Origin of the sequence: Primorskyibacter sp. S87 (genome assembly GCF_049801055.1) — a bacterium.
Taxonomy (GTDB): Bacteria; Pseudomonadota; Alphaproteobacteria; order Rhodobacterales; family Rhodobacteraceae; genus JBNAGF01.
Window position 1 is genome coordinate 278,674 of the sequence record NZ_JBNAGF010000002.1, and the last position, 223,922, is coordinate 502,595.

Here is a 223,922-nt window from a genome sequence, read left to right on the forward strand (position 1 = left end):
ATCCGTGTGTGCAACGCCACCTATACAGTCAGGTTCGGCGTGCGTCTGAGAGGACAGATTCAGACGTTCACCGGATATCGTTCGGTCCATTCGGAACATATGGAGCCGGTCAAGGGCGGCATCCGGTATGCGCCGTCAGTCAATCAGGACGAGGTCGAGGCTCTGGCCGCGCTGATGACCTATAAATGTGCGCTGGTCGAAGCGCCGTTTGGCGGCTCCAAGGGCGGGTTGTGCATCGATCCCCGACAATACGATGACTACGAACTGGAGATGATCACCCGCCGGTTTGCCTATGAACTGGCCAAGCGTGACCTGATCAACCCGTCGCAGAATGTTCCGGCGCCGGATATGGGGACCGGCGAAAGGGAAATGGCGTGGATCGCGGACCAGTATGCGCGAATGAACACCACGGACATCAATGCCCGCGCCTGCGTAACCGGCAAACCGTTGAATGCCGGTGGTATCTCGGGAAGGGTCGAGGCGACCGGGCGGGGCGTTCAGTATGCTCTTCGTGAATTCTTCAGGGACCCGAGAGATATGGAGCAGGCCGGGCTGACCGGAACACTCGAAGGTAAGCGGGTCATCGTTCAGGGGCTAGGCAATGTGGGCTATCACGCGGCAAAGTTCCTGAGCGAAGAGGATGGCGCGCTGATAACCGGTATCATCGAACGGGACGGGGCGCTGCTCAATCCTGACGGGATCGATGTGGAGGCGGTGCATCACTGGATCGTCAAACATGGCGGCATCACGGGTTTTCCCGACGCAACGCACATGGCTGAGGGGGCCGAGGTGCTCGAAGAAGAGTGCGATATCCTCATTCCTGCTGCGCTCGAAGGCGTGATCAATCTGTCCAACGCCGCTAAGATTCAGGCACCGCTGATCATCGAAGCTGCAAACGGGCCCGTCACCGCCGGCGCCGACGAAGTCCTGCGCAAAAAGGGAACAGTGATCATTCCGGACATGTATGCGAACGCCGGTGGTGTGACAGTGTCCTATTTCGAATGGGTCAAGAACCTGTCGCATATCCGGTTTGGCCGGATGCAGCGGCGTCAGGAGGAGGCGAGGCACCAGCTGGTCGTCGACGAACTCGAACGGCTTGACAGATACCTCGGTGACGCATGGTCGATGACACCGAAGTTCAAGGATCGTTACCTGCGCGGAGCAGACGAGCTGGAGTTGGTCCGATCGGGGCTCGATGACACCATGCGGATTGCCTATCAGTCGATGCGGGAAGTCTGGCACAGCCGCGCGGATGTCGAGGATCTGCGCACCGCCGCCTATCTTGTCTCGATCGATAAAGTCTCAAAAAGCTATCGGGCCAAGGGCTTGTAGCCAAAACCGGCCCTCGGGTGGCAATTGGTTGTCGCCCGAGGCAGTGGGTCTGTTTCAACAGCATTTTCGCAACCAGGCGCCGCTCGGAACTTCGCGGCTGTGAGCCGTTTCTTTGCCCCTGTGGATCGAAACTGCAGAAAAGCATCGCAGGCGCCGGATGCGAGGTTGATACTGCCCGACGGTCTTGCTTCTATCGAAGGCGGGAGACAGGGGGATCGATATGCGGTTTTCGGGCCTGCGCGTTCTGAAAGAAGGGCTGACCGGCAACAAGGGTTGGCGGCCGCACTGGCGGGATCCGAGCCCGCGCTCGGAATATGATATCGTGATCATCGGTGGTGGTGGGCACGGTCTTGCGACGGCGTATTATCTGGCCAAGGAACACGGGCTAACCAATATTGCGGTGCTCGAAAAGGGGTATCTTGGCGGTGGCAACGTCGGGCGCAATACCACCATCGTTCGGGCCAACTATTTCCTGCAGGGGAACTCCGAGTTCTATTCTCATTCCTTGCGCTTGTGGGAGGGGCTCGAAAAGGATCTCAACTACAACGTGATGCATTCGCAGCGCGGGATCATCAACCTGTTCCACTCGGATGGCCAGCGCGATGCCATGGCCCGGCGCGGGAACATGATGCTGAGCCAGGGCGATGATGCGATCCTGCTGGAACGCGACGAGTTGAAGAAGATGCTGCCTTTCCTCAACTACGACAATCTGCGCTTTCCCATCTATGGCGGTCTCTATCATCCCCGCGGAGGGACCGCGCGGCATGACGCGGTGGCCTGGGGCTATGCGCGGGGTGCAGATCAGCGTGGGGTTGATCTGATCCAGAACTGTGACGTCACCGGGATCGACATCGAGCAGGGCAAGGTCAGGGGGGTGCAGACGTCACGCGGCCCGATCCGGGCAAAGAAGGTGGCCATGGTCGTCGCGGGCCGGTCTAGTCAGGTGGCAGAGATGGCCGGAATGCGTCTGCCGATCGAAAGCACGGTGCTGCAGGCGTTTGTGACCGAGGGGCTCAAGCCCTGCCTGGATCATGTGGTCACATTTGGCATGGGACATTTCTATATCAGCCAGTCCGACAAAGGCGGGCTGGTGTTCGGGGGGGATATCGATTTCTACTCCTCTTATGCGGCCCGCGGCAATCTGCCGACGGTGGAGCATGTGATGGAGGCCGGTATGGCGATGATGCCGATGATCGGCAAGGCGCGCGTTTTGCGCAGTTGGGGCGGGATCATGGACATGTCGCCGGACGGGTCTCCGATCATCGATCACACAGGGATAGATGGGCTCTATGTCAATTGCGGCTGGAACTACGGTGGCTTCAAGGCCGTGCCGGCGTCGGGCAATTGTTTTGCCCATCTGATTGCAACCGACCGACCGCATGGTGCTGCAACGCGGTTCCGGCTTGACCGGTTCCGCAGCGGTGTCGGTGTGATGGATGAAGAGGGCAAAGGCTCTCAACACAATCTGCACTAGGAGCGAGGGGCAGATGTCGGAACAGTATTCGGTGGAAAAGACGAAAAGGGGGGCGGGCGTATGAGGTTGAACTGTCCGCTATGCGGCCCCCGTGACCGCCGCGAATTCTATTGCAAGGGCGCCGCATTGCCGCGACCGGCTCCGGACGGCGATGCCGCGGAGTGGGACGCCTATGTTTTCCTGCGCGAGAATCCCGCCGGCGAGACCCGCGAGCTGTGGTATCATTCGGGCGGATGCGGCAGCTGGCTTGTCGTGACGCGGAATACGGTCAGCCATGATGTGATCGACGTTGCGTTTGCCGACGCTGAACCAGGCGGGGGGGCAGGCACATGAGGGTTTCCGGCAAAGGCCTGATCGACCGCAGAAAATCCATTCCGTTCACGTTTGACGGAAAGCGGCTTGCCGGTTTCGAGGGTGATACGCTTGCTTCGGCCTTGCTGGCCAATGACGTGCGCTTGGTGGGGCGGTCATTCAAGTATCACCGACCTCGAGGCATTCTGACGGCGGGCAGCGAGGAACCGAATGCGCTGGTGACGGTGGGAATCGGCCCGGCACAGGATCCGAATGTGCGTGCGACCACGCAAGAGATCTATGCGGGATTGGAGGCCCAGAGCCAGAACCGATGGCCGTCGCTCGAATGGGATCTGCTGTCGGTCAATGACCTGGCGGCTCCGTTCCTCGGGGCTGGTTTCTACTACAAGACTTTCATGTGGCCGCAAAGCTTCTGGGAAAAACTATATGAGCCGGCAATCCGGCGCGCCGCAGGTCTGGGTGCCCTGTCCGGTCAGTCTTCGGGTGAGCGGTATGAAAAGGCTTATGCGTTTTGCGACCTGCTGGTGATCGGATCAGGGCCAACGGGCCTGATGGCGGCGCTGACCGCGGCCCGGGCCGGTGCCGACGTGATCTTGGCCGATGAAGATCACAGGATGGGTGGGCGCTTGCTTGCCGAAACCTACGAAATAGATGGTCAGCCGGGGCACCAGTGGGCTGACGGGGTGCTTGATGAGTTGGCGGCGCTGGAGAACGTCAGGCTGATGCCGCGTACCACGGTCTCGGGTGCCTATGATCAGGGAACCTTCGCTGCTTTGGAACGGGTGTCGCACCATACCGGCGCACGCGCTTTCGGAGCTCCGCTGGAGACATTCTGGCGGATCGTTGCCCGTCGTGCCGTGCTTGCCTCCGGAGCGCTGGAGCGGCCAATAGCTTTTGGCAACAACGACCGGCCCGGCATCATGGCGGCCGGAGCGGTTCGGGCGTATCTCAACCGCTGGGGAGTCAGCCCCGGCAAGCGGATCACCGTGTTCGGCAACAATGACAGCGCTCACCGCACGGCCCATGACATGGCGGCCGCAGGCATTCACGTTGCAGCCCTGATCGACAGCCGCAGCGACGCGCCGAATTCGGATGCGTTTCCGGTTTACCGCGGCGCGCAGGTTTGCGGCAGCTCGGGACGCCGCGGATTGGAGAGCATCACCGTCCGCCGGGTCGGCGGCGAAGAAAAGATCCAGACGGATTGTCTGGCCATGTCGGGCGGGTGGAACCCATCTCTGCACCTGACCTGCCACATGAACAGCCGGCCTCAATGGCGACGGGATCTGGCAGCTTTTGTTCCGACCCCCGGCGCTGTGCCCGGGCTTGATGCCGCCGGGGCCGCCAACGGCGTGTTTTCGACAGCAGGTTGCCTGCGTGAAGGGGTGGAGGCCGCCGGCCGGGCCTTGGATGATCTCGGGCTCAAGATGCCCAAGATCGATCCGCCCGAAGCCGAAGATGACGAATACCGCGTTGCCCAGCTGTGGGCAGTTCCCGGGAGGGGGCGGGCGTGGCTCGATTTTCAGAACGATGTGACCGTGAAAGACGTCAAGCAGGCAGCAGTCGAGAACTTCCGTTCTGTAGAGCATATGAAGCGCTACACCACACAGGGCATGGCCACCGATCAGGGCAAGAGCTCGAACGTTGCGGCGCTGGCCGTGCTCGCCGATGCCACGGGGCGAGGTATATCCGAAACCGGGACAACCACGTTCCGGCCGCCCTATAGTCCTGTGCCCATCGCAGCCATGGGCGCCGGTGGAGAGGGCAGGAGTTTCGCCCCCGAACGGTTTACTACATCACATCGGGCAGCAGAGGCTCGCGGTGCGCCAATGATCGAAGCCGGGCTCTGGTATCGGCCCAGCTATTTTCCGGAGGCCAATGAAACCAACTGGCGCGAGAGCTGCGATCGCGAAGTTGGTTATGTGCGCCATGCCGTCGGAATCTGCGATGTTTCCACGCTTGGAAAGATCGATATCCAGGGGCGCGATGCCGGACAATTCCTTGATTTCGTCTATTCGAACAGGTTTTCGAACCTCAGGGCAGGCCGTGTTCGCTATGGCTTGATGCTGCGCGAAGACGGTTATGTCATGGATGACGGCACCACGGCGCGTCTGGGCGAGAACCACTTTGTCATGACCACGACAACCGCTGCCGCTGGCGAAGTGATGCAGCATCTTGACCACGCTCAACAGGTGCTGCGCCCGGAATGGGACGTGCGCTTTGCCTCGATCACAGAACAATGGGCGCAATTTGCCGTTGCCGGCCCAAGATCGCGGGACTTGCTGAACGAGCTGCTGGACAATCCGCTGGACGATGGTGAATGGCCCTTTATGGCCTGCGGAGAGGTTAGGGTGCACGGTGTTTCAGCCCGCCTGTTCCGGATATCCTTTTCCGGCGAACATGCCTACGAAATCGCTGTCCCGGCGCGGTTCGGTGCCAGTCTGTTCGGGATCCTGACCAAGATGGCCGAGGCGCTGGGCGGCGGGCTATACGGGATGGAGGCGCTGAACGTTCTGCGGATCGAAAAGGGGTTCATCACCCATGCCGAAATTGACGGCCGCGTGGCGGCGTTTGATCTGGGAATGGCGGGGATGGTGTCCGCCAAAAAGGACTGTATTGGCAGGACGCTGTCGCAAAGGCCCGGGCTGCAGGATCCCGCGCGCGAACGTCTGATCGGGCTGAAACCGGTCGGGGCCGTTCAGCAACTGCTGGCTGGTGCGCATCTATATAACAAGGATGACCCGGCACAACGGATCTATGATCAGGGTTACGTTTCTTCGGTCTGCCATTCTCCGACATTAGGTCACATGATCGGGCTCGGGTTCCTGACACATGGACCGGAACGGATTGGCGAAGTGATCCGAATGGTGGACGGATTGCGCGGGGTGGAAACCCTGTGCGAGGTAACGGGACCGGTGTTCTTCGACCCCGAGGGAGGGCGTGTGCGTGGATAAGCTGGTTGCCAGAACGCCCGGTGAGGGGATGTTGCCTCTGACCATCGGAAAGATGGATGTGAAAGAGGTGGATCCGGGGACAATGACGGCTCTTCTGCCGTTCAATGAAAAAGAGGCGGTATTGTCGACGGCCTTGGAGCAGCTTCACGGAATGAGCTTTCCAGCCCCTAACCGGGCGACCGGAAAACAGGGAGCCCGCGCGATATGGTTCGGGCGCGGGCAGGCGATGCTGCTCGGGCCGGAACCGGACACGTCGCTGGCGGATCACGCCGCTTTGGTTGATCAAAGCGACGCCTGGGCAGTTGTCGACCTGAACGGCGATGGTGCAGTGGACGTTTTGGCCCGTCTTGTTCCGGTTGATCTGCGTCAGCCGCATTTCCGGCGCGGACACACAGTGCGCAGTCAGTTGGGGCACATGACCGCTTCAATTACGCGACTGGGAGACGAGCGGTTCCGGATCCTTGTGTTCCGCTCCATGATCGGAACTTTGATACATGATCTTAAAACGGCGATGGAAGCCGTCGCCGCACAAGGTTAATCTGCGCGTGTTAACTGATTCCGGAGTCTGCCGCTGATGATCCGTTCCGTTTTGTTCGCCGCCCTAATTTCTGCCCCGGCGTTACCCGTTCTCGCCGCCGACAGCAAAGCGCAGAGTTGCCAATATCAGGCTCAGGTTGTTGCCGCGATCCAACAGGCCCGGCTCGACCGGGTAAAGGAACGCGGGGTGCCCGATGCCATTGCCGCCACCAATCCGGCATGGCCGGACAACTACAACAAGGCAATCCCTCTCATGACGCCCTGGGTCTATGAGCAGAAGATGAAGGATATCCGGACAAAGGATCTTTCGGCCGCGTGGCTGGAGCTGTGCCTGAAACAGTAAAAACCGCCGGAACCTGCCGGCTCAAGATGCCCCGGTTTCGCACCGGGCGCTTGGCCTTTCCGTCCCGATCTGCCAGAGTTGTACAATGTCTCTGCCCCCCGGATTTCTGGATGAACTGCGCAGCCGTGCCAGCCTTTCACAGGTTGTCGGGCGCAAGGTCATGTGGGACATGCGCAAATCCAATCAGGGCAAGGGAGACATGTGGGCGCCTTGCCCCTTCCACCATGAAAAGACGGCGTCGTTTCACGTCGATGACCGGAAAGGCTTTTATTACTGCTTTGGCTGTCACGCCAAGGGCGACGCCATCGGCTTTATCAAGGACAGCGAGAATGTCTCGTTCATGGAAGCCGTAGAGATCCTCGCGCGCGAGGTCGGCATGACCATGCCCGCCCGCGATCCGAAAGCGCAGCAGAAACAGGACCGCAGGACGCAGCTAGCCGAGGTCATGGAGCAGGCGGTGCAGTATTTCCGTCTGCAGCTGAACACCGGAGCAGGCGCGGCGGCACGGGATTATGTGGCCCGGCGCGGGTTGGCCGGCCCGGCATTGGAACGTTGGGAGATCGGCTTTGCACCGGAAGGCTGGCAGAACCTGTGGGACCATTTGCGTGGCAAGGGAGTTGCCGAAGACCTGATCCTTGGCGCGGGTCTGGCCAAGCCGTCGAACAAGGGTGGCAAGCCCTACGACTCTTTCCGCAACCGGATCATGTTCCCCATCCGGGACGCTCGCGGGCGATGTATTGCCTTTGGCGGTCGGGCGATGGATCCGAATGACAATGCGAAATACCTCAATTCGCCCGAGACCGAGTTGTTCGACAAGGGGCGCAGCCTCTACAACCACGGCCCCGCGCGCGCGGCGGCGGGGCAGGGCCAGCCGCTCATTGTCGCCGAAGGTTACATGGATGTGATTGCATTGGCTGAGGCCGGTTTTGGCGCAAGTGTTGCACCGCTAGGCACTGCAATCACCGAACCGCAGCTGCAACTGATGTGGCGGATCGCCGATGAACCGGTCATCGCGCTGGATGGTGATGCAGCCGGGCTGAGGGCAGCAATGCGTGTGATCGACATCGCGTTGCCGCTGCTTGAGGCGGGAAAGTCGGTCCGTTTCGCTCTGATGCCCGAAGGCAAGGACCCCGACGATCTGATCCGGGCCGAAGGGTCAGCAGCGGTTCAGAAGGTTTTGGATCAGGCAATACCAATGGTGCGATTGCTCTGGCAGCGTGAGACTGAAGGCAAGGTTTTTGATAGCCCGGAGCGCAAGGCCGCATTGGACAAAGCTTTGCGCGAAAAGATCAAGCTGATCCGCGATCCGTCGATCCGCAGCCATTACGGGCAGGAAATCAAGGATCTGCGCTGGCAGCTGTTCCGTCCGCAGCGACCTGCGAAACAGGGCAGACAGAGCGCTCGGCGGATGAACTGGCAGGCCGAACGGGCGCCGGCGACACAGGGCGTGAAATCTTCGCTTTTGGTCGCTGGGGACGAAGAGGCCCGGAACCGGATGCGCGTGGCGGTGATACTGGCCTCGGCAATTGCGACGCCGCAGGTGATCGTCGAATTCGAACACAAGCTCGAAGAGATTTCCTGCTCGGACCCGGATCACGCCTTGCTGCGTGATCTGGTTCTGCGGGAAGGAATTGCGGCACCAGAGACACTTCGCGAACGAATTGATCAGGCTCTTGGCCCCGAAACCCTTGAAAACCTGCATGCCCTTCGCCATGTGGCCATCAGCCCCTGTGTGCGCAGACCCGGCGACGAAGACCTGGCCCGAATGACCTTGGCCGAAGAACTCGCGAAACTCGACGCGCACCGAGGATGGCAAGCAGAGATCGCTGAAGCTCAGGAAGAGTTTTCAGAAGCGAAAGATGAAGCGTTCACTTGGCGACTGGGACAGGCTGCCGAGGCGTTGAACCGTGCGACCCGCAGCGAGAACGAAGAAAAGACGATCTACGACACCGGGGACAATGGTGCGCGAATCAATCGTGAGGAACGCGAGAAGCTGGATGCGCTTCTGGAGAAGATCTCATACAACAAAGGGCAAAAATAATACCTTTTGCTAAGGAACCGGTAGAAAAAAACGGGTAAACGGGTGGCCGAATCAATTCTTCGCGCTAATGATTCGGTCTTACCGAATCGCCCCCAGCCCATGCAGGAGCACTGAATGGCCGCCAAGGACAACACAGACGACCGCAAGCCCGACGATCAGGAACAGGAAATCTCGCTCGACATGAGCCAGGCTGCGGTCAAGAAGATGATCGCCGAGGCCCGCGAGAAGGGCTATATCACATACGATCAGCTCAACCAGGTGCTGCCGCCCGATCAGGTCAGCTCGGAGCAGATCGAGGACGTCATGTCCATGCTCAGCGAGATGGGCATCAACATCATCGAGGACGAAGAGGCCGAAGAGGAAGAGCAGAAGGGCTCGACCGAACTGACCACGACCGAGAGCAACCGTGAGGTTACTGTCGCCTCGGCGCAGACCGAAAAACTGGATCGGACCGACGACCCCGTGCGGATGTACCTGCGCGAGATGGGCAGCGTCGAATTGCTCAGCCGCGAAGGCGAGATTGCGATTGCCAAGCGGATTGAAGCTGGCCGGAACACGATGATTGCCGGGCTGTGCGAAAGCCCACTGACCTTTCAAGCGATCACCATCTGGCACGACGAACTTTTGTCCGAGGACATTCTTCTGCGGGATGTGATCGACCTCGAAGCCACCTTCGGTAACCAGATGGACGAAGACGGCGACGTGGAAGAACCGGTGGTGGATACCAGCACCGTTCAGGCCGCCAAGCCGGCCAACAAGGACGAAAGCCCCGAGCTGGATGCCGACGGAAATCCGATTGCTCAGGATGATGATGACGACGAAGACGATCAGGCCAACATGTCGCTGGCCGCGATGGAAGCCGCGCTCAAGGATCAGGTGCTGACCACGCTAGAGCGGATTTCCACCGACTTTTCGATGCTCTCCGAAATGCAGGACAGCCGGATCTCGGCCACGCTGAATGAGGATGGATCGTTCAGCGAAAAGGACGAGGCGACCTATCAGGCGCTGCGCTCCGAGATCGTTGAACTGGTGAACGGCCTGCACCTGCACAACAATCGTATCGAGGCGCTGATCGACCAGCTTTACGGTATCAACCGGCGGGTCATGCAAATCGATAGCCAGATGGTCAAGCTGGCCGACCAGGCCCGCATCAACCGTCGTGAGTTCATCGATGCCTACCGTGGCCGCGAGCTGGATCCGAACTGGCTCAGCGAAATGGCAGAAAAGCCGGGCCGCGGATGGCAGATGTTCATCGAGCGTTCGACAGAAAAGGTCGAAGACCTGCGGGCCGACATGGCACAGGTCGGACAGTATGTCGGTCTCGACATCTCGGAATTCCGCCGCATCGTTCAGCAGGTTCAGAAGGGTGAGAAAGAGGCGCGTCAGGCCAAGAAGGAAATGGTCGAGGCAAACCTGCGACTGGTGATTTCGATCGCCAAAAAATACACCAACCGCGGCCTGCAATTCCTTGATCTCATTCAGGAAGGCAATATCGGCCTGATGAAGGCAGTGGACAAATTCGAATATCGTCGCGGCTACAAATTCTCGACCTATGCGACGTGGTGGATCCGTCAGGCGATCACCCGTTCGATTGCGGATCAGGCGCGCACCATCCGTATCCCGGTGCACATGATCGAGACGATCAACAAGCTGGTCCGCACCGGACGCCAGATGCTGCACGAGATTGGCCGCGAGGCGACGCCCGAGGAACTGGCCGAAAAGCTGCAAATGCCGCTGGAAAAGGTCCGAAAGGTGATGAAGATCGCCAAGGAACCGATCAGCCTCGAAACGCCAATCGGGGACGAGGAAGACAGCCAGCTGGGCGATTTCATCGAGGACAAGAACGCTGTCCTTCCGTTGGATTCCGCCATTCAGGAAAACCTGAAAGAAACCACGACCCGTGTTCTTGCGTCACTGACGCCGCGGGAAGAACGCGTTCTGCGGATGCGGTTTGGAATCGGTATGAACACCGATCACACGCTCGAAGAAGTGGGCCAGCAGTTCAGCGTCACCCGTGAACGGATCCGGCAGATCGAAGCCAAGGCACTGCGAAAGCTGAAGCACCCCAGCCGCTCTCGCAAGCTGCGCAGTTTCCTCGATCAGTAAGAAGCCTTGCCTGAATCCTAGTTGGATTCAGGCGCTTCTTTGTCAATGTAGTCCAGTCCGTTTGCGACGAGATCTTTGGCTTCTTTGATTGCATCCTTCAAGCCCAACGCAGATTGAATTGAGCCAAGTATGGCATTCAAAACCTTGAACAAATACTTGATCGCTCTCCACACCCCGGCAACGAATTTTTCGCCCCAACTAACCAAAAGATATAGTTTTGCCCGAAGCATATTTCCAATGAGCCCGGCTTCGGAAAGGTTTTCCGGATTTACCTTTGCGACGTTTTCGCGACAACTCATTATCAACTTGTCAAACTCGCCGACCTCTTCTTCCCCGAAGGCTTTTTGCGTGTAGTTTCGGGCCTCGCCAACAAATTTGATATCATGCCCGAATGGCTTGTCGTGGAAAACAAGCGTCCTGAGGAAAGCTTGCGTTTGAACAAGCAGGTCATCTATCAGATCTTTGTCTGGTTTTTCAAAGTCAAATTGGAACGGGTTATTTGCTTCACCGAACATTGGCACAATCTCCCTGAAAAAGGGAGCATAATAGCCTAAAGTGGCGAAATCTGATAGCCGGTGCGAGATTGCACTAGAGATTTGAGCTAGCTGGCCGTGCGGCCAATCCTAAACAATTTTGATTGGCATCAACTCACTGCAAGTTAGAGGCATTTCTTCCATTGAAGGATTTTGTGGGGCCACGGGAAATACTTGACGGTGATTTCCTCTGTTATGGCAGGCATGACCGAGATAGGCTTGGGCCAACAGCATTTGGGGTAACCTGATCATGAAAAAGCAATCTTTCGCCGCCGCAATGTCGCTCCTTCTGGTATCGGTCACTCCGGCCGAGGCCTTCCGGTCTTTTAACGGCGCGCAGGTCAACCCGATCGACGACATTGTCTTTGAGGTGATCCCGAAAAACTCACCCCGCACCGGGGATATCTGGTGCGCGGCGTCCGAATATGCGCGCCGCGTGCTTGGTGCCGGTTGGCGCACCCGCGTTTACGTGGTGCAGGGGCAGGGAACCAGTGTGACGACGGGGCGGCGCACTGCGATTCAATTCACGATTTACCCGGACAAAGCAGGTGTGGTGCCGCTGGAGGGCGGTGTTCGCAGCGGGTTCCGACCCGGGGATAGCATGACCATCAGCAATGCCAACGGGAACTGTCGGCGTGATCCTGTCCGGTAATCGCGGTCAAGATTGAAGGCGCAGAGATGCAGACCGAGTTTGCAATCGCTACGACCGGGCCGGGCCTGTACGAGTTCACGCAAGAGGTTCGCGCATGGCAACGCGATCAGCAGATTTCGGACGGGGTGCTGACGCTCTTTGTCCGGCACACGTCTTGTTCCCTGTTGATCCAGGAAAATGCCGATCCCGAAGTCCAGGGCGATCTGCAGGCCTTTTTCCGGCGCCTTGTCCCGCCAACCAGTGATCCCGCCATGTCCTACATTCGCCACACGTATGAAGGCCCGGACGATATGCCTGCTCATATCAAATCCGCGATGATGCCGGTTTCTCTGACCATACCGGTGGCAGACGGGGAAATGGTTTTGGGCACTTGGCAGGGGATCTATCTATTCGAACATCGGGAAGCCCCGCACCGGCGTCGAGTAGCGGTTCACTTTTGCTGATCTGTATCGGTCTTGACCAAGATGGCGTGATCCATGGCGATGTCATGGGGAAGCGGGTAGATCGTTGGTATGCTCAGGAAGTCATAGCCGACGCCGATACAGATCGCTTTGGCTCTGTCATAGCGCAACGCCGCAAGGGTTCGGTCGTAGTATCCGCCGCCATTCCCAAGCCGGAACAGAGCGTTGTCCAACCCGACAACCGGGCTGATGATGACGTCCGGGCGCAACACGGGCTTGGATGCATTTGGCACGGGGATATTCCAGATGCCGCGTTCGCGGGGCGGCCCCCCGTCCCATAGCCGGAAGATCAACGGGGCAGATGTGTCCTGAACCACGGGCAACACGATCCGGGCTCCGAGGGTTCGCCACTGATCGGCCCAAATCCGCAGGTCCGGCTCGCCACGGATGGGCCAATAGACTGCAATTGTCAGATCGTCGGCAGAGTAACCGGACATGGACAGCCAGTCGTCGAGCCGTTGCCCCAATAGCTTGTCGGCAACACGTCTGGCGGCCACGGGCAGTGAGCGACGCAGTTCGACAAGACGCGCGCGTTCGGCCTTGCGCCAACTCATCACGTCGCGGCGGGTCGCAGCGTCGGGTTCAAGCAGGTGCGCAAAGCAGGGCGGTTCACCGCCGGTATCGGATGTCATGTCTTGTCCATGCTCCTTGGTGTTGGAAAGCGACCAGCACAGTGCGCCAAAGGGTGTTCGAGGACAAGATTGAGAGTTGTGCCAAGCAATTTCCGGCTTGCGTTTTCGGCTGTATCTAGCGTTTCAAATTCTCCTCTACCCAAACTCTAGAGGGTGCCCTATAGTTGTGGATAAGTGGAGCAGAGCCTCCACAATCAGAGGCGGATCAAGGGACGAGGAGACGGCGGATGCGCTGCCCGTTTTGCGGAAATATCGATACTCAGGTTAAAGATTCACGACCTGCAGAAGATCACGTGGCCATTCGACGGCGCCGGTTCTGTCCGGCCTGCGGCGGGCGTTTCACCACTTACGAGCGGGTGCAACTGCGCGATCTCGTTGTGATCAAGACTAATGGCAAGCGCGAAGACTTTGATCGCGACAAGCTTGAGCGGTCCATCCGCATCTCGATGCAGAAACGGCCGATCGATCCGGAGCGGATCGACCAGATGATCTCGGGGATCGTGCGTCGGCTCGAGAGTATGGGCGAAACCGACATCCCATCCAAGCGTATCGGCGAGATCGTGATGGAGGCGCTGGCTCGGATCGATACGGTGGCTTATGTGCGATTTGCCAGCGTTTACAAGAACTTTCAGGCCGCGGATGACTTCGAGGAATTCGTCAGTGAGCTTCGACCGCCGGTCGCCCCCAGCGAGGAATAATCGGAGCCGCACGCCGTGCCTGTATTCGAACCTGTATCCAAAAACGGGCCTGAGACGGGAGATCTGAGCAATGGACGCCGAGGACATCCGGCATATGACGTTGGCCCTGTCTCTGGGCCGGCGGGGTCAGGGCAATTGCTGGCCTAACCCGGCTGTGGGTTGTGTTCTCGTACGAGATGGTCGGATTGTTGGCCGCGGTTGGACACAGCCGGGCGGTCGGCCCCATGCCGAGACACAGGCACTGCAGCAGGCGGGAGACCTGGCGCGGGGTGCAACTGCGTATGTCACTTTGGAACCCTGCGCCCATCATGGCGAAACGCCGCCTTGTGCCGAGGCGTTGATTGCTGCCGGGATAAAACGGGTCGTGTCACCACTCGAAGACAGCGATCCGCGGGTTGCGGGACAGGGGTTTTCCCTGTTGCGGGAGGCCAATATCGAGGTCGTGACCGGGGTAATGGCGGATCAGGCGGCACGCGATCACGCCGGCTTTTTTCTGAAGACGGAACAGGGAAGGCCATTGGTCACTTTGAAACTGGCGGGCAGTTTCGACGGCCGCATTGCCACCGCGACAGGTGAAAGCAAATGGATAACAGGCCCCGAGGCGCGACGCGCCGTACACGCGATGCGCGCACGCCACGATGCAGTGATGGTCGGGGGAGGCACGGCGAGGGCAGATGATCCGTCTCTGACCGTGCGGGACTTGGGCGTTGGGCGGCAACCGGTCCGCGTGGTGATTTCGCGTCACCTGGACCTGCCGTTGCTCAGCCAGATGGCGCGGACAGCACAGGAGGTTCCGGTGTGGCTCTGCCATGGGCACGGGGCGGATCATGAACGCATCAAGGCCTGGGAGGGTCTGGGTGCACGACTGATCCCTTGTGCCTTGCACGGGACGCAGTTGGATGTGGGCGACGTGTTACAGCAACTCGGCGGAGCAGGCCTGACCCGGGTTTTCTGCGAAGGCGGTTCAGCGTTGGCGGCGTCGCTGCTCGCCGAAGATCTGGTGGACGAACTGATCGGGTTCACTGCGGGGTTGGCCATCGGCGCCGAGGGTCTGCCTTCGGTGGCGGCGATGGGGCTTGACCGGCTCAGGCAGGCGCCTCGGTTCGAACTGATCGAAACCCGTCCACTTGGCGGCGATGCCCTGCACCGCTGGACGCGTGCCCTGAGATAGGCTGGGGCTCCTCGTGCGCTTTGTCTCAGCGCCAGAATGGGTGTGCGGTGGCAAAGAGGCCCTGCAGTTTTGCAAGGCTCCGGTTGATGGGTCCGGGGCTGGGGATTTTCCCGTCCCGCAACCTTTCCACGACGACTTCGACCGGGCAGGGCAGTCCAGTGACTGGATCGAGATAACGGGGATAATCGATTAGGGCAGCGTGCGCCAATCCCATCAGTTCGGGCCTTGCTTTGCGCCGGTCCGGTACGGTTCCGAGGTCGGTGGTCAGGCCCCATCCGGCATAGAATGGTGTACCGAGTGTCGTGACCCGGACACCGCGCAGCAAGGCTTCGAATCCCATCAGCGAGGTCATTGTCCAAACTTCGTCGACCTCGTCGAGAATGGCAGACGGATCAACTTGGGTCAGCACCATGTCTGCCAGCTTTGCATCAATGGATCCCACGCGTAATCCGGCCTCGACGTCTGGGTGGGGCTTGTAGATGATCGTAGCCTCGGGTCTGGCGGCACGCACGGTTTGCAGCAGGGTCAGGTTTGTCGAGACTTTATCCGTACCCTTCAGGATCGAAGCGTCGTCCTCGACCTGTCCAGGCACAAGAATTTTCCGACCCGACGGCAATTCCGGGCAAGTGGCCCCGAGATTGTATTTGCTCAATCCGGCCCGGATCAGATCTTGCACAAGGCGTTCCACCCTCAGCTGCTGATCTGGCCGCAGCTTTTCGCGCCGGGTGATCCAGTCTTCCAGTTCGCTGGGTTGCGAGGGGTCATAGTAGATACCCTTGCGATCTGCGACGAGTGAAAGCGCTGGAACCAGTTCCGCACCAAGCCCGCGCGAGCGCAGGAACCCGTCTTCGACCCGCACGGCCTTGGCATGGGCGTTTGTGGCTTTGCCAGCCCATACCATCCACGGTCGGGGCAGGGTGCTGGCGCGCTCAATATCCTCGGAAAAGATCATTCTTTGCTGCTGCCCAAACATCTTCTGCAGTGGGCGGCGTTTCCACAATCGCATCCCGGTCGCCACCCAGCCATGTCGGTCCTGCCGCCATGCCCGGGCCTGTGCCTCGAGCGTGTCCAGAGCAGTTTCCAGTTCGCACAGCTCGTCCCGGTAGGGATCATACCAAACTGGGTAGAGGATCATCGCAGCAGCAAAAAGCTGAGCACGAGTCAGTCGGCGCTCGCGGCGCGGCACTGGATGTTCATCGCGTGTCAGTCCCCAGCCCGCGTAAAAGGGCTGTCCGAAAACCCGTGGTTTGTGACCGGCAAGAATGGCCTCAAACCCTAGCTGTGAGGACACGGTGTATACGCCTACTGCGCCTTCCAGAAGCGACCACGGACTGCAAGGTTTGTCCCAGAGCATGATATGCCGCGCGGTATGTGTCGCGTCGAAATAGCCAGACCGGAAACCGGCGCGGGTCTCCGGGTGGGTCTTGATCACAATGCGAGCGCCCGGGTTTTCCTCCTGAGCAAAGACCAGCATTTCGCGGAACGTGGCCGCGTCGGCCTTGCTGGCGACGACGGATGCGTCCCCCTGCGTCTGGTCCACAACCAAAACATAGCCGGGGTCCGGCAACGCGTCTTCGGTGTCAACGGCGCTGTATTTGGTCAGATGTGCCTCTTTCAGCCGGGCGATGCAGGCGCGCGCCCGATCCAGCAACGCCGTGTCGTCCAGAGGGTGCCGTGACAAGAGCTGTTCGAGATCGGATTGTGTGTCGGGATTGAAATGCACGCCCGAACGGTCAAGGCACAGCCCCAGCGGTGGCTCACCGGCCCGGCCGGGGTGCAGCGATCGCAGAAACGCATCCTCGACGCGCAGAAGCGCCGCGTCCCGTTTGGCGGCAATCTGTTCCCCACGATGGGCGGTGGGGCTTTGGCCCCAGACGGCAACCATGTCCTTGGGGCCAGGCATACCCAGGGTCAGCCGATACCCGGCCAGAGACAGGATGCGGCGCAGTCGGGACTGGGTCAGGAAGCCCCCGTTAAAAAAGAAAAGCCGGGGGATTTCGCCCCCGGCTGCCGCATCCGGATCGGAGTGCATCGGTTAGCCGCCCGTCAGGGTGGCGACGTTGGCAAAGGGTGTCAGACCGCCCGAGATGAGCGAGATGGCTTTGCTCCACTGCGCATAAGGTGCCTCGGTTATGTACAGCGTGTCATTATCGCGGATCACGAAGTCGCGGGCGGTAAACAGCCCGTTAGGCTCGGTCAGGTTCAGAACATAGACCATACGTTGTGCGCCCTGCAGATCGTCACGGCCCAAGACCACGTTGGCAACCTCGGCCGGTTCGTTGCGGAACACGAACACGCCTGTCGGATCCGAAGACAGCGACAGAAGGCCGCCGACTTGTGCGATTGCCTCCAAAGCGGACAGATCCTGCGATTCAAAGGGCACACGGGATTGGGTCGAGGTCGCGCCAAGCGCGGTGAACGAGCGGGTGTCTTCTTCGACGAGGATCTGGTCGCCACCGCGCAGGGCGATATCAAGCGCAGGGTTCTCATAGAGATCCTGGAACCAGACCTTGCCCTTCTGGTTTCCGCGCGTGACGGTGATCTCGGCAATATCCGGGGGAACGGTCACACCGCCCGCGTTGGCCAGCATCGCCGCCAACGTTCGGGTCGGGCGTTCGATCGGATATACACCCTGCGCTCCCACAGCGCCCAGTAGGCTGACGGTCGCCCCATCGCCGGCAACCCGGCGCACTTCGACCTGCGGGTCGGGCGTCTGTTCTTCGAGCGACTTGGTGATTATCTCTCGCAACTGGTTCGGCGTGTTGCCCGAGGCTCGGACACGGCCAGCGTAGGGCACGAAAATATACCCGGCACTGTCGACCTGAACTTCTTCGAGAATGGTGGAGTTCGTTGCTTCGCCTGCCAACAGGCCATCGTCAACGTTTTCCCAGACTGTCAGGCCCAGCACGTCACCGGGCCGGATCGTATCGGACGTCAGCTGGTTGGCCGTTTTGAAACTTTGGGAAAAGCCAAGGGCCGGAACGACGGCCGTTGCTCGAGTAACCCGGTCATTTACCGAAACGATGAAGGCATCGCCCTCTTTCTGGACCGACCCGGCAAAGATTTCGCGCTTGTTCGGGCCGACTTTGGGCAGCGAGCACGCTGCGGCCAGCCCAAGAATGGCCAGCACGGCAACAGGCTTCGCCCAACGGACGGATAGGGTTTTCACTGCTCGGTCTCCTCGACCTGTTATTGTTCTGCCTCAGGTTTTTTCTGGCAAGCTATCGGAATCCGGGATTTTAATCTAGTCCCGCGCCGAGGAGAGCCTAGTTCACGAGTCGCAACTGTTGCCTTGGGGCCGCTGTTCCGGATTTCAGCGCATCATAGGGATCTTCGGGCGACAGCATCATGTCCACGACCTGACGCATCAGGGTGCGACGACCGCGGCTGGAATAGAAACCGCCGGGGACCTGCGAGGTTTCCAGCAGAAAGCGGCGGTAATCCTTGTAGGCACGGTTGTCAGGTCGTTCGGCCCCAGAGAAGAAACCGTGCAAAGGCTGGGTCGATACGAACTCGGGCTTGTCATAGACGGCACTGCCGAACACCTTGAGCGGGATGCCCCGCCAGAGCACCTGCTGACCGGCCGTGGAATTGACGGTTACTGCGCTTCGAGCATCATTGAGTAGCTGTGCGAGCTTGCCGCCCCGGACATAGTGGACACGACCCACCAGCCCATGTTGCTGAGCAAGTTGCTTGACGGCCCGTCGAACCGGTGCGCGACCATCTTCGAGCGGGTGCGCCTTTACGACCAGATGATGATGCCGCGGAGCGCCTTTAGCGAAACCCTCAAAGATCTCCGCGAGAAAGTCGGTGATCGATGCAAATGGAGAGTGCATCTGGAACGAGCTGTCATGTTCCAGTTGCAGCAGGACGAGGTGATAGGGAAAGCCACCATTGCGAATGCGCCAGGTGGCCACGCGTCGATCGATCGCCTGCACCGGCATCAGCAGCAACCGCTTGAGGTAAAGCTGAAATTCCCGCGCCACCGTCAGGTCGCGGTGGGGGCGGAAATTGCGGTAATCTCCGTTCCGGAACATGACGAACCAGTGATAGAGGGCACCATAAAAGACATGCTGGCGCATATCGCCCCAATGAGCGGGTGGCAGCGGTGCCTCCATGTCGGACAGGGCCAGCGCCTTTTGCATTTCTTCAATCGACATGCTCATCAGGCGGGAGTTGCCGTTCGAACCGCCGCGTTCATAGGTGACCCAATAAGGCCGCATATACCCTTCCTCGAACACGTGCACGGTCAGCCCCCGCGCCCGGGCCGCCTCAACCGCCTTTGCGTGGATGGGCCTTGTGTCGCCGTAAAGTACGATGTCGGTGACGGACTTGCGCGTGATCAGCTCGTGGCAGGTCTCTGCCCATTCCTCGGGGGTCCCGCGAAAAGGAATGTAGCTTGGCGGGTGGAACCAGAACGCCCGGTCTCCGGCATTGAACCCGACGCGCCAGACATCTGCCCCCGCCGCGCGCAGCATTTTGCCGAGCCCGTTGAAGAAGGGCCCATGTGGGCCCTGTAGGAACAGAAAGACCCGTCTTGCCGGGGCCTGTGCGGTCATGTCGTTGCCTTCCTTGCGGATTGGTTCAAAGCGATTGTCCCATTTGAACGCGGCGAAACTATGACTGTGGCTGGGCGGAACCGCAAGATCCGGGTCTTGCCGCCACCGCCTTGGGCCGCTAGGTCTCAACCGGATCCTGAACAGGATGCAGGCTCGGTCGAGCCAAATGGTAGGCAAAAAGGAATTAACGACGTGTTCACGGGCATCATCACCGATATCGGAACGGTAACCGAGCTGGAACAGGCGGGCGATCTGCGCGCCCGGATCAAGACCGGATATGACACTGCGTCGATCGATCTCGGTGCTTCGATCGCCAGCGACGGCGTGTGCCTGACGGTGATCGCGCTTGGGGATGACTGGTATGACGTTCAGATCAGTGCCGAGACCGTGTCCAAGACCAATCTCGGAAACTGGGCCGAGGGCACACGCGTCAATCTCGAACGGGCGCTCAAGGTCGGGGACGAGCTTGGCGGTCACATCGTGTCGGGTCATGTGGATGGGGTCGCCGAGGTCGTGTCTGTTCTGGAGGAAGGGGACAGCACTCGGGTAAAGCTGCGCGCACCACAAGACCTTGCCCGATTTATCGCCCCCAAGGGGTCTGTTGCCCTCAACGGCACATCGCTGACGGTCAACGAGGTTGACGGGCAGGTTTTTGGAATCAATTTCATTCCGCACACCAAGGAAGTGACCAACTGGGGCGATGTGGCGGTTGGTGACAAGGTGAACCTCGAGATCGATACGCTGGCCCGCTACGTGGCGCGGTTGCACGAAACCATGTAACACCTGTTTTGCACTGTGCCCGTGCGGCCGGACCCCGCGTCGGGGCTGGCCTTTGTGTCGCTCGTGGTCTATCTGCGGGCGGTGACATGCTTGCTGCGAAAGGCTGAGCCATGAGCTTTGAAACACCGGGTCCGGTCGAGGCCCAGTTGCGCGGGGCAATCAGCCCGATCGAAGAGATCATCGAGGACGCCCGGGCGGGCCGGATGTACATCCTTGTCGATCACGAGGATCGCGAAAACGAGGGCGATCTATGCATCGCCGCCGAGTTTGCCGATGCCGAGGCGATCAATTTCATGGCCACCCATGGTCGCGGGCTGATCTGCCTGCCGATGACCGCCGAGCGGATCGACCGGCTTGGCCTGCCGATGATGGCCGTGAACAATTCCTCGCGGCACGAAACCGCTTTTACCGTTTCGATCGAAGCCCGCGAAGGCGTCAGCACCGGAATTTCCGCGGGCGACCGGGCATTGACGGTTGCGACCGCGATCAACGAACAGAATACGATGGCACAGCTTGCGACGCCGGGACATGTCTTTCCGCTGCGGGCCAAGCGGGGCGGGGTGCTTGTGCGCGCCGGCCATACCGAGGCCGTTGTCGATATTTCCCGCCTCGCCGGCCTCAAGCCTTCGGGGGTAATCTGCGAAATCATGAAGGATGACGGCACCATGGCGCGGTTGCCGGATCTTGTTGAATTCGCGGCCCGTCACGGGTTGAAAATCGGCACCATCTCTGACCTGATTTCCTATCGCTCGCGCAACGACAATCTTGTGGTGGAAACGGCCCGCGAGATCGTCACGTCAGAATATGGCGGGGCGTGGGAGCAACGGATCTTTACCGATCAGACCCACGGAATCGAGCATGTGGTCATGATCAAGGGAGACATCTCGACACCCGAGCCTGTCCTGACCCGAACGCACGCCTTGCATGAGGCATCCGACGTGCTCGGACTAGGGCCCAAATCCCCACGTGAACTGCCGCGCGCGATGGAGAAAATTGCTGCGGAGGGGCGCGGTGTCGTCTGCCTGTTCCGTCAGCCGCGCAATTCGCTTTATGCCAGTGACGAAGATGGCGTTCGCACGATCAAGCAAACCGGCCTTGGTGCACAGATCCTGTCCAAAATGGGGTTGCATGAGTTGGTGCTGCTGACCGACTCCCCCGAAACCGTGTATCTGGGTCTCGATGCCTATGGGCTGAGCATCGTAGGCACCCAACCAATTCTGAAGGACGACTGACATGGCCGGAACCGAGAGCCATTACATCCTGCCGCGGCCGGAATTTGACGAACCAGTAAAACTGCTGATTGTCGTGGCACCCTACTACAAGGATATCGCCGACAATCTGGTTGCCGGTGCCAAGGCTGAAATCGAGGCCGCCGGCGGCAGCTGGGACTTGATCGAAGTCCCCGGCGCGCTGGAAGTTCCTACGGCTATCAACATCGCGGACCGGCGTAGCAATTTTGACGGGTATGTGGCGCTAGGCTGCGTGATCCGCGGAGAGACCACCCACTACGATACGGTTTGCAACGATTCCAGCCGGGCCATTCAACTGATGGGGCTTCAGGGGCTGTGCATCGGAAATGGCATCCTGACGGTTGAAAACCGGAAGCAGGCAGAGGTGCGGGCAGATCCCGCGGATCAGAACAAGGGCGGCGGCGCCGCCGCAGCGGCCTTGCATCTGATTGCGCTCGCGCGTAAGTGGGGCGCCCAAGCCAAGGGGGTGGGGTTCAAACCACGCTCTGAAAACATAATCCTCGCCGGAGACACGGGCGGGGACACCAACGGATCCACCTCCGCATGAGCCAGTCAGACGCGCCTCTTTCAGGCAATCAGAAACGCAAGATGAAATCGGCGGCCCGGCTCTATGCCGTGCAGGCTCTTTTTCAGATGGAACAATCGGGCCAGACCATCGAACAGGTGGTCAACGAGTTTGTCGAACACCGTTTTGGCGCCGTCTATGACGAGGCCGAGATGGTCGAGGGCGACGGATCGATGTTCCGCCGTCTGGTGGACAATGCGGTCAACTATCAGGCTCCGATTGACCAGTTGACTGACCGGGCGCTCGTCGCCAAATGGCCGATCTCGCGTATCGACCCGACATTGCGCGCCCTGTTCCGGGCTGCCGGGGCAGAGCTTCAGCAGTCCCAAACCCCGCCGAAAGTGGTCATCTCGGAATTTGTCGACATTGCCCGTGCGTTTTTTCCCGAGGGAAAAGAAGCGCAATTTGTGAACGCGGTGCTAGACCATATGGCCCGCGAGGCCAAGCCTGAAGCGTTCTAATAGACGCTTCGCAAACACTGCTTGTCTTAAGCGAACGAAAAAACGGATGCCGATTGCTCGGCACCCGTTGGACTTATTACTCGAAATACAACTTGAAAATGTCCTCTGGCTCCACCACTCACGGAAAAGGAGGACACTGCATTGATAGACGCCAATTCGCGTCAGGTCCAGCGAATGTGACCACATTTTCGAAAAAAAATCTGTAAGATTTCATGGGTAAGTATCTGAAATATTGAATATAATTCAAAAAAATGAATGTATTGTCGCAGGTCACGTTAGGTAAGGCTGTATTGGTTTGTCTTTGGGCAAAGGCATGCTACAATTGGAATGTGGAGGGCTAAACATCATGCCAAAGCTAGTTCGCCTTTATATTCACCAGGTCCTTATCGGTTTCGCGGTTGCCGCAGGCTTTGTCGCGCTGCTCTTGTGGCTCAACGTCGCCAATCTGTGGGACTTAGTCGGTCGCTCCGACTCCGGCCTTCTGGCAGTTTTCATTTTGTGGTTCATGAATGGAATCGTTTTTGCCGGAGTGCAGTTTGCATGGGCCGTGATGAACTTGGCCGAGAAACAAGGCGGACCGCGGCGCGGTAGTCCGGTCGCAACCGAGTTTAAACCTGTCTTGGCCAAGGCCGAAGCGCCGCAGGGCATGGGGTCTCGGGGAACGAGGCCAAAGCACCGCCGGTAACTCACTGAAAGGCAGTATGAGGCGTTTGCCGGCTGATCCTGTGCGTCTAGCTGCTTGATCGCAACGCTTGATCCAGCACTTGTCCGACTGCGGTTTCCAGCCGGTCCAGCGCCAGATCCAGTTCGTCTTCGCTTGCGATGAAGGGTGGGGCCAACAAGACGTGATCGCCATTCTTTCCGTCGCGAGTGCCGGGCATCGGGTAGCAAATCAATCCTTGCGAAAAAGCGGCCTTTTTCAACTTTCCAGCCAGTCCAATCCCGGGATCGAAGGGCGTTTTCTTGTCCCGGTCGACCACAAATTCCAGCCCCCAGAACAAACCTCGGCCCCGAATGTCTCCGACATGCGGGTTCTGTCCAAACCGGAGTTCAAGCTGATGCTGCAGGTGTTGACCACGGGAACGGACCTGAGCTGGCAGGTCATTTTCCAGTATTTCCCTGACGACGGCCAGACCCGCAGCGGCGGCGACCGGATGGCCGATATACGTGTGACCATGCTGGAAGAACCCGGAACCAGTCGCAATTCTGTCGTAGATCGACTTTGAACACAGCATCGCGCCAATCGGTTGATACCCCGCGCCCAACCCCTTGGCGATACAGAGAATATCCGGCGCGATCTCTTCGGCGTCGCAGGCAAACAGATGTCCCGTCCGCCCCATGCCACACATTACCTCGTCGAGGATCAATAGCACACCATACTTGTCGCAGATTTCCCGGATGCGGCCAAAGTATCCCTCGACCGGAGGCACAGCACCCAAGGTGGCACCAACAACCGGCTCGGCAATGAAGGCCATTACCTTGTCCGGACCCAAGCGCAGGATTTCCTCTTCGAGCTCCCGCGCCACGCGTTGACCATAGTCATGCAGGTTCTCGCCTTCACTGCGTTCTGCATATTCATAGCAGGGTGCGATATGGGACATTTCCGTCAAAAGCGGCGAAAACTGCTCACGCCGCCAGGCGTTGCCGCCAGCGGCCAGAGCGCCAAGGGTATTGCCGTGATAGCTCTGACGTCGCGCGATCAGGTGGCGTCGCTGCGGTTCTCCGTTCTCGATATGATACTGACGTGCAAGTTTGATTGCGCTTTCAACGGCTTCGGATCCACCGGACACGAAATAGACCCGGTCGAGTTCTGCTGGTGCGTTGGCAATCAGGAGATCCGCAAGCTGCTCGGCGGGGTCGGTCGTAAAAAAGCCGGTATGGGCAAAGGCCAGCTGGTCCACCTGCGTCTTGATGGCTTCGGCCACTCTTGTGTTCGAGTGTCCAAGGCAGGAAACGGCAGCCCCGCCCGAACCGTCGAAATACCGTTTTCCGTCGCTGTCGATCAGAAAACAGCCGTCGCCGGAAACGGCGATTGGCAAGTTGGCGTGGCAGTGGCGCGGAAAGACGTGGCTCATGACGCAATCCTTTTGAGTTGAGAGACTAGCGCGGCAACGGATGCGGCATTGTCCCGGTGGGGCCGGCCATCAGCGGTCAGCAGGCTGTTTTCGAACCCGACTCGCAGGTCTCCGCCAAATTGCGCGGCATGCAGCAGGCATTCATGTTCACGGCGACCGAAGGCGCAGAGCATCCAGGTGCGTGCATCGGGCAGGGCGGAGAGAAAGGGGGCCAGATTCTCGGGGGTGGTGGTGTCGTCGCCATAACTGCCTGATACAAAGATAATATTGTCCTGTTGCGGGCGAACAATGCCGAGACTTCGCCACTCCAGCAATCGGGCAACGTCGTCGGTATCATATAGGATATGCTGAACCTCAGTTCCCTTGTCGGCACAGAGGCCATAAACCCGGTCGGCAAGATCCGGAGCACGCGCGATTTCCCGTACCGAGATGCTGGCCCAATCCGGTTCCACCTGATCAAGACAATCAAGTTGGTCGGTTACGTCGTAGACACCTGCCGCCTCGGTTGTGATCTGGACCCGCATACCCGGCAGGGCGCGCGCCAACTCGGCCAACGCCTCGCGATAGCGCCCGGCATCCAGCGAGTGACCACCCGCAGCATCCCGAACATGAAGATGCAGTGCACCTGCGCCCGCCCGGTGGCAGGCCGCGGCGGTTGCCACGGTCTCGGCGATGGTCACTGGCAGGCAAGGGTGATCCGATTTCTGGCGACGGGCACCGTTCGGAGCAACCATGACAAAGGGAGCGCACATGGGTCAGATCTCCGTCATTCGGACAACGCCGAGAAGGGGCAGGGCTCGCGCAGGTGTCGCGCGCGGTCGGCGGCCCCTGCATTCCACTGCTGTGTCCCGAAACCCGGCAGAGCAGATTTTGGGCATGGTGTTCCGATTTTTCATGGCCTGACCTTTTCCGAACCGTGCCTGATACCGACGAAAACCTTGATGGCTCACAGGGTCTCAATCGGGTCGCCTGATCGATTTCGCGACGATTTGCCGTGAAAGACAGATTGTCTGAATTACAAAATCAGTCAACAAGGAGCAAAAATAACGTATGTTATTCCAGCTTTCGACGCTTGGAGAGGCCGATTCGAGATGGACCCGACTCTGAAAACCAAAACGATTTCAGCGATCAAACGGGCAATCCCGACCTTGTCGCCGCGCCTGAAAACGGTTGCCAAATACATCGTGGACAACCCCTCGGATTTCGGGCTCGACCCGATCCGTGAGACGGCGCGCAAATGCGGAGTAAGCACCTACACGCTGGTTCGAATGGCCGAGAAGATGGATTTTGACGGCTATGACGAACTGCGCGAACCCTTTCGCCATGCGCTGGTCTCGGGGACCGAAATGGTGCAGCGGTTAGACTGGGTGGAAAACCTGCGCGATGGCGGGCCGCTGGGGCAGGTTCAGGCTGAAGCCTCGGTCAACACGCTGGCGATTGTCCAACGATCGTTGGAGCGACAACCGCAAAACGTGATGGAGGATGCGGCTCGCACGTTGCTTGGTGCGCGCAACGTCTACCTTACCGCCGTCAGAGCCAGCTATGCGCTTGCGTACTATTTCCACTATGTGGGGCGCATGGCTCTGCCATCATTGCAATTAATCCCGCGGCACATGAACAGCGCCATTGACGAACTGAACCACGCCAATGAGCGGGATGTGATGATCGCTATCACCTTTACACCTTATTCCCGCGAGACCATCGAAGCCTGCAAGTTTGCGCGCAACAGGGGGGTCAAATTGGTAATGCTGTCCGACTCGGACGTCATCTCTTCCGATTTTACCGCAGACGTCACACTGGTAGCATCCCAGATCAGTACGCATCATTTTGGTTGCTACACAGGGGCGATGGCCATTCTGGAGAACCTGCTGGCCCTTCTGGTCCGGCTCGGTGGGGCCGAGGCCACCGAGCGAATCAAATCTTACGAGGATCTCCGTCGGGACAACAATGCCTACTGGATCGCGCAAAAAAAACATTAGTTTTCAGGTGACAGCAGAAATAACTTTGGCAAGTCTACGAAGGCGAGAACACGCGCGGAAAGCGCGGCTCAATTAGTTGGGAGACAAAACTAATGACAATCAAGAATTTGATCTGCGGTGTTGCTGCTGCGGTTACCGTAGGATTTGCTGGCGCCGCCTCAGCGCAGGACCAGCAGTTTATCACCATCGGAACCGGCGGTGTGACCGGCGTTTACTATCCGACAGGCGGCGCGATCTGCCGGCTGGTCAACAAGGGCCGCAAGGAACACGGAGTACGCTGCTCGGTCGAAAGCACCGGCGGTTCGGTCTACAACATCAACACCATCCGCGAAGGCGAGCTGGAGTTCGGTGTTGCGCAGTCTGACTGGCAGTTCCACGCCTATAACGGCAGCTCCAAATTTCAGGACGCGGGTAAATTCACCGACCTGCGCGCCGTTTTCTCGGTTCACCCTGAACCGTTCACCGTGGTTGCACGTGCCGATGCCGGCATATCGACGTTCGATGACCTGAAGGGCAAGCGCGTTAACATCGGCAACCCGGGATCCGGTCAGCGCGGCACCATGGAAGTGGTGATGAACGCCAAGGAATGGACGATGGAATCGTTTGCTCTTGCGACCGAGCTCAAGGCCGCCGAGCAGTCCGCCGCGCTTTGTGACAACCAGATCGATGCGATGGTTTATACCGTTGGTCACCCTTCGGGCTCGATCCAGGAAGCGACCACGGCCTGTGACTCGGTTCTGGTCAGCGTGTCGGGTCCGGGTATTGACCGTCTGGTCGATGAAAACACCTTTTATCGCAAGGCCCGCATTGTTGGCGGCACTTATCGTGGCAACCCCGAAGACACCGAAACCTTTGGTGTGGGCGCGACACTGGTGACCTCGGCAAACGTGTCGGACGAAGCTGTCTATGTTCTGGTCAGCGCAGTGTTTGAAAACTTTGACGCGTTCAAGAAACTGCACCCTGCCTTTGCCAACCTGACCCCGGAAGAAATGGTCAAGGACGGTCTGTCGGCACCGCTGCACCCGGGAGCCAAGAAGTACTACATGGAAAAAGGCTGGATCAAGTGATCTGACGCCATTGAACGGGGCGCTGCACAGCGCCCCGTTTCATGCCCGGCCGGTGATCCGGGCAAACCAAGGCCGCCCTTCCCAAAAACAATCAATAGCGGCCAACAGGGAGATACCTCATGGCCTCTGACACGCAGGGCAACCGTCCGCTATCCGAAGAAGAACTACAGGAACTTGTCGCCTCTTCCGATGCGGGCGCACGGGATCCAGCGGGCACGATTGGGGTTTTCCTCGCCATCGTCGCCGTGGTCTGGTCAGTGTTTCAGGTCGTTCTGGCCTCGCCGCTGTCCAATGTTCTGCTGCCCGGAAGCGTGGTCAACAACTCGCGTCAGATCCATCTGGCCTTCGCAATCTTTCTGGCATTCATGGCCTATCCGGCTCTGAAATCCAGCCCGCGCAACTATATCCCGATCCAGGATTGGATCATGGCGATCCTAGGCACCTTCATCGCGCTCTATGGATACATCTTTTATCAGAAGATCGTGGATAGCGGAGGATTGGCGGACAACACCGATAAATGGTTTGCGCTGGTCGGCCTTATCCTTTTGTTCGAGGCAGCCCGCCGCGCGCTTGGCCCGGCGATGGCGATCATCGCCACGATTTTCCTGGCCTACGTCTTTTTCGGCTCATCGGAATGGGTGCCCGACGTAATCCGGTGGAAGGGCGCGACGCTGAAAAAGGCGATGAGCCATATGTGGATCACCTCTGAGGGCGTGTTTGGAATCGCCCTTGGTGTGTCCACCAAATTTGTTTTCCTCTTTGTGCTGTTCGGAGCGCTTCTCGATAAGGCGGGTGCCGGCAACTACTTCATCAAGATGGCTTTTGGCGCACTTGGTCACCTCAAGGGTGGGCCTGCAAAGGCAGCCGTGGTCGGTTCGGCCGCCACCGGTCTGATCTCCGGGTCGTCGATTGCCAACGTGGTCACCACCGGCACGTTCACGATCCCGCTAATGAAGCGGGTCGGGTTTACCAGTGAGCAGGCCGGTTCGGTCGAAGTGGCATCCTCGGTCAACGGCCAGATCATGCCGCCTGTCATGGGCGCGGCCGCGTTCCTGATGGTGGAATATGTGGGCATTTCCTATGTCGAGGTTATCACCCACGCGTTCCTGCCTGCAGCGATTTCCTACGTTGCTCTGGTCTATATCGTGCATCTCGAAGCGGTGAAGCGGAACATGCCGACGCTGGGCAACCGCGTTGTGTCGATGGGGCGAACCATCGGCGGTATGGCGCTGTTCTTTGCCGGGTTTGCAGGTCTTTGCTATGGCGTCCAGTTCCCGGTCAAATGGGTGACTGCGCTGATGCCGGATGGCTCGGGGTTGGTGCTGTCCGTGCTGGTCTGCATGGCCTATATCGGGCTGTTGTGGCTGGCGGCCGGGGTTGAAGATCTCGTGCCGGACGATCCCAACGCCAAGGAAGTCGAACTGCCGGTCGTGGCCGAGATCTACAAGGCCGGTCTGCATTATCTTCTCCCGATCATCGTGCTGGTCTATTTCCTGATGATCGAACAGAAGTCTCCGGGCCTGTCGGCTTTCTGGGCTACGGCGCTGCTGTTTGTCATCCTGCTAACCCAAAAACCGCTCAAGGCGCTGTTCCGGGGACAGAGCAACATGGTTACGACCTTCATGGAGGGTGTGCATGACCTCTGGCAGGGGCTGATTGACGGCGCGCGCAACATGATCGGCATCGCTCTGGCCACCGCTACGGCCGGTGTCATCGTGGGCACGGTGACGCTGACGGGCGTAGGGCAGGTCATGGCCGATCTGGTCGAGTTCCTGTCGGGCGGCAACCTGATCCTGATGCTTGTCATGGTGGGCCTGCTGTCTCTGGTGCTTGGTATGGGTCTTCCGACAACGGCCAACTACATCGTTGTCTCTTCGCTGATGGCAGGGGTGGTCGTGGAGCTTGGTGCGCAGAGCGGGCTGATCGTGCCACTGATTGCCGTGCATCTCTTCGTGTTCTACTTCGGGATCATGGCCGATGTGACACCTCCGGTGGGGCTGGCCAGCTTTGCCGCCGCCGCCGTGTCAGGCGGGGATGCAATCCGAACAGGCTTTACTGCCTTCTTCTACTCCCTGCGCACCGTGGCGCTGCCGTTTGTCTTCATCTTCAACACAGATCTGCTGTTGATCGATGTGGGCTGGGTCGGCGGCATCATTGTGGCGATATCTGCTGGCATTGCGATCCTTGTCTTTACAGCTGGCACAATGGGTTATTTCGTGACCCGCAGCCGCATCTATGAAAGCGTGGCCCTGATCCTGATCGCTTTTGCTCTGTTCCGGCCGGATTTCTTCATGAACCGGATAGCTCCGCCATATGTGCAGATCGAGCCGGCTGAACTGACGCAGGCGCTGGATACCGCGGCAGAAGGCGGCGAGCTGAGGATGTTGATCACCGGACCGGATTTCGACACCGGAGCGACGAAGGATACCACCGTGGTGATGACGGTTGGACCCGAGCAGGGCGGGCAGGCAAGGCTTGACGCCTTCGGTTTGCTGCTTATCGAGGAGGACGGTGTCGTTAAGCTGGATGAACCGATGTTCGGCACCCCTGTTTCCTCGAGCCTCGAAAGCTTCGACTTTTATGCCGACGATCCGGTGCGCATCGCGTCGGTGCAGGCACCGTCGAGCCAGCCGCCTAAAGAGCTGATCTTCATACCGGCCCTGTTGCTTCTGGCGCTGGTGGCCTTCGTGCAACGGGCCCGTGCCGGGCGCGAGAGTGAACCTGAAGGAGAACCCGCATGAGCAATTCTGTTCTCTGTGCCATCGATTTGAGCAATGGCGGTCACGATGTCGGGGTGCTGCGTCAGGCGGCGCGTTTGGCCGAGTTGGACAATGCGCAGCTGGACGTGGTGACCGTGTTGCCCGACTATGGTGACGCGTGGGTTTCGACCTTCTTCGAACAGCACCACCATCAGGAGGCCGTGGCCAATGCCGAGGCGAAGCTGCGTGAAGTCTGCGTCGAAGTTCTGGGCGAAGACCGCAATGCAGCGGTCCGGCACGTCGTGGCCACCGGCACGGCATATCAGGAGATCCTGAAAACGGCGGAGGTGGCCGGGAGCGACCTGATCGTGATCGGTGCACATAAGCCCGACATGATCGACCGCATTCAGGGGCCGAATTCCTCCCGCGTTGCTCGACATGCAAAATGTTCGGTCTTTATCGTTCGCGATTGAGTTTGACGACAGCCGGCGCCTGAGCCGGTTTGGCGCTTCAGGCCCTCAAACCGCGACCAAGGTTGAATTTTCTGTCGATCCGGGCCGGGTTATCTGTTTTCCTGACATTCAGGGCTCGGGAAACGGGACGGGGTAGAGGGAGACCCAACATGACCACATGGCGGAACTTTGCGGGGCTTGCCGTATCTGCAGCGATATCTCTGTCAGCGACTGCGGCGCTTGCGCAAGCCGAAGAGGAAGAGAAATCTCCGCTGACGCTCGATCTTGGCAATGGCACCACCGTTACGCTCTATGGATATCTCAAGGCTGATTTCATCTGGGACGATGGTTATGATCTCGGCCGGACCACCAGCGGCATCAAGAATATCGGTCTTCCGGCTGGAGGGCCGGTTGGCAGCTTTGATCGACAGCAACTGAATGAAACCCGGATCGGCTTTGATGTCCGGGGGCCTGACAATCTGTTTGCGCGGTTCGAAGGTGACTTTTACGGCGCCAACAACAACTTGCGCCTTAGACATGCGTATGTCGATTGGTATGGCGTCATGATCGGCCAGAACTGGACCAACTTCATGTCGGTGGAAACGCTCGCGGATACCGTCGACTTTCAGGGCTCGCTGGCGCTTCCATTCGCCAGGGTTCCGCAGTTGCGATACACCTACAAGGGATGGGACAACATCTCGCTGTCGGGATCGGTCGAACGCGATATCGGAAATGATGACGACCTCGCATATACCGTTGCACTTCGCTATGGGCTGGAGAACGGCATGGTCCGGGTTTCGGGCCTGTGGCGTGACGCCGTTATCAGCGGCAACAGGGTAGACGGTTGGGGGGTAAACTTCTCGACCGTTCTGAATCTCTGGCAGGGCGGCAGGATCAAGGCGAATTTCACCACCGGTGCGGGTATCGCGGACATTCTGGCAGCAGGGCTGTCCGGAAACGCCCTGTCCATCGGGGGCAGCGCCGTGGGCGTCAATTCCGCCGGTCTGACGGTCTCGCAGCAGGTTACAGACAAGCTTAAACTTGCGATTACCGGCGCTTGGCTGGATCTGGATCAGTCCACCGGCACCGACACCGACAAGCTGAATTCCGTGCATGTTTCCGCGTTCTATGAGGTGTTCCGCAACACCACCCTGATGGCCGAATATTACACCGGCAACCGCACTCAGGGAAATGGGGGCAAGTTCAGTTCGGACCGCATCCAGCTGGCAATCAAATACGCGTTCTGAGCTTGGCGTCAGGGGAAATGTGGCGGGACCGCCTGATCAACCGTGGGGTTTTGATTCCCGAGGACCTGTATGCACAGGTGGGCGCCAGGTAATCGGACCAGGATCCGAACAGAGCCAGCTCCCTCGGAATTGTTTAAGGCCACCGGAATGCTACCTGTCACGAGAAGGGCAGAACCCGCCACGCGCCTAGATAAGGCGCGCAGCGCGGTGGCGCAAGAGGTTGCGTCCGAGTTTCCAGCGGATCAGGCGATCTCAAGCGCCGAGACTGCCTTGCGCATGGATGCAAAGTGCTCGTCCCAGCCATTGTCCAAGGCAAGCACCAGTCCAAAGGCCTCGGCCCCTTGTGGCAGCCCCTCATGCAGAAGCGACAACCGCGTGCCGCCGGGAACAGCTGTCAGGGTCCAGCTCACGGTGCTGACAGTATCACCCATGGGTTTTACGCAAAACGTGTAGCGCAAAAAGTCGGGGCGGCGCGCTTCCAGGACTTCGCCCCAGATCTGGGGTGTCTTGCCGTCCGCGCCGCACATTTCAATCTTTGCCCCTTGGGTCAGCGGTTTCGAGGGGCGATGAAACCAGGTTTCAAGCTGGTCCGGGTCAGTCAGAAAGGACCAGACCGTATCCGGGTCTGCGCCCAGATAGATAGTTTTTTGCAGGTTGGTATCGGTCATTTTGAAGTCCTTTCAACAGCGGTTTTGAGGGCAGAGAGCCGGTCGTCCCAGAACTGGTCAAACCAGGAGAGCCAGTCGAGGACGGGCGCCATGCCTTGGGGGTTGATTCGGTTTATGCGTTCACGGCCGCGGGCTTCAACGGTGATCAATCCGCCATCCGACAGAACGGTCAGGTGTTTCTTGACTGCAGCGCGGGTCATGTCGAACTGCTCGGTCAACTGCGCGATCGTCAAATCGTCTTGGGCGAGTTTTTGAACGATGCCACGTCGGGTCGGGTCAGCGAGGGCGCGAAAGGCCAGTTGTGTATGGTCTGTGTCAGTCATGGCAGTCTCATGTGATACCGTTTGGTGTCATTTATATGATACCAAAAGGTTTCATGTCAAGTTGCGATGCGCTTGCATTTTGTTCACGAATTGTTCACAGTGCGAAATCATGTTGGATCTGCAACCCGGACAGAAACTTGCGCGCGGTGTCGCGCGCCACCTGCGCGGACATGGCTTCGTTTCGATAGAAGAATTCGTGCCTGCGCGCGGATTGCGCGTCGATGTCATGGGTCTTGGCCCAAAGGGAGAGATCTGGGTCATCGAGTGCAAATCTAGCCGGGCGGATTTCCAGTCGGACCGGAAATGGCAGGGATATCTCGAATGGTGTGATCGATACTTCTGGGCCGTTGATACGGAGTTTCCGACCGACTTGTTGCCGCCGGAAACCGGGCTGATCATCGCTGACGCCTATGACGCCGAGATTATTCGCATGGCCCCCGAGGACAAACTGGCTGCGGCCCGGCGCAAGGTCATGGTTCAGAAATTCGCGGTGCATGCGGCACGGCGGTTGCAGGCGCTGCGAGACCCGGGCGTGGCTGCAATTCTAGACGCCGCAATGGCAGAGGAGGGCAAGACGTGATGATCAAGTATTACTATCCCGATGGTGACTGGTGCTATCGCGCGCTGCACACAGCGCATGCGGTGTTTCACCGGGACGGAAAGCTGGTTGCCCGCGCCGAAAAACCAGACCAGTCGGGGATGTACGAATTCGAGATTACCGGGTTCGAACTGATCGGGCCGGGGCAGGTGCACACCTGAACGGACAACACCGGTTACTTGCCGATCGCCAGCGCCGCCTGAGCTGCCGCCCTGATTTCTTCTGCGATTTCCTCGGCTTCTTCTGGATCAAAATCCATCGGAATCTCGACGCCTTGGGCTTCAATGAAGATTCGGACCATGCCCGCATCGGTCGGTCCGATTTGCAGGTTGGCTTCGATGTCGCGTTCGGTGTTGATGCCCATATCCGTCTCCTTGATGCCGCAAGGTGCTAGCGCGGGAGGGGTTGAAAGGCAAGTATGGGCCGGAGTTGAATTGTGCCATGAGGAATGTTGTCCTGCGCCGATTCGAACCGGAAGACGCCCCTTGGGTGGTCAGGATGCATGGCGAACTCTATGCCCGCGCCGAAGGGTTCGATGGCAGTTTCGGAACATTGGTCGCGCAGATTCTCGAGGATTTCGGTGCCTCACATGATCCGCTCAGGGAACACGGATGGATTGCCGAAGCTGACGGAAACCGATTGGGTAGCATTTTCTGCGTGTCGGCAGGTGCGCATACGGCCAAATTGCGGCTGTTCCTTTTGTTGCCCGAGGCCCGCGGGCAGGGTCTGGGGCGGCGCATGTTGCAGCTGTGTATGACCTTTGCGCGGGATGCCGGATATCGCGAAATGGTTTTGTGGACCCATGAAAGCCACCGCGCGGCTTGTGCTCTCTATGCCGCTTCCGGATGGCAACTGACCGAGAGCAAGCCAGTGCATTCTTTCGGTGTCGATCTGGTTGAACAAAGCTGGCGCACAGACCTCTAATTGCTCTTGCAATCCCTCAACCGGTTCGCTAAATCGCCCAACACGGTGCCGCCTTAGCTCAGTTGGTTAGAGCGCTGGATTGTGGATCCAGAGGTCCCCTGTTCAAGCCAGGGAGGCGGTACCATTAGCTTCCGGACACAAGTTGATATCTGAGCGGGGCAAACTGCGGTCTCGCCTGCGCGCAATTTCCGTTTCAGCCATCTGCTGCGACGTGCTGGACCTTGTCATCCGGCAAGGCGGCTGGCTAGGATTGATTTTGCTGCAATAATTCTGGGACATCGCGCGACCAACTGGGATCGCAATTTAGGCGGATCGACTTTTTCATGACCAAACACTCACCCTATCGCCGCCCGATTGTCCTGGCGTTGATGTCGGTGATCTGCCTGGGCCTGCTCGGTCTTCTGTTGTTGTGGACTGCCGCGCCAATCAAATCCGAAGAAATGCTGTTCGGGCTCTGGCGTCTCAGGCACGTTCTGATGGCCGGCATCCTGTTTGTGACGGCTATTGGATTTCTGTGCGCAGCCCGGGGGCGCGATGCCTTTTTGGGATTTCTGGCCGCGATGGTACCCATTGTGGGCCTGGGCGTATTGCTTGAAGTATCCGGCCGCGTCGGCTTGGTTGACTGGGCCGGTCTTTTGGGAAAAGACCAGCGTCCGGCGGAAACCATCGGATGGACCTTGCAGCCCGGGATCGAGGTCAGGGGAGAGACTGGTCAGGATACTGCCACTCTTCTGCGGATACCCCATGATCCTATCCCGTTTACCTATGCCACTGATGTCTATGGATTCCGCAACGGTTCAGAACCGGAAGGCAAGATCGTCATTCTTGGCGACTCCATTGTGCTTGGTGCGGCGGTTCCGACCGAGCAGACCGTTTCGGAACTGACCGAAGAGGCCCTCTCTCGCCCGGTTATGCAGGCCGCGCTGCTGGGGCTATCCATTCAGGCCGAACACGAGATGCTGCTGGGCTCTGGCCTTGCTCTGGATGGCAAAACGGTGGTGCAATTCCTGTTCGAGGGCAATGACCTGCTGGACTCCCGCGCGTTTCGAGAAGCCAGCGGGCCCGTCGATAACAGTGGTGGGCGAATGTCCCTTGCCCGGATCGGGTGGGAAGGCGCGGTTCGCGCTTCGAACCCGCCTGCACCCTATAGAACCTGCGACATTGACGGTCAGGTTTTTGCTTTCCTCTGGACCCGGCAGTCGTTTGACGGGGTCGAGGGTGAGCTTTCGCATATTGAACAGTCGATTTTGGAGTTCAGGACTCGTCTGGAAGCCGTCGGAGCTCGGTATGCTTTGGTTCTGGTTCCTTCGAAGTATCGGGTGTTGCACAGGCTTTGCACCTTTCCACCGGAAAGCCTGATCGCAGACCCCGCGCTGAACCTTTCGGATTTGCCTGAACAACTGGCCGCTTGGAGCCGTGAAAACGAAATTGACCTGCTCGATTTGACCGGTCCTTTGATCGACAAAGCGCGCTCCGGCGTTTCACCCTGGTTCTGGGGGGATACGCATTGGAATGCCACAGGTCATGCGGTTGCCGCTTCCGCATTGGCCGAATGGCTGTCAGAAAACCTCTGATCTCTGGGACGACCGGTCAGCGAGATATGCCATTGAACACGGTTGCGAGCCGATCCAATCCCTCAGATATCTCTGATTGGTCCGTGGCGCAGAACCCCATGACAAGCCCGTTCAACGCCGGAGTGGCGGTGCAGTATTTCGACAGTGGATCGACTTCTACGCCAAGTTCCGCAGCCTGCTTGGCAATTTCACGATCCCGGAAAGCATCGGTCAGGTGAAACACCAGTTGCATCCCGGCCTGATGGTCCGACACCTTGCCAAAGCAGGCAAAATCTCGTGACAGCCGGTCAATCAGAAACTTTCGCCGCTCCCCGTAGATCCGCCGGACCCGGCGCAAATGGCGATAGAACTCTCCGTCACAGATGAAATTCGCCAGCGCCTGTTGTGGCATCGATGAGGCATGCACTCCGCCCAACCGCAGCTCCTGTTTCACCCGGTCCAGCAACGTTTCCGGCAGGATCGCATACCCGATCCGCAGCGCATTCGAGAAGATCTTGGAAAAGCTTCCGACATAGATCACCCGATTCAGGCGATCCAAACCTGCCATTGCAGGGATCGGGCGACCGGCATACCGGAATTCGCTGTCATAATCATCTTCGATGATCCAGCCTTTGGTTGCCTTGGCCCAACGGATGAATTCAAGTCGTCGGGTCGGAGACATAGCGCCGCCAAGCGGGTACTGCTGCGACGGCGTCAGGATCACCAGTTTTGGGTCTTGGCCAGGGACTGGCAGGGCGGCTCCGTTTTCGTCTAGGGGCAGGCAGTGTGGAATCAATCCCAGAGTGTTCCCGTAATGACGAAGTGGCGGATACCCGGGGTCTTCGAGGCCAATGCCGTCACCGGATTTGGCAAGCGCACGCAGGCAGATGCCCAACGCATCTGACGATCCGGCGGTGATGACGATCTGGTGCGGCGCAGCTGCGATTCCGCGCCAGTCGCCGACGTGTCGGGCTATGGCCTGCCGCAGCTTGGCATGACCCAATGGCCCGCCGCTGGCCAGCAGGGCAGTGGGTTCGTTTCGGCAAATCCGCGCAACCGTCCGAGCCCATTGCCTGTGCGGGAACAGGCGCATGTCCGGTCGACCGGCTTGAAAGGCGCGCGGTGCGGGTGTTTCCAGTTCCGAGATGTCCGGTCGGGTTCCAGTTGCCGGCGGTGCCAGTTCCACATCTCCGACCGCGCAGACCGTGTATCCTGATCCCTGCAAGCCCGTGAGATAACCTTCTGCAACCAACTGATCATAGGCGGTCACGATCGTGGAACGTGACAAGCCAAGCTCTGTCGCAAAGGCCCGCGTCGGAGGCATCCGATCCCCGTCCCGCAAGTCGCCCGAGATGATCCGGGTCCGGATTTCCGAACAGATCTGTTCAAAAACCGGAAGCTTCGCGCCACGGTCGATGGTAAAGGCGATCAGGGCGGCTTGCTTCATATTGGTATGCTCAAAATTGCCAATTTTGGACATTAAGGGACTGCCATTATTCTGGCAATGCCTAAGCAGTGACGAATATGCGAGATACGAGGAACTTGTATGGACAAACCATCCGGCACAGCCCGCAGTGAGGTAAGCTTTGAACGCGAAAACCATCTTGGGCAACCGATCGGAGCAGAGCTGCCGGGATGGAAGCCCCGGCAAAGACCCGACAAAAGCCCGATGCAGGGCCGGTTCTGCCGGGTTGAGGCACTGGATCCTGGCCGTCACGCAACGGGGCTGTTCGAATCCTTCGCGGCCGATCCGGACGGTGCGATCTGGACCTACATCCCTTTCGGCCCGTTTCGCAGTCAGCAAGACCTCGAGGTCTGGGCATCCGATGCCAGCCGCGACGATGATGTGCCGTATTTTGCCATTCTGGATCAGCCGAGCGGCCGGCCGGTCGGGATCGCAAGTTTCATGCGGATCAAACCGGAACATGGCGTACTTGAGGTTGGCGGGATTGTGTATTCGCCTCTGTTGCAACGCAAACCCGCGGCGACCGAGGCCATGTTTCTGATGATGCGGCGTGCGTTTCGTGACCTTGGATATCGGCGTTACGAATGGAAATGCGATGCCCTGAATGCCGCCTCAAGGCGGGCTGCCGCAAGGCTCGGATTCTCTTATGACGGGTTGTTCGAACAGGTGGTGATCTACAAGGGGCGGAACCGGGATACCACGTGGTTCTCGATCCTCGATCGGGATTGGCCGATGCTGGAACGCGCCTATGACGCGTGGCTGTCGCCGGAAAATTTCGATGCGAGCGGTGAACAGATCCGCAAGCTAGGTGACCTCATTGCCAGCGCCCGCGCCGCGACCTGAGATGGGGCCACATTGCTATTGATGGGGCGGCCGCAACATGCGGCCTGTTCCCCTCAGGCAGATAATCCGGACGGCTCGTGACCCTGGGTGGGACTAGGCGTGTTCCACGTCCACATAGGTCTCGTGATAGCAGGCGCCGTTCTCGATATCTGTCCGGATATCCGACGGAATAAGCGCATTCACGGTCATTGCGGTGTCCGAACTGGCCCGCCATGTTCCCTTGGGGCTGTACAAGACACCGGGCAAAGTTGCGTCCGTCACCGATAATGTCAGAACAACGGCGCCGCGTTCATTGTGCACTCTGACCGTGTCGCCATTCTTTAACCCACGGGCTTGGGCATCGACGGGGTTCATCTCTACCTGTTCCGGTCCCTGTGATGGTTCACAACCGCCGAAGGTGGCATTGGTGCGTTTGTCGGAACTTGGGGTAATCAGGGCAAGTGGCTGCGTTTGCGCAACCGGATCATAGCGGGGAACACCAAACCCGAACCGATCTTGGTAGTCCGCACTGAACAGCTCGATCCGTCCTGATGCGGTAGCTGGAAAAACCGTTTGGCACATGATCGGATCGCATCCGTCCTCAGCGGTCATTTCGATTGCCGTATCCTGTGCCAACTCCGAGGGGCGGCGACCCTCGAACTGCCGGTGTCCGGCATCTATTGCCTGATCCATCAGGTCCGCGTCGCAGTCGAGAAACTCGGGCCGGTCATATCCAAACCGCGCGGCAAGGCGGCGGAAAATCTCGGTGTTGGGGAGGCTTTCGCCCACTGGCGGGATCACCGGAGCTGCGCGCTGCACGAAATTTTGCCCGTAAGCCCCGAATATATCGTCATGTTCAAAATGACTGCAGGCGGGCAGAATTACGTCGCAAAACTGCATGGAGTCCGTCATAGCCACGTCGCAACCGGCTATGAACAGGTCGTCGCGCATCAGGGCCTTGATTAACCGAGATTGGTTCGGATGGGTTGCCACCGGATTGTGATTGTAAATCATTGTCGCCATCACTGGCGGATCAAGGTCCGGATCAAGCAGTTTGTCTGGAACATCGACGATGTTGAACATGCGCGTTTCCGGGTGTTTCAGATGATCGCCGTGCAACTTGCCTTGTGTCTTTGGCGCCAGAATTCCGGATTTGGCGATCACACCGGCGCCACGCCGTCCTTGATGTCCGCTCAAGGCCGGCAATGCCATCACGGCGCGCAGTCCGGACCCGCCTGAACGGCCCCGTTCCATGCCGTTCCCGGGAGAAATGGACATGTTTTTGGCGCTTTGGATCCAGTCGGCGAGACGATGCATAAGCTCCGGGGCTACTCCGCAGATCCGGTGCACCTGATCCGCGTCATACTGGCGGGCCTGTTCCATGTAAGGATCGAACCCGCTGACCCATTTTTCGATAAAAGCCAGATCCAGAGCATTCCGGCGCTCAAGCTCGGCAGCCAGCGCCATCGCAAGGACGACATCGGTTCCGGGGCGGATCTGGACGTGGAGATCACTTTGCTCGGCAATCTTGATCCGCTTCGGGTCGATCACGACCAGTTTAGCACCCTGTTCACGCGCCGACTTCACCACGCGGATGAGGTGCAGGTTCGATACCGTGACGTTGTTGCCCCAGACCACGATCAGATCGGAATGGACCGCCTGTTGTGGCGGCATACCCGGCGCTGCCCCGAACAGGCTGGTATAGGCGCCACCCCGAACCGCACCGCAGAGCGGGCCACGGTTCAGCAAGGTTGCGCCCATGTAGTAAAAGAACCTTCGATCCATCGACCCGCCTGCAAGTTCTCCATGCGGGCCGGCATAGTTGAACGGCAGCACCGATCGCGGGCCGTGCTGTTCAATCGCTTTGGAGAAACCAGCATGGATCTGATCCAGAGCTTCATCCCAGGAGATCCGCTCAAAGTCGGCCGTTCCGCGCGGCCCGACCCGCTTTAGCGGGTGCGTCAGCCGGTTTGGCCCATGCACGAATTCCGGATAGGAGCGGGCGACCTTGTTGCATATCACACCAGCGGTATAAGGGTTGGCGTCCGATCCCCTCACTGCAGTCAGTTTGTTTTCGACGACGTCAACCGTCAGGCTGCAAGTGTCGGGGCAGTCCAGCGGGCAGACACTGGGCAGACTGCGGGTTTCAAACTTTTCGGCTCTGGTCATGTCGGGTTCCTGCGGCATGTGTTCGCTACATTTGTTCCCGCAGGATAGATCGCCAAAATGGACCGGTAGAAGAGCCAAATCTTCCCTATATAGACAGTCCAATTTTGTGCCGTTCGAGCGTGGTGGTCTTTCGCCGCCGATGACCCAACACGCGTGCCGAATTGGCAGCGGTCACAACCATGGTTAGGCATTTGATTCGAAGGCGCCAGGCAAAAACATACTTTTGTCAGTGACTTGCAGATTGTTTCTCGATCAAAATTGACTGGCGCAAGGTGCCGTCGTCCTGATCAAAGATCAGGATCTGGTTGTCTTTTGTCACCACCGCATACCAATCAGGGCCAATCGTAAAGGCCTGTGCTTCCACGCCATCGGGCAGCGCGATTTGATCAGGCAGCGGCGTGGGGGTGGCTTGCAGACGCAGAACCAGCAACCCGACGATAACCACGACCCCGCAAATCATCACCGCCGTCAAAGTGGTGACGAGGCGCCTCAGAAATTTCAGTTGCGGAGACTCCGGCTGCTCTCCGGCAGGAGGTTGTGTCTGCATCTTCGGCCCGCTTGTTCCCGTGCTTTGCAAGGTTTCATACGGGGCGAGCGCCCAAGACGCCAGACACAATACTCATTCAAGATGGACCGGTTACAGCTTCATTTTTCGTTTCGCCCGTCTGACCTTGGACTTGTAGGTAAACCCTTTGTTCAGGCTCTTGCTGCCTGTGGCTCTCCACCACTCTGAATCCTGAGGCCAGCTTCGCCAGAGGTTCCCTTCGGCATCCGTGACATGCGAGATGCACTCGCCGCCATCCTGCTTGCTGCCGTAGCCGTCGCTATTGGGCCAGTACCATGTCAGGTCGTGGCAGACGCGGCCCTTGTTGTCGACACGCCACTTGCCGATGCCGACATTGTCCGGGTTTTTGCCGCACCATGCCTGTGCTTCCCAGTTGGGACCATAGTAGATACCGCCCTGGCAGGTTTTCCAGGTTTGCGTCATTCCCCCATACAAATTGGCAACGGCCTGCGCCGAGGCGCCTGTGGCACCCTTTGGCTTGGGATCGGCCGAAACTGAGACAGCTGATGAAAATGACAGGCCGGCGGACACAAGGAAGGTGAGTAAGCCTTTCACAAAAATTCTCCATAAAACATGTAAACAATGACCACAATGATACCTGCATTGTTTCCCTGGCGTCAACGTTTTAAGGGATCCACGCATTGGGTCCGCCGAAGCGGATGTCGGAGCAAGAGGTGACAACAGTGGAAATCAGCGTTAGAACCCGGCCGGTTGCGTAGCGACATGTTGCAACCTGCGTTGCGCCCAGCTGATTTGCCACCTTAAGGACTGCCCGAGAATGGAAACCCGCCAGACCGAGATTGTGTTTGCCATATCGACCGCGCCGCCGTCGCGGCTCGACAAGGCGCTGGCCCGGGATGTGCCGGCAGAAGCGTCCTTGTCCCGCACACGGCTGGCACGGCTGATCGCTTCGGGGGCGGTGACTGTCGATGGCGCTGTCATGCTCGATGCCAAAGCGAGGGTAGAAGAGGGCGCCAACGTGGTCATCCGGGTCGAAGAGGCCACCGACAGCCACATCGGCCCTGAAAACATTCCGCTCGATGTGGTGTACGAAGACGCCGACCTGATCGTGGTCAACAAACCCGCCGGAATGGTGGTTCACCCGGCGCCGGGGTCTCCGTCAGGAACACTTGTAAACGCGTTGCTGCACCATTGCGGCGACGACCTTTCCGGTGTTGGGGGCGTCAAGCGACCGGGTATCGTGCATCGGATCGACAAGGAAACCAGCGGTTTGCTGGTCGTGGCCAAGTCAGATGCGGCGCACCGGGGGCTGGCCGAGCAGTTCGAGGCGCACAAGGTCGAGCGCTACTACCGCGCGGTTTGTTACGGCGTACCGGATGCCAATGATCCACGTCTGCGCGGGATCAAGGGCGCAAGTTTCGAACCCGGAAACATCCTGCGACTGACAACCCGTTTGGCGCGCCACAAGACGGACAGGCAAAAACAGGCTGTGGTGTTCGACGGAGGTCGCCATGCAGTAACGCGTGCCCGCATTGTCGAGCGGTTCGGAACGCCACCCGTTGTAGCGTTGATCGAATGCTGGCTGGAAACCGGTCGAACCCACCAGATTCGCGTGCATATGGCCCATGCCGGGCACGGGCTTGTAGGCGATCCGGTCTATGGCGGGCGCAGGAAATTGCCGCAACGATGCCTGACGCAGCAGGCGCAGGATGCGGTGCGGGATTTCTCCCGTCAGGCGCTCCATGCCGCCGTTCTTGGCTTTGAACACCCGGTTTCAGGTGAAGGCTTGCGCTTTGAGGCGCCGGTGCCAGATGATATGGGCAACCTTCTGAAGATGTTGAGAAATACTGATAGTTGAACTTTTCTGTCCAGGTTGTCATCAATCGCACAAAGGCGTGAAACCGACAGTCTCATCTTTCCTTAATGGAAACATAACACTAAGCTATTGAAACTATTGTAGTGTTATAGGTCTATGTGCCAATTCTGTGCCGATAGTATTATCCTTAACATGTTAACTAAATATTTACAAAAAAGCTACTTTGACAAGGAATTTGTCAACGTTGACAAGCATTTAGAGGTTGCTTCCGGCCCATATGTAAGCTAGACTAGTGTTACCTCGAATGGTCGCCCCTTCCTAAAGTCTGGCAAAGCCAGCCCCTAGCACTGCGGCGACCATTGGCAGAGACACCGCGACTACCTGCCAGATCAAAGAGGTCGCTCCAAAAACACTTAACGTGTTAAGTAATTCTCAAATATTTGACCATTTGGTCAAATTTTGGGTCGGAGTGAAGTTATGTCTAATGAACCTACCTACCTGACTACCGAAGAACTAGCTGACCGCTGGAACGTCACCGCGAATATGTTGGCAGCGATGCGCCACAGAGGCGAAGGACCGCCCTACCGTAAATTCAGCCGCCTTGTCCGCTATGACCTCGAAGACGTCATGTCCTACGAGGACGAAGTCAAGCGTTATAGCACTATCACACCAAAAGGGAGCGCGGCCTGATGGAGCTTCTCACTTTGATCGGGGCCATAGTGGTCCTCTGGTATGCCGTTCCCTACGCAGTTTGGATGGCCGTTTGTGTTTTAGGGCTGGTTGCTTGTGCAATCGGGGAAAGGCTGGCGAAATGAGCACCCTCTATGAACTGACAAAGGGTGTCTGCAACACCTGCGGTGAGGAAATCCCACTAGAGAATGACTACTGCTACATCTGCGGTATCAAAGAACGGGCGCTCTACTACATGCTTGACGGAAAGGGCGTCAGCAAAGACGCCGAATACATTGCTCAATCCAACATAGTATCCGGCTTGCTTGTCCTAGATGCGGTCAACGCTCTTCTAAATGAAGTGCAACTGCATCGCCCTCTCACTGCAAACAAGAAGCAATAGGAGGGCTGAGAAATGAATGAAGTTGTATCAGACCTTATGCACAAATGTGTGGACCTAGCTTGGTCAGTTGGTCACGAAAGCATCTCGTCAACATTGAGAGCCGATATAGGAGATTTTCTCTATGAAGCAGTTCAATCGGCTGCTTACAGCGATCAGTTCAATACGGCAGATGATCTAATCAATCAGGCATATGGCCTTTATGAACGATTGAAGAATGAGCGCGAGCGCCGTGAACGCGAAAGGAAGATAATAGACGAGTTATCCGATTACGAAACTTTCCTCCGCCAGAAGTATAAAAAGGGCTGACATGAAACTCATACCAAAGCAGATAGCGGACAGAAACAGCGCCGTGGCTGTAGAAGCGAGAGAGCGCGGAGCGAAGACGTTCTTCCTTGACGAGTTCTCTGACCCTGACGGGCAGGGGGTTATGAAACTGACAGGAACCAAGCCCAACGGTGAGCCTTACATTGGCTATTTCCCCGCTGACCAATGGTTCGATCCAGAGCCGGATAGCGAGTAGACACAATGAAAAAGAACGTAAAAAAGGGGAACCGCGTGGTTCCCCTGCACCCGAGTATTGACCCTAGCGAAGTAGAGGAACAGTGGTCAGACCATGAAGCAATCAGCAACCACTTCACCGAGGTAGGGGGCGCACTAGGAGAGCTAATCCGTATCGGACACAAAATGTCTCACATGGACACTAGCTTCCCGTCTTTGGCTGGTGCGCTGGTGGGCCTTTCAGCAGCCGCTAACAACATGTGGCATGTAGAATGGGCAAATGGGAGAAAGACCCACCTAAACCTCTATGTCTTGCTGATAATGCCCTCTGGCGCTGGCAAAGAAGCTGGCCGATCAGTAGCCAGACAGTGCGCCCAAGAAGCGCAAGCAGGGTTCTACGATAGTATGACTTCTGACGCCGCCCTGCATAACGCGCTATGTAGAAACAAGAATGTGCTATTAAGCATAGATGAGTTTGGGCGTGTCTTATCTAACGCCAGAAAGACCACAGGCAGTCACCAAAAAAGTCTAGTTACCGCCTTAATGAGTGCTTGGGGATTGGCGGATAAGGTGCTTGCCAGCAGGGGTTATGCTGACGGCAAGAACGACAAACCAGAAGTGTATAACCCTTATGTCAGCCTGTTTGGTGTTTCGACTCTTGTGCGGTTTGTCGAAGGTGTTGAGGCTGAGGATACTGAGGACGGGACGCTAAACCGCCTGTTAGTCATCCCCGGCGGCGATCCCCAACAAAAGCCGTATGACGCTCCTACCTACTCAGAAAGTCAATTACCTGAGCATTTGCGCAATATGTTAGCCAACATGGCCGCCGGCAGAATTGCTAACAACCAAATGAAGGGTAATAGGCCTGTTACACCAAAACCCCAACTACCAAAGAAGGGCGTGATAGAACCTGACATGCAGGCAGATGACCTCTTGAGGGCGTATCACGAGGACGTTGACAAAAGGAAACGCGCTGCCGGAGACATGCGGGGTTTGTGGGGCAGGGCGCTTGAGATAATGGTTAGGTTGGCTGGCCTACTGGCTCTTGCTGACGAGGCGTTGAAGGGGCCGATTTATGGGGCGGTCACTATGCAGGCAACGCACGTCAACTACGCCTATGAGCTTGTCTGTGCTTGCACCAATTGGGTTGAGCGTGAAATCGGTGAAGTGGTGCGCGCTAATACAGAGAAAGACAAAATCCGTGTCTGCGTCCTGAGAGCGTTGCACGAGCTTCCGGCCAGAATAAAACACCCTAGACGTCCCGGCCCTGAATTTGTGCCGCTTTCAAAAATAACGGAAAGGATTAAGTCCAAAACCAAGCAGCGATCTCTAATAACGGATACGCTTGAGGAAATGAAAATAATGAATGAGATACGCGAGAGCGTTGTATCTGCTGAAGGGCGTGGTCGGCCCACGTCTTTTTTCGCCCTAAGTATGCCGTTTGAGGACTATGAGATCTGAATTAACGGGGAATTAACGGGGAATTAACGGGGGCGGTTTTTTCGGAAATCGCCGCTCTGGCATTCCCCGCTTTTCCCCGCTATTCCCCATTAAATAATCGCCAAAAAATTCAATGGAAACAAATATTTAAAAGAAAAATGACTAATTATCGGATTAATAGATAGGGGTATACACTTTATCTTTTGTTCTGCTCTTGTTCACCCTGATTTTCTCCCATTTTGTCCCCCTTCCCCGTTAATCCGTTAATTCGGCTGGGCGGCAATTGAGGGGCGGTAATTGAGGGGCGGCGATTTGGAAATGGCGCGAAAATAGTTCTTGACAGTGTTCTCCTTTTGTGCTATAGTAAATATGATAAACAACTAAGGGTCGTAAAACCGAAATGGGAGTCGCGCCGCATGAAATGAAAGCGCCAAAGAGGCGCAGGAGCCAAGGTCAGATGGCCTTGGACTCTTTGGGCGTTCAAGACCCCTTCGAATACCTGCTGCTCTCCTATGCCAGCGAGAAGGACGAGACCAAGAAGCGGGAGCTTGCCCTTGAACTGTGCCCCTACCTCGTGCCGCGCCTCAAAGCTATCGACGTCCAGCACTCCGCCGCAGTCAACGTGACCGTGACCATCGGCGGCGATCCGATCCAGACCATCGACGCCACCGCAAAGGCGATTGCGGCCCCGTCAGATCAGTTTCTAGAGGGGGTAAAGGTCCAGTGACTACCTACCCCCCATCAAACGCCTTCGGGCGTCTACAGCGGCCCTTTGGTGAGAGGGCAGCTCTCCACCGGGGTCGGCCCGAAGCGAGCTTGACCGCCTTGTCTCGCTTTGGGTCGGCCTTGACGGATGTTCACTATTTGTTCTCATCGGTAGAACAAATGCAAAAAATGGAATATGTAGTGTCTGACACCGCTACCGTAATAGCCCTATCACGCGGGCTAGGCGGTGTGTCGTGTCAACCGTCAATGTAAATATCCAGCTTCGCTCACACCAGCTTATTGCCCACGCTGCTGAAACCCGCTTTAGCGTCCTTGTCTGGCATCGCCGTGCAGGCAAGACATTCTACGTCATTGCCAAGAAAGTAGCGAGGGCGATTGCTACTAAACGCCATGACTATCGGGCGTTCTATATCGCCCCTAGCTATAAGCAGGCGAAGGCGATTTCTTGGGACTATATCAAAGCCTTCACCAAGGACATCCCCGGCACCAAAATCAATGAAGCAGAACTGCGCGTTGACTTGTTCAACGGGGCGCGCATCCAACTGCTAGGCGCAGAGCAATACGACAGCTTGCGTGGCAGATATGCCGATGATCTCACACTAGATGAGACCGCCCTCATCCCATCGGTTGCTTGGACAACAGTCCTTTCCCCGATGCTAGCCGACCGCAAAGGCCGCGCCACCTTTATTGGCACTCCTGCCGGTCGCATGAACTTGTTTCACGATCTTTGGGATTATGCCGACCCTGACAAAACCGATGCTGACCCTGAGTGGTCGCGGTCAATGCTGACGTTTCGCGATACAAACGTGCTGGATGACAGCGAAATCGCCCGAATGAAGCGGTTGATGAGCACTGAAATGTTCCGGCAGGAGCTAGAATGCTCATTTGATGCAGCGTTGCCCGGTGCTTACTACGCAACACAGATGGAAGCGGCGGCAGCGGAGAACCGCATAACGAAGCTCGCCTATGACAGCGCGCACCCTGTTATCTGTGCTGTTGACTTGGGCTTCGCTGACGCTCTGGCGATCTGGTATGCTCAACAGGTCGGCAACACCATCCAAATCTTTGATTATGAAGAACATCACGGCATGAGCTTGGACGCTCTTGCTAAGCACTGGCATGATAAGCCGTTCCCCATTGACCAAGTCATTCTGCCCCATGACGCCAAAGTCAGAGAGCTTGGCACTGGCAAGTCACGGCTAGAAATCCTCCAACAGCGCGGCGTTGACGGTATTATCTGCCGTAATATCCCTATAACAGATGGAATTGAGGCGACCCGCCTCATGCTGGCGCGCTGCTACTTTGACAAGCAGGGCTGTGAGCTAGGGCTAGAAGCTCTGAGAGCCTACCGCAGCGAATACGACGACAAGCGCAAAGTTCAGCGCCTCACCCCCTTACACGATTGGTCAAGCCACGGTGCCGACGCGCTGCGATACCTCGCAGTCGGCATTGATGACGTGACTATCGGCGGGTGGGCTCCGCTTGATACCAGCTACGAAGAAAGGCTGATATTCTAATGGCTAAGCCAGCATCCAAACGCTACGGCATCCAGCAATCACAGACTGATTACCGGCTAGGCTCCGCGATCAGAGAGGAACTGACGCGGGCTGAGGGCTATGACGGCAATGAGCTAGACGCCAATCGTCAGAAATCAATGAACTACTACTTTGCTCGCCCACGCGGCGACGAAATTGCCGGTCGCAGCCAAATGATTAGCCCCGATGTAAGCCAGATGGTCAACGCTGTATCGGCTCAATTGCTGCCGATGCTGACAACGGACGCCTCAGTTACCTTCAAAGCATCTGGCGCTGACGATGCAGAAAGCGCCAAGGCTGAAAGCCTCGCTGTTTCAGATCAGATTATGGAGCACAATGAAGGCTTTATGTGCATCCAAGAAGCGATCAGGGATGCGCTGTTGTCCCGCAATGGCGTTGTCAAAGTTGATGTTGAAGACGATGTTCAAACCCTCACAATCACGGTTCCTGACAACGCCTCTGACGCTGAGGTAGCGATCCTACTTGTGCCAGCCGCGCCGAATGAAACCCGTGAAATCAATGAAGCTGGCAACAAGATCAAGGTAACGCGCGTCAATCGCAGCTTCACCATCGCAAGTCCGCCTATTGAACATATGGTGTGGCGCGCAAACTGGCCTTCCCGTGACCTTGAGCAAGTCCCGTTTATTGCTGAGCGCGTTTACTACACTCGATCAGACCTAGTTGAGCTAGGCGTGTCCAAGAAGACCGCAGACGCCTTGCCAAGCATGGACAGTGAGCGCCACACCGACACCAGCCGCAACCGCAGCACTCAGCCAGCCTTTGAGGCAGCGACACGCGAAATGGACGTGATTGAATGCTATTGGGCTTACATCCTCTATGACAGCGACAATGACGGTATTGCCGAGCGCCATAAGGTCTTGCTGGCAGGCGAAGACATTGTGCTGTCAGATGAAGTGGTTGAGTGGGTGCCTTATGCAATCGGCTCTTGCTACATCACAGCCCACAGGCTGACAGGCGAGAGCTTGGCAGATCACACCTACTACGTCCAAGACGGTAAGACTTGGGTGCTGCGTCAGTGGATGGATAACCTTGCTTTTGTCAATCATGGCCGCGTTGTTTATCATCCTACTGAGACAAACGGCAGGGACGTTAACTCAAAAATCCTCAATCACCCTATCCGGTCAAACAATCCCGCAAACGTCCATCAGTTTACCTATCAGGACACAGGGCCAAGCAACCTAGCCGCGCTCAAATACTATGATGAGCGCAGGACCGAAAGCGGCGGCGCTGCACTCGATCAGCTAGGCGCTAACATGCAAATCGCTGGCGAAACCGCTCATGGTGTTGAGCGGCAATATGCAGCGAAAGAACTGATGGTAGCCATGTTTGCTGCTAACTTCGCTGAGACCGTGCTCAAGCCGCTTTGGCTTTGTATGCACAAGACCATGCGCACTTTCGCCAATGCTCCAATTGAAATGGAGATTAGTGACCAGTGGGTGACGGTCGATCCGACACAATGGCCTGAGCGTAAGCGCGCCAAGGTCACGGCTGGCCTGAGTGTTGGTCAGAGGATGCACATTCAAAATTCGCTACAGCAATCCATTCAAATCCACATGGCAGCGCAGCAACAGGGCAAAACTGGCATCCTGAGCGACGATCAGACCCTCTACAGAACCTTGACCCGCTGGCTGCAGCTGGCAGGCGTCGAAGACCCTGATAGCTTCTGGATTGATCCATCATCGCCACAAGCGCAGCAGGCCGCTCAGCAGATGCAAGCGATGGCTCAGCAGCAACAGCAGCAACAACAGCAGATGCAAGAAACCGTCTACGCATCACAGCTACAGCTAGAAGCTGACAAGCTCGCTGCTGAAATGCAGCGTTTCCGTGAAGAAATCCAATTCAAGCGCGAAGAAGCCGCCCTGAAAGCTGAAATCGAAGAAGCCAAAATTGTCGGCAACGCCACGACAGAATTGGAGAAACAGCAAAATGAAATCCTTAACCGCGAAAACTCTAACCGCGAAGCAAGCGCAAGTGCTGGAGGCAGCATTGCCGGTAATGGAGGCACTGAACAATGAGCGAGAAATCATCCTCGTGGAACGCTGGATTAGCGCCAATCCCCAAGAGGACGCACAAGCAATCAGAGCGTCAATCATCGCGGGTAGAGAGCAAATCCAGCAAGCCAAAGCAGCCCTCGACGAATACGAAGACGCAAGAGCCGAGGACGCCGCATAAGCGCGAAGTGCCGCAGTCTCAGCCTGTTACCGAGGCTGACAAGATTGATGCTGTTGCTAGCTTGTTCGAAGAGCCTGACGGTAGTGACACTCTGGCAGAAAACAGTAGTGGCGTCAGTGACGACGAACAGCAGAGGCAGGAGGACCATGTAGAGGTAGTTTCATCCCTTGTTGACGGTTCTCCTGCCAATTCTGACGACGACGACGACAACCGTAATAGCCCTATTACGGAAGAAGACGACGACAGCGTAAGCCTCGCTAGCGTAGCTGAGGCATTGGAGGTTGAACCAGCTGACCTCTATGAAGTGCAAGTGCCTCTTGGTGACGGTGAAACCGTCACGCTTGGGCAACTCAAAGACGCATACAAGGATCAAACCGAAGCGGAACGCATTCTCACTGAGCGGCGTTCTCAGGCGGATCAAAGAGAAGTCGCGCTCATGCAAGAGCAGCACTTCATGCAGAATATGTTTGAAGCGTTGAAGGGGCAGATAACCCCGGAAATGGCTCAATACATTTCCAACCATGACAAGCAAGTAGACGCTGAGGAGCGTCTAGCTCTGTCAAGGGTGGTGCCTGATTTACAGGGCAAAACCGACCGCGTTCAATTCTTTGAAAAGGCGGTCAAACGCATGGCCACAGTAACCGGGCGCTCCGAACAGGAGAGCGCAATTCGGCTGGGGATGCTGCGCGGGCGAGGGTCCGCTTTAGACATCAAGTTCTTACACGCCGCCATAGAGGCATTCGAAGAACTGGACCGCTTGAAAGGTTATCGGAATGACGCTGAGAGGCACAAAGACCTTCCGAAAACAAAACGAAGCGGCGGCAAACGCGGTGTAGCCGACAGGCTCACCAGAGCAAAGAAACTAGCCGCTGGCGGCACCGATGCAGACATTGCGCGAGGCGTCAGTGAGCTTCTTGGAGGTTAACCAAAATGGCCACAAGCGACCATTGGTCAAGCGCCGACCTTAAAGGCGTAGCCCACGGCGGGTTGATTAACGAAGACGTCATGCAGAAAATCTGGGACATTTCCCGCATTCCTCTGCCGCTGACTGACATGATCGGCACTGACAATGCCGACAATTCCTACACGGAATGGACAGAAGACAAGCTGTCTGACCCAGATACCGCCAATGCCAAAGTTGATGGTCAAGACTTGACCGGAAACGACGCCAAGGGCGGCGCGCGTATCGGCAATCACTGTCAGATCAGCACCAAAAACGTGTCTGTCACTGAGCGCGCACAATCCAGCGATACCGTAGGCCGCGCAAATGAACTGAGCTATCAGGTTATGATGCGGCAAAGGGAGCTTCGACGTGACGTTGAAGCTATCACCATGACAAACCAAGGCTCTCAAGCCGACAATGGCGACACTACCCCCGGTAAGGCCGCTGGACTTGGTGCTATGATTACTCAGGGTGATAGGCCAAGTGACGCAACAGGCGGCGGTTTCAGCAATGGCGCTTGGACTGCCTACACTCCCGGCACTAAACGCGCTCTCACTGAGACAATGGTGCGGGATGTAGCACAGCTTGTTTGGGAAGCTGGCGGCGATCCATCGGTGATTATGTCAACGCCTACCATGATCCGCCAACTGTCCAGCTTCATGTTCACCGACAGTGCAAGGATTGCGACGCTCACAGCAGAGACCAATCAAAACGGCCCTGCAACGGCAATGGGTTCTGTCAACGTGTTCCTGACTGACTTTGGCGTAGAGCTAAAGATGGTTCCAAACCGTTTGCAGCAAACCCATGACAGCCTTGGTGGCACTACCGGCGATGCCTGTCATGCCTATGTGATTGATCCGGCATATATGCGCCACGGGCATCTTAAAGGATACCGCACTGAGCCTCTTGCCAAAACCGGCCTCGCTGACAAGCGCAGCATGGCTATTGATTGGACAACTAAGGTGCTCAACCGCGAAGCCCACGGCATCATTGCTGACCTCGACTATACGGCGGCGGTCACGGCGTAATGGCCCATAAACTCCATATCAGCGGCGATACCGTTACACGCCGGGATTTTGCTGATGTGGATCAGCAGAAAGCCCTTACGAGGGCTTTCCGCGACCTCAATAACGGTCGCACCAGACGGGATAACAATGACCCGTTCAACGAAGCTTTCAGCATCACGCCTGACATGTGGGGGCTTCTGCAAAAGACCAATCCTGAGCTTTTCGATAGCGACCCAAGACGTCGCCACAAAGCTTGGAAAGCCTTTGCGAACACCAGCGAAGGCAGAGCATTAAGGGTGAAATGACATGGCACTAATCAGAGCGCGTCAGCGCACTCTCACGGCGGTCAGCCCACACAACGCCAACCGCAATGTGATTATCCCCAACCGCCCGAAACTAGGGCCACGCATCCCGGAAGCTCAGGACGTTGACACGGTTACTGTGACCGGACCAGAAGGGTCAGGCGTCTTTGGCATAAATTTTCCTCATCCCGGAAAGTTCCGGGTTTACCTGACGATGCTGAATAACTCGGATGGCGTCTATCACCCGCTAAGCGGTGACATAATGCAGGTCACGCAATGCGGCGAGCCGCTAAGGTGTAGTTGGTCTGCACCCACGGCATTTGGATATAAGAACGCCTCTTTCACCTACTACGCCAGCAAAGCCGCGCCGGTCACGTTCACCTTGGCGAACTGTAGTGACGCTGAGCCGGATTTCCACGCCACCTACGGCCACTTCTATGCAAGGGAGGTGAGGGCATGACGCCGCAAGATACCGACACCCGTAATAGCCCTATTACACAAACTGTGCCGAAGGTTGATCCCAACAATCTGACGTTCATGCAGCAGCTATATATCTCGCTCAAACGGGGCGGGAATATCGACCAGCTTGAGGAAATCTTGACGGATGTAGACACCGGCAAACTATCCGCAATCATCATGCACAATGCCCACGTTGTTTGGCGTTGGGAAGCACCTGACACAATCGAAGTAGTCAGCATTTTCGGGGATATGCAGCTTGTGAAAGAGTTCTATCCGGTAGCGCGGCTTATGGGCGCTACCAAGTGGAAATGGGATGGCCGCAACGGCTGGACCCGTGTTCTCCAAATGCTCAATTCATTGGAACAGGGGGTAGCATAATGGGCGGAAGTTCGAGCAGCAGCGCCAGCACAAACACAGGTCAATTTGAAGCTCAGAACAGCTTTATGGAGCAGCTTCTAGGCGGGATGGTTGACCAACCCAACTCAACCTTTGGCATGGATATGTTCGGCAATGTTGTCGGCAATCCTATGGCACCATTTTGGGCTGGCGGCTTTGATCCGATGCAGCAAGGCATGAACGCCTTTTCTGCACTCGGTGGCAACGTCAATCCTCAGCAGCAGCAAGGCTTAGCGGCCAATACTCAGCAGGTTCAAACCAACTTGCAGGAGCAACTAGAGAAGCGGCGCAGAGCGAACGCGAAACGCAGAAACCAGAAACCTGACACAGCAAAGAAACCAGCACCAAAGAACAAGGCTCCGCAGCTTACCGGGCCTGACTCTTGGTATAAATAAAGGTAATGTGTCATGGGCGGAAAACAAAGTAGCAGCAACGCCAGCACCGGCTTCAACTTTGGTTATGACGCCAATCAATCAGGCGGCATAAACCAAGGCTTTCAGCAAGGCGGTAGCCAAGGCACTCAGTTTGGTCAGAGCTATGGCAACACCATCGGCGGTCAAAACGTCTGGACGCCGCAAGGGAACGCTCTAAGCGACCTCTACGCCAACATTGGTCAAGCAGCCAACACAGCAAGCGGATATGGCCCAAATCGACAGGCTGGGCGCTATATCAATCAAGATACAAATCAGCTTGTTCGCCAAGGCCAGCAAACTATTGGCGCTTTGTCCTCCTATGATCCAAGTCAGCAAATCCAAGCTCAAGAGACATCCTTGAGAGCGGGATTAGATAACCTTGGTGCGCACCGGCTTAACCAGCTTGGAGCAGACGCCGCACATGCTGGCGCATTCGGCGGCGCTCGCCACGGCTTGACAGAGGCCGCAGCCATTGGAGAGCTAGGCAGGGCATACACAGAAGGACTTGGTGACATTACTGCCAGAGCCAATGCCCAAGGTATTCAAGCCAACTCTGCAATCGGTCAAATGCTACCAATGATGCAGGGTTTGAGAACCAATCAGGCCATGACAGGGCAGCAGCTCCAATTGGGCAATCAGCAGCTTGCTATGAACCCCTACCTTGCATCTGCACAAGCATTGGGAGTTGGGCCTACAACCCTGTCATTCAATCAGGGTCAGCAAGGCAGCACCAACTTTGGACAGAACAACAGCTTTCAAAACGCCTTCAACAATGCCCTCAACTACAGCCTTGGCAGGGGCGTCAACCTTGGTGGTCAATCCGGCACTGGCAATAGCAGCGGTTGGAATATCGCCAATATGTTCGGGACACTGTTCTAATGTCGCTTGCAGAGTTTCTATATAAGGTTCACCGCGACCGCAGGCGGGAAGAAATCGGCCAGCAAATAGCCGAAAGTTACGGCTATCAGCTTGACCAAAACGGAATGCCCTTGGGCGGCTTTCCATCCACCATGCCGCAGCCGCAAACCAGTAATAGCCCTATTACACAACAACCCTTACCGCCTAACGGGCTTGACCTTGCAGGGGCGGGATTGCTGGATATTAACCAAGCCTCAAATGCGATTGCAGGCGTTGAAAGCGGCGGCAACTACGGCGCTCTTGGCCCTATCATCGACAACCCCAACAGCATGTATCACGGCGATAGGGCTTATGGAAAATATCAGGTCATGGGGAAGAATATCCCCCAATGGACGCAGGATGCTTTAGGCACGTCCATGACGCCGGAAGAATTTCTCAATAATACTAAGGCTCAAGATGCGGTGTTTAACCATCGGTTCGGCGGTTACTTGCAGCAGACAGGAAATTTTGAAGACGCCGCTTCTATGTGGCATTCCGGCAGGCCGCTAGCAGAAGCTCAGAATGCCGATGACGGTTACACTGCAACGCCTGATTATGTCGCCCAGGCTAGCCAGCACTATAACGGCTCTCCGCAAGGTGGCGTAGCAACACCATTCAGTCAGCCTAGACAGGTTCCCGGTGAAGCGTTCATGCCTGACCCGCGATTGCCCCATGATTTTCAGATGATGGGGATGGAGTTCCTGCGAAACGGCTACTTTCAAGAGGCTATGGAACTTCTTAGCCCCATGCAGCGATATGCGATCAACAGCAATATCATGCGCTCTGAATACCAGATCAATTCAACGCTGACGCAGGAAGCGCACACAGCCCGTATGAATGAGATTGACCGGCAGAATGACCGACAGGACTTCCGGCATCAAACGGCGTCTGCCGACGCTCTGTTGCTGCGGCAGACTGCCCAAGAGCGTTTGCAGCTTGACAGAGACAGGCTAGCCGCAGACGCAACACCGCAGTTTTCACCGGAAACGCGCAGTCAGCTAATCGAGCTTGATACCGGCATCGGCAATGCTGAGGCGGTGTTTGATTGGTTCGATCAAACCGGCGGCGTTGATAGGACTATCAGCCCGTCTGACCGCTCCTACTATGGTTCAATCTGGGCCACTACGGTCCTGCCGTTCATGCAGAAAATGTTTGAGGCAGGAGCCATGCAAGAAGCAGAGCTAGAGCTGTTCCAAAACCTCGCTGGCGATCCAAATCAATGGGCCGAGCTGACCGACAAGAACAAACAGGCGATGAAGGCTGTAATCGACCGGATGCGCCAAATGCGGAACATTTGGTTTGAGACCAATAATCCGCAAGTCGGTCCTGATGGAGCACGGCAATTCCCCAATGTGACGCCAGAACAAAACTACGGCGTTCCACTGCCTCAGAGAGCCATTCCAAAAGATACAGTAGATGGCTTGCCAGCTACTGTGACTGAGACCCTGAAAGAAACCCGCACTAAGCGCAGGCGCGGGGGAGGGCGCGACTAATGGTAGACTATCGCCACAACCCCGACACCGGTCAAATCTATGCCAAGCTACCCGGCAACCGTTGGGTGGAAATCCAAGAGCAAGATATTGGAACACTAGAGGAAGGCGGAATTGAAGCTTTCGCCAACTCTCTAGGCAATTCTCTTGGTCAGCTTGCCACTGGCGCAGGCACCTTGCTTGGTATCGAAGGTGCAGAAGAACAATTCAGGGATTTTCAGGAAGCTCAACAGCTTCGCCAAGAGTATAACACCACTGCCGGGATGTTAGGATCTATCGCCCCTGACGTGGCCGTAGGAGCCGTGACAGGCGGCACAGGCACCCTTGCAAAGCGTGTTGGCACCACAGCCCTAGTAGAAGGCGCTATAGGCGCTGCTAGAAACCCTGACGCTCCTGTGACGGGCGCTCTAGTTGGCGGTGGCCTTGGCGCTCTAGGTGGGGCAGCAGCAGCAGGTATCGCAAGGGCTGCAAGACCTAGGACAGCGGCGCTACCGCCTAATGCTCCAATGTCGGCAAGGACTTCTGCCGCAATCTCCGATAATGCAGATGATATGCGCTTGCGTAATAGGTCTATTACACAACAAACAGCCGACTTAGGAGGCGGCCCCGGTTCTATTGTCGGCACCACGACAGCGGAAATGGCTGAGGCGACTCAAAGGGGTTTGACAGCTAGGATTGCTGGCGTGTTCGAAGCCGACCCGCCCCCTCAATCTGTCTTGGACGAAGCAACGCGTCTTGGCCTCAAGCTGTCACCTGCCGACTTAAAAGGCAGCGTTGCCAATAAGAATATAGAGAGCATGATGCAATCCAACCCAACCGCTCAAGCTGTCTTTGAAAGCGAGATTATGCGGCCTAATCAGCGCACCTTGAACAAGCTATCTGGCAAAGCCGCTGGCTTCGCAGAGGACACCTCAGAAGGCATCACGCCTGAAATGATGGGCATGAACGCTGACAGGATCGGCAAAGGCTTTGATGACGCCGCAGCACAAGTGCCAATGAAGGACATCAATGTCGCTCAGGTTGAGCGGAAGGCCATGCAGGACGTTATCTTGCCAGAAGTCGAAGACGCTGTTGGCCGCGTTCTTGCAAAGGTGCCGCCCAAAGCAGACGGTCGCTCAGGGCTTGAGTATATCCAAAGAGTAAGAGAGAGCGCAGCCGGTCAATGGCGGCAAGGCAACGCTGAAATGGCAAGTGCATTAGATGAAATCGCTGACGAAGTTGAGCGCCAGCTATTCACAGGCAAGGGCGTCAGCAAGGAAGTCAAAGAGACCTTGAACAAGCTCAGAAATGAGTGGAAGGCACAACGCTTGCTAGAAAGGGCAGGGGTGTTGACTGAGGAAGGTGACGTCGCATTCGGTTCCCTCCGTCAATCCATGCGCTCAAGCAAATACCTAGACAAAGCCTACCGCCGCGCTCGTGACATGGGTTCGCCTGAGTTCAATGACCTCGCCTCAGCTACTAGGATCATGGCTCAATTCCGCGAAAGAATTGGCAACTCAGGCACAGCAACGCGCTCAATCAACGTAGCAAGCCCGCGCATGTGGCTTGGTTATCCGCTTGCCAAAGGCTACCTGTCAGGTGGTATCCCCGGCGGTGTAGCAGGAGCAGCACCCGGAGCCGCAGCAACAGGGCTTGGCATTTACGGTGGTGCCAACACCATCATGGATTGATGCCAAGCCAGTAGTGTAATAGCCCTATAACGCTAGCAAGTCCTCAGCCCTGATATGGGTATATCGCTTCAAGGTGTTCCAGTTCTTGTGGCCGCTGACAAAGGCCACTTGAGGGATTTGCCAACCTGCATCGAACAAGCGAGAAATACCCTCATGCCGCAGATCATGCACATGCAAATCCTCTAGACCGGCCTTCTCAGCAGCACATGTGACTGCGTAGTAAACCTGCTTTTGAGAGTAGGGGAACGGTCTCAAGGTATCGCCAGCCATGCGCGAAGCCATAATATCGACGCTGCGCCCCAACAAAGGCACTCTATCAACTCGATGCTTCTGCTCAGGGTCTTTCCTGTCAATGATAGTAATGATCCTACCTTCAATATCAGGCCGCTTGAGGTTGCACATCTCTCCTGACCGAATTGGCGTATCAATCAAGAACGCCACTACATCAGGGCTGACTACGTTACTTGACCAATGCTCAATCAGCTTAGCCTCTTCTTCTGGCGTCACTCTCCTGTCACGCTCATCTACTTTCGGCATCGCCCCTGTCTTTTCTAGCGATCCAATGGCGGCTTTGATCCCATCAGCTTGGATATCCATGAACCAAGCATCACGAGCGTATTTCACAGCGCCCAACAAAATGTTCAAATCAACGCGGGTAGTGCCTAGCCCATACTTCCTGCCAAGCGCCCAATCTCGCACCTGCATGGGCGTCAACTCTGTAGCCTTCAAAGTCATATCTTTCTGCAATCGGGCGATAGCTGACGCCTTGCTAGCCGACCATTCACCACCTTGCTCAGCCTCGTATTTAGTTAACAAGTTAAGTATATTCTCTCCATCGGCAGGAATAAATCCAGTCACTAATGTTTGATTTAGCTCTGTCTCTACTTGTCGCGCCCAATCCTGAGCCTGTATTTTGTTCTTGAATACCTTGGTGCGGCGTGTCCCTTTGACTTTGACTTGTGCCCGCCAACCGTTCTTGAGCTTAGAAAAAGATGCCATTGTGTGCCCGTTGTGTGCCCATAGAGATCAATCCATGTTATCTAGAGCAACTCAGGTGATGTCAATGAGCCATAAAAACAAGGGATTTTGGAAAATGTGCCTTCATGGGAATTTAATGGAAACTTAATCCCAAACTGATAGCCCGGCTCTTGAAAGGGCAGGAAATACGACCCATATCCCATGTTAAGTCCTTAAACATTTGAGGGAGGGACATATTAAATATGGCCAATTACGCTAATCTTCCCGCGCCCACACCCGAAGGCGGGCTGAATCGCTATATGCAGGAAATCCGCAAGTTTCCTCTGCTGGAACCGGAAGAGGAATACATGCTGGCCAAGCGATGGGTCGAAGAGCAGGACACCGAGGCGGCGCATAAGATGGTCACCTCGCATCTGCGGCTCGCCGCCAAGATCGCCATGGGTTATCGCGGCTATGGGTTGCCGCAGGCCGAAGTGATCTCGGAGGCCAATGTCGGTCTGATGCAGGCCGTCAAAAAGTTTGACCCGGAGAAGGGTTTCCGTCTGGCCACTTATGCGATGTGGTGGATCCGTGCCTCGATTCAGGAATATGTGCTGCGGTCGTGGTCAATGGTGAAACTGGGCACGACCAGCGCCCAGAAAAAGCTGTTCTTCAATCTGCGTAAGGCCAAGGCCCGTATCGGCGCGTTGGAGGAGGGCGATCTTCGCCCTGAGAACGTGCAGCAGATTGCCAATGACCTTGGCGTGTCCGAACAGGACGTGATCAGCATGAACCGACGTATGTCCGGCGGTGATGCCTCGCTGAATGCGATGGTCGGATCCGACGGTGACAGCACCATGCAGTGGCAAGACTGGCTCGAAGATGAAGATGCCGACCAGGCCGGTGATTATGAAGCCAAGGATGAGCTAGAGGCGCGTCGCGAACTTCTGGCGCAGGCCCTCGATGTGCTGAATGATCGGGAAAAGGATATTCTCACACAGCGGCGCCTGCAGGATCAGGCTGTGACGCTGGAGGAACTGAGCGGTCAATACAATGTGAGCCGCGAGCGTATCCGCCAGATTGAGGTGCGCGCCTTTGAAAAGCTGCAAAAGAAAATGCGCGATCTCGCCCGCGAAAAGGGCATGCTTGCCTCTGCCTGAACCCGTGGCGCTGTGCGGAACATCGAGAACATAAAATTGCGGAAAAGCAGGAGTTTCGGCTCCTGCTTTTTTTGCGAACCCTGTCGGCCGTCAAGCCCACCGCGGCCAACCCGTTTTGCTTTGGTATTTTCCCGGTCGAGGCATCGCGCTAGTTTGGTCAATGACAAGGAGATCGAACATGGCCGGAGGCTGGACGCGCGATGGCGCAGTGAGCGAGCAGATCGAAGCGTCGATCAGGGACGAATTGACCCGGATGCAGGCGGCCAAGCGCCCACAGGGTGAGAGCCTTGCCCGATGTGCCGAGTGTGACGAGGAAATTCCGGAAAAACGGCGGATTGCCATTCCCGGGGTCAAACTCTGTCTCGATTGCCAGCAGGACCGCGACAGTGCCTATAAGGCGCGGGGCGGGATTAACCGGCGTGGCTCGAAGGACAGTCAGTTGAAATAGGATTGGTTGTTCTCTGCTGGTTGAAATGCGCCAGGGCCTCGGTAATGCGCAGGGCCGCAAACCTGTCGCTCTTGTGACCGGCGTCCTTCTTCTCGATCGCATCTTTGCAGGCGAATTCGTACTTGGTGAGCATCCCCTTGGTGACGGTATCTTGCGGTTGCGGGATGAGCGTCACGCCGTCTTCGCGGGCCGCAGTTACCAGCGTTTCCCACATTGTATCGAGCTCGTCTTTCGTGGCCTGTTCCGAGCGCGGGTATTCATGCAGGAAACCACCTTTTCGGCTCAGGTCCACGACGCCATCGGTCAGAAAAGGGGCCGGAAGGATGACAACACTCGAGCCGGCGGCCGCCACAAGGCGTGCGATCCTGTAGCTTCGGATGCATTGCAAAAAGAACGCGGCGGACCGGAGCCGGACAGCCTCGCTTGGCCAAAGACCGTGGTCGCATCGCCATTCGTAGAGCGGTGCCATGAATTGCGCCACACGCAACCGGGCAGAGTAGAAGATGAACAGGTCGAAATCGTCCGGTCGCAAGTGATCGCGTCCTTTGGCGTTGATCCGTTTGACGGTTTCGATCGCTTCGCCTGATGCGCGGATGACACCGTCTTCCCAGCGGATTTGCCGAAAGCGGGGGCCGTCGGCCCCCCAGAACTCCACTTCAGCCCCAACGGGCCAGTCGATCAGCCCGGCAGCATGTGCGCGTCCGGCCCCGCCGATATGACTGTCGCCATAAATGCAGACCCTTGGAGGCTCACGACGAGAAGGCATCCAGCAGCTCCTCTTCGCACAGGACGTCATTTTCACCGGTTTCAATTTCGGTCTCCGTCCGGGGTGCCAGTTTCGCCCGTGCGGGGGCGACACTGTCCAAACTGTTCTGCCCTTCGAAGAAGTGCCGCATAACCGTGGCGACTCCTTCGGGTTTCACGCTGCGCGCATTCTCAGCAAAGAAACGGCCCTGAAAGATCGGGTGCGTAATGATCTCGAACGAGGGGAAGTAGTCGACGAATGGTAGATCATCGGCGATTTGCCCGGCCACCGCCCGCAGGATGGATTTAGAGAACTGCGTGGCCGGAAGCACATGCCGGCCCGTCGCCGTTGCTGTCAGAGGAACCGGTGAAACAGTCAAAAGAAAGCGCAAATCGGGGTTTGCCGTGCGCATCATCCGGATCGCCTTGCGCAACAGGGCATAGGTGGCCTTGTAGCCGGTGTTCAGAAACGCGTGCTTGTCGGGATCAAATCTACCGGCCACAGTGCCGGGGCAGAGCGCATATTCCAGATCGGTTTCCCGATTGCGCCAGCATTCGGTCAGGCCGAGCGTAAACACAAACAGGTCCGCTTCGGTGACGGCCTTGCGGATTGCGCTCAGCGTGACGTTGCGCGCATCCAGCAATTCCTGTTCGGAGGAAAACCCGTTTGGTTCGATGGCAGGCCTGAGCGGATCGAAGTAGCGACCATTATGCTCCCAGATCTCATCCGGCAGAACCGTTTTTCCCAAGGCCTGACCGACCCATTGCACCAACATTTTCGGGGTGTAGATGTTCCCGGTGCGAAAGCTGAACACACCATAGCCGAATTCGCGGGCATTGGCGTTAAGCAGGAAAGGCGGAGCGGGTTCGTAATCTGTCCAGCCATATCCCTGAGCGGACAGCGCCTTACCTATGTGCTGGGCAAAACAGGATCCCGCCGTAGCGATGGAATCTTCGGGCGTGATTTGAAATTTCGGCGACCAAAGTCCGGACAGGCCGTCCGCGCCGGGCTCGGCGACTGCAGTGCGCCAGAATGCTGATTGATCCAGCTCCTTGTAAGGATGTGTCACGGCCTGCCTCCGGGTGGTTATTCGGTCATTTTCAGGATCCGGGCCTGCGTATCCCTCGAACCTGCGCTCGTTTGAGTTTTCTTTTGAAACTATGAGGTTCGACAGGGTGCGGCCACAGGTTTACGGCACCGGCGCTGCGATTGAGTCAGATTTGCAACGCTTCGATATGTGAACAAATTCATTTTGGATAAAAGGAGCGGTCGGTTAAGCTTGGCTTTTTTGGGATATTTTCAATGATATTGTCGGTCGAACTGCCGCGGCGGGATTACCAAGGGGCGATCAGTGACTCACGGCGCTGGAAGGCGTTTGAACCCCGCGCAGGGGATATCGTGGTCAATACCCCGCCAAAATCCGGTACGACCTGGACGCAGGGCATTCTGGCAATGCTGATTGCCGGCGATCCCGAAGTGGATGCCGAGACCTCGATCAAAAGCCCATGGATCGACATCAAACTTCGCCCAGTGCAACAGGTTATGGAACGGCTTTCGGCCCAGCAGCATCGGCGTCAGGTGAAATCGCACACACCGTTCGACGGGCTGCCCTACTGGGACGCGCTGCGATATGTGACCGTGTACCGGCACCCGATCGACGTGCATTTTTCCTATCGCCGGCATGTCCGGAACATGAGCATTAGTGACCACGATGCATTGTTCCCCGAGGATCCGTCAGAGAGCTTCCGGATTTTTCTGGAGGGTGATCATATCGAAGGGGCCGGGCTCAAAAGTATCGTGACCCACTACATTCAGACGCTGGCCCGCGATGGCCGGGAAAACCTGATCCGGCTGCATTACGCAGATATGCTGCGGGATCTTGATACTGCGATCACCCGGATCGCGGATCATGTGAAAATCTCGCACCCGCCCGAGTTGATGCATGCGATCGTAGAGGCCGCAAAGTTCGACAACATGAAGGCCAATGCCCATCGCTTCACGCCTTCGGCGGGGCAGGGGTTTTGGCGTGAGGATTCCGGGTTCTTCCACAGCGCCACAAGCAACAAATGGGAAGGCGTGCTGACCGATGCCGACCTGGCCGCCTATGATGCGACCATTTCAGCCCTGCTAACACCCGCCGAACGCCGCTGGCTGGAATGGGGGAGCGGCGCGTGAGCTTCGGCGGAGCGTCAACGCCGCCGCCGCCGCCATCTGCGAAACAGTTGAATATCCATCGCCGCCACCATAATGCCGAGCGGGATCATCCAGAACCCGAGAACCGGCAGAAAGCCGAAAATCCCGCCGATGATCAGCAAAATCCCGATGACGATCCGCAGCCCGCGCGGCACATTGCGGCGGATACGCTGAAGCGTGGGGCGCAGGCGGGCGTGCAGTTCAGACCAGCGCCCGCCAGCTCTTGTCACGCTTCCATTGCCTCGAGTTCATCGATGAAGCCCGAGATCATGCTGAGGCCCTTGTCCCAGAATCTCGGGTCGCTTGCGTCCAGCCCGAACGGTGCCAGAAGATCCTTGTGGTGCTTGGAGCCGCCTGCCTTGAGCATGTCGAAATACTTGTCTTCAAAGCCCTCGCCGCCCTCGGCGTAAACCGAGTAGAGCGCATTCACCAGCCCGTCGCCGAACGCATAGGCATAGACATAGAAGGGCGAGTGCACGAAATGCGGGATATAGGCCCAGAAGGTTTCATACCCGTCCATGAATTCAAAGGCGGGGCCGAGGCTTTCGGCCTGCACGCTCATCCACAGCGCGTTGATGTCGTCCGGGGTCAGTTCGCCTTCGCGCCGCGCCGCGTGCAGTTTGCATTCGAAATCGTAGAACGCGATCTGGCGCACCACCGTGTTGATCATGTCCTCGACCTTGCCGGCCAGCAGCACCTTGCGCTGTTCCGGCGTTTCGGCCTTGTCGAGCATGGCCCGGAAGGTCAGCATTTCGCCGAACACGGACGCCGTTTCTGCCAGTGTCAGCGGGGTGGACGACAGCATCTCGCCCTGATCGGCCGCCAGCACTTGATGCACGCCATGGCCCAGTTCATGGGCGAGTGTCATCACATCGCGCGGTTTGCCGAGATAATTGAGCATCACATAGGGGTGCACATCCGTGACGGTGGGGTGGGCAAAGGCGCCCGGCGCCTTGCCGGGTTTCACCCCGGCGTCGATCCACCCCTTTGAAAAGAACGGCGCCGCAATCTCTCCCATGCGCGGGTCGAAGGCGTTGTAGGCGTCCATCACCGTTTTCTCGGCCTCGACCCAGTTCACGATGCGGGTGTCTTCCATTGGCAGCGGCGCATTGCGGTCCCAGACCTGCATCTTGTCCAGCCCCAGCCACTTCCGCTTCAATTCATAGTAGCGGTGAGACAGTTTCGGATAGGCGGCGACAACGGCCTCGCGCAGCGCTTCGACAACCTCGGGCTCCACGTCATTCGACAGGTGGCGGCCCATCTGCGCCGAAGGCATCTCGCGCCAGCGGTCGATGATTTCCTTTTCCTTGGCCTGCGTGTTGTGCACGCGGGCAAAGGTCTTGATGTTGTCGGCAAAGACCCGCGCCAGCTCACGGCTGGCTGCTTCGCGCTTGGAGCGGTCTTGCTCGGTCAGCAGGTTCAGCGTGCCTTCGATGTTCAGCTCTTCGCCATCGACCGTGAAGGTGAGCCCGGCGATGGTTTCGTCAAAAAGCCGTTCCCACGCGTCGCCCACAACGCCGAGGTCATGCAGGAATTTCTCCAACTCGTCGCTCAATTGATAGGGTTTCATTGCGCGAATGCGGCGGAACACTGGTTCATACCGGGCGAGGTCGGCGTTTTCCGCAAAGCGCGCCTTGAGCGCATCATCGTCTATCCGGTTCAGCTCTAACGTGAAGAACACCAATGGCGTCGTAAAGTTGGTGATCTTCTCCTGGCAGTCCGAGAGAAACTTGGCGCGGTCCGCGTCGGTCGTTAGCTGGTAGTAGCGCAGCCCGGCAAAGGACATGACCCGACCAGCCACAGAGTTGATCTTCTCGTTGCGCAGCACACAGTCCAGCAGCCCGGAAGCATCCAGATCCGCCAGCTTGCCTTCGTAGTCGAAGGCAAAAGCAGCGCATTCCTTTTCCAGCCATTCCAAATCGCGGCCAAGCTCGGGCGCGTCTTCGGAGGAGTAAAGATCACTCAGGTCCCATTCGGGAAGATCGCCCAGATTGTCGGCCCCGCCTTGCAGGTTGGCATCGCGAACTGGAAAGGGAAGGTTGAGCATTTTTTGGCCTCGTCTGCGTTGGTCTGGCGATACATCTAAGCCCGGGTTGCGGGGATAACAAGCGCGGCTGGTGGGGCTGGCCCCATCCGGCCGCAGCATTGCCAGATTCAGGGAGTGTTCAGAGCAAGTTGTTGATGCGCGACCGGAACCGCCGGCCGTGGGATCACGATCCGATGGAACCGAACAGGTCCAGCAGTTGGTCATAGATGATCCGGCGTTGCTCGGGATCTTCCATCAGAACTTCGTGCTCTTTTCCGGCCAGTTCGTGCAACGTGCCTCCGGGCCAGCGCCCCATGCGGTCACGTATGGCTGGGATATCGACGATGCGTTCGTTGTTGCCGACATAGCAGAGGCATGGAAGATCAGGAGAGGGGCGTTCGGCGAGGGCCTTCATCTCGTCCAGAGCCTCGCGCAGCCAGTGCAGGGTCGGGCCGCCGAGTGCGAGCTCGGGATGTGCCTGAAGGTGGGCGCGCATCATCTGGTACATCGGCTGATCTGTGGTCAGCGTATTGTCGTCAAAAGGCTGTTCCAACACGTAAGGCTTGATCGACGAACTCGGGGCCAGTGTATGACCCAGACCCAGCGCAGTGCCTCCATAGGCCGCAACATGGCCCAGAGGTTTAAGCAGTGGCGACATGGCAATACCCCACATCGGGCCGGTAAAGGCTGCGGTCGCGATGTCCGCGCGGTCCATCGCCGCGCGCAGGCCGATGCAACCGCCCATGGAGTGGCCAATCAGGTGATAAGGGGCCGGAAGGTCATGGGAGTCCACGGCCGCAATCGCGGCTTCCAGATCCAGCTGGTAGTCGGTGAACCGATTTACGTGGCCCAGTCGCTTATCGTCGAGCAGCCGGCGTGCCAGCCCCTGGCCGCGCCAATCGATCACCGCAACCGCGTATCCACCGGATAGCATTGCCGAAATGGCATCGGCATATTTCTCGATGTATTCCGTGCGCCCAGGCAGGATCAGCACGGTGCCCTTTGCCGCGGAATCCGAGGGCCACAGCCCGACACGGATTCGCACGGAATCGGAGGTTTCGGCCCAGACGGCCGTGCCCCTGGGCGGAGTACCGGCCTCGGTCAAGAGGAGCGGGGCCGGTTGATACCCCATCAGGCCAGAACCGACGCCAGTTGCATCGCAAGGCCCATATCGCCATCGATGGTGAGCTTGCCGGACATGAAGGCGCTGGTCGGGTTCATTTCGCCTTCGATGATGGCCTGAAAGGTTTCGGCATCTGCTTTGAGCGTGACAGCGGCGTCATCGTCGCTTACCCGCGCACCATCGCCATCCAGAATGATCGCGCCCATGTCGGCGATTTCAAATTTTGCCGATCCGCCAAAAGCGCCGCCGCTCAGCTTGTCGTTCAGTTCGGCCGCGGCCTTTTCAAGAATGTCGCTCATATCGGTCCTCGTTGATTGATACCGGTTGTCTGGTCCAGCGCGTCGGGCTGGAAATCCCGCCCGTCCCCGCTACAGTGTATCTTGTTATGAGGACTGGCCAGCACAATCTCAAAGGTATCGTTGCGGCAATTGCCGCAGGGTTCGTTTTGCTTCCTATGTTTGTCACCGCAGCGCTGGCACAGGAGGCCGACCTGAACGATGAGGCCGAACTTTTGCGCCGCCTCGCGGTGGCCGAACCTGCCGAGGCGATCAATCTTGACCGGCAGTTGCAGGCGCTGTGGGACAAGAGTGGGTCACCGGCGATGGATCTGTTGCTTGAACGCGGCAAGGACGCCATGGAAGTCGGAGAGTTTCGGATCGCCATCGAACACTTTACCGCGCTGACTGATCATGCACCGGATTTTGCCGAAGGCTGGTTCATGCGGGCCTCGGCCTATTTTCAGGCTGATCTTCTGGGGCCGGCGATGGCGGATCTTGAAAGGGCATTGATGCTCAACCCCAATAATTACAATGCGCTGCTGGGGCTTGGCGCGGTGCTGGAGATGGTGGACAGACCCAAGCTTGCATATCGGGCCTATGTCAGAGCGCAGGCTATACATCCCCATCACGAAGACATATCTACTGCGGCAGAGCGGCTCAGGCTGCATGTCGAAGGTGATGCGCTCTGACCCTGGGTCTCGGGGAAGGCGCCAAACAGATGCGGGAAACAATCGTGAGCGGGTCATCCCGGATCGTGGCCGTTCTTGGCCCGACCAACACAGGCAAAACACATTACGCAATCGAGCGCATGCTCGGCTACCGGACTGGCATCATCGGGTTGCCGCTGCGGCTGCTGGCCCGCGAGGTCTATGACAAGATCGTAGCGGTTCGCGGACCGTCGGTGGTGGCGCTGGTGACCGGCGAAGAGCGAATCGTTCCTCCGCGTGCGCAGTATTGGGTCTGCACCGTCGAAGCGATGCCCGAGGGCATGGGAGCGGATTTCGTCGGGGTCGATGAAATCCAGCTTTGCGCCGATCCTGAACGGGGCCATGTTTTTACCGACCGGCTGTTACGCGCGCGCGGAACCAATGAAACAATTTTCATGGGCTCGGACACGATGCGGGGACCAATCCGCGCGCTGGTGTCGGGCGTCGAGTTTGTTCAGCGCGACCGGATGAGCCAGTTGGTCTATTCCGGGTCCAAGAAAATCAGCCGGATGCCCGCCCGCAGCGCAATCGTCGGGTTCTCGGTCGAAAATGTCTACGCAATCGCCGAGTTGCTGCGCCGCCAAAAGGGGGGCGCGGCCGTTGTCATGGGCGCGCTCAGCCCGCGCACACGAAACGCGCAGGTGGAGCTCTACCAGAATGGCGAGGTGGATTACCTTGTCGCGACCGACGCGATCGGCATGGGCCTGAACCTCGATATCGATCACGTCGCCTTTTCTTCGCTTGCCAAGTTCGATGGTCGCCGGATGCGGCCTCTGGCGCCAAATGAACTGGCACAGATTGCCGGCCGGGCCGGGCGCGGAATGTCTGACGGAACATTTGGCGTTACCGGCGAGGCGCGGCCCCTTGACGACGAAACAGCTCAGGCGATCATGGACCACAGGTTCACCCCGTTGAAAAAGCTCAACTGGCGCAGCGCGGATCTGCGCTTTGGTTCAATTGATGCGCTGATACAGTCGCTCGAGGTTGCGCCATCAGGCGAGCACCTTGTAAGGGCGCGCCCCGCCGATGATCTCAACGTGTTGAAGTCGCTGTCACAGATTCCCGAGATCGCGGCGCGGGCCAGTGACGGAAACGCGGTGCGCCTGTTGTGGGATGTCTGCCGAATCCCCGACTTTCGCGGGATCAGCCATGCCGAGCATGCGGGGCTGCTGGAAGTGATCTTTGGCCATTTGCACGAGCGTGGAACCATACCCGCCGATTTCATGGCGCGGCAGATCAAGCGGATCGACCGGGCAGACGGGGATATTGATACGCTTTCCAAGCGTCTGGCGTATATTCGAACGTGGACATATGTCGCGCAACGGAATGGCTGGCTACGCGACGAAAGTCATTGGCGAGCCGAGACCCGCGCGGTAGAAGACAGGGTGTCGGATGCACTGCACGACCGACTGACTCAAAGATTTGTGGACCGGCGCACCTCTGTGCTTTTGCGCCGGCTCAAACAGAAGGAGGCCCTTTTGGCCGAAGTGAATGACAAGGGTGAAGTGACCGTCGAAGGTGAATTCGTCGGTCGTCTGGAAGGGTTCCGGTTCAGCCCGGACAAGAACGCGCAAGGCACCGAGGCCAAGGCATTGAAAGCCGCTTCGCTGCAGGCGCTTGCGCCGCAATTCCATCTGCGAGCCGACCGTTTCTACAATGCACCGGATACCGAGATTGATTTCACCGATCAGGGTGGCCTGATGTGGGGCGAATACGCCGTAGGCAAGCTGGTGGCCGGGCCTGAGCCTCTCAAGCCGCAGGTCGAAGTTTTTGTGGACGAGGCCGCCGGTCCCGAAGTGGAACAGAAAGTACAGCGCCGTCTCCAGCATTTCATCGATCGAAAGGTTGCCGCGCTGTTCGAACCTCTGCTGAATTTGCAGCGTGACGAGGAAATGACCGGGCTTGCGCGTGGTTTTGCCTTCCGCATGGTCGAGGCGCTGGGAATTCTGCCCAGATCGGCCGTTGCGCAAGAGGTCAAGGAGCTTGATCAGGATGCCCGTGGTGTCCTGCGAAAGCATGGTATGAGATTCGGCCAGTTCACGATTTTCATGCCGCTTCTGCTGAAACCTGCTCCGACCCGGTTGCGCCTCGTTCTTTGGGCGCTGTCTCAGGGGTTGCAGGAATTCCCCGAAGCGCCACCGCCGGGGCTGGTCACGGTGCCGACGGCCAAGGATGCGCCGCGCGGTTACGATACCATGTGCGGATATCGCAACGCCGGAGATCGCGCCATTCGCATCGACATGCTGGAGCGCCTCGCCGACATGCTGCGTGTCGAAGACAGCCGGGGCGGGTTCGAAGCCAAGGCTGACATGCTCTCGATCACGGGCATGACACTCGACCAGTTCGCGGAGCTTATGCAGGGGTTGGGATACAACGCCGAACGCGGCGAGCGGGTAAAGGAACGTCCGGTCGTTTCTGAAACCGCTGAAGAAAAATCTGGCGAAGCTGTCCCGCCAGCTGATGTCGAAGCCGAAACTGCCTCGCCCGCGGAAACCGCGGAACAGGAGCCCTCCACGACGAGCGAACAACCGGCTGAAAGCACATCCGTCACCGCCGAAGGCGATGCGGCGGACACGGTTTCTGATGCGGCGACTACCGAAGCCGCTTCAGCGGAAGCCGAAGACACCTCTGATGCGCCGGCTGAAGATACAGAGGCCGACAAGACGGCCGATGGCGAAGCTGAAACCGGTTCGGAGATGGAAGTCTTTTTTACCTTTACATGGGGCCGGAACCGGAACCAGGGCCAGCGTGGCCGTGGACGAAGGGACCAGGGGCGCAATCAGAGCGATCGCCCGCAAGGAAAGTCCCGTCCGCGTGGCAAGCCGCAGGGTCGCAAGGGCGGTGGAAATCAGCAAGGGGCCAAGACGTTCTCTTCCAAGCCGCCGCGCAAGGAAAAGAAGATCGACCCGGACAACCCCTTCGCAGCCGCACTCATGGGGCTCAAGGACGGCAACTGAGCGGTGTCCGACCCGCAGCCGAAGCTGAGAATCGACAAGTGGCTCTGGCATGCGCGTTTTTTTAAGACGCGCAGCCTGGCCGCGAAACAGGTCTCGGCCGGGCATGTGCGGGTTAATGGCAACAAGATCTCGAAACCCGCGCAGACCGTGGGGCAGGGCGACGTTCTGACCTTTGCGCAGGGGAAACTGATCCGAGTTGTCGAGGTGGTGGCGCTGGGGGAACGCCGCGGACCGGCCCCCGAAGCGCAAACGCTGTATCTGGACCGCACCGAAAAGCAGGAGATTTCCCCGGACAATCCCCGCTACGAAGGAAAAGGTCGCCCGGACAAGCGGGAACGTCGGGCTCTTGATCTTTCTCGCCGCAAGGGGATGCCGTGAGCCCTTGAAGAACCCGGCTCTCTGATTTAGCTAGTTCCTCAAATTACGGATATGGAACCCGGCACATGACCTATATCGTCACTGAGAACTGCATCGCCTGCAAATATACCGACTGCGTCGAGGTTTGCCCGGTCGACTGCTTTTACGAAGGCGAGAATTTTCTGGTTATCCATCCTGATGAATGTATCGACTGTGGTGTTTGCGAACCGGAATGCCCGGCTGACGCGATCCGCCCCGATACCGAACCGGACATGGACAAATGGGTCGATTTCAACCGCAAGTATGCGGAGCAATGGCCGGTTATCGTTACCAAAAAGGATCCGCTGCCCGAAGCCGACGAACGTGACGGTGAAAGCGGCAAGATGGAGAAATATTTCTCCGAGGCGCCCGGCGAAGGCGGCTGATAGAAAATTCGGGCGTGTCGTCCGCGATCCGCTCGCAACAACGGCCTGCAGAAATGCAGGGTGCACGCTAAAATCATCGGCTGACCCCTCTGCGATTGAGGGGCCGGAACCGGTCTGGCGCGGCATCCCTTCCGGTTTCACCGATTCTGTGCTATATCGTCAGGGCAAATGAAGTCAAAGACCGGAACACACTCCTTCTCTGTGCTCGCTAGGGGTGGCAAATCTTACGCGTAAATCGCCGCTGAACGGGGAAAGATCTCTTGCCCCGACAGCGTATTTTGCGCCGCAGTTTTTCGGTTACCAGATAGGAAGACCTGAATGACCAAGTCGAAAAAGCTCGAATTCCGTCCGAATGATTACGTGGTCTACCCGGCGCATGGCGTGGGGCAGATCATTTCGATCGAGGAGCAGGAAGTAGCCGGATTTGCGCTAGAGCTGTTCGTGATATCCTTCGAGAAGGACAAGATGACTCTTCGCGTGCCGACCAACAAGGCCACCGAGTCGGGGCTGCGTTCGCTCAGCTCGCCAGATGTCATCAATCAGGCAATGAGAACGCTCAAGGGCAAAGCCAAGGTGAAACGCGCCATGTGGTCCCGCCGGGCGCAAGAGTATGAACAGAAGATCAACTCCGGCGACCTGATCTCGATTGCCGAAGTCGTTCGCGACCTGCACCGCACCGACGATCAGCGCGAACAGAGCTATTCCGAGCGGCAGCTCTACGAAGCTGCGCTTGAGCGTCTGACCCGTGAAGTCGCAGCAGTATCCGGCAGCGACGAGATCGCGGCAGCAAAGCAGGTTGACGAAGTTCTGATGTCACGCGCTGCCGCTGCCTGATCGGCGCCAACTGAACTCCTGACAACAGCAATTCCGACATGGGCCGCTCCGGATGAGGCGGCCCATGTTTGTTTTCCCATGTCTGTTTGCCAATATCCGTATGCCCACGTCATTCGGATCCCGGCGTTTCCTGTGCTTTGCTCCCGGGATGCAAGCAGGGGCGGGCAATCGCCGTGACGTCCCTTTTGAAATTTGTCGCGCTTCGAGTGGCCTGGCGTGCCCCCAGCATCTCGCCTAACAGCGCGAGAGCTGATTTGTGCTGCGTAAAGAAGACCTTGCCAGATCGGGCTGTCGTAGGCTTACTGGCAAGCGGGAGGCGCTGGAATGGAAGAATTCAAGCAGGTTCTAAGGAGGCTCTATCTCGGGTCCGGCGCCGAGGCGCGGCGGTTCCGCTACGCCCTGATCCTGTTTGATGCCGTGACGATCGTGTTTTTTGTCTCGACGGCTCATCTTCCCCACGGTCCATGGCTGTCGGGGTTCAGCCTGCTTGCGGGGGTCTTCATCCTCTGCGATTTCCTTGCCCGGCTTTGGGTTGCCAAGGACAAGCGAGAGATTTTGTTCCGGGTTTACACCATCGCGGATCTGATCGTCATAGCCTCGCTCCTTCTCGAGCCTTTCATGGAGGGCAACTTGGCATTTTTGCGGGTGCTTCGGGGGCTGCGGCTGATCCATTCCTACCACTTGCTGCGCGATCTAAGGCGCGACAGCCGGTTCTTCCGCACCCATGAGGACGCGGTGATCGCGACGATCAATCTTTTGGTGTTTGTCTTTGTCACGTCAACGGCGGTTCTGGTGTTCTTTCTGGATCTGGAAAACACCGAAACACCTTACGTGGATTCGCTGTACTTCACGATGGCGACACTGACGACGACAGGGTTCGGAGACATCACGCTGCCGACACCAGGCGGCAAGTTGTTCTCGGTTTTTGTCATGGTTGTCGGCGTGGCTCTGTTTGTCCGATTGGCGCAGGCCATTTTTTCACCGCAGAAGGTCAGGCACAAATGCAAGGAATGCGGGTTGGTACGCCATGACCCCGACGCCGTTCACTGCAAGCATTGCGGCGGTCTGCTGAACATCGAAACCGACGGCGCAACCTAGGCAGCAAGCGCGAGCAGCAACGTGATTTCGGTGACTTGCTGCGTAGCGCCGAGAATGTCTCCGGTCTGGCCTCCGATTTTCCGATAGGCGACTACTGCCACAACTACCAAGGCCAGAGCGGCGGGTAGGATGTGCAGCAGGCCTCCGCCGCTCAACAGGAAAAGACATATGCCCAGCCCCAGTGCGAAGATTGCGGTGCCCCATCCGGGTGACCCGACCTTGTGGCTCAGGCCACTTCCCCGGGCGTTGGGCAGGGCGCGCATCATGAAGGGCAACACGCCACGGGACAGGCAGGCCGCACCCACGACCGGCCAAAGCGCCCCTGCTGCGACAAGCCCCGCAAGGGCGGTCCAGCGCAGCCCCTGTGACAGGATCAGAGCGAGCACGCCATAGGTGCCGATCTGGCTGTCCTTCATGATCGCCAAACGCCGGTCGCGATCGAAACCGCCCCAAAACCCATCCGCCGTATCGGCCAGCCCGTCTTCGTGCATCGCCCCTGTCGAGATGACGAGAACGGCGAGGATGAGGCCCGCGACGGCCGGAGCAGGCAGGCCCATGGCAAGACCCGCCGCGCCCACTGCAATTGCCAGCAGCGCGACAACCAGCCCGGCCAGCGGATAGGCCCATGCCGCAAGGGCCTGACGGGCAAAGAGGCGGTCGGGGAGTCTGGGCAGCGGGAGCCGTGTCAGCAGCACCAATGCCAGCAGCGGATCCAGCGGGGAAACCGGGCTCATGTCGCTTTTGGTCATGGCAGTGCCTTTCCGGGTCTTGTGACAGCGGGCGCATAGGTTAAACACGCTTGCCAGATGCGATGCAATGAGGCTTTCCATGCTCCCTGACCTGAACGATCTTGACCAGTTCCGCGCGGCCTTGTCAGCGGCGCCCGCGGCTGATGAAACCGCAGTTTCCGGGGCGGAACAACGAAATGGTCAGCTGACCAAACCACCGGGTGCTTTGGGACGGTTGGAAGACCTTGCAATCTGGTATGCAGGATGGCGTGGCGACGCGCGCCCCGTGCTGGACGCGCCGCAGGTCATAGTTTTCGCAGGAAATCACGGGGTGACGGCTCAGGGCGTTTCGGCGTTCCCGGCCGAGGTGACAGCACAGATGGTGCTGAACTTTCAGCATGGCGGCGCCGCTGTGAACCAGCTTGCCAAAGCTGCTGGTGCAAAGATGGATGTGCATGCGCTGGATCTGGACCGGCCGACCGCCGATTTCACAAAGTCTGCGGCGCTGACCAAGGCCGAACTTCTGACGGCGTTGCAAACAGGCTGGAATGCTGTCGATCCGACCTCGGATCTGCTGGTCGTGGGCGAGATGGGCATTGGAAACACCACCCCGGCTGCGGCGATCGGGAACGCCCTTTTCGGAGGGTCTGCTGCAGATTGGACAGGACGCGGCACCGGAGTCGACGATGACGGGCTGGCCAACAAGACAAGGGTCGTGGCCGAAGGCGTCGCGCTGCATGGCGACACGCAGGACGGTCTTGAAATCCTGCGGTGTCTCGGAGGCCGCGAGATTGCGGCCATGGCAGGGGCTATTGCAGCGGCCCGCGTGCTGCGCATTCCGGTTATTCTCGACGGCTTCATTTGCTGTGCTGCCGCAGCCTGCCTGACCCGCGTTTCGGGTGATGCGCTGGATCATGCGGTGGCCGGACATCAGAGCGCCGAAAGCGCCCATGCGGCGCTGCTGACGCATATGGGCAAGGAGCCGTTGCTTGCGCTGGGTCTGCGGCTGGGAGAGGGCTCGGGCGGTGCGTTGGCGATCAACATCGTCAAAGCCGCCGTGGCCTGCCACTCGGGTATGGCGACTTTTGCAGAGGCTGGCGTTTCCGACGGCTAGGGCGGTGTGTTAGACCGCCTCAGGCAGATTTCTGCACTTCCTCTTCCGCCAGCTCCAGCAGCGCGGCTTCCAGCTGTTTTTCCAGCTGTTGGGCGCGCGCGATATAGGCGGCGTTTTCGCTGGTCGGGATATCCGGATCCCATAGCTCGGCCAATTCCCGTACCGTGAAGCGGTCATGGGAATAGAAAGTCTGCTCGGCGGCGGCGGCCTCGTATTCGCTAAGCCCGGCATTCTCCAGAACATAGCGTCCGGCCCGTAGCGAGCTGTCGAACATCTCTCGAACGATATCGTCGGCGCCGGCCTGATAGAGCTCATAAACATGATGCCGGTCGCTGGCTCGGGCAATGATGTGCAGATCCGGTCGGGCGCGGCGGGCATAGGCGACCAACTTGGTGATCTCCTTGTGATCGTCCATTGCCGCGACCAGAACCTTGGCCTTGCTCAGCCCCGCGGCCTTCAGCAGCTCAGGCCGGGTCGGGTCTCCGAGAAACCCCTTTACTCCAAACCGGCGCATTAGCTGGATCGTTTCCATGTTGTTGTCGAGCACGATGGTCTTGAACCCGGAAGCACTGACGAGCCGGTTGACGATTTGACCGAAACGACCAATCCCGGCGATGATGATCGGCCCCTGTTCATCGATCTCATCGGGATCGTGGTCCGGGCGCGGATCCCGCATATTGCGCGACAGCAGGTCGTAGACGATGAACAGCAGCGGCGTGATCAGCATGGTCAGAGCGATGATCAGCAGAAGTTTCTGCGACAGATCGTCGGGGATCACGTTCTGCTGCACGGAAAAGGCCAGCAAAACAAATCCGAATTCGCCCGATTGCGCCAGCCCCAGTGTGAACAGCCACCGGGCGCGGCCCTTCAGCTTGAAGGCCCGGCCTACGAGATAAAGAATGATTCCCTTGGTCAGGATCACCAGCAATGCCAGCCCGATCAGGTCTGCCGGATCCTTGAAGAAGAAGGAGAAGTTGATCCCGGCCCCGACGGTAATGAAGAACAGCCCAAGCAGCAGTCCCTTGAAGGGTTCAAGGTCGCTTTCCAGTTCGTGGCGGAATTCGCTGTTGGCCAGAACGACCCCGGCAAGAAAGGCGCCGAGGGCAGGGGAGAGCCCAACCAGTGTCATCAGCAGAGAGATTCCGACTACGATTGCCAGGGCCAGCGCCGTGTACATCTCGCGCAGATGGGTCGCATGGATGAACCTGAAAAGCGGGCGCGTCAGGTAGATGCCTGCAAGAACGACGAAGGCAACCGCTCCGATCGTGACCAGTGTTACTGCCCAGCCCGGCAATCCTTCGACAAGCGACAGCGAATGATGGGCCGCGTCAACCCCATGGCCGCCACGGTCAATCGAGCCGTCCGTTTCAAAATGAGCAATCTCGGTCACCGTCAACAGCGGCAACAGGGCAAGAATAGGAATGACCGCGATGTCCTGCGTCAGAAGGACGGAAAAGGTGGCGCGTCCACCGTTTGTCTGCATCAATCCCTTTTCCGACAGGGTTTGCAACACGATGGCCGTAGATGACAGCGAAAGCGTCAGGCCGATGGCAAGGGCTGTTGGCCAGGGTTGTCCGGCAATCATCGAAACCACCATGATTGCCAGCGTCGTGACGAGGATCTGCAACCCGCCAAGGCCAAGCAATCTGTGGCGCATGTCCCAGAGCACGCGCGGTTCCAGCTCGAGCCCGATCAGGAAGAGCATCATCACGACACCGAATTCGGCGACATGTTGCAGGCTTTGCGTTTCCGCACCGACCAAGCCGAATACAGGGCCGATGATGATACCGGCTGCGAGATAGCCCAACACCGACCCAAGCCCAAGACGTGCCGAGATCGGCACGGCGATCACCGCGGCGGCCAGATAAATCGTGGCTTGGTAGAGAAAACTGTCCATCTCGGTCCTGTGTCGCGGTTAACAAGTAAGTCTGTGCAGAGAACGCCGCGGCGGCCTCAGGTGGGAAGCGGGGCGTCGCGTTTCAGCTGATCCATGACAATCTGGCTCTGAACGCGCGCAACAGCAGGATGGGGCAGGATCACCTCGTGAAGCAAGCTGTTCAGCCCGGGCAGATCAGCACAGTAGACGTGCAACAGGTAATCTGCCTCGCCTGTCATGGTCCAAGCACTGGTGATCTCGGGCCGGGTTGCCACCATGCGCGCGAAACTGGCTGACTGCTCGGGGCCATGTGTGCCCAGATGTACCTGAATGAAACCCTGAACCTGCAGGCCGAGCTTCATCGGGTCAAGCCGGGCTGCATAGCCGTTGATGTAGCCCTCGGATTCCAGCCGTTGCCGTCGGCGGCCCGCCTGACTGGGAGACAGATTCAGCATGTCGCCCAACTGGTGCGCCGTCAGATGGGCATCCTTTTGCAGGGCGGCCAGAAGGCGGGTGTCCGTGTCGTCCAGCATATGCGGCCTTTCATCGCTTTTCGTCAAGATAGTGCAAAATTTGCGCACTTCCATGGGGAGATTGGCGGAAAAATGCGCAGAAACATCGTTGTCGAAGGATTATTATGAGTGCAACGAATATGTTTAGGCCGATCAAAGGAGACGCGCCATGGGTCCGTTCCCGCATAATGCACCGAAATCCGTCATCAGCGAAGAAAACCCAGCGGGCACTGACGGGTTCGAATTTGTCGAATTCGCGCATCCCGACCCGCAAGAGCTGCGTGATCTGTTTGCGCGTATGGGTTTCGAACTGACCGGCCGCCACAAAGACAAGAATGTCGAACTGTGGCAGCAGGGCGATGTGACCTATATCCTGAACGCTGACGCCGACAGTTTTGCCGCCCGTTTCGTGGATGAGCACGGACCCTGTGCACCGTCTATGGGCTGGCGGGTTGTCGATGCGCAGAAGGCATATGAGCATGCTGTATCAAAGGGCGCCGAACCCTATGACGCAGCGGACAAGACGCTGAACGTCCCGGCCATCAAGGGCATCGGCGGATCGCTGATCTATTTCATTGATCAGTATTACGACACTTCTCCCTATAACCAAGAGTTTCAGTGGTTGACCCAGTCCAAGCCACGCGGCGACGGGTTCTATTACCTCGATCACCTGACGCACAACGTGTTCAAGGGCAACATGGACAAATGGTTCGGCTTCTACGGCGATCTGTTCAATTTCAAGGAAATCCGGTTCTTTGACATTCAGGGCAAGTTCACCGGGCTTTTCAGCCGTGCACTGACCTCGCCCTGCGGTCGGATTCGTATCCCGATCAACGAGGATCGGGGCGAGACCGGCCAGATCGTGTCCTATCTGAAGAAATACAAGGGCGAAGGCATCCAGCATATCGCCGTTGGGTCGGATGACATCTATGCGTCAACCGACGCGATCGCCGAAAAGGGGCTCAAGTTTATGCCCGGTCCGAACGAGACCTATTACGACATGTCGTATGAGCGTGTCGCGGGGCATGACGAGCCCAAGGACCGGATGATGAAACACGGGATCCTGATCGACGGCGAAGGCGTGGTCGATGGCGGCGAGACCAAGATCCTGCTGCAGATCTTCTCGAAAACCGTGATCGGGCCGATCTTTTTCGAGTTCATCCAGCGCAAGGGGGATGACGGGTTCGGCGAAGGCAACTTCAAGGCGCTGTTCGAATCCATCGAGCGCGAGCAGATCGAGAGCGGCGAGATCGTCGCGGCGGAATAACCAGGGACGGGGAGGCCGGTTCAAAACAACCGGACAAGTTGCGGGTCGCTTCTATGAGAGGAGCGACCCGTTTCTTTTCACGGCGTCCGAGGCGCCGCGATCAGTTGGGAATTTTAAGGGTCAGGTTGCGGCCGCTTTTCTGATAGCGCAGTTCACTGTCGCCGATTGCAACGACGCGGCCGCCTTCGATCCGGTCGCCAACCTTGACCTTCTTGTAGCGTCCGCTTGGTAGCCGCACCAAGGCCCGGCGGTTGGACGGGGTGCCATAAACTCCAATCAGGTTGACTTTCTGGAGATTGATCGAATTCTTGATGGTGGCCTGCCGCGCGACCGAGGCCGATGACGGAGCCTTGGGTTTGACTGTGCGGGGCGCTATCGTCCCGGTCTGCCTGTCTTCCGAAGGTTGTGAGTTGGCTGCCGACGCCGTATTTTTCGGCGCGCTTTGAGCGCGGGCGACCGCAGCGACTACAGTTCTCGGCCGAACCTTGGGCCGCTTGGATTGGGCCACCGCGAACTTTGTCGGTGTCTGATCCTGTTCAGCCCTGTCCTTGAGGCTGTTTGGGCGTGCCTTGGGCCGAACGCTTGCCAATTCTTCGCGGCTGCGACCGCCCAGCCGGGCCCGTTCGGATTGTTCGATCAGATTTCCAGGGCGCAACCGGGGCCGGACCGAAGCCAATCGGTCCTGAATGTCGGCGCTCTCAGCCTCAGGATTGGCGCGTTCCGGGGTTGCTGGCGGGATGCGGGGCGGTTTGCCCAGATAAACCAGAACGCCATCAGGGTTCGCAGTTCCGTCGGCGCTCGGTTCGACAAGCCCTTGTGCATTCAGATCAAACCGGCTGCCGGGGGTTGTTGGCAAGGTCGATATTACCGGACCAATATCGGTTTCAAGTCCTCCGGCGCCCGGCAGGGCAACGGCGTCTTGCGACAAAGTATTGTTGTCGATCGAAGCCACATACAGGTCCCCCAGCCCGACCAACCCGGGTTCGTCCGGTGCATTCGGCGCTGTTTGGCTGATACCGGTTGCCGCATAGCGGGCGGTGACAACCGGATCTTCTCCTTCGGCCGCTTCAGGATCGGTCGGTGTTTCTGCCAAATGCGACATTTCGGCCATTTCGACGTCGTCCGGAGCGCCGTCCATGTCTTCGGCTGAGGGCACCGATTCCGGCAGCGGCAAAGCGTTGGCGATATCGATTTCCCCGACAGGTGGCTCTGGGGGCGCAGAGGCAACCGGCACCCGTTCGGGCAACATCTGGAGAGCATCCTGAAGCGCCTGCTCTCCTCTCGGTGAGGACAAGGGGGCTTCCGGATCGGACGTTGGAGCGGTCTCTTCAGTTGCTGGTCCTGTTTCAGCCGTGACGGCTGTTGTCGGCTCGGACGGTGTCGGTGGGATTTCAGGCGCGTTGGTCTCTGCCTGCCTGATCTCGCTGCGGGTGCTGAAGAGTCCGGCTACTCCACCGTCGACAAACAGCGAGGCCCAAGCCGCCACACCGGCGAGAAACAAAAGAAGCACCACGGTCAGGATCAGCGCAAGATGCCGGGGCTTGTTGCGCGGAGGCCGGGCTTTGTCGCGGGCGCCAAACACGGTCATCCGCGCGGTTTCATCATCTCCTTCGCCGAGCGCTTCAGCGTCGGAAGGTGGTGCTGGCGGTATCGAAGACGCGCGTGGACCGGTTTTGTCCGTTAGCTCTGAAGTCGCGTCGGGGGCTTTGCCGGTTTTGGCCGGAGACGGTTTTGGATCCTCCGGGACATCCAGAACCGGTTCGGTCACGCGCGCGGTCTGAGCGGGATCGGCCGCTTGGTCAGACACATCAGTCGGGCTGGACTTATGTGCCGGGGATTTAGGCAGGGGGCCGTTTCTGGTCACGCCGGCCAGCGAGGGGGTTGATGTCTCTTTCTGCCGGCGCGATGCGAATCCCGGGGCTGGATCGTGCTGTTCAGCGTTTGTTGGCCCCGTTTGTGGAGGTTCGGAAACAGTTTCGACCGGCTCCGGTTCTGGCCCGGGTTCAGGCTCAGAATCATCCTGTGCGGCCGTAGCGGCGGGTTCTTCAGGAGCTGAAGGTTCCGTTTCGTCTACCGGCTCGGGCAAAGCGGAGGCCAGCGGTCCGATATCGACAACGGCAATCCCATCGGGTTCAAACCCGGATCCGCCCAGAGATTCCGCGTACCGGGTTGGTCCAAAATGTGGCTCGCCCAGAAATGCATTTTCACCGGGAACTGCGACGAAACTGACAGGGTTGAACTGGTGTTCGAGGGCAAACGCTTCGGCTTCGGCAAGGGTTTCACGGGCTACGGCGGCCAGATGTGTGCTGTTCCCGTCTTCAACCTGATCCCAGGCAAGCTCGTCCAGACCATATGGGGTGGCTTCGGCCAGCGTTTCGCGGATCACCTCTTGGGCTTCGGCGCCGGATACGCTGCCGGTGTCCACGGTCAGGTATCGGACTTGATCGTTCGGCAGGATCAGCTTGCAGTAGAACCCGTCAGGTTCCAGCGCAAGCGCCCGATTCCGTAGTTCGGTCAACTCGGCGGCCAGATCGTCGCAATCCAATGCCACATGACCGACATTGCGCCAGCCGCCAGCTGCCCGGCGGAGCAGGGTAATCCCCTCAAAAGATAGCGAGAGCGCGAAACCCGGTTTCATGCAGCGGTAACACCATTTTCTTATTGATCCGCGGGCGCCGGGCGCCTGCGTGCAGACATTAGAGCAGGAGTTCGCCGAGGAAAAGGAAAAGACGGGTCAGGGGGGTGTTCCGGTGGGGTTCCGCTTCCCATGTAGGGAAGAAGCCGAGATTAACCGTGCGACGACAAGGAGATTTTCATGAAGGTATTGATGGCGCTTCTTTTGGCCCTGACCGCAGCGGCCGCGACCCTGATCTATGCTGACGAAGCTCGGGCCGGTGATACCCGACAGATCACTGTGACCGGGCGCGGCGTGGTCGAGGCGGTTCCGGATATGGCAACGATCACTCTGGGAGTGACCCACGAGGATGCAGAGGCTGCAACGGCGATGCAAATGACGGCGGACGTGGTTTCTCAGATGTTGGTTGCATTGGAAAGCAAGGGGGTCCAGCCCCGGGATCTGCAAACGCAGAACCTGTCGCTTAACCCGGTGTGGTCGAACCGGTCGTCATCTTCGGACAAGCAGCCACAGATTACAGGTTACGCGGCGTCCAACACAGTGCTCGTGAGGGTTCGGGATCTTGAGGATCTGGGAGAGATTCTCGACGCTGTGGCCCAGCTTGGCGCGAATAACTTCAATGGCTTGCGGTTCTCTGTTCAGGAGCCGGAGTCACTTGTCGAGGAAGCCCGAAAAGAGGCGGTCGTGAATGCGATGGCAAAGGCTCAAACGCTGGCCGACGCGGCCGGGGTCAAACTGGGGCCGGTGATGTCTATTTCGGAACAGCGAACCGGTGGGCCGCGCCCAATGGCGGCGATGGACATGGAAATGCGAGCCGCTTCGGTTCCTGTGGCGGCAGGAGAGGTCGCGCTGTCGGCTTCGGTCACGATGGTCTTTGCAATCGCTGAATGAAAAACCGGCCTCGTTCGAAGGTCAGCCCATGTAGCAAACGCTGAAGCAAGGACACGACAAGACTGGGGCAAACGATTCCCGTGTGTCGGGAAGGGGCTATTCGACTGTTACTGTGAGATAACCAGCAAGAGCGTAGAGCGGACTATGTTGTCACAGCTCTAGTCTGATAGGGTCGCAGTCGGAGGTGTTCGAGTGGAACGTCGTATCGCAGCAATCCTTGCATCTGACATGGTTGGCTATAGCCGGCTGATTGAATTGGACGAGGCCGGAACACTCGAGCGGCAGAAAAAGCACCGGCTGGACCTGATCGACCCACAGATTGAGCGCTTCAAAGGTCGGATCAGTCAAACTGACCGGCGACGGTTTGATCGCCGAATTCAGCTCGGCCGTCGAGGCCGTCCAGGCGGCCGTTGTGGTCCAGCAGGAAATGGCGGCGAGGGAAGCCGAGGTGCCCGAAGACAGACGCATCCGGTATCGGATTGCGGTGCACTTGGGTGACGTCGTCTTTGACGAGGGTGATGTCTACGGGGATGGCGTCAACATCGCAGCGCGACTGGAAGCTTTGGCCGAGCCGGGTGGAATCGTGGTGTCCGGCGCCGTGTACGATATGCTCAAGGCACAGGTGGATGTCAGCTATCGATCCCTCGGCGAGAAACAGTTGAAGAACATTGCGACGCCTGTACGCGTGTATCGGGTTACAGAAAGTCAGAAGCGCCAAGGTCGTGGAACTGGCGCAAATGGCGCGTTCCGGCGGTGGCTGCGGTGGCAATCGACGGATTGGTGCTCGGCAACGAATGGTGGAGGTCGCGGCCGGATATCACTCCTGCACGATCCGAAGAGTTGGCATTTGCAATTCCCGAGAAACCGTCCTTTGTGGTTGCCCCCCTTTCTCGACGTGGTGGGAAATCCTGACATCGCGTGGCTGACAACTGGATTGTCGGCAAAGGTCATTTCAGCGCTGAGTTCATCGCCGGATATGGTGGTGATTTCCCAGAATGCATTGGCTGACATGAGTGGTGCTCAACCGGGAGAGATCGCCGAACGGTACGGAGTTCGCTATGTTCTGGATGGCACGGTGCAAACCGACGCCCAGAGGCTTCGTGTCAGCGCCCGTTTAATCGATGCGATCGAAGGGCAAACGCTGTGGTCTGACAAGTGGGACAGAACTCTGGACGATGTATTTGCCATTCAGGATGAAATTGCAGATGCCATCCTCGAAGAGTTACAGGTTCGGCTGACCATTGGTGAACAGGCGCGAATCTGGCGTGTCGATACGGGTTCTGTCGAAAACATGAGGGCGCGGATAGAAGGTCGCGCGGCATTTCAGACTTTTACCCCGGTCGGTCACGAAGTGGTGTCACGGCTTTGGGGTGGGATATATGAACGCAACCCGGACCTTCCCAGGGCGATGGGCTTAAGAGGGCGGCTCTATTGGCACAAGGTAATGGTTGGCGTCTCTGCTGATCCGGTTGCTGACCTGAGGGCAGCGCAGGAGTGGGCGCAAAAATCGATCGACGCCGGTCTCGGCGGCAACCCACATGTTCTTTACGCCACGGCCTCGAATTACCTCCGCCAGCCGGACAAGGCGCTTGAATATGCCGAGGCAGGCCTTCGTGCGGCACCGGGAGAAGCTGACGTCGTTCAGATCGCGGGGTTTGTCCATGCCTTGAATGGCAGGTTGATGGAAGGCATCAACCTGATGGAACGTGGAATGCGGCTGGAACCGGACTATCCGGATTGGCTGGCAGGCGCCATGGTGGACGCATTGCTGCGTGCTGGCCGGCACGACGACGCACGCGGTCTGGCGGTCGATATGCTGGACAACAACCTAAGCGATGTGAACGCGAAATTTACGGCACTGATATCGCTTGTGGTTCTGTCGGTCTGGCAAGACGAACCCGACGAAGCGCAGCGCTACCTCGCCGAGTTGCAGGCATTTCGCCCGGGTCTGACAGTTGCGAAGATGCGCGAAAACCCACGGTATGGATCGTTCGGCACAGGAGAGGAAAGCGCTGAGTTCGGGAAGCGATATCTGGAAGCTTTGTCCGCGGCAGGCATGCCCGAGGGGTCCTGACCGGGTTGCTCCCTGTTCATGTCCAGATCTGGTTTGCGATCCTGAAGAGAAAGAGGCGCAAAGCCTAAAAACAGCCAGTTTTGTCCGCAAAGCGGTTTTGAACGGGGGCAGTTTGCCGTTCGAACTTCTGCCTTTTTTGGACCCTCCCAAAGACAACTCCGAGAGGGTCCGTTTACATTTTGACCGCCGACACAGAGGCAGGCTGATGCCGTTTCGACATATTCAGCATGTGTTGACGATTGAGGCCGCCATGTTCAGCCGCAGGCTTGCGCAAGAGCCTGATCCAGATCCCGGATCAGATCGTCTGCATCCTCGGTGCCAATGGATACTCGAACGACGTTCGGCGACGCGCCTGCCGCGTCCTGCTGTTCGCGGGTAAGCTGGCGGTGGGTTGTTGAGGCCGAGTGGATGATCAGCGACCGTGTATCACCCAGATTGGCGACATGGCTGAAGATCTCCAGCGCGTTCACAAGCTTGACGCACGCGTCGTACCCGCCCTTCACCGCAAAGGTGAACAACGCACCAGCTCCGCGTGGGTATTGCGCCTTGACCCTATCATGATAGGGCGAAGAGGGCAGGCCGGCATAGGTCACATATTCCACGCGATCGTCTTGCTCGAGCCAGCTGGCAACCTTTACGGCGTTTTCGACATGGCGCTGCATCCGCAGCGACAGCGTTTCAATACCCATCAGGGTGTAATGCGCGGCTTGGGGGTTCAGGGTCATGCCCAGATCGCGGAGGCCGATGGCAATTCCGTGGAAGGTAAAGGCCAGCGCTCCGAAGGTCTCATGGAATTTGAGCCCGTGGTAGGCCGGTTCAGGTTGGCTCAGCGACGGGAACTTGTCGCTGGCGGACCAGTCGAACTTACCCGAATCGACGACGCAGCCGCCGGTCACAGTGCCGTTGCCGGTGAGGTATTTGGTAGTGGAATGCACCACCAGCGTCGCGCCGTGTTCGATCGGGCGGCACAGGTAGGGAGTGGCCGAGGTATTGTCGACAATCAGCGGCAACCCGGCCTTGTCTGCCACGTCCGCGAGTGCCCGCAGATCGGCGATGTGGCCGCCGGGATTGGCGATGGATTCTGTGAAAACTGCGCGGGTATCTTCGTCGATTGCCGCCGCAACGGCGTCGAGATCGTCGACATCGACGAACTTTGCGGTCCAGCCAAATCGCTTGATCGTCTGGCTGAACTGCGTGACCGAACCGCCATAGAGCCGGTTCGACGTCACGAAGTTCTTGCCCGGACCCATGAGCGGGAACAGCGCCATGATCTGCGCGGCATGACCGGACGAACAGCAGACCGCGCCAACCCCGCCCTCAAGCGTGGCGATGCGTTCCTGCAGAACTGCAACCGTCGGGTTGGTCAGACGGGAATAGATGAACCCGACTTCCTGAAGGTTGAACAACGCCGCTGCGTGGTCGGCATCCCGAAACACATAGGCCGTGGTCTGGTAGATCGGCGTTTGCCGCGCGCCAGTGGCCGGGTCTGGCCGGGCGCCTGCGTGAATTTGCAACGTGTCGAAACCGTAGCTGGGTCCTTCGCTCATCTGTCATCTCTCCCTTGGAAAATTGCTTTGGCGAAATGTGTAGGCCATGCCCCAGTCATGCACAACGGCGGATAGGCCCGTGTCTGGCTCATGATGCAGTCATTAGGATATCGTTTCGGAATTCGGGCTGCGATCGGCACCAACGTGCTATAGTTGGTGAGAGATTGGGGAAAAGATTTATCAGGACGCATCCATACCGGAACGATCAGCGCATCCAGAAGCCCTGCGACTTTATGCGTTGCCGGATCACCTGTTCGCGGCGCGGCAGGTGATCGCGGTCGAACAGCGCTCGCACCTTGGCTCCTCGCCCCTGATACACCATCCGTTTGATGGGGTCATAAGGCTTGATCACTTTCTTGATCTTGTTGGGCGCGGCCACCTGTTCCAGCACGTCTACAACGTGATCCCCTTCGCGCGCATAGAGCAGCGGGAAGTGGCGGTAATGGCAGGATACGCTGCCGTCGATATACCCGTCGGGCAGTGCCTCACGGCCGCCACCAAATGAGTGGATCACCAGCGGAAGCGCAATTTGGTCAAGCCAGGGAAAGATCCGCTGCGCAACCAGTTCGGGCGGAGGATTGTCCCGGATGGATCGGGCATAGGTCAGGAAACGCTTCCCGAACCGCACCGGGCAGCGATAGTGGAAGAAACCGGCATTGAAGTAGAGATTGCGTCGCCAGTGCCCATCGGGTTGCGACAAGTCCAGCGAGCTTTCGTAATCCAGACCGAACCGGTCATACAGCGCGCGCCAGATGTCATCATATCCCGGGCCATACAGTGTCGGCTCGGGCCATGTTCCCTCGCATCGAAGGGATGCAAACGGCCGGTCGAAATCAAACGGAACATCCGTCAGTTCGCCGGTGATCAGCGTGTCGGTATCGAAAAACAGGAAGGGTTTGTTCTTCGGCATGGCAAGCAGGGCTTCAATCTTGTTGCCGTTGGGATATGCCTCACCGAATTCGTGGTTTTCAAACGGCAGGATCTCGGCGCCGAGCGTCTCCAACGCCTTGAGCACTTCGTGATTGTGGATCGACGGGTCACCATTCCAAAGCGGTCCCGGTTGCGGGACAGCAACGAATAGCCTGCCCTGAAACCCGGGAGAGGCATACCGCAGCGATGCGGCGAAGAGAACCGCCTCGTATTGCAGGCGGTTGTTCTGCCCCACAATCATGATGTTGAACGGGGATTTGTGTGCTTGGCGCTTTGCCTGTCCGTCTGCCATACTGCTTCCAGCCGCTTGTATCTCGGGCGTGAATTTATTTTGGGCAACACTGCCTTTGCGACCACTATAGGGCGCTGGCGCTGATCGCTAAAGCCCGGTTTTGATCTCTGTGTTGCGTTCGTGGCCGGGCCGCTATGATTATTGGGTAATCCGGCTCCGAGGAGGGCGGGACATGTTTGAAATCTTTTTTGCAGTGATTGCTGCGACACTGCAGTCGGTAGGTCAGATAGATGCGGATCAGGACGAGATGAAGAGCCTAGCCGTAGACAGTACTCAACCGCAGGAAATGATCGCGGCCATAACACCTGAGGTTCTGGACAACGCTGATGTTTCTGACCCGCCCCCCGCATTTCTGAGCCCGGAACAGGAAACGGTGGCCGCGCCACCTGTCTTTCTTTCTCCACAGGGAGCCACCGAGGCGCCACCGGCCTTTCTTTCTCCTGACGCCGAAGTTGGCGTTGCGACACCCGCGTTTTTGTCGCCTGAACTGACGCCTGAGCCGCAAGTTCCGTCCGGAAGCTTTACAACAGCGACCGAGGTGAAACCGATACTGGAGGCGACCCGCGGCAATTGGGTGGCCGTGCGCGAGTTCAACGGGCAGGATCTAGTTTACGTCACTCATTTGTGGTCGTGGCGTTGTGGTCTGGCTGAAATGCGGCTGGGCATAAATGGCAACCCACCGCAACCTTGGCCGCTGCCACCCTGTCATCTGGAACAGCCGGCGCCCAATGCCATTCTTGAAGGTGACGGCCTGCCATACCGACCGTTTACGCTTGGATCCGTCTCCGTGATCGACGTCGAGCTGGTCTATGACGACCTCAGCACTGATCAAGCCCGTTTCAATAGAGATGGAGTTCGGATACCCTAGCGTAAAGAATCGGTGCGATTTCCGCCGGTTGTCCCGCTTGATGGGGAGGAATAGATTTGACGAAAAAGCAATTGCTACCTGTTGCTGTGCACTCTGGTTCCAAGTCCAAGGCCAGTAGGATAACCGCCCGTCGCACACTGCCTCTGGCAGCACTCTGCCTTTCTTTGGCTGCTCAGGTTCAGGCACAGGACTCCGGCGGCTGGAGCTGGTCCGTTGCGCCTTATCTCTGGGGTTCCTCACTGAAAGGGGCGACATCGACACTGCCCGGCGCTCCGCCGGCTGACGTCGAACTCTCCTTCAGCACTTTGCTGGACAATCTCGATTTTGCCGGGATGGTCGTTGCCAATGGCCGCTCGGGTCGTTGGGGGATCACTGGTGATCTACAATATGTAAAGCTCAACACCCAGAGCGGCGCGCTCGGCCCCGGGGGCGGCAACGTACAAGCCAAGATCCAGAACACGATCGCAACGCTTCTGGCCGATTACCTCGTGAGTGAGGGCACGGATTATCAGTTCTGGGCCTCAGGCGGATTGCGCTATTGGCGTGTCAAACAGGATGTGACGGTCACACCCGGCGGACCGATACCAGGCGGAACGAACTCATGGTCGAACGACTGGATTGATCCGGTGGTCGGTGTGCGCGGCCGCAAAAACGTGGGCGAAAACGGGTATCTCACCGGATGGGCCTATCTCGGTGGTTTTGGTGCGGGTTCCGAAATGATGGCCGACGTCTTTGCCGGTTACGGATACCAGTTTACCCCGGTCACAGCCGGTGTTCTGGGTTACCGCTGGATGTCAGTTGACCGCAAAGACGGGACTTATGTTTATGACATGGTCCAACAAGGCCCATTGCTCGGGGTCGCCTTCCGTTTTTAGGGATCCGCTGTCGCGAGGCTTCTTGATCTTCGGTGGGCCACCGGGTTCCTGCAAGCATGACTGTTTTGTGTGATCAGACGCTTTCGGCGACTGGTGCGGTTCAGATCAGCATGGTGGATAGGATCGGGAAGTAGCTCAGAAGCACCAGAACCAGTGCTACCGCCAGCAGAAACGGCCACAGTGCGGTGAAGATGGTGAACGGGCGGACTCCCGACATCGCCGATGCGATATACAAGCCGACCCCGACAGGCGGGGTCAGCAGACCCAGCACAAGATTGAGCGAGATCACCACGCCGAAGTGGAACGGATCGATGTTGTAGCTCGACATCGCGATTGGCAGAAGGATTGGTGTGACAAGGATCAGGGCCGCAATCCCGTCGATCAGCATTCCCACCACCAGCAGGCACAGATTGACAATCAGCAAAAAGACGAACGGGTCTGACGTCACTGTGGCTATGAACGCAGCCAGCCGCTGCGGCAGTTCTTCGTAGACGACAACCCAGCCAAAAACATTTGCTGCTGCGATCATGAAGATCACCAGCGCCGAGTTCGTGGCGGTGCGCACGAACAGCTGTCCGAGATCCCTCGGGTTGATTTCGCGGTAGATGCCCCAGCCAATGGCAAACGCAATCAACGAAGCGACGGCGGCGCTCTCGGTCGGAGTGGCGATCCCGAACAGGATTCCGCCCACAATCGCAATCGGGATCAAAAAGGCGGGCAGGGCGCCGCGAATGGCGCTGACTGCATCGGGTAGGGACATCCACTCCCCCTTGGGAAAATCCTGCGCCAGTCCGATCAGGGCGACGACCAGAAAGAAGGCCGCGGCAAGTATGAGGCCGGGAATGATGCCCGCGATAAAGAGGTCTCCGATCGGAAGCTGCGCCAGAACGCCATAGATCACGAACAGCATCGATGGTGGGATGACGGGCGCCAGTAGGCCTCCGGCAGCGGTGGTGGCGGCGGCAAAACCGGGGTCATAGCCCTCTTTGGTCATTGCCGGCACCATCGCGCGCGACATCACGGCGATCTGGCTGGCAGCTGAGCCGATGATGGCGGCCATGAACATGTTGGCCAGCAAGTTGATATAGGCCAGCCCGCCGCGAAACCCTCCGACGAACACGCGTGCGGCGCGCACCAGCCGCTGTGTCATGCCGCCCTCGTTCATCAACTCTCCGGTCAGGATGAACAAGGGGATGGCAAGCAGGCCATAATTCTCGACACCGGAAAAGATCTGTTGCCCGAAACTGTCATAGAGAACCGTATTGTCGCTTTCGTAGATGTACCAAAGCGCGGTCAGAGCCAGCACCAGAGCGATGGGGACCGAACCAAAAAGCAGGATGATAAAAATGAACGGGGTCATCCTGCCACCTCCGACCGGGACGCTCCGGGATAAAAAAGGTTGGCACTGGCATGCAGCAGAGCACCAAAGGTAAACAGGGGCATCACCAGCCAGACCCATGCCTTCTTAATGCCAATCGTGTTGGTGGGCTCGGCATAGATGAAATTGAAGGTCTGTCCCTGAAACGCTTTCACGTCCCAACCTGCCTGTATCAGTTGCACCGGCATAAACCATCGCAGACAAACCCACACCATCAGGCAGGCAAAGACAAAGACCATGACATCGACGAAACGGGACAGCGCCCGCCCGGCTGTAGCCGGCAGCAACTCGTTCAGGACGGTCACGGCAATAGAATTCCGATAGTGCAGGGCAGCGGAAGACGCGAGAAAACACATCCAGACCATCGTATAGATCGCGGCCTCGTCCACCCAGTAAATCGCGTTTCCCGCCGCACGGGTGATGACGTTGAGCAAAATGAGCCCGGTGACCGCTGCCGCGCATGCGGCGGCCAGAAAGATCTCGACCCGTGCCCAGAGATGCGATGCCCGATGGAGCATTTACCTGCCTTTTCTTTCCCCGCTCTATGCAATTTTGGATGCGCTTTGCGGGGGCCTGATGGTCGAAACGGGCCGGATCAAATCCGGCCCGTTTCGCTGTTTTCGTGTCGGATTACTTGGTGGCTTCAGCAGCTGCACGCAGGTCGGGCAGCGACGGAGCCTTGGCGGTCCATGTCTCTTCCCACTGGCCGATCGCATCGCCGAAGAAGGATGAATCCACCTCCTTGAAGGTCTTTCCAACCCCTTTCAGCGCCTCGGTCCATTCCGGCTCGCGGGCGATATAGACATCAAGCGTGCTGTCTACGTGCTTGGCCATCAATTCCGAGATCATCGCCTTGTCCTCGTCCGACAGGCCGGCATAAACCCGGGCAGAAATCAGACCGACCATTGGGAACATCATGTGGTTGGAGATCAGGATGGTGTCGGCATGCTCGTGATATTTGAGCACGTTGATCAATTCCACGTCCATGTCGATCGCATCAACCTGACCATTGGCCAGAGCGTCATACACGGCAGGAAGCGGCATCGGTGTCGGTGCTGCGCCAAGTGCATTGTAGAAATCGAGGATCGGGTCAAACGGGGTAATCCGCAGTTTCAGACCAGCCAGATCGGCAGCCGAGTTGACCTCGCCGCGGCTGAGGATCTGTCGCATCCCCGCTGAACCATAGCCCACGCCAACGACACCGGCTTCCTGCGGGAGAACCTCGAGCATCCCCTTTGCGGTATCCGATCTGAGGATCGCGGCGGCGTGGTCGATATTGCCGGCCAGGTAGGGCGCATAAAAGGCGCCCATGTTGGGCACCCGGTTCGAAACCTCGGCCACGGTCATGAATGCCATGTCCAGCGCCCCGGTCTGCAGCTGTTGCAGCATCTGCGCCTCGTTGCCCAGTTGCCGGGCAGGGAAAACCGACACGGAATGTGCTCCGCCTGACTTTTCAGACAGTTCCGCGCCAAAGGCTTCGGCCGCCTTGGTCCATGTATGCGGTGGCGGTGTAATCAGCCCAAGGCGGAATTCCTTGGCCGTGGCCGGTAATGTGCTGAGCGCCAATGCGGCACAGGCAGCCCCCAGTGCCAGCCCCCTAAAGCTAAAGGTCATGTCTCTCTCCCTGTTATAGAATCATTGTTTTTCACGAGTTTAAGCGCGGATCAGATCTGAACCCAACCCTCGGGTGGTTCCTTGCCGGGATGAATCTCTCCGCAGGAAGGGCAGGTGCGCGCTTTTTCATCGGCATAAAACGCCTGATAGACCGGAGGCAGGTCGCGAACGATGCTTTCAAGGATCAATTCGGCCCGGTGCACCCGCGTGCCGCAGCCAAAGCAATACCATTCGATCGCATCCACCTCGCCATCGGGGCGTTGCGGTTCGATCACCAGCCCGATCGAGCCCTCCTGCGGACGCTGTGGAGAATGGCGCACATGGGGCGGCAGCAGGAAAATCTCGCCTTCGCGGATCGGAACGTCGTAGAAATCTCCGCCGTCATGAATCTTCAGCACCATGTCGCCCTTGAGCTGGTAGAAGAATTCCTCGACCGGATCGTCGTGATAATCGGTGCGCTTGTTCGGGCCGCCAACCACGGTGACCATAAGATCGGCGTCCTCCCAGATCTGCTGGTTGCCGACTGGCGGTTTCAACAGATGTTTGTGCTCGTCAATCCATTGCTGGAAGTTGAACGCGGACAGACGTGCCATGGTGATCCTCCCTGATTTCACCGGTGCCAATTCCCCATTTCAAGGTTGCGTGACTGGTCATGCGCGACAAGCGGGTTGTTAGAATTCTGGTATCACGATTTTTGATATCCCGCTTGTCTTTTGCCAGCCAAACGCAAGGTCAGACGGGAGAACCGGGGTCATCGAATGGAATGATCCTGTAGATTTGACCGGGTAAGCCACCACCGTAAGCGATAACTGCGGGAATGGCGACCTGATCCAGCACTTACGAATCAAAAGCTTTCCGAGCGGCGGATTTCCTGATGCTCGAGGTTCCTAATGGTGGCCCGGTCTGATTGGAAATTGGAGAATATCAGGGCGGAGCCCGGCAAGTTTGATGGCTTGGATCCACAAAAAAGAATAAGAAACAGACTATTACGTGGCGCTCCTAGTTCAGTGAATGGCGGGCAAAATTAAAAATTTTACCAATTGATAAAATTTCTGGATGTGGCAATCTGGAGATCAATAACAAACATATCTTCAGGGAGAAGAGCATGGCACAGGGCCAGATGGCTCCCGGCATTGCGTCCGGTCGGCTTTCCAGAGATGAACTGACTTCGAATTTCTCGGATCTGCATCCGGCATACGCGCCGCATGAGGCGGCCGTGGCTGCGGATCGCTGCTATTTCTGTTACGATGCGCCGTGCCAGACGGCCTGTCCCACGGATATCGATATTCCTCTGTTCATCCGACAAATTCAGGCCGGACAATCCGAGGCGGCGGCCCGGACGATCCTCAGCCAGAACATTCTCGGCGGCATGTGTGCCCGTGTTTGCCCGACAGAAACACTTTGCGAAGAGGTCTGTGTGCGCGAAACCGCAGAAGGTAAACCGGTCGAGATCGGCCGGTTGCAGCGCCATGCGACTGACACGTTGATGGCGTCTGGTGAGCATCCTTTTGAGCGCGCTCCGGCAACCGGCAAGACGGTGGCCGTCGTTGGGGCAGGGCCGGCCGGGCTGGCCTGTGCCCATCGTCTGGCAATGCTGGGCAACGACGTGGTGATCCACGAGGCAAAGGCGAAATCCGGTGGGCTCAACGAGTTCGGCATTGCCGCTTACAAGAGCACCAACAATTTCGCCGAAGCCGAAGTGGACTGGCTGCTGAAGATCGGTGGCATCACTGTCGAAACCGGTTCTGCGCTCGGACAGGGGATTACTCTGGACGGTTTGCAGCAGAACTATGACGCGGTGTTCCTGTCGATCGGCCTTGCCGGGGTAAACGCTCTGCGCGCAGATGGCGCGGACAAGGACGGTGTGCGCGATGCGGTCGACTTTATCGCGGACCTACGGCAGTCAGGCGATCTATCGGCATTGCCGGTTGGTCGTAACGTGGTGGTCATCGGTGGCGGCATGACCGCAATTGACGCTGCGGTGCAGTCCAAGCTGTTGGGCGCCGAGAATGTCACGGTTGCCTATCGCCGGTCCCGCACCGAGATGGGCGCAAGTGGGTTCGAACAGGATCTCGCGGCCTCCAAAGGCGTCAAGTTGATGTTCAACGTTCAGCCGGTGGCCGTCCATGGCAATGGCGCAGCTGTTGAGATCGAACTGGAATACACATCTTCTCAGGGCGGCAGCCTGAGCGGGACCGGTGAGACTGTGCGTCTGCGGGCCGATCAGGTGTTCAAGGCCATCGGTCAGTCACTCGAGGGCGCGCCGGACGGTATCGCGCTCGAAGGCGGCAAGATCCGTGTCGACGAAAACGGCCGCACGTCAATCTCCGGCGTCTGGGCCGGGGGCGACTGTGCCTCTGGTGGTGAGGACCTGACAGTGACCGCCGTGGCCGAAGGCAGGGATGCGGCAATGGACATCCACGCCTCGCTTGCGGGCAGCTCCTGAGGTTTTCTGCTATGCTGACGACGCCCCCAGAGAGGGGCGTCGCGGCAATAAGACCCAACCAGAAACGGGGTCACATGACAGCCCCACGTGAACACATAGCCGGATGACAGATGCCTGACCGATTGATGCTCCCCCCCGCACCGGTGATACGCGTATCACCAGAGCGCGTGCGGCTGGACACAAAGTTCGTCACTGGCATGCAGACGATCTGCGAAACATGGCCCGGACGTGTGGATTGCGTCTTGCGGGAAGGGGTCGACAGTATTCCCTTCGACGCCGAGTATGATGTGGCGGATCTGCCTTTTGGCTTGCGTCTGTTGCCCGAAGGCAGCGCCGTGGACGAGGCGGTGTTGCAGGAATACGATGTCATCGAGGCATCGGGCGATCTGCATCTCGATCTGCATCTTGCCGAAGCAGCCCGGCGTCTGAAAACCCGCATCGTCTATGTGGTCGAATATGATCTGAACACCCGATTGCAGATCCTGCGGCTCGACCGGTCAACATCGCTGCCCCAGAAACTGAAAAGCGGGATCTGGACGCTTCAGCAAGAACGGTTGCGCCGCAAGGCGTTCGGGCTTGCTGACGGGCTTCAGGTCAACGGTTTTCCGGCCTTTGACAGCTATTCGGGATACAGCGACGACACGCTTCTGTTTCTCGACAACCGGATGCGGCGCGAGATGTTCGCGCGAAAGGCCGACCTTGCGGATCGCGATGCACGTCTGCGCAGAGGCGCGCCTCTGCGGCTGATCAATTCGGGGCGGCTCGAGACAATGAAAGGTGCGCAGGATCTGGTTCCGCTGGCGCGCGCGCTGAACGATCGGGGCGTGAACTTTACGCTCGACATCTACGGCGCAGGCAGCCTGCGGAGCGAGATTTCGGACGGGATAGCACGGTATGAGCTCGCAGAGGTGGTTCGCCTTCACGAACCGGTCGATTTCGAAACCGAACTGGTGCCCATATCCCGCAGCGCTGCAGATGTGTTTCTGAGCTGCCACCGGCAATCGGATCCGTCCTGCACCTATATCGAAGCGATGGGCTGTGGCCTGCCTGTGGTCGGTTATGCCAACGACATGCTGGCCCGTTTGATGGAGGACGCGAAAGCTGGGTGGACGGTGCCTCTTGGCGATGTGCCCGCGCTGGCTGACAGGATTGCCGGCATCGCCCGGGATCCGGACGAGATCCATCGCGCCAGTGTTGCCGCCCTGTCATACGCCGCCCGGCATGATTTCGAGACAGAATTTGCAAAGCGCCGCGACCACCTGATCGGTGTGGGAGGTCGGGCATGACCGTGGAAACGACGATACGCGTGAACGCGAAGACTCAACATGACAGCCGCAGGACCACAACACCTATCGGGTCGATCCCGGCAAGAGGTTCGGTGGCGAGGAACAGCAACAAGAATATCCAAGGGAGGCCTTGAAAATGGCAGATCTGACAACAGACTTTTTGGGGATCAAGAGCCCGAATCCGTATTGGCTGGCTTCGGCTCCGCCGACGGACAAGGAATACAACGTCCGCCGTGCTTTCGAAGCGGGTTGGGGTGGTGTTGTCTGGAAAACTCTGGGTTCCGAGGGGCCGCCGGTCGTGAACGTGAATGGTCCACGATACGGAGCAGTCTACGGTGCCGATCGGAGATTGTTGGGTTTGAACAACATTGAGTTGATCACCGACCGGCCTCTTGAGGTGAATCTCGAAGAGATGGCCCGGGTCAAGTCGGACTACCCGGACCGCGCGCTGATTGCTTCGATCATGGTGCCCTGCGAGGAAGCTGCCTGGAAAGCGATTTTGCCGCGGGTGGCGGAAACCGGTGCGGACGGGATCGAACTTAACTTTGGTTGCCCGCACGGTATGAGCGAGCGCGGCATGGGGGCCGCCGTCGGCCAGGTTCCGGAATACATCGAGATGGTGACCCGCTGGTGCAAGCAGTATTACGACAAGCCGGTCATCGTAAAGCTGACGCCGAACATCACTGACATCCGCAAGCCGGCGGCAGCGGCCAAAAATGGTGGTGCGGACGCGGTTTCTCTGATCAACACCATCAATTCGATTACCAGTGTCAATCTCGACAGCTTCAGTCCCGAGCCGTCGATCGACGGCAAAGGGAGCCATGGCGGCTATTGCGGTCCGGCGGTGAAGCCCATTGCGCTGTCGATGGTCTCGGAGATTTCGCGGGATCCCGAAACCCACGGGCTGCCAATCTCGGGTATCGGCGGCGTGACGACATGGCGCGACGCGGCAGAATTCATCGCGCTTGGCGCTGGCAATGTTCAGGTTTGCACCGCGGCGATGACCTATGGGTTCCGCATCATCGAGGAACTGACGGCCGGGCTGAGCCAGTGGATGGATGAAAAAGGCTATACATCAGTGTCCGAGGTCGTTGGCCGGGCCGTTCCGAATGTGACCGACTGGCAGTATCTCAACCTGAACTACATCGCCAAAGCCAAGATTGATCAGGACCAGTGCATCAAGTGCGGCCGTTGTTTCGCGGCCTGCGAAGACACTTCGCATCAGGCGATCTCGATGTCGGATGACCGCGTGTTTGAGGTGATCGACGAGGAATGCGTGGCCTGCAATCTCTGTGTCGATGTCTGCCCGGTCGAAGGATGTATCGACATGGTGCCGATGCAGGCCGGCGATGTCGATCCGCGTACCGGCAAAGTGGTCGAGAAAGAATATGCCAACTGGACCACGCATCCGAACAATCCAATGGCCAAAGCGGCAGAGTAAGCAGGCCGGCCAGAGGCAAACCAGGATCGGGGCGGCGCATAGTGCCGCTCCTTTTCTTATGGGGCCAGCAGCCGCGAATAGAGCGTTTCGAGAAACGGCTCGGCACCTTCATAGGGGTCTTCTTCGCCAAGGATGGCGTGGACCTGCACCTCAAAATCCGCGTAGTGCTGGGTCAGAGCCCAGATGGAGAACACGAGGTGGTAGGGATGCACTTTTGCGATCCGCCCCTGATCCATCCAGCTTTGCAGCAGCGCGGCCTTTTCATCGACCAGAGTCTTCAGATCCCGGCTGAGCGCGTCTTGGATCCTTGGCGCACCTTGAACAATTTCGTTGGCAAAGAGTCTGCTCTCGCGCGGGTAATCCCGGCTGATCTGCAATTTTCGTTCGATATAGGCCATGATTTCAGACTGTGGATCGCCCTTTTCATCGAGCGAGCGCAGAGGGTCAAGCCAGGTGTCGAGAAGCTGTTCGAGCAGCGCATTGTGCATGGCCTCTTTCGACGGGAAGTAGTAGAGAAGATTGGGTTTCGACAACCCGGCCTCGGCAGCGATCTGGTCCACTGTTGCACCGCGAAAGCCACGGGCGGCAAATACGGTCAGGGCCGCTTCGAGAATTGCGGTTCGGTTCTTTTTCTGGATTCGGGTGGGTGCGCGATCCTGCGGCATGTGAATTGCCCATTTTCCTGTCGTTATCTGCGCCGGGACGCGGATTTTTTAAATGTGGCGATGCAATTTCTTGACTGGTGCTGAGTCCGTGATAGCGTGAGTTTGACCGTTTGGTCAAATCTGAAAAAACACAGCGAACAAATTCGCGAGCAACAGGGGAAGAACAATGGCGGCTCCGGCACAGAATCTCAGGATCAACGGAGACAGGCTCTGGGATAGCCTGATGGAGATGGCCAAGATTGGCCCGGGCGTAGCAGGCGGAAACAACCGTCAGACTCTGACGGATGAGGATGCGGAAGGTCGCGCCTTGTTCCAAAGCTGGTGCGAAGCGGCCGGCTGCACAATGGGGCTGGATCAGATGGGCAACATGTTCGCCCGCCGCGAAGGCACCGACCCCGAAGCTCTGCCGGTTTATGTCGGCAGTCACCTTGATACCCAACCCACCGGCGGCAAGTATGACGGTATTCTGGGCGTGCTTGGCGGGCTCGAGATCCTGCGAACGCTGAATGATCTGGGGATCAAGACCCGACATCCGATTGTTGCCACCAACTGGACCAACGAAGAAGGCACGCGGTTTGCACCCGCAATGCTGGCCTCTGGTGTATTCGCCGGAATGCATACCCAGGACTGGGCTTATGAACGCGAGGATGCCGCGGGTAAGACGTTTGGGGACGAACTCGCGCGGATCGGCTGGCGGGGCGACGAAGAGGTCGGAGCTCGAAAAATGCACGCCTTTTTCGAGCTGCATATCGAACAGGGCCCTATCCTCGAAGCCGAGGGAAAGGACATCGGCGTTGTCACTCATGGGCAGGGCCTGTCGTGGACGCAGGTGACGATTACCGGAAAAGACGCCCATACCGGGTCGACCCCGATGCCGATGCGCCGCAATGCCGGGCTGGCCATGGCGCGTGTTCTGGAGGCGGTGGACGAGATCGCGTGGTCGCATGCGCCCCATGCGGTTGGGGCTGCCGGGCATATCGATGTCTACCCGAACTCACGCAACGTGATCCCCGGCAAGGTGGTGTTCACTGTGGATCTGCGCTCGCCGGAGCTGTCGGTGATTGAGGACATGGAGACGCGCCTGCGGGCCGAAGGCAACAAGATTGCCGAAGCCATGGGGGTCGAGATCGAATACGAGAAGGTGGGTGGATTTGATCCGGTCAAGTTCGACGACACCTGCGTGGCGGCGGTGCGAAACGCGGCCGATCGCCTCGGATACTCGCATCGCGACATCATTTCGGGGGCAGGGCATGACGCCTGCTGGATCAACCGGGTAGCACCGACCGCGATGGTGATGTGTCCATGTGTGGACGGGTTGAGCCACAACGAGGCCGAAGAGATCAGCAAGGACTGGGCTGCAGCTGGGACGGATGTTCTGTTTCACGCGGTGGTCGAGACGGCGGAGATCGTTGAGTGAGATGGCGCCCCGGAAACGTTCCAGTGGAGCGTTTCACCCGCGAACGGGGGGTGCCCGGAAGGTGAAGCCGGATTGGGGGCCAGCCCCCAAACCCCCGGAGTACTTGAAAAAGATGAAGAGAGGCGCACAAACGGCGCCCGCAGGGAGATGAAAATGGCTACAGTCATCAAGAATGGAACCGTTGTCACGGCCGATCTGAGCTATAAGGCGGACGTAAAGGTTGAGGGCGGTGTGATCACCGAGATCGGTCCGGATCTGAGGGGCGATGCCGAGCTAGATGCCACTGGCTGCTACGTGATGCCGGGTGGGATCGATCCGCATACCCATCTGGAGATGCCCTTTATGGGCACCTATTCCAGTGATGATTTCGAAAGCGGAACCCGCGCCGGGCTGGCCGGCGGCACCACGATGGTGGTGGATTTCGCGTTGCCCAATCCCGGTGAAGGGTTGCTGGACGCACTGAAACGCTGGGACAACAAATCAACCCGCGCCAATTGCGACTATTCTTTCCACATGGCGGTTACGTGGTGGGGGGAGCAGGTCTTTGAGGACATGAAGACCGTGGTTGAACAGCGCGGTATCAACACCTTCAAGCATTTCATGGCCTACAAGGGCGCGCTGATGGTGAATGACGACGAAATGTATGCGTCTTTCCAGCGCCTTGCTGAGCTTGGCGGAATTGCCATGGTGCATGCCGAGAACGGCGATGTGGTGGCGGAGCTGTCTGCCAAGTTGCTGGCAGAGGGCAATACCGGGCCGGAGGCACATGCCTATTCCCGACCACCGCAGGTCGAGGGGGAGGCCACCAATCGCGCGATCATGATCGCGGATATGGCGGGGGTTCCGCTCTATGTCGTGCACACTTCCTGTGAGGAAAGCCATGAGGCGATCCGTCGAGCCCGGATGCAGGGCAAGCGGGTCTGGGGTGAACCTCTGATCCAGCATTTGACATTGGACGAAAGCGAGTATTTCAACAAGGACTGGGACCATGCCGCGCGGCGCGTGATGAGCCCTCCGTTCCGCAACAAACAGCATCAGGACAGCCTCTGGGCAGGGCTGCAATCGGGGTCGCTCTCGGTTGTGGCGACCGATCACTGTGCCTTTACCACCGAGCAGAAACGCTATGGTGTGGGTGACTTCACCAAGATCCCGAACGGAACCGGAGGTTTGGAAGACCGTATGCCGATGTTGTGGACGCACGGGGTTGCGACCGGCCGGCTGACTGCAAATGAGTTCGTCGCGGTGACTTCAACCAATATCGCCAAGATATTGAATTGTTACCCGAAAAAGGGGGCGGTTCTCGTGGGCGCCGACGCGGATCTGGTGGTTTGGGATCCGAACAAGACCAAGACCATCTCGGCCAGCAGCCAGCAGTCTGCCATCGATTACAACGTCTTTGAGGGTCACGAGGTCAAAGGGCTGCCAAGGTTCACCCTGACCCGTGGGCAGGTTGCGGTGCATGACGGTGAGATCCGCACGCAGGAAGGCCATGGCAAGTTCGTGGAGCGTCAGGCGCAAACCACGGTCAACAAGGCGCTTTCAACCTGGAAGGAGCTTACGGCTCCGCGACCCGTGGAACGGACAGGAATTCCGGCCACCGGCGTTTGAACGAAACTGAACCGCCCCCGGTCGACTGGCCGGGGACGCTTCAACTTGGGGCAGTAGAATGAACACTGAAACCAATACCCAGCCCGTGATCGAGGCGAGGCAACTGGATCTTACCTTTGAGACCAATGACGGCCCGGTCCATGCGCTCAAAGACGTGAACCTGCAGATCGACAAGGGCGATTTCGTCAGCTTCATCGGGCCTTCGGGATGTGGCAAGACGACGTTCCTGAGATGCATTGCAGCCTTGGAAACCCCGACGGGCGGAACCTTGTCCGTCAATGGCATGAGCCCAGACGAGGCACGCCGGAACCGGGCTTATGGCTATGTCTTTCAGGCGGCCGGGCTTTATCCGTGGCGGACCATTGCCGGCAATATCAAACTTCCGCTGGAAATCATGGGTTTTGACCGGGCCGAGCAGGAGAGGCGCGTCAATAACGTCTTGCAACTTGTTGACCTTGAAGGGTTTGGGGGGAAATACCCGTGGCAGCTCTCCGGGGGGATGCAACAGCGTGCATCGATCGCGCGGGCGCTGGCGTTCGATGCCGATATTCTGTTGATGGACGAGCCTTTTGGCGCCTTGGATGAAATCGTGCGGGATCACCTCAACGAACAGCTGTTGGCACTGTGGGCGCGGACCGGCAAGACCATCGGCTTTGTGACCCATTCAATTCCCGAAGCGGTGTATCTGTCGACCAAGATCGTGGTGATGAGCCCGCGGCCGGGTCGGATCACTGACGTGATCGAAAGCCCGTTGCCCAGGGAGCGGCCGCTTGACATTCGCGATACGCAGCAATTCATCGACGTGGCACACAGGGTGCGCGAAGGCTTGCGGGCGGGGCATTCCTATGACGACTGAGCCGAGCGAATTTTTCTGGGGTCTCTCTAAGTGGAGGGTATCCCGATGATGAAACAGCTGATGGCAGTTGTAACGGTGGTCGCTGCGCTGATCGTGATCTGGTACGTGGCCTGTATTCCCATGAATATCAAGGGGATACTGACCGAAGCTGAACGAGCTGGAGCTGAGGTTGTTCCGCCTGAGGCCAAGACCCGACGCGACATGAGCGAACTCAAACTCGTGGCCGATAACAGTTTTGCCATTCCCGCAACTTGGTCGCAGGAGCGCCCTCGGCTGCCGGCGCCGCATCAGGTGGGCACCGAGCTCTGGGATACGACATTCAACAAGAAAATCACTTCGAAGCGATCGCTGGTGTTTCATGGATGGGTGACGCTTAGCGCCACGTTGCTGGGCTTTGCCATCGGCACCGGGCTGGGGATCCTTCTGGCGGTGGGCATCGTGCATTCCAAAGTGATGGATATGTCGGTCATGCCTTGGGCCATTGTCAGTCAAACAATCCCGATCATCGCCTTGGCGCCGATGATCATCGTGGTGCTTTATTCAGTTGGAGTGCAGGGGATTATCCCCAAGGCCGTGATCTCGGCCTATCTCAGCTTTTTCCCGGTGGTTGTGGGCATGGTGAAAGGGTTGCGCAGCCCGGACGGGCCGCAGCTGGACCTGCTGCGCACCTACAATGCCTCAAAATCGCAGGGCTTCTGGAAGTTGCGGCTTCCGGCGTCCATGCCATACCTGTTTGCGTCTCTGAAGATCGGCATTGCCGCCTCGCTTGTCGGCGCGATCGTCGGTGAATTGCCGACTGGGGCTGTGGCGGGCCTGGGTGCACGGCTGCTGGCCGGCAGCTATTATGGTCAGACTGTGCAGATCTGGTCGGCGCTGTTCGCGGCGGCAATTCTCGCGGCTGGACTGGTCGGCCTGCTGGGCCTGATTGAACGGTCTGTGTTAAAGCGGATGGGCATGGCATGAGTATTGCTGCTGTAATCCGGGGCGCGACGCCCACCAAAGGACGGCTCTGTAAGGGCGTTTCCATTTGGCGCAATCGGGAGGCAACGCGATGACACTGGTATTTGCCGCGCTTCTGGTCTGGCTTGCAGGATGGTGGGTGAACACCCGTCTTGCCGAAGGGCCCCATGCGGATACGCGCGTGGTGCAGCTTTTGGTGCCGCTGATTTTTGGACTGACCGTTCTGGCAATGTGGGAACTGGTGGTTCGCGGGCTCCAAGTGTCGCTTGTGATCCTGCCGGCACCTTCGGTCATTGCCGAGCGGTTTGTATCGAGCGTGCCGGTTCTTTGGGAAGACTTCGTACAGACCTTTGTTAAGGGCGCGCTGAGTGGATATTTGATTGGCTGCCTGTCCGCCTTTCTGGTCGCGATCATGGTCGACCGGTCGGAATTCCTGCGGCTTGGCCTGTTGCCGGTTGGCAATTTCGTGGCCGCGCTGCCAATTGTCGGAACCGCACCCATCCTTGTGATGTGGTTCGGGTTTGACTGGCAGTCAAAGGCCGCCGTTGTGGTTGTCATGGTGTTCTTTCCGGTGCTGATCAACACGGTGGCCGGTCTGCGCGAGACAACCCAGATGCAGCGGGACCTGATGGAAACATATGCCGCCTCATACTGGCAGAGTTTTTTCAAACTGCGTTTGCCTGCGGCCATGCCCTTCGTTTTCAACGGGCTCAAGATTTCGACCACGCTGGCGCTGATCGGTGCGATCGTTGCTGAATTCTTTGGCTCGCCGACGCTGGGCATGGGGTTTCGTATCTCTACCAGCGTTGGCCAGCTTGCGCTTGATATGGTCTGGGCCGAAATTGTGGTGGCGGCGCTGGCCGGGACGATGTTCTATGGGGCTGTGGCGATGATCGAGAAGGTCGTGACCTTCTGGCATCCGTCGCAACGAGGTTAAGAGACGGGTTTGATGAGCGGAGCCTCCGGAAAGAGGGGCAAAAAAACAAAAGACATATCAACAAGGAGAAGAAAGCGATGATGAAGCGACTTGGCGGAGCGGTATCCGCTCTGGTTCTGGCAGCCACGGGAGCTTGGGCTGCGGATGAGGTAAAGTTGCAGCTCAAATGGGTGACGCAGGCGCAGTTCGCCGGTTACTATGTGGCGCTTGATCAGGGGTTCTACGAAGAGGAAGGCCTGGATGTGACCATCCTGCCAGGTGGCCCGGATATCGCGCCGACGCAGGTGATTGCCGGTGGCGGAGCTGACGTAACCGTCGAATGGATGCCGGCAGCGCTGGCGGCGCGGGAAAAGGGTTTGCCGCTGGTCAATATCGCGCAGCCTTTCAAGAGCTCGGGGATGATGCTGACCTGCTGGAAAGATGCGGGGATCGCGTCGCCCGATGATCTCAAGAACCGCACGCTCGGTGTCTGGTTCTTTGGCAACGAATTTCCCTTCATGAGCTGGATGAGCCAGCTGGGTATCGACACCGCCGGCAAGTCGGAAAACGGAGTTGAGGTTCTGAAACAGGGCTTCAACGTCGACCCGCTTTTGCAGCGTCAGGCAGATTGTATTTCCACCATGACCTACAACGAATACTGGCAGGTCATCGACGCCGGGGTGAATCCGGACGAGCTGGTGACTTTCAAATACGAAGATCAGGGCGTGGCGACACTGGAGGACGGTCTCTATGTGCTCGAGGAAAACCTGAGCGATCCAGCTTTTGCAGACCGCATGGAGCGGTTTGTCCGGGCATCCATGAAAGGCTGGAAATGGGCTGAAGAGAACCCGGATGACGCAGCTGGTATCGTGCTCGACAATGACGCGACGGGTGCCCAGACCGAAACCCACCAGAAGCGGATGATGGGTGAAATCGCCAAGCTGACCGCTGGCTCGAACGGGGCGCTGGATCCTGCTGATTTCGACCGTACGGTTGCCACCCTGATGGCCGGCGGATCGGATCCGGTGATCACCAAGCAGCCCGAGGGCGCTTGGACTCACGCGATCACCGATGCTGCGCTGAAGTAAAGCGCATCGATCTCATTGCCTATGAGGAAGCGCGGCCCCCAACCCGGGCCGCGTTTTTCATTTTGGCGCTGTTTTTTCAAGCGCCGGTGCAGTCGGGGAATTCGCGGTCAATAGATGAGGAGTTTCTTCTAACGTTATAATATTTAGTTGTTTTCCTGGACGCACAGAGGCCGCGCAAGAATTCGAACCGATGTTCTGGCTTTCTTCGGTCGAAGCGGCAAACTTTGAGCGGTTGCCCGGTTGTGGTGCAAAGTCTCTGATCCTGCAAAGGGTGCTATGACAAAACGACCAGCGACACTGCGCACCATTTAGTAACACGGTCGCAGCTTGTAAGACGTTTCAAAAATAGACGGAGATTATCAATGTTCGGAAATTTCATCCGAGGCACGGCTCTGGCCATTGGAGCCCTGGCAGCGCTCGGTACAGGCCCTGCCGGCGCCGAGGAGAGCTTCATTGTTGTTCAGTCCACTACGTCGACCCAGAACTCAGGATTGCTGGATGCTATCCTGCCGGGGTTCGAGGCGGAAACGGGAATCGACGTTCGTGTCGTTGCGGTTGGGACCGGGCAGGCCATCAAGAATGCCCGAAATGGCGACGGTGACGTTCTTCTGGTCCACGCAAAACCCGCCGAGGAAGAGTTCGTTTCCCAGGGATGGGGGGTCGAGAGGTTGGACGTCATGTATAACGATTTCGTTCTGGTTGGCCCGGCTTCGGATCCGGCGGCCGTCAAGGGCGGCTCGGACATCGTGGCAGCCCTGACCGCCATTGCCGCAGCCGAAGTGCCGTTTACCTCACGCGGCGATGACAGTGGGACGCACAAGGCCGAATTGCGTCACTGGCAGACAGCCGAGGTCGATGTCGATGCCGCGTCGGGCAGTTGGTATCGCGAAACCGGATCCGGTATGGGGGCGACTCTGAACGTGGCTGCAGGAATGGGGGCTTACGCACTGACCGACCGCGCCACCTGGATTGCCTTCGGCAACAAGGACGGCATGGAAATCGTCGTCGAAGGTGATCCAAGGCTGTTCAATCAGTATGGCGTGATCCTTGTGAACCCGAAAAAACACCCCGGTGTGCGTGGCATTGCCGGCCAACGTTTCATCGACTGGCTGGTCGGCGCAGACGGGCAGGCGGCGATCGCCAACTACAAGCTGGATGGTCAACAATTGTTCTTTCCGAACGCCAAGTGATGGTGGATTGACATCAATGGGTCAGCGCCGCCCCCACGTATTCGCGGGGGCGGCTTTTTTGTGCTGGCCAGTTGGCTGTCGACCACAGCCACAAACTCTCGGGCTCAATCCCGTGCCGGGCGACAATTCCATTTCTGTGTTTCATGACATGTTCCTTTTCATCGTTGGTTTAGCTGTGCGCGGACAGACTTGATGCCCAGCCTCGAAGCCCGATAGGGCCGTCCGTTCTGCGAGCGGATGAAGCGACGCCGTTTCAGACGTTTGAATACATCCAAAGTGCAGTCGGTCAAAACGTAGCCGTCACGCGTATAGCAGGTGATGTCGCGGATTTTGCCTTTCTCGCAGCGTTCGTGGTGGATGGATCCACCACGGGCGAGTTCGTGCAAAACACGCTGTTCGTGTTTTGAGATATTCAACGGTGTGTCTCGATTTTATGAGAGTTCAGCAAAAGGACCGCCCAGCAGATCGCGTGGGTGGTTCAGGGGTGCTGTTGTTCCCGATGGTTTGTGCCGATCAGGAACGGACGGTTGTCCGGGTCTCTTGCATAAAATCTCCATTGCTCCGGGCATGTCTGCCTCGGGCTGTGTGGTATCTAGGGTTGGGAGGCGGGTCAGGCAAGAGCCGATGCAAGCCGGCGCGCAACTGTGCTCGTTTCGCAACCACATGGCCGGGTCGGGTGAGCGAATTTCCTGAGTATGAGCGTTTCTGGTTGGATTGCCACAAGTCGACTGCAGATCTGCCCGTGTCAGTCGGGGGATGGTCAGGTCATCCCTATTGCGGCATTGTAGGCGGTGTCAGTCCAGACGCACCGATCCGCTGGCGGTGCGATCGGCGGCTGAGTATCCCATTTGTTCCAGAACAAAGGGTGCAGAGATCGTGATGATGACCATTGCGGCGCAGGCGGCAAGAAAAGCTTTCATGTCAGGTTCCTAGTTCCGGTCATTTGACGTTGTGCGGCGAATATAGGCGATCAGGTCAGCCCGGTCGGCGGGATCCGCAATCCGCTGCATCGGCATCTTGGTTCCCGGGATGTAGTGGTCGGGTCCCTTGTCAAAGAGCGCATCAATGGTGTCATCCGACCAGATGATCTCGGATCCGTTCAACGTGTCCGAGTAGAGATAGCCCGGCAAGCTTCCGGCCCGACGACCGAAAACACCGTGCAGGGTAGGGCCCGCGCGCCTTTGGCCGTCCGGCGTAAGGGCGTGGCAGATGGAGCATTTGCGGGCAAACTGGCGTTCTCCGTTCTCCATTTCGTCGGGGTCCTTGAGGAACGTGCGTTTTTCGGTGGCCATCTGCCCGTGCTCGGTGAGCGAAGCCACGGGCCAGCTATACATGGCGTCGTCAATGCCACCGGCATAGATGTCCTGCCCGTCTGTGGACCAGCCAAGCGCCCAGACCGGGCCGCGAAGAGTGGCGCGAAAGTCGCGTGAAATCCGCCATTCTGTCGTATCTATGACCATGATGTAGCCTTCGCCGTCACCGACGGCGAGGCGGGTTTGATCCGGGTTCAGCGCCAATGCAAGGATTGGTCGCCGGTCCAGCGTGAAATCCGCAATTTCGGTTCCGGTCTCGATGTCGATAACCCGGGTCACCCCGTCTACAGCACCATAGGCCAGCCATCCCTGTTCGTGGTTTACGGCAATCTCGTTGATCCCGAACCCATGCCGAAGGATCTGGCGATGCTCCTGACCGCTGGCCACTTCCCATTCCCGCAGAGTGCCATCTGAGCTGGCAGAGTAGATCCGGCTGTGATCGTCGGAGAAAGCAACCGCGTTGACCCCAGCCGAATGGCCTTGGAGCAAACGCCCCTCGCCGCCATCGCGTGGCCAAAGACCTATAGTTCCATCCCAACTCGCCGAGGCAACAAGCCCCGGCGCTGCAGCCAGCCCAACCACCTTGCCCCGGTGCCGGCCCAGAATTGTGCCGGGCGACGACCATTTGCGAATTGTGAAATCGTCGGAAGCCGAAAATATGGTGTCACCGTCAAATATCACCGTGTTGACGGCGGCCTCGTGCCCTTCGTGCCAGTCGGGTGACCGATCCCGCCAGACGCCGACCGAGTTGTCGAAACTGGCGGTGGCGATCCGGCCATCCTGCGCAACAGCGATATCCATAATCGGTCCGCCGTGGCCCTTGAGGGTATAGAACTCCTCTGCCGATACCCCAGTCGGATGGAAGGGGAGCAGAAGCAAGGCGCATATGCCAGCGAGGTGCCGCACCGCTCAGATCACGACTACTCGGCTGGCGAAGTCGCAGCGGCGGCCCGGTCTTTTTCGGCCTCTTCGACTTCCTCAACCCACAGTCGATGGTGTTCGCGCGCCCATTGCAGTTCGACCTCGCCGCTTCCCATGGCATCAAATGCACCTTCCATGCCAACCGACCCGAGATAGATATGGGCAAAGATGATCGCGAGGAACAGGAAGGCGATCGCAAGATGCAGCACTTGTGCGAATTGCATCTCCTGATGCGGTGTCAATGGATCGGACAGGGGGGGCTGCCCGAACCAGCCAGGAATTCCGAGACCGTTGATGATACCCACGAACGGCTCAAACAAAGCGATCTGAAACGGGAACAGGAGGGAAAGTCCGGTGGCCGAGATGATCAGGCCAAAGACCACGCAGGACCAGAAAATGATTTTCTGACCGGCATTGAACTTTCGTGCGGGGGGATGCACGTCCTTGGAAAAAAGACCTCCGCCCACGGCTAGCCATTTCAAGTCATGTCGGTTCGGGATGTTGTGAACCACCCAGTTCACTGTGATGATCACCAGCCCCAGCATAAAGGCCCAGGCGATATTGTTGTGCAGCATCTTGCTGACGAACGCGATGTTGGCAAAAGCTTCCTTGCCCATCCACGGGATGACAAAGGCCCGCCCGAACAGCACTACCAGCCCGGTCGCACCGAGAATGAGGAACGATCCGCCAAACAGCCAGTGCCCGAACCTTTCGAAGCCCGAAAACCGGGTGATGGTCCGACCGGTTTTTTCGCCATCAATTCGGATCTTGCCGCGCAGCAGATAGAACAGCACCAGAAGGGCCAGCATGCCGCCCAGCAGGTAAGCGCCATAAGTGGCCAGCGGACCCTCTCGGACCTGCAGCCACCACATTCCGCCATCCTGAATGATAACCTCGGCCCCCGGACCACGGGATGATACGCTGATGTCCGCCGAGCCATAGCGAAGCGCTCGGTAGATGTCGCTGTCGGAGGCCACGCCACGGGTGCCGAGTTGCCCGATCAGGGCTTCGACATTGCCTTGGCCAGTATTGCTCGCGCGATACTCGGTGTCGACTTTCTCGCCGCGTTGACGGGCGAGTATGTCTTCAAGCGTGGTCGCTCCGCCTGTCTGGCTGCGCTCCGCAGCGGAGGGTTCAGGTGCGTCTGTCGCGTTGGTCTGCTGCGCAACGGCCAGTCCTGACCATATGATCAGGGCGAAGAGGGCTGCAAGAGGGCGTATCAAGGTCATCCTCGTGGGTCTTTCATCAGTTTGTCTGGCGCGGATGCAACAGCGTCAGCGGTCGAAGCCGCCCACCTGTCCAAAAAATTGCGCCCCGGAATTTGCCAGCCCGTCACGCACCGGACCTTTGGCAGGGCCATAAACGTCGAACCCTGTCGCGGTCAGAATGGTAAAGAATTTCTGGGCGAAGTTGGTCCCGAAATTCTGCAGGTGAAGACCTGCGTCGGCGTTACTGGCATATCGTTCAAAGATGTGGACAGAGGAGCCGTTGCGATGCCATTCGTAATTTTTTGCCCCGGGCTCTTTCAGCGTGGCCTCTACCATTTCGGGCGTCAGAGCCTCGAAGGCTTCGTCCTGACCGTCATTGATGTCAAGCCGCAGAACCCAGTACACGTCATCAGTCATCGGTCGACTCCCCTGTGGTCAGAACGCCCCGGCGAAAGGCCGGGACGTTCAGTAGGTCACGTCGGGTCGGGGTCAGCCGCCCTTCTGGTCGTAGGCCGTGCCCCAACCCCATGCGCCCGAGCCAAAGCCGCGAGCCACCACGCGTTCGCGATAGATGGCCGAGACCACATCGCCGTCACCGGCGAGCAGCGCCTTGGTCGAACACATCTCGGCGCAGAGGGGCAGCTTGCCCTCGGCGATCCGGTTGCGGCCGTATTTGGCGAACTCGGCGGTCGAGTGGGTCTCTTCGGGGCCACCGGCGCAGAAGGTGCACTTGTCCATCTTGCCACGGGATCCGAAATTGCCCGCCTGCGGATATTGCGGCGCGCCGAAGGGGCACGCATAGAAGCAATAGCCGCAGCCAATGCAGAGATCCTTGGAGTGCAGGACCACGCCTTCTTCATTCTGATAGAAGCAGTCCACCGGGCACACCGCCATGCAGGGCGCGTCGGAACAATGCATGCAGGCCACAGAGATCGACCGTTCACCGGGTTTGCCATCGTTGATGGTCACCACCCGGCGGCGGTTGATGCCCCAAGGCACTTCATGTTCGTTCTTGCACGCCGTGACGCAGGCATTGCACTCGATGCAGCGCTCAGAGTCGCAGAGAAACTTTGCTCTTGCCATTTTGGGTCTCCTTTACGCTGCCGAGATCTTGCAGAGAGTACACTTGGTCTCCTGCATCTGGGTCACTGAGTCGTAGCCATAGGTCTGCGCTGTGTTCGAGCTTTCGCCCAGCACATAGGGATCGGCGCCAGAGGGATACTTGTGCCGCTGGTCCTCGCCCTGGAAATGGCCGCCGAAGTGGAAGGGCATGAAGGCCACGCCCGCGCCCACCCTTTCGGTCAGCATTGCCATGACCTTGACCTTGCCGCCCTCGGGCCCTTCGACCCAGACCTGCTGCCCGTCACGGATGCCAAGGTTGTTAGCGTCTCGCGGGTTGATCTCGACGAACATGTCCTGCTGCAGTTCGGCCAGCCACGGGTTCGATCGGGTCTCTTCCCCGCCGCCCTCGTATTCCACCAGACGCCCCGAGGTCAGGATGATCGGGTAATCCTTGGACACGTCGTTTTTCTGGATCGAGGCATAGAGGGTCGGCAGACGATAGTCGTGACGGTCCTCGTAAGTTGGGTAATCCTCGACCAGATCGCGGCGATTGGTATAGAGCGGTTCGCGGTGAACCGGGATCGGATCCGGGAATGTCCAGACCACGGCGCGGGCCTTGGCGTTGCCGAAGGGGGCGCAGCCATGCTTGATGGCAACCCGCTGGATACCGCCGGAAAGGTCGGTTTTCCAGTTGGTCTTGGGCCCGGCCACGGCATCGATGCTGGCGCGTTCCTCATCGGTCAGATCGCTGTCCCATCCCAGATCCATCAGCATTTGCATGGTGAACTCGGGATAACCGTCCTGAATCTCCGATCCGGCACTTGCCACGCCTTCAGCCAGCAGGTTCTGGCCTTCGCGCTCTACACCAAAACGGGCGCGGAACGTCAGGCCGCCTTCGGCGACGGGTTTGGACATGTCGTAGAGGTTCGGCGTGCCGGGATGGTTCATCTCGGCAGTTCCCCAACACGGCCACGGCAGACCGTAATAGTCACCATCGGCCGGCCCGCCATTGGCGCGCAGGGTGGTGCGGTCGAACGTGTGCTGGTTCGCCATGTGCAACTTCAGGCGTTCCGGGCTTTGGCCAGTGTAGCCAATTGTCCAGAGACCCTTGTTGAACTCCCGCGTGATGCTCTCGACGTTGGGGGTATTCTCGTCCTCCATCTCGATGTTGCGGAAGAGGCGATCAGCCCAGCCGAACTTGTTGGCAAAAAGACCGATGATTTCATGGTCGGTCTTCGACTCGAACAGCGGTTCGACCACACGGTCACGCCACTGGAACGAGCGGTTCGATGCGGTGACCGAACCCCGGGTTTCGAACTGGGTGCAGGCCGGCAGCAGATAGCAGCCATCGGTGCGGTCATGCAATACGGCGGAAACAGTGGGATACGGGTCGATCACGACCAGCATGTCCAGCTTTTCCATCGCTGTCTTCATTTCCGTCATCCGGGTCTGCGAATTGGGCGCGTGACCCCAGAGCACCATGGCCCGGACATTGTTCGGCTGGTCTATGTTGCCGGCGTCTTCGAGAATGCCGTCGATCCAGCGGCTGACAGGGATCCCCTTGAGGTTCTGGAGTGACTTCTCCTTGCCCTCCTTGTCGGTGATCTTGTCGAACTGGCCGGCCAGCCACTCGTCTTCCTCGCCCCATACGCGGCCCCAATGCGCCCAGGCGCCCTTGGAGAGGCCGTAATAGCCGGGCAGGGTGTGCGACAGAACGCCAAGGTCGGTTGCGCCCTGCACGTTGTCGTGACCCCGGAAGATGTTGGTGCCGCCACCGGACGTGCCCATGTTGCCCAGCGCAAGCTGAAGCACGCAATAGGCGCGGGTGTTGTTGTTGCCGGTGGTGTGCTGGGTGCCACCCATGCACCAGATCACGGTGCCGGGGCGGTTATTGGCCAGCGTGCGTGCAACACGGCGCAGCTGTTCACCGGGCGTGCCGGTCACGCGTTCGACCTCTTCGGGGTTCCACTTGCGAACCTCGTCGCGGATCTGGTCCATGCCCCAGACACGGGTGCGGATGAACTCTTTGTCCTCCCAGCCGTTCTCGAAGATGTGCCACAGGATACCCCAGATCAGGGCCACGTCCGTTCCCGGACGGAACCGCACATACTCGTCAGCATGCGCTGCCGTGCGGGTAAAGCGCGGGTCGCAGACAATCAGCGGGGCATTGTTCTGCTCTTTCGCACGCAGGACATGCAGCAGCGAGACAGGGTGCGCCTCGGCCGGGTTGCCGCCGATGATGAAGATGGCCTTTGAATTGTGGATGTCGTTGTAGGAATTCGTCATCGCGCCGTAGCCCCAGGTGTTGGCAACACCCGCAACCGTGGTTGAGTGACAAATCCGCGCCTGGTGATCCACGTTGTTCGTGCCCCAGTAGGCAGCGAACTTGCGGAACAGATAGGCCTGTTCGTTGTTGTGCTTGGCAGAGCCCAGCCAGTAGACGCTGTCAGGTCCGCTTTCGTCACGGATCTGCATCATGCCGTCGCCGATCTCGTTGATCGCCTGTTCCCAGCTGATGCGCTTCCACTCGCCACCCTCTTTCTTCATCGGGTATTTGAGGCGACGCTCGCCATGTGCGTGTTCGCGCACCGAGGCGCCCTTGGCGCAGTGGGCACCGAGATTGAACGGGCTGTCCCAGCCGGGCTCTTGCCCGATCCAGACGCCGTTCTGAACTTCGGCCACGACCGTGCAGCCGACCGAGCAATGGGTGCAGACGGATTTGACGGTATCAATCGATCCCGAAGCCGCGGCGGCCGCGGCATTGGCTTGCGTCACGGTTCCTCCCGTGGCGCTGATCGCGGCAAGGCCGCCGATCGCCAGACCCGAACCACGCAGGAATGCGCGGCGGTCAACGGTTGTTTCGCCGACCTGGGAAAGGATACTTGTCCGCTGGGGGCGTCTCGCAACCCCGTTGGTCTTTTTCCTGAGCATTGTTTTCTCCCCTGGCTGACCACTACTGTAAGTGGCTCGCTTGGTGTCTCCTCGAAACCGGCGTCAGGGCCTTTCGCAACCGTCTGCCGGGTGTGACGTCGTCCGGTAAGGGCCGGGCGCTGCCTTGTCGTCAGCCTGCCGGTTCAGAACCGGGCGCTGTCAAAGTAGGCGCGGGTATGCGCTGTGTCCTGAATGCGGGTCTCATCCGACGGCAGGTCGGCTGCTTCGGCCTCGCTGCCTGCGGCGACTGCCACGGCAGCAGCCGGGGCGGCCGTCCCGGCCAGTTTCAGGAAATCGCGACGCGTCGCACCGTCTTCCCGTTTTTTGCTCATGGGGTTCTCCTCTCCCATTTGCGGTTTGGCGCCCCGGTTCGGGGCACCGGCGAATTGGCGGATCACTCCGCCGACATCCGAAAGGCCTCTCGCTCGATCTCCATGAAAATGCGGCCGGCGGCGCCGACCGAAGCATAGAGAACCGACGAGTCGGCGGATTCCAGATCAGTAAAAAAGTGGACGGCAAACGGTCCGATGTGACGCGCCCAGAACATTTTCTGATCCTCAAGCGAGGCAGGCGTGCCGAACCGACCGACAATAAGCCCGGCCATCATCTCCATCAGAGACGCCACGTTGTCTTCGGGTTCATAGACATTCGGTGCGCGGGTGATGCTGCGGGCGGCCATGTCCTGCCGAAGCTGCGACAGGGGTTTTTCGTTCAGAAATCCAGTCAGGTAGTAGCTGGCGTAGGGCAACAGTTCGCCGCGCCCCAGCCCGATAAACAGCGTGTTGAATTCGCGCTCGGCAGCAGCGGGCTTGGTGACTTTGGCCACCCGCGCCATGGATTGTATCGCCTTGCCAAGATCGGTGTCGTCGCCGCCAAGTCCGGCCATCTGGTCGAGCAGTATTTGATCCGGCGGCCCGGCCAACACCAGACCGAGAAAATTGTAGAAATCCGCCCGCAGGCGGTCCTCTTCGGAAATGGCCATGAGATTGGGTTCGGCGGCAGCCATCCGTTATCCTTCGAATTCGAAACGCATGCGGCGCGGAAGCGGGGCCTGCGCCGATGCTGACATGTCAATTTCACTTTGCGCGCTATCCGGTGTCGGAACGACCGCAACTTTGGTCGTATCTTGACCATTATCGTTGGTTTCTTGGGCCGAAATGCGGGGCAGGGCCGGCGGGTCCACGGCCCGGGTTTCATCGGTCATTGCCGAGGTTTCCGGCGGCTGGGCCGGGTCGGGTTCCGGCTGCGATTGGGTCTCTGCATTGTCGTCTTCAAGCCTGGCTTCCGCCTGTCGGGCCAGTTCCTCGACATGGGCGCGCATACCCTTGCCAACCTGATAAGCCGTCTGAAGATCCTCGACCACCTTGGCGCTGTCCGTGAAGTCTTCACCATAGTCGACGAGCCCGTCCACGTTCGCCAGAACCGGGTTCAGCTTCCACAGCTGCCGCAATGCCCGGCGGCGCAACCTGTCGGGGACTGCCTGGGCCATAAAGCCTGCCACGTCGTCGCCCGGCTTCAGTGTTTCCGGGTCTGGCAGGCCAAGTTCCTCGAGAATCTGATCATCGGCCATTTCTTCCAGTTCGGCCCGCGTTGCGGCCTCGGCTTTCTCAAGTTCGGCGGTGCGCTCTGCGTCCTTTTCCGCTGCAACAGCCGCCCGGCGCCGGGACCAGAAATCGTCACGGGCGGTCATTGGATCACCCGTTTGCTTGCCGGCGCACGGTAGACATCCGCGTCCTGCCTGATCCGCGCATCGCCCTTGCCGTCTTCGACCAGATCAATCCGCTTGCGGTCACGGCGGCGCTTGACGAAAACGTCTTCCTTGTGGTTTTCACGAACGAAATCCCGAACCCATGCAATCAAACCTTCGGTCATGGGGATCTTCTCAACGATTTCTTCACCGGAATCGGCATAGTCCTGACCCTCATAGGGCGAGGCGGTCACAAGCACGGCCTCGAGCGGAGCCTCGTCCTCGGTCTCATCGCGTAGGACCAGATAGATCGAAGGCACGGCATCGGAGAGATTTGCCAGGTAGGCTTCGGTTTCGGCGGCCCAGAGGGTCAGTGGCAGGGTGGCTGCGTGATATTCGACGGCATCTCCTTCGCGCCGCATTTCAACCCAGTCAGCCGAGCCGGCGCCGGGCAGAACGGCAACCGCCTGCCATGTCCATTTTGCCCAAGGCGTGACCCCCGGAGTGCGGCGGACAACCACACCCAACGGCATTTCAATGTGATGAGCGGCTCTGGCCACGCGATCCTCCCACGGAAAGTCTCCCCTCTTTCCGGTTCCTGAACTATGGAGCAAAACCATGTGTTCTGCCAAGCCTGAACCGACTGCCGTTGATGTCCGCGTCAGGCACGCTATCCTTGCGCGACAAGGTGATCGGAGCGCGGGCTGGCCGGATACCTGGCAGTATGCGCATTTGGACCGGCGATGGCATGATGCGCGACCCCGACTTTGGGCTTACTTTACGGCAGACACCACCTGTGCCTAGCTGTGGCAGCCGACATACGCGCGCAACCGATCCGGCCACGAACAGGAGCATCTATGACAACGCAAGCAGCCACCCGGTTGATGATCTGTGATTGCGCGGGAACCCAGACCCCCGATGCAGAGGCACTGAGCAAGGAAACCGGAACCGAGTGCGGAACCTGTCATACGGCCCTGTGCACGCGTCAACTGGATCAAGTGGCCGTTATGATGCAGTCCGGGGCGCCATTGGTGATCGCCTGCGGACAGGAACAACAGGTCTTTGAAAATCTGGCCGAGGAGCTGGACGTCGATGCGCCCGGATTTGTCGATATTCGTGACCGGGCAGGGTGGTCGGATCAGGGAGAGGTCAGCGGGCCGAAAATGGCCGCACTGGTGGCCGAGGCTCTGATGCCCGCAAAGCCCGCCCGTTCAGTTGACGTTATCAGCGAGGGCACCTGCCTGATCCTCGGTCCCGGCGAAGTCGCCGCTGGACTGGCGTCGCGTCTGGCACCGGTTCTGGCGGTGACTGTTCTGGTCACGGATGATGCTATTCCAGATAGCCGGGATTTTGACGTGATCACCGGACGGGTGCGCAACCTGTCCGGCGCCCTCGGTGGTTTCAGCCTCAAGCTGGACGATTTCAGGATGCTTGAGCCATCCGGGAGGGGCGAACGTGGCCTGTCACCTGCCCGGAATGGCGCCAGTTCAAACTGTGACATAGTTCTGGATCTGACGGGTGATGTGGCGCTCGTATCCGCACCAGAAAAGCGGGAGGGCTATTTGCGTGCCGATCCCCGGGACCCGGTAGCCGTGGCGCAGCTGACCTTTGAGGCCGCGCAATTGCAGGGGACTTTCGAAAAGCCGCTATACGTCCGGCTCGAAGAAAACCTCTGCGCCCATTCACGCGCCGAGCAGACGGGGTGCACCAATTGTCTAGACATCTGCCCGACCGGCGCGATCACGCCAGCAGGGGATCATGTCGCGATCGACCCGATGATTTGCGCAGGCTGCGGCAGTTGCGCGGCACTCTGCCCCTCTACTGCAATCACCTACGAGGATCCACCCATTGGCCAGCTTCTCGCGCGAATGGAGGTTCTCTCCCGAACATTCCGTTCCGCCGGTGGCACCGCGCCACGCCTGTTGATCCATGATGGCCACGGGGCCGAGATGATCCGGCTTTCTGCCCGCTACGGTCGCGGTCTGCCTGCTGATGTGATCCCGCTGGAGCTGTCGGTGGTATCCGGGGTCGGACATGCCGAGCTGCTGGCAGGTTTGGCGCATGGGTTCGCTGCGGTACAGGTGTTGCTTGCCCCCCGCACCGAGCGCGACGCGCTGACAACCGAGCTTGCGCTGGCCGAAGCCATTTGCGGACCCGGGAAACTCGGCCTGATAGATGTAAGCGACCCCGACGTCCTGTCCGATCGGCTTTATCGTCAGGAGACGCCGCCGCCACTTGCCAATCCTGTTTTGCCTTTGGGCAACCGCAGGCAGATCACCCGTCTTGCGGCGCGGGCGCTCAACCCGGACAACACGCTGTTGAAACTGCCTGAAAACGCCCCTTATGGCGCAGTAGATTTGGACAAAGATGCTTGCACCTTGTGCCTTAGCTGCGTGTCCCTTTGCCCCTCCGGTGCGTTGATCGACAATCCGGATTTGCCGCAACTCAATTTTCAGGAAGATGCCTGCCTGCAATGCGGTCTTTGCAGCACCATTTGCCCGGAAAGTGCGATCACCCTGAAACCGCAGCTGGATTTGTCCGACAGCACCTTGTCGCAGCGTGTACTGAACGAAGAGGAACCCTTTGCCTGTATCAAATGCGGAGCGCTGTTCGGGGTGAAGTCGACGGTCGAAAGGATCATGGAAAAGCTCGCCGGAAGCCATCCGATGTTCGCGTCTTCGCAGCAGGCCCGGATGATCCAGATGTGTGACAATTGCCGCGTAAATGCGCAATTCCACAGCGAGAACAATCCGTTCGAGGCCGCTCCTAAACCTAAGGTCGTCACGACTGAGGACTATTTTTCAAAGCGCAAGGATCACTGAAGCCGAGGTGTGGGCCCGAAACCCATTGGCAGAGGTGTTTCGTGCCGAACCTATCGTTGTCTGGTTGGCCTTGTGGCGAAGCGTCAACGGCCGTGAGGATCTGCAGCAACCCGCGAGAAAAAGCCACTTCGGATTTGTTGGACCCCGAACCATGTCATGTCAGCCGACCCAACTACTGCAATTGCAAAGGTGCGCCCAGATCGGCGGCTCCGGTCGTGCTGACGAATGCAAGGATCGCTTCAAGGTCATCGAGCGTGATCTCTACCGGAACAATGGGCGGGGGGAGGCTCGGGTCAAAAGGCGGCGTGACCTCGGCGACCTGAGTGAAGGACGGATGCGGGTTCAATACATAGAACTGCTGAAACCGGTCGGCCCAGTCGGGCAGAGTGCGCAGAACCGCAAAAGACGGTGTCGAGCCAAGCCCGTTCATCCGGTTCTCGGGTCCAACGACATGGCACCGTCCGCAATGAACCAGCGACAGTTCCGCCCCACGTTCGGCATCGCCTTCGAACACGGCGCCGGACTCGTCCTCTTCGATTTCGAACCGGGTTTCGAAGATCAGCTCCCCTTGCGGTTGAAAACTCTCGATGGTGCGCTTGCCGATCTCCGAAAGCAGCCAGTCGCGGAAGCGCGCCTCTCCGGGGCCGGTTCCAATCCGCAGGTGATAGATCACGCCATCAGCTGCAAAGACCGGATCGCCGGGCGGGGTTTCCGACAATTCCATTGCCCCGGCCGGATCCGGCACAACCCGAACGCCGGTCTTCAGCGAAAAGCGCGGCAGGACATGTTTCAGCAATCCCGATTGCACCACCGCCTCGGGCGCGGACAGGCCCAGTGCCTCCTGCGCATAAGATGGGCTGGCAGTCAGGGCGAAGCTGAGGCAAAAGAGAACGAAACGCATGGGGATTCAGCCTAGTGGTTTCCCTGCCTTTGCGTCAATTGCAACCGATATCCGGGAAAGGACCGAACAGATGAGCGGCAACTACAACATGTCGATGCGGAAATTCCTCAAGCAGGTCGGCGTGACCAGCCAGCAGGCGATTGAAGAGGGGCTGCGCAAAGCCGGCGCACCGGAGGGCGGCAGCTATGACGTCAAGATGGTCCTGACCATTGACGGGCTAGAGGTGGAACATGTGGTGACAGGTCACATCAAGGACGGCGAAGCATGAGCACCCGCGACGAGGTTCTCGCCCTCCTCAAGAAGATTACCGATCCGGCCAGCGGTCAGGATATCGTCAGTGCGGGGATCGTGCGGGCCCTGAATGTCGAGGGCGACACCGTCCGTTTCGTGCTCGAAGTCGACCCGAAACGCGCGCAGCAATACGAACCCGTTCGGGCCGCCGCCGAACAGGCCGCTGGTCAGGCGCCGAGCGTTGCGAAAGTGTCGGCGATGCTGACGGCGCATTCTGACAAGGCTCCGCCGGATCTCAAACCCAAGGCCAAGCCGGCGCCTCAGGGGCCGCAACCGGTCGCCGGGGTTGACCGGATCATTGCGGTGGCATCTGGCAAGGGCGGTGTGGGTAAATCAACGGTTTCCGCCAACCTTGCTTGCGCTTTGGCGGCCGAAGGTCGGCGGGTCGGTCTGTTGGATGCCGATGTCTATGGACCCTCGCAGCCACGCATGTTGGGTGTTTCAGGTCGACCTGCCAGCCCAGATGGAAAAACCATCCTGCCGCTTCGGAACCACGGCGTGACCATGATGTCGATGGGACTGATGACCAACGAAGATCAGGCTGTTGTCTGGCGCGGGCCCATGTTGATGGGTGCGCTGCAGCAGATGATGAATCAGGTGCAGTGGGGCGCGCTGGACGTTCTGATTGTGGATTTGCCGCCCGGTACCGGTGACGTTCAGCTGACGCTCAGTCAGAAATTTCAGGTCGACGGTGCCATCGTGGTGTCGACGCCGCAGGACGTTGCCCTGATCGACGCCCGCAAGGGGATCGACATGTTCCGCCAGCTCAAAACACCAATTCATGGCATGATCGAAAACATGTCTACGCATATCTGCTCGAACTGTGGTCACGAAGAGCATGTGTTCGGCCACGGTGGTGTTGCGGCCGAGGCCGACAAACTGGGGGTTCCTTTGCTGGGAGAGATCCCGCTGCATCTCGATATCAGGGTCGCCGCTGACAGTGGCGCACCGATCGTGGTCAGCAAACCCGACAGCCCGCAGGCCGATGCGTTCCGCAGGATTGCCCGCGATCTGGTCGCCAAGGGGCTGGCATGAGCAGCCAGATGCGCAATTCGGGACCGGGCACGGAATGAGTGAGCCGACTTTCCCTCCGCTGATGACCGGCCAGCCTGCCTCAGGCGGGGAGGATCCATTTGATCGGGCGCAGGCTCTGGCCGCTCTGGGATGTGATGGGGGGACGGTTGTTTACAATGTTCAGGTGGACAGGCTGCGGGCTTCGATCGTCTTCGCGCCCGAAGTTCCGCTTGAGCAGGCGATGACCATGCTGCCGTTATGCGCAGTGGGGTTCCAGAATGCGCTTGGCGCGCTGGCTCCTCCCGAGGTCGCCGTGCATCTGGACTGGGCCGGCGGCATCCGGGTCAACGGTGCCCAGTGTGGCAGGTTTCGGGTTGCCGCCTCGGAACGCGACCCGAACAAGGTGCCGGACTGGCTGGTGGTTGGACTGGATCTTCCGCTGCTGCAGACCGCACAGGACCCCGGCCAGACTCCTGACGTGACCGCGCTTTTTGACGAAGGTTGCGCCGATCTGGATCCGGTTGGGCTACTGGAAAGCTGGACCCGGCATTCACTGGTCTGGATCAACCGTTGGGAGGAAGACGGCAACGCACCGCTTCATGCCGAATGGATGGGTCTTGTCTGGGGGGTTGGGGAACCCATTGCGCTTTTTGACAGGCAGGGAAGTTTTCTGGGGGTCGACGAGAATTTTGGTATGCTCCTGCGCGAGTCCGATGGCACTCACCTGATCCCGCTCAGCCGAATTTTGGAAGGACACTGAAATGAAACTCGCCCGCGCCATCCATCTCGACGAGAGCGACCTGAACATCTTTCATTCGCCGGCACGCACCGGAGAGTGGTGTATCTCGGGCGGGTTCGAGTTTTCCAACTGGGGCGAGGCGGATCTGGAAGGCAAGGCGCGCCAGGCGTTCTCGAACGGCTGGCTGGGGCTCGAAACTTTTGGCCGCGTTACATTCGTGGCCGTCACGTCAATCGAAGACGGCGAGCGGGCTGTACTTGAACAGGCGTTGGCCGACCATTTCGTGAGGTTCTATGGCGCGCCGTCCATTGAGGCGGCCCTTGGTGTGGCTCGAACGGAAATCGATCATATGGCCGAGCTCTGCGACGAACATGGACCCAACACACTGATCACCGTTGCCCGGGAATTGAGCGACGCTGGGGTGCATGAGGCGTTTCGGGTCATCGAACCGTCCGAAGCCGGGTTGGATCAGTTGGCCGTGCATGTTTCGGAATAGCCGCCGACGGCATCCAGTCAGCGAGAGCTAAGTAGTAGAACTGCAACGTTTCAAAGGCTTTAGAGCAGGCCGGTGAACCCACCATATTGACCGCGCTTGAACATCAGCCCTTTGCCGGGGCGGAAGTTCACGTTCTGAACCTCTCCGACCACGATGGAATGATCGCCGCCGTCGTGGACCGCATATCGGCGGCAGTCGAACCGGGCGAGACTGCCCGACAAGAGCGGCGTGCCATGCGCGTCTGGGGTCCAGTCCACTGCGTCGAACCGGTCACCGAAATCAGCAAAGTGGACTGCAACCTCCTGCTGGTCTTCGGCCATCACATGAATGGCGAAATGAGACGCGGCAACCAGAGGATCATGGCGTTCCGACGCATGGGCCGGGCACCACAGGACAAGCGGCGGCGATAGAGACACCGACGAGAACGAGTTGGCCGTCATGGCCACAGGTCCTTCGGGCGTGTTGGCAGTGACCACGGTTACCCCGGTGCCAAAACACCCCAGCGCATCGCGGAACTGACGTGCTGTATCCGGGCCGGGGGAAAAACTTGTTTCGGTCATGGTCTGAGGGCGCCCTTTTTGCTGCTCGTGCGCGCGGATGCCCTGATGTGGCCCATTTCTCCGGCAAGGGAAAGGGTTGAGTGCAAAATTCTTCTGGTCGCAGAGCGCCTCAGTTCAGGTCTTCCAGAAGACGGCCATGCTTGCGGGTTTCGGCAATCACATCGCCAAATGTCTGCATTCCGCGCGCTTCCAGCATCGGCAGCATCCGGCAGAGCACCTCGGCGGTCGCGACCGCATCGCCCAATGCAGTATGACGCAGATCGGGAGGGATGGTCACGTCCAGCCGGTCACACAGCGCATCCAGCGTGTGGGTTTCCGAAGCGCCGAAAATGACTGCACTGACCAGAACCGTATCGAGGATCGGATGATCCCATTCGACCCCCATGCGTTTCGCATGGCGGCGAAGGAACGCCATATCGAAAGGTGCGTTATGCGCTACGATCACGGCGTCGGCGGAAAATTTGTGAAAGTCCTTTCCGGCTACGCCAATATCCGGGGCATCGCGAACCATTGCGTCCGTTACGCCGTGAACCTTGCTCGAGGCGGAGGGTATCGGGATGCCGGGATTGACCAGCTGATCCATCTGCTCGCCGTCGACGATACGCCCACGCAGGACACGCACGGCGCCGATCTGAACAACCTCGTCCTTGTGGGGCAGCAGTCCCGTTGTTTCGGTATCAAAGACCGCAAATGTCAGGTCACGCAGGCGTCGTTCTTCGAACGCCTCGTCACCGGCCGTCTCGAGCAGGTCGAAATCGAAAACCAGCGGCCGCGCTGCTTCGGGCGCAATACGGGCCTCGGAGTCATCAAAGATCAGCATATAGCCGGGGGCGTCCCCCAGCGGTTTCAACCGGGCCTGATAGCTTTGTCTTCCGTCGGCCGAGGTCAACGTGGCCTTCACCTCCTTGCCGGATTTGACGAGCTGTCCATAGGCGGCCTCGACCGCGTCCCGCGCCAGATAGTCGAACAACGAGGCATTGAGTCGGGGATGATGCACCTGCGCCAGCACCGCTGCGGCCTGACCGTCATAGAGAACAATCTGATGCGCCGGGTTAACCAGCACCATAGCAACAGGGATCTCGGTCAAAAGACCCATGAGCCGCTGTTTTTCGGCGGCCAGACGCGCCGTTTCCGAGGCCACGGCCTCGGCTGTCGCCATCGCGCCATCCTGAACCTGCCCGGCAAGTCCGGCTGCGGCCGGTGCCAGGTCGCCGAGGTAACGTGCCGCGTGCAGGTCCATTTCAGAGCTCACGCCGGAATGGGCGCGGGCGCGCATCTCCGAGGCCAGACGTTCGATGGGTTTTGCGACGTTTTCATCGAACAGAAGCCAAATTCCTGCGGTCAGGGCCAGCAGGGCGAACCCGGCGAGGGCACCGCTGAAGATGAACGCATCGAACAGATCGGGCGACTCGGCACGGGCGTATCCGAAAAAGAGCGACAAGGTTACAACCGCCACGCCGCCAATTGCAATCAGGCAGAAGAACAGAAAGATTCGAATTCTCAGGCTCAGATGTGTCATGCTCAGCCCTCCGTGCACATCGCTTTTACGATCGGGTCATCGGCCGACACCGTGATCCAATCCGGGTTCAAGATCGTGCCGTCGGCGTCAAATTCGGCCCCATCGGCCAAATTTGCACGACGCAATTCGGAGCAATCTGCCAGCACAGGCAATTTGGACAGGGGGGCCCAGCGACCGAAAAAGTAGACGTCGCCCAACCGATGCCCGGGCTGCGACGGGTTCTGCCGGACGGTGGCCACATCAACGGCCACGAACCGTTCGACGAAAGGCACCACATAGGTCCACGGTCGATACAGCGCACGGCTTTCCACCTCCTGCACGATCACCATACCTTCGGGCAGTTTCTCGCGGGTGCGGTCGTACCATGAATATTCGCTGGATATGGTCGCAAAGATCATCGCCAGACCGGCGCCCACTGGCGTGAACCAGCGCGGCAGGCGGCGGCCGGTGAGCAGGTTGACGACCATGATGAGACCGGCCGCGGCGAGTCCGGCAAAAACGGTTCCGATCAGTTCCAGAAACATGGGCTCTCTCCCTGCGTCCGCATTTTTTTATCTCCCCAACCTTCGTTCGCGCCGGGCGCGTCACGCCCGGCCTCGCACTGCTGATCAGCCCAGCATGCCCTTGCCGTGACCAACGGCTGACTGCATCGTCTTGACCACCACAAACGCGTCGCGCAGGTGGCTGCGCTCGAAATCGCTCAGGTCGGTGGGAGCCAGAAAATTATCCGGTTTCTCACCGGACCTGACCAGCTTTACCTGATGCTCCAGCCGCGTTTCCGCAATCAGATCGTAGGCATCCATCAGATCTCGTGCGCCCGAGGTGCTCAGAACTCCTGCCTCTTCTGCGGCCTCCAAGCGGGCGCGTGTGTTGGCTTCCGGAAGCTGGCCCTGCAATGCATAGATGCGGGCCAGATCGACAACCGGGACAACGCCATTGTGCTTGAGGTCGAGTGTATTGCGGTGTTCGCCGGAACGGATCGTGGCAAAGCCACGCAGCAGGCCCAGAGGCGGGGTGTGCTTGAGCGAGTTCGAGATCATATGCGCCACGAAGATCGAGTTGCGGCTTGCCGCGTTCAGGGTATCGCTCTGCGACCCGGTGAACAGGCTCTCGTCTCCGCCGATGGGACGCAGATCGAACATGACCGACGCCAGCATCTGCGCCTCGGGGTTCGGCTTGTTGATCCAGCCGGCGAAGTAGTCGCGCCACACTTTTACCGGCTGGCACCAGCGTGGGTTGGTCGCCATCATGTCGCCGGGGCAGTAGAAGTATCCGCAGACATCGAGCCCGTCGCTGACAAACTTGGCCAGCTCGGCAAAATAGGGCATCTGAGCCTCGGTCACCGCATCGTCCAGCATCAGGCAGTTGTCCTGATCTGATACACCTGTCTGTTCCTGGCGTCCCTGCGAACCGCAGGCGAGCCACAGGTAAGGCACCGGTGGGGGGCCCAGCTTTGCCTCGGCCAATGTCAACAGACGGCGCGTGGCTGTATCCGCGATATCGGTGATCAGCCGGGTGACCACTTCGTGGCGGTTGCCGCCGGCAACCAGTTGCACCAGCAGCTTCGGGATTTCGGCTGTGACTGTTGCCATGTCTTCGGCGCTTTCGGCACCGGCAATTCGACTGACCAGCTCGGCCGAACTGACCGCTTGAAACCGGGTCAGGTCGGTCTGGGTGACGATGCCGACCAGCCTGTCACCCTTGGTGATCGGGACGTGACCAATGCGCCGTTCCATCATCAGGTGCAAAACATCCGAGCCGATCGCCGATGGCGACAGAGTGATCGGGTCTTTTGTCATCACGTCCGCGATTGCCGTGGCGACAGGCCGGGCCTCGGCCAGGACCTTGCCGGTCAGGTCGCGGGTGGTGACGATGCCGCGCAAGCTGTCGCCATCGGTTATGCAGACGGACGAAATCCGGTTGTCCCGCATCAGTCCGGCGACTGTCTGAACGTCCGCGTCGGACGGGCAAGTAAACGGCGGATGCGCCATGAAGGTCTCGACCTTCGAAGTTGCCAGATCATTGCCCTTGGGTCGGGCGGGGCGGGCGCGATCAAAGAACCGTTTGGCGGTGGCGTGGTTCTCGATCAGCCGATTGAAATGCAGTGCCGGCAGCATCAGCAGAACCGAGTGTTCGTCGGCGCGGGCGCTGGTCACGGCCTTTCCGTCGCGCAGCAGGCCGCGTTCTCCAAAGGAGTTGCGCAGTCCGAGATGAGAGACCACCTCGTCATTCTCGTCGCGCACCTCGATCTTGCCTTCGTAAATGATGAACAGACCCGGAAGCTGTTCGCCGAGATCGTAGACCGCAAAATCGCGCTCCACTTCCCAAGGTTCGAACAGGGTCACCAGTTCGGCCTGCGCCTCAGAAGGCAGGGAGTCGTAGGGGTGCACGGATTTCAGGAAGCGGGCGATTTGCTCGGATGTAAGCGGCATTTTTGAACAAGCCTTGTCTGAAGTAAAATGTCCCGCCCAGAAAAAACTGGGCGGGACCGGTTCTGAAGAGGGCGGGCCGTCGCAGGGGCGGCCCTTCCCAAAAGGACCTTAGTGATCCTGAGCAGCACCGGCACCGCGCGGAACGCGGACGCTTTCCACCAGCTGCTCGATCTCGGCCGGGATCGGCTCCGACGACTTCGAGACGAAGTAGGCAACGGTGAAGTTAACCAGTGCACCCACCGCGCCGAACGAGGTCGACTTGATCGGGCCCAGCAGCGGATCTGCATCGGTGAAGGAGTTGGTGTCCGGAATAAACAGCCAGCCCTTGTGCAGGAAGATGTAGATCAGGGTCACGATCAGACCGGACAGCATGCCGGCAACGGCGCCCTTGTTGTTCACCTTTGTGAAGATCCCCATCATCAGTGCCGGGAAGATCGACGCAGCGGCCAGACCAAAGGCCAGAGCAACCGTTTGCGCGGCAAAGCCGGGCGGGTTCAGACCCAGATAGGTTGCGACCACGATAGCGACGGCCATAGCGATACGGGCCGACAGCAGTTCGCCCTTTTCCGAGATCTGCGGGTTGATCGAACCCTTGATCAGGTCGTGGGAGACAGCCGAAGAGATCGCCAGCAGCAGACCCGCAGCGGTCGAGAGCGCGGCGGCCAGACCACCGGCAGCGACCAGACCGATCACCCAACCCGGCAGGTTGGCGATTTCGGGGTTGGCCAGAACCAGGATGTCGCGGTTGAACTTGGTCAGCTCGTTGCCTTCCCAGCCCTTCTCGGCAGCCTTGGCCTGCATGGATTCGGACTTGTCGTTGTAGTACTGGATCTTGCCGTCGCCATTCTTGTCTTCCCAGGCCAACAGACCGGTTTTCTGCCAGGTGGCCATCCAGTCATAGCGGGCATCGTTTTCGATCTGCTCGACCGAAACCGCTTCGCCATCCGTGCCATTCGGCCACATCATATCGGTGATGTTGAGACGCGCCATGGCACCCACCGCAGGAGCGGTCAGATAGAGCAGGGCGATGAACACCAGGGTCCAACCGGCCGACCAGCGGGCATCAGCAACACGCGGCACGGTGAAGAAGCGCATGATGACGTGGGGCAGGCCCGCAGTACCGATCATCAGCGACAGGGTGAACAGCACCATGTTGAGCGTGTTCGAGTGATGCAGCGTATATTCCTTGAAGCCCAGCTCGGTCACGATGGTATCGAGCTTGGCCAGAAGCGGCTCACCCGAAGCAACGTGATCGCCAAACAGGCCCAGCGCCGGAACCGGGGTGCCGGTCAGCTGCAGCGAGATGAAGATCGCCGGGATGGTATAGGCGGTGATCAAAACGCAATACTGGGCAACCTGGGTGTAGGTCACGCCTTTCATGCCGCCGAACACGGCGTAGGCGAACACGACACAGGCACCGATCAGGAGGCCAGCGGTGTTGCTGACTTCGAGGAACCGGCCGAAAGCCACACCCACACCGGTCATCTGGCCGATCACATAGGTGGTCGATGCGACGATCAGACAGATCACGGCCACCACGCGGGCGGTCGGGCTGTAGAAACGGTCGCCGATGAATTCCGATACGGTGTATTTGCCGAACTTGCGCAGATAGGGCGCGAGCAGCAGTGCCAGCAACACGTAGCCGCCGGTCCAGCCCATAAGGAACGAGCTGTTGTCGTAGCCGGTAAAGGCGATGAGGCCCGCCATCGAGATGAACGATGCGGCCGACATCCAGTCAGCAGCTGTCGCCATACCGTTGGTGACCGGGTGAACACCGCGACCAGCGGCGTAGAACTCCGATGTGGATCCCGCGCGGGCCCAGATCGCGATGCCGATGTAAAGCGCGAAGGATGCGCCCACAAACAGCAGGTTGATGGTAAACTGGTCCATCGTGGATTACTCCTCTTCCACGCCGAATTCGCGGTCCAGCTTGTTCATGCGGAACGCGTAGAAAAAGATCAGTGCCAGGAACACCAGGATCGAGCCTTGCTGGGCGAACCAGAAGCCGAGATCGGTGCCACCGACGCTGATGCCGGACAGCATCGGACGCAGCAGAATGCCAAATCCGAAAGACACCAGCGCCCAGATTACGAGGCTGATGAGAATGATCCGCACATTTGCCTGCCAATAGCCCTTATCGGCCTCGGCTGACTGTGCAGAAGTTGTGGTTTGATCCGCCATGAGCGGTCCCTCCTTCTTCCCTCTGAGCGGTCCGGTCCAAGCTCCTCTGAACACCGGAGCCGCCCTTGCAGTTGAGCCTTTCGCCGACTGGCGGCAGGCAGATTTCCATCGGGCCGTCCAAGCACGGCACCGCTGGGAATTTCGATGCGGCAGGGGCCGCTATAGCCCCGGCCTGTTTCCGGTCTTGTTTCAGGCCAGCGTTCAGTCCATCGCGCCCTTGACGATGGTGCTGAGCGCGCGGGCGATTTCATCGATCTGGCCCATGGCGTCGATCTTCTTAAGGACGCCTTTCCCTTCGTAATAGGCAATCAGCGGAGCCGTCTGTGCGTGATAGGATTGCAGCCGGCTGGCCACGGTTTCCGCATTGTCGTCGGCGCGCCGCTTCATTTCGGTGCCACCGCACTTGTCGCAAACGCCATCCTTGGCCGGTTGCTTGAAGTTGTCGTGGTAGCCTTCGCCGCAATTGCCACAGGTGTAGCGACCCGAGATCCGGGTGACCATTTCGCTGTCTTCAACTTCGAGGCTGATGGCGGCGTCGATTTTCTGGCCGTTGGCGCTCAGCAGTTCATCCAGCGCAGCCGCCTGAACCGTGGTTCGCGGGAAACCATCGAGTATGACCCCCTTGGCGCAATCCGGCTCGGCCATGCGGTCCCGCAGGATGGCAATGACAATCTCGTCGCTGACCAGGTCTCCGGCTTCCATTACCGCCTTGGCCTTGCGGCCCGCCTCGGTGCCGGCTGCTACAGCAGCTCGCAGAAGGTCGCCGGTCGAGAGCTGCACAAGTCCGAACTGATCTTCAAGCATGCGGGCCTGCGTGCCCTTCCCGGCGCCCGGAGGGCCGAGAAGGATCAGAACGGCGGGGGTGGTTGTTACGGCAGCGTCCATATCACCCTCACTTGTTGGCGCGATTTTCGATCAGATTGTCGACCACAGAGGGGTCGGCAAGCGTCGAGGTGTCGCCAAGGCTTCCATAGTCGTTCTCGGCGATCTTGCGCAGGATACGGCGCATGATCTTGCCCGAACGGGTCTTGGGCAGGCCCGGCGCCCACTGGATCACGTCGGGGCTGGCAATCGGGCCGATCTCGGTGCGGACCCAGGTGCGCAGCTCCTTGAGTAGATCGTCCGAGGGCTCGCGATCGTTCATCAGGGTGACATAGCAGTAAATGCCCTGACCCTTGATCTCGTGCGGGTATCCGACAACGGCGGCTTCGGCGACGGCGGCATGTGCCACCAGTGCACTTTCGACCTCGGCCGTGCCCATCCGGTGGCCCGATACGTTGATTACGTCATCGACACGACCGGTGATCCAGTAGTCGCCATCGGCATCCCGGCGGCAGCCGTCCCCGGCAAAGTAGTAGCCCTTGTAGTCGGCGAAATAGGTTTTCTCGAAGCGCTCGTGATCGCCCCAGACGGTGCGCATCTGCGCCGGCCAGCTGTCCTGAATGCACAGAACGCCTTCGACACCGTTGCCCTCGATCTGTTCCCCGGAATGGGGATCCAGAACCACCGGGTTGACACCAAAGAACGGCTTCATGGCAGATCCGGGCTTGGTTGCGTGCGCGCCGGGCAGGGGGGTCATCATGTGGCCGCCGGTTTCGGTCTGCCACCATGTGTCGACGATGGGGCAGTTCCCCTTGCCGACAACGTCGTTATACCAGTTCCAAGCTTCCGGGTTGATGGGTTCACCCACAGTGCCGAGGATGCGCAGGCTGGACAGGTCATGCTTTTCGACCCATTCCGGCCCTTGACCCATCAGCGCGCGAATCGCGGTCGGCGCGGTGTAGAACTGATTGACCTTGTGCTTGGCGCAGACTTCCCAGAACCGGCCTGCGTCGGGGTAGGTCGGGACGCCTTCGAACATCAGCGTGGTCGCGCCATTGGCAAGCGGACCATAGACGATATAGCTGTGTCCGGTCACCCAACCCACATCGGCCGTGCACCAGAAGATGTCGCCGTCGTGATAGTCAAACGTGTATTGGTGGGTCATCGCCGCATAAACGATGTAACCACCGGTCGAATGCACAACGCCTTTTGGCTGTCCGGTCGAGCCGGAAGTGTAGAGGATGAACAGCGGGTCTTCTGCATCCATCTCGGCGGGTTTGGAGTAGTCATCTGCCTCCAGCGCCAGCTCGTTGTAGTCGAAGTCGCGCCCGTCAACCCAGGTGGTCTGACCGCCGGTCCGCTTGACCACCAGGCATTTGACAGTGTCCTTACAGTGCAGCAGGGCCGCATCGGCATTGGATTTCAGCGGCGTCTTGCGGCCACCACGGGGGGCTTCGTCGGCAGTGATAACGACTTTGGCGTCGCAACCATTCACCCGCGCCGCCAGAGCGTCGGGCGAGAACCCTGCAAAGACGATCGAGTGGATGGCGCCGATACGGGCGCAGGCCAGCATGGCATAGGCAGCTTCGGGGATCATCGGGAGGTAGATGATCACGCGGTCGCCTTTGCGCACGCCAAGATCTTCGAGAATGTTTGCCATCCGGCAGACACGGCGGTGCAGGTCATTATAAGAGATGCTCTGCGCCTGTTCCTTGGGATCATCCGGTTCAAAGATGATGGCGGTCTGATTGCCGCGGGCGGGCAGGTGACGATCGATGCAGTTGGCCGAAACATTCAGGGTTCCGTCTTCGTACCACTTGATGTCGATATTGCCGGGCTCAAAGCTGGTGTTCTTTACCTTGGTATAGGGCTTGATCCACTCGACGCGCTTGCCGTGTTCATCCCAGAAGGCTTCGGGATCAGCGATCGATGCAGCATACATCTCGTTATACTTGGCCTCGTCGGCATGGGCGCGGGCGACCATTTCCGATGAAGGCGGGTAAACCAGGTTTTCGGTCTTGGCTGCAGATGTCATGAGGTCCTCCCCTTTGACGTGTCACTCCAATGGTTGTTCACCGGCCCGGATTGGCGGAAATCGGTGAAATCCATCCCTGCGCAGATAATAGTCGTCAGTGAAAATATTGAAATAACTAACGGTAAAACAACGATTTGCTTGTAAAGAATTTTCGATTTTTCTTGTTGGTTGTAAATTTGGCCAAATTCAAAGGGTAAAACTCGTGCAAGTTCAACGGGCTTTCTGTCAACGCTTCAAAGAGGCAAATGGCGGGTCACTGGGCGCTCAGGGGTAATCGAATGATGCGGAACAGACCCGGTGGTGTGACATATTGTTTCGGTATGCATATGCATACATCGGATTCGGCAACGTCCGCCCAATTTTTCGGCAGTGCGAGTCGCCGCGGTAAGAACCGCCCCATCAACCCGGTTTCAGGGACTTGGCAGCGCCGATTGTTGGCGCTAGCTTGGCGCTCAAGCGGGCGAGACACAGCCCCGCAATAATGGGAGATATCTGATGAACAAGTTGTTGACCGGCGCCGCCGTGGCCGCGCTGACATGTGCTTTTGTAACCGAGGCTGCCGCGCTCGAATGGAACGTTTCGGTTTGGGGCAAGCGCCGGGCTTTCACCGAACATGTTGAAAAGCTGGCCGAACTGGTCAGCGAAAAGACCGGCGGCGATTTCACCCTGAACGTCAGCTATGGCGGTTTGTCGAAGCCAAAGGAAAACCTTGACGGAATCTCGATCGGGGCATTCGAAATGGCGCAGTTCTGCGCCGGCTACCACCGTGACAAGAACAGGGCAATTACTGTGCTGGAGTTGCCATTCCTCGGGGTGAACACGCTGGAAGAAGAAGTGGCTGTCAGCCACGCTGTTTACGAGCACCCGGCAGTGATGGATGAAATGGCGCAGTGGAATGCGCGCATCATCATGACCTCACCAATGCCGCAGTATAACATCGTCGGAACCGGCGAGCCGCGCGACCAGCTGGCGGATTTCGACGGTATGCGTGTGCGCGCGACCGGTGGTCTGGGACAGGCGTTCGAAGCCGTTGGCGGCGTGCCGACCTCGGTGCCGGCCACCGAGGCATACAATGCCATGGAATCCGGCGTTGTTGACACGGTTGCCTTTGCCCAGCATGCCCATCTCAGCTTTGGCACCATCAACCGGGCCGACTGGTGGACTGCAAACCTCAACCCCGGCACCGTGAACTGCCCGGTTGTGGTCAACATCGAGGCTTATGAGGCATTGAGCGCCGAGCACAAGGAAGCACTGAACACCTCCATTCCGGAGGCCATCGATCACTACCTGGCCAACTATGGCACCCTGCTCGACAAGTGGGACGGTGTGCTGAGTGAAAAAGGGGTCGAAAAGGTCATGATCGAAGAGGCGGTGCTCGACGAGTTCCGGGCCAAGGCGGCCGACCCGATCCGCGAGAAGTGGATTGCGGACATGACCGGCCAGGGTCTGCCTGCACAGGATCTTTATGATCTGGTGCAGATCACCTTGAAACAGTCCCGCGGCGGCAACTGATCCCGCCTGAAACGCAATCGCGCCCCGGATAACCCCGGGGCGCTACGTTTTGGCGGTTCGGTTTGCCCTTCTTGGCCTGGCGAGAGTCAGGCCGGGCAAATACTGGCTCACAGGGGGGGCATTACGCGCGTTTCGACGCGGTCACCCGATGATCCGGTCTGAGATTGACCACGGTAACAGGAGCGGCAGGCAATGGCAGGACATGCCTCGGTGCTGGAAGATGACAGCCTTCTGAGCCGTATCGACACATCCCTATTGCGACTGGAACGGCTGTTGGCGCTGATCAGCGGGTTGGCCGTGTTCAGCCTGATGGTTCTGGCCGTGATTTCAGTAGGCGGGCGCAACGCGGCGAATATGCCGTTGCCCGGCTATGTGGATTGGATCGAACAGGCCATGCCACTGATCGCGTTTCTCGGAATTTCCTACGTGCAGAGGGACGGCGGACATATCCGCATGGATATTCTGATCAGCCGGTTACACGGACGGGCGCTGTGGTTCTTTGAACTGGTGTCCGTTTTGCTGATCCTGCTCTTGATGCTTGCGTTGGTCTGGGGCAGTTGGTCGCATTTTGACCGCTCATTCGACTGGTCGGCGCCAATGTGGAGCCGGGACAGCTCCATCGACATCGGAATCCCCCTATGGCCCGCCAAGTTGCTGGCACCAGTGGCGTTCTCTGTTCTCAGCCTGCGGCTGGTTCTGCAGGCCTGGGGCTATGGGCGTGCCTTTCTGCTGGGGCTCAAGAATCCGGTCGCGGTGCCTCTGATTCAGGATACGGCGGCACAGGCTGCCGCCGAGGCCGAGCAGCTGGACGGGGCGATAGGCAATCCCGGCAACGAACCCAATGGCGGGCAGGGGTAGCGGCACATGGACACGATCGATATCGGGCTTTGGGTCACAGGTGGCCTGCTGGTGATGGTACTCTTGGGAATGCGGGTGGCTTTTGCAGCCGGTCTTGCCGGGCTGGTGGGGCTGACGTGGATCTTCTGGGCCAAATTCGGTTATGACCCTGCGCGTTTCGGCAAGGCGCTGACGGTGTCCATAAAGACGGCCGGACAGGTGCCTCATTCCAAGGTGGCCTCTCATACGCTGAGCCTGATTCCGACCTTCATCCTGATCGGGTATCTGGCCTATTATGCCGGGCTGACCCGGGCCCTGTTCGAGGCCGCCAAACGCTGGTTGGCCTGGGTGCCGGGCGGTTTGGCGGTTTCGACGGTTTTTGCGACCGCAGGCTTTGCCGCCGTGTCCGGCGCCTCGGTGGCCACTTCAGCCGTGTTTGCCCGGATCGCCATCCCGGAAATGCTGAAGATCGGGTATAACAAACGCTTTGCGGCCGGGGTCGTGGCCGCAGGCGGCACGCTGGCCTCGTTGATCCCGCCGTCGGCGATTCTTGTGATTTACGCCATCATCGTTGAGCAGGACGTTGGTAAACTGCTACTGGCTGGGTTCATCCCCGGTGCCTTTTCCGCTGTTATCTATGGGCTGCTGATCGTGGGCATCGCGATGATCTTCAAATCCGTCGGCCCGCCGGTCAGGGGCTTCACGTGGAAGCAGCGATTTGCGGCCTTGCCCGGCGCGCTTCCCATCGTGATGGTGATCGTGATCATCATCTGTTTTGTCTACAATCCCTTTGGCGAGCAGGCCTGGGGAACGCCGACCGAGGGCGGAGCGATCGGTGCCTTCATAGTGTTCTGTTTCGCGCTGGTGCGGGGTATGCGCTGGGAGCAGTTCAAGTCCGCCTTGCTGGAAACCGCAAAACTGACCGCGATGATCTTTTCGATCATCTGGGGCGTCCTGATCTACGTGCGCTTTCTCGGATTTGCGGATTTGCCCGGGGCGTTTTCGGACTGGATCACTTCGCTCGCCATGTCTCCGATGCTGATCCTGATCTGCATCCTGCTGGCTTATGCCGTTCTGGGCATGTTTATGGATGCGATCGGGATGCTGCTGCTGACGCTTCCGGTGGTCTACCCAGCGGTGATGGCTCTGAACGGTGGCGAAACGGTGAGCGCAGCCGACAGCGCGTTTGGAATGTCTGGGCCGATGTGTGCGATCTGGTTTGGTATTCTGGTGGTGAAAATGGCCGAGTTCTGCCTGATCACGCCGCCGATAGGGCTGAACTGTTTTGTTGTGGCCGGCGTGCGCCCCGACCTCAGCGTGCAGGACGTTTTCCGGGGCGTTATGCCGTTTTTCGTGGCCGATGCCGTGACCATTTCCCTATTGGTCGCTTTCCCGGCAATCGTGCTCTATCTGCCGTCTTTGGCGGGGTAGCCAGCAAGCGATAGTTTGAAAAAAATTGCGCCGCTCTAAATCGAACTGTTGAAATGAAATCCGATCCCGCCTAATGCCTCGGCGAACGGATGGGGGACATCATGGCCAACCGCGATCTCGAACCACGCCACCTTGACACGCTGGACCGTGATCTCGGTCGGTTTGCCAACCTAGAGAAGGCCACCGCATATGTCGGTCGCCCGGTTGTCGGAACCAGTATCGCCTTTGCATTCATGCTGCTTGCCGCACTCGCCGCGGCGATCTTCTTCGGCCAGTCCAACAACGGCATGATCGTGGTGATAGCAGCAGCCATCGGCGCATACATGGCGATCAATATCGGGGCAAACGACGTCGCCAACAACATGGGGCCGGCGGTTGGTGCCAACGCCATGACCATGGGCGGCGCGATCATCGTTGCGGCGGTTTTCGAAAGCGCTGGCGCCTTGATTGCCGGCGGAGACGTGGTCTCGACGATAGCCAAAGGTATCATTGCCCCTGAGAGCATGGGTTCTCCTGACGTATTTATCTGGGCAATGATGGCAGCGCTACTGTCCTCGGCCCTTTGGGTGAACCTCGCCACATGGGTCGGCGCACCGGTTTCGACCACCCATTCCGTTGTGGGTGGTGTCATGGGGGCCGGTATTGCTGCCGCCGGGTTTGGAGCGGTCAGCTGGGGCACCATGAGCAAGATTGCTGCAAGCTGGGTGATTTCGCCTGTTCTGGGCGGTCTCATCGCGGCCGGTTTCCTGTGGTTCATCAAGGCCCGCATCATCTATCAGCCCGACAAGATCGCCGCCGCCCGCAAGTGGGTGCCGATGCTGGTGGGCATCATGGCGGGGGCTTTTGCGTCCTACCTCGCGCTCAAGGGCCTGAAGAAGATCGTCAAGATCGACCTCGGTTCCGCGCTGATGATCGGGGCGGCTGCGGGCGCGCTTGTCTGGGTGGTGATGATCCCGGTGATCAAACGCCAGTCCGAGGGGTTGGAGAACCGCAACAAGTCCCTCAAGGTCCTGTTCGGAATTCCGCTTATCGTTTCTGCGGCGCTTTTGAGCTTTGCGCATGGCGCCAATGATGTGGCGAATGCCGTCGGACCGCTGGCAGCAATTGTTCAGGCCTCGGACACAGGTTCGTTCACACAGGCCGTTTCGATTCCCTATTGGGTGATGATTATCGGAGCATTCGGAATATCGTTCGGGCTGTTCCTGTTCGGCCCCAAACTGATCCGGATGGTTGGCAGCCAGATCACCAAGCTGAATCCGATGCGCGCCTATTGCGTGGCCTTGTCCGCCGCGATCACGGTGATCGTCGCCAGTTGGCTTGGCCTTCCCGTCAGCTCTACGCATATCGCCGTAGGCGGCGTATTTGGTGTGGGTTTCTTCCGTGAATGGGATGCAGAACGGCGGCTGAAAGCGGCACGCATGGCAATCCCCGACCGCCCTGTGCTTGGGCCGGAGGAACGCCGCCGGCGCAAGCTGGTGCGTCGGGCGCATTTCCTGACTATCGCAGCCGCATGGGTGATCACTGTGCCCGCGGCGGCTGTTCTGTCTGCCGTGATCTTCGCTGGAATACGGATGGTAACCGGTTAAGCAGCGGCCGAAACCTCTCAATAGGTTGTGACTCAGGCGGCGCTTGATGAGTCACGCAACTTAAGGCCGCGCGATCGAAGAACCCGGCTTTTTCTGGATTATGTCTAAGTCATCCGCGATGTGGCGCGACAGATTGTCAGCCGAATAGGTGAATGGCGAAAGACATGGCGTTTCATGATGGCACAATCCCTCGATTGGGTTTTGGCCGAGTGTGTAAGGATAAAGGTCACCAAATTCTGTTTAGTGCAGCTTGTTTACCCGGCGTTGCATTTGCGAACACTGGGCGAAGGATCTGACGAAAACTCGGATAATGTTAGACGGAATGATCTGTATAACGGTCATGATTTGCCCCCTGTGGTTAACCTAACGTTAACCCAACTCTGCCACGCGTTCTGTGACCCTTTTCACACGCCGTGACATTTTCGGCGAACGCTGTCTTCTGACTGGTCAGATGATCACAAACTTGGCGCAATGCACTGCCAGATGTACAAAAAAACCGACCGACGGCTGCGGCGTTATCGTCCGGCTCGACAATGTGGCAAGTTTTTTCTTTCAAAGCAGTCGGCCACGCTGTCGATTCTTGATGGATCTGGAATTTTGAAACCCACGGGTAGTGCTACGTGATTTCTCACAAGTTCAAGACAGTCTTCGTGCATATTCCCAAGACCGGTGGACAGAGCGTCGAGACCTCATTTGTGCAGGCGCACGGTTTGACATGGGAAACCCGAAATGAACTTCTTCTGAGGGTCAACAAAGACCCTGCCTTAGGTCCTGAACGGTTGGCGCATCTTTATGCACAGGAATACTATGAAAAAGGACACATCAGCAGACAGTTGTATAGCGCGTATTTCAGTTTTGCCATTGTTCGCCATCCCTATGATCGGCTGCTGTCCGAATATAATTGGCGTTTCCGGCGGGGCGGTCCCGAGTTCGGTTCATTTCTGGACAGTGTAACAGATGATGATTTCATTGACCGGAACCGCCACATGCGGCCTCAGACCGCTTATGTGACAAACCCGGAAGGAGAAATCATCGTCGACGAGATTGTTAGATTTGAAGAAATCGGAAAACGGATCCCCGAAATCCTCGCAGCCCGGATTGGTGTTCCGACAGGCTTGCCACATGTCAACTGGTCAAAATCGGCTTCGCGGCTGAAGCACATACCGAAGTCTCACCTGAAACGTGTCCATGAGATGTATGAAGACGATTTCGAGCTCTTCGGATTTGAGAGTGCCGCAGAGTGAGCCGATATCGCGCGATTTGCTGGACCTAACCAAGACCTGTTCAAAAGAAAACAGGGTCAGTATCTGCTCAAGACACTGACCCTGTGGGAAACTTTTGGCTCCGGCGGTAGGGATCGAACCTACGACCAATTGATTAACAGTCAACTGCTCTACCGCTGAGCTACGCCGGAACGGTGCAGGCGATATATCAATCTCGAATCCGGGCGTCCAGAGGGGAAATGTGGTTTTTTGCGCCGCGCGATCTGCAGAAAACGGAGGGTAGGGAACGAGGGTCTGCAGCGCTGATCCGGCCCCGTAAACAGGCCAGGTGACCTGATTGCCGAACGATCTGGCTGGGATCAAAAATACGGTGTTTTCGGTAGGCAGTAGTGATCTGCCTGCATCCGACGGCCTCCTTTTCGGGGGAATGACCGACTGCGCGCACGACGGAACCACTGGCCGCGCGTTGGTCTTGCCGAGGATGCTATGCACGAAACCGGGATCCCGCCGGGCCCACTCGCCTCGGCAAAGCGGTCTTCGTCGTGCATATCGGGGGAACGGAGGGCCCGGAGCGGTCGGCGTAAGATCGATCCTCCGGGCCAGCCCACTTCGTCTGTTCCTCGTTCCTTCGGTTCTCGCAGAGAATGGCCAATGTGGAAGAGTGCCCTCATGGATGCGGCAAAAACGCGCCAACCGGGGTTAATCTGACAATAATAGTAAACTTCCTGTGGTCATTTCTGAAAAAGCCGACTAAATCCATCGGAAATATACTGCCATGCCTCTGACCTGTGCGGCTGCGAAGGTGCCGCAGGCAAGGGCGGAAAACCAATCAGGAAGGCCAGACGATGATCGTGTGCCACTGCAAGAACATCACCGATCACGAGATCCACGCCGCCATCGACTGGATGCGCGCCTCTGATCCCGAGACCATCATCAGCCCCGGAAAGATCTATCATGCCCTTGGAAAATCTGCCGATTGTGGTGGCTGTATGCCACTTTTTCTCGACACGATGCGCGGCAATGATAACCTGAGTGTACCAAACAATTTACGGAACCTGCGCTCCGGCACACACAGGGAGATTTCACATGAAGGGCGATCCGAAGGTCATCGAGTATCTCAACAAGGCACTCCGTCATGAACTGACCGCGGTCAGCCAATACTGGCTGCACTATCGCCTGCAGGATGACTGGGGTCTGGGCCACATGGCAAAGAAAAGCCGCGAGGAATCCATCGAGGAGATGGAACACGCGGACAAGCTGATCGAGCGGATCATCTTCCTCGAAGGTCACCCCAACCTGCAAAAGCTGGATCCGCTTCGCATCGGCCAGAACCCGAAGGAAACGCTGGAATGCGACCTGGCGGCCGAGATCGACGCCCGTGCGCTCTATAAAGAGGCGCGCGATGTCTGCAAGGATGCCGGCGATTACGTGTCGATGTCCCTGTTCGAGAGCCTGATGTCGGATGAAGAAGGCCATATCGACTTCCTCGAAACCCAGCTTGAGCTTTATGACCGCATCGGCGGAGAGAACTATATGCAGCTCAACGCCGCGAAAATTGACGAGGACGACTGAAGCGACCGATTTCAGGCGCGCGGTTCAAAGATCTGTGGGTTAGACAAATCGGTTCAACAGTTGCACCAGCCGTCTTGTGCGGGCCGTGAAGGGCGGCGCCAGCAGCCCAAGGCCGCTCAGGCGGCTTTGTTCCAGCACCGATTTCATGTGGCTGAAGGTCTCAAACCCTTTTTCGCCGTGATATGCGCCGTATCCCGAGGCGCCAACGCCACCGAAGGGCAGGGTGTCACATGAAAACTGGATCGCCACTTCGTTGACGCAGAGGCCACCGGAATGGGTCAGATGCAGCCACGGATCGCAGTCGCGTCGGTTCTCCGCAAAGACATAAAGCGCGAGGGGACGATCCCGTGTGGTGACAAATTCGAGCGCTTGCTCTGTGGTGTCGTAAGGGACAAGCGGCAGGATCGGGCCAAATACCTCGTGGCGCATCAAAGCAAGATCAGTCGGCGGGTCGAGCACCAAAGTTGGAGTTAGTCTGCGCGCTGCACCGGATGTCGCGTCGGGCAGAGTTCTCAGCTCTGCTCCGGTTTGCTGAGCTTCGCGGATCATCGACTGCAACCGGTCCAGATGCCGTTGACTGATAATACCGCAATAATCTCGGCTGTCGGCGCCGTCGGGATACTGATGTTGCCAGACCTGCATCAGCTTGTCGGCGAAGGGCGCCATCTGATCACGCGGCAGCAATATGTAGTCGGGCGCAACGCAGGCTTGCCCTGCGTTCAGCGTCTTGCCCCAACCAATGCGGGCAGCGGCGCGATCCAGATCGGCGGACTCGGTGAGGATGGCGGGGGATTTGCCGCCAAGCTCAAGGGTCACGGGGGTCAGATTCCGGGCGGCGGCAGTGGCGACCTTTCGGCCCACCTCGGTCGAGCCGGTGAACAGCAGGTGATCGAATGGCAGGTCGGAAAAGGCCTGAGCGACATCCGGCCCCCCGGTGGCAACCGCGATTTCATCAGGGGCGAAGCTTTCAGCAATCATGCGCGCCAGAAGATCAGACGTTTTCGGTGAAAGCTCTGACGGTTTCAGCATAACCCGGTTGCCAGCAGCCAGCGCCGCCGCAACTGGCGTAACCGCAAGCAGCACCGGGAAATTCCACGGCGAGATGACACCAATCACACCCAATGGTTGCGGAAAGATCCTGCCCCGGGCGGGGCGCATGTGAAGCGGCATTGATACGCGCCTTGGCTTCATCCAGCGTTTCACATTGCGTTTGGCGGTGCGGATTTCACCAATCGACGTGGTCAGGTCGAGCAACCGGCATTCAACGGAACTGCGGTACGAGAAATCCGCGCTCATGGCCTCTGCCAGTTGATCTGAGTGATCCAAAAGGGCGGTCTCCAGCCGAGTGAGCCGGTCAAGGCGTACTTGGGCTGGCGGGAACGGGTCTGATGCAAACCCGGCCTGCAAAATGTCGAACTGGGATTGCAGGCCCACCGATATCGGAGGCAGGGCAGAATCTGGCATGCGGATCACTCCTGTTTGGATTCAGGATGCGCCAGAAAATTGACCGGTTCGAGGGGTATTGGCAATCCGTGCCGGAATGATGCTACAGAGTGCGCCCAGCAGGGTGCATGCCTTGCGCCTGAGTAACTCCACCAGCAAGCATAGGCAGGCCACACTTTCGCCAGGCCGGGAAAGATGCGTCGGATGAACGACAAAACTATGACAAGCAAACTCGGCGTTGCCGACGTAAGGCGCGCCGCGAGACTGTCCGTTGCACCCATGATGGATTGGCGCGACTGAGCGGCACTTAACGGCCCATATTCAGCAGGTTAGGGGACTCGGTTTGGCTGGCGTTTGCAGAAACGTTTGCAGGTCACCCCACCAGCACCGAAACGACTGCAAACGACACCAGACCGCATACGACCGCTACCGCCACGCCGGGCCAGATCGATGGTGGTCGGGTCTGCTTTGGCTCACAGCCGGGCAGATAGTGGACATTATCGGACATGGATAACGCCGCCGCCCGGCTCATAGGTCAACGTGACAGTGGCCGCCCCTGCCAGCACGCCCAGCGACCGGGGCGAGTTAATATCGATGATCGGGCGGCCCGGCTTTCCAGCCACACGTCGCGCCCCGTCTGCGTCCCGCTGGATGGTGAAACCGGTATCTGTGGGGATCAGGGTCCAGCGGGTGCCGTGGTCCAGCCCGGCGGCGACCAGATGCTTACCTTCCAGCCAAAGACGCGGTTTGCCGCGATTCTGGCCGATCTTGCGTTGAACGGTGATCATGTCAGTTCCTTTCGTTTCGGTATGAACGTACATTAATTATCAGTGTACCGATTCGCAAGTAGACGTATACTTTTTTTTAGTGTACCACCGGAATCATGACTGATGATGAATGGACGGTATTCCAGAAGCCCGACGAACGGGCCAAGCTGGACGATCTACGCGCCAAGCGTGATGCGGCGCGGGACGAATACAATGAAGAATACAAACGCCAGATGAACCGCTGCACGGCCCGTAAGCGGCGATCTAAGGACGATTGACCCCAACCCGGTCCGTTTTCCGGACGGAATTGAGCGCACAGCCGCAGTGCGTGGTTTTCCGGACGGAATTGTCGGCACACCCGCAATGCGTGGTTTTCCGGTTACTAAAATTATTAGTAACCGGAATTGTCGGCACACCCGGTTCGGTTAATGCCGTTTGCGCGGCATTAACCGCCCGGTCCGGTCTGATCGATGATCGGTTTCGTAACATTACGAACCCCAGAACTCGGAACCTGAAACGGTCTGATCGATGATCGGTTTCACGGTAGTGTGAAGACGACCGAACCCCAGAACTCGGAACCTGAAACCGCGCCAGAAGCCGTTGTCGCGCCCGATACGCCCGATCCGGCCAAAACGGAATCGCCGGTCTGACACCGGTGCCAGACCGATCCAAGAGGGGTACCCCTTCGCATCTTCGAATGCCTGTTCCACAGAACAGGCATTTGCCATCCAAGAGGTATCCTCAGCGGCGTCGGAAAAAAGTCAGCCCAGTGGCGGTCAACCGCCACTGGGTCAAGTTTTTCCTGTGTGATTTCAAAGGCTTCGTCACCCAGTGCGTCCAAGAGGGGTATACCTTCGCATCTTCGAATGCCTGTTCCACAGAACAGGCACTTGCCATCCAAGAGGGGTATACCTTCGCATCTTGAGCGGACGGTTCCACAGAGCCGTCCGCTTGCATCCAAGAGGTATCCGACCCCTACCTGCTATCGTCCAGACACGCCTTGCTGCAAAAATACCGCCCACATGACCGCCACCTGTGGGTTACGGGTATGCGCCCGCCACAGCCGTCACAGGGCGTCACCCACGGGGGTAGTGGTGCCGCTGGGTTGGGAAGCCTCACCTGCACCTTTTCCACCCGTCTGGTGCGCTTTGACGGGATGGCATCACGCATCATCTGAAGCCGTCCTGACCGCCTCAGACGCTGGAAGGCACCCGGATAGCGGGTCTGGAACTCGTACCGACTGTCACAAGCGGCCAGCGCGGCTCGGATTGCAGCATCTGTCCATGGTGGGCCGGGTGGGTTATGGTCGTACCGTTTCAACAAGGTAGAGAGGCTGTGATGATGGCGAACGATGCGCGGTCGGTCGGTAGGGATTTTGCCCGGTGGTTGCGGTCGGTCCACCCTGCATCTGGTAGAGCCGGGCCAGATAGTCCGCATTCCGGTCCAGCAGATCGGACAAGACCGATGCAGCCGAATCCACACCAGCCACACGTTCGGACAGGATGGTCAGACCACACACCTGCGCCTGAACTTCCAGCATCCAGTCGCCACACCACCAGACGCTTGCATTAATCGGCAAGCCCAGCCCGGAAAACGGGTCCAACGCTTCCAGAAGACCGTCGCGTATATCGTCTGAAAAGCAGTCGTGCAGGTCACGCATCAGACAGCCTTCCTGCGGCTGCCGTAGCCGCTTTCCATGGCACGCGCCACCGGACCTTGCCCAAGCACCAGTTGGTTTGCGATTGAGGCTTCAGCGGCCATCACAGCTTCCCCGATGATGACGTGACGTTCGCCGCCCCGATCCTCAACACGGGCCGGTTGGCCTGAATAGTTGTGGATGGTGACCGGCGATGCAGCGACCCCCAGAACCCCGTTATGCGCCTGAAGCGGTACGATGGCTTCCGGGCCGCGCTCACCCATGACGCCCACACCACCGCCGGACATGGGGAACGGTGTGGCGCCATTGACCACGCCACCCTTGGCAAACGGTGTCAGGCTGGACGGGTCCAAATTCGGATTGATCGGAATGCCAAGTCCCTGCTGGAAGGCCAGCCCGAACATGGATTGCGGGTTTCCGACATTCATGCCCAGCGCCCGCATGATGGCGTGAAGGATCAGGGCACGCAGGGTCATCTTCGCAATGTCCTGAAGCACGGACCGGGCAAAGTCCCGGAAAGCGAATTCACCCTGTGCCAAGCTGTCCACGAACGTGTCGACGCTGTTGGCCATCACATCGCCCAACCCGGTCGCCATCCGGTCGGACAGGTCGACTGTCCGGGCCAGTTGTTCGTTAAACTTGGCCAGTTGTTCTTCGGCCCGGTCGATACTGGACCTGCCACCGCCGGACTTCGTGGATGTACTCGGTCCTTTGCCGGGTTTACCCACCACCGGCTGGCTCATCAGGCTGTCTTCATCCGCAAAGCGCGACCGCAGACCCTGCATGATCGCCCATTCGCGCGCGGCTTCCATGGCGGCATCGCGTGCCTGCTGGGTTTCCCATGTCAGGACAGCAGCCGCACGGGCCGCATTCATCATCTGTTCACCGACCAGCCGTTCCGCATCGGCCAGTTCCTTGCCCAGATTCTTGGCCCGTTCCATTTCGGCGTTCTGGTCTTTCTGCCGTGCCAGAAGTTCTTCGTATTTGGCCAGTTCTTCTTCGGCCCGTTGAACCTTCGCTTCTGCGGCTTCCACCTGTGACCACAGCGCATCGTCACCTTCGGCCAAACCTTCATTGTAGGCTTCCAGCGCGTTGTTCAGTTCCAGTTGTGCAGCGGCAATATCCCGGCCCAGACGCTGCTGGGTGGTGTCGATACCCTTGGCGGTCCGTTCGATTTGGTCGGCCAAGTTCTTGGATGCTTCGGCGGCATCCTGCATGGACTTTTCGAAGGCTTTGGTTTCTTCGCTGCCTTCAAACAGCTTCATACCGAACGCGGCCAGAACACCGGTGGCCACGGTAAAGGCAATGCCCCACGGCCCGGCCATGAACGAACTAAGCTGGTTTGCCTGTTGGCTGAACGCCAGCAACGCGTTCTGACCGCCACCGATCTGGACCAGAAAATCACCGAACTGAACGCTGCCCTGCTGCATCAGCCGCTGGTTGGCCGACAGGGACCGGTTCAGGTTGGCCGTCTGCTTGCCGAACCGCTTTCCGGCGGCCTGTGCCCGGTCAAATCCGACCGCCAGATCGGCCAGTTCCTTTTCGGCCCGTTGCAGGTCGCGGACCATCTTTTCCGCTTCCACGCTGAGGATCATTTCGTGCTGGGTTTGGATACGTTCAACCATAGAAGTCACTCCTAGAAGGTCCGCGCGATTTGAAGTCGCCCAGCTTGCCAAAGGTCAGCAACGGCATCGCCGCGCTGGCATGTTTCGTCTTGCCCACGGGCCGGTATGTGGGATGACCGCTGATCACCAGACGCATGGCCACGCGGTTCAGCCAGCCCGACTGTCGCAGCACCTTGTAGGTGGTCCAGAACGGTTCGTGATGGCGTTCGATCCGCCCGCCGTAGGGCACCAGCGGATACAGACGGATTTGTTCGAACTGGTCGAAGCGACCCAGCCGGGATGGCTGCGTGATCTGGCCGTCCACATCCATGGTGATGCTGAATTCATACTGGCCGGTGTCCCGGAACTTGCGGCTTATATCCAGCAGGATCAGATATGCCTCTTGCGCGGCCCGGCGCACATCCTCAAGTCCCGGACCTTGGGCGTAGGTGATGTTCCCGCCCAGACGAACGTTCGTCACTTTGCGATGTGGTGACCCATCCACCAGCGTAATCACCGGGTCGCCCGGCTGGAATACCTTGCCCTGTCGCTGGTACGTCTGAACACCAGCCGCAGCGACCCGCATGTGGAAGGTCCGCATACTGGTCACCAAATCGGGCACGACCTGCGCCAGAAAGGCCGTCTTGGCCCGACGCTTGCCCAGATCGATGGGCGGCTTCTTCAGCGGCCTGAACGGGTCTGGTGGTCGCTTGGCCCGGAACGGTTTGTATTCGCTTTGCGGGTAGTCCCTCAGACGGATGACCATCAGTGCACCCCCCGCTTATTGCCCGACACCTGGTAATTCATCAGACGGTCAATCAACTCGCGTCCATCATTGGGCTGGATGCCGGTCAGATGCGCGGCCAGTGCGTCCAGATCATCCGGGAACGGGTCGCTGCGCAGGTGTCCCCACAAGGTGCGGCACATGCCGGTCATGCCAGCGGCGAACATCTGGTCATCATCGATGGTCCAGATTTGGGTCATCAACAGACCCACGCCCTGTTCTATGACGGCAAAGTCATCCTGCATTTCGCCTTTCCAGTTCCTGTTTGATTGACCGGGCTGCTGCACCCAGACCGCCCGCTTCAGCATCGGCCAACCGCTGGCGTAGCTGGTCCATCGGTACGTCCCGCCAAGGACCACGGTCGCGCCGGGCATTTGCGGCAAGGTTGCGCTGGCTGGTCGTGGCTTCATCCATCAGGGCCACAGCCTCGCGCGTTCGGTTTCACTGATGTAGAGCGACAGGCGGCCCGGTTTGTTGTTCGGACCTTTGCCCTGCTTGTGGATCAGTTGATGGATGTTCTCACCCAACCCATCGGCAAACCCCCGAAGGATGGTGCCGCAATTGGTCGTCACCCAAGCATCCGCAAGATCACGCTGGTATGAGCCTTCGTGATTAAGAATTCGTGCCATCACTGTCCCCATATTTCTGGTCATAGGATTTGCCGATCAGACGCCGGGCCTTGCGGCGCATCTTGCCGGTCAGCTTGGCGCCGATCTTGGCTTCGATCTGGCCGATCACGTGGCTGATCACATCGGCCTTATCGGGCCTGTCGTCGCGCCGGTCTTTGGTCATGTCGAATGGCATGTCACTGCTTCCTTCCATGCCGATTCCACAGCCGCAATCTGGTCGGGTGTGGCCGCTGCTACATGCTGGACCCCATCAGGCCCACAGACGGCCAGTGTGCGCCGCCCTTGAGCCGTTCTGACGGTGCCGATCAGCTTGCCGCTAGGTGTGGCGCGTTCACAGCACATCTGAAGGCCGGTGGCGCCTATGTCGTGCCATCCCATCTGCATTACCAGCTAACTCCACTAAGGTACGCGCAGTTGTCTGCAATCAGGCCGTAGCTGATGGGCGTCACGACGCGCAGGGCGGTCGAATACGTCTGCATCATCGAACGGACTTCAGTCGGCGGTACGGTCCCGGCTGCGTCAGAAATGTTGATCGATCCGTCGACGGTTCCATCCATCGAAGGGGCGACACCATCCGAGTCAGCCATCGCCAGTGTCACAGCCGACGATGTGTCCACTTCGGGCAGATCACCCGCACTGACGAAGACCGACGCGTCCACCACGACGGCAAGATCGGACGGGGCGTAGACGCTATCCAAAATCGGAAGGTTGAACAGGGAACCGCCCCGGACTTCATCCCGGAACGGGAAGGTGTCACCGGACGTATCGGTCACCATTTCCAGTCCGGTCCGACGGTCCGTGTGCATCAGGACAACAGGGGCGCGATACCGGCCAGCCGATGCCCATGCACGCAGTTGTTTCCAGTCGGACACGATGTTTGCCATCGTATCGCCAGCAGATGCAGCCGTCGTGCGCCCGTTGGTGATCGATGCCGGACGCACTTGCGGGATTGCCGCGATGGCCGGGTTCAGCAGATCAGCATCCAGCCCGGCGGCCAGATCATCAATGATGAAGGTTTCCAGCAGCGACAGGATCGCCGGGTTCGACACCTTGATTAGTTCATTGCTGGCCACGGTGATAATCGCCTTTTTGAAGCGATTCATCGTGGCTGCACCCAGCATCCCCTGTTTCACGGGAATGGTTGCGTGTTCCTGCACCCAGTCGGGCGTCAGCGACCCTTCGTCGGACTTCGGACGGCGCGGGATGGTGATGGCGTTGGCACTGCCGAACGGGATCATCTGACCACGGGCCGCCAGTTGCGCGAAGACGGACACATCCTGCATCGCGCTATAGAACCCCTTCAGTTCCGTAGCGGTCAGGGACAGTCCCCATTCACTTTGGGCCGTGCCGGCCACCAGCGTTGCAGCCTTGCGCCTGTTCCACGCGTGGCCATCACCCGGTAGCAGCCGTTCCAGCACATCGTCCGGCTTCGCGCCGTGGTTCAGGTGCTTCGCCATGGCGACAGCAACGGTGGCCGCGATCAGCCGGGTGCCCCGCAACTCAGGTTCGCGCGGCGCCTTCGCCTTCGCCTTCGGTTGCGTGACCGTGACGCTGATGGGGCGTGCATCGGCTGCTTTCCGGGCTTTCAGTTCCGCTTCGGCTGCGGCCAGTTTGCGTGCCGTGTCCGGCGCACGTCGGGCCACTTCCAGAGCGTCATCAAAGGCGATGGCCTTCAGTTCATTGTCCAGCAGGGAACGCGCCTTGCGGTCCGCAGCGGTCAGATGTTCATCCTTCGGCATTTTCAATCCTTTCCATCTTTTTGGCGTGCGCTGCGGCCATGCGTTTCATTTCAGGCATGGTTATGGGTTTGTCGCCGTCCACATAATCGGCCAGTTCGTTGGTGATCTGGTCTTCGATGGCGTCACGCTTCACATCCAAGGCGCGTTCCAGCCGGGTTATGTCCTTGCGCTGTTCCGCGATGACCTTGGCCGCGTCGACCAGCATCTTCTGCATCTTCTTCGTCGCGGTCGCGATGCGCCGGTCGACCTGTTTCATCATGCTGGCAATCAGAGCGGCACCAGCCGGGTTCACGGCATCGGTCATCGGGTCATAGATTACCCCGCCGGTATCAGCCTTCTGGCCGGTCATGGGTTTGCCGTCGATGTGCGGCACGTCGTAGGGGTTCTGGCCGCCGGAACGGAACGGGTTTCCACTCATTTCTTCATCCTCTGGTTCACGTTGCGCAGGCTGTTGTAGGTGTTCCGCGCGGCCTTCACGCGGCCATGATCTTTCCGGAACCCGTTGTCAGAAAGCACATCCAACAGTTCGATCAGGGCGCGGGTGCATTCCAGATCAAGATCGGCATCATCGATCCGGTCTTCGGCCTTGCCAGCCACTTCAAAAGATCGATCCGCCATGCGCGACAGGCGGTCGTCCAGAGCGTCCAGACGGTCCGAAGGATGGCCCATACGCACCAGCAGGGATACGCGGCCCACAACGTCGGTTCTGTCAGTATCAATCTCGGTGCGGGTCCGGGCGGCATGGGCGGCCAGTTCCAGCACTTCCCCGTAGGTGCGGGTATCTTCAATCAGCTTTTCAACGTGCCGCTGATGGGCGTCGAAGTTTGCGGCAAGTTGGTGGCGTGCGCCCTTGGCGCCGGGCTGACCTGCTTCTTCATCGCGGGAAAGACGATAGAGCCGTTCACGCAGACGGCCTGTCCCTTTGGTCAGGGATTTCGCTTCACGGATGGCGCTGGTCAGATGCATATGTTGGTCCCACCTGCGGGTTGGTCGGTCCGGGTTCACTGGGTAAGCAGGTCACCCGGACCTTGAAAAGAAAACGGGCGATGAACCCCGTCATGCGGACAGGGTGGCAGCGATAGGTGATTCGCACAAGATATTGTGTTTTGGCCTTACTTTTTCACAGGACAACACAATATATAGCGGCTCTATATATGATGTGATACTTACCAAGCCCGACCGGCACGGACGGCCTTCATTGCGCCGGACCATCTGTCCAGACGTTCGGCGCACATCTTGCGGCCACACCAAGGCGACCGTTCGTGAAGTTTGAAACCCGGTGCCAGCAATCGATCACAGGCCGCACAGCACGTCTTGGCACGTCGGATGATTGTCAGATCGGCACGCTTGCCGATTTTGCCGGGCGGGGGCACTTCAGCTTCCATCCATCGCAGGTGCCTGTTGCAGTCGTTGGCGTCTGCCCAAAGATCGGGCAGTCGATCAAGCAGAAATGCTTCGTTCATATTCCCGAACCCACTGTTTGAAGATTACCTTGGCCGTACACATCCGGATCGGCACGATGATCGTGAAACCCGCACAAGAAATTTCGTGATGATCCGGCGGGTGGAAGTAATAGCTGGTCGGTGCGCCCATATATCGCGCAATCCGCCGACGTGCGTAGATGATTGCGTTCTCAACACTCGCCTGTTCGGCCAAACGGTACGCGTCCATCCGATTTCCACCACCAAGAGCCGCGTCGGAGCGGACGCGAGTCGAGTTGATTTTAGATAAGTTCTGCAAAGTTGCAAAGTTACGTCTGCAAAGTTGCTAAGTCGAGTTCGTGTCGTTTGAATCGAATTCTTGTCCCCTGCGCGGTGCTGGGGTCCAACTTCGACTTACGACCCACCCGCCCCCTACACGACAGCCCGGCATCGTCGGGGCGTTGGTTGGTCGGTGTTGCTGGTGGTTGGCTGCTGGTGGTTGGTCATTGGTGGTTGCGTTCAGCAGTGGCCCGGAACCCTACCTCTCATTTGCTGCCCCTCATTTGTCAGAGGGGATATATCGCATTGCCTATATCGTCACATTGCGTGTGGGGCTGGTGATTTGGGTGGTCACGTTGCAGTGACGGGGTGGAAACGGCATATGACGTGACGCTATACGATAGGCCGCCTGTTGGTTGCTGATATGTGTTCTAATCCTATATGTTTCGTCGCATTCACGTATGCATGTAGAATCTTTTCCATATATGGCAGATACGTGCATGTAGATTACATGCATGTAACTACATATAGTACTACTCTTATAAGGTTAACCTATTGTTATTATTAATTTTAAAAAGGTAATATGCTCAAATGTATTTGATCTACATGCATATCGAAAAGATATAGCACCCAAGCCGAAGTGACTTACATGCATGATTTACATGCAAATTTACATGCATCGTTATTCACGGGCATATTTCATCGCGCCACGATACTTTGCGCCCCAGATTTGCTTCTTGGTTTTCTTGAACTCCAACATCGCAAGCGACTGCTCTATGCGTTTCTTGGCCGCTGGTGTTTGCGTCTTTGCGTCCAACCCCAACAGCGCCATACACTCCGGAACGCTGGTTTCTTTCTTTTCGCCCAGTAGCGCGGACAACAGTTCGGCCCACGGGTCCACCGACACACGTTCTTTCTGGATGGTCCGTGCCTGTACTTCGTATGCATCGTCCAGATACCAGACTTCACCAGCCTGAAACGCCATATAGGCTTCGGCCCATAGCTGGTCGCGGACAGCAGTCAGGCCGGGAATATCAAACGTTCCGTCCGTCTTCACGATCCAGAAACGACGTTCACCGGCCTGATCGCGCAGATAGTCGTCACGGTTTGTCGATCCTGCGAACACACATCGGCGTGGGCGTCTTTTGTTGTTCCGGTCGTATGCGGCCCGGAAGTCTTCGACCCGCCGTGACAGATACCCCCGCATATTTTCCAGATCACCTTTGTGAACCTGCGTCAGTTCTGCCATTTCCACGATCCATTTACCGTTCAGGTATTCGGACGCGTCCTTGGTGTGAAAGTCGGGCAGATGGTCGCCAAACCAATCCGGGTTCGGGCACAGGGCGGCCAGAGCGGTCGATTTGCCGCGACCCTGCGGACCTTCGAAGATCAGGGCAGTGTCCATCTTGCAGCCGGGGTTCATGGCACGGGCCACCGCACCGATCAGCCACTTGCGCCCGATCTGGGTAAGGTAGGTCAGGTAGACCGGATCAGTATCGGTCACGCCGCAATACTGCCACAACCAGCTATTGATGCGCAGCGTGCCGTCCCACGTCAGGTTTCGCAGGTATTCCTGCACGGGTTCGTAGGTGTTTTGTATCGCGGCCAGTTCTACCGCATTGATTACATCGCCGCGCCCGATCTTGTGGAACAGGGTCGTCTGAAACCAGTGGTGGACGGCTGTATAATCACCGTCGGTCAGTTGTTGCCCCATCTTCGGCAGGCCGGGCAGGTTGCGGGTAAGGATCGTCCGATCATTAAACGCGTCGTATGCGAACCCACCGGCCCACAGATTGTTTCGCATCAGGGACGTGGCGACGTTTGCCATATTGGGGATCAGATCACCGTCCCGGCTGTAGGTGTATTCCCACCTGCCATTGTCCGCAGGCACCGATTCAACAATCTCGCCGGTCAACATGGGCATCCCGGCCTGTTCGGCCTGCTTCAGCCGTATACCGCTTCTGACGCGCCCATCCAAATCACCAGGTAGCTTGCCGCCATTGGCTTCACGCGCCCAATGGACCAGCTTTCCGAAGCCGGACGATCCGTCGGGGTTGAAGCCGTCCCACGTCCGCTTGGTGTAGTCCGGGTTGTTCTTTGGTGCCCGCGCCGACAGCTTTTCAAAAACTGGCCATCCGTCACCGCCCAGCGCATTTTTGATGGCATAGCCCAGTGACACCCATTCGTCATAAACCAGATCGTCATTCGGGATCAGGTCCACCACCGGCGCGACCAGATCGCGGTCATAAGGTTCTGCGCCCAGATTGGACAGGCTATCACCGGCCCCCATGTTGCGGGTCGGTTTGCCGCGTTTCCATCCACGGTCGACCGACACCAGAAGCATGTCTTCGGCCAGATAATCCATCTGTTCCTGCGTACATAAAGGCACCTGACCGGCGTCCAGATCACGGTTCCACTGATACTGCACGCCGCTGGGGTGCGTGCCGAGAATGACCGCCTGTGTTTCCGTCTGTTTGCTGGTCAGGCCCAGAACTTCGATCTGCATTTTCACATCGCCTTTCCGGATCGGATATTGCCGCTTCCGGATCGGTTCACCTGATACCCGAAACAGGACCAGAAACTTCGGCATGGCCCCCCATCTGATAAACCAGTTGCCGCCCGAGATTTCGTGGACCCGGTCCAGCAGTGCCTGTGCCAGCACATCGTCGGTAATATCCACGTCAAGGGCGCACCACTGGTGACCCATCTTCAGACCGACATTGGCGTTAAGGGTATCCCACCGTGCGACTTTCGCCTCATCCATCTGGTAGTTGGGCCATGCTCCAAGGCCATCCCACTTGCCACCATAAAACTCGCCGGGTGCCTTGCCGCACGCGTTCGGATCGATCAGGCTATGATCGTGCAGGGCCGCCCCCGGTGGGATGACGGGTATTGTTTCACGGAAGCCCGCGTCCCATGCAATTCGGTGCCACGCAGATTGCGTGACGGCTTGTTGATTTTTCGGACCGTGGCTATATTCTGTCATCAGACAAACCTTTCTTTAGTCGGTTGGGTGAGTTTATGGCCCCGGTGCGCAGCGATGCGTATCGGGGTTTTCCTTTGGCGACCCGCCCCCGGCCCGGTTTGTCAGTTAAGCCGGGGACGACTCGTAGCGTAGCTGAAGGGTCAGACCACATCCAGTCAGTCATCGCGTGGATGGGAGTAGATCGGGGGGATGTGGCCAAAATCGTCCAACCAGTGCGCCCCTGCCACCAGATTTCATCCAGCGGGTCACCGAAGCGACGTTGGACCGGCGTCTGGTCGTGCAGGATGGGCAGATGTTTGCCGGGTGGTAATCCCGGAACATACGCGTCGATGAATTCTTTGCTGGTGATTGAGACACCAAAGCCGAAGGGTTTTGGATTGTCAGTCATTGCGCCACATCCTCCTGCAACACCACACCCGCCAGTTCTTCCAGACGGCATGTCTTGTCGGCGCTGTAGTCGACATAGACGGCCAGAACGTCCACAAGGACACTCAGCTTCCCGGCATCTTCCAGAAAACCCGCATCGCCCAGATACTCAGCAACGCTGTGGATACCCCGCCGCGCGGAATGTAAAATCTCGTGGGCCGGGTGCAGTTCATCGTCGGTCAGTTCACCGTAAACCGCATCAACATCTTCCTGAAGGAAGTATTCCCCGCCCCGGTCCTTTGGGCAGTGCGATGCCCTGTGGCCATTCCCGACGCCGTGCCGGTGAATGTGACCACATCGGGTGCAAAGGAATACGAGTTCATCACCGCGTCGGCGGGCAATAATGGTTTCGTGGGTCATGCCGCTTCACCTTTGACGGAGTCGCGGTGCCGCTTGATCCAAGCGTGAACGTCGTCACGGTCGTAGAAGATTTCCCGCGCGACCCGGATCGGGACAGGGCCGGTCCCCTTGACCCGCATTCGGGCCAGCGTGTCGTGTGATTTGTCCAGCAGTGCGGCCAGATCATCGTCGTCATAAAGCGACAGGTCGCGCTTCAGGCGGCATCGGGTTTCGGTTGCGGTTTCGGACGGGAACGGGACGCCTTGCAACAGCAGTTCGGCACGGGCGTTGACGTCAAGAGCCTGCCACGCGGCATGAGTGCCGTCGTTGTAGTCGGGCAGGTCGGCACCTTCGGGTGACATGTACTTCGGTTCGGGCATTTGAGCCATCCTCATCAAGTGATCAGATGGCTACCCCTTTTAAGCATATTTTTTCACGAGTCTCCGCGCTAGCGGCGCTAGTGTCATACTTTCTTCAACCAGCGTTCAACCGTTCGTTTGTCCGGCAATTTGTTGTGATCATCGGAAAGTCGAACCTGTACCAGATCGGCAATTGCACTCACGCTCAGATCGGCCCGTGCGGCGCGTATCTCCGCACCGATCCCCATTGCCTCATCGCGCAGGTGATCCCACTTGCCTTTGCGAGACCCTTTGGAAGCGCGCCGAGATTGTGCGACACGGGCGCGATCCCGGTCGATGTAGCGCATCGCAAGCGCGGCCATTTCATCGCCATCAGCGGCCCGGTTTCCGGCGTGCTGGGCGTCGCTCAGGGCATCAGCATCGGTAAAGCCCAGACGCCGCGCATGGGCCGTCTGTGCGTCCCTGTGCTGATCTTCGGTGATGGGATCGACCAGCCAACATATCGGTCCCCAGATATTCATCGGTGCAGGCTTTCCGCTTTCAGGTTCGTGTATCGGCGCAGTTGCGACCAATCCTGATGACCCGACACCAGCGACACCTGTTCGATCTGGTAACCATCTTCGAACAGGCGGGACACGCCGTCATGCCGCAGATCGTGAAACCGCAAATCCGAGATACCGCACGCGGCGACACCGCGCGTGAAGCTGGTCGAAACGGTGCGGCTATCATGGGGGAAGATTTCAGGATCGGTGCGTCGCTGTGCCAGCACCAGTTCCATCGGATCGACCGGCTGGCCATCGATCACCACCGGACCGACCAGCAACGGAACGGTCTGGTCATTGCCGATCTTGCTGCGCGGGTGCTTGCGGTCCCGGATGATGACGGTCCGGGTTTCCACGTCCAGATCATCCCACCTGATGCGGCATATCTCCGACAGTCGCATGGCCGTGCAGATTGCAAACCGGGTAATGTCCCACATCGGCACCACCCGGCGACGCTTGGCCCATTGGTTGCGCAGTGCAACCAGTTCGGCATCGGTTGGACGCCGGTCGCGTTCGGTTGGGCGGGACACGCCACCAGATGCGGACAGAATGGCCCGTGCCGACTGATAGGCTCCAAGGGCCGCGCCGGTATCCACTTCGGCAATCGCGCCACCGTGTTTCAAGACCGTGTGGATGTAGGACATATCTTGTCCGATGGTTGCAGGTCCGGCACCTTCGGCGCGTCGCATCTTGGCGAATTCCCTGAAGCGGTTCACAGTCAGATCGGGCAGGGGGGTTCTACCGATCAACTCGGAAATGTGCGTGATCGTGCCCAGCTTCGACCGGCTGGCCTTGTCGCCAAATTCATCCAGATACGCTTCGATCACATCATTGAAGACAACATCGGACAGGGCGGCCCGGACGGTGCCGGTGGTGTCCTGTTGCGCTTCTTCCTGTCGTGCCCATCGTTGTGCGTCGCGCTTGTGGGTGAATGTCTTCGACCGGCGTTTGCCGTCTAGGTTCACTTGCGCGGTCCAGCGGCCACCCTTGCGGGTCTGAAATATTGATGCCATGAGTCCTTCGTCCTGTTCTTCGGGATTGCGCTGGGCCGATGTGTGCAAACGGAAGCCCGGCGCGTTTGCAATCTATACCTTCGTTTGCATTAGGTTTGCAACGGTTTGCACATCCAGACCACATTTGCACACATCCGACTGCAAGCGAAACCACATCGGACGGAACGTAACGCTTTGACAGATCATAAAAAAGTCAATGTTTCCAAGGCCGCCCGTCTGTCCGTTGCGCCCATGATGGATTGGACGGATCGGCATTGCCGCTATTTTCATCGCTTGCTGTCCAGCCAGACGCTGCTGTTCACGGAGATGGTGACGGCCCCGGCACTGGTTCGGGGTGGGGCAATGCATTTGCTGGACCACGACACCGCAGAACACCCTTTGGCCTTGCAACTTGGGGGATCGGATCCAGAGGAGCTGGCTCAGGCTGCGCGGATCGGTGCAGAAGCAGGCTATGATGAGATCAACCTCAACTGCGGTTGTCCGTCTGACCGGGTGCAGTCGGGAACATTTGGTGCCGTTCTGATGACCGATCCGGGCAGGGTGGCGGAATGCGTAGCGGCCATGCGGGCAACCGTAGATGTCGAGGTCACCGTGAAATGCCGCATCGGCGTCGACGATCAGGATCCCGAATATGTGCTGCCCGAATTCTTGGCGCGCATCATTGCTGCCGGCTGCGAGCGGGCCACGATCCATGCCCGCAAGGCGTGGCTGAAAGGGCTGAGCCCCAAGGAAAATCGCGATATCCCACCGCTGGATTATGATCTGGTCTTTCGCATGAAGCAGCTGTTTCCGAACCTGCACATCTCGATCAATGGCGGCGTCACAACGCTGGAGCAGGCACAGGCGCTTCTGGAGGGAGGGTTGGATGGTGTGATGATCGGTCGGGCCGGCTACCACCAACCGGCAGAGATCCTGTGCAAGGCTGATCGGGACATCTTTGGACAGGCGGAGGCAGCGGTAACAGACCCGGCCGAGGCGGCTCTGGCCATGTTGCCCTATATCGAAGCGCATCTGGCGTCGGGCGGGCGCTTGCATCAAGTGACGCGCCACATGCTGGGTCTTTTCGCCGGGCGCCCCGGGGCGCGACAATGGCGGCGCACGCTGTCCGAAGGAGCGACCAGACCCGGCGCCGGACCTGAGCTGGTGCAGGCTGCGTTGTTGCAGGTTCCGGGTGCGGTGGCGGCCTGACCGAGGTCGGTTCGGGCACGTCAAATTCTGTCAGCACCCGCAAGGGCGCAGGTTTCCGCCACGGCGAAACAGGGCCATAGTCTGAGGGAATGAATTCTCCTAACATCCTCTGGTATTGTGACAAAAGCTGCTGTGGGAGGATTTTAACAGATGATTACCGTTGAAACGCAATCCGACGGACGTGTGCTCGAAGTGGAGTTTTCGGGGCAGGTCACCGGAGCGGATTACGAAAACACGCTTGTGCCGGCGATTGAAAAGGCGCTTTCCGGAACCGGGCATGTGCGTCTGTTGGTTATCGCGGGCGAGGAGTTCAAGGGCTATGACCTTGGTGCGGCGTGGGCCGATACCAAGCTTGGATTGAGCCATTGGAGCGGGTTCGAGCGGGCCGCCGTGGTTTCCGATATATCGTGGCTGCGCACCGCAGTTCGGCTTGCGGCGCCGATGATGCCATGTCCGGTGCAGGTGTTCGACCTCGCCGATGCCGAAACCGCGCGCCTGTGGTTGCGGGAATCGCTGGGTGCCGTACATATGCTGGATCTCGGGGGGCGTGGTTTGCAGGTCCGGCTGATGGGCCAGCTTGATCCGGAGGTGATTGAAAACGCCGAGGCGGATCTGGATGCCCGTATTCGGGAACGTCAGGCCGACCACGGCGGTTTTCGTCTGCTGCTCGATCTGACGGAGTTCGACGGTTGGCAAGGGTTGTCGGCGCTGGCTAGCCACTTCAGCCTTGTGCGGGACCATGCCGGAATCCCCGACAGGGTTGCGATTCTTGGCGACAAAAGTTGGCAGCACATGGCGCAGCGTGTGGCAGGTCGTTTTCTGAATGCGGAGACCCGGTTTTTCGGTGGCGATGAGCTCGACCAGGCGAAGAGCTGGCTGGCGGATTAAACCCCGCAACAGAAGACGCGCCGGGTATCAGGTTTCGTCCGACCGGTTCGTCGGCTAGGCTGTCAGCTTTTGAGGCGTCCGGCGCGGCCACCGCGTCGGCGTTTCAGACTTGGTGCCCGGGAAGGAAGTGTTGCCATGATCTCGGCCCGCTCGGCGCTGTCCATTTTGGACCAGCGGGTGATCTCGTCAATGCTGCGATAGCAGCCAGTGCAGATGCGTTCGGTCGGATGAATGACGCAGATTTGCACACAAGGGCTTTCAATCTCGTCGCGTTTCCAGACGTCATCGGTCATTGGGTCAACTGCTCTTCAGGTGCTGCATCCGGTCCAGGGCTCCCTGAAGGATATAGCTCGCGGCAACGTGGTCGATCACCTCGGCGCGACGTTTTCGTGTCGTATCCGCCTCCAGTAGTGCCTTTTCGGCGGCAACCGTGCTGAGCCGTTCGTCCCAGAAACCGATTGGCAATTCAGTCAGCCGCGACAGGTTTCGGGCAAAGGCACGGGTCGACTGGCACCGCGGACCCTCAGAGCCGTCCATGTTGCGGGGAAGACCCAGAAGAATGCCACCGATTTCGCGCTCGGAGATGATTGCCAGCAGTTTTTCCGCGTCGACACCGAATTTCTTGCGGCGGATGGTTTCCAGCGGCGAGGCTACGGCACCGATCCGGTCGGAAACCGCGATTCCGATGGTTTTTTCTCCCAGATCCAGACCAACCAGAGCGGCCATCGGGGGCAGGGCGGCGGCGAAGTCTTCGAACACGTCGTGGATCATTCGGTCAGTCCTGCGGACCGCGCCGCTTCCGTTATTGCGGCCAGGGCTTCGGAGTTTCCGTCGAACCGCGTCTTGGCCTCGTCATAGATCGCCTTCGCGCGTGAGGTTTCGCCCAGAACGCCGAGCGCACCGATCAGACGGGCCCACTCCTCGGGTCCGCCGCCCTCGGTCGCCAGCCGGTCCGATAGCCGATCGACCATGCCTCGGATCATTTCCTGCCGGTCTTCGGCGCTCATCTCGCCAGCGGCTTCCATATCCTCGGCACTCGGGCCAGACAGCTGGCCGGCCCCACCTGTCGCAGGGGCGGCTGGCGGCTGATAATCCACCCCGGCAAGATAGGCCATGTCGCCGATCTGGGCCCGGATCGGATGCAGCCAAGGCGCATCGGGCGGCCCCATCCTGAGGGTCTGTTCCCAGATGTTGAACGCAAGATCCGGCCGCCCGATCTGGGACAGCATCATACCCCAATAGTAGCGCGCAGGGCCAAGTTGGGGATCACGGTCCAGAGCTGTCCGCAGCGCGGCTTCGGCTTCCGCCGACACGTAGCCACCGGTGGCAATAATCATCAGCTCGGCCAACTCCGCATGATCCATTGCCGTGGCCTGCTCACCCAGAATGTCGATCACCTTGCTTTTGGCGGCGACTGCGGCCGAATAATTGCCCGCGTTGCTTTCGTGTTGGGCCAGAAGGATATTTCCCTGCAGATCGTCGGGGCGTTGTGCCACTGCCTCGCGGAGTTTCTCGAGAAGTGTCTTGTAGCTTTCTTCAAGCTCCGGTTCTGGCTGCGGCGGGATCCGCGCCTCGGCATCGGATTGCGACAGCCGGTTCTTGCTTTCTTCTTCGGCCTGTTCGAGGCGCAGCGACAGCGGCAGATCACCTTCTCCGGGCACGCCAAGGTCCAGATAGAGCAGCACCGCCCCCGCCACGACCAGCGCGCCGCAGGCCAAGGCCGCCCCGACCGCCAGTCCGCGATTGCCGCCGCCACCGTCTGCCTCCTTTTGGACCTGGGCGTCCGCCGCAAGGATCCGGCGCGAGATCTCGGTCCGCAGGCGTTCGGCATCGGCCTCTTGCAAAGTGCCTCGGGCAAGATCACGATCAACATCTCTCAGCTGGTCGCGATAGACGCGCAGATCGTAGGCCGCGGCAGGTTCGCTGTCATCCGACCGACGCAAAAGCGCGAGGGCGATGGTTGCGGCGGTGAAGCAGGCCAGCAGGCCCGTGAGTATCCAGAACGTCATGATGTCTCCCGTATCGACCGTGATCTAAACCTCTCGGGCCGCCGGAAAAAGGGGTAAATTGCCGCGAGCCCGTCCTGTGTTGTGCGGAAAGGGGCGGGATTTGGCAGGAAGCGGGCCCCACCGCCATTGTTCTGTGCGTCGCCGGGGCCGCGTCGCCTGTCGCAAACCGTGTCGCAACTGCGCAAAATTGCGGCGGTTCGCGCAGGGGGGCGCCCGTCTGACAGGTGCATATTTCCGTCAATCACCAAACCCGACGGATTCGCCATGAAACGATATTCTGCCTTTGCTGTCGCGCGGGAAGCTCTGCGCCATCACACGGGATGGGAACGCGCCTGGCGTTCGCCCGAACCCAAGCGTCATTACGACGTTATTATTGTCGGGGCCGGCGGCCACGGGCTGGCAACGGCCTATTACCTTGGCAAGAATTTCGGGATAACCAATGTGGCGGTGATCGAAAAGGGCTGGCTGGGCGGTGGCAATACCGGTCGCAACACCACCATCATCCGCTCGAACTACCTGCAGGATCCCTCGGCTGCGATCTATGAAAAGGCACGTGGCCTCTATGAAACGCTGAGTCAGGATCTGAATTACAACGTCATGTTCAGCCCCCGCGGGGTGATGATGCTGGCGCAGACCCAGCATGAGATTCGCGGCTATCAGCGCACCGCTCATGCCAACGCCCTGCAGGGTGTACAAACCGAATGGATCTCGCCGCAACGGGTCAAGGAACTGGTGCCTATCATCAACCTCGACGGTCCGCGCTACCCGGTTCTCGGCGCACTCTGGCAGGAGCGCGGCGGCACTGCACGCCATGACGCGGTGGCCTGGGGGTATGCGCGGGCCTGTTCCGACATGGGCATGGATATCATCCAGAAATGCGAAGTCACCGGCGTGCGCAGCGAGGCAGGCCGTGTCATCGGTGTCGAAACCACCAAGGGTGCGATCGATTGCGACAAGCTCGGTATCGTGGTGGCTGGCCACTCGGGTCAGCTGGCCGAAATGGCAGGCTTCCGGCTGCCGCTGGAGGCTGTGGCACTGCAGGCCCTGGTCTCAGAGCCGATCAAGCCCTGCATGGACGTGGTCGTGATGGCCAACACCGTGCACGGATACATGAGCCAGTCCGATAAGGGCGAGATGGTGATCGGCGGCGGCACCGACGGGTTCAACAACTACACCCAGAGGGGCAGCTTCCACCATATCGAAGAAACCGTGCGGGCGCTGGTCGAAACCTTCCCGATGATCTCGCGGCTGAAAATGCTGCGGCAATGGGGCGGCATCGTCGACATGACCGGCGACCGCTCGCCGATCCTGTCCAAAACCCCGCTCGAGGGCTGTTTCATCAATGGCGGCTGGGGCACAGGTGGATTCAAGGCCATCCCCGGTTCGGGCTGGGGCATGGCAGAACTGATGGCCACGGGGAAATCGCCGCTGACGGACGCGTTCTCGCTCGATCGCTTCAGAGAAGGGCGGTTCATCGATGAAAGCGTGGCTGCCGGGGTGGCACACTGATGCCCTATTCCGAACATATGGCCGAAACCATGCGCGCTGATCTCGGCGTTGAACCGGGCCTTGCCGAAAAGAAGATGTTCGGCGGCCTCTGTTTCCTGCTCCATGGCAACATGGTCTGCGGCGTGATGCGGGACGGTGCCATGTATCGCACCGGCAAAGACCGTGAGGACGAGGCCATCGTGGCAGGCGCCCGACCGCTTGCCTTCACCGGCCGCAAGATGGGCGGCATGGTCGAGATCGACACCGGCGCATTTGAGGATGCGGCCCTGCGCGCCACCCTGACCGAGTTTTCGCTGGCAAACGCTGCCAGCCTGCCACCGAAGTAACACGAGGATGATGACATGCTGATCCTTGAATGCCCCTGTTGTGGCGTCAAAGCCGAAGAAACCGAATTCCACGCCGGCGGCGAAGCGCATCTGAAACGCTTTGGTCCTGGTTCGTCAGAAAGTGACTTCCACGACTACCTGTTCATGCGGGAAAACCCCAGGGGCGTGCACCTTGAACGCTGGCGGCACGTGAACGGCTGCGGCAAGTGGTTCCACGCCGCCCGCTGCACAGCCACGCTCGAAGTGTTTGGCACCTATCCCGCCCAAACCACCGAGCCGCCAAAAAGAATCCGCGATGCAATCTCGGCCAAACGTCCCGGCTGGACGTGGAGAGGGCTCGCCTGATGCTTCATCTTTTTGAAAATACTCCCGCCGGAGGCTCCCGCGCCTCCACACGCGAAAGGTCCGCACCATGAGCACCCGCATCGCCAATCAGGGCCGCCTGATCGACCGTTCGAAACAGGTCAGCTTTTCCTTTAACGGCACCGCCATGCGCGGCTACGAGGGCGACACGCTCGCCTCGGCGCTGCTTGCCAATGATCAGATGATGATCGGCCGGTCGTTCAAGTATCACCGGCCGCGCGGTTTGGTGGCTTCGGGCGCCGAAGAACCCAATGCGCTTGTGGGGCTGAACGAAGGTCGGCGCTTTGAGCCGAACCAGCGTGCAACAACAACCGAGCTTTACGACGGTCTCAAAGCTGCGTCGCAAAACCACTGGCCCAGTCTCGACTATGATATTGGGGCGGTGAACACGCATCTGTCACGGTTCCTGCCGTCGGGCTTCTATTACAAGATGTTCATTCATCCGCGTCCGTTCTGGAAACACATCTACGAGCCCTTCATCCGGCAGTCGGCCGGGCTCGGCAAGGCGCCTGACCGCGAGTTAAAAGATGCGGATACATACGAGCATTTCTATGCCTTTGCCGATGTGCTGGTGATCGGAGGCGGGGTTGCGGGGCTCCAAGCAGCCAGGGCAGCCGCCAAGGGTGGCGCCCGGGTTCTGGTGCTTGAGCAGAACGCGCATTGGGGCGGCCGCGCTCCGGTTGATGGGGGCACCATCGACGGGATGACGCCAGCCGACTGGATAGAGAAAACGCTGGCCGAGCTTGAGGCGATGGACAACGTTACGCTCCGTCTGCGCGCCATGGGGGCAGGTGTCTATGATCACGGATATGCGCTCGGCTATGAGCGCCTGAGCGATCATCAGCCGGGTGCGACCGGCCCACGCCATCGCCTGTGGCGGATCCGGGCGAGCCAGATCATCACCGCGACCGGCGCCATCGAACGGCCGCTTTCCTTTGCCGGTAACGATCTTCCCGGCGTCATGCTGGCCTCGGCCATGCGGGACTACCTGGTGAACTGGGGTGTGGCCCCGGGGCAGAAAGTGATCGTTGCGACCAACAACGATGATGCCTATCGGACAGCCATAGCCATGCACAAGGCCGGTCTTGCGGTACTGCGCGTGCTGGACGCCCGTCCGCAGGGGGGCGGTGCGCTGGCCGATGAGGCACGGGCGCTTGGCATCCGGGTCGATCCCGGCAAGGCAATTGCCAAGGTCAAGGGCGGCAAGCGGGTCAGAAAGGTTCAGATCTGCAATCAGGACGGCACCGGTGGTGCGCGTGAGGAAATCGCCTGCGATGCGGTTGCCATGTCTGGCGGCTGGTCACCGGTTGTGCATCTTTGGTCCCACTGCGGCGGCAAGCTGATCTGGGAGGACGCGCAAGCCCATTTCCGTCCCGACCCGGATCGCCCTCCGCTTGGAGCCAATGGTGCAGGGTTTGTCGTGGCCGCAGGTGCAGCCAATGGTGCAACCGGTTTGGGCGCGGTGATGGAAGACGCGCAATCTGCCGGGCAGGCTGCTGTCCGTGCGGCCGGCTTCAAGGTCAGAAAGGCCAAGGCGCCGGTCGGAGACAGCACCGAAGAGGCACCGATGAAGCCGGTTTGGCTGATGCCGGAGAATGCCGACATCAGTCTCAGGATGAAATCCTGGCTCGACTATCAGAACGATGTGAAAGTGTCGGATGTTCAGCTCGCGGCACAGGAAGGCTATGAAAGCGTTGAACATACCAAGCGCTACACCACTCTGGGCATGGCAACAGATCAGGGTAAGCTGAGCAATATCAACGGTCTGGCGATCCTTGCTGATGCACTTGATGCAGAAATTCCCAAGGTTGGAACAACGACGTTTCGTCCGCCATACCACCCAATCTCAATGGGATCGATCGGCGGCGAGGCGCGCGGAGATGTATTCCAACCGATCCGCCGCACACCGATGCATGACTGGCATGACAAAAATGGCGCCGATTGGGAGCCGGTAGGTCACTGGCGCCGTCCCTATGCCTTTGTCCGCTCTGGTGAAAGCGTGCATGATGCCGTCATGCGTGAGGTTAAGAATACGAGGCAAAGCCTTGGTTTGCTTGATGCTTCCACGCTTGGTAAGCTGATCGTCAAAGGGCCGGATGCTGGTCGGTTCCTCGACATGATGTATACCAACATGATGTCCAGCCTGAAGCCGGGCAAATGCCGTTATGGCCTGATGTGTTCCGAAAACGGCTTCCTGATCGACGATGGCGTGGTTGCCCGCATCGACGAAGATACGTGGCTCTGCCACACCACCACTGGTGGCGCAGAACGCATTCACGCGTGGATGGAGGAATGGCTCCAGACCGAGTGGTGGGACTGGAAGGTTCATGTTGCCAACGTGACCGAGCAATATGCGCAGGTCGCGGTCGTTGGTCCGAATGCCCGAAAGGTTCTGGAAAGACTGAACGCGGCGGCGGGCGGCGGCATGGATCTGTCGAAAGATGCCCTGCCTTTCATGGAATGGCGCGACGGCAGGATCGGCACCTTCGACTGCCGTGCTTACCGGATCTCCTTCTCGGGCGAACTCAGCTATGAGATTGCCGTTCCGGCAAGCCAGGGACTGGCGTTCTGGGAAGCATTGATGGAGGCAGGCGAGGAATTCGGCGTCATGCCCTACGGCACCGAGTGTCTGCATATCATGCGGGCCGAAAAGGGCTTTATCATGATCGGTGACGAAACTGACGGCACCGTCATCCCGCAGGATCTTGGGCTGAACTGGGCCTTGTCCAAAAAGAAAGAGGATTTTCTGGGCAAACGTGCACACAGCCGCGTGCATATGGCGGATCCGGACCGCTGGAAACTGGTCGGACTGGAGACGCTTGATGGGTCGGTTCTGCCGGACGGGGCCTATGCGGTAGCCGAAGGTGTGAACGAGAATGGCCAGCGCAACATGATCGGGCGGGTCACGTCGACCTACCATTCCCCGACCTTGGGCAAGGGAATTGCCATGGGCCTGATCAAACACGGGCCGGATCGGATGGGCGAAGTGGTTGAATTCCCGGGCACCGAGGGCAAGACCTATCAGGCGCGGATCGTCGATCCGGTCTTTTACGACAAGGACGGGGAGAAGCAAAATGTCTGAACCGATCAGCGCACTCAACCACGCCGCTTATGACGGAATTGCCCGGGTCGAGGAATGCGGGCTACAGGGCATGATCACTCTGCGCGGCGATCTGAGCGACAAGGGGCTGGCCAAGGCAGTGAAGGCGGCAACCGGGGCAGGGATGCCGGGCCAGCGCGAGATCATCTTTGCCGGCGACAACGCCGTCGCATGGATGTCTCCCGATGAACTGCTGCTGCTGGTGCCGCATGCTGAGGCAGATGCCAAGGTCGCGGAACTGTCCAATGCATTGAGCGGCAGTTTTGCGATGGCGGTCAACGTTTCGGATGCCCGCGCAATCATTCGCGTGTCAGGACCATCGGCACGCGAGGTGATCGGCAAGCTCGCCCCGGTGGATCTGTCGCGGGGTGCTTTCCCGGCGGGACAAATCCGCCGCACCCGTCTGGCTCAGGTTGCGGCGGCCTTTTGGGCGGATGATGACAACAGCCTGCGCCTTGTCTGTTTCCGGTCAACGGCGGATTACGTGTTCAAACTTTTGAGCGTCGCGGCTCAACCGGGCAGCGAAGTCGGCGTTTACTGACCCGTCGCACTGGTTGGTTTGGATATTTGCAAATCGCAATGGGAGCGGGCGTTATGGCCGCTCCCGCGTCGTTTCAGGATAATAGAAACGTAGGAAATTTGCCCTTGGCCCGACCGTTGGTAAGGGTTTCTATACCTTCTCCGCCCTTGTCCTCGCGGCAGGAGCCATAAAAGGACAGAAGGTCGGCAAGTTCCGCAAGACGGCGATCGCGTTCGGTTTCAGGCAGAAAAGGCGCATGTGTCGACAGATACAGCGCCGGGCGCTGTTCCTTGAGCCATGGAACAAGGTGCGGAAGCACCGAGAACTCCGCGCCCTCGATATCCATCTTGACCAGTGAAACCCGGCTGAGATCCGTAGCTGCAGCAAAATCATCCCAGGCAATCGTCAGCGCGTCCGTTCCCGCGTCTGACGGGTTCAACAGCGAGGTCATGGAATCCCCGGCCTCGCCGCCGAACGACGCCATGCGTGCAATGCCGATCCCATCCGACAATGCCACACCGAATGCCGATACGTTGTTGATCCCGTTCAGTTCGAGGTTCCACGCAAGATGGCGAAACGCGGTGGGGTCGGGTTCGAAACACCAGACGTGCCGGGCCTTGCGCGCACCGTAAAGAACGGTGGGGCCAATCCACGCGCCGATATCGAGGTAATCCCGGTCTCGCGCCAGATGCGTGTCCAGCGCGGCAAAAGTTTCCGGTTCCCAGTCGCCGGCGCTGGCCTTACGCCAGAACTTGGAATGATAGGGGTCCAGACGGAACGGCTCTCCGTTCAACTGACCGGCATAATATCCGCGGGCGCGGTAGAACATTTTGCGGGCCTGCGTCAGCATCGGCGGCTTCCTCATCGTCTTGTTTTTTCTCTAGGCCCTTGACCTGCCTGCACCTGCACCGCATGTATCGGCCCCAGGAACGCAACATTTCAGCAGGGGGCCAAGATGGCTTTTGAACTTCCCGATCTTCCTTATGCACATGACGCGCTGGCATCCAAGGGCATGTCCGCCGAAACTCTGGAATATCACCACGATCTGCACCACAAGGCCTATGTGGACAACGGCAACAAGCTGATCGCCGGAACCGAGTGGGATGGTAAGTCGCTCGAAGAGATCATCACCGGCACCTATGATGCAAACGCCGTCGCTCAGAACGGTATTTTCAACAACATCAGCCAGTTGTGGAACCACAACCAGTTCTGGGAAATGATGGGCCCCGGTTCTTCCGCCATGCCCGGCGAACTGGAAAAAGCACTGGTTGAGAGCTTTGGTTCGGTCGATGAGTTCAAATCGCAGTTCAGCGCCGCCGGCGCAGGCCAGTTCGGCTCGGGCTGGGCGTGGCTGGTCAAGAACGCCGATGGGTCGCTGGCCGTGACCAAGACAGAGAATGGTGTGAACCCGCTCTGCTTCAAACAGACCGCTCTGCTGGGCTGCGACGTATGGGAGCACTCCTACTACATCGATTTCCGCAACAAGCGCCCGGCCTACCTGTCGAACTTCCTCGACAATCTGGTGAACTGGGAGAACGTTGCTTCGCGGATGTGATCGCGACGCAGATCCGAACAGGAAACCCGGTTTCGCAAGAGGCCGGGTTTTTCTTTGCGGGGCTATTCAGCGGGCGCGCGAAGAGGCATGCTCTGCGGCAGGAGGAGATCACATGAACCGGATGACCAACGAACCCCTCGTTGCCGAGCGGCTGCATGAGGGGGTGCTGACCCTGACACTGGGCCGGATGCCGGCGCACCCGTTGTCGCGCGACATGATCCGGGCATTGCATGAGGCATTTGGCCGGGCCGTAGAAAACGGGTCAGTCGAGGTGATCATCCTGCACGGGCCCGGTCACATCTTCTGTGCCGGCCACGATCTCAAGGAAGTTGCCCGCCATAGGGCGGATCCGGACGAGGGCCGGGCCTATGTCGAAGACCTGTTCGCGGCCTGTTGTGCATTGATGCTCGATGTCGCCACCTGCCCAAAGCCCACGATTGCGATGGTCGAAGGGATCGCGACTGCGGCTGGGTTGCAGCTGATGGCGTCCTGCGATCTGGCCTATGCCGCTCCCGAGGCGTCCTTTTGCCTTCCCGGCGTTCAGAACGGCGGGTTCTGCACCACCCCTTCGGTGCCGGTCTCACGCCTGATCGGGCAGAAACAGGTGATGGAGATGACACTGTCCGGCGCCACTTATGATGCGGAATGGGCGCTTGCCAACGGATTGATAAACCGCGTCATCCCGGCCTCCGAACTGGCTGAATTTGTTGAGAGCTTTGCCCGTAAACTTGCAACTCGCAACCAGAATGCCGTGCGGTCAGGCAAGACGGCCCTGCGCCAGCAACTGGAGTTGCCGTTGAACGAGGCCTATGCGTTGGCGACCCCGGTGATGGTAGAGCAGTTCATGGATCCGGCGCGCAGGCATCTGGACTGGAAACCCTGACGGCCCTAAACCTGTGCTATCCGGCTGGGTAAGGCTCCAGCCACCCCCTCACTACGGACAACTGGGATGAGCGAGTCACTCCGCGGAGTATTGGCGATGATCGCGGCCTGCACGATCTGGGGGCTGTCTCCGCTTTTCTACAAGCTGCTCGATCATGTGCCGCCGCCCGAGGTGCTGGCCCACCGAACGCTTTGGTCCGTCATCTTCTTTTCCGGGGTACTGGCGCTTCAGGGGCGGCTGTCCGAACTCAGGGCGGCGCTCCGGGGGCGTAAGCAGGTTGCGATGATCGTGATTGCCGGGCTGATGATTTCGGTCAATTGGTTCACTTTCATCACGTCAATCCAGATCGGGCGGGCAACCGAGGCAAGCCTAGGGTATTACATCTTTCCGCTGATGGCCGTGCTGGTGGGCTGGTTCTGGTTCGGCGAACGGCTTGGCGGGTTGCAATGGATGGCCGTCGGGCTGGCGGCAATTGCCGTCGGGCTTCTGAGCTGGGGGCTGGGGGCGACGCCGTGGATCTCGCTGATCGTGTCTGTGACCTTCGCCCTTTACGGTGCGTTGAAGAAACAACTTCCGTTGGGGCCAGTTGTATCCGTCACCGCTGAAATCCTTGTATTGATGCCGATATGGCTGCTGTTGCTGGCCTGGTATCATGGCACGGGGCAGGGTGCTTTTGGTCTCGATCTGGGGGAAAGCCTGCTGTTGATGTTTTCTGGGCCCATGACCGCCATGCCGCTCATTCTGTTCGCGATGGCGGCCCGGCGGGTGGCCCTGTCAACCGTTGGATTGCTACAATATCTCAACCCGACACTGCAGTTTTTCTGCGCTGTTGTGGTGTTCGGAGAGCCGTTCACGCCTTGGCACCAGCTTGCATTTTCCTTGATCTGGATGGCGCTGGCCGTGTTCTCGCTGGCCTCGCTGCGTCAGGACAGGGCGGCGCGCAGAGCTTCTACTGCGCTGTCGGAGTCGTCAGCCCATGTCAGGAACCCAGCCAGCGACGGATCGGCAAATCCCTGATCAATGACATGGTCAATCAGCTGGCGCAGCGGATCCCAGTAGCCTTGGGTGTTCAGGATCACAATTGGCTTGCCGTGCAGGCCCAACTGGCGCCATGTCAGAGCTTCGAACAATTCGTCGAGCGAGCCCGCGCCACCCGGCAAGACCACCACGGCATCGGCGTTCATGATCATGACCTTCTTGCGCTCATGCATGGTCTCGGTGACGACATAGGTGTTGAGATCGGTCTTTCCGACTTCGAGGTCGACGAGATGTTGGGGGATCACACCGAACGTGTCGCCACCGGCCTCCTGAGCGGCGCGGGCGACCTCTCCCATCAGACCGACATCCCCGGCGCCATAGACCAATCGCCAATCTTCACGGGCCATTGCGCGGCCAAAGGATTGTGCATCCGTTGTATAGGCGGGCATTGCCCCGGCGCGGGATCCGCAATAGACACAAATGGATTTGACGGACATGGGCTGCTCTTTCCTGTCGGACTAGCGGGTTTTGACCCGTGATACCGGGATTGCTAGGCTGGCTCAACAGGGCGGATAGGTTGAACGTACAGAAGTGCGACGGCGGTTCGCTGATGGGGAAGGAAGAAGATGGCTGGGCACTCCGAAGGAGGATTGGGCACCCTAGGGTGGACCGCGCTGGTTGGTGCGGGCGCTGCAGTGGTGGCCGGGGGGCTGTATTTTGCCGGTTCATTCGAACCCGATACCGACGAGCAATCGGTCTCGGCTCCGGCAGCAGAACAGACGGCAGAACAGACGTCGGAACAGGCGACTGACCAAGCAACAAACCAGACGCCGAGCCAGTCAACCGACGAAACGTCCAGCCAATCCACGACCTCGGCAGCTTCGCAGGACTCTGAGCCCGAACCCGTTTCCGAGAAAGCGGCGGCTTCGGCTGCGTCCGATGGACAGGCGGGATCAGGCGAACAAAGTCAGGCGACCTCTCAGGAGCCAAGCCCGGCGCAGCCTGCGGACAGTTCCGCACAATCGGCGGAGGCCGATGAGACCGCATCTGTCGAGAACGTCGAACCCTCCGCCCAAGCGCCTGAACCGGACGCCGGGACCGTAGCCGATACCGCTGCCGAAGATTTGCCGGCCACGGAACAAGCGGATCAGGTCGTCGCGGCGCTTGATGAGGGTGAGTCTATGGAACCCGATGCGGATCCGAAACAAGATGCCCCTTCAAAGGATCCCGCGCCGCAATCTCTGATGGAGCCCAGCTTTGACCTTGTTCGAGTTGAGCCCGACGGAACCGCGATGGTCGCGGGCCAGGGAGCGCCGGGCAGTGAAGTTCAGGTGTTGATTGACGGGCAGGAAATTGATCGACTGACGGTGGATTCCTCCGGCAATTTTGCCGGTTTCCTAACTTTGGCGCCCGGGGATGCCCCACGTGTATTGACGTTGCTTGGCGCGCTGGACGGTCAGCAAGCGCGGTCGGCAGAAGAGATCATCCTCGCGCCGGTTCAGCCGCAACACGAGCCTTCCTCGCAGGACGACGCTGTCGCAGACGCACAAAGCCAGCCACAACCAGACGCCGACGAACAGTTGCAAGCCGATGCAACCGGGGTTTCGGGCGCTGCCGATGCGGAACCGGCGCAGCAGGTTGTCCAATCCGATCAGGCGGCAGAGCAGGACGCCGCGCAACAGGACGAACCGGACACCTCGCAAGCCGAGCCTGCGATAGCTGTTCTGAAGTCGACCGAGGAGGGGGTGGAACTGCTGCAGCCGGCAACACCGCAAGCCCCGGAAGTGGTCGATCGGCTTTCACTCGATACGATCAGCTATTCGGAGACCGGCGACGTGCAGCTCAGCGGGCGCTCGGGTGGCCTGTCCGGACCGGGCTCCAGCGTCCGTGTCTATCTGGACAACCGCGCTGTTGCGGATCTTGATGCAGGTGAGACTGGCAATTGGAAAGGGCAGCTTTCGGGCATCACACCGGGGGTATATACGTTGCGCCTCGATCTGCTGAACGCCGGAGGCGAGGTGGTTGGGCGACTGGAAACCCCGTTCAAGCGCGAAGCCCCCGAGGTGCTGAACCCGCCAGCCAATCCGACAAGGGCACAGGTCGAAACCGAAACTCCGCTGATCCGTGCTGTGACGGTGCAGAAAGGCGATACGCTCTGGGCCATTTCGCGTGACCGATACGGGGAAGGTCTGCTTTACGTTCGGCTGTTTGAGGCAAACAAGGGCAACATTCGCGATCCCGACCTGATTTATCCCGGGCAGGTTTTCACAATTCCCGAGTGATCCTCCTCTGGCCCTTGTCGGCTCAGAGATTATCTTAGACGTCAACGCAACAGGGCGCCGGGCAATTCCGGGCCGGACAGAGGCAGGCAATGAGACGACTGGCCCCCAAACATTCCAGCGATGTATCCGCCGAAGCCGAACGGCGCTCGGGCTGGCGAACGCTGCGCCGGGTGGTGCCTTATCTCTGGCCGGACGACGTGCCGTGGGTCAAACGCCGTGTCGTGCTTGCTATGGTCATGCTGGTGCTCGCCAAGGTGATCGCGGTTTACACGCCGATCCTTTACAAAGGCGCAGTGGACAGCCTTGCCGCCGAAGGCGTGCCGCCGCTGGCGCTGGGGGCCGTGGGGCTGACCGTCGCCTATGGCGTGGCTCGGTTGATGACCGTCGGTTTTCAACAATTGCGCGATGCGATCTTTGCACCGGTGGGTCAGCGTGCACTGCGCAAGCTGGCACTGGAGACCTTTCGCCATATCCACCGTCTGTCGATGCGCTATCACATCACCCGCAAGACCGGAGGGCTCAGCCGCATCATCGAGCGCGGGGTCAAGGGTGTGGAGTTTCTGCTGCGCTTCCTGCTGTTCTCGATCGGTCCTCTGATCATAGAATTGCTGCTGGTGGCCATCATCCTGACCGTGTTGTTCGATGTCCGCTATCTGATCGTCGTGGCGGTGACCATCGCGCTCTATATCGGTTTCACCTTCAAGGTGACGGAATGGCGGGTCAAACTGCGCCGCGAGATGAACGATCAGGATACCGAAGCCAACCAGAAGGCGATCGACAGTCTGCTCAATTTCGAAACCGTCAAATATTTCGGCGCCGAAGAACGCGAAGCGGCCCGGTATGACCAGTCAATGCAGGGTTACGCCCGCGCGGCGTTGAAAACGGCCTATTCGCTGGCCTTTCTGAATTTCGGGCAATCGTTTCTGATCACCTGTGGATTGATTGCAGTGATGGTGCTGGCGGCGCTTGGCGTCCAGCAGGGCAACCTCACCGTCGGCGATTTCGTGATGGTCAACGCCTATATGATCCAGATCACCGTACCACTGAACTTTCTTGGCACAGTCTATCGGGAAATCCGGCAGGCGCTGGTCGACATGGGCGAGATGTTCGATCTGTTGGAGCAGCCTGAAGAGGTTCGTGATGCCACGGATGCGAAACCGCTCGACGTGCGCGGCGGCGAGATCGCACTGGAAGACGTCACCTTTGGCTACGACCCAGACCGTAAGATCCTGAACGGTGTCTCTCTGACCGTTCCGGCGGGCGAGACAGTTGCCATCGTCGGCGCAACCGGGTCAGGCAAGTCCACGATCGGTCGATTGCTGTTCCGGTTCTACGATGTGACTGGCGGGGCATTGAAGATCGACGACCAGGATATTCGGGACGTGACGCTCAAAAGCCTGCATCAGGCGATCGGTGTGGTTCCGCAGGACACGGTACTGTTCAATGATACGATCCGCTACAACATCGCCTATGGCCGTGATGGCGCCACGCAGACCGAGATCGAGGCCGCAGCGCGGGCAGCCCAGATCCACGACTTCATCGTCACGTTGCCTGAGGGGTATGACACCAAGGTCGGTGAACGCGGCCTGAAGCTGTCGGGCGGTGAGAAACAACGCGTCGGCATTGCGCGAACCCTGCTCAAGAACCCGCCGATCCTGCTTCTGGACGAGGCGACGTCGGCGCTGGACACGGATACCGAGCAGGAAATCAAGGATGCGCTCGCACGGGCAGGAGAGGGACGGACCGTAATCACCATCGCGCACCGCCTGTCCACCATCGCCGAGGCCGATCGGATCGTGGTGCTGGAACAGGGCGAGATTGCCGAGCAAGGTACCCATGCCGAATTGCTGGACCGGAACGGTCGGTACGCACAACTCTGGAACCGCCAGAAGGCCAAGGCCGACGCAGCCTGAAGACGACGTTTTCAACCTCTGCTGGGTGTTTCCGGCTGGCAGGGCTTTACCCGTGCCGCATGGCCCTCCAAACAAGAAACACCCGCCCTATACCGGGCGGGTGTTTCTGGAAATGATGGTGTCTGCGCGCTTTACTCGGCAGCTTTGAGCGGCGGTTCTTCCGGCGCCACCTTTGAATTGGCATCATCCTCCGGGACACCTGCCGGCTCGGCTTGGGGTGCGTCCGGATCATATGCCGTCCAGATGATCTCGGTGGCGCCCATCTTGCGGGTGGCCTTGCGCAGGTTCATGTCGCGGGCAATGCGGCTGGAACGCCCGGCGGTGAGGCGCGCCAACAGCCGGCCCAGCGCTTTCATGTAGGTCGAGAACCAGACCCGCAGCGCCAGCATGGATGGGGTGACGATCAACGTCAGAACTGTGGCGATGCCCAGACCGAACACCACTGCTGTCGCCAGCTGTTTCCACCACAGCGAGGTGGGGCTGTCGATCGAGTAGCCGCCGCCGATAAAGTCGAGGCTGAGGCCGAACATCATCGGTGTCAGACCGGCCATGGTGGTGATTGTGGTCAGAAGCACCGGCCGGATCCGCGCTTCGGCGGTGCGCACGATGGCTTCGATCCGGGGCATGTAGCGGCTGTATTCCTGATAGGTGTCGATCAGAACAATATTGTTGTTCACCACAATGCCGGCCAGCGCAACGATGCCTGTTCCGGTCATGATGATCGAAAACGGCTGTTGCATGACCATCATGCCGATCAGCACGCCAGTAGTGCTGAGAACCACCGCCAGCAGCACCAACACCGAATTGTAGAAGCTGTTGAACTGCGCCAGAAGAATGATGAACATCAAACCCAGCGCGCCCATGAAGGCGCTTTGCAGGAAGGCACCGGATTCGGCCTGCTCTTCCTGATCCCCGGTCCATTCCCAGCTGATCGACGGAGGAAACGGATTTGTTTCAAGCCACTCGGTCAGCAGCGCGATGCGTTCGTTTCCGTTGATCTGCGCCAGCCGTGCCTCGCCGCCATCGAGCGCAGCCTGAATATTCTCAATGTTGTTGCCATCAACAAGGTTTGCCACTTCGTAGAGGGAACCGTTGGGGCCGGTCACAGAAATACCATCGGCGGGTTGTGTGCCTTCGGGCAGAGCGCGAAGCATGGCGAGGCGGGTTTCCGACCCGTCTTCGGCGGCTTCGACAACCGAGACCAGTCCGGCCTGAACGTCTGCCTTGACGTCAAAGAACCGTTCCTGGTCCACGCGGGTGATTTGGGCCAGCTTTTCAACCGGCTCGCGGGTAATGAAATTCGACAGCGGTACCAGACCATCCGGCGTTCGCACCCGAAGCGTATCGAGCGTTGACAACACCCGATCCTGTTCGGGCAGGCGAACGCGGATTTCGATTTCGTCATCCGAACTGTCGACGCGCATCGTGTCCAGCAGGATACCGCGGGTCACAAGCTGCACCATCGCGCCTACTGTGGCCACATCGGCTCCGAACCGACCGGCCTTGGCCACATCGACGTCGATCTGCCAATCAATGCCGGGCAGGGGGAGGCTGTCCTCGGTCCGGAACAGACCCGGGGTCGCATTGAACTGCGCGCGGGCGGTTTCGGTGGCACGCACCAGCTCGTCCCAGTCATCACCACGTATCCGCAGATGCAGCGGCTTGGCCGAAGCCGGCCCCTGTTCCAGCGCCTCGATTTCGGCCTCGAAACCGGGAAGCTTGGCCAACTCGGCGTTCAGCTCAGCCAGAACCACGTCGCCGTCAAAGCGGGGGTCGATGACTTCCTTTTCAAAACCCAGCCAGTTGGCCAGGAATGCACCGATCGGACCGCCCAGCGTTTCCGAGGTTGTCGGGCGGTCTTCCCACGGGGTGATTTCGAACTGCACGCGACCCACGGTATCGGCCGGGGCTTGCGCACCACCGTTGTTCTGGTTCAACCCGCCTTCTCCGGCAAAGGCAAACACATTGGTGACGGCCGGGTGAGCGCTGATAACCGCTTCGGTCTGCCGCACCATTTCGTCTTTTTCGGCAAGCGAGATGTTGCCGCGCGCCCGGACATAAGTGGTGGCCTGTTCCGGCTCGCTTTCCACGAAGAATTCGACGCCCCGTGCATTGGCCGGAAACAGAATGAAGGCGATATAGAACACTGCGGCAAAGACAGTGCCGATTGCTACGATCGGCATGATCGGATTGCCTGCGATCCCCTTGATGAACAGGCCAAACACCGAATGGCGATGGGTGGTGTCGATCCGGCGCTGGGGCATTTCGATCCGCGCTGCGGACAAAGTGATCGATCCGCCAAACGCGCCCAGTACGAAGATGACTGCTCCGATCAGTGAACCGGCAGGCGCGCCTTCGGGAAGGATGTATCCGGGGTTCAGCATCTGCATCGCGCCGATGAACATCAGGTAGAGAACCGGTGGCACCATCACGGCGCGCAGCCACCATGGGGTGCGGCCGCGCAGCCACTCAGAAGCGCGGGTGAAAAGGCGGCTCATCCGGCCCGAGACACCGCCCATGACCGGCAGATAGATCAGTGCGACGACCAGCGACGCACTAAGCACGAAGATCAGGGTCACCGGCAACATGCCCATGAATTCACCCGGAACACCGGGCCAGAACAGCATCGGCAGAAAGGCGCAGAGCGTGGTCGCGGTCGAACTGACAATCGGCCAGAACATCCGTTGTGCTGCCTCGACATAGGCGTGCATCGGGCCGACGCCCTGTTTGATGCGCTTGTCGGCATATTCGACCACGACGATCGCGCCATCGACCAGCATGCCCACCGCAAGGATGAGGCCGAACATCACGATGTTCGAGATCGGCACACCCATTGCCGCAAGCAGCGCGAAACAGAGCAGGAACGAGGTGGGAATGGCGAAACCGACGAGCAGGGCGGCGCGGCTGCCCAACGCGGCGAGAACCACGATCATCACCAGCGCAATCGCAGTCAGAACTGAGCCTTCGAGCTGGCTGACCATCGAGGCCACGACGCGGCTCTGATCGTTCGAGGTGCCGACCTGAACGGCGGCTTTCATCTCTTCTGGCCACTTGGCCTGCGCCGCCGCAAGCGTCTCTTTCACTTGTGCGACCGTGTCGATCAGATTGAAGCCCTTGCGCTTGACCACCTGCAGCGCAACAGTCGAGTCGCCATCAAAGCGGGCCGTGCCCTTGCGATCCTCAAACGTGTAGTTGATCTGAGCAAGCTCGCCCAGCGTGACCACGCGGTCGCCGTTGGTTTTCACCGGCAGGTTATAGACATCCTGAGCAGTCTTGAACGACGAGGGGATTTTGACCGAGAACGTGCCCTGTTCGGTTTCAACTTCGCCCGCTGCGATGAGCTGGTTGTTGTTCTGCACCACGTTGATCAGTTCGGTGGCGGTGACGTTGTAGGCCTCCAGCCGGAGCGGGTCGATCACCACTTCGAGCATCTCGTCACGATTGCCGGCGATACCTGCTTCGAGAACCGAGTCCAATGCCTCAATGTCGTCCTGCAAGTCCTTGGCTATGCGTGCCATCGTGCGTTCGGGCACTTCACCGGTCAGGTTCACGATAACAATCGGGAACTCGGAAAAGTTGACCTCGGTAATGGTGTATTGCTCGGCTTCATCGGGAAAGTCGGCCTGCGCCGAATTCATGGCATCGCGCACGTCGGCGATGGTCGCGGACTTGTCCCACCCGAACTCAAACTCCAGCAGGATCCCGGCGTAATTCTCGGATGCCGTGGCGGTCATCTTGTCGAGTCCGTCGAGATCGGCCAGCTCCGATTCCATCGGTTTGACCAGAAGGCTCTCGCTGTCTTCGGCGGAAATGCCGGGGAACTGCACTGAAACGTGCAGCATCGGGATGTCGATATCCGGTTCACCCTCTTTCGGAAGGCTGGAATAGGCAAACCCGCCGACCAGCAGCGAGATCACGATAAAGGCAAGGATCATCCGGGCGCGTTCAGCGGCCCAGGCGACAACTCCTGTCATTTCGTGGCCTCCCGATAGGTGGGTGCGACCTTCACCCCCTGGGTGACGAAGTCCTGGCCGACCACGATCACGTCAGCGCGGTCACCAAGACCGCCGACCCAGACGCCATCGGCCTGATCCCGCAACAGCGTCACGGGGCGGAACTCGACAAGGTTTTCAGCTCCGACGACACGCACTCCTAGTTGGCCCTCGTTACTCAGGGTCAGCGCCGATTGCGGAAGCTGATGCGCCAGTTCGCCGTCCGCCGAAATGGCGATCTCGGCAGTCTGACCATCGCGGATCAGCAATTCAGGGTTGGGCACGGTAATTTCGACTTCGAAAGTCCGGGTGGTCTCATCGGCAGACCGGCTCAGGAAAGTTACGCGGCCTTGAACCTGCTGTCCTGTGGCCAGCTTGGCTCCGGCCAGAGTGCCAACGGTCACCCTCGAGACTTCGGTTTCCGGGACGAATCCGACCAGCTTGATGGGGTCGAGCTGAATGACCGTGGCGCAGAGGCTACCGGCTTCGCGCTGCAACAGGCTTCCCAGCTCCGCGGTATCGCTTTCCAGCAGACCGTCAAACGGGGCGGTCATGGTCAACCGGTCGATCTCGCGCTCGGCAGCGGCCACAGCGGCCGCTGCGGCCTCGATTCCCGCCTGAGTAGCTTCCATGCCGGCCTCTGCCGAGGCGATTCCAGCTTCGGCGGTTCTGACGGCAGCTTCGGTCGAAACCTTGCGTGTTTCAGAGGCATAACCGCCCTGAAGCAGCTTCTCCGCAGCTGTATAGTTGATCTTGGCTTCCGCCAGACGGGCGTGCGCCTCATCCAGACGAGCCTGAGATTCCGGAACGCGCGCTTTTGCCTCGGCCAGCCGGGCACGCGCTTCTGCCAGCTGCGCCTCGCGGGTGCCGGGATCAAGGCGGCAGAGAAGATCGCCAGCCTCGACGAAGGCGCCTTTGCGCAACGGTTCAGAAATTACGGTCGACGAGGTTTCAGCTCGAACCTCAACCTGGCGGGCCGCACGGGTCTGGCCGCGCAGAACAACTGCACTGTCAATGCTGCGCGCCTCGGAACGCAGAACGACGACGCCGACAGCCGGCTCCTCCGTATCAGCAGCAGCGGCGGTAGCCGCGTCCTGCGGCTCCGTGCTTTCTTCGGCCTTGGCATCACCAAGCGCGAACGCCATCAGCGCCTCGCGCTCGAACACGACAAGATAAAGAGCGACCGACACAATAACGGCGGTCAGAACAGGGATCACTCGCATAAGATGCCTCTTTCAAATGATCATTTGCTGCAGGCCGGGCCGATGCGGGTCGCCGGCGCGGAGTCCATGAGGTTCCACATGGGGTCTCTGAGACCATCTGTCCACACTAAACTAACCAGTTCAGATTATTTTTTTTCGCGACGTAACGCAAGCAAGGGGAAACGGAGCGGTTTCCTGTCCTTCAGGCACTTGGCTTGACGCATGTGGCAGGCTAAGAGAGGGCCACCCGCGCTTTGACGCGATAGGGTTTTCGGAACGACATTCGGGGCAGGCATGAGCGACACGGACAGTTTCATTGACGAGGTGACCGAAGAGGTTCGCCGCGACAGGCTTTATGCCCTTTACAAGAAGTATGGCTGGATTGCCGTTGTGGTCATTGTGGCCATCGTCGGCGGGGCCGGTTTCAATGAATACCGCAAGTCACAGAAGATTGCCGCTGCCCAGAAGTTGGGGGACGATATGATCACCGCATTGGCGGCTGACGATCCGGCCGGGCGTGCTGCCGGCCTGACGCAGGTACAGGCGGATTCGGCCGGTGGCGATGCCGTGTTGAAGATGATGCAGGCAGCGGCTCTGGCCAATTCCGGCAAGCTCGAAGAGGGGCTGGCAGCGCTGAACACTGTGGCCACCAACGGAGACCTGCCGAAGATTTACAGAGATCTGGCGCAGTTCAAGGCTCTGACCCTACAAACCGAAACGCTACCGGTGGCCGATCGTCGCCTCCAGTTCGAAGCGCTGGCGGCGCCCGGAGCACCGCTGCGGTTGCTGGCCGAGGAACAGCTTGCCCTGATCGAGGTTTCGGAGGGTCAGGCCGACGCAGCAATTGAACGTCTTCAGGCCCTGATTCAAGACGCCGAGGTGACCTCGGACTTGCAACAACGTGCCAGCCAGTTGATTGTGGCGCTTGGCGCGACGCCCGAAACCGCTCCGGGCCAGCAGGACTGACACCGGGCGATCCCGATTTACTCGACGCAGATTGCGTGACTGCGTGAAAGACGCGACAGGAAGACGACAGGAAGACAGGCCGGTTCACATGAAAACAGTGTTTCCTATTTCCCGCACCGGGTTGGCGATGCTTGGCAGCGCGCTCCTGTTTCTTGCCGCCTGTGACGATCCCGAGATCATCCTTCAGGGTGACCGAGAGGATATCCGTGCGCCGGGCCAAGGGTCCGGAACCGGCGAAGTGGTCAATCAGAGTCGGTCCATCCGTCTGCCCGGCCAGACAAACAACGCCGAATGGGCCCAGCCTCCGGGAACGCAGGCCTACAGAACGGCGCATCCGGCGCTGCGCGCGACACCGCAGCGGATCTGGTCGCAATCAATCGGGTCCGGTGACCAGCGCCGCGCGCGGATCACCGCATCTCCCGTTGTCGCTGGCGGGCTTGTCTACACGTTGGATTCGGGGGCGCGCGTCACTGCCCTGACGCCTGCGGGTGCCGTTGTCTGGCAAACTGATCTTGTGCCAGCGAGCGACTCGGAAGGGCAGGCCACCGGCGGTGGGATGTCCTATTCCGGAGGGACACTCTTCGTTTCCAGTGGTTTTGGCAGGCTGACGGCGCTTGATGCCAAGTCGGGCGGCGTTCGGTGGCAGCAAAAGCTGGATTCAACAGGCTCTGGCACGCCGACCGTCCGCGACGGGCTGGTTTATCTGGTGGCTGGCGACGACACCGGTTGGGCCGTCCGCACGAAGGACGGTCGCATCGCGTGGCAAATCAAAGGGACACCAAGTGTCGGCAACGTTCTTGGTGCCCCGGCGCCGGCGCTGACATCTGACCTTGTGGTGTTTGCATTCGGCTCCGGTGATTTGGTTGCAGCGTTCCGCAAGGGTGGGTTGCGCAGATGGGATGCTTCGGTTTCCGGGCAGCGCATTGGTCGGGCAGCGGCCCGCATCGGGGATGTCACGGGCAGCCCGATGATCGTTGGCAACCGGCTCTATGCAGGTAATCACTCGGGCCGCATCGTGGCACTGGACACCGGGCTGGGAGACCGGCTCTGGACCACCCGCGAAGGCGCGGTTGGCCCGGTCTGGCCGGCCGGAGACAGCATTTTTGCCGTGACCGACCGCAGCCAGCTGGTGCGCATCGCAACCTCGAACGGTGAGGTCATTTGGGCGGTGGATCTACCCGGCTTCGTTAAGGAAAAGCCCGGTAAACGCGGGGCGATCTTTGCCCATTACGGCCCGGTCCTCGCGGGTGGACGGCTGATCGTAGCCTCCAATGACGGCCTGCTGCGGCAGTTCGACCCCCAGAATGGCGCGCTTGTCGGCACGATTGAAGTGCCCAACGGGGCGACCACACAGCCGGTCGTGGCCGGAGGCACGCTCTATGTTGTCTCCACCAAGGGCGAACTGCACGCTTTCCGTTGATGCAAGGATGCGCTAAAGGGCGCATCTTAGTTTGAGAAAGAGCGACACATGTCTTTCACCCTCGCCATCGTGGGGCGCCCCAATGTGGGCAAGTCCACCCTGTTCAACCGATTGGTTGGAAAACGTCTGGCCCTGGTCGATGACCAGCCGGGCGTAACCCGTGACCTGCGCGAAGGCGAGGCACGGTTGGGAGATCTGCGGTTTACCGTGATTGACACGGCGGGCCTCGAAGACGCCAATGACGACTCGCTGCAGGGACGGATGCGCCGGCTGACCGAGCGCGCCGTGGACATGGCCGATATCTGCCTGTTCCTGATCGATGCCCGCACCGGGGTTACCCCGACCGATGAAATCTTTGCCGACATCCTGCGGAAACGGTCGGCGCATGTGATCCTTGCCGCCAACAAGGCCGAAGGCAGCGCTGCGGATGCCGGGGTACTTGAGGCATACGGGCTGGGGCTCGGCGAGCCGATCCGCCTGAGCGCCGAGCATGGCGAAGGGATGCCCGAGCTTTATTCGCATCTGATGCCGATAGCGGACCAGATGGAGGAGGCAGCTGAGCAATCCGCGCCAGAAACCGACGTTGAACTGGACGACGATGCCGAGGATGGCGAAACACCGGCCATCTCAGCCGCCCGCCCACTGCAAGTGGCTGTGGTCGGCCGCCCGAATGCAGGGAAGTCGACGCTTATCAACAAGATCCTCGGCGAAGACCGCCTGTTGACCGGTCCCGAGGCCGGGATCACCCGCGACTCGATATCCCTGCGCATGGACTGGCAGGGGACGCCGATGCGGATCTTTGATACGGCGGGTATGCGCAAAAAGGCCAAGGTTCAGGAAAAGCTCGAAAAACTGTCGGTTTCCGACGGATTGCGCGCAGTCAAATTCGCCGAAGTCGTCGTGGTGCTGCTGGATGCGGCCATTCCGTTCGAACAGCAGGATCTGCGCATTGCCGATTTGGCCGAGCGCGAAGGCCGTGCTGTTGTCGTCGCGGTGAACAAGTGGGATGTCGAAGAAAACAAGCAGGAAAAGCTGCGTGACCTTAAGGAAGCCTTCAACCGGCTTCTGCCACAGCTGCGGGGCGCGCCGCTGGTCACCGTCTCGGCCAAGACGGGCAGGGGTCTGGACCGGCTGCATGACGCGGTACTGCGCGCCCATGATGTTTGGAACCGCCGGGTGCCAACTGCCGCTCTGAACCGATGGCTGATCGGTATGCTGGAGCAGCATCCGCCCCCGGCACCGCAGGGCAAACGGATCAAGCTGCGCTATATGACCCAAGCCAAGACCCGGCCACCGGGGTTCGTGGTGATGTGCTCTCATCCGGACAAGATGCCGGATAGCTATACCCGTTACCTGGTCAATGGGCTGCGCGAAGATTTCGACATGCCCGGCACGCCGATCCGACTGACATTGCGCGGGCAGGGTGACAAGAACCCCTACAAGGGGCGCCGCAAGAAAAACGCTGGCGCGCTGGCCAAGCATCTGGGCAAAGGCCAAAAGGGTAAGTCCTGATCACGGGCCCTTGGCGCGGCTCATTGACCTCGTGACGGCATTCCGGATTGCGAATATAACGAAAAGGCAGGCCAAGTTGGCCCTGCCTCTTGCCAGCATTGGCTAGGGCGTTATTTTTGAATTGATTTTGGGAAAAGCCTGTCCGGGTCCCGACAGGGGCCGTTTTGGGGGAAGACATGGATCTCAGAGCCTATACGCGTCAATATACGCAAAAGGACAACCGGATTGCCGCGCTAAGTTACTTTGGCACATTCGCGGTGTATTTCAGCGCTCTTTACCTGGCGATCGCTTATGTCGACCGCTGGTATATCGTGCTTCCGGCAGGTGTGATTTTTGCCTTCTCGGCGGTGCGCCTCTACGTGTTGCAGCATGACTGCGGCCATCATTCCTTGTTCGAAACAAGGGAACAGAACGAGTTGGCGGGCCATGGGCTGTCGCCATTCACCTTTGCGCCGTTCGAAGTCATGAAGCAGAATCACAACCTGCATCATGCCGGGGTTGGCAATCTTGAGCATCGTGAAACAGGCGAGATCCACACGATGACCCTGCGGGAATGGAATGAGGCCGGGTTTTGGACGCGCCTGCAGTATCGGTTGTATCGCAACCCGTTTGTGCTGATTCCGATCGGTGCATTGTTTACGTATTTCATTCGCTATCGCTGGCCCAAGAACACCACGCGCTTTGGCATCATGGGGGTTCTGCTCCACAACCTTTCGATTCTGGTCTTTCTTGGCCTGCTTTATCTGGTTGCCGGAACAACCGGATTGCTGGTCTGGCTGGCCTTCAGCCTGCTGGGCGGGATGATCGGGGTGTTCCTCGTCTACCTGCAGCACAATTTCGAGGACACATATTGGGACAAGCGGCCCGATCTCGATCCGCAGCTTGCCGCCCTGCAAGGGTCCTCGGCGCTGGATTTCGGATGGTGGTTCGACACGACGGTGGCGTGCATCACGCTGCACGATATCCACCATTTCAACGCGCGGATCCCATCCTACAGGCTTCGGGCTTGCCACTACAACCTGCCTGAGGAATACGCGCCTCGCCGCATCAAGTTCCCCGAGGCGGTTGCGGCCCTGTCGCTGAAGCTTTGGGATGAGGACGCGCAGCGGCTCGTGCCGTTCCCAAAGACGCGCCAGACCAGCACAGGCGGAACGACGGTCGGAGCCGGCTGAGATCAATCGGATGAGCCCCGCGCCGTTCTTGGGATATGATGCCGCGTTATTTCGACGAGGTGTTGACAACCGCCCCCTGTCCGGACCCGATGAACCGGGAGCAATTCAAAGAGAGGTTGGGCTATGACCCCAGTGAGCAAAGTGCGCGGTGTCGGACCGGCATTGGCACGGTCTTTGGCCGAGAACGGTTTTGAGACCGCAGAACAGCTATCACGCGCCGAACTGGCTCAGTTGACAGGGATCTCGGGCATTGGCACCACGCGGGCCCCTCGGATCATGGCAGCCGCTCAGGAAATTTCCGTAGGCGCAATGAACGGGACAAAGGCCAAGGCAGAGCGTGCGCAAGCCGAAGCTCAGCGCGCCAGAGACGCCGAAGTCGCGGCACAAGAGGCCAAGATGGCCCGCATCAAGGCCAAAGCCCGGAAAGCCAAGAAGCGGATTCGCGAGCTCGAGGATCAGATCGAGCAGGCAAAGCTGAAGGCAAGTAAGAAGGACAAGGGCGAAAAGTCCGGCAGCAAGAAGAGCAAAACCAAAAAGGACGATGCCAAGAAAGACAAGGCCAAGAGCGACAAGTCCAAGAAGGGCAAGTCCGGGAACGACAAACCCGGCAAGACAGGCAAGAAGGCCGACGCCAAAAAAGGCGGCAAAGGCAAAAAGTCCAAAAAGTAAACCGGCCGCCCACAAGGAACGGCGGCCCGGATCAGGAGCCGCCGCGTTTGTTTGTGAAGCTCGGGGTCGGGCTGTTTCTCAGCCCAGAGTTCCATCCAGTTGCAGTGTCAGTTTCCCGCCAAGATAAGGCGCGAGGACGTCCGGCAACGTGACAGTTCCATCTTCGTTCTGACCGTTTTCAAGAACTGCGATCAGGCACCGGCCGACGGCAAGGCCCGATCCGTTCAGCGTATGCACGAATTGTGGCTTGCCGCCATCTGCCGGCTTGAAACGGGCATTCATGCGGCGGGCCTGAAAATCCCCTGTGGTCGAGACCGAGGAAATCTCGCGATAGGTGTTCTGGCCGGGCAGCCATGCCTCGATATCAAAGGTCCGGCGCGCGCCGAATCCCATATCACCGGTGCACAAAACAACCGTGCGGTAAGGGACGCCCAGCTGCTCCAGCAGATCCTCGGCGCAGCGCAGCATCCGTTTCTGCTCGTCGTCAGACGTGTCGGGGTGGGTGATCGAAACCATTTCGACCTTTTCGAACTGGTGTTGACGCAGCATGCCCGACGTGTCCTTGCCGGCGCTGCCGGCTTCGGACCGGAAGCAGACCGTATGCGCGGTCTTGCGAATGGGCAGGGCGTTTTCTTCGAGGATATCGCCAGCCACAGAATAGGTCAGCGTTACCTCGGACGTGGGAATCAGCCACCAACCGTTTGTGGTCTGATAGCTGTCGTCTCCAAACTTGGGCAGCTTGTCGGTGCCATACATGGCCTCATCACGGACAAGAACCGGGGTGGCGGTCTCGGTCAGGCCGTTTTTTTCCACATGTGTGTCCAGCATGAACTGGGCCAGTGCCCGATGAATGCGCGCGACGCCCTTGTTCAGATTGACGAAGCGGCTTCCCGAAGTCTTTACGGCGGTTTCGAAATCCATGCCCTCAGCGACCGAGGCGATTTCGAAATGTTCTTTTGGTGAAAAGGCAAAGTCCCGCGGTGTGCCCCAACGGTTCACTTCGACGTTGTCGTTTTCATCTTCACCCAGCGGGACATCCTCGGCGGGAAGGTTTGCGATGCGGGCCAACTGGTCGGTCAGCCTGGCATCCAGTTCCTTGGCTTCGGACTGCATGGCGGCCACTTCGGCCTTTTTCTCAGCCACCAAAGCCCGCAGCCGTTCAAACTCGGCTTCGTCACCACGCCCCTTGGCGGCCCCGACTTCCTTCGATGCCTTGTTCTGATCGGCCTGCGCGGTTTCGGCGGCGAGGATCTTGGCCCGGCGGGCTTCGTCAAGTTCCAGCAGAGCCGAGGACATCGGGTCATCCCCACGGCGCGCAAGGGCTGCGTCGAACTGGGCGGGTTTTTCGCGAATGGCGCGGATGTCGTGCATGGCTCGGTCCTCGAAATCAGGTGATCATCAGGTGATTCACGGGCGCGGTTATGCACTATCTGCTACCCGGGTGGTAGCGGTGGATTTCATTCTCGCTCGCTATGGGCAAGTTTGCCATCCCAGCCCTCGGGTGGGATCTTGGGTTCGGGCGGGTCGGTCTCGTAGGATGGGGTCATGATCTGCACCCGGTTTTCCGTAAACACAGCCATGATGTTGCGGTGCAGATCCGACGTGATGCGTGGGATCGATGCTCCCCGTGTCGTATAGGCATTGATCTGATAGTTGATCGCATAGTCGGCAAGAGCGGTCCACAAAACAAAGGGTTCGGGCCGGGTCTTGAGGCCCTTGGTGCGCTGAGCCGCCTCGATCAGCATCGCCTCGATCTTTTCGGGAGGCTCCTCATAGCCGATCCCGACGGTCGTGTGCAGCAAAAGTCCCGATCCGTCTATCTTGCGCGAAAAATTTACGACATCGGAGTTCAGTAGTTGGGCATTCGGAATCGAAATCAGCTCGTTCTTGATCGACTTCAGGTGCGTTTCCATCAGTTTGATCTCGACCACGTCGCCAACATGATCGCCGACTTTGATCCGGTCTCCGATCGAGGTGGAACGGCGGTAGATCACGAACAAGCCCGACAGGATGTTGCCGACCACCGAGTTCGACCCCAGCGAGAGCATCGCACCAATCAGGATGGTCAGGCCCTGAAAGGCGGCCGAGTCGGATCCCGGGATATAGGGAAAGGCAAAAACCAGCGAGATCAGGATCACGATGGCCCGCGCAATATTGAAGGTAGGATTAATCCAGTGCCGCTCGAAATTGCCAAGGTCGAAGCTTCCGGCCTCGACCGCTCTCATCAGCGCCTTGAGGCCCTTGATCACATACATCGTCAGCAGCCAGATGATGGCAAGCGTGATCAGGTTGGGAAGGTAACTGATGAAGCCCAGCACGATATGCAGGACTGGCTCGGTCACATAGGTCAGCAGCAATTGTGCGATGTATCGGGTTTCGGCAAATGAAAGCAGAACGAAAGAGAGATAGTAGTAGACGCCGAGGAAAAACAGGATCAGCAGAACAAAGTTCACGCCGAACCGGATCAGCGCGGCAATGGCCTCGGCCTGAACCTCGGCATTTGTGGCGGATTCTACACCGGCAAGCTTCCGGTGCACCAGCTCGGTTACCCGGTTCTTTACCCGTCTGCGGATCCAGAACAGTGCGATGGAGAATACGGCAAATCCGAGCGTCCACAGGGCCGCATCAATGGCGCTGCTGACACGGGCTTCTTCGGTGCGGCCGCTACGATAGAACAAGATCGCCTGCCGGATGGATTCCGCCTGGAGCCGTGCCAGAACCGGCAGGTCCATCTCGTCTAGTTCGGCATCGGCCTCGGTTACAATCGTCACCGGGATACCGTCGGCCGTGATGGCCAGCCCCAACTCATCGTCAGAAATGGCGATGGCCACGCTATCGGTTGTATTGGCCACGGCGGCTTCAATAATCCGCTTTTGCACTCCGGCGGCCCGTTCCGAAGCGGGCAGGGCGGAAGACCCTCGAATCTCGAACAGCGTTTCTCCGTCGATGATGACCGGCGCGCTATAGGTGTCGTCCGGTTCTTCGTCTTGCGGCAGCGCATCGACTTGTTCGGTCTGGGCCTGAAGTTCATGGGGAACAGTCAGGCCAAGGGCAAAGCACATGACTATTGCGGCCACCCTAAGCCAGCCGAAAAAATCTGCCGCCATATTCATGCGCGCGTGATCCCCATCCCGTTTCCACCGACTATATCCGCTGCGGCGCGTCTGACTAGGGCATTGCCGCAACACCATTTGGTGTCTTGTATGGTTGATCCCTTCCAGGCTGCAAAATGCGATACCCGAAAATCACCTGTTCGGGCCGCCTTGCAAACGGATCATCCACGGCATAGGTTCGCGCAAAATCTCCGGGGGTGTTCCCCCGATCTCAGAATAAAGGAATATCCCATGGATGGTGGCGCAATCGCCCAGTTTCTCCCGCTGATCCTGATCTTTGCGATCATGTATTTCCTGCTGATCCGTCCGCAGCAGAAGAAGATGAAAGAACATCAGGCCATGGTCGAAGCGTTGCGACGGGGTGATCAGGTTGTCACTCAGGGCGGTCTGATCGGCAAGGTCAGCAAGGTCAAGGAAGACGGAGAGATCGAGGTCGAGATTGCCGATGGCGTCAAAGTGCGCGTCGTCAAGTCCACGATCGCCCAAGTTCTGAACAAGACCGAACCGGCAAGCTGAGCCGGGCCGCGAACCTCTCAACCGACTTTTATCTGACAGGGCAGGCCCATGCTGCAGATTGATCTATGGAAGCGGGCGCTGATCTGGCTGGTCGTCGTGGTCGGCTTGGCGCTGGCAATTCCAAATGCGTTCTACACCCGCGTGGAACAGGCAAATGACGCCAAGGCGGCAATCGAAATCGGGCAAACCTCGCCCGAACTGACCGAAGCCGCCGGGCAATGGCCGAATTGGCTGCCATCCTCCCTTGTCAATCTCGGGCTGGATCTGCGTGGTGGCGCGCATCTGTTGGCCGAGGTTCAGGTCGGCGACGTCTATGCCTCGCGTATGGAGGCGATGTGGCCAGAGGTGCGCGATGCCCTGCGCCATGAACGCGCCACGGTTGGCACGATCCGCCTGCAGCCCTCGGCACCTGACGAAATGCGGGTCAAGATCTCGCAGCCGGATGGTATGGACCGGGCGGTTCAGGTGGTGCGCGGGCTGGCTCGACCGATCCAGTCGCTGACCGGAGCCGGTTCGAGCGATATCGAGGTGCGCGCTGACGGGGATGAGATCGTTGTCACCCTGAGCGAAGCCGAAAGGCTGGCATCGGATGACCGAACGGTTCGGCAGGCGCTGGAAATCGTGCGTCGGAGGATTGATGAGGTCGGCACGCGTGAGCCCACGATTCAGCGTCAGGGTGCCGACCGGATCCTGATTCAGGTGCCCGGTATCGGTTCAGCGTCCGAGCTCAAAGAGATCATCGGCACCACGGCCCGGTTGTCTTTCCACCCGGTTGCCGGTCGCGGATCTGACGCCGATGCCCCTCCGGGTATTGGCAACAAGATTGTCCCCTCGCTGGACGAAGAGGGGATTTATTACACCATCGAGGCTGCGCCGGTTGTCACCGGAGAGGAGCTGGTGGATGCCCAGCCGTCCTTTGATCAGAACGGCCGGCCGGCCGTTAGTTTCAGGTTCAATACCACGGGCGCGCGCAAATTCGGCGACTATACTGCCGAGAACATCGGCAACCCCTTTGCGATCGTGCTGGATGACGAGGTAATCTCCGCTCCGGTCATTCAGGCGCATATTCCTGGTGGTTCGGGCATCATCACCGGCCGTTTCACGGTCGAGGAAAGCACCGATCTGGCCGTGTTGCTGCGCGCGGGGGCACTGCCTGCCGGGCTGAACTTTCTCGAAGAGCGGACCATCGGCCCGGAACTCGGTCAGGACAGCATTGATGCGGGCAAGGTTGCAACCATTGTAGCCTTTGCGGCAGTGCTGGTCTTCATGGCGCTCAGCTATGGACTGTTCGGGCTTTTTGCCAACGTGGCACTAATCCTGAACATCGGCCTGATCTTTGGCCTGCTGTCCCTGATTGGCGCCACGCTGACATTGCCGGGCATTGCCGGGATCGTTCTTACAGTGGGTATGGCGGTTGATGCGAACGTTCTGATCTTTGAGCGTATCCGCGAGGAGCTGAAAACCGCCAAGGGGCCAAGCCGTGCCATCGAGCTTGGTTACGAAAAGGCGCTGTCGGCCATCCTTGATGCCAACATCACCACATTCATCACGGCGGTGATCCTGTTTGCAATGGGCTCCGGCCCGGTGCGGGGCTTTGCCATCACTCTGGGGCTGGGCATCCTGACCTCTGTGTTTACCGCCATCTTCGTCACCCGGCTTCTGATCATCATGTGGTTCGAACGCCGCCGCCCGAAAACGATTGAGGTGTGACATGCGACTGAGACTTGTTCCCAAGGAAACCTCGTTCGATTTCTTCAGCCGCTGGAAGATGTGGCTGGGCCTTTCGGCCTTGCTCATGGTGGTGGGCTTTGCGTCCTTCGCCATACAAGGGCTGAATTTCGGCATCGATTTCCGGGGCGGCACGACGATCCGAACCGAAAGCACGCAACCCGTGGACGTTGGCACCTATCGCGGCGCGATCGAGCCACTGGGGCTGGGCGATGTGTCGATTACCGAGGTGTTCGACCCGACCTTTGACGAGGACGAATACGTCACGATGATCCGGATTCAGGCGCAGGAAGGCGCAGAATCGGTCACGGCGGAAATGGTCGAGAATGTTCATGCGGCGCTGAAATCGGTGGAACCTGACATCAAGTTCGTGTCGGTCGAATCCGTTGGTCCCAAGGTATCGGGTGAACTGGTGCAGACTGCCGTATTGGCCGTCGCGCTCGCGATTGGTGCCGTGCTTGTCTATATCTGGCTGCGTTTCGAATGGCAGTTTGCACTGGGTGCCGTGGCTGCGCTGGTTCATGACGTGATCCTGACCATCGGCGTGTTTTCGGAATTGCAGATCAAATTCGATCTGGCGATCATTGCGGCGCTTCTGACCATCGTTGGCTACTCGCTCAACGATACCGTGGTGGTGTTCGACCGGGTCCGTGAGAACCTGCGGAAATACAAGAAGAAGGACCTCAAGGAGGTTCTGAACCTGTCGATCAACGAGACCCTGTCGCGCACGGTGATGACCTCGGTGACGACGCTTCTGGCACTGATTTCGCTGTATGTGCTGGGCGGCGACGTAATCCGGGGCTTTGTCTTTGCAATGATCTGGGGCGTGATCGTCGGCACCTATTCGTCGGTCTTCGTGGCCTCGACCATCCTGCTCTGGCTGGGTGTGAAACGGGATTGGACCAAGCCTTCGAACACCTCCGGCAACCAGTTTGCTAACATTGATGCCTGATACCCTTTTGGCCGCGCTGGCAACGCCGGGGCTGGGCTGGATGGTATTGACAATAGCCGCGGCCGGACTGGTCCGCGGCTTTACCGGTTTTGGAACCGCGATGATCTTTGTGCCGGTGGGGACGCAGTTCCTGCCGACGGCGGATGTCGTGTTCCTCATGGCCTCAACCGGTATCTTCTCGACAGCTGCGCTGTTTCCGCAGGCATGGCGGCAGGCCGACAAGGCCGAGGTAAGCGCGCTGGCAATCGCGGCCGGGATCACGGTTCCCCTGGGCTTGTGGATCATGGCGCAGCTAGACGCGCTGACGCTGCGCTGGATTGCCAGCGCGGTGATCGGCGTCACGCTGTTGGCGGTGATCACCGGTTGGCGTTGGGAAGGGAAACTGGGCTGGCCGGGCCGGTTCGGGATTGGCGGTGCGGCGGGCACGGTCGGCGGGATGACCGGTCTCACCGGCCCGGTCGTGATCATATTCTACCTAGCCAATGCCCGGGACGTGACCAAGGTTCGCGCGAACACCATCGTGTTTCTGGCGGCGCTGGACGCGGTGATCGTGGCCAATCTGGTGTTCGGCGGGATCGCCAGCCTGCAGACCCTGTGGGTGGCGCTGATCCTGTCACTGCCTTATCTCGCTACAACGCTGATCGGGAAGGCATTGTTTGACCCCGGGCATGAGAAAGCCTATCGCATGGCGTCGTACTCCGTGATCGCGCTGGCCGTGATCTCGGGCCTGCCGGTGTTGGACTGAGGAGCCTAGCCATGCGCCTGAACGAAATCAGCTATTCCGATGCACGACCGGTAGATGGATACGGACCCGGATTCTTTCGGATCGGAGGTGAGGTTTTTTCCGGATCGGTATTGACCAGTGTCAAAGGCACAAGCCAATGGGGCGGGTATGAGGATCTGACATCGCTTCTGGCACTGGAGGGCGAGATTGACGTTTTGTTCGTTGGAACCGGCTCTGAGATTGCCCATGTTCCGGCCCCGCTGCGCGAAGAACTCGAGGCGGCAGGGATCGGTGTCGAAGGGATGACATCACCGGCGGCCTGCCGGACCTACAACGTGCTGCTCAGCGAAGGGCGGCGCATCGCCCTGGCAGCCCTGCCGGTCTGAGCCGAGCTTGGGGTAAGAAAATGAAACAGGCGTTTTACTGCGCCCTGAATTGAGGTTAGGTGGCATTCTTCATGCTGAGCGTGACGGATCTGAGCATCGCCCGCGGCGGCGTGCCGGTACTGGAAGGGCTGAATTTCTCGCTCGAGGCGGGAAAGGCCACGATCCTTCGCGGTCCGAACGGGATTGGAAAGACCACGTTGTTGCGAACTCTGGCCGGGTTGCAACCGCCTGTTTCGGGCAATGTCGAGGGGGCCGATGAAACCATTGCCTATGCCGGTCATTCTGACGGGATCAAGCCGACGCTCACAGTAACCGAAAACCTGAGTTTCTGGGCCAGCGTGTTCGGCGCGCCGGGGATTGATGCGGCACTGGAAGCCTATGATCTGCGAGAGCTTGCCGACCGGCACGCGGGCAACCTGTCGGCGGGGCAGAAACGTCGGCTTGGCCTGTCTCGGATGCTGGTCACGGGCCGACCGATCTGGATGCTGGACGAGCCGACGGTCTCGTTGGATGTGCAGGCGGTCGGGATGTTTGCCGACGCGGTTCGCGCCCATTGTGCCCAAGGCGGTTCGGCGCTCATCGCGACCCATATCGATCTGGGCCTCGAAGGTGAGGTTCTGGATGTCGGGCCGTTTAAGGCCAAGCCGCCGGCGATTGATGATTTTGACGGAGGTTTTCTGTGATCGCTCTGCTCTTGCGCGACCTGAAACTCGCCCTCCGTGCAGGCGGTGGATTCGGCCTCGGGCTGGCCTTTTTCCTGATCGTCACGGTGCTGGTACCGTTTTCGGTTGGCCCGCAATCCGAGCTTCTGGCGACCATCGCGCCCGGGATTCTCTGGCTTGGGGCCTTGCTGGCGTGCCTGTTGTCGCTTGATCGACTGCTGGCGCTGGACTGGGAAGACGGTTCGCTGGATCTTCTGGCCACTGCGCCACTTCCACTCGAAGCGGTTATAACCATAAAGTCACTGGCCCACTGGCTGACCACCGGGCTGCCGCTGGTTCTGGCGGCGCCTGTGCTTGGCGTGCTGCTGAGTCTCCCAATCTCGGGCTATTCTTGGCTGGTGATTTCGCTGGCGCTGGGAACGCCTGCCTTGTCGGTGATCGGTACATTTGGCGCTGCATTGACGGTCGGTCTGAAACGAGGTGGGCTGCTGTTGTCTCTGCTTGTCCTGCCGCTTTATGTGCCAACGCTGATCTTTGGCGCCGAAGCGGCCCGGCGTGGGGCCGAGGGGTTGGAAACAACAACGCCGCTTTTGATGCTGGCAGGGATCACCGCCGCCGTGATCGCTCTGCTACCCTTTGCCAGTGCTGCCGTGCTGCGCATAAATCTGCGGTAAATCGGCGCGATGCAGGGTGTGATTTGAGAACAAGTGGAAGAAAAGCTAGATACGAGCCATGACCACGGAAACAAAAACAACGACGGGCATGAACCGGCTTTGGGAATATGCCAATCCCAAAAAGTTCCTTGCCACCACCGAACGGATGCTTCCGTTCTTCTGGATTTCGGCCGCTGCCTGTCTGGCGGTCGGGCTGGTTTGGGGGTTTTTCTTCACACCGGATGATTACCGGCAGGGTTCGACCGTCAAGATTATCTATCTGCATGTGCCGGCTGCGTTGATGGCGATCAATTGCTGGTTGATGATGCTGGTGACGTCGCTGGTCTGGGTGATCCGTCGACATCATGTCAGTGCTCTTGCTGCCCGTGCAGCCGCGCCGATTGGTATTGTGATGACATTGATTGCGCTGGTGACCGGAGCGATCTGGGGGCAGCCGATGTGGGGGGCATGGTGGGCTTGGGATCCGCGCCTTACCTCCTTTCTGATTCTGTTCCTGTTTTATCTCGGCTATGTTGCCCTGTGGGAGGCCATCGACAACCCGGATACGGCAGCGGATCTGACATCGGTTCTGTGCCTCGTTGGCAGCGTTTTTGCGCTGCTCAGCCGGTATGCCGTCAACTTCTGGAATCAGGGATTGCATCAGGGGGCGTCTGTAATGCGCGCCGGGGCGGTCACCGGGACGGATACCGAGGAAAAGGTCAGCAACATCTTCTTCTACCCGTTGCTGATCTGCATTGCAGGTTTCGTGCTGCTCTTCATCGCACTGGTTTTCTACCGGACCGGAACCGAGATTCGCGCGCGGCGCACCAAGACGCTGCTTGCCAGAGAGAGGGTAGGGGGATGATGCCGGACCTCGGGAAATACGCTGACACAGTTCTGTCGGCCTACGCGGCCTCGCTGTTGCTTCTGGTTTTGCTGGTTGTCCTGTCGATCCGAAAAGGTCGCAAGGTGCGGGCCGAGATGGAGAAGGTGGAACAAAGGATGTCGCGCAATGGCTAAGGTGTCACCGCTGATGGTCGCCCCGCCGCTGATCTTCGGTGCTTTTGTTTTGCTGGCGGCGGTTGGAATGTTCCGCGATGATCCGGACTCACTGCCTTCGGCGCGCGAAGGGCAGCAAGCGCCGCCTGTGGCGCTGACCGAATTTCCGGGCAAACAGGTCTTTGACGATGCCGCGCTGCGCGATGGCACAGTCAAACTGGTCAACTACTGGGCCAGCTGGTGCGCGCCCTGCCGGGTTGAGCACCCGAACCTTGAGGCGCTGGCCAACGAGGGGATTCCCATTTTGGGGATAAACTACAAGGATGACCCCGCAAAAGCCGCCGCGTTCCTCGACGAGCTTGGTGATCCCTATGCCGCCATTGGGCGGGACGAAGCTGGTCGTATGGGGCTGGATTGGGGTGTTTACGGCGTGCCCGAAACTTATGTCATCGACGGAGAGGGCAAGATCATTTTGCGGTTCGCCGGTCCGGTGACCGAACGGGTGATTGAAAGCACCTTGCGCCCGGCGATGGAAAAGGCGGCAGGCAACTAGGGCCGGGATCAGGCCACCTCGGCGGCTGGAGCAAATGGGGCGCGTGCCAACTGGCGCGCGCTTTTTCTTTGCGCCACATTCTTTTCCAGAAGGTAGAAAAATCGATCGTGCAATCGCAAAAGCCCCGGCGCAAAGGCCGGGGCTTTCCGATTTCTCATGGGCAAGGCAGCCTTACGACTTGGCCAGGTTCCGCAGCACGTAGTGCAACACGCCACCATGCTCAATGTATTCGATTTCCGGTGCAGTATCGATCCGACATTTGAGCGTGATGGTCTTGGTTGTTCCATCTGCATACGTGATGTCACAGGACACTTCCTGCAGCGGCTCGATGGTGTCGAGCCCGTGGATCGAAACGGTTTCCTCGCCGGTCAGGCCCAGCGAGGCGCGGGTGTCGCCGCCGGTGAACTCGAACGGGATGACACCCATGCCGACAAGGTTCGACCGGTGAATACGCTCAAAGCTCTCGGCGATGACGGCCTTGACGCCCAGCAGGGCCGTGCCCTTGGCCGCCCAGTCGCGGCTCGACCCGGCGCCATACTGCTCGCCGCCGAACACCACCAGCGGAATGCCGGCTTCCTGATAGGCCATGGACGCTTCGTAAACCGAGGTCTGTTCCCCGTTTGGCCCCTTGGTATAGCCGCCTTCAACACCGTCGAGCATCTCGTTCTTGATGCGGATGTTGGCGAAGGTGCCGCGCATCATGATCTCGTGGTTGCCGCGGCGCGACCCATAGGAGTTGAACTCGCGCGGGGCGACCTGACGCTCGGTCAGATAACGGCCGGCAGGCGTTGTCGTCGCGAACGAACCCGCAGGCGAGATGTGGTCGGTGGTGACCATGTCACCGAGGATCAGCAAAACCTTGGCGCCCTCGATGTTCGAGATGGTTCCGGGCTCAGAGCTCATGCCCTGGAAATAGGGCGGGTTCTGGATGTAGGTCGACGTCGGCGGCCAGTCATATGTCTCGGCATCCGTGGTTTCGACCGCCTGCCATTTCTCGTCGCCCTTGAACACGTCGGCATATTTACTGACGAAGGCTTCGCGGGTCACGGTCTTCTGAACCAGTTCGGAGATCTCCTCGTTGGTCGGCCAGATGTCCTTCATGTAGACATCGTTGCCGTCCTTATCCTGACCCAGCGGTTCGCTGGTCAGATCGATGTTCATGTCACCGGCCAGCGCATAGGCAACAACCAGCGGCGGGGACGCGAGGTAGTTGGCGCGCACATCCGGGCTGATCCGACCTTCGAAGTTGCGGTTTCCGGAGAGAACCGAGGTGGCGACAAGGTCACCCTCGGCGATGGCTTCGCTGAGCTCTGACTGAATCGGACCGGAGTTGCCGATGCAGGTGGTACAGCCATAGCCGACAAGGTTGAAACCGATGGCGTCGAGATCTTCCTGCAGACCGGCGGCCTCCAGATACTCGGTCACAACCTGCGAGCCTGGTGCCAGCGAGGTTTTTACCCAAGGCTTGCGGTTCAGACCCAGTTCGCGGGCTTTGCGTGCAACCAGACCTGCGCCGATCAGCACATAGGGGTTCGACGTGTTGGTGCACGAGGTGATCGACGCGATCACCACCTTGCCCGAGGACATGGTGTAATCCTCGCCCTTGACCGGAACCTCTTTGTCCATGGGACGCTTGAAAGTCTCGCTCATTTCCTTGGCAAAGGCAGACTTGGCGTCGGTCAGTGCCAGATAATCCTGCGGGCGTTTGGGGCCCGAGATTGCGGGAACGATCGTGCCCATGTCCAGCGACAGCGTATCCGTGTAGATCGGAGCGTAGTCGGCGTCGCGCCAGAACCCGTTTTCCTTGGCATAGGCTTCGACCAGCGCGATACGGTCTTCGTCGCGGCCGGTCTGACGCAGATAGCGCAGGGTTTCACCGTCAATCGGGAAGAAGCCACAGGTCGCGCCGTATTCCGGTGCCATGTTGGCAATGGTTGCCCGATCGGGCAGGGGCAGGCGATCGAGTCCTTCGCCATAGAATTCGACGAACTTGCCGACAACACCCTTTTCGCGCAGCATCGCGACCACTTTCAGCACGAGGTCGGTGGCGGTGGTGCCTTCGACCATCTTGCCGGTCAGTTCAAAGCCGACAACCTCGGGGATCAGCATCGAGATCGGCTGGCCCAGCATGGCAGCTTCGGCCTCGATCCCGCCGACACCCCAGCCCAAAACAGCCATGCCGTTGACCATCGTGGTGTGGCTGTCGGTGCCAACCAGCGTGTCGGGGTAGGCTACGGTTTCACCGTTCTGATCGGTGTCGGTCCAGACGGTCTGGGCCAGATACTCTACGTTCACCTGGTGGCAGATGCCGGTTCCCGGAGGCACGACGCGGAAGTTGTTGAAGGCGTTCTGACCCCATTTCAGGAACTGGTAGCGCTCCATGTTGCGTTCGTATTCGCGGTCTACGTTCATCTGGAACGCGCGCGGGTTACCGAACTCGTCAATCATCACCGAGTGGTCAATGACCAGATCGACCGGGTTCAGCGGGTTGATCTTCTGCGCGTCGCCGCCCAGACCGTTGATGCCATCGCGCATTGCGGCCAGATCGACCACGGCGGGCACACCGGTGAAATCCTGCATCAGAACGCGGGCCGGGCGATAGGCGATCTCGCGCGGGTTCTTTCCGCCCTTGGCGCCCCATTCCGCAAAAGCCTTGATGTCATCGACGGAAACCGAAAATCCGTCATCCTCAAAGCGCAGCATGTTCTCCAGCACCACCTTGAGCGCGGCCGGAAGCTTTGAAAAATCACCCAGACCGGCTTCTTGTGCGGCGGGGATCGAGTAATAGGAAATGGACTTGCCGTTCACGCTCAGCGTCTTGCGTGTCTTGGCGGTATCCTGTCCAACTTTGATGGGCATCTATGGCCTCCCTCTCAAATATGGTGGATTTCGGGATTCGCTGCCGGGTAGATGCATCACCAAGGCCCCGCTTTCAAGCGCGGAATCGCCGGGTGCGGCGTTTTTGTATACAATGGCACACAGAAATGACCCGGAGGATGCTGGCAGCAGTGTGTTCGGGAGGGGAGCCGAGCGCGTGCAACAGGGCAGTCACCGGGTCCTGCTGGGCACATTCCTTCAACAAACCTTGATTGGCCTTTGAAAGCGCGGCGGCTTAGACACAGGTGTCAATGTGTCCGGATCCTTATAAAGTAGCTATCGATGAAACGCCATGCCGTCCTGCTCTCCTTGTTCTGCCTGATCGCCGCACCTGCCGTGGTTTCGGGCCCGGCCCGGGCGGGTGATGCACCGGTGTCAGGCCCGGTGGTGATCGAGCTGTTCACGTCGCAGGGGTGTTCATCTTGCCCACCGGCGGATGCCTTGATGCACAAACTGGCAAAGCGTCCCGAGCTGCTGCCGCTCGCGTTGCATGTCGATTACTGGGATTACATCGGCTGGAAGGACGTTTTCGCCGATCCCGGCCATACGGTGCGGCAGAAGGCTTATGCCCATTCCGGTGGGCGCAACATGATCTATACCCCGCAAATGGTAATAAACGGGCAAGAAGATGTAGTGGGTGTCGATTCCGGCAAGCTGTCCGGCCTTGTCGACGCCCATCTGTCACGCGAACCTGTGGTCACCGTGACCGGGCAACGCGGGCCTGACGGGATCACTTTGAACCTTACCCCGGTTGGATCAGCCGACAAGGGCAGGGCCGAGTTGTATCTGGTGCGATACACGCCCCTGCGCAGTGTCTCTATCACTCGGGGAGAACTGGCAGGGCATGACCTCAAATATGCCAATGTTGTCGAAAGCTGGGAGACCGTCGGAAGTTGGGACGGGCAGGGCGAGCAGAACTTCAGCATCCCGCTCGACGGAGACCAGCCTGCTGCCATTCTGGTGCAAAGGCCCGGTCACGGCGAAATTCTTGGTGCCGCCCGGTTCGAGTAAGAACCGGGATCAAACGTCTTCCTGCACCCCTAGCCCATGCCAGGATTTCCAGCGGCGATGGATCCAGAACCATTGGCCCATGTGCTGGCGCACCATCTTCTCTAGGTCGTCATTCAACGCCTGCGTCATGGTCTCGGGATCGGAATGCGGCACCGGTTCGTGCAGCACGATTTCGAAGTTCAACCCGTCCGGTTGCCGGACACCGTAGCAGGGGATCATCACCGCCCCATACTTGATTGCCAGTTCGGCGTTCAGAACCGAGGTCACGGCTGGTTTTCCAAAAAATGTCAACTCCTTGCCGCCGTGAGCATGCAGGTCAGACACGATGGCGATGATTCCGCCCCGTTTCAGAGACCGCACCATCTCCATCATTCCGCGGCGGCCCTGCTCGAACATCGGTTCGCCTGTTTTGTGAAATGCGTCGACATAGCTCTCGTTGAAATAGGGGTTGGCCATACGTCGATAGAGGGCGCCGATATCCTTGCCGCTGCGCGCCTGCAACGCAACGCGGGAGGCGAGGTAGTTCCCGAAATGCCCGGTGATCATCATCAAGGGGCGTCCAGCGGCCACGGCCTCGTCAAAGGCCGCGACGCCCGGTCCGCTGACCGGTGCCGTCTTGTGCCGTTCGACAAACTCTTCGGGCGAGAAATGTTCCATCATTGCGCGGCCGGCCGTGTTGGGCACCTCGCGGCAGAGCCGTTCCACGTCTTCTTTGGGCATGTCTGGGCAGGTGAGTTTCAGGTTGCTCCGCACACGTTTGCGAAAGCCCACAAGCGGTCCCAGCGCACTGACGATCGCCCCCATTGCAGGAATACGCCGCTCGTAGGGTAGCAGCCGCATTGCCCCGATCACGCCCTGCAGGGCGAGGTTCGACAGGTAATACCCGGCACGGGAGGCCGCGGAGAGTTCTGACGGGTCAACGGGCATGGAAATTGTTCCTGCATGGATGGTCTGCGCGGCAAGACATATATATCGGCCCTGCCGATAACAAGCGCTTCGGAGCAACTGCGGCACTGATCGCGACTGCCCAGATGCCAAAATATGACGCAAATCCAGTGCTTTGTCTCCCGTGCCGCAATCCGAACCAGGGCGTGCTAACAGGGGATCGGCAGCATGCGGGTTGTCATGCCAGCCACATCATGCGCTCAAACCCGGGCAACGACCCTTGGTTTGCAAGCCTGTTTCCCTGACAATCGAATATTGCCTGTCCAGATCGCGATAAGCCAGCCGATCCCAGGTGATTTGCCGATACAGGCCCGGTTATGTTTCCTCGTCCGGAGACACCACGGTGATGTCGCCGGATTGCTGTAACTGCCGGACCGCGCCCACGATGTCATTCATTGCGCGCTCGCCATCGGCCTGTTTGACTTCCGGTTTCTCGGCGGCTTCTTCACGCAGTGCGTCGGCCATCCGGGTCGACATGTTGGACAGCAGGAACTCGACGGCTGTCGCGTCTTCTCCGCTGGCAAAGGAGATTGCCGTAACCAGCGCGTTCTGATCGGCAACCCGCACAACAGCAGGAACGTCGCGTGGCGCAACACGTTCGGGGATATGGGCAAAGGTAAAGATCGAGCGGCGGACCTGACAGGCGAAATCGGAATCCTGTTCCTCGAGCGCCGAGAGCATGTCGTCGCGGGTGGAGGCCGCTGACTGGTTCAGGATGGCGCCAACCCGTTCCCCCGGCTTTTCTTCGAAGGCAGGGATTGGCCTTAGATCCAGCTGGCTGGCCAGTGACAGGCCAATTCGATCGACTGCAGCGGGTGAAACCGAACCGGTTTGGGAAACAGCATAGGTAATTCGGCGGGCCAGTGGTCCGGGCAGTTGGCCAAGCAACTCCGCCGCTTTGGCGGTTTCAAGCTTGGACAACAACACTGCGGCGACTTCGGTGCACTCCGCCTCGGCCATTGCGGCCAGATCCGGAACGGGCAATGCCCGCAGCCTTTTCCAAGGATCGCCGGCCTGACGTACCCCGGCCTCCTTTCGTAACCGCGCTGCGGTCTGAGGGCTGATTTTTCCGTCCAACACTGAGAGCGCCCCGGCAAGGCCATTGGGGAAGGAAAGGCCAATTCCGTCCAGCAAATCGGCAAATTCCTGAACGACAGAGGCCAGTGTCACCCGGTCAACCAGACCCATCTGGCCCATTTTCTGCGTCAGCGTCGCCTGAAGATCTTCGGGCAGGTCTTCCAGCGGCAGATCCGTTCCCTCGCCGAGCAAAAGGCGGACCACAATGGCCGCCTTTTCCTGACCGGACAGGTCACGCGGGACAGGTGTGATGTCGGAAGCCGGTTCCACCCCCCGGGTGAGGGCCAAGTTCTGTTGCATAGATCCGTCCTGATGATCGCCCTTGTTGCAGGAGCGGTCTCACCCTAGGACGAGTGCGGTTAAATTTGGCTGAACTTCAGTAGCCGTATGTGAAACCGCTGCGGATGGCTTCTCGCAGGGATTGTTCAGGCCAGCTTCCTTCGCCGCCACGAGCGCGGATTTCGCGCCATTGCGCGATTGCGTCCTCGGTCCGTCCCTCGGCGACAAAGCCCTGACCCATATAGGATCGGGCCAAAAGATTATCGGGGTTCCGGGAAATGGCACGTTCGTAAAAGACGTTGGCCAGTTCCAGATTGCCCAGTTTGCGATGGGTGAAGCCCCAGTAGGTCAGAACCCTGTCATCAGCCTGATCAGGCATCGCAGACAGCACGCTCTGAGCGTCTTCGTAGCGCCCGGCATAGGCCAGTTCCCGCACGGCCCCGTAAAGCTGGTCGTCGTTCAGAGAAGACTTTTTCGGGCGAACACATCGTCCCTTGTTGTCATCCCATACCCGATTGCCCTTGCAGGTCTTGGTGGTGTTGGTCGGTTTCGGTGGTTTTGGCAGGTTGTCGCCTGCCGAGAAACCGGTTTCCGGCACAACAAGGGCGGCGGCAAAGACAAGGGAAAGCAGGAACCGCATACAAAAACTCCGTAAGACCAAATCACGCTTCTGACAACGATAGCGCAATTCTCAAGATGGCGACCTGTCTGAAGGTCGCGTTCTGATCAACTCTCGGTGAGGCCAGTGCGCCCGTCAGCTGTTGACGGATTTCACACAGGTCTGGCTGCCTGCATCCCAGACGGTCCCGGGCGCGCAGGATTGCGCCTGATGGCCGCGTCCGGAGCAACTGGCGTAGGCAATCGCAGGAACGAGGGCCAAGGTCAGTGCGCAGGCGAGGGTCTTGATCTTCATGGTCGGTCTCCTGTCGGAACTGTATGACAAGTGTAACTCAGCCTCGCGCGGGCTCAAAGAAATTTTGTGTTCGTGCGAGAATCCCAGTGACAAAAAAAGCCGGCACGAGGCCGGCTTTTGATAGGATTTCTTCGATCAGTTCAGTCGCCAAAGACCCGTTTGAAGATCGTGTCGACATGTTTCGTGTGATATCCCATGTCGAACTTCTCGTTGATGCCATCTTCTCCGAGTGCAGCGACGACATCGGCATCCGCCAGCAGCTGTTCGCGGAAATCAACGCGTTCTTCCCATACCTTGAGGGCATTGCGCTGGACCATCGAATAAGCGTCCTCGCGCGATACCCCGGCCTGCGTCAGCGCCAAGAGCACCCGCTGGCTCATCACCAGGCCCGGGAATTTATTCATGTTGTCGAGCATGTTCTCGGGGAAGATCAGCATCTTCTCGACCACGCCGGCCAGACGGTGCAGGGCGAAATCAAGGGTGATCGTTGTGTCCGGGCCAATGCCGCGTTCGACCGAAGAATGGGAAATGTCACGCTCATGCCAGAGCGCCACATTTTCCATCGCCGGGACCACGGCCATACGCACCAGACGCGCAAGACCGGTGAGGTTTTCGGTCAACACCGGGTTCTTCTTGTGGGGCATCGCCGAGGAGCCTTTTTGACCCATCGAGAAAAACTCGGCCCCTTCCAGTACCTCGGTGCGCTGCATGTGGCGGATCTCGACGGCGATGTTTTCGATCGAGCTGGCGATCACACCCAGAGTGGCAAAGAACATGGCGTGGCGGTCGCGCGGGATTACCTGCGTGCTGATCGGCTCGGGGCGCAGGCCCAGTTGCTCGCAGACATGTTCCTCGACCGCCGGATCAATGTTGGCAAATGTTCCGACCGCGCCCGAGATCGCGCCTGTGGCCACTTCCCAGCGGGCCTTTTCCAACCGGTTCTTGTTGCGGTCCATCTCCGCATAGAAGCGTGCAAAGGTCAGGCCCATTGTGGTCGGTTCGGCGTGAATGCCATGGCTGCGGCCGACGCGTACCGTGTCCTTGTGCTCGAGCGCGCGTTTTTTCAACGCGGACAGCACCTTGTCCATTCCCTCCAGCAGGATATCGGCGGCGCGCACCAGCTGCACGTTTAGGCAGGTATCGAGCACATCCGATGAGGTCATACCTTGGTGGACGAACCGGGCCTCGTCGCCGCCCACATGTTCTGCCAGATGGGTGAGAAAGGCGATCACGTCATGTTTGGTGACCGCTTCGATCTCGTCGATCCGGGCAACGTCGAATTCCACATCCTTCGCCTTCCAGACCGCGTCGGCGTTGTCCTGCGGGATCACACCCAGTTTGGCCTGCGCGTCGCAGGCGTGGGCCTCAATCTCGTACCAGATCCGGAATTTGGTCTGGGGCGACCAGATGGCGACCATGTCGGGGCGGGAATAGCGGGGGATCATGTCAGGCGGATCCTTTGTTTTGGTGGGGGTGTCTGCAGAGCAGTGATGTTGCGGCGGGTGATAAACCGGCAGGGGGCGGGGAACAAGCCGGGCGCGGCAAATTGAGGCGCATCGCTTGGCGCTGAAGCCCTGCCGCGTCACGAGGGTGTGTCGTGATTGCGACGCCCAAACAGAGCGTCTGAATACTTCAAGGAATGGCGCGCTTTCGAATCTGGGAACTCCCATCCCGATCTCAGGTTGAGGTCAGACATGGATCACGCCAAGATTCATCGTTTACTTTCAAGGCAAGCCGGGAAAGGATTGGCTGGTGGAAATGCTTGGGAAGACACGGATCATGCGCGCGACATGTTTGAAAGTTATGAAACGCCTGTTGGTTCCGGCGTTGCTGGTTTCGGTTCCGGTTATGTCGATGGCTGATATGCCCGTGACCTACCGGGATCAGGGGCAGGCGCTGTTTTCATTGAATGTGCCGGATTTCTGGACGGCAAGCGCAGGCGGCCAGCGCACCGTGACAGCAAGTGAAACCGGTGAGGCCCGCCTGATCAACAGGGTGATCTCGCTGCAACCCAAAACCGAGCCGCGCGTCTGGGTGGGTTTCATGTCGCCCAATGGCATACGGACCCGGGATGAGGCCATTTCATACCTCAGCGATATCGGCGCTTTCATCGTTCGGGATCCGGTCCTGACCGATCAGAAACGGATCAGTGTCGGCGGTCGTCCAGCCGAAAGGTTCTCGGGCACCGGGCGACGCAACGGGCGAGGGGTCAATTTCACGGCACTTCTGATCGCCTTGCCGGGTAACAGGGTGGCCGTTTCCATCTCGGTTATCGAAGATGGGGCCGATCCTGAACTGGTGAACGACATCAATGCGATCTACGCGTCCTTCCGGGCCGTGAACTGAGGCGGAGGGGATGATGACACGACAACTGATCCGCAAACTTGTTCTGGCTCTTTCTCTGGGAGGAGGTGTCGGGATGCTCTCGGCCTGTGACCCAAACGCCACCTACTCGGGCGGTGTCTACTATGATGCGATGCTTTGGAACGACTATTATTATGGCCATCCTCGGCCTCCGGCGGGACGGCCGCCCAAACCCGAGCACCCGATAGAACGGCCACCGGCGCGGCCGACGCCTCCGATTGCAAGGCCACCTGTGGCACGTCCGCCCATTCACCGGCCGCCAGTCGCCCGGCCTATGCCGCGATGAATATCAGTGCGGCCCGGATCTGTGAGTTCTACCGTGCCGGTGCACCGATAGGTTGGGAATGAAGGCGCATTTCACACGCCGCCTTGTTGCCGGGCTGATCGTTGTCATTCCTATCGGAGCGGTTCTGTTTGCGGTCTACAGCCTGCTGGAGCTGTTGGAATGGCTTGGCCAGCCGCTGTTCGGACTGATCGGAACCGGAACCTGGGTGGATGCATTTGCCGAGCAGATCCTGATCATTCTGTCCGGGGTCTTTGTGATTTACCTGCTGGGCTATCTTGCGGACCGCCCGATGTTCCGTAAGCGAGTAGAAAGCCTTGACCGTTTTCTCGTGTCGATGATTCCGGGCTATTCGATGATCAAGGCGATCATCGGCGGGGTGGTGAAAGAAGAGAGCCTTGTCGAGGAACTGCGCCCGGTTCTGGTTCAGGTGCAGGACGGAGACCGTATCGGTTTCGAGATCGAGCGCTCCGGATCGGGTCAAGTTGTCATCTATCTGCCGAACACGCCCACCGCCGTCAGCGGTATCACGCTGGGTGTTGAACAGTCGCGGGTCACCCGGCTCGACATTCCGCCCCACAGGGTTCTGGAAATGCTCAGCTTTTACGGCGCCGGTCTGGTCGGAGAGCTGGAAGGTAGTCAAAAGAACGGCTCCGAGGAAAAGGGCCGTTAACCCGGCTCTGACGGTTCCAACAGTTCGGTTTCGACCCGCGCGCCATGTTCCAGCGTCCGGTGCACCGGGCATTTGTCGGCAATCTCCAGCAGTTTTTTCGTCTGCTCGGTATCCAGTGGGCCGCCCAGCCGGATTCTTCTGGTGAACAGGTCCACCCGCCCGGTCCCGCCCTGATTTGCATCCTGCGCATGAACCTTGTCATGGCTGACATCCACTGAAACATCGGTCAGCGGCCAACCCTTGCGCCGGGCATACATGCGAATGGTCATTGATGTGCAGGCCCCGAGCCCGGCTGCAACGAAGCCGTACGGGGTCATTCCTCGGTTGGTTCCGCCGTAGGACAACGGCTCATCGGCGAGGGTGTGGTGATCCGGGCCGGATTGGACGTCCTGCAGGAACCCGTCAGCATTGACCTCGGTGACCCGGACGATGCCCTCGGGAGCGCCGGGCGGCGGGGCAGGTTGTTTCAGATCAAGGTAGCGCGAGACCCATGCGGAAATTACCTCGGCTGCGTATTCAGCATCTTCGGCCCGCGAGATCAGATGGTCGGCCTTGTCCAGCGTAACGAAACTGCGCGGATGTTTTGCCGCGAGAAAAATCTGTGCCGCATTGTCGATATCCACGGTGGCGTCCAGCGGGGCATGCATCACTAGCAGCGCCGCATCCAGGTGTTCGATGGCCTGCAACAGGTTGCCGGTCGCAATGTCCTCGACAAATTCTCGGCTGATCGTAAACGGGCGACCGCCAAGGCAAACCTCTGCGGCCCCTTCGGCCTCGATCCGAGGCAGTGCATCGGTGAAATGATGGGTCACATGGGATGGATCCGCCGGTGCGCCGAGGGTTGCAACAGCCCGAACAGATGGAATCTCGGCGCGTGCACGCAGAACCGCAGCACCACCCAGAGAGTGACCGATCAGCAATTGCGGAGCCATTCCTCGCGCGTCCAGATAACGAGCTGCCGCGACCAGATCCTGAACATTTGTCGAAAAAGACGTATTGGCAAACTCGCCTTCGGAATGACCCAGTCCGGTGAAATCGAAGCGAAGAACCGCGATACCCATCCCGGCCAGCCGCGAAGCAATCCGCCGTGCCGCGGGTATGTCCTTGGAGCAGGTAAAACAATGGGCAATCAGGGCGGTCGCAAGAACAGGGCCATCCGGCAAATCAATCCGTGCCGCGAGCTGGTTGCCGGCATGTCCGGCAAATGTGATGCGTTCGCTGGTCACCGCACGGGGTCGGCTCTGAGGGGCGGGCTGTTTGGGTGTCATGCGGATCTCCTGATGCGGGATCCTAACAGGGTGGGGGCTTGGCCGTTCGGCAACAAGGCATGTGACAGGCCAATCACGCAGTGGTGACAAGATCCGCAGTGGTGACAAGATCCGCGATCCTGGGTCATCAACCCGGTCGGGGCCAACATCGCAGCCACTAACCCACGGTGAGAACATGACTCACCCGGCAGATGAGACGGCAAGAGCCAGTCAGTTCCGCCCCATCAGGGCCGCGTCGAACGGATACGTGGTCAGGTTCTCATAGCCGTCTTCGGTGATCAGAACCTGATCCTCCAGTTTGATCGAGAAGTCACCGCCCACTTCGCCGACACAGGCCTCGACACACAGCACCATGCCCGGTTCAAGCGCGTAGTCATACGCCCCTTCGACCGCCTTGTCGGGATAGGCCACCAGAGGCCATTCGTCACAAAGCCCGACGCCATGCATCAGGCAGCCGTATTTCTGCGCCTGAAACTTTTCGTCGAGAACATGGGACTTTGCTGTCAGTTCCGGAATGGTCACCCCGGGTTTCAGCATCTCCATGTTGGTCATGATGTGATCATGGGCATGCCGCATGGCATAGATCATGTCGGGCCGGGGCGGCTGATCGCCGATCCACCAGCTGCGCGAGATATCAATACATATGCCATAGGATCCGATCAGGTCGGTATCAAAGGAGATGATCTCGTTTTTCTGTGTCACACGCGGTCCGCATTCCTGAAACCACGGGTTTGTTCGGGGACCGCTGGCCAGCAGGCGGGTTTCGATCCATTCACCGCCGCGCCGGATGTTCTCGGCATGCAGCACCGCCCAAATATCATCCTCTGATGTTCTGCCGTCGCCAACGTTGCTGCGTGCGAAATCTTCCATTTCACGCACCGCCGTTTCGCAGGCGTGATGGGCGCAACGCATGGCCAGAATTTCATCCGGTCCCTTGATCGAGCGAGATTTCTCAGTGACCTCTTCGCCTTCCATGATCTCGAAACCTTGTGCCTCGAGTGCGCGCAGCCCGTGCATCATGATCTTGTCCACCGCCAGCCGCATGTTGCCGGGGGCGTGTTCCTGCATCAAGGTCCGAACCTCGTTGGAGAACACGTCAGCGGCCACATCAACCTTGTCGCCACGATCGAAATAGAACAGGTCGGCGCCGGACCGTGTCTCGCGAACGAGGGGATTGAACGCGCTCAGGAATGGTGAGTTCTTGTAATCCCAGATCACCATGTATCCATCAGCGCAAAGCAGAACCGCGCGAAACGGATTGTGGGTGTTCCAAAGCTGCATATTCGTCGAATCCGTGGCGTAACGGATGTTGAGCGGGTCAAACATCAGCAGGCCGCCATAACCCCGGTCCACGATATGCCGTGTCAGTCGTTTCCAGCGGAACTCTCGCATTGCGTCGAGGTTCGGTAATGTCAGACCTGCTGCTTGCCACTCGGACAGGGCGAGTCGTGTCGGGCCTATCTCCATCCGATCATTGTCGTTGGGGCTGCCGTCGCCGAGGGTGTCTCCGCGGGTCGGGTCGATTTTGCGCTGGTCGCGGTAGTGGCGGTTCATGCTTCGCTCCCGTGGTTTGGCTTGTGGATTCAAGTCCATCGAACGCGGCTTTGCAGAGCCTGTCAGGTCCGGAAGCGACGATAGGTCATGTCGTTTTTGGCAGGCGAAGTGGCAGTGGACCTGCTAAGGCCGAGGACATGACCGAGATCCTTCAGTGCACTTTGCCCTATGACCCTTTCAGCCCGCGACCGTTACCGGGCATCCAGCCCTTGGATCCCGACGGCTGGGTTTTGCGTGACGAAGCCTTTGCCGGGCAAATGGCAAGGCGGGATGCCCTGATTGAGCAAAGCCGAAACGCTGTTATCGCCATGAATGAGACTGCACGCGCGGCAGCCGAGGAGTTATTGGCTTCCGTTTTGGCTGTTGCCTATCCCGAGACCGGACAGGCTGACGTCGTTCAGCGACCGGACGGCGTGGAGGTCGCGCTGGATCGCGTGGACCCCATAGCCACCTTGGGGCGTCTGGTTCAGGAGGATCTCTGTATCCTGCAAAAGATCGGTAACGAACATGTCCTGACAGCCGGGTGCCTTTGCTTTCCTGCAAGCTGGGCACTGTCAGAGAAATTCATGCGCCCGCTGATTGGTATTCACGACCCTGTCGACAGCTATGACGCCAATGTTGCCACGCGGGTTCAGCGCCTGTTTGACGGGGTGCGGGCGGGCCGTCCCTTGTGGCGGTTCAACGCGCTTTGGTACGAGGATGCGGAATTGCACCAGCCCCGAACCGAAGCGGCCCGTCGGAACGTGCCCGACCGCAAAGAGGCAAACTATCTGCGCACGGAACGGCAGTGCATATTGCGTCTGCCCGAAACCGACGCGGTGGTGTTTTCCATTCATACATTCGTTCTGGATCGGAAAACCGTTGAACGGGCAGGGTGGTCGAAAACAAAATGACCCCCGGCCTGTTCGGCCAGGGGTCATCCAGATTATCAAGCAACGCTCAGCCCGAGAGGCAGATCTCGACCGCGTTTCTCAAAGCGGCAGGATTGTCGCGATGCTGGCGAGCGCGCCTGAGGCATTTGTTACGACCAGCAATCCAGTCAGGGATAGGATCTGAGTGTTCAGGCGGAAATCTTCACCGCGCACAAGGTTCACGGCAGCCATCGGGATCGCGGCCGGGGCCGACAGGAAGGCCAGCATGCCAGTCATGCCCCATGTCGCAAGGCGACGGATATCGCTTTGTGCGGCTTCTTCCGGCGTGACCGCATCCGGATGATGCTCACGGAAGGCCAGCGCCAGGATTTCTTCGTCGCTCAGCGAAACCAGACCCTGCTCATGGCCATGGGGTGCGCGTCCGCGAACAGCTTCATAGTGCATTGCCAGCCCGGCCGCGGTTTCATCCACGGGCGCGAAGCGGTCATCGGCGCCGTCCAGAACTTGCTGACGGCCACGGACGCGGCGGGGAGAGACATTGGCGAATGCGCCAAGGAACTGCTCCAGCGTCAGAACCGTGTTCGGGTCGAGCCATTCGATGCTCTCGGTAGAGACCATGTCGACCATGCGATACAGCATGACCACCAGAAGCAATTCTGTGATCTCGCGATCTTCGGCGCCTTCGGCCACCGGGCAGATGCTGATTGCAAGACGGTGGCGTGGGCTGTGATGGGGGTTCAGACCTGCGGCGCGATCCATGCGACCGGCGCGTTCATTGGTCGTCGGTTGACCCGGAAGATCCTCCAGTTCCAGCTTAATCATATACTGGCTGCAGATGATCCGGGCTTCGTCGGCGCTAAGCGCGGTCTGGCGCTCGACCGGATGGCCGTAATCCTCAAGGGTTGCCGACGCGATGCGGCTGAAATGATCGAGCACGCTGTCCCGGTTACCCAGGTAGACCAGTCCACCGTGATACCTGCCTGTCTGTCCCACAGTGAAAATCCTCCGTTGCGAGTGTTTGCAGGATCAAACTAGCGATGGAAGTGGGAGAAAATTTGTCCCAAACCGAAAAACAACACGGCAGTAGGCGGGGTTTTGCGGACCGGCGGGAAAGCGCCGATGTTGAAAACAAAGGGAAAAATCAGAGATCGGGGCAGAACTGTGGCAACCTTGCGGCCTGCCTTGGACAGGTCTGGGTCAGGCCCGTGTTCGGCCCGTGTTCGGCCCGTGTTTTGCTGCGGCATCCAGCTGTCACGAGGGCCTTACCTGTTTCGGCGTGGCGCTCATTGGTCGATCCGGGCCGCCATGATGGCAATCGCCTTCTGGTAGACTGTTGCGGCGTTCCATTCCTGAATCACGGCAAAGTTCGGCTCGCCCGGCTGATACCCCCGCCCGCGCTTCCACCCTTTTTTCTTAAGAAAGTTGGCGGTTGATGCCAGAGAATCCGTGATGTTGTAGAAGTCGACCTTGCCATCCCCGGTTGCATCAACCCCGTAGGTCAGCGCATTTCCGGGCAAGAACTGCGTATGTCCGAGTTCACCGTGTTTTGCGCCCAGTGTTTGCCCTGTAATGGCACGCTGGTCCACAAGCTTGAGCGCTCCGATTGCATGAGGAATGAAGAATTCAGAGCGTCGGCAGTCATAGGCCAGCGTAGTGATGGCAGAGACGACGCGGCTATCGCCCATGAAATTTCCAAACCCGGTTTCCATTCCGTGCAGGGCGATCAGGATGCCGGCCGGAACGCCGTACTGCTTTTCCAGTGCAGCATAAAATTGCGGGTTCTTGGCCTTGCGTTTGCGTCCCAGCGCCACGATCGTGTCTGCGCCCCGGATCTGCATGAACTTGTCGAGCGTATAGCGAAAGCTTTTTTGGTTCCGGTCCGCCGCGATCGTTGAGGTTGCGTAGCGCGCGTCCGCCAAAGCCTGCAAACCACGCTTTTTCACACCAGCCTTGCGAGCCTCATTGGCAAACTCGGCCTTCCACGTTTCAAACCCGGAACCGGTATTCCCGCACGTGGCCGCCTGAACCCCCGGTGCTGTCCATGCTAGAAAAGCTGCGATGAAAAGGGGACGGGTAAGGCGGAGGCGGGCAATGGGCATGGCTGGTTCCCGTAAAAGGAGAAACGAAATACCGGAATCCTACCGCCCCCGCGACAAAAGACAAAGCAATTTCGCGGGAACGGACAGTTGGCTTCTCAACTCAGGGGAGGGTTGGCGATGTCAGGAACATTGCCTTGAGTGCAACGCCGGGTTCGACACCGGGCAGGGTGGCGGCAAAGATCCGTTCGACTTCGCCGCTCTGGAACAGTTCGGCCAGAATCGTATCCACCATCAGGCGAAAATCGCTGTCGCCACGGGCCAGAGCCAGCCCCTGTTTCTCGACCGTCAGGATCTCGGGTGACAGGACGTAGCCGCTTGCCATGTCTCGGGTGACGAATTCATGCAGCAGGATGGATTGATCGGCAAAATACGCATCAATTTCCCGGTTTCGCAGTGCATCAAAACCAGCCTTGTGACTGGTAAACCGTTCTGTGCGTGCCTCGATCCCCGCCGCTTCGAGCGAATTGGTCAGCGCTGTCTCGGTCGTGGTGTCGGATCTTACTCCTACGGTCCTGCCTGCCAGATCGGCAAAACCGCTGGCGCCGCCCTGTGGCAGCAAGACGCCGGTGCCATCAACATATGTCGGAACCGAGAAGTCCACCGTGTCCCGGCGGCTCAGTGTGATCGTCGCCGCGCCACACAGTATATCGACCTCGCCTGCCGCGACCTTGTCGAAACGGTTCTGGGTGTCGACCTCGACAAAGTTCACGTTGAGTTCGGTCATTTTGAGCCTGTTGGCGATACCCTGTGCCACAGCCGCGCAAAGATTGGGTGCGTACCCTGCTGGATGCCCCTCGTCATTTACAAAGGACAGGGGGGCCGCATCGCTGCGAAAACCGATGTTGAGCGCCTTGTTCTGCTCAATGCGTTCGAGTGTCTGGGCGCTTGCAATCGACGCAAGCAAAGTGACCGCAATTGCGGCGGGGGCAAGAAGGCGCATGAATTGGATCCTGTTTCCTGAATTGACAGAAGCCACGTTACAGTCATGCGCTCTGGCGTCCATGAAAAAAGGCGCGTTGCTCATCGTCGGCAAGGTCGCGGCAGTTGGCTTTGGATCAGCGCAATCCTGAAAAGCAAAGAGGCGCCCCGAAAGGCGCCTCCTGATCTGTCCTGCCGAAACGGATCAGCAGCTGTAATACATGCCGTACTCAACCGGGTGCGGCGTGTGTTCGTAGGTTTCCACCTCTTCCATCTTGAGCGCGATGTAGCCCTCGATCTGGCTCTTGGTGAACACGTCGCCCTGCAGCAGGAAGTCGTGATCGGATGCCAGAGCGTCCAGTGCTTCACGCAGGCTGCCGCAGACAGTCGGGATGCCTTCCAGCTCTTCGGCCGGAAGGTCGTAGAGGTTCTTGTCCATTGCCTCGCCCGGATCGATCCGGTTCTTGATGCCGTCAAGACCGGCCATCAGCAGCGCAGCAAAGCAGAGATAAGGGTTTGCTGCCGGATCGGGGAAACGGGCCTCGACGCGCTTGGCCTTGGGGTTCTCGGTCCACGGGATACGGACACAGCCAGAGCGGTTGCGGGCCGAGTAAGCGCGCAGAACCGGGGCTTCAAAGCCGGGGATCAGACGCTTGTAAGAGTTGGTGGACGGGTTGGTGAAGGCATTCAGCGTCTTGGCGTGCTTCAGAACACCGCCGATGAACCACAGCGCTTCGTCCGACAGGTCGGCATACTTGTCGCCTGCGAAGAGCGGCTTGCCGTCTTTCCAGATCGACATGTTCACATGCATGCCGGTTCCGTTGTCGCCTGCGATCGGTTTCGGCATGAAGGTTGCCGATTTGCCGTAGGCATGCGCGACATTGTGGATCACGTACTTGTACTTCTGCAGCTCGTCTGCCTGCTTGGTCAGCGTACCAAAGATCAGTCCGAGTTCGTGCTGGCACGATGCGACTTCGTGGTGATGCTTGTCGACCTTCATGCCAAGACGTTTCATGGTCGAAAGCATCTCGGAGCGCAGGTCTTGCGCCTCGTCGATCGGGTTGACCGGGAAGTAGCCGCCCTTGACGCCGGGACGGTGACCCATGTTGCCCATCTCGTATTCGGTGTCGGTGTTCCACGACGCGTCCGTTGCATCAACCTCGTAAGACACCTTGTTTATGGTGTTGGAGTAGCGCACGTCATCGAACAGGAAAAATTCCGCCTCGGGACCCCAATAGGAGACATCACCGATGCCCGAGGACACCAGATAGGCCTCGGCCTTCTCAGCGGTGCCGCGCGGGTCGCGGTCATAGTGTTCGCCGGTGTCGGGTTCGACGACCGAACAGTGAATGCAGATCGTCTTTTCCGCATAGAAGGGATCGACATAGGCGCTCGCGGTGTCGGGCATCAGCTTCATGTCCGAGGCTTCGATCGATTTCCAACCGGCAATCGACGAACCGTCAAACATGAAACCTTCTTCGAGGAAGTCTTCGTCGACTTCATCGGCAACGATGGTCACGTGCTGAAGCTTGCCGCGCGGGTCGGTGAAACGGATGTCGACATATTCGGCATCCTCTTCTTTGATCAGCTGAAGAACTGCGTCCTTGCTCATTCTATCTTGTCCTCTGCTAGAGTATTCAGAATTTCGGTTTACAGGGCGTCCGAACCGGTCTCGCCGGTACGGATACGGATGGCTTGCTCTACCGGGCTGACGAAAATCTTGCCGTCGCCAATCTTGTCGGTTTTGGCAGCCGCCACGATGGCGTCAATGGCTGCGTCAACTTGATCGTCGTCAAGAACGACTTCGATTTTGACCTTCGGCAGGAAATCCACGACATATTCAGCGCCGCGATACAATTCGGTGTGGCCTTTCTGGCGGCCGAAACCTTTGACTTCGATCACGCTGAGGCCCTGGACGCCGACGTCCTGCAAAGCCTCTTTGACCTCATCCAGTTTGAACGGCTTGATGATCGCTTCGATCTTCTTCATCGGGGCAACTCCTGGCAACCTTGTCAGGCCGGGTCAGATCACGTCTAAGCTGGAGCTACAATGTGAATGCGGATCTGACCGGAATGCCGTGCAACGAAAATGAGCGATTGATCAAGAATTGGGCGAAATGCACAAAAATTGCGCAAAACTGAATCGGGGGGAGAAGGTTGGCATGTCCGAACTGCTGACGGCGGCACAAATGCAAGCCATCGAAAAGGCAGAAATGGCATCCGGTTCGGTGTCTGGGCTGGAACTGATGGAGCGGGCCGGGCAGGGCGTGGTCGACGCGATCTTTGAGGAATGGCCCGACCTTTCAGCGTCACCCCAGGAAGAACCGGATGTCAGACCGACTCCGCAGGCCGTGATCCTGTGTGGTCCGGGAAACAACGGCGGTGACGGTTTCGTTGTTGGTCGCCTGTTGCATGGAATGGGCTGGTCCATCGAGATGTTCCTTTATGCGGATCCGTCGCGGCTGCCACCGGACGCGAAAACCAACCATGATCGCTGGCTTGAACTCGGCTCCGTGCGGTGGTTGTCGTTTCCTGAGTTGTCCGAAGTGGACGCAGTGCAAATTGATCGGTCCCTGTCAGCGGAACGTGGTCCGACCATTCTGGTCGACGCGCTTTTCGGCACCGGGTTGATCCGGCCGCTTGCGGGGTTGCGTAAATGGCTGAAACTCAAATCTCTGGAAACCAAGGACAGGCGCGGTTCAAAGCTGAGGCGGGTCGCGATCGACATTCCTTCGGGGCTGTGTTCCGACAGCGGCCGGGTTCTGGAGGACGGCAGAGAGGCGGATCTCGGTCGAGCGGCTCTGCCAGCGGACCTGACGGTTCCGTTTCACCGGGCCAAGCTTGGCCTGGTCCTTGCGGATGGTTCGGAGTTGAGCGGATCGGTTCGGATCAAGCAGATTGGCTTAGACCAGCCGGAAAGCTCGCAATATGTAAAGGTGGCGGAACCCGCCATTTCGCGCCTCGGAAAAACCGCCAGCAAACACAAATATGGTCATGGTCACGCACTGATTTTGAGCGGCGGGGCCGGAAAGACAGGAGCCGCGCGGCTGGCCGCGCGAGGTGCGCTGAGAATTGGCGCCGGATTGGTGACTCTGGGCGTGCCGCCATCGGCCTGCTTGGAGGTATCCGCTCACATCACGGCAGTCATGATGCAGCGCATCGAAGATGGGGCCGCACTGGTGGAGTTGTTGCAAGATCCCCGCTTCTCGGCCCTGTGCTTGGGGCCGGGTCTGGGCCTCGATCGGGCGCGCAAGCTGGTTTCGTCGGGACTTACTGCGGCGGGCGCACAAAACCGCGCTGTTGTGTTGGATGCAGACGCGTTGACAAGTTTCGCGAGAGCCCCGGACGAGCTGTTTGACATGCTGCATGGTGGCTGCGTGCTGACTCCACATGCCGGCGAGTTTGCGCGGCTGTTCCCCGATCTTGCCAATCAGTTGAAGGCTTCGGCCGGTAGTGGACCGGCCTTCTCCCGGGTTGACGCGGCGCGACAGGCGGCGTCGCGGGCCGGATGTGTCGTATTGCTGAAAGGACCGGATACTGTGATTGCTGCGCCGAATGGCTGCTGCAGGGTGAATGCAGCTGTCGGTGCGGACGCTGTGCCTTGGCTGGCGACCGCCGGATCAGGTGACGTGCTGGCCGGTTTCATCACCGGTCTGCTGGCGCGCGGCATGGATCCGTTGACTGCCGCTGAGACCGGCGCATGGATGCACATGCAAGCCGCCCGGTCCTTTGGGCCTGCGCTGATTGCCGAGGACCTGCCGGAACAGATGCCAGACCTGTTCCGCAAAATGGGGCTCTAGGAGGGCCCAAACCGGCAGCCGGCGCCTCAGCGGTTCATGTCGCCGGCGCCGGTCCCGAGTGAGAGACGCGCGGTCAGGCCGCCGGTCGCAGGTGTTGCTGAGTTCCAGGGCAACCCAGTTCAAGCCCACCTGCGTAAATCACATGGGGTGCTTCGAATTCGGGCTGGAAAAGTTCCATTTCCATTTCGCCAAGGTCGCGGACGAATTCCTTGTCCGGAAGAGCGTCGGCCCGAACCAATGCTTCGGACTGTCCAAACAGCGCACGTGCCCGCCAGTCGCGGATCAGAACTTGTTGACCCGCCGGAAGGATTAAGTCGCAATCTGGCCGGGTGTCACCAAGACTGCCGGCTGTGAAATATATGGCGCGCGTCATGACGCGAATGCTGCGCATTCCCGTAAGCCGGACAAACCCGCTATCGCGGGTGATGATCCGATCGCCGGGCGAAATCATTTGAACTGGCTGTTCACCTTCAGCTGTCAGCAGGATTGTGTCCCATGACAGGCCAACATCCTGTGACGTGTCATCAAAACTGTGCGGAGTCGCGCCCAGAAGGGAATCTGGATGCGCAGGGGGGTGCGCGGACGCTTCGCGCCGCTCCACACGCCCGACCGTATTCGGTTTCATGGCGTTCTCGCTCTGTTGCCTCATTATTTTTTTCACAGAATATGTCAAAAAAGTGTGCGTGTCGCGGCCTTTTTGCGGTGTCGGTGACACTATTCCGAGATGAACGTAAGGAATGTTTGCGTTCGGCGCGTGATTTTCCCTCGCATCCCCCACAAAGCTTTGCTAAGCACCGCCGCACGCCCGTTTGATCCGGGCGGAAACGTGCGGGTGTGGCGAAATTGGTAGACGCACCAGATTTAGGTTCTGGCGCCGCAAGGCGTGGGGGTTCAAGTCCCTCCACCCGCACCACCTAGAATTCCACAAGCGGTCCAGGTTCTTTGAGCTTCATGTTCATGTGGAATGTCCAAGCGCGAGATCGGGGTCAGGTCCCGTTCTGCGCCGAAAGGTTTCTGATCGGGGATTCTGAGAGGAGGGGTGGTGTCACTCGGGTTGTGCCAACAGCCAGTCCCACGTTTCCGAGATGCCTTCCCTGAGTGAAATCTCAGGCGACCACCCGATGCGGGACTTGATTGCGCTGATGTCGAGAACAACCTTTGGCACGTCAAATCCCCGCCCCGGTTTGTAGTTTATCACCGGGTCCTTCCCAGATGCCTTTGCAATCATATCAACAATTTCTCGGATCGAATGGCCGGTGCCGCTTCCGGCGTTGAAGACACCGGTGATGTCCGCTTCGGCACAATCGACGCAGAGCCGAGCCAAGTCGGCGACATGAAAAAAGTCGCGCACAACGCTTCCGTCGCCCCAGATTTCCAGAGGCTGATCCTGCGCGACGTGGCGCATGAATGTTCCGACAACTCCCTGAACACCACTGCGGCCCTGCCTTGGGCCATACGGGTTGGCAGGGCGTAACACCAGTGATCTCAATCCATGCAATTGCTGTTCAGCATGAAGGTAGTTTTCAATAGCAACCTTAACGATGCCATATGAAGAGATTGGTTTAAGTGCATGATCCTCAGGCACGACCGAGGTATTGGTGACCCCGTAAACCGCTCCGCCTGACGATAGAAAAATGATCCTCTTCACGGACGCTTCTCTCATCAGCTTCAGCAAACGCACCATGTTTATGAGATTGCCTTCGATATCGGCGATCGGATCCAGATCAGACGTCGAAGGCACCGTTGTGCTGGCCATATGAAAGACCTGGTCCACACCAGCCAGTGCCTCTGCAAGGGCGGCGGTGTCGTTCAGTTGTCCGGATTGGAATTCTACCCCTTTTCGGGTTTGCCTGAACCGCTCGGGGCTTCGATCGTAAACCCGGACTTTGTGACCGCGTTTCAAAAGAACATCCACCACGTGGGAACCAATGAATCCACTGCCGCCGATCAAGAGTGCCTTCATGTGATTCCCTTTCAAACCCAGGTGCCAATCGTAACCTTCTGCGGCCCTCAACAATGCTGTCAACCGACAGGTTGCCTTGGGACACATTGTCTTAGCCTCAACAGACGTAGCTTAACAGCTTTTCCCAGAGCAACAGGTAGCAACCCTTCAAAGGGCAGGCTTGTCCCGAGGCCAGCATGGCCTGCCGACGGGATCGCTTCTAGTTGTTTCTGCTCAGTCGCCGTTCCAAAACTTCGCGATATCCGGCCGAGACGCCTTCGGCCATGGCATGAGGGCTGTATTTCTGCAAAACGAGTTCACGCGCGGCCTGTCCAAGCGCACGCCCCTTGCCGCGATCTTGGTCAAGATCCACAAAACAATCAGCAAGAGCGCCAACGTCTCCGGTTTCGACCACAATCCCGTTGCGACCGGCGCTCAAGGCTTCGCTCAGTCCGCCTGTGTTGTAGCAAATCGGAACGCGCCCCATCGACATTGATTCCAGAACCGCATAGCTCAAACCTTCGAGAAACGAAGGTGCCACAAGAGCATCGGCTCGGGAAATCAAACCCGGCAGTGCCGAATGAGGAACCGGACCCGTGAATTCGATGCAGTCGGGGCAGTTCGCCGCCACGTAGTCCCTGACTTCGCGTTCATAGCTTTCTTGCTCAGGGGCCGCATTTCCGACGAGTATGAACTTGAGGCCCGGGCGCAGCTTGTTTGCAAGATGTGCCGCGCGAACAAAGTCCAGCTGCCCCTTGTTGGGGTGAAAGCGGGCTATCTGAATGAACGTCAGCGGCTTGTCCCCAGAGAATGCATCCCGATCCGCTATAAACTGGTCAGGGTCAACACCGTTCGGCACGTATCGCAGCTTTGGTGAATTCGACAACTTGCCAAGATTTTCAGTCATCAACTTGGAGTCGTAGAAGATCATCTCCATACGTTTCAGCGCATACCGATCAATGGCGCCGTAAACGTTCCAGCGCAATGAACCCGGTGAGAAGTTGGTCCAGCCGAGAAAGCTAGCCACCGGCGGACAGTCTTTGGCCAAGAGCGCGCCGATCAAATCGCCACGGTGGTCGATCGAATGGGTGAGATCGGGTTTGCGATCTCGAATGACCTTCTTTGCCGCCTTCAGATCAATGCGGCTGAGTGGTGAGGGAACTTCGCAAAGATCAAAGGTGGCGCCGGCGTCACGGAACAGGTTGAGGATGATGTCGTGATTTGCCCCTCGGTTCCCCGCGAAAAGAAAGTGGGGTCGGACACCTGCTGAAGGAAGTGCGCGGGCGAGGTTCACGAGGTAGACCTCACCGCCAGAGGGTTGTTCGAGGCCGCGGATATTTCTGATGAATAGAACGTCAATCTGCTTGGATGAATTGTCAGTTGTCATGCTTTGGGCCTTTGCGAGCCATGAATTGCTTGGATCGCTCCGACACGCGACCGGAACTTGGTGGGAATTGGGGCAAAAATGTCTCCTTGCCGGAGGGGCCGGACGAAATGAGCCGGCCCTGGGGTTGTGTCTTACGCTTGTGCCACATCGCAGCCATTGATCGTTGCGCCGCCTCAAATGACCAACGCTCAATTAAAGGTTGCCGAATTGGAGCGCCGGCGCAAGTCCCTCAATTCAGGGGAATCTAGCAAGCGATCTGAAGGCAGGCGTGTTGGTCGGGCCATAGGCTGTGAAAGAGATATCAAACGTTGATGCATGCTTGCACCCGGGGAAACGCGGGTGGCCGGCTTGACGAATACGGCTTAGTTGCAGATAAGGCCGCGATGGCCGCATGGGCTGTCGCCGGATCGCTGCGCTACGACAAGGAGTTAGGTGCCGGAACGACGAGAGTAGGTGACTTTGCCGTTCGTTCTCAGGGCTCTGCATTCTGACCAATGGACGTTCTTTCTCAATCGGGTTTTTGGTGGCCGGTGCAGTCGGCTGGCCCTTATGCCACTGTGCCCCGACAATCAGTTCGGCGGCTCGAGTGTCCTAGCATGAGCCATCTGCTGTCTGTCCTTGTATGCGTGTGCCTTACTCTTTTGCTGCTTGCCGTACCCGCACGGTCGCAGGACATCCGTCTTGGCGATGGGATCAGCCGGTTCCCTGATCAGGCCTTGTCGACTTTTGGCTTCATTGCCATTCCAAATGACTCGGCCAGCGGGCTTTCGCTCAAGAGCAAAAGCAATGATGAGGAAAGGTATCTCAGCTTTCAGGTCGGTGGTGGCTTTCGGGTTCACGAGAATGTCCCGCTCTATCTGGAAGGGTATCTGGGGTTTCAACGGTATGATCCGACCTTGGTTCTGGGCCGCCCCTCGGGGGATCTGATCATTCCGGTCAGGTGGAACGGTGCTGCTGCGACAGGCGGCGTCGGATATGACTGGAAACTAGATGAACACTGGTCTCTTCGGCCGATCGTCAATGTTTCACTCGGCCATATTGCAAGCGACGCTGCCATCCTGGGCAGCCTGGTCTCGGACGCGTTGGACGTTGATACCGAATTTTTGATCGATGGCGGCATGACCACCGGTGGTGTCGGAGGCTCGTTGCTGCTGGCCTACAAAAAACGGTCGCCGAAGGCCGACATAGATATACGGTTCCGTCATACCAACCTGAGGCTCTACTCGATCCTCGGCAGTGCGGATCTGAACGCCAAAGCGAAAGCTGTCTCGACGTCGGCCTGGACGCGGTTGCGGTTTCCCATTGGCAACTGGCAGTGGCAGAACCGGCCAATCCGGTCGGTCTGGGAAGCCAGCCTGACCCACTATGCCGGTGATCAGGGCAGGATTCTGGATCTTGACTGGCTGGGAAAGGTCGGAGCCGGACTGGAGCTCGATGTCTCGGGAACAAATTTCAGCTTTGTCTCTAGAGGTCGGCTGATGGTGCACTATCTCTTCGGAGAGGAATATGACGGGTTGGCCATGGGGGTTGGCATCAGTTTCTGAGCACCAGTTCCGGGAGGGCCGGAACATCACAGTCGGCGTAAGTTTGCCGTATGGCACTTTAAGCTGCCGGTGCAATGTCGTAGGGGATGCTCCGGCGAGATATCTGTCTGCTTTTCAGGCAACTATCCAGAGAGTCATCGTGCCCGAAATAACGCCGGAGCCGAACAGGCTGGGACCAAACCTATCGAATACAGGACTATGGAATGAGACTGACCAAAGCATTGCTGCTCACCAGCGCCCTGGGCCTCGGAACCCCGGCTTTGGCCGAGGCGACGTCCGGACCGGCCGTCAACGCCTTTGAAGGTGCCTATGCAGGGCTTGGGCTTGGCGCTGCGACCGCCAGCGGCACAACCGATTACCCCGTTCTGTCGGGCGGAACGGTCTATGCGCCTTTTGATCCCGGAACAGGCAAGGTTCTGAGTGCCTTTTTCGGTTACAATTTCCAACGCGGGGATGTGGTTTACGGTGCAGAAGCCCGATACATCAACCTTGTCCGGCTGGCGGATCGCGATCCCGCGACGCCGGAAGATCGCGAAGTCATGGACATGGCGGATATTCGCGGGCGGGTCGGCTATGTAATGGGCGATCTGATGGTTTACGGCGCAGTCGGGTGGTCGTGGGCCCAGTTCCGTGTGCATCCCGGAAGCGGGTTTGGCGCCCGGCCAAATCAGACCAGTCTGACGGGGCTGAACCTCGGTTTGGGGCTTGAGTACAATCTGTCTGAAAGATGGAGAGTTTCGGGGGATTTCACTTACCGCGATCTCAATGGAAAGTTCGAAGAAGCCGTTCAGGATACCGACCTGAAGGTCAGCACCCTTTCCGTTCAGCTGGCATACAGGTTCTGAGGGGACCGATCATGTATCCGATCAATGATTGCCATAGGTGCGATAGGAAAGACCCTCGGTCCTGCCGGGAAAACCGTTATGCCCTCAACCGGTTCGCTATCGCGACACGCGTTGCGCGACCCTTTGGTTCTTAAGGAGCCGTCGAATGCCTATCTATCCTTCCCACAAGGCTCTTTTTGTTCACATTCCCAAGAATGGCGGGTCCACCGTGACCACTTTGCTCAAGCGGGACAGTTTCTTTGGACGTCGGGTGAATCAGACGGATCCACGCGATGGTGGGCGCGAAACGATCTCGGAACTGCTTGAGGTCATGGGCGATGAAGCCAAGGACTATTTCAAGTTCAGCTTTGTGCGCAATCCTTGGGATCGGGCCGTATCCGCTTATCACTATGTTTGCCAAAGACGACCGGAGATGGTGAGCGTGAATTCGCATCCTACATTCGCCGAATTCACGCGCGCCTTCGCAGATGATCCCGAGCAGTTTCTGAAGATCCGCTATTTCCGACCCCAGTTTGAGTATCTGACAACTCAAGACGGAGATCGGCCGCTGGACTACATTGGGCATTTCGAGAATTATGACAGTGACTTGCGGGATGTTCTTAAGAAAATCGGCATTCGCCGAACGCTGATCCGTCATCGCAAGAAAACCAAGCGATCCGACTATCGCGATTATTATGACGATCGGGCACGCGAGGCCATTGCCGGGATCTATGCTAGGGATATCGAAGAACTCGGCTATGAGTTCGAAGGCGGCAGCAAGCGAAAAAAGTCCTTTCTTCTCAGGTTTATGGGATAATGCCGCGAAGCTCGCCAAATATTGCACCGGAAACATCGCGGTCGTCGGCACGCCAGTTTCCGCTTACGACCGAAAGGCCCGTTGCCTTTTGGGGTTCGCGCGATCTACTTGGCCTGTTGGTCGCTTGTTTTTGCGATGTTTTTTTGAGAGTTGCCAAGAGTATGGTTTTTTTTATGCCGGCGTTTCGGATCAGAGAAAGTTTGATTTGGCATGATTGATCTGAGCAATTCGCCGGTTCTGCGCGAGAGTCAGAACTACAGGATTTACCAGCATCCCGACAATTCGGGTGCCCTGCTCAAGGTACGGTGCGACAAGCCGGGCAAACGGCGGCTTCTCAAACACAGGATCCTCAAGCGCCCGTCCGAGCTTCTTTATGGCAACCTGCGTCAATGGAACCGAGAGGCCAATGAATACCTTGCGGCTTTGCACCGCGGCTGTCCGGAAATTGATTGTCTGGCCAAATTCATGGGCTTTGCCAGAACGTCAGAAGGTCCGGCTTTGATTGTCGAGAAAATGACCTCACCGGACGGCGATTTGGCGATGACCGTCGCCGAGGAACTGGCTGAATTGTCTGCCGGGGATCCCCGGCGGGACACGATCCGGAATGAACTCCTTGAGTTGCTGGATGATCTGGAACGGGGCCGCATTATCGTCGGCGATTTCAGCGCCGCGAACGTCGTGCGTGCGCGCGAGCGCAATGGGCGTCTGGTCGTGGTCGATGGTCTGGGCGAACGGATACTCTTGCCGATTACGCTTTATAGCAATCTTGCTTTCAAAGCGTCTGTTGCCAGGCGCAGGCGGCGGATCCGGCGTATTCCTGGTACGACCCATCATGCCGTGCAGGGATCGAAGAAAGTCGTTTGAAATCATCGACGTTTAGAGTGATATCGAACTTATTATTTCCAGCGCATGTGGTCCAATGTCGCCGCGCCAGCCAGGTGCGAACTCAATCGGTCGTCAGAAATAGGGCATTGCTAAGCCTGCTTGCGGCGGTTTTCAGAAACTCTGTTTCCTTGACCGCGTCCGGAAGTGAGATCCGCTGGGTCGGCCCGTGAAAGGCCAGAGCTGCAACAAAGCGTCCGGATGGATCGGTCACGGGCACCGCTATGGCCACCATACCTTCCAGAAACTCCTCCTGATCCAGCGAATAGCCGAGACGGGAAATCTCCTTCAGTTCCTGTAACAGCGGTTCTGCGGACGTGTGGGTGGACTGCGTCATTTGCTCAAGCGTGAGGGAGGAAACAAAGTTGGCTCTCTGCTTTGGCTTGAGGCTGGCGAGAAAGCATTTTCCGCTGGCGGTACAATGGAAAGGCACATGCGTGCCCACTGGCAGCTGGATGCGAAACGCCCAATCTGTCTCGACCCGATCCAAATAGTTCATTCCGGAAGCCTCCGGAACAACGTAGTTGACGGTTTCACCGACTTGCCGGGCGACTTCCATCAAGATCTGCCGTCGGACGATGTGATCGCGTGAATTGTGCAGCAATCCGACCCCGAGCTGCCGTAGGCGGCGCGCCACCTGATATCGGCGAGAGTTGCCCTGACGTGTAATGAAGCCGTTTTCTTCCAGCGTCACGCAGAGCCGGTGGACCGTCTGTTTCGGCAGGTTCAGCAAAGCATTGATTTCGGTCGCCGTCAGAGGCTGGTCGCTTTTGCCAAGAATCTCAAGGATCAGCAGAGTTCTCAGGTTCGTCGGGATACGTTCAGTGTCGGCCATGTGATGGGTCGATTCAAAATGTTTGTTGCTTTGAGTACGAATCACTGTAGCGTTAAAAAACGGGAATAATAGTCTCAATTTTTGATATTTAGGAAGAAAATGGAGTTTGACTTCGTCATCGTGGGCGCTGGTTCGGCCGGGTGTGCTGTTGCAAACCGTCTTTCCGAAGACGGCCGGTACACTGTCGCCTTGCTCGAAGCGGGGCCGCGGGACACCAACCCATGGATCCATATTCCCGTCGGGTATTTTCGAACGATGGGTCATTCCCGAACCGACTGGCGCTATCGAACCGAGGCCGATCCCGGCATTGCCGGACGCTCCATTCCCTGGCCCCGCGGTCGTGTTCTCGGCGGGTCCAGTTCGATCAACGGTTTGCTCTATGTGCGGGGACAACCGCAGGACTATGACGGTTGGGCGCAGATGGGCTGCACGGGTTGGTCATGGGACAGTGTTCTGCCGTTCTTCAAGCGCTCTGAAAGCTGGGAAGGTGATGATGATGGCGGGTTGCGGGGCAGGGACGGCCCGCTCTCTGTTCAGACGTCGCGCCTGACCCGTGAGGTGGTCGACAAGTGGGTCGATGCCGCCGTCGCTGCTGGATATCGGCGCAACCCGGATTACAATGGCGCCGACCAGGAAGGTGTCGGCTACTTCCAGCTAACCATGAAGGGAGGGCGTCGATGTTCGTCGGCGGTGGCCTATCTCAAACCGGCGCGGTCGCGACAGAACCTCGAAATTCTGCCGGACGCCCAAATCGAGAAGGTTCTGATTTCGGACGGGCGCGCGATCGGTGTTCGCGCCCATATCAATGGTCGTCCGACGGATGTCATGGCCCGACGCGAGGTCGTGCTCAGTGCCGGGGCAATCGGATCTCCGCAAATC

Annotated in this window: 225 protein-coding genes and 3 tRNA genes (2 of these 228 only partly in view); 125 read left to right on the forward strand and 103 right to left on the reverse strand. The window is 58.9% G+C overall.

The genetic code is table 11. The features are described 5' to 3' along the window. The 8 genes from ACP15U_RS04840 to rpoD all read left to right on the forward strand — a co-directional run. Positions 1 to 1,332, forward strand: partial view of a Glu/Leu/Phe/Val family dehydrogenase gene (locus tag ACP15U_RS04840; RefSeq protein ID WP_425044007.1) — the 3' portion only. The gene continues 99 nt to the left of window position 1, outside the view; 1,332 of the gene's 1,431 nt are visible here — the last part of the coding sequence; the start codon falls outside the window, past its left edge; it ends in the stop codon at positions 1,330 to 1,332. Positions 1,333 to 1,552: 220 nt separating this feature from the next. Then, the gene (locus ACP15U_RS04845) at positions 1,553 to 2,806 is read left to right on the forward strand and encodes a sarcosine oxidase subunit beta family protein (RefSeq protein ID WP_425044008.1); all 1,254 of its coding nucleotides are present in this window, start codon (positions 1,553 to 1,555) and stop codon (positions 2,804 to 2,806) included. 60 nt (positions 2,807 to 2,866) lie between these two features. Beyond that, a complete protein-coding gene (locus tag ACP15U_RS04850) occupies positions 2,867 to 3,139 on the forward strand; it encodes a sarcosine oxidase subunit delta (protein ID WP_425044009.1) in 273 nt (90 codons plus the stop codon). Next, the gene (locus ACP15U_RS04855) at positions 3,136 to 6,069 is read left to right on the forward strand and encodes a sarcosine oxidase subunit alpha family protein (RefSeq protein WP_425044010.1); all 2,934 of its coding nucleotides are present in this window, start codon (positions 3,136 to 3,138) and stop codon (positions 6,067 to 6,069) included. Before ACP15U_RS04850 ends, ACP15U_RS04855 begins: the two co-directional genes overlap by 4 nt. After that, a complete protein-coding gene (locus ACP15U_RS04860; protein ID WP_425044011.1) occupies positions 6,062 to 6,607 on the forward strand; it encodes a sarcosine oxidase subunit gamma in 546 nt (181 codons plus the stop codon). The genes ACP15U_RS04855 and ACP15U_RS04860 overlap by 8 nt, the downstream gene beginning before the upstream one ends. Positions 6,608 to 6,643: 36 nt before the next feature. Beyond that, positions 6,644 to 6,949 (forward strand): hypothetical protein, encoded by a 306-nt coding sequence (locus ACP15U_RS04865; protein ID WP_425044012.1) that lies wholly within the window; start codon positions 6,644 to 6,646, stop codon positions 6,947 to 6,949. Positions 6,950 to 7,034: 85 nt separating this feature from the next. Next, positions 7,035 to 8,990 carry a DNA primase gene (gene dnaG / locus ACP15U_RS04870; RefSeq protein WP_425044013.1) on the forward strand — a complete coding sequence of 652 codons (1,956 nt, stop codon included), beginning with the start codon at positions 7,035 to 7,037 and terminating at the stop codon, positions 8,988 to 8,990. Between the two features lie 114 nt (positions 8,991 to 9,104). Further along, positions 9,105 to 11,096, forward strand: coding sequence for an RNA polymerase sigma factor RpoD (gene rpoD / locus ACP15U_RS04875; protein ID WP_425044014.1), 1,992 nt, complete (start codon positions 9,105 to 9,107; stop codon positions 11,094 to 11,096). A 17-nt stretch (positions 11,097 to 11,113) separates the two neighbouring features. On the opposite strand, the gene ACP15U_RS04880 is transcribed toward rpoD, so the two are convergent. Then, a complete protein-coding gene (locus ACP15U_RS04880) occupies positions 11,114 to 11,611 on the reverse strand; it encodes a hypothetical protein (protein WP_425044015.1) in 498 nt (165 codons plus the stop codon). A 268-nt stretch (positions 11,612 to 11,879) separates the two neighbouring features. On the opposite strand from ACP15U_RS04880, the gene ACP15U_RS04885 reads away from it, so the two are divergent. Both ACP15U_RS04885 and ACP15U_RS04890 read left to right on the forward strand, forming a co-directional pair. After that, positions 11,880 to 12,281 carry a hypothetical protein gene (locus ACP15U_RS04885; protein WP_425044016.1) on the forward strand — a complete coding sequence of 134 codons (402 nt, stop codon included), beginning with the start codon at positions 11,880 to 11,882 and terminating at the stop codon, positions 12,279 to 12,281. Between the two features lie 26 nt (positions 12,282 to 12,307). Continuing rightward, the gene (locus ACP15U_RS04890; protein ID WP_425044017.1) at positions 12,308 to 12,724 is read left to right on the forward strand and encodes a secondary thiamine-phosphate synthase enzyme YjbQ; all 417 of its coding nucleotides are present in this window, start codon (positions 12,308 to 12,310) and stop codon (positions 12,722 to 12,724) included. Here ACP15U_RS04890 and ACP15U_RS04895 read toward each other — a convergent pair. Beyond that, positions 12,712 to 13,374: a 5-formyltetrahydrofolate cyclo-ligase gene (locus tag ACP15U_RS04895; RefSeq protein WP_425044018.1), complete on the reverse strand. Its 663-nt coding sequence runs from the start codon at positions 13,372 to 13,374 to the stop codon at positions 12,712 to 12,714. The two genes, ACP15U_RS04890 and ACP15U_RS04895, sit on opposite strands and share 13 nt — an antisense overlap. Before the next feature lie 227 nt (positions 13,375 to 13,601). On the opposite strand from ACP15U_RS04895, the gene nrdR reads away from it, so the two are divergent. Further along, positions 13,602 to 14,072: a transcriptional regulator NrdR gene (gene nrdR, locus ACP15U_RS04900; protein ID WP_425044019.1), complete on the forward strand. Its 471-nt coding sequence runs from the start codon at positions 13,602 to 13,604 to the stop codon at positions 14,070 to 14,072. A gap of 70 nt (positions 14,073 to 14,142) precedes the next feature. Continuing rightward, a complete protein-coding gene (ribD, locus tag ACP15U_RS04905; RefSeq protein ID WP_425044020.1) occupies positions 14,143 to 15,243 on the forward strand; it encodes a bifunctional diaminohydroxyphosphoribosylaminopyrimidine deaminase/5-amino-6-(5-phosphoribosylamino)uracil reductase RibD in 1,101 nt (366 codons plus the stop codon). A gap of 25 nt (positions 15,244 to 15,268) precedes the next feature. Here ribD and ACP15U_RS04910 read toward each other — a convergent pair whose 3' ends face one another. The 3 genes from ACP15U_RS04910 to ACP15U_RS04920 all read right to left on the reverse strand — a co-directional run bounded on the left by ACP15U_RS04910 (position 15,269) and on the right by ACP15U_RS04920 (position 19,802). Next, the gene (locus ACP15U_RS04910) at positions 15,269 to 17,275 is read right to left on the reverse strand and encodes a capsular polysaccharide biosynthesis protein (RefSeq protein ID WP_425044021.1); all 2,007 of its coding nucleotides are present in this window, start codon (positions 17,273 to 17,275) and stop codon (positions 15,269 to 15,271) included. 3 nt (positions 17,276 to 17,278) lie between these two features. Continuing rightward, entirely contained in the window at positions 17,279 to 18,412 is a 1,134-nt protein-coding gene (locus tag ACP15U_RS04915) for a polysaccharide biosynthesis/export family protein (protein WP_425044022.1), read from the reverse strand. A 97-nt stretch (positions 18,413 to 18,509) separates the two neighbouring features. Next, positions 18,510 to 19,802: a capsule biosynthesis protein gene (locus ACP15U_RS04920; RefSeq protein ID WP_425044023.1), complete on the reverse strand. Its 1,293-nt coding sequence runs from the start codon at positions 19,800 to 19,802 to the stop codon at positions 18,510 to 18,512. 192 nt (positions 19,803 to 19,994) lie between these two features. Here ACP15U_RS04920 and ACP15U_RS04925 point away from each other — a divergent pair, with 192 nt between their 5' ends. The 5 genes from ACP15U_RS04925 to ACP15U_RS04945 all read left to right on the forward strand — a co-directional run bounded on the left by ACP15U_RS04925 (position 19,995) and on the right by ACP15U_RS04945 (position 23,543). Next, positions 19,995 to 20,582: a riboflavin synthase gene (locus tag ACP15U_RS04925; protein ID WP_425044024.1), complete on the forward strand. Its 588-nt coding sequence runs from the start codon at positions 19,995 to 19,997 to the stop codon at positions 20,580 to 20,582. Between the two features lie 110 nt (positions 20,583 to 20,692). Continuing rightward, complete coding sequence (gene ribB, locus ACP15U_RS04930; protein WP_425044025.1) at positions 20,693 to 21,814, forward strand: 3,4-dihydroxy-2-butanone-4-phosphate synthase; 1,122 nt, start codon at positions 20,693 to 20,695, stop codon at positions 21,812 to 21,814. Position 21,815: 1 nt separating this feature from the next. Continuing rightward, positions 21,816 to 22,379, forward strand: a complete 564-nt coding sequence (locus tag ACP15U_RS04935) for a 6,7-dimethyl-8-ribityllumazine synthase (RefSeq protein ID WP_425044026.1) — start codon at positions 21,816 to 21,818, stop codon at positions 22,377 to 22,379. Then, complete coding sequence (nusB, locus tag ACP15U_RS04940; protein WP_425044027.1) at positions 22,376 to 22,858, forward strand: transcription antitermination factor NusB; 483 nt, start codon at positions 22,376 to 22,378, stop codon at positions 22,856 to 22,858. The genes ACP15U_RS04935 and nusB overlap by 4 nt, the downstream gene beginning before the upstream one ends. 346 nt (positions 22,859 to 23,204) lie before the next feature. Next, complete coding sequence (locus tag ACP15U_RS04945; RefSeq protein ID WP_425044028.1) at positions 23,205 to 23,543, forward strand: hypothetical protein; 339 nt, start codon at positions 23,205 to 23,207, stop codon at positions 23,541 to 23,543. 46 nt (positions 23,544 to 23,589) lie between these two features. Here the strand turns inward: ACP15U_RS04945 and ACP15U_RS04950 are convergent, their stop codons facing one another. Next, positions 23,590 to 24,933, reverse strand: a complete 1,344-nt coding sequence (locus ACP15U_RS04950; RefSeq protein WP_425044029.1) for an aspartate aminotransferase family protein — start codon at positions 24,931 to 24,933, stop codon at positions 23,590 to 23,592. Continuing rightward, positions 24,930 to 25,685 carry a 3-keto-5-aminohexanoate cleavage protein gene (locus tag ACP15U_RS04955; protein WP_425044030.1) on the reverse strand — a complete coding sequence of 252 codons (756 nt, stop codon included), beginning with the start codon at positions 25,683 to 25,685 and terminating at the stop codon, positions 24,930 to 24,932. The genes ACP15U_RS04950 and ACP15U_RS04955 overlap by 4 nt, the downstream gene beginning before the upstream one ends. Positions 25,686 to 26,024: 339 nt before the next feature. Between ACP15U_RS04955 and ACP15U_RS04960 the strand changes: the two genes are divergently transcribed. From ACP15U_RS04960 to ACP15U_RS04980, 5 genes are all read left to right on the forward strand, one after another. Next, positions 26,025 to 26,912 carry a MurR/RpiR family transcriptional regulator gene (locus tag ACP15U_RS04960; protein WP_425044031.1) on the forward strand — a complete coding sequence of 296 codons (888 nt, stop codon included), beginning with the start codon at positions 26,025 to 26,027 and terminating at the stop codon, positions 26,910 to 26,912. 92 nt (positions 26,913 to 27,004) lie between these two features. Further along, entirely contained in the window at positions 27,005 to 27,979 is a 975-nt protein-coding gene (locus ACP15U_RS04965; protein ID WP_425044032.1) for a TAXI family TRAP transporter solute-binding subunit, read from the forward strand. Positions 27,980 to 28,098: 119 nt separating this feature from the next. After that, entirely contained in the window at positions 28,099 to 30,720 is a 2,622-nt protein-coding gene (locus ACP15U_RS04970) for a TRAP transporter permease (RefSeq protein ID WP_425044033.1), read from the forward strand. Next, positions 30,717 to 31,151 (forward strand): universal stress protein, encoded by a 435-nt coding sequence (locus ACP15U_RS04975; protein ID WP_425044034.1) that lies wholly within the window; start codon positions 30,717 to 30,719, stop codon positions 31,149 to 31,151. The genes ACP15U_RS04970 and ACP15U_RS04975 overlap by 4 nt, the downstream gene beginning before the upstream one ends. A 149-nt stretch (positions 31,152 to 31,300) precedes the next feature. After that, the gene (locus ACP15U_RS04980) at positions 31,301 to 32,377 is read left to right on the forward strand and encodes a hypothetical protein (RefSeq protein WP_425044035.1); all 1,077 of its coding nucleotides are present in this window, start codon (positions 31,301 to 31,303) and stop codon (positions 32,375 to 32,377) included. A 242-nt stretch (positions 32,378 to 32,619) separates the two neighbouring features. Here the strand turns inward: ACP15U_RS04980 and ACP15U_RS04985 are convergent, their stop codons facing one another. Continuing rightward, entirely contained in the window at positions 32,620 to 33,045 is a 426-nt protein-coding gene (locus ACP15U_RS04985) for an SRPBCC family protein (protein ID WP_425044036.1), read from the reverse strand. Beyond that, positions 33,042 to 33,368 (reverse strand): ArsR/SmtB family transcription factor, encoded by a 327-nt coding sequence (locus tag ACP15U_RS04990; RefSeq protein WP_425044037.1) that lies wholly within the window; start codon positions 33,366 to 33,368, stop codon positions 33,042 to 33,044. The genes ACP15U_RS04985 and ACP15U_RS04990 overlap by 4 nt, the downstream gene beginning before the upstream one ends. 109 nt (positions 33,369 to 33,477) lie before the next feature. On the opposite strand from ACP15U_RS04990, the gene ACP15U_RS04995 reads away from it, so the two are divergent. Both ACP15U_RS04995 and ACP15U_RS05000 read left to right on the forward strand, forming a co-directional pair. Further along, positions 33,478 to 33,948 carry an MmcB family DNA repair protein gene (locus ACP15U_RS04995; protein WP_425044038.1) on the forward strand — a complete coding sequence of 157 codons (471 nt, stop codon included), beginning with the start codon at positions 33,478 to 33,480 and terminating at the stop codon, positions 33,946 to 33,948. After that, positions 33,948 to 34,127 (forward strand): hypothetical protein, encoded by a 180-nt coding sequence (locus ACP15U_RS05000; protein WP_425044039.1) that lies wholly within the window; start codon positions 33,948 to 33,950, stop codon positions 34,125 to 34,127. The genes ACP15U_RS04995 and ACP15U_RS05000 overlap by 1 nt, the downstream gene beginning before the upstream one ends. 14 nt (positions 34,128 to 34,141) lie before the next feature. Here the strand turns inward: ACP15U_RS05000 and ACP15U_RS05005 are convergent, their stop codons facing one another. Continuing rightward, entirely contained in the window at positions 34,142 to 34,330 is a 189-nt protein-coding gene (locus ACP15U_RS05005) for a DUF6324 family protein (RefSeq protein WP_425044040.1), read from the reverse strand. A 77-nt stretch (positions 34,331 to 34,407) separates the two neighbouring features. Between ACP15U_RS05005 and ACP15U_RS05010 the strand changes: the two genes are divergently transcribed. The 3 genes from ACP15U_RS05010 (at position 34,408) to ACP15U_RS05020 (ending at position 36,464) form a co-directional block, all read left to right on the forward strand. Then, a complete protein-coding gene (locus ACP15U_RS05010) occupies positions 34,408 to 34,890 on the forward strand; it encodes a GNAT family N-acetyltransferase (protein WP_425044041.1) in 483 nt (160 codons plus the stop codon). Positions 34,891 to 34,937: 47 nt separating this feature from the next. Further along, positions 34,938 to 35,014, forward strand: a tRNA-His gene (locus ACP15U_RS05015). A 199-nt stretch (positions 35,015 to 35,213) separates the two neighbouring features. Further along, positions 35,214 to 36,464 (forward strand): alginate O-acetyltransferase AlgX-related protein, encoded by a 1,251-nt coding sequence (locus ACP15U_RS05020; RefSeq protein ID WP_425044042.1) that lies wholly within the window; start codon positions 35,214 to 35,216, stop codon positions 36,462 to 36,464. Positions 36,465 to 36,480: 16 nt separating this feature from the next. On the opposite strand, the gene ACP15U_RS05025 is transcribed toward ACP15U_RS05020, so the two are convergent. After that, positions 36,481 to 37,890, reverse strand: coding sequence for a PLP-dependent aminotransferase family protein (locus tag ACP15U_RS05025; RefSeq protein ID WP_425044043.1), 1,410 nt, complete (start codon positions 37,888 to 37,890; stop codon positions 36,481 to 36,483). Positions 37,891 to 37,989: 99 nt separating this feature from the next. Between ACP15U_RS05025 and ACP15U_RS05030 the strand changes: the two genes are divergently transcribed. Further along, positions 37,990 to 38,751: a GNAT family N-acetyltransferase gene (locus ACP15U_RS05030; protein WP_425044044.1), complete on the forward strand. Its 762-nt coding sequence runs from the start codon at positions 37,990 to 37,992 to the stop codon at positions 38,749 to 38,751. Positions 38,752 to 38,844: 93 nt separating this feature from the next. On the opposite strand, the gene ACP15U_RS05035 is transcribed toward ACP15U_RS05030, so the two are convergent. The 3 genes from ACP15U_RS05035 to ACP15U_RS05045 form a co-directional block, all read right to left on the reverse strand. Next, positions 38,845 to 40,899 carry a molybdopterin-dependent oxidoreductase gene (locus ACP15U_RS05035; protein ID WP_425044045.1) on the reverse strand — a complete coding sequence of 685 codons (2,055 nt, stop codon included), beginning with the start codon at positions 40,897 to 40,899 and terminating at the stop codon, positions 38,845 to 38,847. A 226-nt stretch (positions 40,900 to 41,125) separates the two neighbouring features. Continuing rightward, positions 41,126 to 41,446 (reverse strand): DUF6476 family protein, encoded by a 321-nt coding sequence (locus tag ACP15U_RS05040; RefSeq protein ID WP_425044046.1) that lies wholly within the window; start codon positions 41,444 to 41,446, stop codon positions 41,126 to 41,128. 90 nt (positions 41,447 to 41,536) lie between these two features. Beyond that, positions 41,537 to 42,019, reverse strand: a complete 483-nt coding sequence (locus ACP15U_RS05045) for a DUF995 domain-containing protein (protein WP_425044047.1) — start codon at positions 42,017 to 42,019, stop codon at positions 41,537 to 41,539. Positions 42,020 to 42,242: 223 nt separating this feature from the next. Here ACP15U_RS05045 and ACP15U_RS05050 point away from each other — a divergent pair, with 223 nt between their 5' ends. The 18 genes from ACP15U_RS05050 (at position 42,243) to ACP15U_RS05135 (ending at position 58,282) form a co-directional block, all read left to right on the forward strand. After that, complete coding sequence (locus ACP15U_RS05050) at positions 42,243 to 43,283, forward strand: RluA family pseudouridine synthase (RefSeq protein ID WP_425044048.1); 1,041 nt, start codon at positions 42,243 to 42,245, stop codon at positions 43,281 to 43,283. A 435-nt stretch (positions 43,284 to 43,718) separates the two neighbouring features. Beyond that, positions 43,719 to 43,931 carry a helix-turn-helix domain-containing protein gene (locus ACP15U_RS05055; protein ID WP_425044049.1) on the forward strand — a complete coding sequence of 71 codons (213 nt, stop codon included), beginning with the start codon at positions 43,719 to 43,721 and terminating at the stop codon, positions 43,929 to 43,931. Positions 43,932 to 44,052: 121 nt separating this feature from the next. Next, entirely contained in the window at positions 44,053 to 44,313 is a 261-nt protein-coding gene (locus ACP15U_RS05060; RefSeq protein WP_425044050.1) for a hypothetical protein, read from the forward strand. Positions 44,314 to 44,325: 12 nt separating this feature from the next. Further along, a complete protein-coding gene (locus ACP15U_RS05065) occupies positions 44,326 to 44,619 on the forward strand; it encodes a hypothetical protein (RefSeq protein ID WP_425044051.1) in 294 nt (97 codons plus the stop codon). Between the two features lies 1 nt (position 44,620). After that, positions 44,621 to 44,833 (forward strand): hypothetical protein, encoded by a 213-nt coding sequence (locus ACP15U_RS05070; protein ID WP_425044052.1) that lies wholly within the window; start codon positions 44,621 to 44,623, stop codon positions 44,831 to 44,833. A 5-nt stretch (positions 44,834 to 44,838) separates the two neighbouring features. Next, positions 44,839 to 46,272 (forward strand): DUF3987 domain-containing protein, encoded by a 1,434-nt coding sequence (locus ACP15U_RS05075; RefSeq protein WP_425044053.1) that lies wholly within the window; start codon positions 44,839 to 44,841, stop codon positions 46,270 to 46,272. Between the two features lie 436 nt (positions 46,273 to 46,708). After that, positions 46,709 to 46,978 carry a hypothetical protein gene (locus ACP15U_RS05080; protein WP_425044054.1) on the forward strand — a complete coding sequence of 90 codons (270 nt, stop codon included), beginning with the start codon at positions 46,709 to 46,711 and terminating at the stop codon, positions 46,976 to 46,978. A 232-nt stretch (positions 46,979 to 47,210) separates the two neighbouring features. After that, entirely contained in the window at positions 47,211 to 48,494 is a 1,284-nt protein-coding gene (locus ACP15U_RS05085; RefSeq protein WP_425044055.1) for a terminase large subunit domain-containing protein, read from the forward strand. Further along, positions 48,494 to 50,548 (forward strand): portal protein, encoded by a 2,055-nt coding sequence (locus ACP15U_RS05090; protein WP_425044056.1) that lies wholly within the window; start codon positions 48,494 to 48,496, stop codon positions 50,546 to 50,548. Before ACP15U_RS05085 ends, ACP15U_RS05090 begins: the two co-directional genes overlap by 1 nt. Further along, entirely contained in the window at positions 50,545 to 51,630 is a 1,086-nt protein-coding gene (locus ACP15U_RS05095) for a hypothetical protein (RefSeq protein ID WP_425044057.1), read from the forward strand. Before ACP15U_RS05090 ends, ACP15U_RS05095 begins: the two co-directional genes overlap by 4 nt. Before the next feature lie 62 nt (positions 51,631 to 51,692). Beyond that, positions 51,693 to 52,676, forward strand: coding sequence for an SU10 major capsid protein (locus tag ACP15U_RS05100; RefSeq protein ID WP_425044058.1), 984 nt, complete (start codon positions 51,693 to 51,695; stop codon positions 52,674 to 52,676). Then, entirely contained in the window at positions 52,676 to 52,960 is a 285-nt protein-coding gene (locus ACP15U_RS05105; protein ID WP_425044059.1) for a hypothetical protein, read from the forward strand. The genes ACP15U_RS05100 and ACP15U_RS05105 overlap by 1 nt, the downstream gene beginning before the upstream one ends. A 1-nt stretch (position 52,961) precedes the next feature. Next, complete coding sequence (locus tag ACP15U_RS05110; RefSeq protein WP_425044060.1) at positions 52,962 to 53,417, forward strand: hypothetical protein; 456 nt, start codon at positions 52,962 to 52,964, stop codon at positions 53,415 to 53,417. After that, positions 53,414 to 53,794: a hypothetical protein gene (locus ACP15U_RS05115; RefSeq protein WP_425044061.1), complete on the forward strand. Its 381-nt coding sequence runs from the start codon at positions 53,414 to 53,416 to the stop codon at positions 53,792 to 53,794. Before ACP15U_RS05110 ends, ACP15U_RS05115 begins: the two co-directional genes overlap by 4 nt. After that, positions 53,794 to 54,207 (forward strand): hypothetical protein, encoded by a 414-nt coding sequence (locus ACP15U_RS05120; protein ID WP_425044062.1) that lies wholly within the window; start codon positions 53,794 to 53,796, stop codon positions 54,205 to 54,207. The genes ACP15U_RS05115 and ACP15U_RS05120 overlap by 1 nt, the downstream gene beginning before the upstream one ends. A 12-nt stretch (positions 54,208 to 54,219) precedes the next feature. Continuing rightward, complete coding sequence (locus tag ACP15U_RS05125) at positions 54,220 to 55,104, forward strand: hypothetical protein (RefSeq protein ID WP_425044063.1); 885 nt, start codon at positions 54,220 to 54,222, stop codon at positions 55,102 to 55,104. Further along, positions 55,104 to 56,615, forward strand: a complete 1,512-nt coding sequence (locus ACP15U_RS05130; RefSeq protein ID WP_425044064.1) for a hypothetical protein — start codon at positions 55,104 to 55,106, stop codon at positions 56,613 to 56,615. The genes ACP15U_RS05125 and ACP15U_RS05130 overlap by 1 nt, the downstream gene beginning before the upstream one ends. Next, the gene (locus ACP15U_RS05135; protein WP_425044065.1) at positions 56,615 to 58,282 is read left to right on the forward strand and encodes a hypothetical protein; all 1,668 of its coding nucleotides are present in this window, start codon (positions 56,615 to 56,617) and stop codon (positions 58,280 to 58,282) included. The genes ACP15U_RS05130 and ACP15U_RS05135 overlap by 1 nt, the downstream gene beginning before the upstream one ends. 24 nt (positions 58,283 to 58,306) lie before the next feature. Here ACP15U_RS05135 and ACP15U_RS05140 read toward each other — a convergent pair whose 3' ends face one another. Beyond that, a complete protein-coding gene (locus ACP15U_RS05140; protein WP_425044066.1) occupies positions 58,307 to 59,281 on the reverse strand; it encodes a site-specific integrase in 975 nt (324 codons plus the stop codon). A gap of 221 nt (positions 59,282 to 59,502) precedes the next feature. On the opposite strand from ACP15U_RS05140, the gene rpoH reads away from it, so the two are divergent. Then, a complete protein-coding gene (gene rpoH, locus ACP15U_RS05145) occupies positions 59,503 to 60,399 on the forward strand; it encodes an RNA polymerase sigma factor RpoH (RefSeq protein ID WP_425044067.1) in 897 nt (298 codons plus the stop codon). Positions 60,400 to 60,577: 178 nt separating this feature from the next. Next, entirely contained in the window at positions 60,578 to 60,847 is a 270-nt protein-coding gene (locus tag ACP15U_RS05150) for a DksA/TraR family C4-type zinc finger protein (RefSeq protein ID WP_425044068.1), read from the forward strand. Here ACP15U_RS05150 and ACP15U_RS05155 read toward each other — a convergent pair. Next, positions 60,810 to 61,613: a hypothetical protein gene (locus ACP15U_RS05155; RefSeq protein ID WP_425044069.1), complete on the reverse strand. Its 804-nt coding sequence runs from the start codon at positions 61,611 to 61,613 to the stop codon at positions 60,810 to 60,812. The genes ACP15U_RS05150 and ACP15U_RS05155 overlap by 38 nt on opposite strands. After that, complete coding sequence (locus tag ACP15U_RS05160; RefSeq protein ID WP_425044070.1) at positions 61,597 to 62,661, reverse strand: GSCFA domain-containing protein; 1,065 nt, start codon at positions 62,659 to 62,661, stop codon at positions 61,597 to 61,599. Before ACP15U_RS05160 ends, ACP15U_RS05155 begins: the two co-directional genes overlap by 17 nt. A gap of 233 nt (positions 62,662 to 62,894) precedes the next feature. Here ACP15U_RS05160 and ACP15U_RS05165 point away from each other — a divergent pair, with 233 nt between their 5' ends. Then, positions 62,895 to 63,767 carry a sulfotransferase domain-containing protein gene (locus ACP15U_RS05165; RefSeq protein ID WP_425044071.1) on the forward strand — a complete coding sequence of 291 codons (873 nt, stop codon included), beginning with the start codon at positions 62,895 to 62,897 and terminating at the stop codon, positions 63,765 to 63,767. A gap of 14 nt (positions 63,768 to 63,781) precedes the next feature. Here ACP15U_RS05165 and ACP15U_RS05170 read toward each other — a convergent pair whose 3' ends face one another. From ACP15U_RS05170 to ACP15U_RS05185, 4 genes are all read right to left on the reverse strand, one after another. Further along, on the reverse strand, positions 63,782 to 64,015 hold the full coding sequence (locus ACP15U_RS05170) for a hypothetical protein (protein WP_425044072.1): 234 nt from the start codon (positions 64,013 to 64,015) through the stop codon (positions 63,782 to 63,784). Then, positions 64,012 to 65,832, reverse strand: coding sequence for a M3 family oligoendopeptidase (locus tag ACP15U_RS05175; RefSeq protein WP_425044073.1), 1,821 nt, complete (start codon positions 65,830 to 65,832; stop codon positions 64,012 to 64,014). The genes ACP15U_RS05170 and ACP15U_RS05175 overlap by 4 nt, the downstream gene beginning before the upstream one ends. A gap of 163 nt (positions 65,833 to 65,995) precedes the next feature. Continuing rightward, entirely contained in the window at positions 65,996 to 66,943 is a 948-nt protein-coding gene (locus ACP15U_RS05180; protein WP_425044074.1) for an alpha/beta hydrolase, read from the reverse strand. After that, positions 66,943 to 67,233 (reverse strand): SCP2 sterol-binding domain-containing protein, encoded by a 291-nt coding sequence (locus ACP15U_RS05185; RefSeq protein ID WP_425044075.1) that lies wholly within the window; start codon positions 67,231 to 67,233, stop codon positions 66,943 to 66,945. Before ACP15U_RS05185 ends, ACP15U_RS05180 begins: the two co-directional genes overlap by 1 nt. A 155-nt stretch (positions 67,234 to 67,388) precedes the next feature. Between ACP15U_RS05185 and ACP15U_RS05190 the strand changes: the two genes are divergently transcribed. The 6 genes from ACP15U_RS05190 to ACP15U_RS05215 all read left to right on the forward strand — a co-directional run bounded on the left by ACP15U_RS05190 (position 67,389) and on the right by ACP15U_RS05215 (position 73,590). Beyond that, a complete protein-coding gene (locus ACP15U_RS05190) occupies positions 67,389 to 67,901 on the forward strand; it encodes a tetratricopeptide repeat protein (RefSeq protein WP_425044076.1) in 513 nt (170 codons plus the stop codon). 29 nt (positions 67,902 to 67,930) lie between these two features. After that, positions 67,931 to 70,876, forward strand: a complete 2,946-nt coding sequence (locus ACP15U_RS05195; protein ID WP_425044077.1) for a helicase-related protein — start codon at positions 67,931 to 67,933, stop codon at positions 70,874 to 70,876. Between the two features lie 3 nt (positions 70,877 to 70,879). Then, a complete protein-coding gene (locus ACP15U_RS05200; RefSeq protein ID WP_425044078.1) occupies positions 70,880 to 71,254 on the forward strand; it encodes an RNA-binding S4 domain-containing protein in 375 nt (124 codons plus the stop codon). A 65-nt stretch (positions 71,255 to 71,319) separates the two neighbouring features. Then, positions 71,320 to 71,658: a ferredoxin FdxA gene (gene fdxA / locus ACP15U_RS05205; protein WP_425044079.1), complete on the forward strand. Its 339-nt coding sequence runs from the start codon at positions 71,320 to 71,322 to the stop codon at positions 71,656 to 71,658. A gap of 318 nt (positions 71,659 to 71,976) precedes the next feature. Continuing rightward, a complete protein-coding gene (locus ACP15U_RS05210) occupies positions 71,977 to 72,492 on the forward strand; it encodes a CarD family transcriptional regulator (RefSeq protein WP_425044080.1) in 516 nt (171 codons plus the stop codon). A 324-nt stretch (positions 72,493 to 72,816) separates the two neighbouring features. Continuing rightward, positions 72,817 to 73,590 carry an ion channel gene (locus tag ACP15U_RS05215; RefSeq protein ID WP_425044081.1) on the forward strand — a complete coding sequence of 258 codons (774 nt, stop codon included), beginning with the start codon at positions 72,817 to 72,819 and terminating at the stop codon, positions 73,588 to 73,590. Here ACP15U_RS05215 and cobS read toward each other — a convergent pair. Beyond that, entirely contained in the window at positions 73,587 to 74,339 is a 753-nt protein-coding gene (cobS, locus tag ACP15U_RS05220; protein WP_425044082.1) for an adenosylcobinamide-GDP ribazoletransferase, read from the reverse strand. The two genes, ACP15U_RS05215 and cobS, sit on opposite strands and share 4 nt — an antisense overlap. A gap of 79 nt (positions 74,340 to 74,418) precedes the next feature. Here cobS and cobT point away from each other — a divergent pair, with 79 nt between their 5' ends. Next, positions 74,419 to 75,432, forward strand: a complete 1,014-nt coding sequence (gene cobT, locus ACP15U_RS05225) for a nicotinate-nucleotide--dimethylbenzimidazole phosphoribosyltransferase (protein ID WP_425044083.1) — start codon at positions 74,419 to 74,421, stop codon at positions 75,430 to 75,432. A 19-nt stretch (positions 75,433 to 75,451) separates the two neighbouring features. On the opposite strand, the gene ACP15U_RS05230 is transcribed toward cobT, so the two are convergent. Next, positions 75,452 to 77,329: a monovalent cation:proton antiporter-2 (CPA2) family protein gene (locus ACP15U_RS05230; protein WP_425044084.1), complete on the reverse strand. Its 1,878-nt coding sequence runs from the start codon at positions 77,327 to 77,329 to the stop codon at positions 75,452 to 75,454. 56 nt (positions 77,330 to 77,385) lie between these two features. Then, complete coding sequence (locus ACP15U_RS05235; RefSeq protein ID WP_425044085.1) at positions 77,386 to 77,841, reverse strand: Lrp/AsnC family transcriptional regulator; 456 nt, start codon at positions 77,839 to 77,841, stop codon at positions 77,386 to 77,388. 148 nt (positions 77,842 to 77,989) lie between these two features. On the opposite strand from ACP15U_RS05235, the gene hppD reads away from it, so the two are divergent. Then, a complete protein-coding gene (gene hppD, locus ACP15U_RS05240; protein ID WP_425044086.1) occupies positions 77,990 to 79,087 on the forward strand; it encodes a 4-hydroxyphenylpyruvate dioxygenase in 1,098 nt (365 codons plus the stop codon). Between the two features lie 100 nt (positions 79,088 to 79,187). On the opposite strand, the gene ACP15U_RS05245 is transcribed toward hppD, so the two are convergent. Continuing rightward, positions 79,188 to 81,725, reverse strand: coding sequence for a hypothetical protein (locus ACP15U_RS05245; protein WP_425044087.1), 2,538 nt, complete (start codon positions 81,723 to 81,725; stop codon positions 79,188 to 79,190). A 177-nt stretch (positions 81,726 to 81,902) separates the two neighbouring features. Here ACP15U_RS05245 and ACP15U_RS05250 point away from each other — a divergent pair, with 177 nt between their 5' ends. Further along, positions 81,903 to 82,613 (forward strand): SIMPL domain-containing protein, encoded by a 711-nt coding sequence (locus ACP15U_RS05250; RefSeq protein ID WP_425044088.1) that lies wholly within the window; start codon positions 81,903 to 81,905, stop codon positions 82,611 to 82,613. A 319-nt stretch (positions 82,614 to 82,932) separates the two neighbouring features. Then, entirely contained in the window at positions 82,933 to 84,687 is a 1,755-nt protein-coding gene (locus ACP15U_RS05255) for an adenylate/guanylate cyclase domain-containing protein (protein ID WP_425044089.1), read from the forward strand. A gap of 254 nt (positions 84,688 to 84,941) precedes the next feature. Here ACP15U_RS05255 and ACP15U_RS05260 read toward each other — a convergent pair whose 3' ends face one another. Both ACP15U_RS05260 and ACP15U_RS05265 read right to left on the reverse strand, forming a co-directional pair. Beyond that, positions 84,942 to 86,234 carry an O-acetylhomoserine aminocarboxypropyltransferase/cysteine synthase family protein gene (locus tag ACP15U_RS05260; RefSeq protein WP_425044090.1) on the reverse strand — a complete coding sequence of 431 codons (1,293 nt, stop codon included), beginning with the start codon at positions 86,232 to 86,234 and terminating at the stop codon, positions 84,942 to 84,944. 205 nt (positions 86,235 to 86,439) lie between these two features. Then, the gene (locus tag ACP15U_RS05265; protein WP_425044091.1) at positions 86,440 to 87,456 is read right to left on the reverse strand and encodes a hypothetical protein; all 1,017 of its coding nucleotides are present in this window, start codon (positions 87,454 to 87,456) and stop codon (positions 86,440 to 86,442) included. 172 nt (positions 87,457 to 87,628) lie between these two features. Between ACP15U_RS05265 and ACP15U_RS05270 the strand changes: the two genes are divergently transcribed. Continuing rightward, positions 87,629 to 88,324: a hypothetical protein gene (locus ACP15U_RS05270; RefSeq protein WP_425044092.1), complete on the forward strand. Its 696-nt coding sequence runs from the start codon at positions 87,629 to 87,631 to the stop codon at positions 88,322 to 88,324. Between the two features lie 56 nt (positions 88,325 to 88,380). Next, positions 88,381 to 89,199, forward strand: a complete 819-nt coding sequence (locus ACP15U_RS05275) for a hypothetical protein (protein ID WP_425044093.1) — start codon at positions 88,381 to 88,383, stop codon at positions 89,197 to 89,199. A gap of 100 nt (positions 89,200 to 89,299) precedes the next feature. Here ACP15U_RS05275 and ACP15U_RS05280 read toward each other — a convergent pair whose 3' ends face one another. The 4 genes from ACP15U_RS05280 to ACP15U_RS05295 form a co-directional block, all read right to left on the reverse strand. Continuing rightward, positions 89,300 to 90,559, reverse strand: coding sequence for a TRAP transporter large permease (locus tag ACP15U_RS05280; RefSeq protein ID WP_425044094.1), 1,260 nt, complete (start codon positions 90,557 to 90,559; stop codon positions 89,300 to 89,302). Then, entirely contained in the window at positions 90,556 to 91,095 is a 540-nt protein-coding gene (locus ACP15U_RS05285) for a TRAP transporter small permease (RefSeq protein WP_425044095.1), read from the reverse strand. Before ACP15U_RS05285 ends, ACP15U_RS05280 begins: the two co-directional genes overlap by 4 nt. A gap of 112 nt (positions 91,096 to 91,207) precedes the next feature. After that, entirely contained in the window at positions 91,208 to 92,191 is a 984-nt protein-coding gene (locus tag ACP15U_RS05290; RefSeq protein WP_425044096.1) for a TRAP transporter substrate-binding protein, read from the reverse strand. A gap of 50 nt (positions 92,192 to 92,241) precedes the next feature. Beyond that, complete coding sequence (locus ACP15U_RS05295) at positions 92,242 to 92,784, reverse strand: 3-hydroxyanthranilate 3,4-dioxygenase (protein ID WP_425044097.1); 543 nt, start codon at positions 92,782 to 92,784, stop codon at positions 92,242 to 92,244. Positions 92,785 to 93,296: 512 nt separating this feature from the next. Here ACP15U_RS05295 and ACP15U_RS05300 point away from each other — a divergent pair. From ACP15U_RS05300 to preA, 3 genes are all read left to right on the forward strand, one after another. Continuing rightward, the gene (locus ACP15U_RS05300) at positions 93,297 to 94,637 is read left to right on the forward strand and encodes an NAD(P)-dependent oxidoreductase (RefSeq protein WP_425044098.1); all 1,341 of its coding nucleotides are present in this window, start codon (positions 93,297 to 93,299) and stop codon (positions 94,635 to 94,637) included. A gap of 110 nt (positions 94,638 to 94,747) precedes the next feature. Beyond that, complete coding sequence (locus ACP15U_RS05305) at positions 94,748 to 95,923, forward strand: glycosyltransferase (RefSeq protein WP_425044099.1); 1,176 nt, start codon at positions 94,748 to 94,750, stop codon at positions 95,921 to 95,923. A 136-nt stretch (positions 95,924 to 96,059) separates the two neighbouring features. Then, on the forward strand, positions 96,060 to 97,364 hold the full coding sequence (gene preA / locus ACP15U_RS05310; RefSeq protein ID WP_425044100.1) for an NAD-dependent dihydropyrimidine dehydrogenase subunit PreA: 1,305 nt from the start codon (positions 96,060 to 96,062) through the stop codon (positions 97,362 to 97,364). Between the two features lie 56 nt (positions 97,365 to 97,420). Here the strand turns inward: preA and ACP15U_RS05315 are convergent, their stop codons facing one another. Then, the gene (locus ACP15U_RS05315) at positions 97,421 to 98,029 is read right to left on the reverse strand and encodes a TetR family transcriptional regulator C-terminal domain-containing protein (protein WP_425044101.1); all 609 of its coding nucleotides are present in this window, start codon (positions 98,027 to 98,029) and stop codon (positions 97,421 to 97,423) included. A gap of 166 nt (positions 98,030 to 98,195) precedes the next feature. Between ACP15U_RS05315 and ACP15U_RS05320 the strand changes: the two genes are divergently transcribed. From ACP15U_RS05320 to ACP15U_RS05350, 7 genes are all read left to right on the forward strand, one after another. Further along, entirely contained in the window at positions 98,196 to 99,446 is a 1,251-nt protein-coding gene (locus ACP15U_RS05320) for a Zn-dependent hydrolase (RefSeq protein WP_425044102.1), read from the forward strand. Positions 99,447 to 99,599: 153 nt separating this feature from the next. Next, a complete protein-coding gene (gene hydA, locus ACP15U_RS05325; RefSeq protein WP_425044103.1) occupies positions 99,600 to 101,054 on the forward strand; it encodes a dihydropyrimidinase in 1,455 nt (484 codons plus the stop codon). A 58-nt stretch (positions 101,055 to 101,112) separates the two neighbouring features. Further along, the gene (locus ACP15U_RS05330) at positions 101,113 to 101,910 is read left to right on the forward strand and encodes an ABC transporter ATP-binding protein (RefSeq protein WP_425044104.1); all 798 of its coding nucleotides are present in this window, start codon (positions 101,113 to 101,115) and stop codon (positions 101,908 to 101,910) included. A 48-nt stretch (positions 101,911 to 101,958) separates the two neighbouring features. Next, positions 101,959 to 102,873 (forward strand): ABC transporter permease, encoded by a 915-nt coding sequence (locus ACP15U_RS05335; protein ID WP_425044105.1) that lies wholly within the window; start codon positions 101,959 to 101,961, stop codon positions 102,871 to 102,873. Positions 102,874 to 102,961: 88 nt separating this feature from the next. Continuing rightward, positions 102,962 to 103,807: an ABC transporter permease gene (locus ACP15U_RS05340; protein ID WP_425044106.1), complete on the forward strand. Its 846-nt coding sequence runs from the start codon at positions 102,962 to 102,964 to the stop codon at positions 103,805 to 103,807. Positions 103,808 to 103,887: 80 nt separating this feature from the next. Beyond that, on the forward strand, positions 103,888 to 104,874 hold the full coding sequence (locus ACP15U_RS05345; protein WP_425044279.1) for an ABC transporter substrate-binding protein: 987 nt from the start codon (positions 103,888 to 103,890) through the stop codon (positions 104,872 to 104,874). 362 nt (positions 104,875 to 105,236) lie between these two features. After that, a complete protein-coding gene (locus tag ACP15U_RS05350; protein WP_425044107.1) occupies positions 105,237 to 106,064 on the forward strand; it encodes a substrate-binding domain-containing protein in 828 nt (275 codons plus the stop codon). Between the two features lie 13 nt (positions 106,065 to 106,077). Here ACP15U_RS05350 and ACP15U_RS05355 read toward each other — a convergent pair whose 3' ends face one another. From ACP15U_RS05355 to ACP15U_RS05410, 12 genes are all read right to left on the reverse strand, one after another. Continuing rightward, positions 106,078 to 106,209, reverse strand: coding sequence for a hypothetical protein (locus tag ACP15U_RS05355; protein WP_425044108.1), 132 nt, complete (start codon positions 106,207 to 106,209; stop codon positions 106,078 to 106,080). Between the two features lie 13 nt (positions 106,210 to 106,222). Further along, positions 106,223 to 106,480, reverse strand: coding sequence for a YjhX family toxin (locus tag ACP15U_RS05360; RefSeq protein WP_425044109.1), 258 nt, complete (start codon positions 106,478 to 106,480; stop codon positions 106,223 to 106,225). Between the two features lie 378 nt (positions 106,481 to 106,858). Further along, on the reverse strand, positions 106,859 to 106,984 hold the full coding sequence (locus tag ACP15U_RS05365) for a hypothetical protein (RefSeq protein WP_425044110.1): 126 nt from the start codon (positions 106,982 to 106,984) through the stop codon (positions 106,859 to 106,861). Positions 106,985 to 106,993: 9 nt separating this feature from the next. Further along, positions 106,994 to 108,256 (reverse strand): c-type cytochrome, encoded by a 1,263-nt coding sequence (locus ACP15U_RS05370; protein ID WP_425044111.1) that lies wholly within the window; start codon positions 108,254 to 108,256, stop codon positions 106,994 to 106,996. Positions 108,257 to 108,297: 41 nt separating this feature from the next. After that, the gene (locus tag ACP15U_RS05375) at positions 108,298 to 109,527 is read right to left on the reverse strand and encodes a formate dehydrogenase subunit gamma (RefSeq protein ID WP_425044112.1); all 1,230 of its coding nucleotides are present in this window, start codon (positions 109,525 to 109,527) and stop codon (positions 108,298 to 108,300) included. Positions 109,528 to 109,572: 45 nt separating this feature from the next. Beyond that, positions 109,573 to 109,923 carry a putative quinol monooxygenase gene (locus ACP15U_RS05380; protein WP_425044113.1) on the reverse strand — a complete coding sequence of 117 codons (351 nt, stop codon included), beginning with the start codon at positions 109,921 to 109,923 and terminating at the stop codon, positions 109,573 to 109,575. Positions 109,924 to 109,995: 72 nt separating this feature from the next. Next, entirely contained in the window at positions 109,996 to 110,589 is a 594-nt protein-coding gene (fdh3B, locus tag ACP15U_RS05385) for a formate dehydrogenase FDH3 subunit beta (RefSeq protein WP_425044114.1), read from the reverse strand. A 12-nt stretch (positions 110,590 to 110,601) separates the two neighbouring features. Continuing rightward, positions 110,602 to 113,499 carry a formate dehydrogenase subunit alpha gene (locus tag ACP15U_RS05390; protein WP_425044115.1) on the reverse strand — a complete coding sequence of 966 codons (2,898 nt, stop codon included), beginning with the start codon at positions 113,497 to 113,499 and terminating at the stop codon, positions 110,602 to 110,604. Between the two features lie 143 nt (positions 113,500 to 113,642). Beyond that, positions 113,643 to 113,831 (reverse strand): twin-arginine translocation signal domain-containing protein, encoded by a 189-nt coding sequence (locus ACP15U_RS05395; RefSeq protein ID WP_425044116.1) that lies wholly within the window; start codon positions 113,829 to 113,831, stop codon positions 113,643 to 113,645. Between the two features lie 62 nt (positions 113,832 to 113,893). Next, the gene (locus ACP15U_RS05400; RefSeq protein WP_425044117.1) at positions 113,894 to 114,505 is read right to left on the reverse strand and encodes a TorD/DmsD family molecular chaperone; all 612 of its coding nucleotides are present in this window, start codon (positions 114,503 to 114,505) and stop codon (positions 113,894 to 113,896) included. A 3-nt stretch (positions 114,506 to 114,508) separates the two neighbouring features. Continuing rightward, positions 114,509 to 115,189, reverse strand: a complete 681-nt coding sequence (locus ACP15U_RS05405; RefSeq protein WP_425044118.1) for a DUF3306 domain-containing protein — start codon at positions 115,187 to 115,189, stop codon at positions 114,509 to 114,511. Then, positions 115,186 to 115,746 (reverse strand): DUF3305 domain-containing protein, encoded by a 561-nt coding sequence (locus ACP15U_RS05410; RefSeq protein ID WP_425044119.1) that lies wholly within the window; start codon positions 115,744 to 115,746, stop codon positions 115,186 to 115,188. The genes ACP15U_RS05405 and ACP15U_RS05410 overlap by 4 nt, the downstream gene beginning before the upstream one ends. Before the next feature lie 297 nt (positions 115,747 to 116,043). On the opposite strand from ACP15U_RS05410, the gene ACP15U_RS05415 reads away from it, so the two are divergent. Beyond that, complete coding sequence (locus ACP15U_RS05415; protein WP_425044120.1) at positions 116,044 to 118,008, forward strand: 4Fe-4S binding protein; 1,965 nt, start codon at positions 116,044 to 116,046, stop codon at positions 118,006 to 118,008. A 172-nt stretch (positions 118,009 to 118,180) separates the two neighbouring features. On the opposite strand, the gene ACP15U_RS05420 is transcribed toward ACP15U_RS05415, so the two are convergent. Beyond that, a complete protein-coding gene (locus ACP15U_RS05420; RefSeq protein WP_425044121.1) occupies positions 118,181 to 118,909 on the reverse strand; it encodes a hypothetical protein in 729 nt (242 codons plus the stop codon). A gap of 70 nt (positions 118,910 to 118,979) precedes the next feature. Between ACP15U_RS05420 and ACP15U_RS05425 the strand changes: the two genes are divergently transcribed. From ACP15U_RS05425 to ACP15U_RS05440, 4 genes are read left to right on the forward strand one after another with little or no spacing between them, the layout of a single operon-like run. Further along, a complete protein-coding gene (locus ACP15U_RS05425) occupies positions 118,980 to 119,177 on the forward strand; it encodes a DUF6494 family protein (RefSeq protein ID WP_425044122.1) in 198 nt (65 codons plus the stop codon). Continuing rightward, on the forward strand, positions 119,174 to 120,235 hold the full coding sequence (gene apbC / locus ACP15U_RS05430) for an iron-sulfur cluster carrier protein ApbC (RefSeq protein ID WP_425044123.1): 1,062 nt from the start codon (positions 119,174 to 119,176) through the stop codon (positions 120,233 to 120,235). The genes ACP15U_RS05425 and apbC overlap by 4 nt, the downstream gene beginning before the upstream one ends. Before the next feature lie 34 nt (positions 120,236 to 120,269). Beyond that, positions 120,270 to 120,974: a DUF4444 domain-containing protein gene (locus tag ACP15U_RS05435; protein ID WP_425044124.1), complete on the forward strand. Its 705-nt coding sequence runs from the start codon at positions 120,270 to 120,272 to the stop codon at positions 120,972 to 120,974. 1 nt (position 120,975) lies between these two features. Further along, complete coding sequence (locus ACP15U_RS05440) at positions 120,976 to 121,449, forward strand: DUF6505 family protein (RefSeq protein WP_425044125.1); 474 nt, start codon at positions 120,976 to 120,978, stop codon at positions 121,447 to 121,449. Positions 121,450 to 121,508: 59 nt separating this feature from the next. On the opposite strand, the gene ACP15U_RS05445 is transcribed toward ACP15U_RS05440, so the two are convergent. The 8 genes from ACP15U_RS05445 to acs form a co-directional block, all read right to left on the reverse strand. Then, the gene (locus tag ACP15U_RS05445; RefSeq protein WP_425044126.1) at positions 121,509 to 122,009 is read right to left on the reverse strand and encodes a flavin reductase family protein; all 501 of its coding nucleotides are present in this window, start codon (positions 122,007 to 122,009) and stop codon (positions 121,509 to 121,511) included. A gap of 109 nt (positions 122,010 to 122,118) precedes the next feature. Continuing rightward, a complete protein-coding gene (locus ACP15U_RS05450) occupies positions 122,119 to 123,528 on the reverse strand; it encodes an exonuclease domain-containing protein (protein ID WP_425044127.1) in 1,410 nt (469 codons plus the stop codon). A gap of 2 nt (positions 123,529 to 123,530) precedes the next feature. Then, entirely contained in the window at positions 123,531 to 124,052 is a 522-nt protein-coding gene (locus ACP15U_RS05455) for a hypothetical protein (RefSeq protein WP_425044128.1), read from the reverse strand. A gap of 84 nt (positions 124,053 to 124,136) precedes the next feature. After that, positions 124,137 to 125,960 (reverse strand): DUF294 nucleotidyltransferase-like domain-containing protein, encoded by a 1,824-nt coding sequence (locus ACP15U_RS05460; RefSeq protein ID WP_425044129.1) that lies wholly within the window; start codon positions 125,958 to 125,960, stop codon positions 124,137 to 124,139. A gap of 108 nt (positions 125,961 to 126,068) precedes the next feature. Beyond that, on the reverse strand, positions 126,069 to 127,850 hold the full coding sequence (locus ACP15U_RS05465) for a sodium:solute symporter family protein (protein WP_425044130.1): 1,782 nt from the start codon (positions 127,848 to 127,850) through the stop codon (positions 126,069 to 126,071). A gap of 6 nt (positions 127,851 to 127,856) precedes the next feature. Further along, a complete protein-coding gene (locus tag ACP15U_RS05470) occupies positions 127,857 to 128,141 on the reverse strand; it encodes a DUF4212 domain-containing protein (protein ID WP_425044131.1) in 285 nt (94 codons plus the stop codon). A 201-nt stretch (positions 128,142 to 128,342) separates the two neighbouring features. Beyond that, positions 128,343 to 129,026, reverse strand: coding sequence for an adenylate kinase (locus ACP15U_RS05475; RefSeq protein WP_425044132.1), 684 nt, complete (start codon positions 129,024 to 129,026; stop codon positions 128,343 to 128,345). A 7-nt stretch (positions 129,027 to 129,033) separates the two neighbouring features. Then, a complete protein-coding gene (gene acs, locus ACP15U_RS05480; RefSeq protein WP_425044133.1) occupies positions 129,034 to 130,998 on the reverse strand; it encodes an acetate--CoA ligase in 1,965 nt (654 codons plus the stop codon). 495 nt (positions 130,999 to 131,493) lie between these two features. On the opposite strand from acs, the gene dctP reads away from it, so the two are divergent. From dctP to ACP15U_RS05505, 5 genes are all read left to right on the forward strand, one after another. Then, complete coding sequence (dctP, locus tag ACP15U_RS05485; protein WP_425044134.1) at positions 131,494 to 132,510, forward strand: TRAP transporter substrate-binding protein DctP; 1,017 nt, start codon at positions 131,494 to 131,496, stop codon at positions 132,508 to 132,510. Between the two features lie 192 nt (positions 132,511 to 132,702). Beyond that, positions 132,703 to 133,368 carry a TRAP transporter small permease gene (locus ACP15U_RS05490; RefSeq protein ID WP_425044135.1) on the forward strand — a complete coding sequence of 222 codons (666 nt, stop codon included), beginning with the start codon at positions 132,703 to 132,705 and terminating at the stop codon, positions 133,366 to 133,368. A gap of 6 nt (positions 133,369 to 133,374) precedes the next feature. After that, positions 133,375 to 134,778 carry a TRAP transporter large permease gene (locus tag ACP15U_RS05495; RefSeq protein ID WP_425044136.1) on the forward strand — a complete coding sequence of 468 codons (1,404 nt, stop codon included), beginning with the start codon at positions 133,375 to 133,377 and terminating at the stop codon, positions 134,776 to 134,778. A gap of 101 nt (positions 134,779 to 134,879) precedes the next feature. Further along, a complete protein-coding gene (locus ACP15U_RS05500; RefSeq protein ID WP_425044137.1) occupies positions 134,880 to 136,364 on the forward strand; it encodes an inorganic phosphate transporter in 1,485 nt (494 codons plus the stop codon). A gap of 620 nt (positions 136,365 to 136,984) precedes the next feature. Further along, positions 136,985 to 137,608 (forward strand): sulfotransferase family 2 domain-containing protein, encoded by a 624-nt coding sequence (locus ACP15U_RS05505; RefSeq protein WP_425044138.1) that lies wholly within the window; start codon positions 136,985 to 136,987, stop codon positions 137,606 to 137,608. Between the two features lie 95 nt (positions 137,609 to 137,703). On the opposite strand, the gene ACP15U_RS05510 is transcribed toward ACP15U_RS05505, so the two are convergent. Both ACP15U_RS05510 and ACP15U_RS05515 read right to left on the reverse strand, forming a co-directional pair. Further along, positions 137,704 to 137,778 (reverse strand) — tRNA-Asn (locus tag ACP15U_RS05510). A gap of 540 nt (positions 137,779 to 138,318) precedes the next feature. Beyond that, positions 138,319 to 138,543: a hypothetical protein gene (locus ACP15U_RS05515; RefSeq protein ID WP_425044282.1), complete on the reverse strand. Its 225-nt coding sequence runs from the start codon at positions 138,541 to 138,543 to the stop codon at positions 138,319 to 138,321. On the opposite strand from ACP15U_RS05515, the gene ACP15U_RS05520 reads away from it, so the two are divergent. Together ACP15U_RS05520 and bfr are read left to right on the forward strand one after the other, a co-directional pair. Further along, on the forward strand, positions 138,433 to 138,726 hold the full coding sequence (locus ACP15U_RS05520; protein WP_425044139.1) for a (2Fe-2S)-binding protein: 294 nt from the start codon (positions 138,433 to 138,435) through the stop codon (positions 138,724 to 138,726). The genes ACP15U_RS05515 and ACP15U_RS05520 overlap by 111 nt on opposite strands. Continuing rightward, entirely contained in the window at positions 138,674 to 139,159 is a 486-nt protein-coding gene (gene bfr, locus ACP15U_RS05525; protein WP_425044140.1) for a bacterioferritin, read from the forward strand. Before ACP15U_RS05520 ends, bfr begins: the two co-directional genes overlap by 53 nt. A gap of 39 nt (positions 139,160 to 139,198) precedes the next feature. Here the strand turns inward: bfr and ACP15U_RS05530 are convergent, their stop codons facing one another. From ACP15U_RS05530 to ACP15U_RS05540, 3 genes are all read right to left on the reverse strand, one after another. After that, a complete protein-coding gene (locus ACP15U_RS05530) occupies positions 139,199 to 140,623 on the reverse strand; it encodes a coniferyl aldehyde dehydrogenase (RefSeq protein ID WP_425044141.1) in 1,425 nt (474 codons plus the stop codon). A 352-nt stretch (positions 140,624 to 140,975) separates the two neighbouring features. Further along, on the reverse strand, positions 140,976 to 141,110 hold the full coding sequence (locus tag ACP15U_RS05535; protein WP_425044142.1) for a hypothetical protein: 135 nt from the start codon (positions 141,108 to 141,110) through the stop codon (positions 140,976 to 140,978). Continuing rightward, positions 141,100 to 141,390: a hypothetical protein gene (locus ACP15U_RS05540; protein WP_425044143.1), complete on the reverse strand. Its 291-nt coding sequence runs from the start codon at positions 141,388 to 141,390 to the stop codon at positions 141,100 to 141,102. The genes ACP15U_RS05535 and ACP15U_RS05540 overlap by 11 nt, the downstream gene beginning before the upstream one ends. Before the next feature lie 95 nt (positions 141,391 to 141,485). On the opposite strand from ACP15U_RS05540, the gene ACP15U_RS05545 reads away from it, so the two are divergent. Next, positions 141,486 to 141,647, forward strand: a complete 162-nt coding sequence (locus ACP15U_RS05545; RefSeq protein WP_425044144.1) for a hypothetical protein — start codon at positions 141,486 to 141,488, stop codon at positions 141,645 to 141,647. Between the two features lie 210 nt (positions 141,648 to 141,857). Here the strand turns inward: ACP15U_RS05545 and ACP15U_RS05550 are convergent, their stop codons facing one another. From ACP15U_RS05550 to ACP15U_RS05640, 19 genes are all read right to left on the reverse strand, one after another. After that, entirely contained in the window at positions 141,858 to 142,097 is a 240-nt protein-coding gene (locus tag ACP15U_RS05550; RefSeq protein WP_425044145.1) for a hypothetical protein, read from the reverse strand. Positions 142,098 to 142,669: 572 nt separating this feature from the next. Further along, positions 142,670 to 143,029, reverse strand: coding sequence for a hypothetical protein (locus ACP15U_RS05555; protein ID WP_425044146.1), 360 nt, complete (start codon positions 143,027 to 143,029; stop codon positions 142,670 to 142,672). Then, positions 143,029 to 144,651 carry a phage tail tape measure C-terminal domain-containing protein gene (locus ACP15U_RS05560; protein ID WP_425044147.1) on the reverse strand — a complete coding sequence of 541 codons (1,623 nt, stop codon included), beginning with the start codon at positions 144,649 to 144,651 and terminating at the stop codon, positions 143,029 to 143,031. The genes ACP15U_RS05555 and ACP15U_RS05560 overlap by 1 nt, the downstream gene beginning before the upstream one ends. Continuing rightward, positions 144,644 to 145,396 carry a hypothetical protein gene (locus ACP15U_RS05565; RefSeq protein WP_425044148.1) on the reverse strand — a complete coding sequence of 251 codons (753 nt, stop codon included), beginning with the start codon at positions 145,394 to 145,396 and terminating at the stop codon, positions 144,644 to 144,646. Before ACP15U_RS05565 ends, ACP15U_RS05560 begins: the two co-directional genes overlap by 8 nt. Next, positions 145,396 to 145,659, reverse strand: a complete 264-nt coding sequence (locus ACP15U_RS05570; protein WP_425044149.1) for a hypothetical protein — start codon at positions 145,657 to 145,659, stop codon at positions 145,396 to 145,398. Before ACP15U_RS05570 ends, ACP15U_RS05565 begins: the two co-directional genes overlap by 1 nt. Beyond that, positions 145,649 to 145,828 (reverse strand): hypothetical protein, encoded by a 180-nt coding sequence (locus tag ACP15U_RS05575; protein ID WP_425044150.1) that lies wholly within the window; start codon positions 145,826 to 145,828, stop codon positions 145,649 to 145,651. The genes ACP15U_RS05570 and ACP15U_RS05575 overlap by 11 nt, the downstream gene beginning before the upstream one ends. Continuing rightward, on the reverse strand, positions 145,828 to 146,043 hold the full coding sequence (locus tag ACP15U_RS05580) for a hypothetical protein (RefSeq protein ID WP_425044151.1): 216 nt from the start codon (positions 146,041 to 146,043) through the stop codon (positions 145,828 to 145,830). The genes ACP15U_RS05575 and ACP15U_RS05580 overlap by 1 nt, the downstream gene beginning before the upstream one ends. Continuing rightward, on the reverse strand, positions 146,027 to 146,218 hold the full coding sequence (locus ACP15U_RS05585; protein ID WP_425044152.1) for a hypothetical protein: 192 nt from the start codon (positions 146,216 to 146,218) through the stop codon (positions 146,027 to 146,029). The genes ACP15U_RS05580 and ACP15U_RS05585 overlap by 17 nt, the downstream gene beginning before the upstream one ends. Before the next feature lie 208 nt (positions 146,219 to 146,426). Continuing rightward, complete coding sequence (locus ACP15U_RS05590) at positions 146,427 to 147,782, reverse strand: phage major capsid protein (RefSeq protein WP_425044153.1); 1,356 nt, start codon at positions 147,780 to 147,782, stop codon at positions 146,427 to 146,429. Continuing rightward, positions 147,769 to 148,200 carry a hypothetical protein gene (locus ACP15U_RS05595; protein ID WP_425044154.1) on the reverse strand — a complete coding sequence of 144 codons (432 nt, stop codon included), beginning with the start codon at positions 148,198 to 148,200 and terminating at the stop codon, positions 147,769 to 147,771. The genes ACP15U_RS05590 and ACP15U_RS05595 overlap by 14 nt, the downstream gene beginning before the upstream one ends. After that, on the reverse strand, positions 148,197 to 148,748 hold the full coding sequence (locus ACP15U_RS05600; protein WP_425044155.1) for a hypothetical protein: 552 nt from the start codon (positions 148,746 to 148,748) through the stop codon (positions 148,197 to 148,199). Before ACP15U_RS05600 ends, ACP15U_RS05595 begins: the two co-directional genes overlap by 4 nt. 200 nt (positions 148,749 to 148,948) lie before the next feature. Continuing rightward, positions 148,949 to 149,245 carry a hypothetical protein gene (locus tag ACP15U_RS05605; RefSeq protein WP_425044156.1) on the reverse strand — a complete coding sequence of 99 codons (297 nt, stop codon included), beginning with the start codon at positions 149,243 to 149,245 and terminating at the stop codon, positions 148,949 to 148,951. After that, positions 149,223 to 149,453, reverse strand: a complete 231-nt coding sequence (locus ACP15U_RS05610; RefSeq protein WP_425044157.1) for a hypothetical protein — start codon at positions 149,451 to 149,453, stop codon at positions 149,223 to 149,225. The genes ACP15U_RS05605 and ACP15U_RS05610 overlap by 23 nt, the downstream gene beginning before the upstream one ends. 711 nt (positions 149,454 to 150,164) lie before the next feature. Then, positions 150,165 to 152,468: a VapE domain-containing protein gene (locus ACP15U_RS05615; RefSeq protein ID WP_425044158.1), complete on the reverse strand. Its 2,304-nt coding sequence runs from the start codon at positions 152,466 to 152,468 to the stop codon at positions 150,165 to 150,167. Continuing rightward, complete coding sequence (locus tag ACP15U_RS05620; protein WP_425044159.1) at positions 152,455 to 152,856, reverse strand: hypothetical protein; 402 nt, start codon at positions 152,854 to 152,856, stop codon at positions 152,455 to 152,457. The genes ACP15U_RS05615 and ACP15U_RS05620 overlap by 14 nt, the downstream gene beginning before the upstream one ends. After that, positions 152,853 to 153,254, reverse strand: a complete 402-nt coding sequence (locus tag ACP15U_RS05625) for a hypothetical protein (RefSeq protein ID WP_425044160.1) — start codon at positions 153,252 to 153,254, stop codon at positions 152,853 to 152,855. Before ACP15U_RS05625 ends, ACP15U_RS05620 begins: the two co-directional genes overlap by 4 nt. Then, on the reverse strand, positions 153,251 to 153,613 hold the full coding sequence (locus ACP15U_RS05630) for a helix-turn-helix transcriptional regulator (protein WP_425044161.1): 363 nt from the start codon (positions 153,611 to 153,613) through the stop codon (positions 153,251 to 153,253). The genes ACP15U_RS05625 and ACP15U_RS05630 overlap by 4 nt, the downstream gene beginning before the upstream one ends. Before the next feature lie 83 nt (positions 153,614 to 153,696). Continuing rightward, positions 153,697 to 154,113 carry a hypothetical protein gene (locus tag ACP15U_RS05635; RefSeq protein WP_425044162.1) on the reverse strand — a complete coding sequence of 139 codons (417 nt, stop codon included), beginning with the start codon at positions 154,111 to 154,113 and terminating at the stop codon, positions 153,697 to 153,699. Beyond that, positions 154,110 to 155,147, reverse strand: coding sequence for a tyrosine-type recombinase/integrase (locus ACP15U_RS05640; protein ID WP_425044163.1), 1,038 nt, complete (start codon positions 155,145 to 155,147; stop codon positions 154,110 to 154,112). The genes ACP15U_RS05635 and ACP15U_RS05640 overlap by 4 nt, the downstream gene beginning before the upstream one ends. A 174-nt stretch (positions 155,148 to 155,321) precedes the next feature. Between ACP15U_RS05640 and dusA the strand changes: the two genes are divergently transcribed. Both dusA and ACP15U_RS05650 read left to right on the forward strand, forming a co-directional pair. Further along, a complete protein-coding gene (gene dusA, locus ACP15U_RS05645; protein WP_425044164.1) occupies positions 155,322 to 156,335 on the forward strand; it encodes a tRNA dihydrouridine(20/20a) synthase DusA in 1,014 nt (337 codons plus the stop codon). A 150-nt stretch (positions 156,336 to 156,485) separates the two neighbouring features. After that, complete coding sequence (locus tag ACP15U_RS05650) at positions 156,486 to 157,223, forward strand: STAS/SEC14 domain-containing protein (protein WP_425044165.1); 738 nt, start codon at positions 156,486 to 156,488, stop codon at positions 157,221 to 157,223. Between the two features lie 62 nt (positions 157,224 to 157,285). Here ACP15U_RS05650 and ACP15U_RS05655 read toward each other — a convergent pair whose 3' ends face one another. From ACP15U_RS05655 to ccmI, 3 genes are read right to left on the reverse strand one after another with little or no spacing between them, the layout of a single operon-like run. Then, positions 157,286 to 157,516, reverse strand: coding sequence for a DUF1289 domain-containing protein (locus tag ACP15U_RS05655; protein ID WP_425044166.1), 231 nt, complete (start codon positions 157,514 to 157,516; stop codon positions 157,286 to 157,288). A gap of 4 nt (positions 157,517 to 157,520) precedes the next feature. Beyond that, positions 157,521 to 157,994, reverse strand: a complete 474-nt coding sequence (gene ruvX, locus ACP15U_RS05660) for a Holliday junction resolvase RuvX (protein ID WP_425044167.1) — start codon at positions 157,992 to 157,994, stop codon at positions 157,521 to 157,523. Further along, positions 157,991 to 159,232 (reverse strand): c-type cytochrome biogenesis protein CcmI, encoded by a 1,242-nt coding sequence (gene ccmI, locus ACP15U_RS05665; RefSeq protein ID WP_425044168.1) that lies wholly within the window; start codon positions 159,230 to 159,232, stop codon positions 157,991 to 157,993. Before ccmI ends, ruvX begins: the two co-directional genes overlap by 4 nt. A gap of 264 nt (positions 159,233 to 159,496) precedes the next feature. Between ccmI and ACP15U_RS05670 the strand changes: the two genes are divergently transcribed. The 5 genes from ACP15U_RS05670 (at position 159,497) to ACP15U_RS05690 (ending at position 165,071) form a co-directional block, all read left to right on the forward strand. Continuing rightward, entirely contained in the window at positions 159,497 to 160,741 is a 1,245-nt protein-coding gene (locus tag ACP15U_RS05670) for a sarcosine oxidase subunit beta family protein (RefSeq protein WP_425044169.1), read from the forward strand. After that, positions 160,741 to 161,067 (forward strand): TfoX/Sxy family protein, encoded by a 327-nt coding sequence (locus tag ACP15U_RS05675; protein ID WP_425044170.1) that lies wholly within the window; start codon positions 160,741 to 160,743, stop codon positions 161,065 to 161,067. The genes ACP15U_RS05670 and ACP15U_RS05675 overlap by 1 nt, the downstream gene beginning before the upstream one ends. Before the next feature lie 15 nt (positions 161,068 to 161,082). Further along, positions 161,083 to 161,412 (forward strand): sarcosine oxidase subunit delta, encoded by a 330-nt coding sequence (locus ACP15U_RS05680; protein WP_425044171.1) that lies wholly within the window; start codon positions 161,083 to 161,085, stop codon positions 161,410 to 161,412. A 67-nt stretch (positions 161,413 to 161,479) separates the two neighbouring features. Next, on the forward strand, positions 161,480 to 164,512 hold the full coding sequence (locus ACP15U_RS05685) for a sarcosine oxidase subunit alpha family protein (protein WP_425044172.1): 3,033 nt from the start codon (positions 161,480 to 161,482) through the stop codon (positions 164,510 to 164,512). Further along, positions 164,505 to 165,071, forward strand: coding sequence for a sarcosine oxidase subunit gamma (locus tag ACP15U_RS05690; protein ID WP_425044173.1), 567 nt, complete (start codon positions 164,505 to 164,507; stop codon positions 165,069 to 165,071). The genes ACP15U_RS05685 and ACP15U_RS05690 overlap by 8 nt, the downstream gene beginning before the upstream one ends. A gap of 73 nt (positions 165,072 to 165,144) precedes the next feature. Here ACP15U_RS05690 and ACP15U_RS05695 read toward each other — a convergent pair whose 3' ends face one another. Further along, positions 165,145 to 165,900 (reverse strand): FkbM family methyltransferase, encoded by a 756-nt coding sequence (locus ACP15U_RS05695; RefSeq protein ID WP_425044174.1) that lies wholly within the window; start codon positions 165,898 to 165,900, stop codon positions 165,145 to 165,147. Between the two features lie 105 nt (positions 165,901 to 166,005). On the opposite strand from ACP15U_RS05695, the gene ACP15U_RS05700 reads away from it, so the two are divergent. The 3 genes from ACP15U_RS05700 (at position 166,006) to rarD (ending at position 168,505) form a co-directional block, all read left to right on the forward strand. Next, positions 166,006 to 166,605: a superoxide dismutase gene (locus ACP15U_RS05700; RefSeq protein WP_425044175.1), complete on the forward strand. Its 600-nt coding sequence runs from the start codon at positions 166,006 to 166,008 to the stop codon at positions 166,603 to 166,605. 112 nt (positions 166,606 to 166,717) lie between these two features. Continuing rightward, positions 166,718 to 167,488 carry an enoyl-CoA hydratase-related protein gene (locus ACP15U_RS05705; RefSeq protein WP_425044176.1) on the forward strand — a complete coding sequence of 257 codons (771 nt, stop codon included), beginning with the start codon at positions 166,718 to 166,720 and terminating at the stop codon, positions 167,486 to 167,488. Positions 167,489 to 167,554: 66 nt separating this feature from the next. Further along, complete coding sequence (gene rarD / locus ACP15U_RS05710) at positions 167,555 to 168,505, forward strand: EamA family transporter RarD (protein ID WP_425044177.1); 951 nt, start codon at positions 167,555 to 167,557, stop codon at positions 168,503 to 168,505. On the opposite strand, the gene ACP15U_RS05715 is transcribed toward rarD, so the two are convergent. Further along, positions 168,412 to 168,963, reverse strand: a complete 552-nt coding sequence (locus ACP15U_RS05715) for a TIGR00730 family Rossman fold protein (protein WP_425044178.1) — start codon at positions 168,961 to 168,963, stop codon at positions 168,412 to 168,414. The two genes, rarD and ACP15U_RS05715, sit on opposite strands and share 94 nt — an antisense overlap. Positions 168,964 to 169,092: 129 nt before the next feature. On the opposite strand from ACP15U_RS05715, the gene ACP15U_RS05720 reads away from it, so the two are divergent. Together ACP15U_RS05720 and ACP15U_RS05725 are read left to right on the forward strand one after the other, a co-directional pair. Then, positions 169,093 to 170,748, forward strand: a complete 1,656-nt coding sequence (locus tag ACP15U_RS05720) for a LysM peptidoglycan-binding domain-containing protein (RefSeq protein WP_425044179.1) — start codon at positions 169,093 to 169,095, stop codon at positions 170,746 to 170,748. Between the two features lie 89 nt (positions 170,749 to 170,837). Then, positions 170,838 to 172,661 carry an ABCB family ABC transporter ATP-binding protein/permease gene (locus ACP15U_RS05725; RefSeq protein ID WP_425044180.1) on the forward strand — a complete coding sequence of 608 codons (1,824 nt, stop codon included), beginning with the start codon at positions 170,838 to 170,840 and terminating at the stop codon, positions 172,659 to 172,661. A gap of 131 nt (positions 172,662 to 172,792) precedes the next feature. On the opposite strand, the gene ACP15U_RS05730 is transcribed toward ACP15U_RS05725, so the two are convergent. Together ACP15U_RS05730 and ACP15U_RS05735 are read right to left on the reverse strand one after the other, a co-directional pair. Beyond that, on the reverse strand, positions 172,793 to 176,635 hold the full coding sequence (locus ACP15U_RS05730) for an efflux RND transporter permease subunit (protein ID WP_425044181.1): 3,843 nt from the start codon (positions 176,633 to 176,635) through the stop codon (positions 172,793 to 172,795). Continuing rightward, positions 176,632 to 177,876 (reverse strand): efflux RND transporter periplasmic adaptor subunit, encoded by a 1,245-nt coding sequence (locus ACP15U_RS05735; protein WP_425044182.1) that lies wholly within the window; start codon positions 177,874 to 177,876, stop codon positions 176,632 to 176,634. The genes ACP15U_RS05730 and ACP15U_RS05735 overlap by 4 nt, the downstream gene beginning before the upstream one ends. Positions 177,877 to 178,149: 273 nt before the next feature. Between ACP15U_RS05735 and ACP15U_RS05740 the strand changes: the two genes are divergently transcribed. The 5 genes from ACP15U_RS05740 (at position 178,150) to ACP15U_RS05760 (ending at position 183,594) form a co-directional block, all read left to right on the forward strand. After that, positions 178,150 to 178,821, forward strand: a complete 672-nt coding sequence (locus ACP15U_RS05740) for a hypothetical protein (protein WP_425044183.1) — start codon at positions 178,150 to 178,152, stop codon at positions 178,819 to 178,821. A gap of 88 nt (positions 178,822 to 178,909) precedes the next feature. Beyond that, positions 178,910 to 180,241, forward strand: a complete 1,332-nt coding sequence (locus ACP15U_RS05745) for a PQQ-binding-like beta-propeller repeat protein (RefSeq protein ID WP_425044184.1) — start codon at positions 178,910 to 178,912, stop codon at positions 180,239 to 180,241. A gap of 48 nt (positions 180,242 to 180,289) precedes the next feature. Further along, a complete protein-coding gene (der, locus tag ACP15U_RS05750; protein WP_425044185.1) occupies positions 180,290 to 181,753 on the forward strand; it encodes a ribosome biogenesis GTPase Der in 1,464 nt (487 codons plus the stop codon). A 176-nt stretch (positions 181,754 to 181,929) separates the two neighbouring features. Further along, positions 181,930 to 182,925, forward strand: a complete 996-nt coding sequence (locus ACP15U_RS05755; RefSeq protein ID WP_425044186.1) for a fatty acid desaturase — start codon at positions 181,930 to 181,932, stop codon at positions 182,923 to 182,925. Positions 182,926 to 183,048: 123 nt separating this feature from the next. After that, a complete protein-coding gene (locus tag ACP15U_RS05760) occupies positions 183,049 to 183,594 on the forward strand; it encodes a helix-hairpin-helix domain-containing protein (RefSeq protein ID WP_425044187.1) in 546 nt (181 codons plus the stop codon). 78 nt (positions 183,595 to 183,672) lie between these two features. Here ACP15U_RS05760 and serS read toward each other — a convergent pair whose 3' ends face one another. After that, positions 183,673 to 184,965 (reverse strand): serine--tRNA ligase, encoded by a 1,293-nt coding sequence (gene serS, locus ACP15U_RS05765; protein WP_425044188.1) that lies wholly within the window; start codon positions 184,963 to 184,965, stop codon positions 183,673 to 183,675. An 86-nt stretch (positions 184,966 to 185,051) separates the two neighbouring features. Beyond that, a complete protein-coding gene (locus tag ACP15U_RS05770; protein ID WP_425044189.1) occupies positions 185,052 to 186,707 on the reverse strand; it encodes a mechanosensitive ion channel family protein in 1,656 nt (551 codons plus the stop codon). A gap of 231 nt (positions 186,708 to 186,938) precedes the next feature. Here ACP15U_RS05770 and yajC point away from each other — a divergent pair, with 231 nt between their 5' ends. The 10 genes from yajC (at position 186,939) to ACP15U_RS05820 (ending at position 193,880) form a co-directional block, all read left to right on the forward strand. Further along, the gene (gene yajC / locus ACP15U_RS05775; protein ID WP_425044190.1) at positions 186,939 to 187,223 is read left to right on the forward strand and encodes a preprotein translocase subunit YajC; all 285 of its coding nucleotides are present in this window, start codon (positions 186,939 to 186,941) and stop codon (positions 187,221 to 187,223) included. 48 nt (positions 187,224 to 187,271) lie between these two features. Continuing rightward, positions 187,272 to 188,933 carry a protein translocase subunit SecD gene (secD, locus tag ACP15U_RS05780; RefSeq protein ID WP_425044191.1) on the forward strand — a complete coding sequence of 554 codons (1,662 nt, stop codon included), beginning with the start codon at positions 187,272 to 187,274 and terminating at the stop codon, positions 188,931 to 188,933. A gap of 1 nt (position 188,934) precedes the next feature. Then, a complete protein-coding gene (gene secF / locus ACP15U_RS05785) occupies positions 188,935 to 189,903 on the forward strand; it encodes a protein translocase subunit SecF (protein WP_425044192.1) in 969 nt (322 codons plus the stop codon). Further along, positions 189,896 to 190,648, forward strand: coding sequence for a TSUP family transporter (locus ACP15U_RS05790; protein WP_425044193.1), 753 nt, complete (start codon positions 189,896 to 189,898; stop codon positions 190,646 to 190,648). The genes secF and ACP15U_RS05790 overlap by 8 nt, the downstream gene beginning before the upstream one ends. A gap of 11 nt (positions 190,649 to 190,659) precedes the next feature. Further along, positions 190,660 to 191,013: an Mth938-like domain-containing protein gene (locus ACP15U_RS05795; RefSeq protein ID WP_425044194.1), complete on the forward strand. Its 354-nt coding sequence runs from the start codon at positions 190,660 to 190,662 to the stop codon at positions 191,011 to 191,013. A gap of 71 nt (positions 191,014 to 191,084) precedes the next feature. Further along, positions 191,085 to 191,696, forward strand: coding sequence for a heme ABC exporter ATP-binding protein CcmA (ccmA, locus tag ACP15U_RS05800; RefSeq protein WP_425044195.1), 612 nt, complete (start codon positions 191,085 to 191,087; stop codon positions 191,694 to 191,696). Then, a complete protein-coding gene (gene ccmB, locus ACP15U_RS05805) occupies positions 191,693 to 192,349 on the forward strand; it encodes a heme exporter protein CcmB (RefSeq protein ID WP_425044196.1) in 657 nt (218 codons plus the stop codon). The genes ccmA and ccmB overlap by 4 nt, the downstream gene beginning before the upstream one ends. Before the next feature lie 88 nt (positions 192,350 to 192,437). Then, positions 192,438 to 193,193: a heme ABC transporter permease gene (locus tag ACP15U_RS05810; RefSeq protein WP_425044280.1), complete on the forward strand. Its 756-nt coding sequence runs from the start codon at positions 192,438 to 192,440 to the stop codon at positions 193,191 to 193,193. Next, positions 193,190 to 193,348 carry a heme exporter protein CcmD gene (gene ccmD, locus ACP15U_RS05815; protein WP_425044197.1) on the forward strand — a complete coding sequence of 53 codons (159 nt, stop codon included), beginning with the start codon at positions 193,190 to 193,192 and terminating at the stop codon, positions 193,346 to 193,348. Before ACP15U_RS05810 ends, ccmD begins: the two co-directional genes overlap by 4 nt. Further along, positions 193,341 to 193,880 carry a DsbE family thiol:disulfide interchange protein gene (locus ACP15U_RS05820; protein ID WP_425044198.1) on the forward strand — a complete coding sequence of 180 codons (540 nt, stop codon included), beginning with the start codon at positions 193,341 to 193,343 and terminating at the stop codon, positions 193,878 to 193,880. Before ccmD ends, ACP15U_RS05820 begins: the two co-directional genes overlap by 8 nt. A gap of 171 nt (positions 193,881 to 194,051) precedes the next feature. Here the strand turns inward: ACP15U_RS05820 and acnA are convergent, their stop codons facing one another. Next, complete coding sequence (gene acnA / locus ACP15U_RS05825) at positions 194,052 to 196,739, reverse strand: aconitate hydratase AcnA (protein ID WP_425044199.1); 2,688 nt, start codon at positions 196,737 to 196,739, stop codon at positions 194,052 to 194,054. A 300-nt stretch (positions 196,740 to 197,039) separates the two neighbouring features. Here acnA and ACP15U_RS05830 point away from each other — a divergent pair, with 300 nt between their 5' ends. Beyond that, on the forward strand, positions 197,040 to 197,768 hold the full coding sequence (locus ACP15U_RS05830; RefSeq protein WP_425044200.1) for a DUF1223 domain-containing protein: 729 nt from the start codon (positions 197,040 to 197,042) through the stop codon (positions 197,766 to 197,768). A 9-nt stretch (positions 197,769 to 197,777) separates the two neighbouring features. On the opposite strand, the gene ACP15U_RS05835 is transcribed toward ACP15U_RS05830, so the two are convergent. The 5 genes from ACP15U_RS05835 to purB form a co-directional block, all read right to left on the reverse strand. Beyond that, a complete protein-coding gene (locus ACP15U_RS05835; protein ID WP_425044201.1) occupies positions 197,778 to 198,695 on the reverse strand; it encodes a lysophospholipid acyltransferase family protein in 918 nt (305 codons plus the stop codon). Positions 198,696 to 199,028: 333 nt separating this feature from the next. After that, the gene (locus tag ACP15U_RS05840; protein WP_425044202.1) at positions 199,029 to 200,090 is read right to left on the reverse strand and encodes a flagellar motor switch protein FliG; all 1,062 of its coding nucleotides are present in this window, start codon (positions 200,088 to 200,090) and stop codon (positions 199,029 to 199,031) included. Positions 200,091 to 200,166: 76 nt separating this feature from the next. Then, positions 200,167 to 200,709 carry a tetratricopeptide repeat protein gene (locus tag ACP15U_RS05845; RefSeq protein ID WP_425044203.1) on the reverse strand — a complete coding sequence of 181 codons (543 nt, stop codon included), beginning with the start codon at positions 200,707 to 200,709 and terminating at the stop codon, positions 200,167 to 200,169. A gap of 114 nt (positions 200,710 to 200,823) precedes the next feature. Further along, complete coding sequence (locus ACP15U_RS05850) at positions 200,824 to 200,982, reverse strand: carbohydrate-binding module family 14 protein (RefSeq protein ID WP_425044204.1); 159 nt, start codon at positions 200,980 to 200,982, stop codon at positions 200,824 to 200,826. Between the two features lie 140 nt (positions 200,983 to 201,122). Further along, positions 201,123 to 202,427, reverse strand: coding sequence for an adenylosuccinate lyase (purB, locus tag ACP15U_RS05855; RefSeq protein ID WP_425044205.1), 1,305 nt, complete (start codon positions 202,425 to 202,427; stop codon positions 201,123 to 201,125). Positions 202,428 to 202,676: 249 nt separating this feature from the next. On the opposite strand from purB, the gene ACP15U_RS05860 reads away from it, so the two are divergent. Genes ACP15U_RS05860 through ACP15U_RS05875 form a run of 4 tightly spaced genes read left to right on the forward strand, consistent with a single transcriptional unit; the run spans position 202,677 to position 204,302 of the window. Then, positions 202,677 to 202,844 (forward strand): hypothetical protein, encoded by a 168-nt coding sequence (locus tag ACP15U_RS05860; protein ID WP_425044206.1) that lies wholly within the window; start codon positions 202,677 to 202,679, stop codon positions 202,842 to 202,844. Further along, a complete protein-coding gene (locus ACP15U_RS05865; protein ID WP_425044207.1) occupies positions 202,837 to 203,328 on the forward strand; it encodes a hypothetical protein in 492 nt (163 codons plus the stop codon). The genes ACP15U_RS05860 and ACP15U_RS05865 overlap by 8 nt, the downstream gene beginning before the upstream one ends. Before the next feature lie 13 nt (positions 203,329 to 203,341). After that, the gene (locus ACP15U_RS05870; RefSeq protein WP_425044208.1) at positions 203,342 to 203,632 is read left to right on the forward strand and encodes a hypothetical protein; all 291 of its coding nucleotides are present in this window, start codon (positions 203,342 to 203,344) and stop codon (positions 203,630 to 203,632) included. 58 nt (positions 203,633 to 203,690) lie between these two features. Beyond that, positions 203,691 to 204,302, forward strand: a complete 612-nt coding sequence (locus ACP15U_RS05875; RefSeq protein ID WP_425044209.1) for a hypothetical protein — start codon at positions 203,691 to 203,693, stop codon at positions 204,300 to 204,302. On the opposite strand, the gene ACP15U_RS05880 is transcribed toward ACP15U_RS05875, so the two are convergent. Both ACP15U_RS05880 and dddP read right to left on the reverse strand, forming a co-directional pair. After that, positions 204,299 to 205,528, reverse strand: a complete 1,230-nt coding sequence (locus ACP15U_RS05880) for an alpha/beta fold hydrolase (RefSeq protein ID WP_425044281.1) — start codon at positions 205,526 to 205,528, stop codon at positions 204,299 to 204,301. The genes ACP15U_RS05875 and ACP15U_RS05880 overlap by 4 nt on opposite strands. Before the next feature lie 252 nt (positions 205,529 to 205,780). After that, positions 205,781 to 207,124: a dimethylsulfonioproprionate lyase DddP gene (dddP, locus tag ACP15U_RS05885; protein ID WP_425044210.1), complete on the reverse strand. Its 1,344-nt coding sequence runs from the start codon at positions 207,122 to 207,124 to the stop codon at positions 205,781 to 205,783. A 137-nt stretch (positions 207,125 to 207,261) separates the two neighbouring features. Here dddP and ACP15U_RS05890 point away from each other — a divergent pair, with 137 nt between their 5' ends. Then, positions 207,262 to 208,017, forward strand: a complete 756-nt coding sequence (locus ACP15U_RS05890; RefSeq protein ID WP_425044211.1) for a heme-dependent oxidative N-demethylase family protein — start codon at positions 207,262 to 207,264, stop codon at positions 208,015 to 208,017. Positions 208,018 to 208,095: 78 nt separating this feature from the next. Here ACP15U_RS05890 and ACP15U_RS05895 read toward each other — a convergent pair whose 3' ends face one another. From ACP15U_RS05895 to ACP15U_RS05905, 3 genes are all read right to left on the reverse strand, one after another. Next, the gene (locus tag ACP15U_RS05895; RefSeq protein ID WP_425044212.1) at positions 208,096 to 208,989 is read right to left on the reverse strand and encodes a hypothetical protein; all 894 of its coding nucleotides are present in this window, start codon (positions 208,987 to 208,989) and stop codon (positions 208,096 to 208,098) included. A gap of 290 nt (positions 208,990 to 209,279) precedes the next feature. Then, positions 209,280 to 210,095, reverse strand: a complete 816-nt coding sequence (locus ACP15U_RS05900) for a lytic murein transglycosylase (RefSeq protein ID WP_425044213.1) — start codon at positions 210,093 to 210,095, stop codon at positions 209,280 to 209,282. Between the two features lie 100 nt (positions 210,096 to 210,195). Then, on the reverse strand, positions 210,196 to 211,035 hold the full coding sequence (locus ACP15U_RS05905; RefSeq protein ID WP_425044214.1) for an amino acid ABC transporter substrate-binding protein: 840 nt from the start codon (positions 211,033 to 211,035) through the stop codon (positions 210,196 to 210,198). Here ACP15U_RS05905 and ACP15U_RS05910 point away from each other — a divergent pair. Continuing rightward, on the forward strand, positions 211,034 to 211,165 hold the full coding sequence (locus ACP15U_RS05910; RefSeq protein WP_425044215.1) for a hypothetical protein: 132 nt from the start codon (positions 211,034 to 211,036) through the stop codon (positions 211,163 to 211,165). The two genes, ACP15U_RS05905 and ACP15U_RS05910, sit on opposite strands and share 2 nt — an antisense overlap. A 53-nt stretch (positions 211,166 to 211,218) precedes the next feature. Here the strand turns inward: ACP15U_RS05910 and glnA are convergent, their stop codons facing one another. After that, a complete protein-coding gene (gene glnA, locus ACP15U_RS05915) occupies positions 211,219 to 212,625 on the reverse strand; it encodes a type I glutamate--ammonia ligase (protein WP_425044216.1) in 1,407 nt (468 codons plus the stop codon). Positions 212,626 to 212,663: 38 nt separating this feature from the next. Next, positions 212,664 to 213,002: a P-II family nitrogen regulator gene (locus ACP15U_RS05920; RefSeq protein ID WP_425044217.1), complete on the reverse strand. Its 339-nt coding sequence runs from the start codon at positions 213,000 to 213,002 to the stop codon at positions 212,664 to 212,666. A gap of 172 nt (positions 213,003 to 213,174) precedes the next feature. On the opposite strand from ACP15U_RS05920, the gene ACP15U_RS05925 reads away from it, so the two are divergent. Further along, positions 213,175 to 214,812: an NAD(P)H-hydrate dehydratase gene (locus ACP15U_RS05925; protein WP_425044218.1), complete on the forward strand. Its 1,638-nt coding sequence runs from the start codon at positions 213,175 to 213,177 to the stop codon at positions 214,810 to 214,812. Positions 214,813 to 214,885: 73 nt separating this feature from the next. Here the strand turns inward: ACP15U_RS05925 and ACP15U_RS05930 are convergent, their stop codons facing one another. Beyond that, positions 214,886 to 215,437, reverse strand: a complete 552-nt coding sequence (locus ACP15U_RS05930) for a Hint domain-containing protein (RefSeq protein ID WP_425044219.1) — start codon at positions 215,435 to 215,437, stop codon at positions 214,886 to 214,888. Positions 215,438 to 215,640: 203 nt separating this feature from the next. Here ACP15U_RS05930 and ACP15U_RS05935 point away from each other — a divergent pair. Next, positions 215,641 to 215,725 (forward strand) — tRNA-Leu (locus ACP15U_RS05935). 132 nt (positions 215,726 to 215,857) lie between these two features. On the opposite strand, the gene ACP15U_RS05940 is transcribed toward ACP15U_RS05935, so the two are convergent. Together ACP15U_RS05940 and ACP15U_RS05945 are read right to left on the reverse strand one after the other, a co-directional pair. Next, on the reverse strand, positions 215,858 to 216,775 hold the full coding sequence (locus tag ACP15U_RS05940) for an NAD-dependent epimerase/dehydratase family protein (RefSeq protein WP_425044220.1): 918 nt from the start codon (positions 216,773 to 216,775) through the stop codon (positions 215,858 to 215,860). 199 nt (positions 216,776 to 216,974) lie between these two features. Beyond that, positions 216,975 to 218,141: a glycosyltransferase family 4 protein gene (locus tag ACP15U_RS05945; protein ID WP_425044221.1), complete on the reverse strand. Its 1,167-nt coding sequence runs from the start codon at positions 218,139 to 218,141 to the stop codon at positions 216,975 to 216,977. 596 nt (positions 218,142 to 218,737) lie between these two features. Here ACP15U_RS05945 and ACP15U_RS05950 point away from each other — a divergent pair. The 4 genes from ACP15U_RS05950 (at position 218,738) to ACP15U_RS05965 (ending at position 222,190) form a co-directional block, all read left to right on the forward strand. Continuing rightward, complete coding sequence (locus ACP15U_RS05950) at positions 218,738 to 219,685, forward strand: hypothetical protein (RefSeq protein ID WP_425044222.1); 948 nt, start codon at positions 218,738 to 218,740, stop codon at positions 219,683 to 219,685. Positions 219,686 to 219,888: 203 nt separating this feature from the next. Beyond that, a complete protein-coding gene (locus ACP15U_RS05955; protein ID WP_425044223.1) occupies positions 219,889 to 220,530 on the forward strand; it encodes an outer membrane protein in 642 nt (213 codons plus the stop codon). Between the two features lie 145 nt (positions 220,531 to 220,675). Beyond that, positions 220,676 to 221,326 carry a sulfotransferase family 2 domain-containing protein gene (locus ACP15U_RS05960; RefSeq protein ID WP_425044224.1) on the forward strand — a complete coding sequence of 217 codons (651 nt, stop codon included), beginning with the start codon at positions 220,676 to 220,678 and terminating at the stop codon, positions 221,324 to 221,326. A gap of 210 nt (positions 221,327 to 221,536) precedes the next feature. Continuing rightward, positions 221,537 to 222,190, forward strand: a complete 654-nt coding sequence (locus tag ACP15U_RS05965) for a YrbL family protein (RefSeq protein WP_425044225.1) — start codon at positions 221,537 to 221,539, stop codon at positions 222,188 to 222,190. Between the two features lie 82 nt (positions 222,191 to 222,272). Here the strand turns inward: ACP15U_RS05965 and ACP15U_RS05970 are convergent, their stop codons facing one another. Beyond that, positions 222,273 to 223,043: an IclR family transcriptional regulator gene (locus ACP15U_RS05970; RefSeq protein WP_425044226.1), complete on the reverse strand. Its 771-nt coding sequence runs from the start codon at positions 223,041 to 223,043 to the stop codon at positions 222,273 to 222,275. Positions 223,044 to 223,142: 99 nt separating this feature from the next. Between ACP15U_RS05970 and ACP15U_RS05975 the strand changes: the two genes are divergently transcribed. Further along, positions 223,143 to 223,922, forward strand: the start of a protein-coding gene (locus ACP15U_RS05975; RefSeq protein ID WP_425044227.1) for a GMC family oxidoreductase. It continues 822 nt past the right edge of the window; the window shows 780 of its 1,602 coding nt (coding positions 1-780); it begins with the start codon at positions 223,143 to 223,145; its stop codon lies beyond the right edge, outside the window.

Bases quoted from the DNA above. Each gene is read 5' to 3' on its own strand.
- ACP15U_RS05365 (WP_425044110.1), bottom strand. From the start codon at position 106,984: ATGAAAGCTTTTCTTGCCGCCTGCGCCGCAATGGTCATCATCACGATC.
- secF (WP_425044192.1), top strand. From the start codon at position 188,935: ATGCGACTGAGACTTGTTCCCAAGGAAACCTCGTTCGATTTCTTCAGC.
- glnA (WP_425044216.1), bottom strand. From the start codon at position 212,625: ATGAGCAAGGACGCAGTTCTTCAGCTGATCAAAGAAGAGGATGCCGAA.
- ACP15U_RS05445 (WP_425044126.1), bottom strand. From the start codon at position 122,009: ATGACCGAAACAAGTTTTTCCCCCGGCCCGGATACAGCACGTCAGTTC.
- nusB (WP_425044027.1), top strand. From the start codon at position 22,376: ATGAGCCAGTCAGACGCGCCTCTTTCAGGCAATCAGAAACGCAAGATG.
- ACP15U_RS05600 (WP_425044155.1), bottom strand. From the start codon at position 148,748: ATGCATCTGACCAGCGCCATCCGTGAAGCGAAATCCCTGACCAAAGGG.
- ACP15U_RS05345 (WP_425044279.1), top strand. From the start codon at position 103,888: ATGAAGCGACTTGGCGGAGCGGTATCCGCTCTGGTTCTGGCAGCCACG.
- ACP15U_RS05555 (WP_425044146.1), bottom strand. From the start codon at position 143,029: ATGCGTGACCTGCACGACTGCTTTTCAGACGATATACGCGACGGTCTT.
- ACP15U_RS05280 (WP_425044094.1), bottom strand. From the start codon at position 90,559: ATGACCCCGTTCATTTTTATCATCCTGCTTTTTGGTTCGGTCCCCATC.
- dctP (WP_425044134.1), top strand. From the start codon at position 131,494: ATGAACAAGTTGTTGACCGGCGCCGCCGTGGCCGCGCTGACATGTGCT.
- ACP15U_RS05580 (WP_425044151.1), bottom strand. From the start codon at position 146,043: ATGGCACGAATTCTTAATCACGAAGGCTCATACCAGCGTGATCTTGCG.
- cobS (WP_425044082.1), bottom strand. From the start codon at position 74,339: ATGACCAAAAGCGACATGAGCCCGGTTTCCCCGCTGGATCCGCTGCTG.
- ACP15U_RS05945 (WP_425044221.1), bottom strand. From the start codon at position 218,141: ATGACAACTGACAATTCATCCAAGCAGATTGACGTTCTATTCATCAGA.
- ACP15U_RS05810 (WP_425044280.1), top strand. From the start codon at position 192,438: ATGAACCGGCTTTGGGAATATGCCAATCCCAAAAAGTTCCTTGCCACC.
- ACP15U_RS05080 (WP_425044054.1), top strand. From the start codon at position 46,709: ATGGCCTTGGACTCTTTGGGCGTTCAAGACCCCTTCGAATACCTGCTG.
- ACP15U_RS05455 (WP_425044128.1), bottom strand. From the start codon at position 124,052: ATGTTTCTGGAACTGATCGGAACCGTTTTTGCCGGACTCGCCGCGGCC.
- ACP15U_RS05760 (WP_425044187.1), top strand. From the start codon at position 183,049: ATGACCCCAGTGAGCAAAGTGCGCGGTGTCGGACCGGCATTGGCACGG.
- ACP15U_RS05960 (WP_425044224.1), top strand. From the start codon at position 220,676: ATGCCTATCTATCCTTCCCACAAGGCTCTTTTTGTTCACATTCCCAAG.
- ACP15U_RS05330 (WP_425044104.1), top strand. From the start codon at position 101,113: ATGAACACTGAAACCAATACCCAGCCCGTGATCGAGGCGAGGCAACTG.
- ccmA (WP_425044195.1), top strand. From the start codon at position 191,085: ATGCTGAGCGTGACGGATCTGAGCATCGCCCGCGGCGGCGTGCCGGTA.
- bfr (WP_425044140.1), top strand. From the start codon at position 138,674: ATGAAGGGCGATCCGAAGGTCATCGAGTATCTCAACAAGGCACTCCGT.
- ACP15U_RS05035 (WP_425044045.1), bottom strand. From the start codon at position 40,899: ATGACCAGAGCCGAAAAGTTTGAAACCCGCAGTCTGCCCAGTGTCTGC.
- acs (WP_425044133.1), bottom strand. From the start codon at position 130,998: ATGACATCTGCAGCCAAGACCGAAAACCTGGTTTACCCGCCTTCATCG.
- ACP15U_RS04975 (WP_425044034.1), top strand. From the start codon at position 30,717: ATGAGCAATTCTGTTCTCTGTGCCATCGATTTGAGCAATGGCGGTCAC.
- ACP15U_RS05535 (WP_425044142.1), bottom strand. From the start codon at position 141,110: ATGTCCGATAATGTCCACTATCTGCCCGGCTGTGAGCCAAAGCAGACC.
- ACP15U_RS05930 (WP_425044219.1), bottom strand. From the start codon at position 215,437: ATGAAACCGAATACGGTCGGGCGTGTGGAGCGGCGCGAAGCGTCCGCG.
- ccmD (WP_425044197.1), top strand. From the start codon at position 193,190: ATGATGCCGGACCTCGGGAAATACGCTGACACAGTTCTGTCGGCCTAC.
- ACP15U_RS05745 (WP_425044184.1), top strand. From the start codon at position 178,910: ATGAAAACAGTGTTTCCTATTTCCCGCACCGGGTTGGCGATGCTTGGC.
- ACP15U_RS05955 (WP_425044223.1), top strand. From the start codon at position 219,889: ATGAGACTGACCAAAGCATTGCTGCTCACCAGCGCCCTGGGCCTCGGA.
- ACP15U_RS05210 (WP_425044080.1), top strand. From the start codon at position 71,977: ATGACCAAGTCGAAAAAGCTCGAATTCCGTCCGAATGATTACGTGGTC.
- ccmI (WP_425044168.1), bottom strand. From the start codon at position 159,232: ATGACGTTCTGGATACTCACGGGCCTGCTGGCCTGCTTCACCGCCGCA.
- ACP15U_RS05530 (WP_425044141.1), bottom strand. From the start codon at position 140,623: ATGCCAGATTCTGCCCTGCCTCCGATATCGGTGGGCCTGCAATCCCAG.
- ACP15U_RS05725 (WP_425044180.1), top strand. From the start codon at position 170,838: ATGAGACGACTGGCCCCCAAACATTCCAGCGATGTATCCGCCGAAGCC.
- ACP15U_RS05860 (WP_425044206.1), top strand. From the start codon at position 202,677: ATGGATCACGCCAAGATTCATCGTTTACTTTCAAGGCAAGCCGGGAAA.
- ACP15U_RS04970 (WP_425044033.1), top strand. From the start codon at position 28,099: ATGGCCTCTGACACGCAGGGCAACCGTCCGCTATCCGAAGAAGAACTA.
- ACP15U_RS05115 (WP_425044061.1), top strand. From the start codon at position 53,414: ATGACGCCGCAAGATACCGACACCCGTAATAGCCCTATTACACAAACT.
- ACP15U_RS05380 (WP_425044113.1), bottom strand. From the start codon at position 109,923: ATGACTGATGACGTGTACTGGGTTCTGCGGCTTGACATCAATGACGGT.
- ACP15U_RS05635 (WP_425044162.1), bottom strand. From the start codon at position 154,113: ATGAATATCTGGGGACCGATATGTTGGCTGGTCGATCCCATCACCGAA.
- ACP15U_RS05560 (WP_425044147.1), bottom strand. From the start codon at position 144,651: ATGGTTGAACGTATCCAAACCCAGCACGAAATGATCCTCAGCGTGGAA.
- ACP15U_RS05690 (WP_425044173.1), top strand. From the start codon at position 164,505: ATGTCTGAACCGATCAGCGCACTCAACCACGCCGCTTATGACGGAATT.
- ACP15U_RS05655 (WP_425044166.1), bottom strand. From the start codon at position 157,516: ATGACCGATGACGTCTGGAAACGCGACGAGATTGAAAGCCCTTGTGTG.
- ACP15U_RS04965 (WP_425044032.1), top strand. From the start codon at position 27,005: ATGACAATCAAGAATTTGATCTGCGGTGTTGCTGCTGCGGTTACCGTA.
- ACP15U_RS05155 (WP_425044069.1), bottom strand. From the start codon at position 61,613: ATGCCTTCTCGTCGTGAGCCTCCAAGGGTCTGCATTTATGGCGACAGT.
- ACP15U_RS05180 (WP_425044074.1), bottom strand. From the start codon at position 66,943: ATGGGGTATCAACCGGCCCCGCTCCTCTTGACCGAGGCCGGTACTCCG.
- ACP15U_RS04895 (WP_425044018.1), bottom strand. From the start codon at position 13,374: ATGACATCCGATACCGGCGGTGAACCGCCCTGCTTTGCGCACCTGCTT.
- ACP15U_RS05700 (WP_425044175.1), top strand. From the start codon at position 166,006: ATGGCTTTTGAACTTCCCGATCTTCCTTATGCACATGACGCGCTGGCA.
- apbC (WP_425044123.1), top strand. From the start codon at position 119,174: ATGAGCACCCGCGACGAGGTTCTCGCCCTCCTCAAGAAGATTACCGAT.
- ACP15U_RS05135 (WP_425044065.1), top strand. From the start codon at position 56,615: ATGGTAGACTATCGCCACAACCCCGACACCGGTCAAATCTATGCCAAG.
- ACP15U_RS05195 (WP_425044077.1), top strand. From the start codon at position 67,931: ATGCGGGAAACAATCGTGAGCGGGTCATCCCGGATCGTGGCCGTTCTT.
- ACP15U_RS05850 (WP_425044204.1), bottom strand. From the start codon at position 200,982: ATGAAGATCAAGACCCTCGCCTGCGCACTGACCTTGGCCCTCGTTCCT.
- ACP15U_RS05090 (WP_425044056.1), top strand. From the start codon at position 48,494: ATGGCTAAGCCAGCATCCAAACGCTACGGCATCCAGCAATCACAGACT.
- ACP15U_RS05390 (WP_425044115.1), bottom strand. From the start codon at position 113,499: ATGCTCAGGAAAAAGACCAACGGGGTTGCGAGACGCCCCCAGCGGACA.
- acnA (WP_425044199.1), bottom strand. From the start codon at position 196,739: ATGCCCATCAAAGTTGGACAGGATACCGCCAAGACACGCAAGACGCTG.
- ACP15U_RS05570 (WP_425044149.1), bottom strand. From the start codon at position 145,659: ATGCAGGATGACTTTGCCGTCATAGAACAGGGCGTGGGTCTGTTGATG.
- ACP15U_RS05450 (WP_425044127.1), bottom strand. From the start codon at position 123,528: ATGACACATCTGAGCCTGAGAATTCGAATCTTTCTGTTCTTCTGCCTG.
- ruvX (WP_425044167.1), bottom strand. From the start codon at position 157,994: ATGATCCACGACGTGTTCGAAGACTTCGCCGCCGCCCTGCCCCCGATG.
- ACP15U_RS05740 (WP_425044183.1), top strand. From the start codon at position 178,150: ATGAGCGACACGGACAGTTTCATTGACGAGGTGACCGAAGAGGTTCGC.
- ACP15U_RS05190 (WP_425044076.1), top strand. From the start codon at position 67,389: ATGTTTGTCACCGCAGCGCTGGCACAGGAGGCCGACCTGAACGATGAG.
- ACP15U_RS05250 (WP_425044088.1), top strand. From the start codon at position 81,903: ATGAAGGTATTGATGGCGCTTCTTTTGGCCCTGACCGCAGCGGCCGCG.
- ACP15U_RS04945 (WP_425044028.1), top strand. From the start codon at position 23,205: ATGCCAAAGCTAGTTCGCCTTTATATTCACCAGGTCCTTATCGGTTTC.
- nrdR (WP_425044019.1), top strand. From the start codon at position 13,602: ATGCGCTGCCCGTTTTGCGGAAATATCGATACTCAGGTTAAAGATTCA.
- dnaG (WP_425044013.1), top strand. From the start codon at position 7,035: ATGTCTCTGCCCCCCGGATTTCTGGATGAACTGCGCAGCCGTGCCAGC.
- ribD (WP_425044020.1), top strand. From the start codon at position 14,143: ATGGACGCCGAGGACATCCGGCATATGACGTTGGCCCTGTCTCTGGGC.
- ACP15U_RS04950 (WP_425044029.1), bottom strand. From the start codon at position 24,933: ATGAGCCACGTCTTTCCGCGCCACTGCCACGCCAACTTGCCAATCGCC.
- ACP15U_RS05910 (WP_425044215.1), top strand. From the start codon at position 211,034: ATGAATTGGATCCTGTTTCCTGAATTGACAGAAGCCACGTTACAGTCA.
- ACP15U_RS05060 (WP_425044050.1), top strand. From the start codon at position 44,053: ATGAGCACCCTCTATGAACTGACAAAGGGTGTCTGCAACACCTGCGGT.
- fdh3B (WP_425044114.1), bottom strand. From the start codon at position 110,589: ATGGCAAGAGCAAAGTTTCTCTGCGACTCTGAGCGCTGCATCGAGTGC.
- ACP15U_RS05285 (WP_425044095.1), bottom strand. From the start codon at position 91,095: ATGCTCCATCGGGCATCGCATCTCTGGGCACGGGTCGAGATCTTTCTG.
- ACP15U_RS05405 (WP_425044118.1), bottom strand. From the start codon at position 115,189: ATGACCGCCCGTGACGATTTCTGGTCCCGGCGCCGGGCGGCTGTTGCA.
- ACP15U_RS04845 (WP_425044008.1), top strand. From the start codon at position 1,553: ATGCGGTTTTCGGGCCTGCGCGTTCTGAAAGAAGGGCTGACCGGCAAC.
- ACP15U_RS05020 (WP_425044042.1), top strand. From the start codon at position 35,214: ATGACCAAACACTCACCCTATCGCCGCCCGATTGTCCTGGCGTTGATG.
- ACP15U_RS05175 (WP_425044073.1), bottom strand. From the start codon at position 65,832: ATGCTCAACCTTCCCTTTCCAGTTCGCGATGCCAACCTGCAAGGCGGG.
- ACP15U_RS05320 (WP_425044102.1), top strand. From the start codon at position 98,196: ATGGCGGCTCCGGCACAGAATCTCAGGATCAACGGAGACAGGCTCTGG.
- ACP15U_RS05400 (WP_425044117.1), bottom strand. From the start codon at position 114,505: ATGGCTGCCGCCGAACCCAATCTCATGGCCATTTCCGAAGAGGACCGC.
- ACP15U_RS04935 (WP_425044026.1), top strand. From the start codon at position 21,816: ATGGCCGGAACCGAGAGCCATTACATCCTGCCGCGGCCGGAATTTGAC.
- ACP15U_RS05585 (WP_425044152.1), bottom strand. From the start codon at position 146,218: ATGCCATTCGACATGACCAAAGACCGGCGCGACGACAGGCCCGATAAG.
- ACP15U_RS05270 (WP_425044092.1), top strand. From the start codon at position 87,629: ATGTTTGAAATCTTTTTTGCAGTGATTGCTGCGACACTGCAGTCGGTA.
- dddP (WP_425044210.1), bottom strand. From the start codon at position 207,124: ATGAACCGCCACTACCGCGACCAGCGCAAAATCGACCCGACCCGCGGA.
- ACP15U_RS05705 (WP_425044176.1), top strand. From the start codon at position 166,718: ATGAACCGGATGACCAACGAACCCCTCGTTGCCGAGCGGCTGCATGAG.
- ACP15U_RS05150 (WP_425044068.1), top strand. From the start codon at position 60,578: ATGGCCGGAGGCTGGACGCGCGATGGCGCAGTGAGCGAGCAGATCGAA.
- ACP15U_RS05920 (WP_425044217.1), bottom strand. From the start codon at position 213,002: ATGAAGAAGATCGAAGCGATCATCAAGCCGTTCAAACTGGATGAGGTC.
- ACP15U_RS05595 (WP_425044154.1), bottom strand. From the start codon at position 148,200: ATGAGTGGAAACCCGTTCCGTTCCGGCGGCCAGAACCCCTACGACGTG.
- ACP15U_RS04920 (WP_425044023.1), bottom strand. From the start codon at position 19,802: ATGACCGCACAGGCCCCGGCAAGACGGGTCTTTCTGTTCCTACAGGGC.
- ACP15U_RS05865 (WP_425044207.1), top strand. From the start codon at position 202,837: ATGGCTGATATGCCCGTGACCTACCGGGATCAGGGGCAGGCGCTGTTT.
- ACP15U_RS05355 (WP_425044108.1), bottom strand. From the start codon at position 106,209: ATGAAACACAGAAATGGAATTGTCGCCCGGCACGGGATTGAGCCCGAG.
- ACP15U_RS05265 (WP_425044091.1), bottom strand. From the start codon at position 87,456: ATGGCAGACGGACAGGCAAAGCGCCAAGCACACAAATCCCCGTTCAAC.
- ACP15U_RS05315 (WP_425044101.1), bottom strand. From the start codon at position 98,029: ATGCCGCAGGATCGCGCACCCACCCGAATCCAGAAAAAGAACCGAACC.
- ACP15U_RS05125 (WP_425044063.1), top strand. From the start codon at position 54,220: ATGGGCGGAAAACAAAGTAGCAGCAACGCCAGCACCGGCTTCAACTTT.
- ACP15U_RS05795 (WP_425044194.1), top strand. From the start codon at position 190,660: ATGCGCCTGAACGAAATCAGCTATTCCGATGCACGACCGGTAGATGGA.
- ACP15U_RS05005 (WP_425044040.1), bottom strand. From the start codon at position 34,330: ATGGGCATCAACACCGAACGCGACATCGAAGCCAACCTGCAAATCGGA.
- ACP15U_RS05630 (WP_425044161.1), bottom strand. From the start codon at position 153,613: ATGCCCGAACCGAAGTACATGTCACCCGAAGGTGCCGACCTGCCCGAC.
- ribB (WP_425044025.1), top strand. From the start codon at position 20,693: ATGAGCTTTGAAACACCGGGTCCGGTCGAGGCCCAGTTGCGCGGGGCA.
- ACP15U_RS05185 (WP_425044075.1), bottom strand. From the start codon at position 67,233: ATGAGCGACATTCTTGAAAAGGCCGCGGCCGAACTGAACGACAAGCTG.
- ACP15U_RS05925 (WP_425044218.1), top strand. From the start codon at position 213,175: ATGTCCGAACTGCTGACGGCGGCACAAATGCAAGCCATCGAAAAGGCA.
- ACP15U_RS05000 (WP_425044039.1), top strand. From the start codon at position 33,948: ATGATCAAGTATTACTATCCCGATGGTGACTGGTGCTATCGCGCGCTG.
- ACP15U_RS05680 (WP_425044171.1), top strand. From the start codon at position 161,083: ATGCTGATCCTTGAATGCCCCTGTTGTGGCGTCAAAGCCGAAGAAACC.
- ACP15U_RS05840 (WP_425044202.1), bottom strand. From the start codon at position 200,090: ATGCAACAGAACTTGGCCCTCACCCGGGGGGTGGAACCGGCTTCCGAC.
- ACP15U_RS05735 (WP_425044182.1), bottom strand. From the start codon at position 177,876: ATGCGAGTGATCCCTGTTCTGACCGCCGTTATTGTGTCGGTCGCTCTT.
- ACP15U_RS05260 (WP_425044090.1), bottom strand. From the start codon at position 86,234: ATGAGCGAAGGACCCAGCTACGGTTTCGACACGTTGCAAATTCACGCA.
- ACP15U_RS04850 (WP_425044009.1), top strand. From the start codon at position 2,867: ATGAGGTTGAACTGTCCGCTATGCGGCCCCCGTGACCGCCGCGAATTC.
- yajC (WP_425044190.1), top strand. From the start codon at position 186,939: ATGGATGGTGGCGCAATCGCCCAGTTTCTCCCGCTGATCCTGATCTTT.
- ACP15U_RS05520 (WP_425044139.1), top strand. From the start codon at position 138,433: ATGATCGTGTGCCACTGCAAGAACATCACCGATCACGAGATCCACGCC.
- ACP15U_RS05675 (WP_425044170.1), top strand. From the start codon at position 160,741: ATGCCCTATTCCGAACATATGGCCGAAACCATGCGCGCTGATCTCGGC.
- ACP15U_RS05350 (WP_425044107.1), top strand. From the start codon at position 105,237: ATGTTCGGAAATTTCATCCGAGGCACGGCTCTGGCCATTGGAGCCCTG.
- ACP15U_RS05070 (WP_425044052.1), top strand. From the start codon at position 44,621: ATGAAACTCATACCAAAGCAGATAGCGGACAGAAACAGCGCCGTGGCT.
- ACP15U_RS05095 (WP_425044057.1), top strand. From the start codon at position 50,545: ATGAGCGAGAAATCATCCTCGTGGAACGCTGGATTAGCGCCAATCCCC.
- ACP15U_RS04995 (WP_425044038.1), top strand. From the start codon at position 33,478: ATGTTGGATCTGCAACCCGGACAGAAACTTGCGCGCGGTGTCGCGCGC.
- ACP15U_RS04985 (WP_425044036.1), bottom strand. From the start codon at position 33,045: ATGACCGATACCAACCTGCAAAAAACTATCTATCTGGGCGCAGACCCG.
- ACP15U_RS04980 (WP_425044035.1), top strand. From the start codon at position 31,301: ATGACCACATGGCGGAACTTTGCGGGGCTTGCCGTATCTGCAGCGATA.
- ACP15U_RS05835 (WP_425044201.1), bottom strand. From the start codon at position 198,695: ATGCCCGTTGACCCGTCAGAACTCTCCGCGGCCTCCCGTGCCGGGTAT.
- ACP15U_RS05755 (WP_425044186.1), top strand. From the start codon at position 181,930: ATGGATCTCAGAGCCTATACGCGTCAATATACGCAAAAGGACAACCGG.
- rarD (WP_425044177.1), top strand. From the start codon at position 167,555: ATGAGCGAGTCACTCCGCGGAGTATTGGCGATGATCGCGGCCTGCACG.
- ACP15U_RS05565 (WP_425044148.1), bottom strand. From the start codon at position 145,396: ATGGTCATCCGTCTGAGGGACTACCCGCAAAGCGAATACAAACCGTTC.
- ACP15U_RS05025 (WP_425044043.1), bottom strand. From the start codon at position 37,890: ATGAAGCAAGCCGCCCTGATCGCCTTTACCATCGACCGTGGCGCGAAG.
- ACP15U_RS04865 (WP_425044012.1), top strand. From the start codon at position 6,644: ATGATCCGTTCCGTTTTGTTCGCCGCCCTAATTTCTGCCCCGGCGTTA.
- ACP15U_RS05030 (WP_425044044.1), top strand. From the start codon at position 37,990: ATGGACAAACCATCCGGCACAGCCCGCAGTGAGGTAAGCTTTGAACGC.
- ACP15U_RS05050 (WP_425044048.1), top strand. From the start codon at position 42,243: ATGGAAACCCGCCAGACCGAGATTGTGTTTGCCATATCGACCGCGCCG.
- ACP15U_RS05500 (WP_425044137.1), top strand. From the start codon at position 134,880: ATGGCCAACCGCGATCTCGAACCACGCCACCTTGACACGCTGGACCGT.
- ACP15U_RS05165 (WP_425044071.1), top strand. From the start codon at position 62,895: ATGATATTGTCGGTCGAACTGCCGCGGCGGGATTACCAAGGGGCGATC.
- ACP15U_RS05440 (WP_425044125.1), top strand. From the start codon at position 120,976: ATGAAACTCGCCCGCGCCATCCATCTCGACGAGAGCGACCTGAACATC.
- secD (WP_425044191.1), top strand. From the start codon at position 187,272: ATGCTGCAGATTGATCTATGGAAGCGGGCGCTGATCTGGCTGGTCGTC.
- ACP15U_RS05295 (WP_425044097.1), bottom strand. From the start codon at position 92,784: ATGGCACGTCTGTCCGCGTTCAACTTCCAGCAATGGATTGACGAGCAC.
- ACP15U_RS05890 (WP_425044211.1), top strand. From the start codon at position 207,262: ATGACCGAGATCCTTCAGTGCACTTTGCCCTATGACCCTTTCAGCCCG.
- ACP15U_RS05465 (WP_425044130.1), bottom strand. From the start codon at position 127,850: ATGGACCAGTTTACCATCAACCTGCTGTTTGTGGGCGCATCCTTCGCG.
- ACP15U_RS05475 (WP_425044132.1), bottom strand. From the start codon at position 129,026: ATGGACGCTGCCGTAACAACCACCCCCGCCGTTCTGATCCTTCTCGGC.
- ACP15U_RS05065 (WP_425044051.1), top strand. From the start codon at position 44,326: ATGAATGAAGTTGTATCAGACCTTATGCACAAATGTGTGGACCTAGCT.
- ACP15U_RS05140 (WP_425044066.1), bottom strand. From the start codon at position 59,281: ATGGCATCTTTTTCTAAGCTCAAGAACGGTTGGCGGGCACAAGTCAAA.
- ACP15U_RS04890 (WP_425044017.1), top strand. From the start codon at position 12,308: ATGCAGACCGAGTTTGCAATCGCTACGACCGGGCCGGGCCTGTACGAG.
- ACP15U_RS05685 (WP_425044172.1), top strand. From the start codon at position 161,480: ATGAGCACCCGCATCGCCAATCAGGGCCGCCTGATCGACCGTTCGAAA.
- ACP15U_RS05460 (WP_425044129.1), bottom strand. From the start codon at position 125,960: ATGCCGCTTACATCCGAGCAAATCGCCCGCTTCCTGAAATCCGTGCAC.
- ACP15U_RS05110 (WP_425044060.1), top strand. From the start codon at position 52,962: ATGGCACTAATCAGAGCGCGTCAGCGCACTCTCACGGCGGTCAGCCCA.
- ACP15U_RS05375 (WP_425044112.1), bottom strand. From the start codon at position 109,527: ATGACCTTGATACGCCCTCTTGCAGCCCTCTTCGCCCTGATCATATGG.
- ACP15U_RS05715 (WP_425044178.1), bottom strand. From the start codon at position 168,963: ATGTCCGTCAAATCCATTTGTGTCTATTGCGGATCCCGCGCCGGGGCA.
- hydA (WP_425044103.1), top strand. From the start codon at position 99,600: ATGGCTACAGTCATCAAGAATGGAACCGTTGTCACGGCCGATCTGAGC.
- ACP15U_RS05640 (WP_425044163.1), bottom strand. From the start codon at position 155,147: ATGGCATCAATATTTCAGACCCGCAAGGGTGGCCGCTGGACCGCGCAA.
- ACP15U_RS05490 (WP_425044135.1), top strand. From the start codon at position 132,703: ATGGCAGGACATGCCTCGGTGCTGGAAGATGACAGCCTTCTGAGCCGT.
- ACP15U_RS05940 (WP_425044220.1), bottom strand. From the start codon at position 216,775: ATGAAGGCACTCTTGATCGGCGGCAGTGGATTCATTGGTTCCCACGTG.
- purB (WP_425044205.1), bottom strand. From the start codon at position 202,427: ATGATCCCCCGCTATTCCCGCCCCGACATGGTCGCCATCTGGTCGCCC.
- preA (WP_425044100.1), top strand. From the start codon at position 96,060: ATGGCAGATCTGACAACAGACTTTTTGGGGATCAAGAGCCCGAATCCG.
- ACP15U_RS05575 (WP_425044150.1), bottom strand. From the start codon at position 145,828: ATGGATGAAGCCACGACCAGCCAGCGCAACCTTGCCGCAAATGCCCGG.
- ACP15U_RS05950 (WP_425044222.1), top strand. From the start codon at position 218,738: ATGAGCCATCTGCTGTCTGTCCTTGTATGCGTGTGCCTTACTCTTTTG.
- ACP15U_RS05335 (WP_425044105.1), top strand. From the start codon at position 101,959: ATGAAACAGCTGATGGCAGTTGTAACGGTGGTCGCTGCGCTGATCGTG.
- ACP15U_RS05215 (WP_425044081.1), top strand. From the start codon at position 72,817: ATGGAAGAATTCAAGCAGGTTCTAAGGAGGCTCTATCTCGGGTCCGGC.
- ACP15U_RS05515 (WP_425044282.1), bottom strand. From the start codon at position 138,543: ATGATAGATCTTTCCGGGGCTGATGATGGTCTCGGGATCAGAGGCGCG.
- ACP15U_RS05900 (WP_425044213.1), bottom strand. From the start codon at position 210,095: ATGCCCATTGCCCGCCTCCGCCTTACCCGTCCCCTTTTCATCGCAGCT.
- ACP15U_RS05075 (WP_425044053.1), top strand. From the start codon at position 44,839: ATGAAAAAGAACGTAAAAAAGGGGAACCGCGTGGTTCCCCTGCACCCG.
- ACP15U_RS05970 (WP_425044226.1), bottom strand. From the start codon at position 223,043: ATGGCCGACACTGAACGTATCCCGACGAACCTGAGAACTCTGCTGATC.
- ACP15U_RS05770 (WP_425044189.1), bottom strand. From the start codon at position 186,707: ATGAATATGGCGGCAGATTTTTTCGGCTGGCTTAGGGTGGCCGCAATA.
- ACP15U_RS05905 (WP_425044214.1), bottom strand. From the start codon at position 211,035: ATGCGCCTTCTTGCCCCCGCCGCAATTGCGGTCACTTTGCTTGCGTCG.
- ACP15U_RS05790 (WP_425044193.1), top strand. From the start codon at position 189,896: ATGCCTGATACCCTTTTGGCCGCGCTGGCAACGCCGGGGCTGGGCTGG.
- ACP15U_RS05305 (WP_425044099.1), top strand. From the start codon at position 94,748: ATGCCTGACCGATTGATGCTCCCCCCCGCACCGGTGATACGCGTATCA.
- ACP15U_RS05615 (WP_425044158.1), bottom strand. From the start codon at position 152,468: ATGACAGAATATAGCCACGGTCCGAAAAATCAACAAGCCGTCACGCAA.
- ACP15U_RS05545 (WP_425044144.1), top strand. From the start codon at position 141,486: ATGACTGATGATGAATGGACGGTATTCCAGAAGCCCGACGAACGGGCC.
- ACP15U_RS05650 (WP_425044165.1), top strand. From the start codon at position 156,486: ATGATTACCGTTGAAACGCAATCCGACGGACGTGTGCTCGAAGTGGAG.
- ACP15U_RS05300 (WP_425044098.1), top strand. From the start codon at position 93,297: ATGGCACAGGGCCAGATGGCTCCCGGCATTGCGTCCGGTCGGCTTTCC.
- ACP15U_RS05425 (WP_425044122.1), top strand. From the start codon at position 118,980: ATGAGCGGCAACTACAACATGTCGATGCGGAAATTCCTCAAGCAGGTC.
- ACP15U_RS05245 (WP_425044087.1), bottom strand. From the start codon at position 81,725: ATGAAACCGGGTTTCGCGCTCTCGCTATCTTTTGAGGGGATTACCCTG.
- ACP15U_RS05695 (WP_425044174.1), bottom strand. From the start codon at position 165,900: ATGCTGACGCAGGCCCGCAAAATGTTCTACCGCGCCCGCGGATATTAT.
- ACP15U_RS05415 (WP_425044120.1), top strand. From the start codon at position 116,044: ATGACAACGCAAGCAGCCACCCGGTTGATGATCTGTGATTGCGCGGGA.
- ACP15U_RS04955 (WP_425044030.1), bottom strand. From the start codon at position 25,685: ATGTGCGCTCCCTTTGTCATGGTTGCTCCGAACGGTGCCCGTCGCCAG.
- ACP15U_RS05845 (WP_425044203.1), bottom strand. From the start codon at position 200,709: ATGCGGTTCCTGCTTTCCCTTGTCTTTGCCGCCGCCCTTGTTGTGCCG.
- rpoH (WP_425044067.1), top strand. From the start codon at position 59,503: ATGGCCAATTACGCTAATCTTCCCGCGCCCACACCCGAAGGCGGGCTG.
- der (WP_425044185.1), top strand. From the start codon at position 180,290: ATGTCTTTCACCCTCGCCATCGTGGGGCGCCCCAATGTGGGCAAGTCC.
- ACP15U_RS05435 (WP_425044124.1), top strand. From the start codon at position 120,270: ATGAGTGAGCCGACTTTCCCTCCGCTGATGACCGGCCAGCCTGCCTCA.
- ACP15U_RS05670 (WP_425044169.1), top strand. From the start codon at position 159,497: ATGAAACGATATTCTGCCTTTGCTGTCGCGCGGGAAGCTCTGCGCCAT.
- ACP15U_RS05420 (WP_425044121.1), bottom strand. From the start codon at position 118,909: ATGCGTTTCGTTCTCTTTTGCCTCAGCTTCGCCCTGACTGCCAGCCCA.
- ACP15U_RS05235 (WP_425044085.1), bottom strand. From the start codon at position 77,841: ATGCTGGACGACACGGACACCCGCCTTCTGGCCGCCCTGCAAAAGGAT.
- ACP15U_RS05230 (WP_425044084.1), bottom strand. From the start codon at position 77,329: ATGGACAGTTTTCTCTACCAAGCCACGATTTATCTGGCCGCCGCGGTG.
- ACP15U_RS04910 (WP_425044021.1), bottom strand. From the start codon at position 17,275: ATGCACTCCGATCCGGATGCGGCAGCCGGGGGCGAAATCCCCCGGCTT.
- ACP15U_RS05120 (WP_425044062.1), top strand. From the start codon at position 53,794: ATGGGCGGAAGTTCGAGCAGCAGCGCCAGCACAAACACAGGTCAATTT.
- ACP15U_RS04880 (WP_425044015.1), bottom strand. From the start codon at position 11,611: ATGTTCGGTGAAGCAAATAACCCGTTCCAATTTGACTTTGAAAAACCA.
- ACP15U_RS04855 (WP_425044010.1), top strand. From the start codon at position 3,136: ATGAGGGTTTCCGGCAAAGGCCTGATCGACCGCAGAAAATCCATTCCG.
- serS (WP_425044188.1), bottom strand. From the start codon at position 184,965: ATGCACGACATCCGCGCCATTCGCGAAAAACCCGCCCAGTTCGACGCA.
- ACP15U_RS05395 (WP_425044116.1), bottom strand. From the start codon at position 113,831: ATGAGCAAAAAACGGGAAGACGGTGCGACGCGTCGCGATTTCCTGAAA.
- ACP15U_RS05625 (WP_425044160.1), bottom strand. From the start codon at position 153,254: ATGACCCACGAAACCATTATTGCCCGCCGACGCGGTGATGAACTCGTA.
- ACP15U_RS04960 (WP_425044031.1), top strand. From the start codon at position 26,025: ATGGACCCGACTCTGAAAACCAAAACGATTTCAGCGATCAAACGGGCA.
- ACP15U_RS05340 (WP_425044106.1), top strand. From the start codon at position 102,962: ATGACACTGGTATTTGCCGCGCTTCTGGTCTGGCTTGCAGGATGGTGG.
- ACP15U_RS05550 (WP_425044145.1), bottom strand. From the start codon at position 142,097: ATGGCAAATGCCTGTTCTGTGGAACAGGCATTCGAAGATGCGAAGGGG.
- ACP15U_RS04990 (WP_425044037.1), bottom strand. From the start codon at position 33,368: ATGACTGACACAGACCATACACAACTGGCCTTTCGCGCCCTCGCTGAC.
- ACP15U_RS05820 (WP_425044198.1), top strand. From the start codon at position 193,341: ATGGCTAAGGTGTCACCGCTGATGGTCGCCCCGCCGCTGATCTTCGGT.
- ACP15U_RS05965 (WP_425044225.1), top strand. From the start codon at position 221,537: ATGATTGATCTGAGCAATTCGCCGGTTCTGCGCGAGAGTCAGAACTAC.
- ACP15U_RS05720 (WP_425044179.1), top strand. From the start codon at position 169,093: ATGGCTGGGCACTCCGAAGGAGGATTGGGCACCCTAGGGTGGACCGCG.
- ACP15U_RS05495 (WP_425044136.1), top strand. From the start codon at position 133,375: ATGGACACGATCGATATCGGGCTTTGGGTCACAGGTGGCCTGCTGGTG.
- ACP15U_RS05590 (WP_425044153.1), bottom strand. From the start codon at position 147,782: ATGCCGAAGGATGAACATCTGACCGCTGCGGACCGCAAGGCGCGTTCC.
- ACP15U_RS05010 (WP_425044041.1), top strand. From the start codon at position 34,408: ATGAGGAATGTTGTCCTGCGCCGATTCGAACCGGAAGACGCCCCTTGG.
- fdxA (WP_425044079.1), top strand. From the start codon at position 71,320: ATGACCTATATCGTCACTGAGAACTGCATCGCCTGCAAATATACCGAC.
- ACP15U_RS05605 (WP_425044156.1), bottom strand. From the start codon at position 149,245: ATGAACGAAGCATTTCTGCTTGATCGACTGCCCGATCTTTGGGCAGAC.
- ACP15U_RS05610 (WP_425044157.1), bottom strand. From the start codon at position 149,453: ATGGACGCGTACCGTTTGGCCGAACAGGCGAGTGTTGAGAACGCAATC.
- ACP15U_RS05620 (WP_425044159.1), bottom strand. From the start codon at position 152,856: ATGACTGACAATCCAAAACCCTTCGGCTTTGGTGTCTCAATCACCAGC.
- ACP15U_RS05105 (WP_425044059.1), top strand. From the start codon at position 52,676: ATGGCCCATAAACTCCATATCAGCGGCGATACCGTTACACGCCGGGAT.
- ACP15U_RS05875 (WP_425044209.1), top strand. From the start codon at position 203,691: ATGAAGGCGCATTTCACACGCCGCCTTGTTGCCGGGCTGATCGTTGTC.
- ACP15U_RS05130 (WP_425044064.1), top strand. From the start codon at position 55,104: ATGTCGCTTGCAGAGTTTCTATATAAGGTTCACCGCGACCGCAGGCGG.
- cobT (WP_425044083.1), top strand. From the start codon at position 74,419: ATGCTCCCTGACCTGAACGATCTTGACCAGTTCCGCGCGGCCTTGTCA.
- ACP15U_RS04885 (WP_425044016.1), top strand. From the start codon at position 11,880: ATGAAAAAGCAATCTTTCGCCGCCGCAATGTCGCTCCTTCTGGTATCG.
- ACP15U_RS05730 (WP_425044181.1), bottom strand. From the start codon at position 176,635: ATGACAGGAGTTGTCGCCTGGGCCGCTGAACGCGCCCGGATGATCCTT.
- ACP15U_RS05290 (WP_425044096.1), bottom strand. From the start codon at position 92,191: ATGACCTTTAGCTTTAGGGGGCTGGCACTGGGGGCTGCCTGTGCCGCA.
- ACP15U_RS05830 (WP_425044200.1), top strand. From the start codon at position 197,040: ATGAAACGCCATGCCGTCCTGCTCTCCTTGTTCTGCCTGATCGCCGCA.
- ACP15U_RS05540 (WP_425044143.1), bottom strand. From the start codon at position 141,390: ATGATCACCGTTCAACGCAAGATCGGCCAGAATCGCGGCAAACCGCGT.
- ACP15U_RS05040 (WP_425044046.1), bottom strand. From the start codon at position 41,446: ATGCAGACACAACCTCCTGCCGGAGAGCAGCCGGAGTCTCCGCAACTG.
- ACP15U_RS05055 (WP_425044049.1), top strand. From the start codon at position 43,719: ATGTCTAATGAACCTACCTACCTGACTACCGAAGAACTAGCTGACCGC.
- ACP15U_RS05870 (WP_425044208.1), top strand. From the start codon at position 203,342: ATGACACGACAACTGATCCGCAAACTTGTTCTGGCTCTTTCTCTGGGA.
- rpoD (WP_425044014.1), top strand. From the start codon at position 9,105: ATGGCCGCCAAGGACAACACAGACGACCGCAAGCCCGACGATCAGGAA.
- ACP15U_RS05470 (WP_425044131.1), bottom strand. From the start codon at position 128,141: ATGGCGGATCAAACCACAACTTCTGCACAGTCAGCCGAGGCCGATAAG.
- hppD (WP_425044086.1), top strand. From the start codon at position 77,990: ATGGGTCCGTTCCCGCATAATGCACCGAAATCCGTCATCAGCGAAGAA.